Source organism: Sulfitobacter sp. S190, from assembly GCF_025141935.1.
Lineage (GTDB): Bacteria > Pseudomonadota > Alphaproteobacteria > Rhodobacterales > Rhodobacteraceae > Sulfitobacter.
In genome coordinates, this window is the sequence record NZ_CP081120.1 from 56,764 (window position 1) to 284,284 (window position 227,521).

Genomic DNA, 227,521 nt, shown 5'->3' on the forward strand with positions numbered 1-227,521 from the left:
CGCGCCCGAAGTGGGCGATCGGTTTGATCCCAAGCTGCATCAGGCGATGTTCGAGGCACCCGTGCCGGAAACCAAAGCGGGCGACATTATTCAGGTCGCGGCCGAGGGTTTCATGCTGCACGACCGTTTGCTGCGCCCAGCTCAGGTTGGTGTTTCGTCCAATCCGGGCTGATTATTGCGCTATTAGATTTGAAAGGGGCGGTCAGGTTTTGGCCGCCTCTTTCAGTTTGTAGATCAGGTCGAGCGCATCGCGCGGGCTCAGCTCATCTGGCAAAATCGCCTCGATCATCGTTTCGACCTGCGACGTCTTTGGCGCAGGTGTGGGCGGCGTAGGCGTGGCTGCGAACAGCGGCAAATCGTCGATCAGTGTCTTTTGGGTGGCCCCGCCTTCGCGCTCGCCTTGCTCCAGCGCGTCAAGAACAACGCGGGCACGTGCGATCACCGCATCCGGCAGCCCCGCAAGCTGTGCCACCTGAACGCCATAAGACCGGTCTGCCGCGCCTTTCTTCACCTCGTGAAGAAAGATGACTTCGCCTTCCCATTCCTTGACAGACACGGTGGCGTTGTCGACCCCGTCGAGCTTTCCGGCAAGGGCGGTCATTTCATGGTAATGGGTGGCAAAAAGGGCGCGGGCACGATTCACGTCATGCAGGTGTTCCAGTGTGGCCCAGGCAATGGAAAGCCCGTCATAGGTTGCCGTCCCGCGACCGATTTCATCGAGGATAACGAGCGCGCGGTCGTCGGCCTGATTGAGGATCGCGGCGGTTTCAACCATTTCCACCATGAAGGTCGAACGCCCCCGCGCCAGATCATCGGACGCACCGACGCGGCTGAACAGCTGGCTGACCACACCGATGTGCGCGCGCGTCGCCGGAACATAGCTGCCCATTTGGGCGATCAGCGCGATCAGGGCGTTTTGCCTTAGAAACGTCGATTTACCGGCCATGTTCGGACCGGTCAGCAGCCAGATCGCAGCGGATGTTTCGGCGCTCAGATCGCAGTCGTTCGCGACAAAAGGTGTGCCCGATTGTTTGGACAGCGCATGTTCGACGACAGGATGGCGCCCGCCTGTAATGTCAAAGGCCCTGCTTTCATCGACGACGGGGCGCACCCAGTTTTCTGACTGTGCCAGTGCGGCAAGCGACGTTGCCAAATCGATCTCGGCCAGTGCGGCGGACGCATTTGCCACCTCCGCCGCCTTTTCAAGGATAGAGCCTCTGAGCGTTTCATAGAGCCGCTTTTCCAGTTCTACCGCGCGATTACCGGCGTTGAGGATCTTTGTCTCCAGCTCGCTCAATTCGACGGTGGTGAACCGGACCTGATTTGCGGTTGTCTGGCGATGGATGAATTTTTCCGACAGCGGAGCGGAAAGCATTTTTTCGGCATGGGTAGCGGTGGTTTCGATGAAGTAACCCAGCACGTTGTTATGCTTGATTTTGAGAGACGAAATACCGGTTTCAGTGACGAATTCGGCCTGCATGCCTGCAACCACGCCGCGGCCCTCGTCACGCAGGGTGCGGGCTTCATCAAGTTCCGCGTGGTATCCGGCTGCGATAAATCCACCATCGCGGACCAGCAGCGGCGGCTCGGCAATCAACGCGTCATCAAGCAGGTCAATCAGCGTGTCGTGACCGACCAGATCGTCGGCAGATTGCGTGATCAGATCAGGCAGGGAGTCGTCCTGCAACATGCGTGCGATATGCTCTGCTTCGGTCAGGCCATTGCGAATTGCAGTCAGATCGCGCGGGCCACCCCGGTCCATGGACAGGCGCGACAGGGCGCGCTCAAGATCGGGAACATTGCGCAAGCGTGTCCGGATATCTTCGCTCAGGCGGGTGTTGTCCATGGCAAAGCTGACGGCATCCTGCCGCGCATGAATTGTCTCTAATACGCGCGAAGGGCTCGAAAGGCGCCGTTCGAGCAAGCGCGCACCACTGGCAGTCACCGTGCGGTCCATAACCGACAGAAGCGAGCCGGAGCGGCCGCCGGTCAACGCATGTGTCAGTTCAAGATTGCGGCGGGTCGCGGCGTCAATCTGCACAGTGCGCGCTTCTGCCTCTTTCACCGGTTTTCTCAAGAGCGGCAAGTTACCCTTTTGCGTGATTTCCAGATAGTCGATCAGCGCACCCATCGCAGACACTTCAGCCCGTTCAAAGTTGCCAAAAGACTCCAGCGACGACACGGCAAACAACGTGCAAATGCGGTTTTCGGCCCCCGTACTGTCAAAGCTCGCACGTGACAGGGTGGTAAGCGACAGGTCGAAGTCATCCTCGAGATGCCGGTAGTCGCTCTCCCGTCCATCCGCGATCAGCAGCTCCGATGGCGCGAGGCGGGCAAGTTCGGGGCCAAGCCGTACTTTGGGCAGGGTCATGGCATGGAATGCGCCCGTCGATATGTCGACCCACGCCAACGCAGCGTCGTCACGAACCTCGGCGAAGGCCGCCAGAAAGTTATGCCGCCGCGCTTCAAGCAGTGAATCCTCGGTGAGCGTACCCGGTGTCACGAGCCGCACAACATCGCGCTTAACAACCGACTTAGAGCCTCGTTTTTTCGCCTCTGCCGGGCTTTCGAGCTGTTCACCCACCGCCACGCGAAACCCTTTACGGATTAAGGTCAGCAGATAACCTTCGGCGGCATGGACAGGGACTCCGCACATGGGAATATCCTTGTCCTCATGTTTGCCGCGTTTGGTCAGCGCGATGTCCAATGCCTCAGACGCCGCGACGGCATCGTCAAAAAACATCTCGTAGAAATCACCCATGCGATAGAACAGGAGCGCGTCCGGATAGCCGGATTTGATCTCCAGATATTGGGCCATCATCGGTGTGGTTGTGCCGGTGCTCATCTGCGTCCCCCTTGGCGTGCCGCTTGTCTACAAAACACCGCCGCGCAGGGGAAGGGCAGGGGCCAAACAATAGACGTGCGGCCGCATTGTGCTAAACCTGAGTTTGCGCGAACCGGAGAGCCCCACCGCAGTGACCAACAAGACCGATCTGACCCTGCCTCCCGAAGATCTGTTTTTCGACCCGTGGTCGGATGCCGGCATGTCGCTGCTGCGCGCTCCGGAGTATCTATGGCGCCCCATTACCGGCGGTATCATTGAAGGGTTCGCGGTCAGCGAGCACGACACGGTCAACGCCAAAATCCGGTCGCATGTGGCCGCGGCGGGCCGCAATCGAACATTCACGACGCCCGTTGAATATGCATCGGTGCCTGTGGTTCTGGATCAGGCGGATTATCGCAAGTCCTACGTCATGGCCGGTGGGAAGTACCTGCTGCAGGGTGCAACGGCTACACGGGTAATCAACAGTTTCCGGTGGGATAGCCTGCGCGGGAGCGACGATGCCATTGCCCGACTGGAGGTGTTTTTTGCACAGCGCCGGAATACCCGATTGCCGACGGATCTTCCCAAATCGCTTGCATTAGAGCCTGAATTGAACGTTGCGTTCGAATGTCGCAACACCTTCAACTACTTTCACTTCATCACCGAAGCTTTGGCGCGGCTTTGTTTGCTGGATGACATTGCGTTCACCGGTGACATCTATTTCCATTACCCGCACCCCGATGACAAACACCGTGCTTTCTGTGCTGCTTTTGTCGATGCGTTGTTTCCCGAATACGCCGGCCGGGTGTTCTTTGAACGAGTGCCAAAGACCTATGCAAAGGTTCTCAGCGGGTTTGATCTTGTCGGCAGTCACCTTTTTGCACCGCCCGAAGAGACCGCTCCGCTCGCAGCACTTCTACCACGTGCCCGCGCCGAGATGACGGATGTATTCTCGCTCGCCTTTCACCAGATTTTGGAGCGAAATGCTGTTAATTCGTCTCTGATTGCCTTGCGCAAACGGGCGTTGGCCGCGATCGAGGGGCAAGATTTCAGTCACTTGCCAACGCGCTTTTTTGTCGGTCGTGACGATCGCCAGAGCCGTGCGCGCCATATGGCCGGTGAGGACCTGCTCATCGAGCACTTGCAGCTTTTCGGCTTTGACTACGTCGTCTTCGAGAACCTTTCGCCCCTGGAGCAGATCGCGCTGATGGCGCAGGCGGAAATGATGGTGTCGTACCACGGGGCCGCGTTCACAAATATGCTCTTCGCGAATCCGCAGGCCACTGTCATCGAATTGGGCACGCTTCAGACAGCGCAATGGCGGTGGGCGGATTTTTGGCCACTGGCAAACGCGGCGCGCTGCCGGTACGTGACATTCTTCGCAGATTTTCAGCAAGACGATCCTTTGAAAGAACCGGCGTTCGGTCAGGACGGGATCGTGCCCACCTCCCTTTCGGAAAGCGGGACTGCACAGGTGATGGCGTTTATCGTCAGCCTCTTCGGGTTTCCCCCTGACATGCCCAGCGCAGGGAGCGTTCTCAAGCTGGGGCAGCGGTTGTTCAAGGTGGGCGCACCCGACCGGGCGCTTGCGCTTCTGGAGGTCCATGACGCAATGCTGGAGGGCCACGCCGGATTGTGTTTGCTGAAAGCCGATTGCCACAAGGCGCTGGATGAACCGAAATCGGAGCTTGTCGCGCTCGATCTCGCGTTCAAAGCAAAGCCGGACCGTTGGCAGACACTGATCCGGCTGATCTGGTGTGCCAACAGATGCGAACGCACACAGGTTATCCGGTGGGCCCTGACCCGTCTGGAGCGCGATTTCCCCGAACGGCACGCAGCGTTTACGGCGAAACACGCATGGCTGCGGTACGTCGTATGATTGTCTGATGGGCTGCGGGCGGCTATGACTTGGGCAAACAACAGAGAGTGCCACCCAAGTGACAAAGAACAAAGTGACCTCGGAGGAGGCGCTCGCCTTCCATCTGGAACCGACACCCGGCAAGTTCGAGATCAGCGCCACAGTGCCGATGACAACGCAGCGCGACCTGTCGCTGGCCTATTCTCCGGGGGTTGCTGTCCCGTGTGAGGCAATCGCGGCGACTCCTGAAACCGCATATGACTACACCAACAAAGGAAACCTTGTTGCTGTCATTTCCAACGGAACGGCCGTTCTGGGCTTGGGCAATCTGGGTGCACTGGCATCGAAACCGGTGATGGAGGGCAAGGCCGTCCTGTTCAAACGTTTTGCCGACGTCAATTCCATCGATATCGAGCTGGATACCGAAGACCCCGACGAGTTCTGCCGGGCCGTGCGTCTGATGGGCCCGACCTTCGGCGGTATTAACCTTGAAGATATCAAAGCACCCGAATGTTTCATCATCGAGCAGCGGCTCAAGGAAGAGATGGACATCCCTGTCTTTCACGACGACCAGCACGGGACAGCGGTGATTTGTGCAGCGGGGCTTTTGAATGCGCTGCAGTTGTCGGGCAAGAAAATCGAAGATGTGCGCATCGTGTTGAACGGCGCAGGGGCAGCGGGCATTGCCTGTCTAGAACTGCTCAAGGCGATGGGTGCGCGCCATGACAACTGTATCATGTGCGACACCAAGGGCGTGATTTATCAGGGCCGGACCGAAGGCATGAACCAGTGGAAATCGGCCCACGCGGCAAATACCGATACCCGGACACTTGCCGATGCCATGCGCGGTGCGGATGTCTTTCTGGGTGTTTCCGTCAAGGGCGCGGTGACGCCCGATATGGTCGCCAGCATGGCCGAAGATCCGGTCATCTTTGCAATGGCGAACCCTGATCCCGAAATCACGCCGGAGGAAGCGCACGCTGTGCGGGCGGACGCGATCGTGGCAACAGGGCGCAGCGATTACCCCAATCAGGTCAATAACGTACTTGGCTTTCCCTACCTGTTCCGCGGCGCGTTGGATATCAACGCCCGCGCGATCAATGACGAGATGAAGATCGCCTGCGCACATGCTCTTGCCAATCTCGCACGCGAAGATGTGCCAGACGAGGTGGCGCTTGCTTACGGAAAGAACCTCAGCTTTGGACGGGATTATATCATACCCACGCCTTTTGACCCGCGGCTTATCCATCGCATTCCTCCCGCCGTGGCCAAGGCGGGGATGGACACAGGCGCTGCACGGCGCCCGATTATCGACATGGAGGCATACGAGCTGAGCCTGAAATCACGGATGGATCCGACAGCGAACATCCTGCGGGGCATCAATGCCCGTGCGCGTGCGGCGCAGGCGCGGATGATCTTTGCCGAAGGTGACGATCCGAAAGTGCTGCGCGCAGCGGTGATGTATCAACGCTCCGGTCTCGGCAAAGCGCTTGTCGTGGGGCGCCGTGAGGATGTGCGCGAAAAGCTGCAAGCCTCTGGCCTCGAGGATGCGGTGCGCGAAATCGAAGTGGTGAATGCCGCGAACACGCCGCATCTGGAGATGTACAAGGAATATCTCTACCGGCGTCTGCAGCGGCGCGGGTTTGATACCAAGGATGTGCACAGGCTTGCCGCGCGGGACCGCCATGTTTTCGGCTCGTTGATGTTGGCGCATGGGCATGGCGACGGTCTGGTGACGGGGGCGACCCGCAAATCGGCGCATGTGCTTGACCGGCTGAACCATGTGTTTGACGCCAACGCCGAAGGGGGCGCTACGGGCATCACGGCTGTTTTGCACAAGGGGCGTATCGTTTTGATCGGTGATACGCTTGTCCACGAGTGGCCCGACGACAATGATCTGGCCAACATCGCGGAAAGCGGGGCGCGTGTTGCGCGCGCGCTGGGCCTGGAGCCTCGGGTGGCTTTTGTCAGCTTTTCGACCTTCGGGTATCCTGTGTCGGAGCGGGCGGAGAAAATGCATCTCGCACCGGAGGTGTTGGACAGCCGCGGTGCAGATTTCGAATACGAGGGCGAGATGACCGTCGACGTGGCGCTGAATGCCGCCAGTCAGGCCAATTATCCGTTCTCGCGCCTTACAGGGCCCGCGAATATTCTGGTTGTACCGGCCCGCCATTCGGCCAGCATTTCTGTCAAATTGATGCAGGAAATGGCAGGGGCCACGATCATCGGGCCGATCCTGACGGGCGTGGACAAGTCTATCCAGATTGCGTCCTCGACTTCTACGGCAAATGATATTCTGAACATGGCCATCCTCGCGGCGTGCAAGGTGGGCGGATGATCTGGAATCTCGGCTCGATCAACATCGATAATTTCTACGAGGTGCCGCATCTACCGGCCCCCGGAGAGACATTGGCCGCACATAGTTTTCGGCAGGGGCTGGGCGGCAAGGGTGCAAATATGTCTGTGGCTGTGGCGCGTGCCGCCGCACCGATTTCACATATCGGTGCGGTTGGCCCCGACGGGCGCTGGACCGTCGAGCGGTTGATGGAATACGGCGTCGACACGCCCCATATCGCAAGCATCGATGTGCCAACCGGGCATGCGATCATCAACGTGGACGCGGAAGGCGAGAACAATATCGTCCTGTTTCAGGGTGCGAACGTTCGATTGACGGAGGCGATCATTGGTGCGGCCCTTTCCGAAGCATCGCCGGGCGACACGCTGTTGCTGCAAAACGAAACGAACGGTCACGAGTATGCCGCAGTTACCGCGCGGTCGCTTGGGTTGCGGGTCGCCTACGCCGCGGCGCCCTTTGATGCGGCCGCCGTAGAGCGGATGCTGGGCCGGATCGATCTGATGGTACTTAACGAAATCGAGGCGCAGCAGCTCGAGGATGCAACAGGCAAGGATCTTCCTGCGCTTGGCATTGCCGACATCGTGGTTACGCTGGGTGCCGAGGGATGCAAGTGGCTTTCCGGCGGCGACAAACGGCAGTTCGATGCCTATCCCGCCAAGCCCGTAGATACGACAGGCGCTGGTGATACCTTCACCGGCTACCTTGTTGCCGGCCTGGATCGGGGTCTGCGCATGGAAGCGGCCATCGATCTGGCGCTCAAGGCAGGATCGCTGATGGTTGCGCGTCGCGGAACGGCGGATGTCATTCCTGATTTGAAGGACATTCAGGACGAGTTTGATACCTAACCCGCGAAGGGTGCGTCATCTCCCCAGAGCTGTTTGACCCGTGCGTCCCGGCCACAGGCATCGCGGTAGGCCTTATAGGCAGCGGATTGGCGTTTCGGGCCAAAGCGGGTGATGACCAGCTTTTTGCCTTTGTAATAGTCCTGATGGTAGGCGTCGGCGGGCCAGAACTTGGCGTTGCCCAACACCGGTGTCACAATATTTTGGCCGAGTGCGGCGGCGGCGTTGGCTTTTGCAGTCTTGGCGGCCGCTTCCTGTGCGCTATCGGCGGCGAAAATCGCCGTTTTATAGCTGTCGCCACGATCGCAGAATTGGCCGCCTGCATCCGTGGGATCGATAGATCTGAAAAACAGATCGAGAAGGGTAGCGGCGCTTACCACGTCGGGGTCATAGCGGATCTGCACGGCTTCGTAGTGCCCTGTGCCGCCAGCGGTTACCTGTTTGTAGGTCGGATTGGAGACATTCCCGCCCGCAAAGCCCGACACCGCACCTTTGACGCCCTTCACCTTTTCGAAGTCGGCCTCAACACACCAGAAACATCCGCCCGCCACGGTCAGGGTCCGCGTTTCCGCGGCTTTGGCATCTGTTGTCTGGATTATCAATCCAATGGCGACAAGCCCGCCGAGCACGAGTGTTTTCAGATTGCTGATTGTGAACATGTCGCTCTCCTTTGGTGCGGACCGTGCGATCTTTGGGAAGAACGCGCAACTCACGAAACGGTTTCTCACGCGCTGGTGAATTCGGTTTACCGGATCCCGCAAAACGGTAACATCCGGCCAAAAGCTGCCAAGATGCGAGTACCTTTGTGATGCGAATTGCCATGTGGTCCGGACCACGCAATCTGAGTACGGCGATGATGTACAGCTTTGGAAACAGGGCCGATTTCGTCGTCATGGACGAACCGTTCTATGCGCCTTATCTGGCGCGATCAGGTGCCGCGCATCCGATGGCGGACCAGATTATCGCCCGGCACGAAACAGACCCCAGCCAAGTGGCGCAGTCCTGCAGCGAGGGCGGCAGGCCGCACCTTTATATGAAACACATGCCGCACCACATGCTCGACGGGTTTCCCATGGATTGGGCTGTCGATTGCACCCATGTCCATTTGATCCGACATCCCGCGCGTGTCATCGCAAGCTATGCCGCCAAACGCGAATCGCCGACGCTGGCGGATATCGGGTTTGTGCAGCAGGCTGATCTTTTCGACCGGATCGGCGGTGTCGTTGTCGACAGCACCGATATCCGCGCGAACCCGGAAGGAATGCTGCGGTCGTTGTGTAAAGCGATCGGGTTATCGTTCGATGATGCCATGCTGTCATGGCCCGCCGGTCCACATCCGAAGGACGGCATCTGGGCGCGGCATTGGTATGGTGCGGTGCACGCGAGTACGGGTTTCGCTGGCGCAGAGGGCGATTTGCCGGAGGTGCCCGAGGATTTGCAACCGATTCTGGAGCAGGCGATGCACCACTATCTGCGGTTACATCGCGGCCGCCTTTCCCCGTGAAGTCCACACGCCGTTTACCGATTATGAACCGGTGACGAGTAAACTTTTGCCGGAAGGGCAGTGCTCTTCGCTAAGTATGGTACTGAGTACTAGGCCCGGCGCGCTTTGCGTACCGGGCCTTTTTTGTCAGGATTTTGTGCGTTTGTCGCGGGCAGCGAGCAGTTTCAGCCGCAGCGCGTTCAGCTGGATAAAGCCCGCTGCATCTTTTTGATCGTAAGCGCCTGCATCATCTTCGAATGTCACATGTGCCTCGGAATAGAGACTGAAATCAGACCAACGGCCCACGGTGCGCACGTGGCCTTTGTAGAGCTTCAGCCGGACAGTCCCGGTAACATGTGTTTGGCTCGCGTCAATTGCCGCCTGGAGCATCGTCCGCTCTGGCGAGAACCAGAAGCCGTTGTAGATCAATTCGGCATACCGCGGCATCAATTCGTCCTTGAGGTGCATCGCACCACGGTCGAGCGTGATCGATTCAATGCCACGGTGCGCTTCGAGCAACAGGGTCCCGCCAGGGGTCTCATAGATGCCGCGTGATTTCATGCCGACAAAACGGCCTTCCACCAGATCGAGCCGTCCGCAGCCGTGTTTGCCGCCCAGTTCATTGAGCTTGGTCAGGATTTCCGCGGGCGACATCGCCTCGCCATTGATCGAAACCGCATCGCCGCGCTCGAACCCGACTTCCACGTACTCGGGCGTGTCCGGCGCGTCTTCGGGATTTACCGTGCGCTGATAGACATAATCGGGGGCATCCACTGCCGGATCTTCGAGCACCTTACCTTCGGAGGAGGTGTGCAGCAGGTTCGCATCCACGCTGAACGGCGCCTCGCCGCGCTTGTCCTTGGCGATCGGAATCTGGTTCTTTTCGGCAAAGTCGATAAGCTTTGTCCGGCTCGACAAATCCCATTCGCGCCACGGCGCAATTACCTTGATATCGGGGTCGAGCGCGTAGGCCGCGAGTTCAAAACGCACCTGATCGTTGCCCTTTCCTGTTGCCCCGTGGGCCACAGCATCAGCGCCCGTTTCATGGGCAATCTCGACCAGACGCTTGGAGATCAGCGGACGCGCGATCGACGTGCCCAGCAGATAAAGACCTTCGTAGACCGCATTTGCGCGGAACATCGGGAACACGAAATCGCGCACGAATTCTTCGCGCACGTCTTCGATATAGATGTCGGAGGCACCCATCATCTCCGCCTTGGCGCGGGCGGGTTCAAGCTCTTCTCCCTGGCCCAGATCGGCGGTGAAGGTCACGACCTCGCAGCCATATTCGGTTTGCAGCCACTTGAGGATGATCGAGGTATCAAGCCCGCCGGAGTAGGCGAGCACAACTTTCTTGGGCGCGGACATCTGCTTTTCCTTTGTCGAATGTTGCGGTCCGCGTATCCGTTTTTCGACCCTGCGGCAAGGTTGATCGCCGCACCCGCGTTGACCGCGCAGGTCGGCTTGCCTAACGATGAGGCACCGCATGCGTGAAAGGCCGGACATGTCAGACGAATTCCAGATGGGCGCCATCGCCGCCACGCGTGCCATGCGCGCGGTGTTCCCCGCCACACCGCTGCTGAAGAACGAGCATCTGTCGGAACGGTTCGGCGCGGACATCTACCTCAAGCGCGAAGATCTGAGCCCCGTGCGGTCCTACAAGTTGCGCGGCGCTTTCAATGCCATGCGAAAGGTCATTCCCGATCAGCGGGTTTTTGTCTGTGCGTCTGCGGGGAACCACGCGCAAGGCGTTGCCTTCATGTGCAGCCACTTCGGCGTGCGCGGCGTTATTTTTATGCCGGTCACCACGCCCCAGCAAAAAATACAAAAAACCCAAATGTTTGGCGGCGAACATATCGAAATCCGGCTGGTCGGCGATTATTTCGACAAGACGTTGGCCGCAGCTCAGGCATTTTGCGCCACCGAAGGTGCGCATTTCCTGTCGCCTTTCGATGATGACGACGTCATCGAGGGTCAATCATCCGTAGCTGTTGAAATCGAAGACCAGTTGGGCGGTATGCCGGACCGCATCATTCTGCCGGTTGGCGGTGGCGGTTTGTCGGCGGGAGTGCGCAGCTTTTTCGGGGATCGGGTGTCCTATACGTTTGTGGAACCCGTCGGTGCCCCGTCGCTTGGGGAGGCCCTCAAAGCTGGGCACCCTGTGGACGTTTCCCCGATCAACAGCTTTGTCGACGGGGCAGCGGTGGCAAAACTCGGCGCGCGTACTTTTGCGCGATTGAAGGGAGCGGACCCCGCCGATGTCGTCTATCTGTCCGAAGACCGGATATGCGTCAGCATCATAGAAATGCTCAACGTAGAGGGCATCGTGCTGGAGCCCGCCGGGGCGCTCAGCATAGAGGCGCTGGGTGATGTGGCGGACAGCATCAAGGGCCAGACTGTGGTATGTATCGCGTCGGGCGGGAACTTCGATTTTGAACGGTTGCCCGAAGTCAAGGAGCGTGCGCAGCGGTATTCCGGCGTAAAGAAATACTTTATCTTGCGCATGCCGCAACGTCCCGGGGCCCTGAAGGATTTTCTCAATATCCTGGGGCCCGACGACGACATCTGCCGCTTCGAGTACCTCAAGAAATCGGCGCGGAATTTCGGGTCTGTCCTCATCGGTATCGAAACCAAGAGCGCGGGTGCTTTCGGTCCGTTTCTCAAACAGCTCGATGACGCCGGGTTCACATATACGGACATCACAAATGATGAGACGCTGGCGCAGTTTGTCATCTGAAACCGGAGTAGCAGTATGGATCTGAAAGACAAAAGTGTGGTCATCACTGGCGGCGCCAGTGGTATCGGTGCCGCACTCGCGCATCGAATGGCGGGTGCCGGCGCACGGATTTGCATTGCGGACCGCGATGGGGATGCCGCCCGTGTCGTTGCCAAGGCGGTTGGAGGAGTTGCAGCAACCTGTGATGTGACGGACGAAGCGCAGATTATCACGGCCATCGAAGCGGCCGAAAAGGCACACGGTCCGGTGGACATATTTGTCTCTAATGCGGGGCTGGGGCGGGGTGATCCGTCGCATGCTGCATCCGCACCCGATGCGGATTGGATGCTGAACTGGCAGGTCCATGTGATGGCCCACGTGTATGCCGCCCGCGCGCTGTTGCCTGCCATGATCGGGCGCGGATCGGGGTATTTTGTCAACGTGGCGTCCGCCGCCGGTTTGTTGAGCCAGATCGGGGATGCCGCCTATACCGCTAGCAAACATGCAGCGGTCAGCTTTGCCGAATCGCTGAATATTTCGCACGCGCAGGACGGTATCGGCGTGTCGGTCGTTTGCCCGCAGTATGTCGCCACGCCATTATTGGGTATGGCCGACGCCGATGCGGGCGGAAGTCTGATTACCGCTGATGAAGTCGCGGCGAGTGTTGTTGCGGGTGTCCAGAATGATACCTTCTTGATCCTGCCCCATCCGGAGGTGGCGAAATACGCGGCCCTTCGCGGCTCTGACCCCGCTCGCTGGCTTACCGGTATGCAAATGCTTCGATCAAAGGCGATCGATGAATTCGGTGCGCTTCGGGTGCAGGATTTCTACAAGCTGGTCTAGCCTGCCATCGCTTTGGGCAGGCCGGACAGAAACATCTTTTTCGATGTCTCGTAGCAAGCGGTCAGCGGTGTCACGTCGATTTTATGTGCAACGCTGGCGGCAATCCGGTTTTCGCCTTCCTGGCACAGGTTTGCCAGACTGGTGAAGCCGAGATTGAGCGCGCAGCCCTTTATTGCGTGAAGTTCGTCGGTCAGGGCGCGGGGATCAGTCCGGTCCGGTAACGTCAGGAGTATGCCTTCGACTTCCTCGAGAAAAATTTCGATGACCTCCTCGAACTCGTCCGGCCCGATGTCGTTTCGCAACGTGTTGATATGATCCCAATCAATCATGGCGCACTCCTTTTCGCGGACCAAGAATGCGCAGCAGAGTTTAACGCGGAGTAACCGGCCATTGGTGAACTAGGGCGCATTTTAGCATTCAGGTTTCCTTTACAGTCGACGCGGTATGGCGGTGGCACAACAAGCAGGACCACAGGCAAAGATGTTCGCCCAGAAAAGCGCCGCCCATTCATATCTTGCGGCAGCCCAGCCCGCTGCCATCGGCAAGGTGTTGGTTGTCGATGACAGCCGCCTTCAGCGCCGCCTCCTCTGTGCGGTTCTGAAACGCTGGGGGTTTGGTGTCATCGAGGCGGGCAGCGGTGAAGAAGCGCTACAGCTGATGCGGGAGCAGCGTCCAGATCTGGTTATCAGTGACTGGATCATGCCGGGAATGACGGGGTTGGAGCTTTGCGGCGAAATCCGGCGCCTTTACACGGACGGGTACTGCTATTTTATCTTGCTGACCTCAAAAAGCGATAAGGAAGAGGTCGCGCAGGGGTTGGACAGCGGCGCGGATGATTTCCTTACTAAACCGGTAGACAACAGCGAATTACGCGCACGCATCGCCGCCGGTTCGCGGCTTCTGGCGGCGCAGCGAGACCTATCGCAAAAAAACGCGATGCTGCGCGATACACTGGATGAACTTCAACGCGTGTACGATCATATCGACAAGGATTTGCTGGAGGCCAAGAAGCTGCAGCAATCGCTGTTGCGCGAGCGTTTCAAGCATTTCGATGCGGGGGATCTGTCCTTAATGTTGCGCTCCTCCGGTCATGTGGGGGGCGACCTTGTCGGGTTTTTCAACGCGGGGGTGGACCATCTGGGGCTGTTTGCCATCGATGTGTCGGGCCACGGGATCAGCTCCGCTCTCATGACGGCGCGTTTGGCGGGGTACCTCTCTGCCGCGAACCCGGATCAAAACGTGGCCCTGTCACGCAAGCTGGATGGCACAGTGTGCCCGCGCCCGCCGGCGGATGCGGTCGCAATGCTTAACGATCTCGTGCTCGATGATATGGATACCGAGCATTATTTCACGCTGATGTTGGGTTTTGTCGAATTATCGACGGGCAAAGTGACGCTGTCACAGGCGGGCCACCCGCATCCGGTGATCCAGCGGGCGGATGGCTCGATCGAGCAGGATGGAACCGGCGGATTTCCGGTCGGATTGCTGCCGCACCTTGATTACGAATCGTTCACCCTGCAGCTCAATCCCGGCGACAGGCTGTGCATTCTGTCTGATGGCGTCACCGAATGCCCCACACCTGACGGTTTTCTTGAAGAAGACGGGCTTGCCGATTTGCTCGACGAATTGCGCGAAGTCCGCGGCCCCGCATTGCTGGAGGCGCTAGTCTGGCGGTTGACCGACCTGAACGGTTCGGTTGATTTTACCGACGATATTTCCGGCATCGTCTTTGACTACCGTGGACAACCCGCAGCGACATAGCGTTCCAGAAACAGGCGGTCGCCATCATTGCCAAGTGCTGCCACCGCATCATCCGCATCTAGGACAAGCGTCTCGTGAAATCGCTCCGAGGGTTCTTGGATCTGGCGGACGGGGTGGGCGACATAGACATGGCAAATCTTTTCCGCCCAAAGATCGTATTCCGGCATGAACACAAACCTGCGGAACGCGCCCAACCGGCGGGGCCGCGCAATCGACCAGCCGATTTCCTCGCGCACTTCGCGGTAAAGCGCCTGTAGCGGGCTTTCGCCCGGATCGATGCCGCCGCCCGGCAATTGTATGTCGATGCCATCGGCGATTTCTGCCGTCACCAAAAACCGTCTTTTGATCGGCAGGATCGCGTAGGCCCCCGGCCGGGGCATGTAAATCTGACGCCTGTCTGGCACTGCTCCCACACGTCTCATGATGCCTCCCCCCTTTTTATTGCGGCGCAATGGCCCTACATGGTCGCGGTATGCCAAGCGACCGCCGGTAAGGAAACCCCTATGACAGATGCAACGAACCACGGCTGGGACGATACGGTCCTGCCCTTCCAACTTGATGCCTCGGACATCCGTGGCCGCGTGGCGCGGCTCGATACTGCGCTGGGCGGCGTTCTTTCGCAACACGACTACCCGCCACAGGTTGAGGCGTTGGTGGCGGAAATGGCCATCCTGACGGCACTGATCGGCCAAACGATCAAACTGCGCTGGAAGCTGTCGCTGCAAGTGCAGTCGAAAGGCCCGGTACGGATGATTGCCACCGACTATTATGGCCCCGACGACGATGGCCAGCCCGCGCGCATTCGGGCCTACGCAAGCTTTGACCGCGACCGTTTGACCGACGGCGCTCCTATCGACCAGATCGGCGAAGGCTATTTCGCGGTGATGATTGACCAAGGCGAAGGCATGATACCGTATCAGGGCATCGCGCCGTTGGTAGGTGGATCACTGTCCGCTGCAGCCGAGGGTTACTTTGCCCAGTCCGAGCAGTTGCCAACCCGGTTCCAGCTCAGCTTTGGCAAGTCGACGACGGCCGACAGCGATGAACACTGGCGAGCGGGCGGCATCATGCTCCAATCCATGCCCAAGGCGTCGCCATTTGCCGCTTCGGGCGAAGGGTCTGGCGAAGTGCTGCGCGCGGATGATCTGCTTGCCGATGATGATGCCGAAAACTGGAACCGCGTGAACATCCTTCTCGACACTGTCGATGATCTTGAACTGATCGGTCCCTCGCTGGAGCCGTCGGAGGTGTTGCTGCGGCTGTTTCACGAAGAAAGACCGCGTGTCTTTGAGAAACAGCGCGTGCATTTCGGCTGCACCTGTTCCGAGGACCGTGTCCGCCAAAGTCTGTCGATCTATTCGGCCCGTGACATCGAAAAGATGACGACCGAAGACGGGCGTGTGACCGCAGATTGCCAGTTCTGCGGCGCGCATTATGATCTCGACCCCAAGTCCGTCGGATTTGGCGAGGAAACGCCAAAAGGTGCGTGAACGGCTTGACCATTACCGCGCGGCGCTGGCGCGGGCCGGTAGCGCGTCGTCGGATTTTGATCTGAACCCCGATGTGGTCTTGCCGCCAAACCGCAAGTTGCGCCCCGCGGGCGTCCTGATCGGGTTGATCGAACACGACGGGGATCTTTCGGTGCTGCTGACCAAACGGTCGGCGGCGTTGAAACATCACCCCGGGCAGATCGCCTTTCCGGGGGGCAAGCAGGATCCCGACGACGCCGACGTCACCGCCACGGCATTGCGTGAAGCGCACGAAGAAATCGGCTTGCCGCCCGCGATGGTCGAGGTGCTGGGCGTCTTGCCGGCGCATGAAACCGTGACGGGTTTCACCGTGACGCCAACGATTGGCTACATCGACGCGCCGTTCAAGGTTCTCCCGGAACCCGGTGAGGTCGCCGAAGTCTTTACGGTGCCATTGTCACACCTACTGGACCCTGCGAATTATAATGTGCAATCGCGGCGCTGGCGGGGTCAGCGGCGGCATTATTTTACGGTTCCTTACGGCCCCTATTACATCTGGGGTGCAACTGCGCGTATGTTGCGGGCATGGACCGAAACACTCCAACACTAACCGCGCAAAACGCGCCCTGGTTGACCGATCGCAACACCCGCGCTGTTTGCGATGCCCTGTTGGCAAAGGGGTATGAGGTCTACTTCGTCGGGGGATGCGTGCGCAACGCGCTTTTGGGCGAACCGGTCAGCGACATTGATATTTCCACAAACGCGCACCCCGATAAGGTCATGAAGGCCTGCGAAGACGCAGGTTTGAAAACCTCGCCCACCGGGATTGGCCATGGCACGGTCACAGTGATCGTGCGGGCCATCGGGTTTGAGGTGACCACCTTTCGTCGCGATGTCGCCACAGATGGACGGCGCGCGGTTGTCGCCTTTGCGACCGATATCGCGGATGACGCACGCCGTCGGGATTTCACGATGAACGCGATATACGCGACCCCAGAAGGACAGATCGTCGATCCGTTAAACGGGCTTGGTGACTTACGCGCCCGCAGGCTGCGGTTCATCGAGGATGCAGCGACCCGTATCCGCGAAGACTATCTGCGGACCCTGCGTTATTTCCGGTTTCACGCGTGGTACGGCAATCCCGATCAGGGATTGGATACAGAGGCGCTATCTGCCATTTCGGCCAATCTGGCCGGGTTAGAGACGTTATCTGCAGAACGGGTCGGAACCGAATTCCGCAAACTGTTGCTGGCAGATGATCCCGCGCCGGCGCTGGGCGCCATGATGCAAACCGGTGTCTTGACCGTTCTGCTGCCCGGGGCGGACGCCCGCCAGATCGGTCTGCTTGTGCACCTCGAAAGCCTTGCCGGACTGGACCGGAACTGGATCACGCTTCTTGTGGCGCTGGGTGGTGAAGGTGTTGCCGACAGGTTGCGGCTCAGCAAAGCGCAAAGGCGCGATTATGCGTTGATCCGGGATGCAGCCTTTGACGGTCCGGGTCTGCCGGAAGTTGCCTACAGGCACGGCTACGATATCGCAGCGCAAGCGTGTCTGTTGCAGGCGGTTTTGGCAGAAACGCCGGTCGATCCGAACCGTCTCGCCCATCTTTCAAGTGCGGCTGCTGCAGAGTTTCCTGTCGCGTCCCGGGACGTCGCAGACCACTACGAAGGGCGGGCGTTGGGGGCGCGGCTGGAACTGATGAAATCGGCATGGATCAAGTCGGATTTTAAGCTGACCAGGGACGAGTTGCTGGCGCTTCCGGACAAGGCCTGAGAGGCCGATAGCCATTTCAGCCCCCGAAGGGATATAAGGACGCCAGACTCAGCAAAGATGGCGCCAATGTTTCGTTTTTTCGAAAACCTGATCGATCCCTACGTGGCGTATCCCAAACAGGATAAGCCGCCGCAAAGACTGTGGCCGTTCTTCGTTGACCTGAGCCAGCCGTTCAAACGCGTATTCGCATTGACCGCGCTGATGTCGATTGTCGTGGCGGCGATCGAGGTTGGTCTGATTTACTACATGGGCCGCATTGTCGATCTGTTGGAAGGCGGCCCCGCGCGGATGTGGGAAAGCCATGGCACCGAACTGATCGTGGTGGCGCTGTTTATCATTTTTCTGCGTCCCGCGATTCAGGCATTGGACGTGGCGCTGTTGAACAATACGATCATGCCCAATTTCGGGACGATGATCCGCTGGCGTGCACACCGTCAGGTGCTTCGGCAATCGGTGGGCTGGTTCGAAAACGATTTCGCGGGCCGCATCGCAAACCGGATCATGCAGACACCGCCCGCCGCGGGTGAAGTGGTATTTCAGGCATTCGATGCGATTTCGTTCTCGCTGGCCTATCTCATCGGCGCGGCCATCCTTCTGACCACCTCGGACGTGCGATTGCTGCTGCCACTGCTGATCTGGTTCGGCTTGTACCTCATCCTGATGGCTTGGGCGCTGCGCCGCATTGGTCCCGCGTCGCAGGCCGCCTCAGACGCCCGCTCCGCCGTGACGGGACGTGTTGTTGATGCCTATACCAACATCCATTCGGTCAAGATGTTTGCCCATCATGACCGCGAAGAAAACTACGCCAAAGAAGCCATCGAAGAAGCACGCCGCACGTTCCAGATAGAACAGCGCATTTTCACGGTGATGGACTTCTGGCTGGTGGCGCTCAACGGGCTGTTGATTGTCGGTGTCGTGGGGTGGGCACTGTCGCTGTGGCTTCAGGGGCAGGCCTCCGTCGGGACTGTCGCGGCTGCGGCCACGCTGACACTTCGACTCAATTCGATGACGGGCTGGATCATGTGGGCGCTGTCTGCATTTTTCCGCCAGCTCGGTGTGGTGGCCGAAGGTATGGAAACCATCTCGCAGCCCATCACCCTGATCGATGCGCCCGACGCCAAGCCGCTGGCGCTTACCGAAGGCAAAATAGAACTGCGGGCGCTGACGCATCACTACGGTCGCAGCAGCGGCGGTATCGAAGCGATCGATCTGACGATCCAGCCCGGTCAGAAGATCGGACTGGTCGGGCGGTCTGGTGCCGGCAAATCGACCCTGATCAAGCTGCTTTTGCGTTTCTACGACGCCGAGGCGGGACAAGTTGTGATTGACGGGCAGGACATTACCAAGGTCACGCAGGACAGCCTGCGCCGTCAGATCGGCATGGTGCAGCAAGATAGCGCCCTGCTGCACCGATCGGTGTTCGAGAACATCCTCTACGGCAAGCCCGACGCAACGCTCGCCGAGGTCGAAGCCGCCGCGAGACAGGCCGAAGCGCATGATTTCATCCTTGATCTGCAAGACCCCGAAGGCAATCAGGGTTATGGCGCGCGCGTTGGTGAGCGGGGGGTGAAGCTGTCGGGCGGCCAACGTCAGCGTATTACGCTGGCCCGTGTGATTCTCAAAGACGCGCCGATCCTGCTGTTGGACGAAGCGACGAGCGCGCTGGACAGCGAAGTGGAAGCCGCGATTCAGGAAACCCTGATGGACATGATGGAGGGCAAGACGGTCATCGCAATCGCCCACCGTCTGTCCACAATCGCACAGATGGACCGCATTCTGGTTCTCGAGGGCGGCAAAATTGTGGAAGACGGCAACCATGACGCGCTTTTGAGTGGGGGCGGCCTATATGCTCAGTTCTGGGCGCGCCAATCCGGCGGCTTCCTGCAGACCGATGAGAATGATGCGCATACCGAAGATCAGCGACTGGATTGATGCTTTTCGGGCGGCCGATGGCCCGCCGCCCGAAACCTTGGGCACATTTATGCGGTGGTGCCTGTCTGGGGCCTGGCCTGCACTGTGGCTCGCCGCCGCATTTTCTGCACTTGCCGGCGCGCTCGAAGCGGGCACTGCGCTTATCCTCGGTTGGGTTATCGATGCCACCGTCGCCAGCGGCCCCGACGGATTTTTCGATGCCTCCAATGTATGGATCATAACGGCAGCCCTGGTCTTTTTCCTGATCGCGCGGCCGCTCTTTTTCGGTCTGTCGGCTGCGTCGAATGCGATCATGGTGCAGCCGAATGTGAATCCTCTGGTGCTGTCGCGATTGCACCGCTGGTCCCTTGGCCAGAACGTCAGCTTTTTCGACAATGATTTCGCGGGCCGTATCGCGCAAAAGCAGATGCAGGCGGCCCGTGCGGTAACGGATGTAGCGTCGGAGGTGATCAACGTCGTTGCCTTTGCGCTGGCGTCATTGGTTGGCTCGGTACTGCTGCTCGCGTCGATCAACATTTGGGTGGCCGCGGGTCTTGCGGTCTGGCTTGTGGCGTATATCGCGCTGATCCGCTGGTTCATGCCGCGGGTTCGCAAGCGCAGCGCCGGTCGGGCGGGCGCGCGCGCGCTGGTGTCCGGTCAGGTTGTCGACACGATCACGAATATCAAAACCGTCAAGTTGTTCGCACACGCCGATCACGAAGACCGCGCCGCGCTGGGTGCGATGCAGATGTTCCGCGAGCGGGCGCTTGAATTCGGGTATCTTGCTGCCGGGTTCCGCTTTGCCTTGATGAGCCTTGCCGGCGTTCTTCCGGTTCTGCTGATCGGTGCGACCGTTTTGTTGTGGCAGCGCGGGGTGGCGACCGAAGGCGATATCGTGGCCGCAGGCGCAATTTCCATCCGTATCGCGCAAATGACCGGCTGGGTCAGCTTTACGCTGATGGCGATCTATTCAAACGTGGGCGAAATCGAGGACGGCATGCGCACGCTGACCCCGCGGGTGCGTCTTGAAAACAAAGCGGGCGCGGTGGCCTTGGATGCACAAAGGGGGCGGATCGAAATTGATGATCTGTGTTTCGCGTACGGGCGGCAAACCGGTGGCATAGACTGCATTTCGCTGGACATCGCGGCGGGCGAAAAGCTCGGTGTTGTCGGGGCTTCCGGTGCGGGTAAATCGACCTTGGTCGCTTTGCTCTTGCGGCTCTACGAGGCCGAGGCGGGCAGCATCCGGATTGACGGTCAGGACATTCGCGATGTCACGCAGGAAAGCCTGCGACAGGCCATCGCGATGGTCACGCAGGAAACAGCAATGTTCAACCGCTCCGCCCGCGAGAATATTCTTTACGGACGCCCCGACGCGACCGAAGAAGAGATGATCGCCGCCGCCAGACAGGCGGAGGCCCATGAATTTATCCTTGGTCTGGAGGATCATATGGGCCGCCGTGGCTATGACGCGCATCTGGGTGAACGGGGCGTCAAGCTGTCCGGCGGGCAACGCCAGCGGCTCGCCCTTGCCCGCGCCATCGTGAAGGATGCGCCCATTCTCATTCTGGATGAAGCCACAAGCGCGCTCGACAGCGAGGTTGAGGCGTCGATCCAGAACGCGCTTGAACGGGTAATGCAGGGCAAGACGGTCATGGCCATCGCGCACCGTCTGTCGACACTGCGTGAAATGGACCGCATCGTGGTGCTTGACGCAGGGCGGATTGCCGAAATCGGCACGCATGATGCGCTTTTGGCGCAGGGCGGTTTGTATGCGCGCTACTGGGATCGCCAGTCCGGTGGCTTTCTTGACGTCCGCGCGGCAGAATAGGGGCTGGCCGCAGGGCTGTTCGCGCAGTATGGCTGCGGCATGACACAATATACCATCGAACGTTTGGGCCTTTTTGGCGACGGTATTGCGGAGGGTCCGGTTTTCGCACCGATGACCCTGCCGGGTGAAGTCGTGACCGGCCAGCTGGACGGCAGCACGCTGCGGGACGTGAAAATAGTCACGCCGTCGGACATGCGTGTGTCGCCGCCCTGCCGCCATTTCAATGCCTGCGGGGGATGCAGTCTGCAACACGCGGCCGATCCCCTGGTCGCCAAATGGAAGACCGATGTCGTGGCTCAGGCCCTAGCCGCGCAGGGCGTCGTGACCAATATACGGCCCATCCTGACCTCACCGCCGAATTCGCGCAGGCGGGCCACCTTTGCCGCCAAGCGGACCAAGAAGGGCGCGATGGTCGGTTTTCACGGGCGTGGTTCCGATGTCTTGATCGAAACCCCCGATTGTCAGCTCGTCGCGCCCGAATTGCTTGCGGGTATGGATATTGCACGCGATCTGGCCGGGCTCGGGGCCAGCCGCAAGGCGGCGCTTGCCGTGACGGTCACAACGTCGCTGACGGGGCTGGATGTTCAGGTCGAGAACGGCAAACCGCTCGATGGTCCGCTGCGCCACGAATTGGCGAGCCTATGCGAAACCCGCCAGTTTGCGCGGCTTGCGTGGGGGGATGAGGTGATCGGAATGCGCGTGCCCCCGGTGCAGCAATTCGGGGCCGCACAGGTGGCACCGCCCCCCGGCGCGTTCTTGCAGGCGACACATCATGGTGAGGCGTCATTATTGGCGGCGGTGAAGGAAGCTGTCGGGGACGCAAAGCGGATCATCGATCTATTTGCGGGTTCGGGAACCTTCACATTGCCTCTGGCCGCGCAAGCCGAAGTTCATGCGGTCGAGGGCGCAGCGGACATGCTGGAGGCGATGGACAAGGGATGGCGGATGGCCAAAGGGCTCAAAACCGTCACCCATCAGGCCCGCGATCTGTTCAGGCGGCCGCTTTTGCCCGATGAATTCCGCAAGCACGATGCCGTTGTGATCGACCCCCCGCGTGCAGGCGCCGAGGCGCAGACGGTTGAGTTGGCCAAATCGGGAATTGCCCGCATCGCTTTCGTGTCCTGCAACCCCGTAACCTTCGCCCGCGACGCGAAAACTCTGGATGATGCAGGCTATGATCTGGTCTGGGTGCAGCCCGTTGACCAGTTCCGCTGGTCCCCGCATATCGAGCTTGCGGCGCAGTTTGTTGCACGGTGAAATCCATGTTGCACTGACACCGCAACGGGCCGCCGGTGCGTAAATGACGTCTTTTTGAAGAGACGAATTTGCGGTAAAAGCCTATCCCATAACAATGGTCCTAAATGGATAGTGACAGGCACATGAAACGCAGAAATATTCTCCTTGGTGGCGCAGCAGCGATGTCGTTGGGTGCCTGCGCCTCTTCTCCAAGCAAATTCAAACGCTACAACGGTCCCGAAGTGACCGGGATCGTCGTGAATAAATCCAGCCGTGAAATGTTCCTTCTGCACGAAGGCAAAGTGCTGGAAAGCTACGATGTCAAATTGGGATTCGCACCCGAAGGCCACAAGGAAACCGAAGGCGACGGGCGCACACCCGAAGGCGTGTACCGCATCAATCGGCGCAATCCCAACAGCCGCTTCCATTTGTCGCTGGGGATTTCATATCCGAACGCCGAGGATATCGCCAAGGCGCAAGCGTTGGGCAAGCCGCCCGGTGGCGACATTTTCATCCATGGGCAGAAAAACCCGCTACGCCGCGATAGGGGCGATTGGACGTGGGGATGTATTGCGGTCAGCAACAAGCAGATGGAAGACATCTACGCGATGGTGCGGGACGGCACGCCGATTGCGATCAATCCCTGAACGGAAGGTGCGCCGCAGCCTATGCGGCGGGCGCGCCACCACCCATGACCAGCGTCCACCAGATTTTGCCGTTGTTTTCCTGAAACCACGAGAATCCCATTTGACGCGCATCGGGTGCCATCAGGATGCGGCGGGTATCGGGCTGTGCCATCCACGCGCCCAATGTTTCGAGTTCGGTCTCGTAAGTCTCTGAAATCACTTCACCAACCAGCGCACCGTTGTAGCCGACGCGGTTGACCCGGTCGAGCGGTGAGGAGCCGTCGGACCCGAAATGCCATGGCCGGTTCTGCACCTGCATGTCGCGCGAATGTGTGGCCGCCGCGGCGGTGAGACGCGATTCCAGCTCCACCGGAGCAAGGCCCGCCGACCCGCGCAATGCGTTGACGGAATCAAGCATCCGGAACTGGATTTCGCTCGTGTCACCTGCACCGATACGGTAGGCGCGCGGGATCGGTTTGCCATCGGCGCCGATTGTAGGTCCGGCGGGCGTGCACGCCGAAAGGGCAATGGCGCCTGCTACCAGAATACTCAAAACTCGGATCATCTAACCGCTCCAAAATATCACGCGTTGGCCTGCCTTACATGCTGTGATGCAACAGTTCAAATGCACATCGGTGTGAACTGGCGGCGTCACGCCGGTTTGATTTGAAAACGTGGCTTCACGGCCATATAAGCCCCCCAGCAGTTCGCATAACCGGAGACATCCAATGTCCAAGTTCAACATGAAGAATACAAGCCGCCGCAGCTTTCTTGCCGGCAGCGCCGCGATGATTGCGGCCCCCGCAATCGCCCAGAGCACATCCACCGTCAACAGCCAGGCCACGACCGAAAACGAGCGTGACCTGAGTGAGGTGGTGCGCCGCAATATTTCCAGCTTCCGCACGCTCGACTGGCGGCCCTACTTCGACAGCACACGCAATGGCGCGATCCTCGTCGATATCGACAGCCGCGCGGTGCACTACTGGTCCGAGGATCAAAGCATCTACAAGTTGTATCCCTCCAGCGTGCCCTTGACCCAGGAACTGACACGCCGCGGCCGCACGCAGGTGGTTCGCAAGGTCGAGGGGCCAAGCTGGCGGCCAACGCCATCGATGCTCAAGCGCAACCCCGAATGGCCCCCCTATATCGGCCCCGGTCCGGACAACCCATTGGGGACGCACGCACTCTATCTCAGCTGGACGTATTACCGAATCCACGGCACGCACGACACGCGCAAAATTGGTCGTCGGTCCTCCAACGGGTGCATCGGTCTGTACAACGAACACATCGCAGAGTTGTTTGCGCAGGCCAAAGTCGGCACCCAAGTGTTGCTAATTTGACGATATCTGCCGCTTAGTTACCTTAGGGATGTTCTAGCAGGTTCACATCCGTGGCCATTTCCTGTTTAGACAAACTACGAGGTAAGTCTGATTTCGTGTGGTTCTGAGAAATTCTGCACGTCTTTTCTGGAGGATATACTTATGAAAAAACTCGTTCTCGCTGCTGCTCTGACAGCTGCTGCTTCCGCTGCTTCCGCCGGTTCCTTGGCTGACCCAGTAATCGAAGCACCCGTCATCGTTGAAGAAGCAACAAGCTCTTCCGGTGGCATTATCGTTCCACTGCTGCTGCTGGTACTGGTTGCAGCTGCTATTGCTGACTAATCGTCAGTAGTTGAACACAGAAAAAGGCGGCGCACCCTGCGCCGCCTTTTTCGCTTTCCAGGTCAGGCGTCTGACGGCCGTCAGACCCACCCCATCAGATTTTCCTTGATGACATTCGACAGCGCCTCGATGTGGGCATCGTCGTCGTTGAGGCAGGGGATATAGGTGAAGTGTTCGCCACCGGCCTCTTCAAAGCTCTCGAAAATCTCTTCGTTGATTTCTTCAAGTGTCTCGATGCAATCGGCCGAAAATGCAGGCGCACAGACGGCGATGTTTTTCTTTCCGTCTTCCTCCGCAAGCCGCGCGACCTCTTCGACCGTATAGGGCTTGAGCCATTCTTCGGGGCCGAATTTGGACTGGAAGGTCGTGGTGATTTCGGTGTCGTCCCAGCCCAGCCGCTCTTTCAGCAGCCGCGTTGTTTTCTGACACTGGCAATGATAGGGATCACCCTCCATCAGATAGCGTTTCGGCACGCCATGATAGGAACACACGAGGATATCGGGCCGCGTTTCAAGCTCCGCGTATTTTGCCTCGATCGATTTGGCCAGCGCGTCGATATAATCGGGGCGGTCGAAATATGGCTGTACGGTGCGGGCCGCCGGTTGCCACTTTTCTTTCCCCAAAGCGTCGAAAAATTTGTCGCAGGCCGTGGCTGACGTTGCACCGGCGTAATGGGGATAGAGCGGGAAAAACAGGATCTTCTGGCACCCCGCCTCCACCAGCTTGCGCACTTTGCTGGGCGTCGACGGATTGCCGTAGCGCATGCAGAAATCGACCATGACCTCGCCGCCGTAGGTCTTTTCCATCTCGGCCGCGACCTTGGCGGTTTGTGCCTTGGTGATCGTCATCAAAGGGCTCTCGCCTTCTTCCTCGTTCCAGATCGACTTATATGCTGCACCCGAGGTGAAGGGACGTTTGGTCAGAATGATCAGCTGCAGCAACGGCTGCCAGAGCCACGGGCTGTAGTCGATCACGCGTCTGTCGGAGAGAAACTCGCCCAGATAGCGCCGCATCGACCAGTAGTCGTAGTTGTCGGGCGTACCAAGGTTGCCCAGCAAAACTCCGATCTTGGGTTTTTTCACCGGTGGGTGGTCGGGATCAGCGTGGATGGGGCGAGCTTCGGTCATTGTCATTCCTATAGGGCGTGCGCCTGACATAGATAGTTTAGCGCGGGCGTCAATCCGGCAGGGGGCGCTCTGGTGTCGCAAGGGCATCCGCGAGCCGCTGTTGCGCGGAGCCGGGGCGCAGCGGTTTGGGTTGCGAGGCGTCCGGCGCCCAGCCCGTGAGCACCTGCAGTTCAAAGCTGGCGGCGATTCTGCCCGAGGGCGCGGAGAAGTGTTTTGCGTAAAGCGCCTGCGCCCGGTCGAATACCGCGCGGCGGGTCGGCGTGCGCAGCCGCGTGCTCAGGGCATTGGTTTCGCCCATGGCCCGCAGGTCATGCATCAGATGCCAGATGTCGCGGTATTCGACAGTCATCACCGCCGTATCCGCCACCGGCAGCGCAAAACCCGCCCGCTGCAGCAATCCGCCCAGATCACGCAGTTCGGGCATGGGCGCAATACGCGGAGACAATCCGCCGGTTACGGCGACCTCGGCTTCTGCCAGACACCGGCGCAATTCCTGCAAGGTGTCGCCGCCAAGGCTCGCCGCGATGAACAGACCATCCGCCCTGAGCGCACGTCTGCATTGGATCAATTGGCCGACAGGGTCATTGGACCAGTGCAGACCCAACATATGCAGCACAAGGTCGTGTGCGCCGGGTTCCAGATCCAGCGTGTCGGTGTCCCGCAAAACCTGCGCCTCCGGGAATTGCCCGGACCAGAAGGCTTCGAAACCCGTCACCACCGCCTTGGACGTAAACGTCCTGTTAACCATCTGCAGACGATCCTGCACTTCGTCCGCGGCAAGCTCGTGCAGGAACAAACCGCTTTGCGTGGCGCGGGCGCGGTGCAGCGCCAGCGCGCGGGTGTCGGTAATCTCATTGGTCATGGGGGGCTACATAGAGTGGCACTGGGAGGACTTCAAACGGCGCTGTCGCTGATCTATCCGCCGCGCTGCCTGACGTGTGGCGACATGGTCGAAAGCGATTTCGGGCTCTGTGGCGGCTGCTGGCGCGATACCGCCTTTGTCGGCGGGCTGGTCTGTGACGCGTGCGGTGTGCCGCTTCAGGCCGGCGGGCAAACGGGCATCCAACACTGCGACACCTGCCTGGGGTCTGCTCCTCCTTGGACACGCGGACGCGCCGCCATGATCTACCGCGATACAGGTCGCAAAATGGTCTTGGCGCTCAAGCATGGCGATCGTCACGAAATCGCACGGCCCGCTGCGAAATGGATGGCGCACGCCGCGGCGGATATTCTGACCCTGGATACGCTTATCGCGCCGATCCCGTTGCACTGGACGCGTCTGGTGAAACGGCGGTTCAACCAATCGGCGCTGCTGTCAAAGGAGCTTTCGCGTATTTCGGGCCTGCCGTGGTGCCCGGATCTGCTGGAGCGGCATCGCAAGACGGTATCGCTCGAGGGGCTGAACTGGACCGAACGTCACGAAACGGTACAGAACGCCATGCGGGTCCACCGCAAACGCCGCCACAGATTGATCGGGCGACCGGTGCTTTTGGTCGATGACGTGATGACCACGGGGGCGACGCTGGGCGCCGCGACACGCGCCTGTCTTGCCGCCGGGTCGGGGCCGGTATGCGTACTGACCCTAGCAAGAGTGACCAAAGACACCTAAATCCTGTTGCAACCATTCGTGACAAGGAAACAGACCATGAAACCCGTCGAAATCTACACCTCGCCGCTGTGCGGCTTTTGCCACGCGGCCAAACGCCTGTTGAACCAGAAGGGCGTCAACTTTGCCGAAGTGGACGTGCTCGCCAATCCTGACCGCAAACCGGAGATGATCCAGCGGGCGAACGGCGGTCGAACCGTTCCGCAGATTTTCGTGGGCGAGACCCATGTGGGCGGTTGCGATGACCTTTTTGCGCTGGAAAAAGCGGGCAAGCTTGACGCGCTGTTGGCCGCATGATGCGCGCGGGTCTGCTGCAACTTAACGTCAGCGATGACCCGCGGCAGAACCTGCCGGTCACCTTGGATTACTTGGCCGAGGCCGCCGCGCAGGGTGCGCAGATGGTGTTTACGCCCGAGGTCACCAACTGCGTGTCGCTCAGCAGAGCCCGACAGCGCACCGTATTGCAGGATGAGGCCGATGATCCGACGCTCGCTGCCCTGCGCGAGGCCGCCGCGACACATGGGATATGGCTTTCGATCGGCTCACTTGGGCTGCAGACAGGCGACCCGGACGGGCGTTTTGCCAACCGGTCTTTCGTGATTGATCCTTCTGGCGAAATCACCGCCCGCTACGACAAGATACATATGTTTGACGTTCAGGTGACCGAAACGGAAACCTTCCGGGAATCGGAAGGGTACAGGCCGGGGTCCACCGCCGTCTGTGCCGACACGCCCTTCGGTCGGTTTGGTCTGAGCATTTGCTACGACGTGCGTTTTCCGCAGCTTTATCAGGCGTTGGCCGACAACGGTGCCGAAATCCTGACCGTGCCTGCCGCGTTTTCGCCGGTCACGGGGGCCGCACATTGGCACAGCCTGCTGCGGGCGCGGGCCATTGAAACGGGGTGTTTTGTTGTGGCGGCGGCGCAAACCGGCGAACATGACAGCGCGGACGGCAAGACCCGCCGCACCTTTGGCCACTCGCTTGTCGTTGGCCCATGGGGAGACGTGATTCTGGACGCGGGCGATGCGCCCGGCGTATATCTGTGCGACATGTACTTGCAGCAGGTCGCCGACGCGCGGCGCCGGGTGCCCAGCATGACGCACAAAAGGCGATTCGACGGACCGTAATGGCAGACGACAAGAACACGTTGGCGATACTCCTGTTCAGCGAGATTTTGGGCACCGACCAGATCTTGCGCAACAGGCTTGCCAAGGTTTTGCCGAAGGGAATGGAGCTGTCACATTTCTCCGTTCTCAATCACCTTGCCTGGCGCGAGGTCGAACGCACCCCCGCGCAACTGGCGGAAACCTTTCATGTGACGCGCGGCGCGATGAGCAATACCCTGAGCAAACTCGAATGGGCGGGCTATATCCACATGCGGCCCGATTGGGATGACGCGCGGCGCAAACTGATCACGATCAGCCCCTCCGGTCGCAAGGCGCGCGACGCGGCGCTGAGCCTGATCACGCCGATGATTTCCCAGGTCGCCGATGAGTTGGGCGAAGACAAGGTCCGCGCCGTTATTCCGACCTTGCGCGAACTGCGCCGCAAAATGACCTGAAGCCGGTCACGTCTGTTGTGGCTTAAGGCTCGCGGTGACGTAGTTCACACTCAGATCCTTGTCTGAGATGGACCAGCTCCACAGCAGCGGATTAAACACGAAACCCTTTCGGTCCACCGGGTCCAGACCTGCCTTGCGCAGCAGGTCGAACAATTCGTCGGGTGTGATGAATTTTGACCACTCATGCGTTCCTTTGGGCAGCCAGCGCATCACGTGTTCCGCGCCCACGATCGCCATCATATAGCTTTTGGGATTGCGGTTGAGCGTGGAGCAGATGTGCAGCCCGCCCGGTTTGAGCAGTTTGCGGCAGGCCGTGAGATAGCTGATCGGAGAGGCCACGTGCTCGACCACCTCCATGTTGATGACGACATCGAATTGCTCGCCCGCGTCGGCCAGATCTTCGGCTGTGGTATGGCGATAGTCGATGGTCAGCCCCGATTGCTCTGCGTGGATCCGTGCGACCGGAATGTTGCCTGCCGCAGCGTCTGCGCCCACCACGGTCGCGCCCAGACGCGCCATCGGTTCAGACAGCAATCCGCCGCCGCACCCGATATCGAGAATGCGCAACCCCTCGAAGGGGTCCTTGGTCTTCAGGTCGCGGTCAAATTCTCCGGCGATCTGGTTTGTGATGTAATCCAGACGGCACGGATTGAGCATGTGCAACGGTTTGAATTTGCCTGTCGGGTCCCACCATTCCGCGGCCATGGCTTCGAATTTCGCGATTTCGGAGGGATCAACTGTGGTATCCTGCGCTTGCATTCCGTGTGTCCTATGCTCAAGGTCATGTCTCAACTCATATAGGCCCGTAATGGATAAATTTCCCGATCAAAAGCGCGCAGTGCAGTATCTGTACCCGCCTCTCGATCCGTACGACCGGCGGATGCTGGCAGTCGGGGATGGCCATGAAGTGTATCTGGAGCAATGCGGCAATCCCAACGGCACGCCTGTTGTGGTGCTGCACGGGGGCCCCGGCGGAGGCTGCAGCCCGTCGATGCGGCGCTATTTCGATCCGGAGAAATTCCGCATTATCCTGTTTGACCAACGGGGGTGCGGACGCTCCAAGCCGCATGCGTCGGTGAGCAACAATACGACCTGGCATCTGGTTGCGGACATCGAGCTGATTCGCGAAACGCTTGGCATCGACCGTTGGGTGGTTTTCGGTGGCAGCTGGGGTGCGACACTTTCGCTAATCTATGCGCAGACGCATCCCGCCGCGGTGAGCCATCTGGTGCTGCGCGGCGTGTTCCTGATGACCCAGTCCGAGCTGGATTGGTTCTACGGTGGCGGTGCGGGCAAATTCTGGCCCGAGGTCTGGTCGCGGTTCACCGCGCTGGTGCCCGAAGACGAGCGGGGCGATTATATTCAGGCCTATCACCGCAGGCTGTTTTCGGACGACCTGTCGTTGCAAACGCGCTTTGCACGGGCGTGGTCGGGCTGGGAAAACGCACTGGCATCGATCCATTCTGCAGGGCAGATGATCGAGGGCCCGGGCGAATACGCGCGGGCATTCGCGCGGCTCGAGAACCACTATTTCATCAATGCGGGTTTTCTGGAGTACGACGGTCAGATCCTCGACCAGATGGACCGCATCGCCGATATCCCAGGTGTGATCGTGCAGGGGCGCTATGACATGATCTGTCCGCCGACCAGTGCCTATGCCATCGCGAAGGTCTGGCCTAAGGCGGAATTGAAGATGGTGCGCAACGCGGGCCACGCGCTGAGCGAGCCGGGCATCAGCGCAGAGCTGGTGCGCGCGATGGACAGGATTGCGCCATGACGCGGCGGGGCCCCATGGACCGGCGGGCGTTGTTCGCCAGCGGTGCGGCGGCCGCACTTTTGGCGGCGACGGGCATCAGCGCGGGGCCATTGCCACAGCGCGGCGGCCAGTTGCGGCTGGCGCTTTCGGGCGCGGCGCGCAGTGACGACTGGATCAGCGGTGACGGGCTTTTCATGCAGGTCGCGCGGCAGGGGCTGGTCTTCGAGACACTGACCGAAGTGGCTGCGGACGGCACCTTGCGGGCGGAGCTTGCAACGGGGTGGACAGCATCGCCGGACGCGCGCGAATGGCGGTTCGATTTGCGCGAGGATGCGGTTTTTCACGACGGTACGCCGATGACCGCGCAGGACGTCGCCGCGAGTTTGAGCGCCTGTCACACAGTGTACACCGGGTGTGCACACAGTGTGCACATCACGTGCGACACCCCCGATCCGAGCCTGCCGTTCAAATTGGCCGATGTTGCGCATGTGATCCGGCCCGCCCATGCGCCCGACGCAGGCATCGGCACAGGCCTTTATGCGGTGGAGCGGTTCCGGCCCGGCCAGCAGTTGATCACGCGGCGGGTTGCGCGGCACCACAAGGACGGACGGGCGGGATGGTTCGACCGGGTGGAGCTGGTGTCGATCCCGTCGGCGGAGGTCCGTGCGCAGGCCATCGCGGAATACATGGTCGATGCCGCCGATCTGGAAGACACGCGCGCCTTGCAGGCGTTCGACGACATCGCGGTGATGCCGGGGCAGGCCGTTTCGCGCGGTATTGCAACGCCTCTGGTTCTGTCGGAGGCGCGACCGCTCGACAATCTGCGCGCGCCACAGCGGTGGTGGGTCGTCTGAGGCCCCTTGATGTTTGGCGACAGGGGGCGTATATGCCCCTTAACAGCGGCGCGTTCGGGTCCAAACCAAACGCCCACCGGAATTCTTAACGGGCCGCGCGCCCGTTTTTTTGTGCCTAAACACAAGTGAGCCAATGACCAACGATCTGATTGCAAAAGCCGCCATCGACCAGCGCCTGGCCGAGATCATCACACCGGTGATCGAGGACATGGGGTTCGAGTTGGTGCGCGTGCGTCTGATGTCGGGTAAGTCCACGACCTTGCAGGTCATGGCCGACCGTCCCGACGGCGGCATCGAAGTGGACGACTGCGCACAGATCAGCACCGCGATCGGTGCCGTTCTGGATGTGGAAGACCCCATTCTGGATGAATACGCGCTGGAAGTGTCCAGCCCCGGTATCGACCGGCCCCTGACCCGCCTGAAGGATTTCGAGGCGTTCGAGGGGTATGAGGCCAAGATCGAGACGGCCGACATGATCGACGGCCGCCGCCGTTTCAAGGGCGAGCTGGCGGGGGTCGAGGGCGACGAGGTTCTGATCAATCTCGACGAGGGCACCGTGGGTTTGAAATTCGACTGGCTGTCGGATGCCAAGCTGGTGCTGACGGACGAGCTGATCACGGAAATGCTGCGCCAGCGCAAAGCGTCGGGCGCGATCGATGAAGACAACTTTGACGAACTACAGACCGAAGACGGATCTGATGAGGGAGAAGACTAATGGCCATTACATCTGCAAACCAGCTTGAGCTTTTGCAAACCGCCGAGGCCGTGGCCCGCGAAAAAATGATCGACCCCGGTCTGGTGGTCGAGGCGATGGAAGAATCGCTCGCCCGTGCGGCCAAGTCCCGCTATGGCGCGGAAATGGACATCCGCGTTCACATCGACCGCAAGACAGGCCGCGCCACTTTCACCCGCGTGCGCACCGTTGTCGAAGAGGACGAGCTGGAAAACTATCAGGCCGAGTTCACCGTCGAGCAGGCCAAGCAGTACATGGATGCGCCCGAAGTCGGTCAGGAGTTTGTCGAGGAAGTGCCGCCGGTCGAAATGGGCCGGATCGCGGCGCAATCGGCCAAGCAGGTGATCCTGCAAAAGGTCCGCGAAGCCGAGCGCGACAAGCAGTACGAAGAATTCAAGGACCGTATCGGCACCATCATCAACTGTGTGGTCAAGCGCGAGGAATACGGCAACGTCATCGTCGACATGAACCCCGGTGAGGGCATCCTGCGCCGCAACGAGAAGATCGGCCGCGAAAGCTATCGCCCGAATGACCGTATCCGCGTCTTCATCAAGGACGTGCGCCGCGAACAGCGTGGTCCGCAGATTTTCCTGTCGCGCACGGCGCCGGAGTTCATGGCCGAGTTGTTCAAGATGGAAGTGCCCGAAATCTATGACGGCATCATCGATATCAAGGCGGTGGCCCGTGACCCCGGTTCGCGTGCCAAGATTGCCGTGATATCGTATGACAATTCCATCGACCCCGTCGGTGCCTGCGTGGGTATGCGCGGCAGCCGGGTTCAGGCCGTCGTCAACGAATTGCAGGGTGAAAAGATCGACATCATCCCGTGGAACGAAGACCAGCCCACGTTCCTTGTGAACGCGTTGCAGCCCGCCGAGGTGAGCAAGGTGGTTCTGGACGAGGAAGCGGGCAAGATCGAGGTTGTCGTGCCCGAAGAGCAGCTGTCGCTGGCCATTGGCCGCCGGGGCCAGAACGTGCGTCTGGCGTCCCAGCTGACGGCGCTCGACATCGACATCATGACCGAGGAGCAGGAAAGCGCCCGCCGTCAGGCCGAGTTCGAGCAGCGCACCAAACTGTTCATGGAAACGCTGGATCTGGACGAGTTCTTTGCCCAGCTTCTGGTGTCCGAAGGGTTCACCAACCTCGAAGAGGTCGCCTATGTCGAGGTGGACGAGCTGCTGGTGATCGACGGTGTTGACGAAGACACTGCCGGTGAGTTGCAGGCCCGTGCCCGTGACGTGCTGGAGGCGCAGGCCAAGGCGGCGCTGGAAGCGGCGCGTGCGCTGGGCGTCGAGGACAGCCTCATTGAATTCGACGGTCTGACACCCCAGATGATCGAGGCGCTGGCCAAGGACGACGTCAAGACGCTGGAAGACTTTGCAACCTGTGCCGACTGGGAACTGGCCGGTGGCTGGACCACTGTCAACGGCGAGCGCGTCAAGGACGATGGCACTTTGGAGCCGTTTGAGGTAAGCTTGGAAGAGGCGCAGCATCTGATCATGACGGCCCGTGTGCTGTTGGGTTGGGTGGATCCCGCCGAGCTGGAAGCGCAAGCCGCGGACGACGAAGATGTCGACGCAGACGAGGAGGCCGAGGCCTGATCGCAGGCCTCGGAGGTCTGGCATGGGTCGCGGTGGTGTCTCAAAAGAGCGCGAAGATGGCGCAGAACGCAAATGTCTTGCCACGGGAGAGGTGCAGCCGAAAGACGGGCTGATCCGTTTCGTGGTGGGCCCCGAGGCGCAGGTTGTTCCCGATATCTTGGGCAAGCTGCCCGGTCGGGGGATGTATGTTGCCGCCGACCGCGATGCGATCGCGCTGGCGGTGAAGAAAGGACTGTTTTCACGGGGGGCCAAGCAACCCGTGAAGGCGCCCGACGATCTGGCAGAAGAGGTCGAGCGCCAGCTTGCCCGCCGGGTTGTCGATCTGATTTCGATGCAGCGCAAGGCGGGCAAGGCTGTTGCCGGCTATGAAAAGGTCAAAAGCTGGCTGCAAACCGAAGAGGCCGAAGTGCTGATCCAGGCTGTGGATGGATCGGGGCGCGGCAAATCGAAACTGAGCACGCCGCATTACGGTCATTATATTGGCTGTTTAACGGCGGATGAATTGGGTTTGGCATTCGGACGCCAAACTGTGATACATGGCGCGCTCGCCTCTGGTGGACTCACGCAACGTGTAGTAGACGAAGCCAAAAGATTGAACGGCGTACGCAAAAACGAGACTGGCAAGGGCCAGTCGAAAGGATAGACGAGCTTCATGAGCGATAATGACGGCAAGAAAACATTGGGTCTGCGCGGCGCACCGTCGCGTCCGGGGAACGTAAAGCAAAGCTTTAGCCACGGACGGACCAAGAATGTCGTGGTCGAAACCAAGCGCAAGCGTGTTGTGGTGCCCAAACCCGGCGGGCAGAAACCGACCGGCCCCGGCGCGGGCCCTGTTGGCGATCCCTCCAAGCGGCCTGCGGGCATTACCGACGCCGAAATGGAGCGTCGCCTGAAGGCTGTGCAGGCCGCGAAGGCGCGCGAAGTCGAAGAAACAGCGGCCCGAGCGGCACAGGAGAAAGCCCGCGCCGAAGAGCGTGAGCGTCGCCGTGCCGATCAGGAAGCCAAGGAACGTGCCGAGCGCGAGCGTGAAGAAGCGCTGAAGGCGAAAGCCGAGGAAGAGGCGCAAAAGGCCCGCGATGCGGAAGCAGCGGCCCAGGCCGCAGCAGCACCTGCACCGGCAGCGGCCCCCGCGGCGCGCACCCCGAGCAAGGCCGCCCCCGCGCAGACGCCCCGCAAGACGGAGCGTGACCGCGAGGACACCAACAAGAAGAACCGTGGCGACGACAGCCGCCGGTCCGGCAAGCTGACCGTGAATCAGGCGCTGCGTGGCGGCGAAGGGGGCCGTCAGCGGTCCATGGCGCAGATGAAGCGCAAGCAGGAACGTGCCCGTCAGAAAGCGATGGGTGGCAATGTCGACCGCGAAAAGGTTGTGCGTGATGTGCAGCTGCCGCCGGCGATTGTCGTGTCCGAGCTGGCCGCGCGTATGGCCGAAAAGACCGGTGCCGTCGTCAAGGCGCTGATGAACAGCGGCCTGATGGTGACACAGAACGAAACGATTGATGCCGATACTGCCGAGCTGATCATCGAAGAGTTCGGCCACAAGGTTGTCCGCGTATCGGACGCCGATGTGGAAGATGTGATCAAGGTGGAAGAGGACGACGAGGGCGATCTCAAGGGCCGCCCCCCTGTCATCACCATCATGGGTCACGTGGACCACGGCAAGACGTCGCTGCTGGATGCGATCCGCAACGCGAAGGTCGTTGCGGGCGAGGCCGGTGGCATCACGCAGCACATCGGTGCCTATCAGGTCAAAACTGACGGTGGCGCGGTTCTGTCGTTCCTCGACACGCCCGGCCACGCGGCGTTCACGTCGATGCGGTCACGCGGTGCGCAGGTCACGGATATCGTTGTGCTGGTTGTTGCTGCGGACGACGCGGTGATGCCCCAGACCATCGAGGCCATCAACCACGCCAAGGCGGCCGAAGTGCCGATGATTGTCGCCATCAACAAGATCGACCGCCCTGCGGCCGATCCTGACAAGGTGCGCACGGATCTGCTTCAGCACGAGGTCATCGTCGAGAAGATGTCCGGTGAAGTGCAGGATGTCGAAGTGTCCGCCGTGACAGGCCAGGGTCTGGACGAACTGCTCGAAGCTATCGCGCTTCAGGCGGAAATTCTGGAACTGAAAGCCAACCCCGACCGCGCCGCCGTGGGTGCCGTGATCGAGGCGCAGCTGGACGTGGGCCGTGGCCCCGTGGCGACGGTTCTGGTGCAGAACGGTACATTGCGTCAGGGCGATATCTTTGTTGTGGGCGAGCAGTACGGCAAGGTGCGTGCGCTGGTCGACGATCAGGGCAACCGCGTCAAGGAAGCCGGTCCTTCCGTTCCTGTCGAGGTTCTGGGCCTGAACGGCACACCCGAAGCGGGCGACGTTCTGAACGTGACATCGACCGAAGCGCAGGCCCGCGAGATCGCAGAATACCGCGAGAAAGCGGCCAAGGACAAACGGGCCGCCGCCGGTGCCGCCACCACGCTGGAACAGCTGATGGCGAATGCCAAGGCGGACGAAAACGTCAGCGAGCTGCCCATTCTGGTCAAAGCCGATGTGCAGGGGTCTGCCGAGGCCATCGTTCAGGCGATGGAGAAGATCGGCAACGACGAGGTGCGCGTGCGCGTCCTGCACTCCGGTGTGGGTGCGATCACCGAGACCGACGTGGGTCTGGCCGAAGCATCCGGTGCGCCGATCATGGGCTTCAACGTCCGTGCGAATGCCTCGGCCCGCAACACCGCCAACCAGAAGGGTGTCGAGATCCGCTATTACTCGGTCATCTATGATCTGGTGGACGACGTCAAAGCGGCGGCTTCGGGCTTGCTGAGCAACGAGATCAAGGAGAACTTCATTGGCTATGCCAATATCAAGGAGGTCTTCAAGGTTACGGGCGTTGGCAAGGTTGCCGGCTGTCTGGTCACCGAAGGCGTCGCCCGCCGGTCGGCAGGCGTACGTCTGCTGCGCGACAACGTGGTGATCCACGAAGGCACGCTCAAGACGCTCAAGCGCTTCAAGGACGAGGTGCCCGAGGTCCAGTCCGGTCAGGAATGTGGTATGGCGTTCGAGAACTACGACGACATCCGCCCCGACGACGTGATCGAGATTTTCGAGCGCGAGGAAGTGACCCGCACGCTCGACTGATCCGGGGTACGAGACAAAAATCAAGGGACGGTGCCACGGCGCCGTCCCTTTTTTGTCGGGCTATCGGGTGTTTTGGCTCAGAGCCAGTCGCGCAGGATCGGGATCAGCGGGATATCGGCGGCGGGCATCGGGTAGTCGCGCAGCGCGTTGGGCCGCACCCATTTGAGCGTTTGTCCTTCGCGGGCCTGCGGCGTGCCTTCCCATTTGCGGCAGGCAAACAGCGGCATCAGCAGGTGAAAATTATCGTAGGAATGGCTGGCAAAGGTCAGCGGCGCCAGGCACGATTCCCACGTGTCGATGCCCAGTTCTTCCTGAAGTTCCCGTATCAGGGCCGCTTCGGGAGTTTCATCGGCTTCGACCTTGCCACCGGGAAATTCCCACAGACCCGCCATTGATTTGCCTTCGGGGCGTTGCGCCAGCAGAACGCGCCCGTCTTTGTCGATCAGCGCCACGGCGGAGACGAGAACCATTTTCATGATCGGTAATCCGCGTTGATGGTGATGTACCCGTGGGTCAGATCGCAGGTCCAGACGGTGGCTTTGCCGGTGCCCATGCCGATGTCGACAGTGATGGTGATATCCTGCGCCTTCATCACGGCGGCGGCGTCCGCTTCGCTGTAGTCGGGGCTGCGCCAGCCGTTTTCGGCCACCGTCACATCGCCAAAGCGGATCGACAGCGTATCGCGGTCTGCCGCCGCGCCGGATTTGCCCACGGCCATGACGATCCGCCCCCAGTTGGGATCTTCCCCCGCGATGGCGGTTTTGACGAGCGGGGAGTTGGCGATGGACAGCGCGTGGATCTTCGCGTCCGTATCGGAGGCCGCGCCGGTCACGTTGATCTCGACGAATTTGGTCGCGCCCTCGCCGTCCTTGACCACCAGATGCGCAAGTTCGCGCATGACGCCGTGCAGCGCGTCCGCGAAGGCCGCGTTGCCCGTCACATCGACGCCGGATGCGCCGGTTGCTGCCACCAGAAGACTATCGGAGGTAGAGGTATCGCTGTCGACGGTGATGCAGTTGAACGTGTCGTCATTGGCGGCGCTTACGCAGGTTTGCAGGGCGCTTTGGTCGATCCGGGCATCGGTGAAGATGTAGACCAGCATCGTCGCCATATCGGGGGCGATCATGCCCGACCCCTTCGCGATCCCTGCGATAGAGACTGTTTTGCCGTCCAGCTTTATCTGTGTGCCGGCCCCCTTGGCGAAGGTATCGGTTGTCATGATGGCGTTTGCCGCGGCTTCGATCTGGTCGCCCCGCGCGTCTTTGGCCAGTTGCGCGAGGGTGGCGGTGATGCGGTCGTGCGGCAGGGGTTCGCCGATCACCCCGGTGGAGGAGGTGAATACCCGCGCTTCCGGGACTGCCGTGATATCGGCCGCGGCAGCGGTGATTGCGGCCACCGATGCGCGCCCGTTCTTGCCCGTAAAGGCGTTGGCATTGCCGGAATTGACGAGGATCGCGGCAGCAGCATCGGGTGCGCCGCCGAGCTTTTCCTGACAGTCCAGCACGGGGGCCGCGCGTGTGGCCGAGCGGGTGAATGCCCCGGCAATCACCGTGCCGGGGTCGAGCAGGGCCAGCATCACGTCCGTTCGCCCGCTGTATTTTACGCCCGCCGCGGCGGTTGCGAAGCGCACGCCGTCAATCTCGGGCAGCTGCGGGAATCCGGCGGGTGCCAGAGGTGAAACAGACGTGATGGTGGCCATTCAGCTGCGCCTTAGTCGAGCAGATCGAGCTGTTTGATGACGCTCGGGTCAATGCCCTCGGCACCGGAGCGGTCGATGTCGGCCTTGGCGGTCACGGCATCAATGGTTTCCTGAACGCGGGTCTGGCGGATCTGGAGCTCAAGCTCTTCGCGCACGGTGTCGAGCGCTGGCGCTTCCTTGACCCGCTTTTCGTTCAGCTTGACCACGTGCCAGCCGAATTGCGTCTGGACCGGATCGGACACGGCGCCGGGTTCAAGCGACACGGCGGCCTGTTCGAATTCGGGCACCATCGCGCCCTTGCCGAACCAGCCGAGCGAGCCGCCACCCGGTCCGGAGGGGCCGGTCGACTTTTCGCGCGCGAGTTCGGCGAAATCGGCGCCTTCGTCCAGTTGCGTCTTGATGGCGATGGCCTCTTCCTCGGTTTCGACGAGGATGTGGGACGCGTTGAATTCTTCTTCGGCGGGGGTGTTGCCGTACTGCGCTTCATAGGCCGCCTGTACTTCGGCGTCGTCCACCGCGTCGGCGAGCGATGCTTCGACGACTTCGCCCGCGGTCAGCGACCGGCGTTCGTTTTCAAGCTGCAACTCCACGCGCGTGGGCAGATCGCCATCGAACTGCTGGCTCAGCGCGGTTTGCTGGACAAGCTGGTCCAGAATGCCCTCGAACAGAACGTCATCCGGAAGCTGCTGGTACTGTTCGGGCAGGCTGGCGCGGGCGACAATCATGTGCCCGATGGTGATGTCCACACCGCCGACGGTGGCGATGACGGTGCTGGCGTCGGGCGTGGCGGTATCCTGCGCCAGCGCAGGCAAAGCAAGCGTCGCGACGAGGGCCGTTGTTGCCAGAAAAGTGAGGGGTTTTTGCATGGATTGTCCTATCATTCCGGCTGGTTTGGGCCGCTTACATTGACACGCTATTCTGCGGCCCTTACATCGCCTTAGAGCGCGTATGAACGTATACGCTGGCGCGGCTTGGGCCACCATTCTCACCTCTCTATCTATGGACTGGGTGTTTGCGGGGCAAGCATAACGCGCCAATCAAACGGATGATCGGCTGGAGAACGCATGCTGGGACTAGGAAATATCGCCAAGAAGGTTTTTGGCTCACCAAATGATCGCAAGATCAAGTCCGCCCGCCCGCTTGTCGAGCAGGTCAATGCGCTGGAGCCCGAGTTCGAAAAGCTGTCGGACGAGGGCATCAAGGACAAGACGGAAGAGTTTGCCAAACGCGCGCTGGAAGGCGAGGACCTGGACAAGCTGCTGCCGGAGGCTTTTGCCAACTGCCGCGAGGCCGCGCGCCGGACGCTGGGTCTGCGGGCGTTCGACACACAGCTGATGGGTGCGATTTTCCTGCATCAGGGCAATGTCGCCGAACAGAAAACCGGTGAGGGCAAGACCCTGACCGCCACCTTTGCCGCGTATCTGAACGCGCTGACGGGCAAGGGCGTGCACGTGGTTACGGTGAACGAGTATCTGGTGAAACGGGACGCCGAGTGGATGGGCAAGGTGTTTGCATCGCTGGGCCTGACGACCGGCTATATCTATCCCAACATGGCAGATGACGAAAAGCGCGCGGCCTATGCCTGCGACATCACCTATGCCACCAACAACGAGCTGGGCTTTGATTATCTGCGCGATAACATGAAGTCCGAGCTGAGCCAGATTTTCCAGAAGTACCACAACTTTGCCATCGTGGACGAAGTCGACAGCATCCTGATCGACGAAGCGCGTACGCCGCTGATCATCTCCGGCCCCTCCGAGGACCGCTCGGAGCTGTATGTGACGATTGATGCGGTGATCCCGTCGCTGCTGCCCGAGCATTACGAGCTGGACGAAAAGACGCGCAACGTGACGTTCACCGACGACGGTGTCGAATTCCTCGAAGACCAGCTGCGTGCCCGCGATCTGATCGGTGAAGGCATGACGCTTTATGATCCCGAGAGCACATCGATCGTGCACCACGTCAACCAGGGTCTGCGGGCCCACAAGCTGTTCGAACGTGACAAGGATTACATCGTGCGCGACGGCGATGTCGTGTTGATCGACGAATTCACCGGCCGCATGATGGCCGGTCGCCGTCTGTCGGACGGTCTGCATCAGGCGATCGAGGCCAAGGAAGGTGTCGACATCAAGCCCGAGAACATCACGCTGGCGTCGGTCACGTTCCAGAACTACTTCCGTCTGTACGACAAGCTGGCCGGTATGACCGGCACGGCGATGACCGAGGCCGAGGAATTCGCCCAGATCTACGGTCTGGGTGTGGTCGAGGTGCCGACGAATGTGCCGGTTGCCCGTCTGGACGAAGACGATGCCGTGTTCCGCACCGCCGCGGAGAAATACGCCGAGCTTGTCGAGAAAACCAAGGAAGCGCATGCCAAGGGCCAGCCCTGCCTGATCGGGACCACGTCGATCGAGAAGTCGGAAATGTTGAGCAAGATGCTGGATGCGGAGAACATTCCGCACAACGTTCTGAACGCGCGCCAACACGAACAGGAAGCGCAGATCGTCGGTGATGCGGGCAAGTTCGGGGCGGTCACGATCGCCACCAACATGGCCGGTCGCGGGACGGACATTCAGCTCGGCGGCAACGTCGAGATGAAGGTGCAGGACGCGCTTGCCGAAAATCCCGATGCGGATCCGGTGGCCATCCGCGAGCGGATCGAGGCGGAACACGCCGAAGAGAAGAAGAAGGTGCTGGAGGCCGGTGGTCTTTATGTCTTGGCGTCCGAACGGCACGAAAGCCGCCGGATCGACAACCAGCTGCGCGGCCGGTCGGGCCGTCAGGGTGACCCGGGCCGGTCCTCGTTCTTCCTGTCGCTCGAAGATGATCTGATGCGGATCTTCGGCTCCGAGCGGTTGGAAAAGGTGCTGACGACGCTGGGTCTCAAGGAGGGTGAGGCGATCATCCACCCGTGGGTCAACAAATCGCTCGAGCGCGCGCAGGCCAAGGTCGAGGGCCGCAACTTTGACATCCGCAAGCAGTTGCTGAAGTTCGACGACGTGATGAACGAGCAGCGCAAGGTGATCTTTGGCCAGCGCCGCGACATCATGGAGGCGACCGACCTGCAAGAGATCGCGCAGGACATGCGCCATCAGGTGATCGACGATCTGATCGACCAGTACATGCCCGCCAAGACCTACGCCGATCAGTGGGACACGCAGGGGTTCTATGCCGCCGTGCTGGAGCAGTTGGGCGTCGATGTGCCGGTGATCGACTGGTGCGAAGAGGACGGTGTCGACGACGAGGTCATCCGCGAGCGTCTGGTCGAGGCGACCGAAAAGTTGATGGCGGAAAAGACCGAGGCCTTTGGCCCCGAGAACATGCGCAACATCGAAAAGCAGCTGTTGTTGCAGACAATCGATGCCAAATGGCGCGAGCATCTGCTGACGCTGGAGCATCTGCGGTCGGTCGTGGGGTTCCGCGGCTATGCGCAGCGCGATCCGCTGAATGAATACAAGAACGAGTCGTTCCAGTTGTTCGAGGGGATGCTGGACAGTCTGCGCTCTGACGTGACGCAGAAGCTGTCGCGCATCAAGCCGATGACCGAAGAAGAGCAGCAGGCGATGGTGCAGCAGATGCTTGCCCAGCAGCGCGCCGCCCAGCAGGTGGCAGAGGGTGCCGCCGCCGCGCCCAAGACGCAGGCGCCCGCCGCGCCCACCGAAAACGCGATTGCCGGTTTTGACGAAAGCGATCCCGGCACGTGGGGCAATCCGGGCCGCAATGACACCTGCCCGTGCGGGTCGGGTGACAAGTTCAAGCATTGTCATGGCCGGTTGGCGTAAAGCCGCCGCGCCACGACATTGCCCCATTCCGGGCGTCGATGGGCCATGAAACGGCCCTCTTCATGAACGAAAACCGAACCAAGTCACTTTAAGTGAAGGGTTTGGGACATGCGCTATCGCAAGGAATTCGTTACGGCCGGCGGGACACTGGCCTGTGCAGCGGGCATTGGTTTTCTGATGCAAACGACCACGTCGCCCGACGCCACGACTGTGGCGCGGTCGCTGGACGTTTCGGAATCCGTGATGGAGGTACAGGACATCACGCTGACCTCTGCGGAGTTCGACACCGTCATCGACGCACCGATGGAAGAGGCCGAGGTTTTGCAGGTCGCCGCACCCGCAAGCCCTGTGCCGGTTGCCGTCGAAACAGAGGCGCCGGCTGCGCCCGTGATCGCGGATGAGACCGTGGCGGCAAGCGTCGCCACCCCCGAGCCGATGTGCGATATCACCGCAGCCGTACGCCCGATGGCCGCCGCGATGGTGAACCTGACGCTGGACGCGTCGTGTTTGCCGGATGAGCGGGTGATTGTGCACCACAGCGGTATGACATTCAGCGCGCTGACGTCGGAGACAGGGCGTTTCGATCTGACCGTGCCTGCGCTGGCCGAGGACGCCGTTTTCGTCATGGCGTTCAACAACGGTGAAGGGGCCGTGGCACAGACAAAGGTCGAGGAGTTGGCCGATTTTGACCGGATCGTTCTGCAGTGGAAAGGCGAGACGGGATTTCAGCTTCACGCGCGTGAATTCGGGGCCGATTACGGCGATGCGGGCCACGTGTGGTCGGGCGCCAGCCGCGACATGTCGTATGCGGTGACCGGCGAAGGCGGATATCTGAGCGTGCTGGGCGACAGTACCTCGCCCGATGCGTTGATCGCGGAAGTCTATACCTATCCGTCGGGTACGGCGAGCAGCGCGGGCAAGATCGACCTGAGCGTCGAAACCGAGGTGATCGAGGCGAATTGCGGACTGGAGATCGAGGGCCAGACGATGCAGATGCAGGCCGGCGGCACGATCCGGTCGCGCGATCTGACGCTCGCGGTGCCGGATTGCGATGCAGCGGGCAACTTTCTGGTGTTGAATAATCTGTTCGAAGACCTGAAAGTCGCAAGCAACTAACGCAGCGCCTTGGGGTCACATGACACGATGGTTCAGTGCGGCGGTCTTCGCCGCACTTTCTTTTTTCAGCGGCGCGTCCGTTGCCGTGGCACAGGACGTCACGCTGACCTCTCGCGACAGCAAGGTCGAGTTGAGCGGCACCCTGTTGGGGTTTGACGGCGAATTCTATCGCCTGCAGACCGAATACGGCGAGCTGACAGTCGACGGGTCTGGCGTGATCTGCGATGGGCCGGGCTGCCCCAACCTGCAGAATTTTGTCGCCGAGCTGGATATTTCCGGGGCCGAGACGATGGGCGCGGTGCTGATGCCCGCGCTGCTTGAGGCTTTCGCACAAAAGAACGGGTATGACCTGTCGCGCGAGGGGGCGGAGGGCGCGTCGGATTTCGCGTTCCTGCTGCGGCGTGCCGATGATCAAAAGCTGGCCGCGCGGTTCTATTTCAGCGCTACCAACACCGATGAAGGGTTCGCGGATCTGCTGGCCGACGAGGCGGATATCGTCATGTCGCTGCGCGAGATACGTCCCGACGAGCGCAGCCGTGCACGTGAAGCGGGGCTGGGTGATCTGACGGGGCGGAACCGCAGTCGCGTGCTGGCGCTCGATGCGATTGTGCCGATCGTGGCGGCGGCCAATCCGGTCCGCAGCATTTCGCCGCTCCAGCTGGCGCGAATATTCGCAGGTCAGATCACGAACTGGCGGGATATCGGGGGTCCGGATGCGCCGATCGCCCTGCACCTGCCGAGCGATTCGTCGGGGCTGGGACAGGCGATTACCGATCAGGTGCTGGAACCTGCGGGGCTGAGTGTCTTTGACGCGGACGCGGTGCGCCACGACAGTTTCGGGGTGTTGGCGCAGGCGGTTGCAGCGGACACGCTGGCGATGGGGCTGACCAGCTATGCCGATCGGGGCGATACGCAGAGCCTGGCGCTTACGGGGGCGTGCGGTTTTTCGTTGGCAGCGTCCCGGCGCACGATCAAGACCGAGGATTATTCGCTGACCGCGCCGATGTTCCTGTATTTTCCGGCGCGGCGTTTGCCGCGGATTGCGCGGGAATTTCTGGCGTTCACCCGCGGCCCCGCGGCGCAGATCATCATTCGACGGGCCGGTTTCGTGGACCAAAGCCCGGAAGAATTAGCGGTCGAGCAGCAGGGCAACCGGTTTGCCAATGCGATTTCCGCCGCTGGTCAGGAGATCACGCTGGAAGAATTGCAGCGGATGACGGCGACACTGACGCCGATGGCGCGGTTGACCACGTCGTTCCGCTTCGAGGCGGGATCGATCCGGTTGGACGCGCAGTCGCGCTCCAATGTGCAGCAACTGGCGCGCGCGTTGGAAGTCGGGCGTTATGATGCGCGGCGGCTGTTGTTCGTGGGGTTCAGCGACGGCGACGGGGCGGCGATTGCCAACCGTGAAATCGCCCTGCGCCGGGCCGAGGCGGTACGGCGGGCGGTGGCGCAGGCGGCGGTGGCCGCGAACCTTGACCGTGTCGTTCTGGACGTCGATGCGTTTGGCGAAGCGATGCCGATGGCCTGTGATGATACGGCGTGGGGGCGGCAGACCAACCGTCGCGTCGAAGTCTGGGTGCGCTAGAGGTATCCCTCGGCGCGAAAGCTGAGTTCGCGTGATTTTCCGATAATCAGGTGGTCGTGCAGTGTAAGGCCGAGCGCCCCGCACGCGGCATTCACCTGATGCGTCATGTCGATATCGGATTGAGACGGCGTCGGGTCGCCCGAAGGGTGATTGTGCACGAGAATGAGAGCAGAGGCGTTGAGCTCAAGCGCGCGCTTGGCGACCTCGCGCGGGTAGACCGGCACGTGATCGACAGTGCCCTGGCCTTGATCCTCGTCACCGATCAGCGTGTTTTTCCGGTCAAGATAGAGCACACGAAACTGTTCGGTTTGCCGGTGAGACATCGTGGTATGGCAGTAGTCGAGCAACGCATCCCAACCCGACAGCACGTGTTTTTGCATGACCTTGGCGCGGGCCATACGGTGGGCCGCCGCCTCCACGATGCGCAGTTCGACAATGACGGCGTCGCCGACGCCCGACACTTCGCGCAGGCGCGACTCAGGGGCGGTGATGGCGCCGTTGAAATCGCCGAAAGCCTCTAGCAACGCATACGCCAGCGGTTTGACATCGCGGCGCGGGATGGCCCGAAAGAGGATCAGTTCGAGCAGTTCGTAATCGGGGACCGCCGCCGCACCCCCCGTCATGAATCGCGCCCGAAGACGGGCCCGGTGATCGCGTATGTAGGAGGGTTGTTTGCCCGCCACGGGATGCGTGGCGGGCGCTTCGTCCATGCCGAGGGAAGCCGTGGACGGAGAACTGAAGAAATCTCGCTGCATTGCGTCCAGAGTGGCCCGAAGAGGGTTACCGGGAGGTTAATTTTGACGCAGAGGGGGGCTGTAAACGCGAAAGGGCGCCGGTTGCGCGGCGCCCTTTCGTATCTTTTTGAGGGCTGTGATCAGCCTTTCATCGAATCCCAGAAGCTTTTGACGCTCGAAAAGAAGCTGCTGCTTTCGGGGTTGTTTTCCTCGGACAGCTCTTCGAATTCGCGCAGCAGTTCCTTTTGGCGGCTTGTCAGGTTCACTGGCGTTTCGACGGCCAGCTCGATGATCATGTCGCCTGTACCGCCGCCGCGCAGGGGTGGCATGCCTTTGCCGCGCAGGCGCATCTGGCGGCCCGATTGGCTGCCTGCGGGGACCTGAACACGGCCGCGGCCGCCGTCGATGGTCGGCACCTCGATGCTGCCGCCCAGGGCTGCACTGCTCATCGAGACAGGCACGCGGCAGAAGAGGTTCGGCCCGTCGCGCTCAAAGAGTTCGTGCTCTGCCACCTCGATGAAGATGTACAGATCGCCCGACGGTCCGCCGCGCATGCCCGCTTCGCCTTCGCCGGCGAGCCGGATGCGGGTGCCGGTTTCGACACCGGCGGGGATGTTGACCGACAGCGCGCGTTCCTTTTCGACGCGGCCCGCGCCGCGACAGACATTGCAGGGGTTCTTGATGATCTGGCCCAGCCCCGAACAGGTGGGGCAGGTGCGCTCAACCGTAAAGAAACCCTGTTGCGCGCGGACCTTGCCCATGCCCGAACAGGTGGGACAGGTGGTGGGTTCTGCGCCGCCCTCGGCACCCGATCCGTTACAGGCCGTACAGCCCACCGACGTCGGGACGTTGATGGATTTCTGCATGCCGGAAAATGCGTCTTCGAGGGAGATTTGCAGGTTGTAGCGCAGATCGGAACCGCGTGCGGCACGGCGACCGCCGCCTTGGCCACCCTGGCCCCGTCCGCCCATGAAATCGCCGAACAGATCGTCGAACACGTCGGAGAAAGCCGAGGAGAAGTCGCCCTGACCACCGCCGCCAAAGCCGCCGCCGGGTCGTCCGCCGCCACCGCCCATGCCCCCTTCGAAAGCGGCGTGGCCGTAGCGGTCATAGGCCGCTTTCTTGTCGGCATCCTTGAGCACTTCGTAGGCTTCGTTCGCCTCTTTGAACTGGGCTTCGGCGTCGGGTTTGTCGGCGTTGCGGTCGGGGTGCAATTCCTTGGCTTTCTTGCGATAGCCCTTCTTGATCTCGTCCGCCGACGCGCCTTTGGAGACGCCTAAAGTCTCGTAATAGTCACGTTTTGCCATCGGTAGTATCCTTTACTGGAACGTGAAGGGCCGGCCCGTCAGTTCGGACCGGCCCTGTCATTGGTTCCGCCGTGCGGATTTACGCACGCTTGTCGTCGTCGAGATCTTCGAACTCGGCATCGACGATATCATCGTCAGCGGCCTTGCCGTCGGTCGGTTCATCGGCGGGTTGCGCCATTTCCTCGCCGTCGTCCTGCGCCGCCTTGTAGATGGCTTCGCCTAGCTTCATGGCCGCTTCGGTCACGTTCTGGATGCCGGACTTGATCTTGTCGGCGTCTTCGCTTTCCATCTCGTCCTTGAGTGCGGCAATGGCCAGTTCGATCGCTTCGACAGTGGTCGGATCGACCTTGTCCGAATGCTCTTCCAGCGACTTTTCGGTCGAGTGGATGAGGCTCTCGGCCTGGTTCTTGGCGTCGACCAGCTCGCGGCGGGCCTTGTCGGCATCCGCGTTCTCTTCGGCGTCCTTGACCATCTTTTCGATGTCCTCGTCCGACAGACCACCCGATGCCTGGATCGTGATCTTCTGCTCCTTGCCGGTGCCCTTGTCGAGCGCGCCCACCGACACGATGCCGTTGGCGTCGATGTCAAAGGTCACTTCGATCTGGGGCAGACCGCGTGGCGCGGGCGGGATGTTTTCAAGGTTGAACGCGCCGAGCATCTTGTTGTCGGATGCCATTTCGCGTTCGCCCTGGAAGACCCGGATGGTCACGGCGTTCTGGTTGTCTTCGGCCGTCGAGAAGATCTGCGACTTTTTGGTCGGGATCGTGGTGTTGCGGTCGATCAGGCGGGTGAACACGCCACCCAGCGTTTCGATGCCGAGGCTAAGCGGTGTGACGTCCAGCAGAACCACGTCCTTGACGTCACCTTGCAGAACACCGGCCTGAATGGCTGCGCCCAATGCGACGACTTCGTCGGGGTTCACACCCTTGTGGGGCTCTTTGCCGAAGAACTTGGTCACTTCCTCGATCACGCGGGGCATACGGGTCATACCACCGACCAACACGACTTCGTCGATGTCGGAGGCCGACAGACCGGCGTCTTTCAGTGCGGCCTGACACGGCTTCATCGAGGATTTGATCAGATCACCCACGAGGCTTTCCAGCTTGGCACGGGTCAGCTTCATCACCATGTGCAGCGGCTGGCCGTTGGCGCCCATCGAGATGAACGGCTGGTTGATTTCGGTCTGCGTGGAGGACGACAGTTCGATCTTGGCCTTTTCTGCCGCTTCCTTCAGACGCTGCAGCGCCATCTTGTCCTGCGTCAGGTCGACGGAATGTTCTTTTTTGAACTCGTCCGCGAGGTAGTTGACGATGCGCATGTCGAAGTCTTCACCGCCGAGGAACGTGTCGCCGTTGGTGGATTTCACTTCGAACAGGCCATCGTCGATTTCGAGGATGGTCACGTCGAATGTACCGCCGCCAAGGTCATAGACCGCGATGGTTTGCGTGTTTTCCTTGTCCAGACCATAGGCCAGCGCGGCCGCGGTTGGTTCGTTGATGATGCGCAGCACTTCGAGGCCCGCGATCTTGCCCGCGTCCTTGGTCGCCTGACGCTGTGCGTCGTTGAAATAGGCGGGAACGGTGATGACGGCTTGCGTCACTTCTTCGCCGAGATAGGATTCGGCGGTTTCCTTCATCTTGCCCAGAATGAAGGCAGAGATTTGCGAAGGCGAATATTTCTCACCCTTGGCTTCGACCCATGCGTCGCCGTTGCCGCCGTCAATCACGTTGAACGGCAGGTTCTTTTTGTCCTTGGCCAGATCCGCGTCGTCGTTGCGACGGCCGATCAGGCGCTTGACGCCAAAGATGGTGTTGTCGGGGTTTGTGACGGCCTGGCGTTTTGCCGGCTGGCCCACGAGGCGCTCGTCATCGGTGAAGGCCACAATGGATGGCGTGGTGCGTGCGCCTTCCGCGTTTTCGATCACGCGGGGCTGGCTGCCGTCCATGATGGCGATACAGGAGTTGGTCGTTCCAAGGTCAATGCCGATTACTTTGGACATAATTTTGATCCCTCATTTACTTCAAGGCGATTACCCGAGGTTCGGGCCCATTGCGGCACCCTTGCCCCGATCCGATTGTCGCTGGAAACGGGTCGCTTCCAGCGGCTCGAGGCGTATATAGGCAGGGGTGTCAGGGGCTGCAACCTTGGCAAGCACGCTGATGTGATGAATCTGTGTCAAATCCTGAAATATGCGGGTCTATCGGGGTAAATGTCGTGAAATTGACGGTAAAAGGCTTTGAAATACGCCCCGGTCACCTTGATCTGGCGGCCCAGCGTGATCTGTTGGGGGCGGTGCGCGAGGTGGTGGCCAAAGCCCCGTTTTTCCGGCCCGATACGCCCTATGGCAAGAAGATGTCGGTGCGCATGACGGCGGCGGGCACCTATGGTTGGTTGTCGGACAAGAGCGGCTATCGCTATGTGCCCAACCACCCGCGCGGCACGCCGTGGCCCGATATTCCGCCGCAGGTTTTGAAGGTTTGGTCCGATCTGACGGGGTTGGACCGGATGCCCGAGTGCTGCCTGATCAATTATTACGATGCGCAGGCCAAGATGGGCCTGCATCAGGACCGTGACGAGACCGACATGGGGTGGCCGGTGGTGTCGGTGTCTCTGGGGGATGAGGCGCTGTTCCGGATGGGCAATGCCACACGCGGCGGCAAGACAGAGAGCATCTGGCTCAAATCCGGCGATGTGGTGGTCATGGGCGGAGAGGCGCGGCTGGCCTATCACGGGATCGACCGGTTGCGCGCGGGATCGTCCACGTTGCTGCCCAAGGGCGGGCGGCTGAACCTGACTTTGCGGGTCGTGACGTGACGCGCGGTTGGTGCGCTTGCCTTTGTTCGGGTTTCTACCCTACACCCGCGTGACACAGAACCGGAGACGCATATGAGCGCGGGCACCATCGCGAAGATCCGTCAGAAACTGGCCGACCGCGTGCGTATGATACGGGCCAGATCCACGCCGAGTGCTGCCCCTGCGGGTGTGCCGCAGACCCGTGAGGGTGCGCTGGACGAACCCGAGGCGGTGGCGCTGTCGCACCAGTTCAACGGCTGGCTCAACGTGCCGGCGTCTATCGTGACACTGCATCTGCTGCGGGTGCTGCCGTTTGGTCCGGTGGCCGAAATCGGTGTCTATTACGGGAAATACCTGTCTGTTCTGCGCGCGGCGATGGGGCGCAATTGCCGGATCGTCGGCTATGACATCTTTAACGAAAACCAGGTGCCGCGGGTCGAGGATGCGTTGGGCGCGGGGTTTGGCGGGCTGGGCAATATCCGGCTGGTGCAGGTCGACAGCACGACGCTGACGCCCGAGCGGGTGCTGCGCGATTGTGGCGGGGCGCCGGTGTTCATCTCCGTGGATGGCAGTCACGAGGCGGAGCCGGTTCTGTCGGACATGCGTCTGGCCGAGGCAGTGCTGGACCCGCGCGGGATCGTGGCGATGGACGATGTGCTGAACCCTGTGGCGCTGGGCGTGAACGAAGCGGTGGGCCGGTATCTGAACGGCGATGCGCCGCAGCTGGTGCCCTTTGCCTATGTGGCCAACAAGATGTTTTTCTGCCGCCCGGCGCAGCATGAGGCGTATCTGGGTGATGTTGCCCGTTTTATGACGGGGCGCGGCCATGATCCGTCGTTCCAGTTCTACGTGGAGCAGACGGCCAAGGGCGAAGACCTGCGGCGGTCGTTTTTCGGGGTAGATGTGCTGATCGTGACCGGTTAACGCCGTGCGCCCCAGCTGACCGATGCGTGGCGGCGGGTATAGAATTCGCCCATCAGCCCGATCATCACGAGGATCACACCGACCCAGAGCGCGTACATCGGATCGCTGTAGCGCGGATTGTAGTTGATGAACGTATAGCCACGCGCCTGATCAATCGTGTGGAACAGCGGGTTCCAGTCAAACATCGCCAGCATGAAACCGGGCAGCGTGTTGGCCACGAACATCTTGCCCGAGGCGATCATGTTGGCGCGTTGGTAGATGGTGGTGAAGATGCTCACGAATGTCGGAAACCACGGTTTGATCGCCAGCAGCACCAGCCCCAGCGCAAGACCGGTGAACCACGCCAGGATCAGCATGCCCATCGCGCCCGCAGGATCGTCGATTTCGAGCGGTTTATAGGCCACGTGATAGCAAAACAGGATCAGCCCCAGCGTCAGCAGCTGGATATAGAGAGAGCCCAGCGCGGCGGAGCTGATCGAGATGATGGTGTTCATCGGCGCGTGCTGCATCATCGGGCTGGCCGGTCCTTCGGAGCCGACCACCGCGCCGAGCGCCTTGGTATGGGTCATGTAGAGGAAAATCCCCGACATGATGTAAATCAGGAAATCCCCGCGGATCGCGGCGCCGCGCAGGCCGAGGATCGAGAACATGACGTAGAAGGCGGCCACGAAGATGATCGCCTGCAACAGGTTCACGCCAAGCGCGATGAACGCGTTATTGTGCGATTTGCGCACCGAGCGGACGATGGAATGATAGACCAGTTCCATCATCACCAGAATGACCGTCAGCTTGGAGCGATTTCTGCGAATGGGTTGAAACATCTGACTGCTTTGCCTTGCGATATTGCGCGAACACGGACTTCTTGCTGATCCGTTGTCGCCGCATCATAAGGGGTTCAACCTTTTTAAACAATGAAAGCATGGCGGGAGTTTGGCATGGACTACGAAAAGCTGACACGGGTGATGCGTCGGCTGTCGCTCGAGGCGGGTGACAAGATCATGGAGATTTACGGCACCGATGATTTCGACGTCGAGGCCAAGTCGGACGACAGCCCCGTGACCGCCGCCGACAAGGCCGCCGACCAGATCATTTCGGACGGTTTGCGCGCGGCCTTTCCCGATGTGCTGCTGATCACCGAAGAGCAATCGGCGACGCACAGCACGACAGGCACCACTTTCCTGATTGTCGATCCGTTGGACGGCACCAAGGAGTTCATTCACCGGCGGGGCGATTTCACCGTCAATATCGCGCTTGTCGAGGATGGCGTGCCGACCCGCGGCGTGGTCTATGCCCCGGCCAAGGGGCGCATGTTCTTTACCGGAGCGGCGGGCCAGTCCGTCGAGGAAACCGGCGCGCTGGACAAGGACGACGTTGGCCCGCTGACACCGATATCAGTCTCTGATGCGGACAATTCCGCGCTTATGGTTGTCGCCAGCAAGTCCCACCGCGATCAGGCGACGGACGACTACATCGCCAAATACGCCGTGCGCGACATGACCAGCGCGGGATCGTCGCTGAAGTTCTGTCTGGTCGCGACAGGTGAGGCGGATCTGTATCCTCGGCTGGGCCGGACGATGGAATGGGATACCGCCGCCGGTCATGCGGTGCTCAAAGGCGCGGGCGGTGATGTCGTGCGGTTCGATGACCTGACGCCCCTGCGCTATGGCAAGGACGACTATGCCAACCCCTTCTTTATTGCCTACGCCCCCGGCGTTGAACTGAAAGACAGCTGATGTCCGTATTGATCGTTATCCCCGCCCGCTATGCCTCCACCCGCTATCCCGGAAAGCCGCTTGTCGATCTGACGGGTGCGACCGGGGCCAAGCGCAGCCTGATCGAACGCAGCTGGCGTGCCGCGCAGGAGGTCGAGGGCGCCGACCGCGTGGTTGTCGCCACCGATGATGACCGCATCCGCACCGCCGCCGAAGCCTTTGGCGCAGAGGTTGTGATGACGTCGGTGGACTGCGCCAACGGGACCGAGCGCTGTGCCGAGGCGCATGCGAACCTCGGTGGAGGCTATGATATCGTGGTCAACTTGCAGGGCGATGCGCCGCTGACGCCTGCATGGTTCGTCGAAGGATTGGTGGCCGGGCTGCGCGATGCGCCCGAAGCGATGATCGCCACGCCGGTCCTGCGCTGTGAGGGCGAGATGCTTGCCAGTTTGCTGGCCGATCGGCGGGAGGGCCGCGTGGGAGGCACCACCGCCGTGTTCGACCGGGATCACCGCGCGCTGTATTTTTCCAAGGAAGTGGTGCCGTTCACGTCCCAAACCTATGCCGACGATGCGCCGACGCCGGTTTTCCACCACGTGGGTGTCTATGCCTACCGCCCCGCGTCGCTGGCGGCCTATCCCGCGTGGGACACCGGACCGCTGGAGACGCTGGAAGGGTTGGAGCAGCTGCGGTTCATGGAAAACGGCCACGCGGTTCTATGTGTCGAGGTCGAGGCGCGGGGCCGCCAGTTCTGGGAGCTGAACAACCCCGAAGACGTGCCCCGGATCGAGGCGATGATGGCGCAGATGGGTCTGGAATGACTGACGCCCCCACCGTCAGCGTTGTGATTGTCAGCCGGGGCAGACCGGCGGCGTTGCAGCGGTGTCTGGTGGGGGTATCGCAGCTGCAATACGCCGCGTTCGAGGTTGTCGTGGTGGCCGACCCCGAGGGGATTGCCGCGGCGCAGGCGCTGCCATTTGCGGATGCCGTCAAATGCGTGACCTTCGAGGTGCCGAACATTTCGGCCGCCCGCAATCTGGGAATTGCGCAGGCCGCAGGCGAGATTGTTGCGTTTATCGACGATGACGCGGTGCCCGAGCCGCTCTGGCTGCATCATCTGACGGCCCCTGCCGTGCAGTCCGGTGTCGCCGCGATGGGTGGGTTCGTGCGGGGCCGCAACGGGATCAGCTTTCAATGGCAGGCACGGATGCTTGATGCGCGGGGGCATGCAACGCCGATGCAGGTCGACACCCTGCAGGCCAGTGTTCTCGCGCCCCCGCCGGGCCGCGCGGTCAAGACCGAAGGCACGAATATGGCGGTGCGCCGTGATGTGCTGGTGGACCTTGGCGGGTTCGACCCTGCGTTCCGGTTCTTTCTGGATGAGACCGATCTGAACATGCGGCTGGCGCGGGCCGGTAAGGCCACCGCGATTGTCCCGTTTGCGCAGGTGCACCACGGCTTTGCCGCAAGCGTGCGGCGGCGGGCGGACCGCGTGCCTGCGGATCTGACCGAGATCGGGGCAAGCTGGGCCGTGTTCGAGCGCAAGCATTTACCGGAGGCGGAACGCGCCGGCCGTTGGCACGACGTGCGTCAGGACGAACGCCGCCGCCTTCTGGCGCATATGGTTGCGGGCCGGTTGGAGCCACGTGACGTGCGGCGCTTGATGCACGGGCTGGACGACGGGCATGCGGACGGCATGACGCGCGACATCGGTGCCGCCCCGCTTGCCCGCCACGCGGCGGACCCGTTCCGCCCGTTTCCCACCCGCCGCCGGTCGCATGTTGTGCTGGTGGCGCGGGGCCTGCGCGGGCGGGCGGCCCAACAACGGGCCCGCGATCTGGTGGCGCAGGGCCATATCGTCACCGTGATGGTGCTGTCGCGCACGGCATTGTACCACCACGCATGGTTTGATCCGGACGGTTTCTGGGTGCAGCGCGGTGGCGTTTTCGGCCGGTCCGAGCGTACCGGGCCACTTTGGCGCGCCACGACCGTGTCCCGACGCGCGCAAGCCGAAGCCGAGCGGCTGCGCGATGTGCGTGGACCCGCGCAGGTACAGGCAAACAAGGCACAATGACGCGCAAAATATCGTGGGTGCGAGTCGTTTGGCTGGCCTTGGGCGGGACATTCGCGCATACCGAACTGAAAACCGGTCATGTTTTGCCAGTGTGAGGATCAAATGAGCCAAAAAGTTACCAAAGCAATCTTTCCTGTCGCGGGGCTGGGAACGCGTTTTCTGCCCGCCACCAAATCGGTGCCCAAGGAAATTATGACTTTGGTCGACCGGCCGTTGATCCAGTACGCCATTGACGAGGCCCGCGCAGCGGGGATCACGGAGTTCATCTTTGTGACATCGCGCGGCAAGGGCGCTCTGGAGGATTATTTCGACAGCGCGCCCGTGCTGGAAGAGGCGCTGCGCGACAAGGGCAAGGACAAGCTGCTCGACACGTTGCTGGACACCAATATGGAAAGCGGGGCCATCGCATATATCCGCCAGCACAAGGCGCTGGGCTTGGGTCACGCGATCTGGTGCGCGCGCCGTCTGATTGGGGACGAGCCCTTTGCCGTGATGTTGCCCGATGACGTAATCGCCGCGCAAAAGCCGTGCCTGCAGCAGATGGTCGAAGCCTATGCCGAATGCGGCGGCAACATGGTTGCGGCGATGGAAGTGGCCCCCGAGCAGACGTCGTCCTATGGCGTGCTGGACGTGGCGCGGCCTGCGCAGAACCGGATCGTCGACGTGAAGGGGATGGTCGAGAAGCCGCCCGCCGGAACCGCGCCATCCAATCTGGCCGTGATCGGGCGGTATATCCTGTCGCCCAACGTTCTCAAGAACCTCGACGAGGTGAAACAGGGCACGGGCGGCGAAATCCAACTGACCGATGCGATCGCCAGCGAGATCGAGCAGGACCGCAAGGTGTATGGCTATCAGTTTGACGGACGCCGGTTTGATTGTGGCTCTAAATCGGGGTTTTTGCAGGCAACCGTGTCGTTCGGGCTGGAGCGGGCGGAATTGCGCGATGACCTGAAGGCGTATCTCAAGGAACTCGCGCCGACGTTGGATTGACCCTGCAGGGCGCGGCACATACCCCCTCTGCGCGACTGCTGGACGTGACGCGGCTGATGCGGCGGGCGGGCCGGATCATGACCGGTGTGGACCGTGTCGAACGGGCGTATCTGGATCACCTTTTGAACGGTAAGCTGCCCTTGTACGGGCTGGCGCGCACGCGGCTTGGCTATGTGCTGGTGGACCGCGACACGCTGGCGCAATTCGCGGCGCATCTGGACGGGGCAGTGCCGTGGCCCATGCCGGACCGGCTGTCGCGGTGGACGCGCCGGGGCAACCCGGGTGCCGGTGCGGCAGAGACGGTGTTGCGACGGGGCGCGCGGGACCGCTGTGCGCCCGCGTTTCTGGGCCGCATGTTGCGCCGCCATTTGCCGCAGGGCACTGCCTATCTCAACGTCGGGCACAGCAATCTGACGCGGCGCGTCCTGCGCGCGGTGCGGTCGTGCCCGCAGGCGCGGGTGGCCGTTTTTGTGCACGATGTCATCCCGCTGGATTACCCGCAGTTCCAGCGCCCCCGCACGGTCGGCGCCTTTCGGAGCAAACTGCGGCGGGTGTCGGCAAGTGCCGATCTGGTAATCTATAATTCGGCGGACACACGGCGCAGGACGGAGCGGTATTTTGCGCAATGGGGCCGGACGCCCGCAGGGATTGTTGCCCATTTGGGAACAGTACCCGTGCCGCCCGACCCCGCAGCCGTGCCACGCGGGGTGCAACCCGATGAGCCCTATTTCGTGACGCTGGGCACGATCGAGCCGCGCAAGAACCACGCGCTGCTGTTGGATATCTGGGACGATCTGGGGCCGGATGCGCCTGTTTTGGTGATCTGCGGGGCGCGGGGATGGCGCAATGACGCGGTGTTTGCGCGGCTGGATGCGCTGGCACAGGATGAACGCGTGCGCGAGGTGTCGGGGCTGTCTGACGGGGCGGTGTCGGCGCTGGTGGCGGGGGCGCAGGGGCTGCTGTTCCCGAGCCATGCCGAGGGGTACGGCCTGCCGGTGGTCGAGGCGGCGGCGCTGGGCACACCGGTGCTGAGCAACAAAATTGCTACAATTCACGAAATCCTTGGCGACAACGGCGTTTACGCGGATGTTTCGGACCGCTACTTGTGGCAAAGTATGGTTACCGAATGGGCAAACCGGGCTCGGGATGCGCACAGGATCGAAGAATTTGACGCACCGTTGTGGGACACTCACTTCAAGGCTGTGTTAACCTTGACCTGATAGCGCACAGGAAGACCGAACACCCAAGAGTGCAAAGGGCAGCGAGTGGGAGTCATCAAATCCTATGGTCTGCGGCTGCAGCGGAAGCGCTGGCGGCTAAGGGCATTGCGCAAACGGCGAGAGCTGAAATGCGTTGTGGATCGGACCGAGGATATTCGGTCCGACGACATTTTGCTGTTCTGCACCCAGCGGAACGAGAAAATCCGGCTGCCCTATTTCCTCGATTACTACCGCAAGCAAGGCGTCGGTCATTTCTTTTTCGTGGACAATGACAGCGAAGACGGCGCCGCCGAATACCTCGCCGATCAGCCCGACGTGTCCCTGTGGTCGACCCGGGCGAGTTATCGGCGCAGCCGTTTCGGGGTGGACTGGCTGAACTGGTTGCAGCGCAAATACGCGCATGGCCATTGGGTGCTGACTGTCGATCCAGACGAGTTTTTGGTGTATCCATTCTGCGACACACGGCCCCTGCGGGCGTTGACCGATTGGCTGGATGCGTCGTCGATCAAATCGTTTTCGGCGATGTTGCTGGATATGTATCCCAAGGGGCGGCTGGACGAGCAGCCCTATGTCGCCGGTCAGAACCCGCTGGAGATTGCCAGCTGGTTCGACAGTGGCAATTACACCATCACCCGCAACCATGCCTTTACCAATCTGTGGATACAGGGCGGGCCGCGTGCGCGCGTGTTTTTCCCCGAAGATCCCGCGCGTGCGCCCGCGCTCAACAAGGTACCGCTGGTGAAGTGGGACCGCAAATACGTGTATGTCAGTTCGACCCACATGCTGCTGCCGCGGGGATTGAACCAGGTGTACGACGAATGGGGCGGTGAGAAGGCCAGTGGCGTTCTGCTGCATGCCAAGTTTCTCGATACGTTCGGCGCGAAAGCGGCCGAGGAGCTGGAGCGCGGACAGCACTATGCTGGTTCGGTTGAATACAAGGCCTACGCCGAAAGCGTGAAGAACAACCCGCAGCTGTGGTGCAAGTGGAGCGAAAAATACATCAACTGGCGGCAGCTCGAGATTCTCGGCCTCATGTCCAAGGGGAACTGGGCATGACGGCGACAATGGGTGTGGTGATGCTGGTGCATACGGCGCTGGGCCGGGCCGAACAGGTTGCCCGCCATTGGGCGCAGTCGGACGTGCCGGTGGTGATCCATATCGACCGCAAGGTACCGCGCAAAACGCACGATAAATTCGTATCCGCCCTGTCCGATGTGCCCAATGTCCTGTTCAGCAAGCGGTTCCGGTGCGAGTGGGGCACATGGGGGATTATTGCCGCCTCGCAGGCCGCGTCGGAGCTGATGCTGGCGAGCTTTGCGGACGTGCGACACGTGTATCTGGCATCGGGATCGTGTCTGCCCCTGCGGCCCGTGCAGGAGTTGATCGACTATCTCGCCATACGTCCGCGCACCGATTTTATCGAAAGCGCCACGACCGCCGATGTGCCCTGGACTGTTGGCGGTCTGGATGCGGAGCGGTTCACCCTGCGGTTTCCGTTTTCGTGGAAAAAGCACCGGTATCTGTTCGACAAGGCGGTGCATCTGCAACGCAAGCTGAAGCTCAAGCGGCGGATGCCCAACGGGATCGTCCCGCATATGGGCAGCCAGTGGTGGTGTCTGACACGCCAGACCCTTTCGGCGGTGCTGCAGGACCCGGACCGCGGGACCTATGACCGGTTCTTTCGGCAGGTCTGGATCCCGGACGAGAGTTATTTCCAGACGTTGTCTCGGATCTATTCCACAAATATCGAAAGCCGCTCTTTGACGCTGTCGAAGTTCGATTTTCAAGGCAAACCGCATATTTTCTACGACGATCACCTGCAGTTGCTGCGCCGGTCCGATTGTTTTGTGGCCCGCAAAATCTGGCCCCACGCAGACCGGTTGTACGAATCGTTCCTGACCGATGCGGCGGGTGCGATGAAGCGGACGGAGCCGAACCCCGGTAAGATCGACCGTATTTTCGCCAAGGCCGTAGAGCGCCGGACGCGCGGTCGGTCGGGTCTGTATATGCAAAGCCGGTTCCCGAACGAGGATTGGGAAAACGGCGTGACGGCGGCGGAATATTCGGTGTTCCAGGGATTTTCCGAGCTGTTCGAGAATTTTGCGCCGTGGTTGCACAAAGCGACGGGCGCGCGGGTCCACGGGCATGTGTTTGCCATGGACCGTGCCCATTTTGCCGAAGGACAACGCACGCTGAACGGCGCGCTTAACGACAGCGCGTTGCAACGGGATTACAATGCGAATGCGTTTCTGACGAACCTGATCTGGAACACCCGCGGCGAGCGGCAGTGTTTCCAGTACGGGCCGATGGACAATCAGGACGTCACGTGGCGCATCGCCAAAGACCCCAATGCGCAGATTTCGGTGATCACCGGTGCCTGGGCGGTGCCGTTGTTCCGGTCCAATATGGATTTCGGTGAAATCCGCCGCATCGCCGCACAGCTCCAGAAGATCGAGAGCGAGCACATGGATGTTCTACGCTCGCCCTGGACCAAGGCGCGGGTGCGGATCTGGACGATGGCGGAATTTATCGAGGCTCCGATGGAGCCGCTTCAGGGCATTCTCGACGAGATCGGGCAGGCGCGCATCCGGCGTCTGTCGGAGGCGCCGAAGATGGTCGACCTGCACGGGTTCGGCCAGTTTCTGCAGAACCTCAAGAATCAGGGCATGCATCCCTATTTGATGGGGGATTTCCCGGTCGAACGGGGGCCCACATCGGGCAATGACGTCCCGCGGAAACCCTATCTGGTAAAGTGATACATGGCCGATACGTTTGACAGTTTCGTGGTGTTTGCAGAAATGCGCACCGGGTCGAATTTTCTTGAAGCTAACCTCAATTCCTTCGAGGGGATCGCCTGCCACGGAGAGGCGTTCAATCCGCATTTTATCGGCTATCCCAACAGCGAACAGATCCTCGGGGTCGATCTCGAAACCCGCGACCGCGATCCGGCCCGCCTGCTGCATGCGATGCGGTTGCAACCGGGCAGCATGGACGGCTTTCGGTATTTCCATGACCATGACCCGCGTGTGCTGGACCTGGTGATGGATGATCCGCGTTGCGCCAAAATTGTCCTGACGCGCAATCCCGTCGAAAGCTATATCAGCTGGAAAATCGCACAGGCCACGGGCCAGTGGAAATTGACGGACATGAAGGCGCGCAAGGCGGCACAGGTCGCGTTCGACGCAGCCGAGTTCGAAGCGCATCTGGAGGCGTTGCAGGCGTTCCAGCTGACGCTGCTGAACCGTCTTCAAACGTCGGGTCAGACCGCGTTTTATGTCGCCTACGAGGATCTGCAAAGCGTCGAGGTGATGAACGGAATCGCGCATTTTCTGGGGGTGCGTGCGCAGTTGGAAGAGCTGGACCGCAGCCTCAAAAAGCAAAACCCCAGCCAGTTGTCGGAAAAGGTCAGTAATTACGATGACATGGTTGCCGCGCTTGGCCGGCTGGATCGCTTTGACCTGACGCGCACGCCGAACTTCGAGCCGCGCCGCGGCCCGAATGTGCCGTCCTTTGTGGCCGGAGCACGCGCGCCGCTGCTGTTCATGCCGATGCCGGGCGGGCCGCAACAGGAAATCCGCCGCTGGATGGCCGCGCTGGACGCCGAAAAGCCGCCTGCGTTGCACCAGAAGATGACGCAGAAAACGCTGCGCCAGTGGAAGCGGGCGCATCCTGGCCATCGTAGTTTTACGATCCTGCGCCATCCGGTTGCACGGGCGCATGAGGTGTTTTGCCACCGTATTCTGAATTCGGGACAGGGCAGTTTCCTGCAACTGCGCCAGACGTTGATCCGCCGGTACAAGTTGCCGCTGCCGCCAAAGGGCGAGGAGGGGCGGATCGATCTGGCCGGTCACAGGGCCGCATTTGTGGCGTTCCTCGAATTTCTGCGGGGCAATCTGGCGGGGCAGACCGCAATCCGCGTCGATGCGTCCTGGGCCACGCAGGCGCAGGTGGTGCAGGGGTTTGGGGAATTCGGACTGCCGGACATGATCCTGCGCGAAGATGATCTGGCCAGCGCGCTGCCGCAACTGGCGTTCGCGGTTGGCTATGAGGGCGCGCAGCCCGCGCAGGCGGCGCAATCCCGTGGCCCGTTTACGCTGGACGATTTCTACGATGACGAGATCGAGCGGCTGTGCGCCGATGTGTACCAGCGTGACTATATGATGTTCGGTTTCAAGGCGTGGCGCAGCTAGGCGTCAGGCCGCCTTCACCGTCTCCGCTTCGGTCAGGATGGTATAGAGCGTCTGCGCAGAAGGGTTCGCCCGCAGCTTTGAGCAGATCGCCGGATCGCGCAGCGTGCGCGACACGAGCGCCAGCGCCTTGAGGTGTTCGACCCCTGCGTTTTCGGGCGCCAGAAGGGCAAAGGCGATATCGACGGGCTGGCGGTCAATCGCGCCGAAATCGACGGGGCGTTCGAGCAGCACAAACAGGCCCACGACTTCGGTCAGGTCCGGCAGGCGGGCATGTGGCAGTGCAACGCCGTGTCCCACGCCGGTGGGCCCCAACGCTTCGCGCGAGATCAATGCTTCGACCACCCGGTCGGAGGGCAGGTCGTAGGCGACTTCGGCCAGATCAGCGAGATCGGACAGCAACCGTTTCTTGCTGCTGCACGCGGTCAATACTTTCACGCCTTCCGGCTTGAGAAGTTTTGCAAAGTTCATTGTGCCTGCTCTGTCTGTGGTGACGCACCCCAAAGGGGTTCAGGGGCGCGCCTATCTCAATCTCTACGTGGGATCAATCCATCCAATATTGCCATCGTCGCGGCGGTATACTGCGTTGATCCCTTCTTTGCCTTCGTTTTTGAACAGAACGACGGGGGCGCCTGACAGCTCCATCTGCATCACCGCTTCACCTACGGACAAAGTTGCAATCTTCGTCTCCATCTCGGCGATGATCATGGGTTGGAGTGTTTCGGGTTCCTGTTCTTCCTGTCCAGATTCGGATGCCAAAATATATGAGGAAGCGCCGAAGAGTTCAACCGGTTCGACACGGTCTTTGTGATGGTCCTTCAACCGACGCTTGTAGCGACGAAGCTGTTTTTCCATCTTTTCGCACGCCCCGTCGAAGGCGGAATAGATTTCATTGGCGTGCGCTTTGGCTGACGCGTTGAGCCCTGTCGAGAGATGGACAATCGTATCACAGACGTATTCGTGGCCCGATTTGGAGAATATGACTTGCGCGTCGGTCGGTCGTTCAGCGTATTTCTGGACTGCTTCATCGAGCTCGGTTTTGACATGTGTTTGCAGGGCTTCACCGATATCGATCTGTTTTCCGCTGATTTGGTAGCGCATAGCGTCTCCTTTAGTATTGTGATCAGAGCCGAAAACACCGCCCAATGGGCCGTGTGTTGCCGGTTCAGATGCGGGAAATGGCTCCTGTATGCGCGTTGTGTCGAAACAGCCCACCCGAAGGTGGCACCGTGATTTTGGACATCCGCAGATCAGTTGCCATAGTTTATTAGATGGTCATTCAGCGCCACGAGTCAATGATTTCGCGCAAAGAGGCGGTGCAAATGAGCGTCAAAGCGCCCCGCTCTTGAATTAAGAAATCTTAAAGTTGTCGCCGAGGTAGACCCGCCGCACATCGCCGTTGTTGACGACCTCTTCGGGGGTGCCGGACATCAAGACGCGGCCTTCGTGCAGGATATAGGCGCGGTCCACGATTTCGAGTGTTTCGCGCACATTGTGGTCGGTGATCAGCACGCCAATGCCGCGCGTCTTGAGATCGGCCACAAGGCTGCGGATGTCGCCCACGCTGATCGGATCGACGCCGGCAAAGGGTTCGTCGAGCAACAGATATTTCGGATCGGCCGCCAGACAGCGGGCAATTTCGACGCGGCGCCGTTCTCCGCCCGACAGGGCCAGCGCGGGTGCCCGGCGCAGGTGCTCAATCGAGAACTCGCTGAGTAAGCGGTCGAGAGTATTGGCCTTTTTCCGGCGGTCCGATTCGACGATGTCGAGAATCGCGCTGATGTTGTCCTGCACCGACAGACCGCGAAAGATGCTCATTTCCTGCGGCAGGTACCCGATGCCCAATTGGGCGCGGCGGTACATCGGCAGGGTTGTAACGTCTTTTCCGTCGATGGTGACAGTGCCGCCTTCGGGCGTGACGAGACCGGCCACGGAGTAGAAGGTCGTCGTTTTGCCCGACCCGTTCGGCCCGAGCAGTGCGACCACTTCGCCCCGGTTCAGTTCCATCGAAAAGTCGCGGATCACGATCTTCTTGCGGTACGATTTGCGCAAGTGCTCAATGCGCAATCCCGCGCTGCCCTGCGACAGTTTCAAGTCGGGAGACGCCATCAATCGCTGCCTGTCTGTAGCCGGGTCTTTACGTTACCTGACATACGCGCGGTGCCATCTTCGAGCTGCACGGTCATCTGGTCGGCGCTGACGGCGCTTGCACCTTGCACCAGCAAAACATCGCCCCGCATCACGATGGTACCGGTCTCGATGCTGTAGTCCGCCCGCGATGCTTCGGCGGCATCGGGGCCCGACACCAGCGTCACACCGCCGGTTGCTTCCATTTTGGCGATACCGTCCTGATCGGCGCGGTACACGACAAGCACACGGGCCGCCGACAGCCGCATTTCGCCCTGTCCGATCACGACGTTGCCGGTAAAGATGGCGGTGCCGGTTTCCTGATCCACGGCAAGTTCGTCAGAGGTAACCTCGACCGGCAGGGAGGTGTCCTGCGCGATTGTGCCAAAGGCAACGCTGGTGCCCTGCGCCAAGGTGGCTGTGGCCAGAAGGCCGGAAAACAAAGCAATCAACAGCGAACGAAGAACCATCCTAAAGAACTTTCCGTAATTATTTTGGGGTGTATACCAGTTTCACCCCATCCGTGAAAAGCATTTGCGCGTTTTCGCCTTCCGCTTGTCGGTCGAGCGTCATGCCTCCGGCCTGAAGGTCACCCAGAGGGCCGGTCGCGCGCAGAGGTTCCGGCGCTTCGATGTGCATGCGCGACAGTTCTGAATCGAGCACTTCGGTGCGGATGACATAGCCTTGCGAGGTCCGGATGATCACGTCCCCGTCGAGGCGGGCGGCATTGTCGGCCATTGCCACGCGGGCGCGGTCGGCCACGATCTGTAGCCGCGATCCGCCCGCGCCGTTGAGCCGCGCCACCACATTTTCGGCGATGTTCACGCCGGTTTCGCCTTCGGGGGTGGTCAGTTTGACCGCCGAGAAGGACACTTCATCGCCCGAGGAGGTCACGCCAGAAAAGAACGGGCCCGTCACCTGTTGGTCACGCAGGCGTTCGCGGACCTCGTTTTCGGCAAAGGGAATGACCGTTTCGCCGTCCATCGCGCGCGAGATCAGGAAAAGCGTCGACAAAAGGGCGAGCGCCGCGAGCGGCAGCAGCACCTTGAGCCGTGCGATCCAACGCGAGTGACGGTCGGGGCGGTACATGCGTCACCCCAATCCGACGCGCAAACAGTCGTGGATGTGGATCAGCCCCGCAGGCACGCCCGCGGCGTCCTCTGCCACGACAAAAAGGCATGTGATCTTGCGATCGTTCATCACGCCGACGGCCTGTTCGGCCAGGGCATCGGGCGTGATCGTGGTGGGGCCCGGCGTCATCACCTCGCGCGCGGTAAGCGACAGCAGCCCGTCCATGTGGCGGCGCAGGTCCCCGTCGGTGATGATGCCGTGCAGCGCACCGTCTTCGTCCGTCACCCCCACAACGCCGAGGCTTTTCTGGCTGATTTCCAGAAGCGCGTCGGACATCGCGGTGTCGAGTGTGACGAGCGGCAGCGATTTGCCGGAGTGCATGAGATCGGCCACGCGGCTGAGCTGTGCGCCCAGTTTGCCGCCCGGGTGGAAGGCGCGGAAGTCCGCCCGGCTGAACGAGCGGTTTTCCATCAGCGCGATTGCCAACGCATCGCCCATCGCCAGTGTCAGCGTTGTCGATGTGGACGGGACAACGCCGGTGCCGCAAGCCTCGCCCAGTTTCGGCAGTTCCAGCACCACATCACAATGCGCGCCGAGGCTTGAGTCTGGCCGGCTAGTGATACCGACAAGCGGAATGGCGTAGCGGCGCGAGTATGCCACAAGGTTTGCCAGTTCGGGCGCTTCGCCGGAATTCGAGATCGCCAGCACCACATCGGCCTTGGTGATCATGCCCAGATCGCCGTGGCTTGCCTCGGCGGGGTGCACGAATTGCGCAGGTGTACCGGTGCTGGCCAGCGTGGCCGCGATTTTGCACCCGATGTGCCCCGATTTGCCGATGCCCGTCACGATGACGCGCCCGCTGGCGGCTTTCAGCAGGTCGATGGCCGCCCGAAACCGGTCGTCCAGACCATTGGCGAGCGTGTTGAGCGCGTCTGCTTCGGTGGTGATGACCCGGCGGGCCGTATCAATGAAGGGAGTGTTCATGAGTGTGCAAAAATATCCGTATCTGGCCAGCCTTCGAGATCGAGGCGGGCGCGCATGGGAAGAAAGTCGAAGCAGGCCTGTGCGATGTCCATCCGGTCTTCGCGCAGGAGCCGTTCGTTCAGAACGTCGCGCAGTTTGTGCAGGTGCAGCACGTCCGACGCGGCATAATCAATTTGCGCCTGGGTCAGCGTTTCGGCGCCCCAATCGCTGGATTGCTGTTGTTTCGAGATGTCGGTGCCAAGCAGTTCCTGCACCAGCTTTGCCAGCCCGTGGCGGTCGGTATAGGTCCGGATCAGGCGGCTCGCGATCTTGGTGCAGTAGACCGGTGCGGTTGTGGCGCCGAAGGCGTTGAGCATCGCCGCAATGTCGAAACGCCCGTAGTGGAACAGCTTGAGCACATTCGGGTCCTGCAGGAGGCGCACGAGGTTGGGCGCGTCTGTCTGGCCTTTGTGGATCTGGACAAGATGCGCGGTGCCGTCGCCCGACGACAGCTGCACCACACACAGCCTGTCGCGGTGCGGATGCAGGCCCATCGTTTCGCAATCGATGGCGACCATGGCCCCGAGGTCCAGCCCGTCGGGCAGATCTTTCTGATGAACGTGATGTGTCATGGCGTGCTCTATATCGGGGCGGTCGCGCGGTGGAAAGGTCGCAGGCCGCGTTCAGTCGGGTCGTATGTCATCCAGATCGGGGCGGTCGAACCGCGCCAGCAGGGTGGCGACCTGTTCATGGCATGTGTGACCCGGCCAGTCCTTTGGCAAGAGCGCGGTCGGAAGATCGGGATGGCGCAGTACGATCCGCCGCCAGTTGTGCACCACCAGACAGCGCAGAACCGCCACCTGCAGCGCGGAGAGATCACCGGGCCCAAGCACCGCCGCCGCGTCGCGCAGGATCGGCAACAGCGCGCGGTAGTCGGAGGTGGGCAGCGTCTGGGCGATCTGGTTGCGCAGCCAGTCGGGTGCGTGCGCCCCGTCAAGCATCAGCGCGTCCGCCACCGGCGCGTCATCGCCCCCGGCACCGCCAAGATAGACCCTAGGCATCAGCGCCACAAAGCCACGCGCCTGCATATCGTCGCGGTGGGTCGGGCCGTTGTGGTCCAGCAGCGCCAATTGCCACGTGTCACCAAAGGGGCGTGGCGGTCCGTAGATGCGGGCGGAGGCCGCGATGCTTTGGGCGCGGCCCAGCGGGGTCAGGCGGTGGCGTCGGATCCGGCCGGTTTTCTCCGACTCGATCCAGCCATCATTGCGCAGCCGGTAAAGCGCCACGCGCACGGCTTCGGGTTTGATGTCCATCGCGTGCATCAACGCACCCAGCACCGGCCCGTCGATGGCGCTGTCGGGGTCTTGCGCCAGATCGCCGAAGAGGCTGACCACGAGCGACCAGACGCGTTGCCCTCCCAGCGTCAGCAGCGCCTGTGTGATGCGGTCGAGGGAGGTGTGCGCCATGTCGCTGTCGGTCCAATCGTCAATTCCGGCCAGAGTAGGCGGCGCGCCCGCCCCCCACAAGGGACAGCGGAGCCGCCGTTTTGCGTGTTGTGTTGACCCATGCGCGGCTTTAACCCTGTGGGCGAAGGGGCCTGCGCCCGACCTACGCACGAGAAAGGCACAGCCATGTCCAGAGATCTGTTTGGCACCGATGGAATCCGCGGCGAGGCCAACACATGGCCGATGACCGCTGAAATGGCGCTCAAGCTGGGGGCCGCGGCGGGCCGGTATTTCCGGTCAGACAGCAAGCAGGAGCACCGTGTGGTGATCGGCAAGGACACGCGCCTGTCCGGTTACATGCTCGAAACCGCGCTGACGGCGGGTTTCACATCGACCGGCATGAACGTGTTTGTCTTTGGTCCGGTGCCGACGCCCGCGATCGGGTATCTGACCCACAGTCTCCGGGCAGACATGGGTGTGATGATTTCGGCCAGCCACAATCAGGCCACGGACAACGGCATCAAGTTTTTCGGCCCCGACGGTTTCAAGCTGTCGGACGAGGACGAGGGCAACATCCAGGCGCTCGTCGAGAAGGGCGTGACGCCCGCGCGCCCCGAAAACATCGGCCGTGCGCGCCGGATGGAGGACGCGCTGGGCCGGTATGTCGAATACGCCAAGACGACCTTTCCGCACCGCAAGCGGCTGGACGGTCTGCGCGTGGTTGTCGATTGCGCGAATGGCGCGGCCTACAAGGCTGCACCGCGGGTTTTGTGGGAATTAGGTGCGGAGGTGATCCCGATCGGGGTGTCGCCTGACGGCTACAACATCAACCGCGAGTGCGGATCGACGCACCCCAGTGCCTGCGCCGCGAAAGTGCGAGAAAGCCGCGCCGATATCGGTATCTGTCTGGACGGCGATGCAGACCGCGTCATCCTGATTGACGAAAAGGGCGCCGAGATCGACGGCGACCAGATTATGGGTTTGATTGCGTCACGCTGGGCGGCTGATGGCACGCTGGCGGGCAATACGCTGGTGACGACGGTGATGTCGAACCTCGGGCTGGAACGCTTTTTGAACGCCAACAACATCAACATGGTGCGCACGGCGGTCGGCGACCGCTATGTCGTCGAGGAAATGCGGGCTCATGGCTACAATCTGGGTGGTGAGCAATCGGGCCATGTGGTGATGACGGATTATGCCACGACAGGGGATGGCCTGATCGGTGCGCTGCAATTTCTGTCGGCAATGGTGGTCAGCGGCAAGCGGGCCAGCGCGCTGGGCCGTGTGTTCGATACGATTCCGCAAAAGCTGGTCAATGTGCGCTATGCTCGTGGCAAGGCCCCGCTGGAAAGCGATGCGGTGCAGGACGCCATCGCAAAGGGAGAGAAGAAGCTGGGCGCGTCGGGCCGTTTGCTCATCCGCAAATCGGGCACCGAGCCGTTGATCCGCGTGATGGGAGAAGCGGAGGACACCCATCTGCTGAACGAGGTCATTGCCAGCATCGTGGAGCGGGTCAACGAGGAAGCCTGAGCGGCGGCGCGTCAGCCGTCTGCGGGCGGGCGCGCGCGGGCCACGCCATCGGCGCCCACGTCGAACGCCGACAGGTCGACTTCGCCGTTTTCCTCCGAATTGATGAGGTCCCGCAGCACCCCGATGGCCAGCGGTGACGTCAGCGGCACCAGATGATCGAGATGCGATCCATCCTCGAGCGCGGTGAAGTCGATGAGCCGGATCTTGAAGCCTTCGATATGCGATGCCTCGTTGAGATTGCCGACCTTCTGCCGCCCGATGTTGAGAAACGCCGCAAGGTTCAGCGCCTTGTCGTCACGGTTCGACATGATCACGAAAGGGTCCGGCAATGTGCCGATCGCGGTGGCCTGTGCCCGGAAGAGATCGGGGTCGATGTCGGGCGAGATGAGCGTCACGACGCGTAGGTCGTCGAGCACATCGCGCCGTCCGGTGATGGCAAGCTGGCGCAGCGCCTCCATCGTGAGCTGGGCCCCCATCGAATGGGCTATGAGCCGGATGCTTTTATTCGTGCGGCGGCCAAGATCGGTCAGCAGATCGGCCAGCGGATCGCGCGAAAACAGGACGCTGTCACGGTCATAGATGTAACCGCGCGCCGACCCCGAAGAAGGCCATGCAAAAAGGATGCGGGGCGCTTTGATCCCGAAATCATGGCCGATCTGGGCAAAGCGGTAGAGCGCCTCGGACGGGGTGTTGTTGAACCCGTGGACAAAAACCACGACGTCGTCGCCCGGCTTCTCGGCGATGGCGCGGATAAAGGCGCTGTCGGTGCCGAAATCCCGCGCGCCCACCACGGCGAAATCGGTGGCGGTGTCGGGGGTGTCCCGCGGCCATTCGATCTGGCCAAGGGCGTGGGTCGGCGGGATCGACACATCATAGCGTGCAAAACGGACATTCGGGTTGCGGTCGCGTTGCTGGTCAAGGCTTTGCGTGCTGGGCAGCCTGCCGCTTGTCACATAGATCGGCTGTACCGACGCGCGGGTATCGGGATCGGCGTAGGCGATCGTATCGGGCAGGGGCGTGCAGGCCGCAAGCAAGAGAAGTGCAGCCGCCAACAGGCCTTTGACGGCGGTCAGGATCGGAGGAGTGTCGGCCATGCGGTGCGGTTCCTGCGAGGGGCGTTCGCCGCAGTGTCGCCCGCCGGGCCGCATTTGTATACCACATGCCCGCCGGTTTCAGCAGCAATCGGGGCCGAGCGCACAATTCGCGACCACCGGCCCGACCCCGTTCAGGTGCATCACACCGTCACGACGTCGCCATCGCCGGGGATGATCACGCGGTCGCGCATGTCAGCGTCCAGCGATTGCAGCGCCTCTTGCAGATCGGCGCGGGTGGAAAAGCAATGATCCAGCGCGTCCATGTGGATGGCGATGATGCGTGCCTGAGGATTGGCGGCAAGAGCGTGTTCGGTGAATTGCACCGTCTGGGCGGCATCCATCAGCAACAGGTCCGGCGACAGCGCCTCGATCACCGGTCCGCCGGAATGGGCAATGACAACATCGGGTTTGGTTCCGGCCAGAATGGCGGCGACCTCGCCTTTGTCATCGAGAATCGTATCGCCCGCCCAATAAAGCGTCGGGTGGCCTTCGGCAGAGAGAATGAGCCCGTTCACGCCGCCCATCAATTCGCCCAGCTTGCCCTTGCCGTGGCGCGCAAAGACTTGCCGGATTGTGATGCCCCGGAACGTGATGTGATCGGCCGTATCAGAGCCTATCTCGGTGACATCCGTGAATCCGTGGCCTTGAAGGCTGTCGATGAAGGGCGTCAGCTGGTCGGGGTTGGATTTGTCCGACGGGGCGCCATTGCGCGGGGTCAGCACCGGCAGTGACTTGTCCAGCGCCTGCGCCGCGGCACCATCGAAGTGATCGCCGTGCATGTGGCTGACAATCACCGCGTCGATATCGGCGATGACGGTTGCCACGTCCGTAGGCAGATCGACGGTCGGGTTCTGCGCGACACCTGCAAAACTGGGCAGGGCGCCTTTGTCGGACAGCATCGGATCTAGCAGGAATGTGGTGCCTGCGTAGGTCAGTTTGGCGGTTGCGTTGCGGAAGAAGTGGTATCGGATCGGTTGGGTCATGGCGGGCCTGCCTATCTGGTTAAAGGGATGGGGGTGGTGTGAGGGTAAGCGCGCGTCCGGCGGGCGATATACAAGGATGTTGCGATTCGTGGTCCGCTAGCCGCCGTTTGCGCGCCGGGCGAAATCGTGCCGCCAACGCCGCGACAAAGGCGCGAGATCGGCCAGACGCTGCGCGCGTTCGGTCGGCAGATGCGGATCGAACCGTGCGGCGGTCACCGCGTGGACCGTCCAGTCGGGCGCGGGGCGTTCGATGACGTGCATGAAGGCGTCGGGCGTCACGGTTCCCGGTGCTAGCACCCTGTAATACCAGCCGGTCCGCTGTGTCTTGCGAAATCTGTAGGCCAGATCGGGGAGCCCCAGATGCGCGTCCAGTTTCCAGCAAGGCTCGCGCCCTTGGGAGATTTGCACCCGTGCAGAGCCGAGACTGAGCACGTCGCCGATGCACAGCGTGTGTTCGTCCATGCCGGTGGTGGCGATGTTTTCGCCAAAGCAGCCCGGCGCGAATCGGGTGGCGTAATCCGGATAACGCGATTGCCAGAACGCCATGTGATCGGCGTCATAGTGGTGGATCGCCTGATCGGGGCCGCCGTGTACGCTCGGATCGGCCTGTGCATCACCGTCCAGTCCCAATTCGGTGATCTGGCATCTGCCGGTGCGGGCAGATTTCGCGATCGCGGAAGCGGGTTTTCCGTCCCAAAGGGTCTGGATCTTGCCGGTAAAGAGCCCCACCACCTGCCCGAAAGGATCGCCGGAATAGGTCACTGCGGGCCCTCGGATCCTGCGTGATCCGCCCGTGCGATCACTGGCACAGCGCGGCGCGGTAGGCACCCGGCGTCAGGCCGGTGTGTTCGCGGAATTTTGTCGTGAAATAGGCCTGGCTCGAAAAACCGCAGGCATAGGCAATGTCGGCCAGCCCGTCGTCGGTCCGGGCCAGCAGTGCGCGGCTCGCTTCGATGCGGCGGGCCGTGACGAACATGTGCGGGGTCGTGTTGGTGGCCAGTTTGAAGCAGCGAGAGAAGTGGTACATCGACAGCCCCGCGATTGCGGCGAGTTCGTCAAGCGCCATGGTCCGGTCAAGGTTGGCATCGACATAATCGGTCACTTCGACCAGCCGCCGCGCGTCCAGCGGCAGAACGGAACCGGGGTCTTCCGCGCTCGATTTGCTATCGGCCAGCCCGGCCAGGGTGCCCAGAAGCGTCATGAACAACCCGTCGACAAGCAGCGATGCGCCGGGCCCGTCCTGTGTGCTGTGGTCCCAGATGCGGTTCATCAGGTTGGGGATCGCGCCGTTGAAGATATCGCGGTTATAAAGCGGTTCGAGTGAGGACAGCGCGCTTGTACCGCTGCCGTCTCCGGCCATCATCCGGTCCACATTCAGCTTGGGCAATGCGAGCATGAGCAACTGGTGATCGCCCTGTCCTTCCCAGTATGAGGCAGCATCGGCGGGGGCGAGATAGAAGCTGCCCTTGCGACCGGACAGGGTGACGCGGCCGTTGCCGCAATCGACGCTGGAGTGTGACATGTCGCTTTCCAGCACCAGCCGGAAGACAATCTGCTCGACCGCGGGGTCGGCGGTTTCGTGGCTTTGCTGGTCGACACGGATCAGGTTCAGCGGCATGGATCCCGCGGTGCGGGTCTGCTGGGGAAACCTGTTGTAAAGCGCGCCGTAAACCGATCCGTAATCGCCGCATCCGCGGGCCGTATCGCTTTGGCACATCTGAAGTCCCATCGGGGGCCGGTCCTTTGTTGCGTCGGGTTGAGAGTGAAGCCGTCACGCCCAGCATAGAAAAGGAATCGCCGGTTGTATTTTGATTTCTTGCGATTGGCCTGTGGCCGCCGGTTGTCGGCGGCGCGAAAAGGCGGGCGGATGGAGGATGAGCCATCCGCCCTGTGGACTTGCGCCTGTTGCCGGGAGAAGCCGTGACGCAAGCCGGGATCGCAAATCAGCGCGGCGTGTCGGGCAGCACGAGGGAGAACGCGGTGCCATCGGGCGAGCTGTGCTGGAGATGCAGGTCCGCGCCCATTTCCTTGGCCAGTCCGACAGCCGTCATCAGGCCGTAGCCGATGCGCCCCGCGGGCGGGCTGGGCCGGTCGATGCGCGGAAACAGATGGTCGATGATATGTGCAGGCAAGCCCGGCCCGTCATCGGCCACGGTGATGTGGATATCGCCCCGCTCGCGCCGTGCGTGAAGCGATACGGTGCTGCCCTTGTGGCTGCGCACCGCGTTGGCGGCGTTCACCGCAAGGTTGTAGAGCAGGCGGAACAGCGCGGTCTGGTCACAGCGCAGGGCCACATCCGGCGCGACGGACACTTTGAACAGGGGATGGTCGAACCTGTCTTCGAACTGGGGCGCGATGAGAACGCCGATCTGTTCGAGAACGGCGTGGATGGCCGGTGCATCGTGCGGGGTTGCAGTTGGGGTACGCTCGGCATCGGCAAGATCGGTCTGGCAGATGTTGACCACATGGTCGATGGCCCGCGCAATGCGGGCGGCGCGGCGGGCCACCTGCGCGTCGGCGTGTGTGCTGAGGTGTTCGGTCGCCAGTGCCGCGCTGGCGAGATAGCCGCGAATGTCATGGGCTGCGCTGCGCATTGTCAGGATGGGATGGTCCATGAAAGTCCTCCGGTCGGGGGATGCTCGGCGAATGAGGCAGTGGACCACAACTTTAGGCTGATAGAATACGGGGGTCTTTCACACGTTTGACAACAGTTTTCACGATCTTGCGATCCGCGATAACCGACGCAGCCCGCGCGACAGGGTGCGGTTTCAAAATAACAAGAGAGGGAGAGGTGTCTTTCGAGTTTCCGGTCATTGCCGAAAAATTGGTGCCCAGGAGAGGACTCGAACCTCCACACCGTTGCCAGTACTAGCACCTGAAGCTAGCGCGTCTACCATTCCGCCACCTGGGCACACCTTGTAGAGAGGGCGTTTAAGCCTCTCGGGTGGGGGTGTCAAACGGAAAAGTTCAATTTGACGCCCTGCGCAGACTGCCACGTGAGGGCGTTTTTTTGCGGCTTGTTTGGGGGGGCCGGGGGGGGTACACCTGCCGTGACTTTTTGCACAGGAGTTTCAGCGTGACGAAACTTGTTACCATCTACGGCGGATCCGGTTTTGTAGGGCGATACATCGCTCGGCGCATGGCGCTGGCGGGGTGGCGTGTGCGCGTCGCGGTCCGCCGCCCGAACGAAGCGATCTTTGTCAAAACCTACGGCGTGGTCGGGCAGGTGGAACCGGTGCTGTGCAACATCCGTGATGATGCGTCGGTCGCGTCGGTGATGACGGGGGCCGATGCGGTTGTGAACTGTGTCGGTGTGTTGTCCGAGGTGGGCAAGAACACGTTTGACGCGGTGCAATCCGAAGGCCCCGAGCGCATTGCGCGCATCGCCGCCGAACAGGGCGTGGCGCGGATGGTGCATGTGTCGGCGATTGGTGCCGATATGGACAGCGACAGTGATTATGCCCGCACCAAGGCCGAGGGCGAGGCGGGTGTGCTCAAGCATATGCCGAACGCGATGATCCTGCGCCCGTCGATTGTGTTTGGTCCAGAGGACGAATTCTTCAACCGTTTCGCGTCGATGACGCGGCTTGGTCCGGTGCTGCCCGTTGTGGGTGCCGCGACGCGGTTTCAGCCTGTGTACGTGGACGATGTCGCCCATGCGGCAGAGATCGGCGTGACCCATGACACCTCCGGCGTGTTCGAATTGGGCGGGCCGGTGACCCTGTCGTTCCGTGAGCTGATGCAGCTGATGTTGCAGGTGATCCGCCGTCGCCGGTTGATCGTGAACATCCCGTTTGTGGCCGCGCGGGTGATGGCATTCGGCTTTGACATGCTGGAGGCGGTGACGCTGGGGCTGTTCAAGAACGGTATGATCACGCGCGATCAGGTCCGCAACCTGCGCCGCGACAATGTCGTGGGGGATGATGCCAGGGGTTTTGACGAGCTGGGGATCGAGCCCACGGCGATGATTTCGGTCCTGCCCGAATACCTGTGGCGTTTTCGCCCCTCGGGTCAATATGACGCGATCAAGGAATCGGCACGCAACCTGCGCTCCAGCTAATGGAAAACTCAACGCTGATTGCCGCTTTTCTGGGTTTGCTGGAAGGGCTGACGGAGTTTATTCCGGTGTCTTCGACCGGGCATATTCTGCTGGCGGGACATTTTCTGGGGTTTGAATCCGCGGGCCGTGCGTTCGAGGTTGTGATCCAGTTGGGCGCGGTTCTGGCGATCCTGACGTTGTATTCGTCGCGGCTGATTTCAGTCTTTGCGGCGGCCCCCCATGATCCGGCGGCGCGGCGCTTCATCCTGTCGGTTCTGCTTGCGTTTCTGCCTGCGGTTTTCATTGGCGTCATGGCGCACGGGTTCATCAAGGAAGTGTTGTTCGAGACGCCGATGCTGATCGCGGTGATGCTGATCCTCGGCGGTGTAATCCTGTTGTTCGTGGACCGGTTTGCGCCGGAACCGGTGCACGATGATGCAATGAAGCTGCCGATCCCGATGGCCATCAAGATCGGGTTCATTCAATGCCTTGCGATGATCCCCGGCGTGTCGCGGTCGGGTGCGACCATTGTGGGTGCGCTGATGCTGGGCGCGAGCAAGCGGGCCGCGGCAGAGTTTTCGTTTTTCCTGTCGATGCCCACGATGGCGGGCGCGTTTGCTTATGACATCTACAAGAATCGCGATGTGCTGGACAGTGCGGCGCTGGGCGAGATCGCGATCGGCTTTGCGATGGCGTTTGTCAGTGCCGTTCTGGTTGTGAAATGGCTGCTGGGGTATGTCAGCCGCCACGGATACGCGCTTTTCGGTTGGTGGCGGATCGTGGTCGGGGGTGTTGCGCTGGTGTTGCTTTACAGCGGTTTTTAGCCTATAAGGTCCGTATCGGTCCTATAAATCCCAATTTAATCGCTCTGATTGCAGGGTGATGCCGCCGAAATCGACATATAGGTAAGCATTGCTGACTTTTATTCCCCTCGGGCTTGGTTTATCGGGGAGCTTCTGACGGGAATCCAAGGAAGTGAGCGCCATGGCCAAGCAACCGATGTTGAAATTTACCACTGTCGAGCGTGACATGCCCGAAAAGCGGCCTCCGAACCTACGTCGTGAGGATTTCAACGAGATTTATGCAGAGTACGCCGACGCGAAGGCCAAGGAGCAATCGAGCCGCTGCAGCCAGTGTGGCGTGCCCTATTGCCAGTCCCATTGCCCACTGCACAACAACATTCCCGACTGGCTGCGCCTGACCGCCGAAGGGCGCCTGAAGGAAGCCTATGAGGTGAGCCAGGCGACCAACACCTTCCCCGAAATCTGTGGCCGCATCTGCCCGCAGGACCGGCTGTGCGAAGGCAATTGCGTGATCGAGCAATCGGGTCACGGCACCGTCACCATCGGGTCGGTCGAAAAATACATCACGGATACGGCGTGGGAAGAAGGCTGGGTCAAGCCGATCACCGCGGCGTCCGAGCGCACGGAATCGGTGGGCATCATCGGCGCGGGCCCCGGTGGGCTGGCGGCGGCGGATTTCCTGCGCCGTGCAGGCGTGCAGGTCACCGTCTATGACCGCTATGACCGCGCGGGTGGGCTGCTGACCTATGGCATCCCCGGTTTCAAGCTGGAAAAAGACGTTGTCATGCGCCGCAATGCGCAGTTGGAAGAAGGCGGCGTGACCTTCAAGCTGAACTGCAACGTGGGCGAGGACATCGGATTTGATGACATCCGCGCGGCCCATGATGCGGTGATTATCGCCACGGGCGTGTACAAGAGCCGCGATTTGCAGGCCCCCGGCGTCGGCGCGTCCGGCGTTGTACGGGCGCTGGATTTCCTGACCGTGAGCAATCAGAAAAGTTTCGGCGACGATGTGCCCGCGTTCAGCGATGGCAGCCTGAATGCCGAAGGCAAGCGGGTTGTGGTGATCGGTGGCGGCGACACGGCGATGGACTGTGTGCGCACGTCGATCCGGCAGGGTGCGACATCGGTGAAATGCCTGTATCGTCGCGACCGCGCCAACATGCCCGGCAGCCAGCGCGAGGTTGCCAACGCCGAGGAAGAGGGCGTGATTTTCGAATGGCTGACCGCGCCCAAAGGGTTCAAGGGCGACCCCGTCGAAGGCGTGATCGTCCAGAAAATGCGGTTGGGGCAGCCCGACGCCACAGGCCGTCAGGCGCCCGAGCTGATCGAAGGTTCCGACTATGTCGAGGAGGCCGATCTGGTCATCATGGCACTCGGGTTCGAACCCGAGGACCTGCCCACGCTGTGGGGCTGCGCCGATCTGCCGGTGAACCGCTGGGGCACCGTCAAGGCCGACTATATCACCGGCAAGACCGAGGCCGAGGGCGTGTATGCCGTGGGCGATATCGTGCGCGGCGCATCGCTGGTGGTCTGGGCGATCAAGGACGGGCGCGACTGCGCCGAGGCCATCCTCGAAAGCTTTAACGCAAGCGCGTCTGTCGCCGCGGAGTGAGTGTATGACATCTGTGCACCGCCTGTGCACAGGAACGTCATACGCCGAGACAGACGCCAAAGGTTAATAGGGCAGCGATGCTGTCGTGAAACACGGGAAAGATGAACAATGTCTGACGCCCACAAGATCGAAGGTCAGTGCCTGTGCGGTGCTGTGACGGTGACGGCGATGGTCACCGACCCCAAGCTGCGGGCCTGTCATTGCGACATGTGCAACCGCCACACCGGCGGCCCGTTCTTTTCGGTCAACGCCGATCCGGCGACGGTGCAGGTGAGCGGCACGCCCGCCACCTACCGGTCGTCCGACTGGGCCGAGCGGGGGTTCTGTGCGACTTGCGGATCGACCCTGTGGTACGCGACCGTGCACGACGGTGCGCGCCATCTGTCGGCCGGACTGTTCGACAACGCCGCCGGCGGCACGCTGGCCATTGAATTTTTCGCCGATGCCTGTCCGCAAGGGTACGCATTGGCCGGCAGCCACAAGAAGCTGACCACCCCAGAGACAATCGCGCTGTTTGCGCCCGACGAAGGATAAGCCAGATGACCAAATACGATGATGCATGGGTTGCCCGCGAAGAAGCCAAGCGTGCGATGATGGCCGAAAAGGGTCTGTATTCCCCCGAGGAGGAGCATTCGTCCTGCGGTGTGGGTCTGGTCGTCAACATCGACGGCAAGCGCACGCGCGAAGTGGTCGAGAACGGGATCAAGGCGCTCAAGGCGATCTGGCACCGCGGCGCGGTGGATGCGGACGGCAAGACCGGCGATGGCGCGGGTATTCACGTGCAGATCCCCGTGCCGTTTTTCTATGATCAGGTGGAGCGCACGGGCCACAAGCCGCGCCGCGACGAGCTGATCGCGGTGGGTCAGGTGTTTTTGCCGCGGACCGATTTTGGCGCGCAGGAGACCTGCCGGACCATCGTGGAAACCGAAGTGCTGCGCATGGGCTACTATATCTATGGCTGGCGCCACGTGCCGGTCAGCGTTGACTGTCTGGGCGAAAAGGCCAATGCGACCCGCCCCGAGATCGAGCAGATCCTGATTTCCAACGCCAAGGGTGTTGACGAGGAAACATTCGAGCGCGAGCTCTATGTCATTCGCCGCCGGATCGAGAAGGCCGCGGTCGCGGCACAGGTGCCGACGCTTTATATCGCGTCGATGTCCTGCCGCTCGATCATCTACAAGGGGATGATGCTGGCCGAGCAGGTGGCCGAATTCTATCCCGATCTGATGGACGAGCGGTTCGAGAGCGCATTCGCCATCTATCACCAGCGCTATTCGACCAACACGTTCCCGCAGTGGTGGTTGGCGCAGCCGTTCCGCATGCTAGCCCACAACGGCGAGATCAACACGCTCAAGGGCAATCTGGGCTGGATGAAGTCGCACGAGATCCGCATGGCGAGCGCCGCCTTTGGCGACATGGCCGAGGATATCAAGCCGATCGTTGCCTCGGGGTCGTCGGATTCGGCGGCGCTGGATTCGGTGTTCGAGGTGCTGGTGCGCGCGGGCCGGTCCGCGCCGATGGCGAAAACCATGCTGGTGCCCGAAAGCTGGTCCAAGCAGGCGGTGGAGCTGCCGCAGGCGTGGCGCGACATGTATTCCTATTGCAACAGCGTGATGGAGCCGTGGGACGGCCCTGCCGCGCTGGCCATGACCGACGGGCGCTGGGTGTGTGCCGGGCTGGACCGCAACGGCCTGCGGCCCATGCGCTATGTTGTGACCAGCGACGGGATGCTGATCGCCGGGTCCGAGGCGGGCATGGTGCCGCTGGACGAGGCGCGGGTCGTGCGCAAGGGCGCGTTGGGTCCAGGCCAGTTGCTGGCGGTCGATATGGCCGAGGGCAAGCTGTATGGCGACACCGAGATCAAGGACAAGCTGGCCGCGGCGCGCCCCTTCGGCGAGTGGGTCGGCAAGATCAACGAGTTGGACGATGCGCTGGCCGGGGTGACCGAGAAGCCGCTGTTCACCGGGGCCGAGCTGCGCCGCCGTCAGGTGGCCGCGGGCTATACCATCGAGGAGCTGGAGCAGATCCTTGCCCCGATGGCCGAGGACGGCAAGGAAACGCTGGCGTCGATGGGTGATGATACGCCGAGCGCCGTCTTGTCGGGCAAGTACCGCCCGCTGAGCCATTTTTTCCGCCAGAACTTCAGCCAGGTGACCAACCCGCCGATCGACAGCCTGCGCGAATTCCGGGTGATGAGCCTCAAGACGCGGTTCGGCAACCTCAAGAACGTGCTGGAAGAGGACAGCAGCCAGACCGAGATTCTGGTGCTGGACAGCCCGTTTGTGGGCAATGCCCAGTTTGACGAGCTGACCCGCCAGTTCAACGCCGATCTGGCCACCATCGATTGCACATTTACCCCCGGCAACGGCACGCTGAATGCCGCGCTGCACCGCATCCGCGACGAGGCGGAGGACGCAGTACGCTCGGGCGCGGGCCATATCGTGCTGACCGACCAGAACAGCGATGCCGAGCGCGTCGCGATGCCGATGATCCTTGCGACGAGCGCGGTGCACAGCCATCTGACGCGCAAGGGGCTGCGGACGTTTACCTCGCTGAACGTGCGGTCGGCGGAATGTATCGATCCGCATTACTTTGCCGTGCTGATCGGGTGCGGGGCGACGGTGGTCAACGCCTATCTCGCCGAGGATTCGCTGGCCGACCGGATCGAGCGCGGATTGCTGGACGTGGACCTGACCGCCGCGATTGCCCGTTACCGCGAGGCGATCGACGCGGGTCTGCTCAAGATCATGGCGAAGATGGGGATTTCCGTCATCTCGAGCTATCGCGGGGGTCTGAACTTCGAGGCCGTCGGCCTGAGCCGCGCGATGTGCGCCGAGTTCTTCCCCGGCATGACCAGCCGCATCAGCGGCATCGGGGTCAGCGGCATCCAGCGCAAGGCCGAGGAAGTCCACGGCAAGGGCTGGATCGGGGATGACACGGTGCTGCCCATCGGCGGGTTCTACAAGGCCCGTCAATCGGGCGAGACCCACGCGTGGGAAGCGACCAGCATGCACATGATGCAGGCCGCGTGTAACCGCGCGTCTTACGAGATGTGGAAGCAGTATTCGGCCAAGATGCAGAGCAATCCGCCGATCCATCTGCGCGATCTGCTGGACATCAAGGCGCTGGGCAAGCCGATCCCGATCGAGGAGGTCGAAAGCATCACCGCGATCCGCAAACGGTTCGTCACGCCGGGCATGTCGCTGGGCGCGCTGAGCCCCGAGGCGCACAAGACGCTGAACGTGGCGATGAACCGCATCGGCGCGAAATCGGACAGCGGCGAGGGCGGCGAAGACCCGGCGCATTTCGTGCCCGAGCCCAATGGCGACAACCCGTCCGCGAAGATCAAGCAGGTCGCGTCGGGGCGTTTCGGCGTCACGGCAGAGTATCTTAACCAGTGCGAAGAGCTGGAGATCAAGGTCGCGCAGGGTGCGAAACCCGGCGAGGGTGGGCAGCTGCCCGGCATGAAGGTCACCGACCTGATTGCCCGTTTGCGCCATTCCACGCCCGGTGTGACGCTGATTTCACCGCCACCGCACCACGATATCTATTCCATCGAGGATCTGGCGCAGCTGATCTATGACCTCAAGCAGATCAACCCGCGCTGCAAGGTGACGGTCAAGCTGGTCGCGTCGAGCGGTGTCGGTACGATTGCGGCCGGTGTGGCGAAGGCAAAGGCCGACATCATCCTGATTTCGGGCCACAACGGCGGCACCGGCGCGTCGCCCGCGACCTCGATCAAATACGCTGGCCTGCCGTGGGAAATGGGTCTGACCGAAGCGCATCAAGTGCTCTCGATGAACAAGCTGCGCGGCCGCGTCACGCTGCGCACCGATGGCGGGTTGCGCACGGGCCGCGACATCGTGATGGCCGCGATGCTGGGGGCCGAGGAGTACGGCATCGGCACCGCCGCGCTGATCGCGATGGGCTGTATCATGGTGCGCCAGTGCCAGTCCAACACCTGCCCCGTGGGCGTGTGTACGCAGGACGAAGCGCTGCGCGACAAGTTCACCGGCAATGCCGACAAGGTCGTCAACCTGATCACCTTCTACGCCACCGAGGTCCGCGAGATTCTGGCGAGCATCGGCGCGCGCTCGCTGGATGACGTGATCGGCCGTGCCGATCTGCTGGCGCAGGTCAGCCGCGGGTCGGCGCATCTGGATGATCTGGATCTCAACCCGCTGTTGATTTCGGTCGATGATGCCCATGACACGATTTACGACCGTGACAAGGACCGCAACGTGGTGCCCGACACGCTGGACGCGCAGATCGTGCGCGATGCGGCGCGGTTCCTTGAGGATGGCGAGAAGATGCAGCTGTCTTACGCGGTGCAGAACACGCACCGTACCGTAGGCACCCGTGTCAGCAGCCATATCGTCAAACGCTTTGGCATGCGCAACGATTTGCAGGCCGATCACCTGACGGTGAAGTTGTCGGGGTCCGCGGGCCAGTCACTGGGCGCATTCGCGGCACCGGGGCTGAAGCTGGTCGTGGCGGGTGATGCCAATGACTATGTCGCCAAGGGTCTGTCGGGTGGTACGGTCGTCGTGCGCCCGCCGATGGCCAGTGCGATTGTTGCCGCCGAGAATACGATCATCGGCAACACGGTTCTGTACGGCGCGACCGACGGCTATCTGTTTGCGGCAGGCCGTGCCGGTGAGCGGTTCGCGGTGCGCAACTCGGGCGCCAAGGTCGTCATCGAGGGCTGTGGCAGCAACGGGTGTGAGTATATGACCGGCGGCGTCGCGGTCATTCTGGGCAGTATCGGTGCGAACTTCGGGGCTGGCATGACGGGCGGAATGGCCTATCTGTATGATCCGGAGCGCAAGGCCCGTGACATGATGAACCATGAAACGCTGGTGACTTGTGCCGTTACCGTCGATCACTGGGTCGATCAGCTGAAGGGTTTGATCGAGGCCCACCATGCCGAAACAGGCAGCCGTGCCGCCGCAGATATCCTGCAGCACTGGGACACCGAAAAGGACAACTTTGTTCAGGTATGCCCCAAGGAGATGCTGAGCCGGATCCCCGCGCCACTGGGCACCGAAAGCACGGCTGTTCCCGCGGAATAGGGGCTGCCGATTGTGTCAGGCGGCGAAACAATCGCTGCCGCCTGACATGACAACACCCCGTTGCGGCACTAATTCCGGCGCATTTGCGCCCGATTTTGGAGGCATGTTTGGCGTGACCCAAGCAGGAGGCCGCTATGCCGACCGTCTACAAGGACCAGTTCTACACCATTGACCCCGGCAATCCGCCCGGGGGCGGGACCCCTGTGACCCAGTTCAGGGCCGAGGTGACGGATACCAACGACAACGGGTTGTTGCAGCCCGGCGATGGCGATCTGTTCGAGGGCGTCAACATCAACCGCGTCTGGGAAGGCGACACGCTGACCATCAATGTGCCCGGGGTCGGCAACGTGACCTATACCGGCACGACGTTCTACCTCGATAGCGGTCCGGCGGTGTTCACGCCGACCGACGGGCAGGTCCTGCAGGACGGGACCTTTGTCAGCTCGACCTTTGTGACCACCAGCACCAACATGCCGGTGGGCGATTTCGGCCCTACCTGTTTCACCCCCGGCACGCTAATCGACATTCCCGGCGGCACCTGCCCGGTCGAGGAGATCGCGGTGGGCGATCTGGTGCACACGATGGACAACGGCACCCAGCCGGTGCGCCTGATCCTGCGCCAGACGGTGCAGGCGGAGGGGGCCTATGCGCCGGTGCGCATCGCCGCCGGTGCGCTGGGCAATACCGCGCCGCTGTCGGTGTCACAGGAGCACCGGATGCTGATCGATGACTGGCGGGCGGAGTTGATACTGGGCTGCGAAGAGATACTGGTGGCGGCCAAGCATCTGGTCAACGGCACCACCGTGCAGGTGATGGAGGGCGGCACGGTCAGCTATGTGCATCTGCTGTTTGACGACCACCAGATCGTGTTCGGTAATGGCATCCCGTCCGAGAGCTGTTTGCCGGATGTGTGGGCACCGCATATCACCGCCGCGCAGCGCCGAGAACTATGCGCGCTGTATCCGCAGCTGGCACAGCGGCGCGGTGTGCGTGCGACCCAGACCGCCCGGCAAGTGGCCCGTGCCCGCGAGGCGCAGTGCCTGATTGCGGCGTGATCCTTTCCTTTGGGGCGTCGCGCATTAAACTTCTGTCATGACTAATTTTTTCCTGCGGTTGCTGGCCCTTTGCGGGCTGTTGTTCGGGGTGGCCTGCAGCGGGGTCGCGCCGCGTGACGGCGGCGACATTCTGGTGATCGGCGACAGTGTGCTGGCGTGGAACAACCCCACGCGTCAGGATATCGGCCGCGTTGTGGGCGCGCAGTTGCAACGCGATGTGGTGATCCGCGCGGTGCCGGGGGCCAAGTTGCAGGCAGAGCGCGCGTGGGCCGCGGCGGCGGGTTTCGACATCCGCCAGCAGTACCCCGGCGGGCGCTGGAACTGGGTTGTGATCAACGGCGGGGCCAACGATATGGGGTTCAACGACTGCGGCTGCGGTGACTGCCGGTCCGTCGTCGAGGGATTGATTTCGGCGGACGGGTCCAACGGTGTCGTTCCCGCGTTTCTGGACGAGGTCCGGCGCAGCGGGGCGCGTGTGCTGTGGATGGGATATTACAGTTCGCCGGGCACCTCGTTCGAGGGCTGTGCCGACGATCTGGACCTGCTGGAGGACCGTATCAAGCGCAATCTTGCGCGCGATCCGCGCGGGCACTTCCTTGAGGGGGAAGAGGTGCTGACGAAGGGCAACCCGGCGCATTTCGACCGCGATGACACCCATCCGTCGGTTGCCGGGTCCGCTCTTTTGGGCACAGCGCTGGCAGAAATGATCCGCGCGGTCGAGAACCGTTCACAAAACCGCTGAGCCATCCTATAGCTGGCGCATGGCACGCGCATCCAAGACGAAATCCCGACCCCGCAAATCCAAGGCCAAACCCGCGTGGACAGCCCGGTTGCGCCGGTTTTTCTGGCGTGCGCTGGCGGTCGGGTTTCTGGTTGTTGTGGGGGCGGTGCTGTTGGGGCGCGTCATCAATCCGCCCACGACGGCCTATATGTTCGGCGAAAGCCGCCGGTTGAACGGGGTCGACCAGCAGTGGACCGCGATGGAGGACATCGCGCCGGTCATGGCCCGCGCCGTGGTTGCCGCCGAGGACGCGAATTTCTGCAATCACTGGGGTTTTGATCTGGCCGCGATCAAGCTGGCGATTGCGCAGGGGTCCAACCGGGGCGCCTCTACCCTGAGCCAGCAGACGGTGAAGAACGTGTATCTGTGGCACGGGCGCAGCTGGGTCCGCAAAGCGATGGAGGCGGGGATCACCCCGATCATGGAGGCGCTTTGGCCGAAACGGCGGATACTCGAGGTGTATCTGAACGTGGCAGAATTTGACGAGGGTGTCTTTGGCGTGGAGGCGGCGGCGCGGCATTATTTCGGGGTCGGTCCGGAGAACCTCAGCGCGCAGCAGGCGGCACAGCTTGCGGCGGTGCTGCCCGCGCCCAAGAAACGGTCAGCGTCGCGGCCGACGGCATTTTTGAAGAAACGGGCCGCGCAGATCCGGTCCGGTGCGGCCACAATCCGCGAAGATGGGCGTGCGGCCTGTTTCGAGAGTTGAAGTTTGCGCCCCCGCGGGGCATTGAAGTTGAAACCCAATTGTCCGGAGTGACCATGGCCCGTCTGTTCCACGTTCCCCTGTCGCCTTTTTGTCGCAAGATCCGGTTGAGCCTTGCGGAGAAGAAGGTCGAGGTGGAACTGGTCGAGGAGCGCTATTGGGAAGAGGACCCCGATTTCCTGCGCCGCAATCCGGCGGGCAAGGTGCCGGTGCTGCGGCTGGACGGGATCATGATGGCCGAAAGTGCGGCGATCTGTGAATATATCGAGGAGACGCGCCCCGAGCCGTCGCTTTTGCCGAGCGATCCGACGCAGCGTCTGGAAGTGCGCCGTCTGGTCAGCTGGTTCGATGACAAGTTCCATCACGAGGTGACGTCGAAGCTGCTCTATGAGCGGGTCAACAAGAAGGTCATGCAGGCGGGATACCCCGACAGCAAGAACGTCAAGGCCGGGGCCAAGGCGATCAAATACCATCTGGGGTACATGACGTGGCTGCTTGACCATCGGCGCTGGCTGGCCGGTGATGTGATGACACTCGCCGATTTCGCGGCGGCGGCGCATCTGTCATCGCTGGACTATATTTCGGACGTGGATTGGAAAAGCTGCCCGGAGGTGAAGGACTGGTATGCCAAGATCAAGTCGCGCCCCGCGTTCCGGTCGATCCTGGCCGATCAGGTGTCCGGATTTCCGCCGCCGCGGCATTACAATGATCTTGATTTCTGATCACCTGCGCCCCGTGTCGGACGGCCCGTGCGCGGTGCCGTCGGATTTGAGTTTAAGGGCAAGATGAAGGACGCGCTGAAGCCGCGACTGGTTGCCCGCGCGCTGGAAGAGGGGTTTGTGGCCTGCCGGATCTGCAAGCCCGGCGATGTGCCCCATGTCAGGGAGCGGCTGGACGCCTTTGTGGCGGCGGGATACCACGGGCAGATGGGGTGGATGGCCGAGCGGATGGCGTGGCGCGGTGATCCACAAGCGCTGTGGCCGGAGGCGCGTTCGGTCATCATGCTGGCGGAGAGCTATGCCCCGCTACACGATCCGCTGGAGATACTGGAGCATCCCCGGCAGGGCGCTGTATCGGTATATGCTCAGGGGCGGGACTACCACGATATCGTGAAGAAACGGCTCAAGCGGTTGGCGCGGTGGCTAGTGGCGGAGGCGGCCTGCGAGGTGAAGGTGTTTGTCGATACCGCACCGGTGCCCGAGAAGGCGCTTGCGCAGGCGTCGGGATTGGGATGGCAGGGCAAGCACACCAATGTCCTGAGCCGTGATTGGGGCAATTGGGCCTTTTTAGGGTCTGTTTTCACCACGCTTGATCTGGAGCCGGATGCGCCTGAGGTCGATCATTGCGGCAGTTGCACCGCCTGTCAGGATATTTGTCCGACGCAGGCGTTTCCCGCCCCTTACCAGTTGGACGCGCGGCGGTGCATTTCCTATCTGACGATCGAGCACAAGGGGCCTGTGGCGGAGGATCTGCGCCCGGCGCTGGGCAACCGCATTTATGGCTGTGACGATTGTCTGGCGGTGTGCCCGTGGAACAAGTTCGCGGTTCGCGCGAGCGACATGCGGTATCACGGCGGGGCCGGCGGCGATCTGGCGACGCTGGTGGCGCTGGATGATGCGGCGTTCCGGGCGCGGTTTTCGGGCTCACCGATCAAGCGGATCGGGCGTGCGCGGTTTGTGCGCAATGTGCTTTATGCCATTGGCAATTCCGGTGATGCGGCGTTGCGGGGGGCCGCTGCGGCACTGTGTGACGACCCGGATGGTGCGGTGGCCGATGCGGCGCGCTGGGCGGTGGCGCGGTTGGACGTTGCGTGACGCGAATGGGCGGTTTTCGGGGTGCGCGCTGGCGTAGATCAGCGGCGTTCGGCGGGAGAGAGTGATGGCGATTTTGTTGGGTGTGGATACCGGCGGGACCTATACCGACGCGGTGCTGCTGCGCGACGAGCGTGAGGTGATCGCGAGTGCCAAGGCGTTGACGACGCGCCATGATCTGGCGGTGGGGGTGGGCAATGCTGTGGCCGCGGTGCTGGCGGCATCGGGGGTGCGCGCGGCAGACGTGTCGCTGGCGTCGCTGTCGACGACGCTGGCCACGAATGCGCTGGTCGAGGGGCAGGGGGGCCGTGTAGCGCTGATCCTGATCGGGTTCCGGCCGCGTGATCTGGAGGCCCATGGTTTGCTGGAGGCCCTGAAGGGCGATCCGTATCTTCTGGTTTCGGGGGGCCATGATCATGCGGGGGGAGAGGCGGCGCCGTTGGATGAAGCGGCGATTACCGCCTTTTTAGAGACGCATAAGGGTGAACTCGGCGGTTTTGCTGTTGCGGCGCAATTCGCCACGCGTAATCCGGCGCATGAACGGCGTGCGATGGCGTTGGTGGCCCGCGTGACAGGGTGCCCGGTGTCGGCGTCGCATCAGCTGTCTGCGAAACTGAACGGGCCGAAGCGGGCGATGACCGCGATATTGAACGCCCGTCTGATCGGCATGATCGAGCGGTTGATCGGACGGGCAGAGGCGTGTTTGCGCGATCTGGGTGTCGTGGCGCCGATGATGGTGGTACGCGGAGACGGGGCGCTGATTTCGAGCGGGCAGGCGCGCGCGCGACCGATCGAGACGATCCTGAGCGGACCGGCGGCATCGATTGTCGGGGCACGCTGGATGACGGGCGCGCGCGACGCGATCGTGTCGGACATCGGGGGGACGACGACCGATGTGGCGTTGTTGCGCGAGGGGCGTCCGGCGATTGATCCGGCGGGCGCGCGGGTCGGGCCGTTTCGCACGATGGTCGAGGCGGTTGCGATGCGGACAACCGGATTGGGCGGCGATAGCGAGGTCCATTTCGTGGCGGAGGGGCTGTCGGGGGGCGTGACGCTGGGGCCACGGCGGGTTTTGCCGGTGTCACTGGTGGCCGCGGACGCACCCGAGGCCGTGCATGCGGCGCTGGATGCGCAGCTGCGCCGGGCGGTGCCGGCGGAGCACGACGGGCGGTTTGTACGGGCTGTTGAAGGCGCGCAATACGCCGGATTGGGTGCGCGGGAGCGGACGCTGCTGGACCGGATCGGCACGACGGTGCGCCCGCTGGAAGACGTGCTGCGCGCACGGGTCGAGACAGGGGCGCTGGATCGGTTGTGGGGCTGGGGCATGGTGCAGATCGCCGCTGTTGCGCCATCGGATGCGGCGCATTTGCTTGGCCTGTCGGATGCCTGGGACGCGGATGCCGCGCGAAAGGCGCTGCAGCTGTTTGCGCGCAGGCGGACGGGCGCGGGGGAGCCGTTGGCCAAGGACGCAGAGGACATGGCGCAGATGATCGTGGCGCAGTTGCAGCGGCAGACGGAATTGGCCTTGTTAAAGACTGCTTTTGCCGAAGAAGGCCAGGATTTTGGTGCGGCGCCGGACGTGTTGGCGCGGCATGCGCTGTTGCAGCGCGGGTTGGACCAGCACCGCGGGTTGGTGCGGCTGGACGCCGGGTTGGCGGTGCCGGTCATCGGGTTGGGCGCATCGGCGCCGACCTATTATCCGGCCGTGGGCCAGCGGCTGGGTTGCGAGATGATACTGCCCGCGCATGCCGACGTGGCCAATGCCATCGGTGCGGTTGTCGGGCGGGTGACCATGCGCGAGACAGGCACCGTGACCGCGCCGAGCGAAGGCACATTTCGCGTGCATCTGGCCGAGGGGCCGGAGGATTTTGCCGATCAGGAAACCGCATTGGGCCGTCTGGAAGACGTGCTGCGCACGCGGGCGTGCGGCGCGGCAGAGGCGGCGGGTGCGGCGGACATCACCGTTGATGTGATGCGCGATATCCGTACCGCAGGGGTCGAGGCGCGCGAGGTATTTGTGGAGGCGCAGATGACGGTCGAGGCCTCGGGGCGGCCACGGGTCGCCGGATAATACGGAAAGACCCAAAGAAAAACCCCGGCGCGGGGCCCGGGTTTTGCAGGGTGTCTATTCAGCCGCGGCGCGTTTGGGCAAGACCCAGTCGGGGCGCGGGAAGTGGCAGGTGTAGCCGTTGGGAATACGCTCCAGATAATCCTGATGCTCGGGCTCTGCTTCCCAGAAATCGGACACGGGTTCGACTTCGGTGACGACCTTTCCGGGCCAGATGCCGGAGGCTTCGACATCGGCGATGGTGTCGAGCGCCACCGCTTTCTGATCCTCGCTGGTGTAGTAGATCGCGGAGCGATAGCTCATGCCGCGGTCATTGCCCTGCCGGTTGAGCGTGGTGGGATCGTGGATCTGGAAGAAGAATTCCAGCAGATCGCGGTAGCTCATCCGGTCGGGATCAAAGATCACTTCGATCGCTTCGGCATGGGTGCCGTGGTTGCGGTAGGTGGCGTTGGGCACATCACCGCCGGAATAGCCGACACGGGTGGATGTCACGCCGTCCATCTTGCGGATCAGATCCTGCATGCCCCAGAAGCATCCACCGGCCAGTACTGCACGTTCATCGCTCATGCGACATCCTCCACTTGATCAATGTATTGTCCGTATCCTTCGGCTTCCATGTCGTCACGGTGCACAAACCGCAGCGACGCGGAGTTGATGCAATACCGCAGCCCGCCGCGATCGGCCGGACCGTCGGGAAACACGTGGCCCAGATGGCTGTCGCCATGTTTGGAGCGCACTTCGGTCCGCACCATGCCCAGCGAGGCATCGCGGTGTTCGGTCACGTTGTCGATGGGTTTGGTAAAGCTGGGCCAGCCGCAGCCGCTTTCGTATTTGTCGGACGATGCAAAAAGCGGTTCGCCCGAGACGATATCGACGTAAATGCCCGGTTCCTTGTTGCCCAGCAACTTGCCTGTGCCGGGGCGTTCGGTGCCCGATTCCTGTGTCACGTGATATTCTTCGGGCGACAGGGTCGCGATCACGTCGGGGTTTTTGGTGTACTCTGGCATGGTGTCTCCTTGCGCGGGTGTCGGGCAATAGATGGGGTGTTTTGCGCCGATTTCAAAGGGTCCGCCACGATCTGTGAACCAAGGGGCGCCGTGCTGCGTATTGTTAGGGAAAGCGGAGGATCGAGAGATGCGCATTATCATGGCGGTACTTTTGTGGATGGGGGCGGGTGGCGCGTGGGCCGCGCCGCTGGATACCGTGTTTGCCAACATCGACGGCGGCACCATCGAGATGTCGGATTTCCGCGGAAAGCCGGTTCTGGTGGTCAACACCGCGTCGCAATGCGGTTTTACCTATCAGTATGACGGGTTGCAGGCGCTTTATGATGCGTACCGCGACCGGGGGCTGGTGGTGCTGGCCGTGCCGTCCGACGATTTCAACCAGGAGCTTGCCAGCGCCGAGGCGGTGAAGGAGTTCTGCGCATTGAACTTTGCGCTGGATCTGCCGATGGCGGATGTGAGCCGTGTGAAGGGCGCCGATGCCCATCCGTTTTACCGCGCGGTGCGGGCCGAGACCGGATTTGTGCCCCGCTGGAATTTCAACAAGGTCCTGATTGCCCCTGACGGGGCGGTGGCGGGCAGTTGGGGATCGAATGTGAAGCCACGCTCGCCCAAGATCACGCGCCAGATCGAGGCGATGCTGCCCTAGGTGCGTTGCCGCGACAGCTGTACCGCGAGGATGCCGAGGGTGATGATGATGACACCCGCCACATCGCGCGGACCCAGCGTTTCGCCCAGAAGGAGGGCCGCGATCAGCACGCCAAAAAACGGATTGAGAAAATGGAACGTCGCGGCCCGTGTGGCCCCGATGCGCCCGACCAGCCAGAACCAGATGGCCGTGGCCGCGAGGCCCGGCACAAAGCAGGTATAGAGAAACGCCCAGAGCAGGGGCCACGTGGGGTTGACCATTGGTGTCTCGAACAGGGCGGTGGCGACCGACAGGACCGCGCAGCCGACCAGCATTTGCAGCCCCACCACCATCAGCGCGTTGCCCCCCGATGTGGCCCCGCGCACCATGAGGGTCGCCGTGGCCAGCGCCAGCACCCCCAGAATACACAGCATCAGCCCCATCGGTTCGACACCGGCCGTCAGCCGTGCCCCCATGATCAGGCCCACGCCCGCCAGCCCCGCCAGCAGCCCCAGCACGCCCACGGGCCGCAGCCGTTCGCCCAGAAACAGGAACGAGAAGAACGCCACCAGCAGCGGCATGGCCGATGCGATGATCGCGGCGAGCGAGGCTTCGATCGTTTGCATCGCCACGAAGAAGAGGCCGAGGTAGATCGCGTTTTGCGCCACGCCGAAGACGATTGTTGCCCGCCACTGGGCCGCCGTGAGCCGCCAGTGCTGGCCCAGCATCAGCGCGATGCCGACCCCCACCAGACCCGACAGCAGGTAGCGCGCGGAAAGCGCCAGCAGCGGCGAGGCGTCGGCCACGATGATACGCGCCGACGAAAAGGCCGACGACCACATCAGGGCAAACAACAGCCCCATGCCGATTGCGCGTAGATCCATGATGTCTGCCCCCGGTGCCCGTTGGCCGCACCATGTTGCAGAACGCGGGGCGGGGCAACCGCGGTCAGTGTCTGGGGAACAAAAGCACCAGATGCGCGCCGTCGCCTGTCAGTTCGTGGGTGAGTGTGCCGCCGAGATTGGACGCGGCGGCGGCGACGAGGCTTTGCCCGATGCCGCTGACGGCGGAGCCCTTGGGGGCTGGCGCGCTGTCGCCTTTGCCGTTGTCGGTCGCTTCGAGCATCAGGTGATTGTCGGCGGTGCATTTCAGCCGCACGGCGATGTCACCTGCCCCGCCTTCGTCGAACCCGTGCTTGATGCTGTTTGCGACAAATTCGCTGAGCACGATCCCGAGATCGGAGGCGTGGTTCGAGGGTAGGTCGACGGCATCGAAATCGCCGTGGATCGACAGGCCATCGGGGGCGTTCTGTTGCAGGGTTTCAATGATGCCGGTCAGGTATCTGTCGACGCTGATTTTGGCGTCGCTGCCGGAATGTTGCAGCTGCTGGTGCAGGCTCGACATGGAATCGATGCGCCGCTGGACCGCGTCAAGGGCGGCGCGGGCGGTCGGATCCTCGATGGTGCGGGCATAGATGCGGACCATTGAGGAGGTGGCCTGCAGCGAATTCTTGACCCTGTGATCCATTTCGGCCCGCAGGATTTCCTGATTGCGCAGGGCGCGTTTCAGCTCAAGCTGTTTGACCACCTGCGCGGCCAGCGTGCGCAGGGTGGCGCGCTGGAACGGGGTCAGCCTGCGCGGGCGGTTGTCGAGGATGCACAGGGTGCCCAGCGGCATATGCCCCGCCGCCAGAAGCGGCGCGCCAGCGTAGAAAAGCATCGGCGGGTCGCTGTCGTGCAGCAGCGTGTTGTCCGCGGTGCGCGGATCGCGGCGGGTGTCCTCGATTTCGAGGATATCGTCCTGCAAGATCGCGTGGGCGCAGACGGCGGTGGTAAAGGGCGTTTCGGGCAGCGCCATGCCGGTGCGGGCCTTGAACCACTGGCGGTCCTCGTCAACGAGCGAGATCAGCGCGGTCGGCACGTCGCAGATCGCGGCGATCAGGTTCACGATGTCGTCGAACTGGTCCTCGGGCGCGGTGTCCAGCACGCCAAAGTCGTGCAGGGTTTCGATCCGCCGGGGGTTTTGTGGATGGGGTGGTGCGCGCACGGATGTTCCCCCGCTGGGTATTCAGGCAGTCCGTAACGGACCTGCCGCAGTTGTGGACCAATCAACACACCCTGTCCACAGACCGCACAAAAAAAGGGCCGCCCGACGGGCGACCCAATTCATACTGTCCCCGAAAGGCGGGATCAGCCGTTAACGCTGTCTTTGAGCGCTTTGGCGATGGTCATTTTCACGACCTTGTCCGCTTCTTTCTTGAACTGTTCGCCGGTCGCAGGGTTGCGCACCATACGCTCGGGGCGTTCGCGGCAGTAGATTTTGCCGACGCCGGGCAGGGTCACTGCGCCACCGGCGGAAACTTCGCGGGTGATCAGATCGCAGACTGCTTCCAGTGCTGCGCCTGCAGATTTCTTATCCGTGTCCATCTCTTCGGCCAGAGCGGCGACGAGCTGGGTCTTCGTCATTGGTTTGTTTGCCATTTGTTATGTCTCCTTCGTCCGCCCGAATATTGGGCCTCATTGGCAGAATGTAACGGTATGTTGTGATCAAACACAACGAATAGTGGCGTGCCAGACGAAGAAAACTGAGGTTTTTTGCGTTTTTTTGCCAGTTTCGACCCCTAGAGGAAGGCCGTTTCGTCGAAAGAGCGCAATTTCCGGCTGTGAATCCGCTCCAACGGCATATCGCGCAGCTGTTCCATGGCGCGAATTCCGATCATCAAATGCCGCGAAACCTGCGTTTTATAGAAGTCCGAGGCCATGCCCGGCAGCTTGAGTTCACCGTGCAGGGGTTTGTCGGACACGCACAGGAGCGTCCCGTAGGGCACGCGGAAGCGGTAGCCGTTGGCCGCGATTGTCGCGCTTTCCATGTCCAGCGCGATGGCGCGGCTTTGGCTCAGGCGCTGCACGGGGCCGGATTGGTCGCGCAGTTCCCAGTTGCGGTTGTCGATGGTGGCGACCGTGCCGGTGCGCATCAGGCGCTTGAGTTCGAAGCCTTCAAGTTGCGTCACCTGTTCCACCGCGCTTTCCAGTGCGATCTGTATTTCGGCGAGTGCCGGGATCGGCACCCAGACGGGCAGATCGTCGTCCAGCACGTGATCTTCGCGCAGATAGGCGTGGGCCAGCACGAAATCGCCCAGCGCCTGCGTGTTGCGAAGCCCCGCGCAGTGACCGACCATCAGCCATGCGTGCGGGCGCAGCACGGCGATGTGATCGGTCGCGGTTTTCGCGTTCGAAGGCCCGACGCCGATGTTGACCAGCGTGATGCCGGACCCGTCGGCGCGTTTGAGATGATAGGTCGGCATCTGCGGTGTTTTCGGCGAGTCCGGCAGTGGCGCATCGCCATCCGTAATCTCGACATCGCCGGTCGACACGAAAGAGGTATAGCCGCTGTCGGGATCGCGCAGCATCGTGCGGGCGTATTCCTCGAACTCGGTGACGTAGAACTGGTAGTTCGTGAACAGCACGTGGCACTGGAAATGGTCGGGGTCTGTCGCGGTGTAATGCGACAGGCGGGCCAGTGAATAGTCCACCCGCTGTGCGGTGAAGGGCGCGAGGGGGCGGACATCATCGACCGGCTGGTAGGTGCCGTTGACGATATCGTCGTTGGTGGTGCTGAGATCGGGCACGTCGAACACGTCCCGCAGGGTGAAGTCGGCGGCGCCTTCCTGTGGCACGGTGATCGTGGCGTCGGATGTCATCGCGAAATGGACCGGAATGGGGGTGTCGGATGCCCCGACGACCACCGGCTGGCCGTGGTTTTCGATCAGCAGGCCGATTTGCTGGATAAGGTAGTGCCGGAACAGATCGGGCCGCGTTATCGTGGCGGCAAAGGTGCCGGGCGAGGACACGTGCCCGAAGCTGAGCCGCGAATCCACCCGCGCATAGGACGAGGTGGTAAAGCGCACTTCGGGATAAAAGGCGCGGATGCGGGTCTGGTCGGGGGTTGTTTCCATCGCGTCGTTGAAGTGGCTGCGCAGGAATTCGGTGGCCTGGGTATAAAGCTCGGTCAGCCGGTCGACCGCCAGTGTCGCGTCATGGAAGGCCTGCGGCTTGGGGGTGTCGGGGATGAGGATCTTGAACTGTTTCATGTCATTTCTTCTTTGCGTCGGACCGGGGGCCGCCCGTATGGCGGGGCCGGAGAGGTTTTTCGGGAGCGGAGGTGGTGTCAGGAGACGATCACATCCACGAATTCGAAGCTGCGCACATCCACCAGCCCCAGATCGGAAATCCGCAGTTCGGGGATCACCACCAGCGCCAGCAGGGAGTGTTGCATGTAGGCGTTGTTGAGCGTGCATCCGCAGTCGCGCATGGCCTGCATCATCGCGTCGGTTTTGGCGGCCAAATCGGCGGCCGGGCTATCGGACATCAGCCCCGCAATGGGCAGATCCACGGTGGCCAGCTCTGCCCCGTCGCGGAACAGGGTTATCCCGCCGCCCAGATTGCGCAGGTGGTTCGCGGCCAGCGCCATCTGGTCGGCGTCGGTGCCCACCACGATCATGTGGTGGCTGTCGTGCGCCACGGTCGAGGCCATTGCCATGCGCCCCGTGTACCCGAACCCCGACACCAGCGCGTTTGTCACGCCGCCCGTGGCCCGGTGCCGTTCCACCAGCGCGATCTGGCAGACGTCGCCGTGCGATTGCACGCGGCCATCGGTGACCGGCAGTTCGAATTGCAGCGCGCGGGTGGGCGCCTGATTTTCCACCACGCCGATCACGTTGGCGGTGACCGCGTTGGCCCCGGCGGGGGCCGGGATGTCAAAGTCGGACGCGCCCAGATCGCGCGCCATGTTCACCGTTTGCCGCGCGCGTTGCGGCCAGTCGTAATGCGGGCAGTCGGCAAGGCAGATGCCATCGCGTGCCACGATCCGTCCGCGGGCGATGACGGTCTCGATGGGCAAGGTGCGCAAATCCGACGTCAGGATAATGTCGGCGCGGCGCCCCGGGGTGACCGACCCGATGTCACGCTCCAGCCCGAAGTGGGTGGCGGTGTTGATCGTGGCCATTTGCAGCGCCACGAGCGGACCACACCCGCAGTCGATCGCGTGACGCACCACGCGGTTCATGTGCCCGTCGTTGACCAGCGTGCCGGAATGGCAGTCGTCGGTGCACAGGATCATGTTGCGGCTGTCGAGCCCCTTTTCCGTGATCGCGGTGATCTGTGTTTCCACGTCGTACCACGCCGAGCCGAGCCGGATCATCGACCGCATCCCCTGCCGCATGCGGGTGATGGCGTCCGCCTCGCAGGTGCCTTCGTGATCGTCGGCGGGGCCGCCCGCGACATAGGCGGCGAAGGCAGGCCCCAGATCGGGCGAGGCGTAGTGCCCGCCGACGGTTTTACCCGCCCTTTGCGTCGCGGCGATTTCCGCCAGCATTTGCGGGTCGGCATTGCTCACCCCGGGGAAATTCATCATCTCGCCCAGACCGATGATGCCCGGCCAGCCCATCGCCTGCGCCACGTCATCGGCCGAAATCTCGAAACCGGTGGTTTCCATACCGGGGGCCGAGGGCGCACAGGAGGGCATCTGGGTGAAGATGTTGACCGGCTGCATCAGCGCCTCGTCGTGCATCATGCGTACCCCGTCGAGGCCCAGCACATTGGCGATCTCGTGCGGATCGGTGAACATCGACGTGGTGCCGTGGGGGATGACCGCGCGGGCAAATTCGGCAGGGGTCAGCATGCCGCTTTCGATGTGCATATGCCCGTCGCACAGGCCCGGGATCATGTAGCGACCGGCGGCCTCGATGATTTCGGTGTCGGGGCCGGTGCAGTGATCGGCGTTCTGCCCCACGAAGGCGATCCGCCCTTTTACGATCGCCACGCTGTGATCGGGCAGCGTTTCGCGGGTGTGGACATTGACCCAGATACCGCCACGGATCACTGTATCTGCGGGGCTGCGCCCGGCGGCGACATTGACCAGATCGGCGGCCACATCGGGCCATGCGGGAAAGGATGTGGGGGAAGTTTCTTGCGTCATGGCGTAAGGTGACACAGGGTTTTGGAAGGTTCAAGCGCGGGGAGAGTGGAATGGACTATGAAACCGTATCGGCCGAAGATTTCGGCGCAAACCTGCGGGGTCTGGGCATCAACATACTGGTCCGCGATGTGGTGTGGCACACGCAATTCCTGCGCGATGTGTTCGGCATGACGGCCCACCGCGTCAGTGCCGATTTCGCCATCGTCACCTACGGGCGCGAGGTGTTCCAGCTGCACAGTGACGGGACATATCATTCGAACCCCCTGCTGGGCCTGCTGCCGGAACTGCCGCCGCGCGGTGCGGGTCTCGAGATCAGGCTCTATGACACGGACCCGCAAGCGGCCTGCGACAGGGCAGAGGCGGCGGGCGGCAGCGTGCTGCAGGCCCCGACCGACAAGCCGCATGGCCTGCGCGAGGCGTATATCCTGTGCCGCGACGGGTATGCATGGGTGCCGAGCCAGCCCATACAGTAAGGCGCGGCTGGCGAGGAGGGCAGTTTGGATTTTACCTATCTGTGGGCCGAGGCCGTTCCGATCCCCGCCCATGCGCTCGCCGCGCTGGGGGCGTTGGTGCTGGGGGCGGTGCAGCTTGCGATGCCGAAAGGGGGCCGGGCCCACCGCTGGATGGGCAGGCTCTGGGTTGCGATGCTGGGCTTTGTCGCCGCGAGCAGTTTTTCATTCACGAGCTGCGGCTGGTCGGCCCGTGGAGCCCCATCCACCTGCTGTCGGTGCTGACGCTTGTGTCGCTGGTGCAGGCGGTCAGGGCCGCGCGGCGCGGCGATATCGTGCAGCATCGCGCGATTTATCTTTACGCGCTGGTCATCACGGGCGCGTTCACCCTGCTGCCCGGCCGGACCATGCATGCGGTGTTTTTCGGCGGCTGACACGGCACGCTGTCGCAGATGGGCTGGACGGTCGGTTTCAGACGTGGTTGCGTGACCCAAAAGGGTAGGAGAATTCACGCATGACGGCGAATATGGCGCATTGGGAGGCGCGAGTGGACATGGCGGCGGCGTTCCGCTGGACGGCCCGTTTGAACATGCACGAAGGGGTCGCGAACCACTTTTCCGTCGCGGTGAACGCGTCGGGGACCGAATTCCTGATGAACCCCAACCAGGTGCATTTCAGCAGGATCAAGGCGAGCGACCTGTTGTTGATCGACGCCAATGATCCCGCGACACTCGACCGGCCCGATGCCCCCGATCCGACGGCCTGGGGCCTGCACGGCGGAGTGCACCGGGCCTGCCCCCATGCGCGGTGCGTCATGCATGTGCATTCGATTTTCGCCACGGTACTGGCCTGTCTGGAGGACAGCCGGTTGCCGCCCATCGACCAGAACTGCTGTACGTTTTTCAACCGGGTGGTGATCGACGAGGATTATGGCGGGCTGGCCTTCGAGGATGAGGGCGACCGATGTGCCCGGTTGCTGCATGATCCGCGCCACAAGGTCATGGTGATGGGCAGCCACGGGGTGATGGTGATCGGGGATACGGTCGCGGAGACGTTCAACCGGCTCTATTACTTCGAGCGGGCGGCAGAGACCTACATCCGCGCCCTGCAAACCGGCATGCCGTTGCGCCGTATCTCGGACGAGGTGGCCGAAAAAACGGCCAGTGCGCTCGAACAATACCCCGATCAGGACGCCCGGCATCTGGCGGAACTGAAGGCGATTTTGAACAATGAAGGAAGTGATTATGACCAGTAGCCCGCGTGCGGAAGGCCGCACCGCATGATCTATGGCCTGAGCGAAGAGCAGTTGATGATCGCCGACACGGTGCGCACTTTCGTGGAAAAGGAGATCTATCCCCACGAGGCGTTGGTCGAACGCACGGGCGAAGTGCCACGGGAGATTGCGGAGGAGATCAAGCGCAAGACCATCGATCTGGGCTTTTATGCGTGCAATTTTCCCCAAAGCGTGGGCTGCGCGGGATTGAACCACGTGGAATTCGCGTTGGTCGAGCGCGAGCTTGGGCGGGGGTCCATGGCGCTCAACCATTTCTTCGGGCGGCCGCAGAATATCCTGATGGCCTGTGAGGGCGACCAGATCGAGCGTTACCTGATGCCGGCGGTGCGGGGGGAGCGGATGGATGCGCTGGCCATGACGGAACCGGGAGCCGGATCGGACGTGCGCGGCATGAAATGTGCGGCGGTGCGCGCGGGCGGTGATTGGGTGGTGAACGGAACCAAGCACTTCATCTCGGGCGCAGACCATGCGGATTTCCTGATTGTCTTTATCGCAACGGGGGAAGACGCCACGCCCAAAGGACCCAAGAAGCGCATCACGGCCTTTCTCGTGGACCGCGGAACGCCGGGCTTCACGATCCGGGACGGGTATAAATCGGTCAGCCACCGTGGCTACAAGAACATGATCCTCGACTTTGACGACTGCCGCCTGTCGGATGCGCAGGTCCTGGGCGAGGTCGATGGCGGTTTCGAGGTCATGAACACGTGGCTTTATGCAACGCGGATCACGGTCGCAACCATGAGCGTCGGCCGCGCCCGCAGGGTGTTCGACTATGCGCTGGACTATGCGGCCGAGCGCGAACAGTTCGGACAGAAGATCGGAAAGTTTCAGGGGGTGTCGTTCCAGCTTGCGGATATGATCACCGAAATTGACGCGGCGGACCTTCTGACCCTTGCCGCCGCGGATCGTTTGGACCGGGCGCTGCCCGCCAACCGCGAGATCGCGAGCGCAAAGCTCTACGCGTCGGAGATGCTGGCCCGCGTCACGGATGCGGCGATCCAGATCCACGGTGGCATGGGGCTGATGGATGACTATCCGCTGGAAAGGTTCTGGAGGGATGCGCGGGTCGAACGGATCTGGGACGGGACGTCGGAGATACAGAGACATATCATCAGCCGCGACCTGCTACGGGCACTGGGCGCATGACCGAGGTGTATCCGGGGGACCAGTCCCCCATCGGCCGATGGCCGATCCCCCCAGGAGTATATTTGGCCAAGAAAGATAGGGGGACCCGTCGCCGGACCCCCCTGATGAAAATAGCAGCGCTATCTCACTTGGCGCGGCCATCGGCCCTCCGGCCTGTTCCGCGCTATCGATATCGGGCGATTCCAGTTAATAAATGGTTATCTTATTTGGCCAAAAATACTCTCGCCGAAGGCATAAACCTCTTGGGAGCCTCGGGTCGCTATGCCCGGTAGGCTCTCGCGAATGCTCCAACCCCGGACCATTGCGGTGGTCGGGGGTGGTGCCTGGTGTTCGGACATTATTGAACAGTGCAGGGCGTTTGGATTTACCGGGCGGATAGATGTCGTTCATCCGAAATGCCACGTGGTGCAGGGCATACGGGCCGTGAGATGTATTGCGGATCTGCCCGGTCCACCGGATGCAGCGTTTGTCGGGATCAACCGGAATGCCAGCATTGATGCGGTGGCTGAATTGGCCAGCGCCGGATGTGGCGGTGCGGTCTGTTTTGCGTCGGGGTTTTCGGAGGCGTCGGGTGAGGACGCAGGCGGCGACGATCTGCAGGCGAAGCTTGTCGACGCGGCAGGTGAGATGCCAATTCTCGGGCCGAATTGCTACGGCTTTGTCAACGCGCTCGACGGGGCGTTGTTGTGGCCCGACCAACACGGGTGCCGCCGTGTCAAAACGGGTGTCGCGATTTTGACCCAGTCTTCGAACATCGCGATCAATCTGTCGATGCAGCAGCGCGGATTGCCGATCAGTTACGTGGTGACCTGCGGGAATATGGCCCAGACATCGCAGGCTGCGATCGCGTTGGATTTGCTCGACGATCCGCGTGTGACCGCGATTGGTCTGCACGTCGAGGGGTTCACGGATCTGGAGGCGTGGTACGCGCTGGCGCAGCGCGCGGCGGCGCGGGATGTGCCGTTGGTCGCGATCAAGGTAGGCAAATCGGATCAGGCCGTTGCCGCGGCGGTGTCCCATACGGCGTCTTTGGCGGGATCGGATGTCGGGGCCGATGCGCTGTTGTGCAGATTGGGGATCGCCCGTGTGGATGATTTGCCGACTTTTGTCGAAGCGCTCAAGCTGTTGCATTTTTCGGGACGGTTGTCGTCGAGCGCGCTATCCTCGATCAGCTGTTCCGGCGGGGAGGCCAGCCTGATTGCGGACACGGCTGTGGGTCACGCTGTCAGTTTTCCTGCGCTGACGGAGCTGCAGCGGACAGCACTGGCGCAGGCTTTGGGGCCGATGGTCGCGCTGGGTAATCCGCTGGATTATCACACCTATATCTGGCGGGATGTTGACCGGATGACGGCGGCCTGGCTGCCGATGGCGGCAGAGCATATCGGTCTGATGCTGATTATCGTCGACTATCCGGTGACAGACGCTGCCGATTGGGATTGCGCCACGCAGGCGGCGCTGAACGTGCGCGCGCGGTCGGGGCGTCCCGTGACCGTTGTGGCCACATTGCCAGAACTGATGCCGGCGGATGTGCGCGACCGATTGCTTGCCGGGGGGGTGGTGGCGATGGGTGGATTGCGCGAAGCGGTGGCCGCGGCGGAGGCAGCGGCGCTGCCGCCCGTCGCGTCGTCCTTGCCGCAGCCCTTGTTGCCGGGGGCGCCGCGGGATGCCGCGTTGGTCGGCGAGGCCGATGCAAAAGCGGCGTTGGCGGCATCCGGTGTGTGCGTGCCTGCGTCGGTCAGCGATCCGGCGCGCGCCAATACGCTGTCGCTGCCTTTGGTCGTCAAGGCCACGGGAGTGGCGCACAAGTCCGAGGTGGGCGGTGTCAGGCTGAACGTGGCATTGCAGGATGTGGCAAGCGTTTGCGCGCAGATGCCCGATGGTCCGCTCCTGATCGAGGAGATGATCGGCGGGAGTGTGTGCGAGCTTTTGGTGGCTGTGCTGCGCGATCCGGCACACGGGTTTGTGTTGACCGTGGGCGCGGGCGGTGTGTTGGCCGAATTGTGGGCGGATACCCGATCGGCGCTTGTGCCCGCGCCCCGAATGCAGGTTGCAACCATGCTGCGGGCGTTACGGGTGGCGCCGCTGCTGGACGGGTATCGCGGCCGCCCTGCCGCGCGTTTTGATGCGGTTGTCGACGCGATCATGGCGGTCCAGTCCTATGTCATTGCCAATGCCGCGCGGGTCGAGGAAATTGAAATCAATCCGCTGGTGTGCACGCCCGATCGTGCCGTCGCGGTGGACGCGCTGTTGCGTCGCAGTTGAGAGGTAGCACCATGGATCCCGTCAAGACACACCGCGAGGGCGCGATTTTGCAGGTCACGCTGGACCGGCCAAAGGCCAATGCGATCGATTTGCAGACCTCGCGCGTGATGGGTGAGGTGTTTGCGGGGTTCCGCGATGATCCCGAGCTGCGCGTCGCCATCATCACGGGGGCGGGGGACAAGTTTTTCTGCCCCGGTTGGGATTTGAAGGCGGCCGCCGACGGGGATGCGGTCGATGGCGATTATGGTGTGGGCGGATTTGGCGGATTGCAGGAATTGCGGGGGCTGAACAAGCCGGTGATCGCGGCGGTCAACGGCATCTGCTGCGGCGGGGGGCTTGAGTGGGCGCTGAGTGCGGACATGATCCTTGCCGCGGATCACGCCCAGTTCGCGCTGCCGGAAATCCGCTCCGGCACGGTGGCGGATGCCGCCAGCGTGAAGCTGCCCAAACGGGTGCCCTATCATATCGCGATGGAGCTTTTGCTGACGGGGCGGTGGTTCGATGCCCATGAGGGCAAGGGTTGGGGACTGATCAACGAGGTGCTGCCTGCGGCAGAGTTGATGGACCGTGCGTGGGAACTGGCGCGGCTGCTGGCGTCGGGACCGCCGCTTGTCTATGCCGCGATCAAGGAGATCGTGCGCGATGCCGAAGATGCCAAGTTTCAGGACAGCATGAACCGCATCACCAGGCGGCAGTTGCCGACGGTCGACCGGTTGTATGCGTCCGAGGATCAGCTGGAGGGCGCCCGCGCCTTTGCCGAAAAGCGTGATCCCGTCTGGAAGGGCAAATAGGGCGTTTGCCAAAATCGCGGAATGCTGGTCAAACTGGCACGGCACGCAATTTGATCGGTTGAATTCATGAACATCCTTTTCGTCCACCAGAACATGCCCGGGCAGTACCGCGAGTTTGTCCAATGGCTGGCCGCCACCAAGCAGCACCGCATCGTTTTCCTGACCCAGCGCAAGAACGCCCCGAAATTCGACGGCGTCGAGACGGTTCTGTATGCCCCGCACCACAAGCCCAAGCAGGGCACCTATGGATTGAGCCGGATATGGGAGGATGCAGCCGGCACCGGATTTGGCGCGGCGCTGGCCTGTGAAAAGCTGCGCGACGAGGGGCAGTTCACCCCCGATATCATCGTTGGCCACGTGGGGTGGGGCGAGATGACGTTCCTCAAGCATGTCTGGCCACAGACGCCAATTATCGGGTTCTTCGAGTATTATTACAGTGAAAAGGGCGGCCCGGTCGGCTTTGACCCCGAAGAAAAGATGACGCCGCACACGCCCTATTTGCTGGCGGCGCGCAATGCGGTGCCGATGGCGAATTACCACGTGGTCGACAAGGGTCATGCCCCGACCTATTGGCAGCGCGACCGGTTTCCCGAAAGTTTCCACGACAAGATGTACGTCTGCCATGACGGTATCCGCACCGACACACTGCGCCCCGATCCCGATGCCCGTCTGAACCTGCAGCGCCTGAACCGTGATGTGACGGCCGACGACGAAATCGTGACCTATATGGCCCGCAATCTAGAGCGGACGCGGGGGTTTCATGTCTTTATGCGGGCGCTGCCTGCCATCCAGAAAGCCCGCCCCAATGCCCGCGTTCTGATCATCGGGGGCAATGACGCGTCCTATGGCACCAAGAGCACCGCGCCGGGCGGGTTGCGCGGGGAAATGGAGGCCGAGCTGGGATCGCGGGTGGATTGGGATCGCACCCATTTTCTGGGTCAGGTGCCCTACGACCATTACCAGAAGATCATCCAGATTTCGCGCTGCCATCTGTACCTGAGCATGCCGTTCGTGATGTCATGGTCGCTGCTGGAGAGCATGGCGATGGAAGCGACGATTGTCGCGTCGGATGTGGCGCCGGTGCGCGAGGCGATCACACATGGCGAGACGGGGCTCTTGGTGGATTTCTTTGATCCCGCAGCAGTGGCAAATCAGGTGATCGAGGTGCTTAATGCCCCCGAAGACTTTGCCCATATCGGACCGAACGCCCGCAAGCGCGTGGTGGAGAATTACGATTTCCTGACCAAATGCCTGCCCGAGCATATCGCGCAGATCAACGCGCTGGTTCCTGCCGATCGCCGGATCGAAATGCCCGGCTGATCCCTCAGTTGCCGACGGCGCGTGCCAGACCGAAGGCGGAGCCGACAAGGCCGAGCACCGTGCGGGTGTTGGTGACCGGGCTTTCGGTTGCCAGCACCAGATCGCCGGAATTGATGTAGAAGTTGCCCGCAGAAAACAGACCGTCGGAGGTGGTCAGGTCGATGGTAAAGACCACCCGTTCGCGGCGCGGTCCGCGTTGGCCCGCACGCAGCGCGGAGGCGGGGTATTCACGCAGGATCAGCACGCCTTCGGGATTGGCGCGGCTGTCATCGACGCCGCCGATGATCGACATCGCATCGAGCGCGGACACGCGATCACGGTTGAACAGGTGCTGGCTTTCGGAACCGGCGGCCCCCAGCGACAGGAAATAGCGGCGGTCCGCTTCCACGATCAGCTTGTCCCCGCCGTGCAGGCGGGTGTCGAGCGTGGGGCTTTCGTAGAGCCGCGAGATCGATGTCTGGTAAATCTTGTGACCGCGGACGAGTTTGACCTGCGGGTTGTTGAGCGATTGGGTGACGCCGCCGCTGGCCGAGATGGCGGCGAGGACCGAGAAGTTCTGATCGGGCAGTTTGACGTTGCCGGGCGCCGACACACCGCCCACGACGTCAACGGAATTCGCGCGCCCTTCGGCCATGTCGAGCTGTACCTGCGCGCCCGGCAGGATCGCTTCGAGCTGGCGCTGAACGAGCGTGCGGGCGCTGTCGGGGGTGCGGCCGGACACGCGGATCTTGCCGATATAGGGGACAAAGATGCTGCCCGCGCTGGACACCCGTAGGTTTTGCAGGTTCGCGGCGCGTTGGCCCGGCGATGTCAGCAGCGAGTTTTCGCCGCTGTCCCAGACGATGACGTTGAGCATGTCGCCCGGTTGGATGATCTGTGCGCTGGACCCGTGGCTATGCGCCAGCCAGCCGTGGTGCGGTTGCCCGGTCGCGGGCCATTCGGCAACGCTCGGCAAAAAAGCGCGGGTGATCGGATAGAGCGCGAAATCGGCGTCGGGCGCATCTGCGGTGCGGGTGATCTCACGCTCGACAGCGGCACCGCGCGGCAGTGTGGAGCAGGCCGCAAGCAAAAGCCCAGCCGCGATAAAAGTGGCGTACCGTATGGATTTACGCATTCTGTCTACCCAATTTGCCCAGCGCGAATGTGGTTCTTGAAGAGGAAGAACTCTTGGCCAAACGCCCGGCGGACGATAAACGCTGGGACCATGGCGTCAATCACTACATCCCCGTCGGACCGTATTTCCGACCCAGTGTTGCTGGGCGGTAGCGGTCGGCTGGCGCGGATGCTGCGCGCCCATTGGCCCGGTGCCCTGTCGGTCCAGAGCCGCGGGGGCGCGCCGGGCACCCGCCGGATCGATCCGCTGGCCGATCCCGAGGGTCTCGCCGCCTTTGTGCGCGGCAAGGGGGATATCATCTGCATGGCGGGCGTCACACCGGCGCATGCGGCGGCAACGGATGACGCGCTGTCGCTCAATTCCGATCTGGCGCTGGCGGCGATTGCGGCGGCGGGGCCGGGGCAGCGGGTGTTCGTGATGTCATCGGCCGCGGTTTATGGCCGGTCGGACGCGGCGCATAAAGAAACGGACACGCCGCAGCCGTTGTCCGAATACGGTGCCGCAAAGATGCAGATGGAGCGCGTGGCGCTGGCGCGGGGCGGTCCGCGTGTCTGTGTGCTGCGCATCGGGAATGTGGTGGGGGCGGATGCGATCGTGGGCGGATGGGCACCCGGCATGACATTGCATGTGACCCCGGACGGGCAGACCCTGACGCGCAGCTATATCGGACCTGTGGGGCTGGCGCGCTGTCTGCATGCGCTGACGCAGGTGCCGGAGCTGCCCGATATCCTGAATGTCACCGCCCCCGTGCCGGTGCGTATGGGCGATCTTCTGGATGCTGCGGGGATGGCGTGGAGCCCCTTGCCCGCACCGGCAGGGGCCATCGCGAATGTGACGCTGGATCACCGCCGCCTGTCGCAGTATGTGCAGTTTGATCCGGCCGCCAGCACGGCGCGGGACATGATTGCGCAGTGGCGCGAGGGGACTGACACCGCATGACATGGCGCAAGCGCATTTTCGATCTTTTCTTTGCCAGCCTGCTGGTGGTGATCCTCGGGCCCGTTATCGTATTTCTGGTGGCATATATCTGGATCAAGCAGGGTCGCCCGCTGTTTTACGTGGCGGAGCGGATGAAAACGCCGGACGAGCCGTTCAACCTGTTGAAATTCCGCACCATGACGGTGGTGGAGGAAGACCGCGGCGTGTCGGGCGCGGACAAGGCGGGGCGGGTGACGCCGCTGGGCGCGCGGCTGCGGGCCAAACGGCTGGATGAATTTCCGCAGCTCTGGAACATCCTGCGGGGCGATCTGAGCTTTGTCGGGCCGCGCCCGCCGTTGCGCGAATACGTGGAGCGGTTTCCGGACGTCTATGCCGAGGTGCTGAAGTCGCGCCCGGGGGTGACGGGGTTGGCCACGATCCGTTTTCACAAGCATGAGGACCGGTTGCTGTCGCGGTGTGCCGATGCGCAGGAGACCGACGATGTGTATTGCCGTGTCTGTGTGCCGCGCAAGGCGCGTCTGGACCTGATTTATCAGCGCAACCAGTCAACGTGCTATGATTTCGATCTGGTTTTTCAGACCATCGGCAACCTGTTCCGGCGCCGATAGGCACAAAAACGCTACAGCGCGGGCCATACGTGTCACAGGACGTATTCAAACGGCGCGCGGTCCTCTATGGTCGTGACGCGTCTGCCGCATGTCCGCCCGTTTTTTCCGTTCTGTCAGAAAGCCGCCCTGAATGACCCTGCTCGGTTGGATCAAATCGCTTACCAAGAGCCGCAAGAGCCGCATCATGCTGGGCATTGATGTGGTGTTGCTGATGCTTGCGCTGCTGATTGCGCTGGTCGGGGTGAACCCGTCGGCCGATCTGCTGGACGGTATCGTGCAGTATTTGCCGGCCTTGCCCTATGTGCTCGCCGCGATGATCGTGACGCTCAAGCTGACGGGGGCGACCGATATACAGGTCAGCACCTATGATGCGGCGGCGATCGGGCTGACGGCGATGGTGGGGATGGTCATTGCCGGCACGTCGCTGGTGATGTCCGATCTGCTGGGCCTGCTGTTGCCGCTGAGTTTCCACGCCTTTTTCGGGGTGATCTTCTTTTCGTTGGTTGTGTGCAGCCGCGCCGTGATCCTGCAGATCGTGCTGGCGATCTACCGCAGGTCGGTGTCGCGGTGCCGGGTGCTGATCTATGGGGCGGGGACCACGGGGGCGCAGCTGGTGTCGGCGCTGCGCAGCCACGAGAGCATCGAGCCGGTGGCCTTTGTCGACGACAACAAGGCGCTGCAGGGCATGTCAGTGAGCCGGTTGCCGGTCTATGCCCCCGCCAAGATTGCCGAGGTGGTCGAAAGCGCCAAGATCGACCGTGTGCTTCTGGCGGTGCCGTCGCTGAGCCGCCCCAAGCAGGCCAAGATCGCCAAACGGCTGGAGATGATGGGTCTCGAGGTGCAGATGCTGCCGTCGTTTTCGCAGCTGATCGGGGATGAGGCGCTGATCGACAAGCTGACGCCCGTCGCGCCGCGCAGCTTTCTGGGCCGTGCAGAGGTGGCCCATCCGTTGGGCGACATGCGCGCCTGCTACAGCGGCAAGAGCGTTCTGATTTCGGGTGCAGGTGGCAGCATCGGGTCCGAACTGTGCCGGCAGGTGCTCGATTGCCAGCCATCGCGGTTGATCCTGTTGGAGCTGAGCGAGCTGGGTCTCTACAACATCGATATGGAGCTGCGTCCGCTGGCCGAAGCGGCGGGTCTGGAGCTGGTGCCGGTGCTGGGCTCCGCGACCGACGCGCGGCAGGTGCGCCGCCTGCTGGAGAAGCACGAGGTTCAGGTGGTCCTGCATGCTGCGGCCTATAAGCACGTGCCGCTGGTCGAGGCCAACCCCCTGACCGGATTGGTGAATAACGTGTTCGGCACGCAGACGCTGGGCGAGCAGTCGGCCCATGCCGGGGTCGAGCGGTTCATGCTGATTTCGTCCGACAAGGCGGTGCGCCCGACAAATGTGATGGGCGCGTCGAAGCGGCTGGCGGAACTGGTGGTGCACGATCTGGCGCGCCGCGCCAAGCCCGGCGGTACGGTTTTCACGATGGTCCGCTTCGGCAATGTGCTGGGGTCTTCGGGGTCTGTGATCCCGTTATTTCAGGACCAGTTGAGCCGGGGAGGGCCGCTGACCGTGACCGACCCCAATGTATCGCGGTATTTCATGACGGTTCAGGAAGCGGTGCAATTGGTGTTGCAGGCCGGAGGGCTGGCCAAGGGTGGCGAGGTTTTCGTTCTGGATATGGGCGAGCCGGTGTCGATCATGGCGCTGGCGCGGCAGGTGATCGAGGCGGCAGGCTATGACGTGCGGGACGCCGACAACCCCGACGGCGATATCGAGATCGAGATCACCGGGCTGCGTCCGGGCGAGAAGATGACCGAGGAGCTGACCCTGTCGGGCGATCTGCTGGGGACGAAGTATCCCAAGATTTTTGCCACCGACGAGGCGGGGCTGTCACAGATCGAGATTGCGGGCGCGATGCGGATGCTGCGGGAGGCCTGTGTCGCGCATGACGAGGAAATGGCGCGGCAGGTGGTGCGCAGATGGGTCGAGGGTTACGGCCCGCAGGACACGGGCGGCGCGGATGTATCCGCCGCGGAGAGCGCGTCCTGAGCAGGACCGAAATGTCACTTTCGCCCGCTGACCGGCGGGCCGGGGCGGCCACCGCTTGCGCCAACGGGCGGGGATGTGCAAAACCTCAACAGGTGAGGCGGCAGGGAAAAATGAAAATGATCAGAAGCAGTGTGATCCGGCCCGTTGGTTGTTCGGTGCTTATGGTCCTGATGACGACCACGTCTTTCGCGCAGCAATCGAACGAGACCCTTTTCAATCGGGCGAACCAGCCGACGCTGAACTTTTACGGTGTCCCCGGTTTGATCGACATGCCCACCGGCGAGGCGTTGCCGGACGGCGCATTGGCCATCGGCGTGTCAAGCTTTGGCGGCATCACGCGCACATCACTGACGTTTCAGGCGACACCCCGCATTTCTGCCAGCTTCCGGTATTCGGGGGTGAAGGATTGGGACTCGGACGGGTTCGATACCTACCGCGACCGCAATTTCGACGTGCGCTTCCTGCTGAACCGCGAAAGCCTGTATCTGCCTGCCGTGACGCTTGGGTTGCAGGATTTGGCCGGGACAGGCGTGAACGCGGGCGAATTCATCGCCGCCACCAAGACGTTCGAAGGCAGCCGTCTGCCGGGCACCGTGAAGGCGACCCTCGGTCTGGGCTGGGGCCGGTTGGGCAGTTCCGGCGGGATCGGCGCGCCGTTCGGGTCGGACAGGCCGGCGTTCGACCCCAACGATTCAGGGGGCGATTTTTCGACCGACCAATGGTTCCGGGGCGAAGCGGCACCCTTTGGCGGGATCGAATGGCAGGTCAGCGACCGGCTGGGCCTCAAGGCGGAATACAGTTCGGATGCGTATGAGCCCGAAACATCACGCGGTGTGTTCGAGCGCGAGTCGCGGTTCAATTTCGGGGCCGAGTACCAGGTGAACGAAAACATCCGGCTGGGTGGCTATTACCTCTATGGGTCGGAGTTCGGGGTGAACCTGCAGCTGTTGCTGAACCCGAACAAGCCGGTGGGGGCATTGCGCCTGCCCGCGCCACGCCCGCTGGATCGGCGGCCCTCGCGGCAAGCTGATCCGCAGGCCTATGACGGGCAGTGGGCGGCGGCGGAATCGGTTGCGTCCAACGCCGTGCGCGACGCGCTGACACCGCTGCTGGCTGCCGAAGGGCTGGACCTGATTTCGGCCAAGACGACCGCCTCGACCACGGAAATCCGCTACCGCAACAACCGCTACGGACAGGAAGCGGTTGCGGTCGGTCGTGTGGCGCGGGCGATGGCGCGGGTGCTGCCTGCGTCGGTTGAAACCTTCCGTATCACGCCCGTTGTCAACAATCTGGCGCAGGCGACGGTGACCTTGCGCCGGTCCGATCTGGAGGCGCTGGAGACAGTGCCGAACGCGACAGACGCGCTTTATGCGGTGACGGGTGTGGACAGTGCGACACCGACGCTGGACGGGGCCGCGGTGAACGAGGATCTCTTTCCCGAATTCAACTGGTCGATCGGTCCTTACGTCGACACGAGCCTGTTTGACCCCAACGAGCCGCTGCGCGCGGACGCCGGGATCGAGTTGAATTTTTCGTACCGGTTTTCGCCCGGGTGGACGGTTGCAGGGTCGCTCCAGCAGCGCCTGACCGGCAACATCGAGGACGACGACGACGAGAGCAATTCGGTGCTGCCACGGGTGCGCACGGATGCGTTCCGGTATTCCGCCGCAACGGAAACGTCGATCCGCACGCTGTATGTCGAGAAGCAGTGGAAACCCACGGCAGACACTTACGCGCGCGCAAGTGTCGGGTATCTGGAGCGGATGTTCGGTGGCGTGTCGGGCGAGGTGCTGTGGAAGCCCGCGACAAGCCGTTTGGCGCTGGGCGCGGAGTTGAACTATGCCCGCCAGCGTGATTTCGACCAGAAGTTCGGCTTTCAGGATTACGATGTGTGGACCGGCCATGCGTCGGCCTACTACGAGCTGGGATCGGGGTATTACGGGCAGCTGGACGTGGGCCAGTATCTGGCCGGTGATTTCGGGGCGACCCTGACGTTGGAGCGCGAGTTTGCCAACGGTGTGCGCATCGGCGGATTTGTCACGAAAACGGACGTGTCGTCCGAAGAGTTCGGCGAGGGATCGTTCGACAAGGGCATCAAGGTTTCGGTGCCGCTGAGCTGGTTCGTGGGCCAGCCGACCAAGCAACAGCGCAGCATCACCCTGCGGCCGCTGCAACGTGACGGCGGCGCGCGTTTGCGGGTGCCCAACAGGCTGTATGGACAGGTGCGCACCGGTGACGAGACACGTCTGAAACGCAATTTCTCGGGGATTTGGCAATGAGTTTGGCCCGGCGCCTTTGGGCGGTTTCGCTGGCATCCGTGCTGCTTCTCGCGGCGTGCAGTTCGGAGAGTGGCGATGATGTGAACCTGACCGCCCTGACGGTCGACGCGCTGCGCGGCGCGGTCGGGTCGCGCGGTGACGCGCCCGCCCCACCGGTTGTCGTGACGCCGCAAATGCTGGCCGAGACGAAGGTTGCCGCGTTGCAGGTAAACCCCGAAATGCGCGGCGGAAGTGACTTCCTCAAGCGGGTCGCGGTGCGCAACGATTCGGCGTTGGGACAGATCGAAATCTGGAATTCTTCCGACAATGCCCAGATTTTCCTCAGAAATGGTGTCGTAGCTGCAACACGTGGCGTGGGCCGGGACATAGTTTCGGCGGATGTTAGCCTATCGGTCAGGGCGGTGCAAAACCGCAGCAATTTGCAGGGCATCAAGCGCCTGAATGTGTCCGACGGTGACCTTACGACAACGGAATATGTGTTCGAATGTGTTGTGAGAAATCAAGGTGTTGAGAGTATTCGCGTTGTAAATCAGGTATTTAGCGCGACCCATTTGCGCGAGACCTGCGTCAGCGACCGTGCGGATGCCCGTCAGGTCGTCAACGACTACTGGGTGCAGGGCACAACCGGATTGGTGCGCAAATCGCGCCAATGGATGGGCCCGCTGTCCGGATACTTCGAGATCGTACTGCTTAAAAATTAGGAAGTTTGCCCAGATGACCGGAATGACACACTGATTTCTCGTCATGCGGGCGCAGAGACGTTGTGATGTAAGATTATATGAGTTAGTGATAACGCAGGATTCAGGGGCTGGGATGCCCCGTACGCAAATACAGGATGATTAAAATGATCAAGACACTGACAGCTTCGGCTTTCGCCACTCTGCTCGCCACTGCTTCCTTCGCAGGTAGCCTGGTATCCCCGGCTGACGAAGTCGAACCACAAGATGACGGCGGCGTATTCGTTCCCGCCACAGGTTCCGGCATCGGCGCCCCTGCGATCATCGGTGGCGTTCTGGCCGCTGCGGCGCTGGCTGCTCTGATCGACAACTCTTCCGACGGCACCACCGATGGTGACGACGACGAAGAAGACTAAGTCCTGTAGACAGATTTTCAGACGGCCCTCCGATTTCGGGGGGCCGTTTTTGTTTGCGCACCCTGCATATAAAAGGGGCGCGGGCGCAGTGGTAAGATGACGGCGGGTCGCGGATATGGAAAAGACGCTTCTTTCATTCGGTCACGGTTTCAGCGCGCGGGCGTTGGCGCGTTTGCTGGTGCCACGCGGCTGGCGCATTGTCGGCACCACGCGCAGCGCAGAGAAATGCGACGCGATCGCGCGGTCGGGGGTCGAGCCGCTGGTCTGGCCGGGAACGGACGTTGCTCCGCTCATCGCCAAGTTTCCCAACATCCTGATTTCCGCGGGTCCGTCTGCCGAGGGTGACCCCGTGCTGGCCGCGTACCGCGACCAGTTTGCCGCCGCCGCGCCGCAGATGCGCTGGCTGGGGTATCTGTCGACGACGGGGGTCTATGGCGATCACAAGGGGGGATGGGTGGACGAGGACGCCGCCCTGACGCCCGCCACCAAACGCGGACGATTGCGCGTGGAGGCCGAAGCGGCATGGGCGGGTATCCCTGATCTGCCGCTGCACATATTTCGGCTTGCGGGGATTTACGGCCCCGGGCGCGGCCCCTTTGCGAAGGTGCGGGCCGGAACCGCGCGGCGGATCATCAAGGACGGTCAGGTCTTCAGCCGGATCCACGTTGACGACATCGCACAGGCGCTGGACCTGTCGCTTGCCCGCCCTGATCCCGGTGCGGTTTACAATCTGTGCGACGATGATCCGGCACCGCCGCAGGATGTGATCGGCCATGCGGCGGAATTGCTGGGGGTGCCCGTGCCGCCAGCGATCCCGTTTGAGGAGGCCGACCTGACCCCAATGGCGCGCAGTTTTTACGCCGAAAGCAAGCGGGTCCGGAACGATCGCATCAAGCAGGCGTTGGGCTGGAAACCAACCTTCCCTGATTACCGGAGCGGGCTGGCCGCGATGCTCGAACAGGATGCGGCCCCCGAGGATGAATGACCCACGCCACGGAAACGCCGCTTAACGGATTGCTGGATGGCATCGAAGAGGCGGCCGACACCGGCGGCGATGTGACTGTACGCGATATTCTGGACCATATTGGCGACCGGTCGGTGTTGCCCTTCATCTTGCTGATTGCGGTGCTGCTGGTGTCGCCCCTGTCGGGTATTCCGGGGGTGCCGACGGTTTGTGCCTGCATGATCATCCTGTTGTCGGCCCAGAGCCTGATCGGGCGCCGCCGCCTGTGGTTGCCGGGTGCCTTGCTGCGCCGGGGCCTGTCGGGCAAGCGGCTGGCGCAGGCGGTAGAGTGGTTGCGTGGACCGGCCCGATTTATCGACCGCCATTCCCATCCGCGTCTGCGCTGGCTGACCCGCAACCCGCTGCGCATCATCGCGCTGTCGTGCTGTGTGATCGTGCCGGTGGGCTGGCCGTTTCTGGAAATTCTGCCGTTCGTGTCGTCCATCGGGGCGGGTACGGTGGCGCTTTTGACGTTCGGGCTTTTCGCCCGCGACGGGCTATATGTGCTGCTTGGATATGCGGTGATCGGTGTCACGCTGGGCGCGGGGCTGTATTTTCTGGTCTGAGGGGGCCAGCCGTCTTGTCGCACCCGACCCGAGCGGCCATATAGGCCCCACGATCAACAGGGGCGTTCCATGACAGTGCGAGACCGCGTTCAACGCATCATCGAATCCGACAAGGTGCGCAACGGCATCTTGCTGGTCATCTTGTTCAACGCGGTCATCCTCGGGCTCGAGACATCACAGTCGGTGATGATGCAGGCCGGACCGTTGATCCTGCTGCTGGACCAGATCTGTCTTGCCATTTTCGTGGCGGAATTGCTGGCCAAGCTGTTCGCCTACCGGATGCGGTTTTTCCGCGACGGATGGAACATCTTTGATTTTCTGATTGTCGGTATTTCGCTCGTGCCCGCGGCACAGGGGTTCACCGCCCTGCGCGCCCTGCGCATCCTGCGGGTGTTGCGGGTGTTGTCGGTCACACCGCGCCTGCGCCGGGTGGTCGAGGGGTTGGTCACGGCCCTGCCGGGCATGGCGTCGGTGTTCATGCTGATGGCGCTGATCTTCTATATCGCGGCGGTGATGGCGACGAAGCTCTTTGGCTATTCGTTCCCCGAATGGTTCGGAACACTGGGCCGGTCGGGGTATTCGCTGTTCCAGATCATGACGCTGGAAAGCTGGTCCATGGGGATCGTGCGTCCGGTGATGGAGGTCTATCCCTTTGCGTGGATGTTCTTCGTCCCGTTCATCATGGTGACGACCTTTGCGGTGGTGAACCTTCTGGTGGGTCTGATCGTCAATTCGATGCAGGACGCCCATGCCGAGGAATCGGTGGCCTCGACCGATGCCTACCGTGCCGAGGTACACGAAAAGCTCGCCCTGATCGAACAGAGGCTCGACGCGTTGTTGCAGCAAAAGCGCGGCGACTAGGCCCGCGCGGCTTCGATGCTGGCGATGCCCAGCGTGTCCAGAACCCTGGCCACGATCTGTTCCGCGTTCATCCCGGCGACCGCATACATATCGGCCGGGTTTGCCTGATCGATAAACGTGTCGGGCAGAACCATCGAGCGGTATTTCAGACCAGTGTCGAACACCCCTTCGTCGGCCAGAAGCTGTGCGACATGGCTGCCGAAGCCGCCGATCGCGCCTTCCTCGATGGTGATCAGCGCCTCGTGGTCCGCGGCCAGTTGCAAAATCAGTTCACGGTCGAGCGGTTTGGCAAAACGCGCATCGGCGATGGTGGGCGTGATACCTTTTGCACCAAGCGCTTCGGCGGCTTTTTGCACTTCGGCCAGACGGGTTCCGAACGATAGGATCGCGACGCGCTGCCCCTCACGGATCATGCGGCCCTTGCCGATTTCCAGCACCTCGCCGCGGGCGGGCATGTCGACCCCGTTGCCTTCGCCGCGCGGATAGCGGAACGCGATCGGCCCGTCGTCATGCGCCGCGGCGGTTGCCACCATGTGTTTCAGTTCCGCCTCATCCGCGGCGGCCATCACGACCATGCCGGGCAGATTGGCAAGGTAGGCCACATCGAAGCTGCCTGCGTGGGTCGCCCCGTCCGCGCCGACCAGCCCCGCGCGGTCAATGGCAAAGCGCACCGGCAGCCGCTGGATCGCCACGTCGTGCACCACCTGATCGTAGCCACGCTGCAGGAAGGTCGAATACATCGCGCAGAACGGTTTCATCCCGCCGGCCGCCAACGCGGCAGAGAATGTCACCCCGTGCTGTTCGGCGATGCCGACGTCAAAGCAGCGCGAGGGGTAGCGTTCGTTGAACAGGCCCAGCCCGGTGCCGTCCGGCATCGCGGCGGTCACGGCGCAGATCTTGTCGTCCTCTGCCGCCTCTTGCAGGAGCGCCTCGGCAAAGACGTTGGTGTAGCTCGGTGCGTTGCTTGCCGCCTTTTTCTGCTCGCCGGTGATGACGTTGAACTTACCCGTGGCATGGCCGCGGTCGCGGGCCGCTTCGGCGGGGCCGTAGCCTTTGCCCTTTTTGGTGATGACATGGATCAGGATGGGTCCGGTTGCCCGTGCTTTCACCGTGCGCAGCACAGGCAACAGCTGGTCCATGTCGTGCCCGTCAATCGGCCCGAGATAGCTGAAGCCCAATTGTTCGAACAAGGTGCCACCGACGGCCAGACCCTTGAGCATGTCCTTGGCCCGCTTCGCACCTTCCCGGAAGGGTTCCGGCAGCAGGCTCACCGCGCCTTTGGCCGCCGACTTCAGCTCCTGAAAGGGCTCCTCGGCATACAGACGGCTGAGATAGGACGACATCGCGCCAACAGGCGGGGCAATCGACATTTCGTTGTCATTGAGGATCACGATCATCCGCTTTTTCAGGTGACCGGCGTTGTTCATCGCCTCATAGGCCATACCCGCCGACATCGAGCCGTCACCGATCACGGCAATCGCGTCGCCCAGACCGCTGTCGATGTTACCGCCCAGATCGCGGGCCACCGCAAAGCCGAGTGCGGCACTGATCGAGGTGGAGCTGTGCGCCGCGCCAAAGGGATCGTAGGGAGACTCGCTGCGCTTGGTGAAGCCCGACAGGCCGTCCTTCATCCGCAGGGTGCGGATCCGGTCGCGCCGTTCGGTCAATATCTTGTGGGGATAGCATTGATGCCCCACGTCCCAGATGATTTTGTCGCGCGGCGTGTCAAAGACCGCGTGCAGCGCGACTGTCAGTTCAACAACGCCCAGACCCGCGCCAAGGTGACCGCCGGTGACGGAAACGGCGGAAATCGTCTCGGCGCGCAGCTCGTGTGCGAGCTGGGTCAGTTCGCGATCCGACAACCCATCGAGATCGGCGGGTCGGGTGATCCGGTCCAGCAGCGGTGTATGTGGCTGGTCGCTCATGACGGTCGTTCCTAGCTTTTTCGGGCGATGACAAACGCGGCCGCATCGCGCAACGGTGCTGCATCATCGCCATAGACAGATAGCGCGTCACAGGCTGATTCCACCAGTGCCGCGGCCCGCTGTTTTGCGCCCCCCATGCCCAGCAGCGACACAAACGTGGCCTTGCCGGCATCGGCGTCCTTGCCGGTGGCCTTGCCGACGGTGGCGGCATCCCCCTCGACGTCCAGAATGTCGTCTGCGATCTGGAAAGCGAGCCCCAGGTCGCGGGCATATCGACCCAGCGGACCGGTATCTGCCTGTGCCATGCGCGGACCCGCGGTCGCAGACCATTCGATCAACGCCCCCGTCTTGCCCGCCTGAAGGTCCGTGATCTGCGACAGGCTCAACGGTGACACGGCGGTTTCGGCGGCAATATCGAGCGCCTGACCCCCCACCATCCCCGACACACCCGCCGCCCGAGCGAGACTGCGCACCAGATCAACCTGTGCCGCGGGCGCACAACCGGTGCGGCTCACCAGATCGAAAGCAAGCGTCTGCAACGCGTCACCGGCCAGAACGGCGGTGGCCTCGTCCCACTTGCGGTGAACGGTGGGCTGGCCGCGGCGCAAATCGTCATCGTCCATGCAAGGCAGATCGTCATGGACCAGCGAATAGGCGTGCAAGGCCTCGATCGCGGCAGCGGCCGGCATGGCCGCATCCCGGGTCATGCCATGCAGACGGGCACCTTCGAGCACCAGAAACGCCCGCAATCCCTTGCCGCCACGCGCCGCATAGAGCATCGCTTCCGGCACGGGGCCGGTCAGATCCTGCAGCGCGGCTGACACGTGCGCCGCTGCATCAGTTGCCGCTTGGTCAAGAGCGGTGCGAAAACCGGCTGTGTCCACAGGTCACAAACCGGAAACGGGCTTCAATCCCTCCGGGGTGCCATCCCCGTCCAGGGTGATCGCCGCCACTTTCTCCTCGGCTTCTTTCAGCTTGGCCTCGCAGCGGGCCTTCAACGCGGCACCCCGCTCATACAGTGCAATGCTCTCGTCGAGCGCCACATCGCCGCGCTCCAGCTGGCCCAGCACCTTCTCCAGTTCGGCCATGGCCGCTTCAAAGCTCATCTCTTCGACGGGGGTTTCGCTCACCGCACGGGTCCTTCATCAAATCTGCAATCGGCGCTGACCATAGACACGCAGCCATTCCATGACCAGCACAGGTTCTATCTTTCTTGGGCAAAAATACTCCGGGGGAACCGCGCCCGCAGGGGGCGGTGGGGGCTGGCCCCCGGACCACGCCAGAGGCCTCAGTCAGGGGCCAGCATATAGCCCGCACCGCGCACGGTCTGTAGATAGCGCGGCTGTTTGGGGTTGTCCTCGATCTTGCGCCGCAGGCGGGTGATCTGGACGTCGACGGCCCGCTCCTGCGCCTGTCCGCGGTCCCGCCCGAGCTCCTCGACAAGGGTCGACCGGCTCAGCGCCTCGCCCGGCTGGGCGGAGAATATCTTCATCAGCTGGATCTCGGTGGCGGTCAGCCGGACCAGATCCTCGCCCTGCCACATCTCGCCGCGTTCCATGTCATAGCGGATCTGGCCAAGGTTCAGGACCTTTGGGGCCGTGACATCCTCGGTGCTTTCGGGGACACGGCGCAGGATCGCGTTGATGCGCAACAAAAGCTCCTTGGGCTCGAACGGTTTGGGCAGGTAGTCATCCGCCCCCGCCTCAAGCCCCTCGATGCGGTTGTCGGTATCGCCCTTCGCGGTCAGCAGCAAAATCGGTGTCGTCATCGTGTCGCGCAAGGAGCGGGTCAGGCTCAGACCGTCTTCGCCCGGCATCATGACGTCCAGCACGATCAGATCGAAATCCAGACCCGACAGGATGCGCCGCGCGTGCGCGGCATCGCGCGCCGAAGTCACCAGAAAGCCGCTGCGCATCAGGAATTTCTGAAGCAGGGTGCGGATGCGTTCATCGTCATCGACGATGAGCAGATGGGCGTCGTGTGTCGTCATGTGCTGCTCTCTTTCAGCCGAGCATAGCTTGTGCGCATTTCCGGGTCCATCATTGCTTCGAGCACCGTGCGAAAGCCCGCCACGGCGTCGGGTCCGGCATCGCGGTAAGCCGCGCGCATGCGCGCGCGTTGCGCGTCGGAGAGCTGTTGTTCCAACGCGCGGCCTGCTTCTGTCAGGTTCAGGTGGCGTTCGCGTTTGTCGCGCCGGCCCACCGTGCTTTTCACCAGCCCGTCGGCGATCAGGGTCCGCAGCACCCGGTTGAGCGATTGTTTGGTGACGCCCAGAATGTTCAGCAGATTGTTGACCGTGGTGCCCGGTGCGCGGTTGATGAAGTGGATCGCACGGTGGTGCGCCCGCCCATAGGCCAGATCGGCCAGAATGCGGTCGGGATCGGCGGTGAAACCGCGATAGGCAAAGAACATCGCCTCGATTCCCTTGCGCAGCTGTTCGTCCGTCAGAAACAGCAGGGCCTCGCCGCCGTGACCGCCTGTGTTTGACCTGTCCATTGTGCCATCCCGCTGTTGGTTGCGCGTCAGTTTATGTCAGTGTTGTTGACACTCCAAGCCCGAAAGGCTACGCCAAGCCAGCTTTTGCGTAATGTTTTGCCTGTTTCGGGGCGCGGTTGCGCAATAATTGCAAATTCTCACGGGTGATCTGGAAAGGACACACAATGGCTGGCGCATATGACGATCGCGATGGGCACATCTGGATGGATGGGCAAATGGTGCCTTGGCGGGATGCGAATATCCACATTTTGACCCACGCCATGCATTATGCGTCTTCCGTGTTCGAGGGCGAGCGGGCCTACAACGGCAAGATCTTCAAGAGCCGCGCACATTCGGAGCGGTTGCTGCGGTCGGCCCAAATGATCGATTTCGAGATCCCCTATACCGTGGACGAGCTGGAAGCGGCCAAGGTCGAGGTTCTGGCCAAGTCGGGTCTGCAGGATGCCTATGTGCGGGCGATCGCCTGGCGCGGTGCGGGCGAGGACATGGGCGTGGCATCGGCGCGCAACCCGGTCCGCGTGGCCATTGCGGTCTGGGAGTGGGGGGCCTACTACGGCGACGCCAAGATGAAGGGCGCCAAGCTCGATATCTCGCAGTGGAAGCGGCCGTCGCCCGAAACGATTCCCTGCCATGCCAAGGCCGCAGGTCTGTATATGATCTGCACCATGTCGAAACACGCAGCCGAGGCCAAAGGCTGTTCGGATGCGATGATGTTCGATTATCGCGGGTATGTTGCCGAAGCGACGGGGGCCAATATCTTTTTCGTCAAGGACGGCGAAATCCATACGCCCGATCCTGACTGTTTCCTCAACGGGATCACGCGCCAGACCGTCGTCGGCATGCTGCGCGAGCGCGGCCTGACGGTGCACGAGCGTCATATCATGCCCGAAGAACTGGAAGGTTTCGAGCAGTGCTGGCTCACCGGTACGGCGGCGGAGGTCACGCCGGTTGGCCAGATCGGCGACTATAATTTCGAGGTTGGTGCGCTGACCCGCGACATCGCGCAAAGCTACGAAAAGCTGGTGCGCGCCTGATCCGACGTGCCGGGTGGACCAGTCGGCCCACCCGGACCGCGGCCTAGTAGTCGACGCCGCGCTGGGCCTTGATGCCGGATTTGAACGGGTGTTTCACCTCGGTCATTTCGGTCACCAGATCGGCGTAGTCGCATAGCTCCGGCTTGGCGTTGCGGCCCGTCAGGATGACGCCAGTACGCTTGTCGCGCGCGTCGAGACCGGCAATCACCTCTTCGACCGACAGATAGTCATACCGCATGGCGATGTTGATTTCGTCGAGCACGATCAGGTCGTACGCCCCGCTGGCCATCATATCGCAGGCCTTGGCATAGGCGGCCTTGGCGGCGGCGATATCGCGGTCCTTGTCCTGGGTATCCCATGTGAACCCTTCGCCCATCGTGTGCCATGCGACATCGCCCAGACGGTCGAAGAACTGCCGCTCACCAGTTTTCCATTTGCCCTTGATGAACTGCACCACGCCGACGGTCTGTTTCCAGCCCAGTGCCCGTACGATGACCCCGAAGGCGGAGGACGATTTGCCCTTGCCCGATCCGGTATGCACCAGCACCAGCCCTTTTTCGGGGTCCTGAAGCTCGGCGACTTTCTTGCGCTGTTCGGCCTGACGGGCCTGCATCTTTTGCTTGTGGTCTGTATCGTCGGTCATTGTGAGTTGTTCCTGTGCTCGGGCGCGTCAGCTGGGCGCCTCATGGGATGGCAGATTGGCTTTGGATTTGTTCCTGTCCAGCCCCAACTGACGTTCGCGCCAGATAATCAGCACGCCGCCCGCCGTGACAAGCGCCGCGCCGATCACGATTGTGGACGTCGGCAATTCGCCAAAGACGACCCATCCGATCAGGCTGGCAAAGATCATCGAGGCGTAGTCGAACGGTGCAAGCATCGATGCCGCCCCGAACCGGAAGGAAGAGGTCACCAGAATTTGCGCCACGCCCCCGATCAGCCCCGCCGTGATCATCAGCCCCGCGATCGTCCATCCGGGGTTGACCCATTGCAGACCGGACCAGCCGGTCGCCATGCCCAGCGGCAGGGTGAGCAGCGACAGGCAGGTGGCGGTGAGCGAGAAGTAGAAAACGATTGCGGCGGTATGTTCGGTTTTGACCAGTTGGCGCAGGTGGATCTGCACCAGTGCCCGCAGCACAGCGGCGGCAAGCACCATCAGGGCGCCGATGGTGGCGGCCGCGCTTAGCGGATCGTCGGTGGTTTGCAGCCGCGGCAGCAGGACGATCATCACGCCGATCAGCCCCAGACCCACGGCAGACAGCCGGAACAGGCGCACCCGTTCGCCCAGAAAGAACGCGGCAAACAGTACCGTAAACAGCGGTGTCGCATAGCCGATTGCGGTCACTTCGGGCAGGGGCAGAAGGCCCAGCCCACCGAAGGTCAACGCCATCGCAGATGTGCCGAACACACCGCGCCAGACGTGGCCCATCAGGTTTCGGGGAATAAGCCCGGTACTGAGATCGTGCTGCTGCCAGAGCCAGATCAGGATGACGGGAAAGGCAAACAGCGACCGGAAAAATACCGCCTGACCCGGCGGTACGGTATCGGAGGCGGTTTTGATCAGTGCGGCCATCACCATAAACAGGAAAATCGCCATGAGCCGCAGCCCGATGGCGCGTCCGGGACGGTTTTGGGTGGAGATGGTTGCCATGTCATCTCTCTTGCGCCTTTGGGTGGCAAAGATCAAGCGGGCGGCGTGGGAGGAGCGCCGCCCGCTTGAAGGGCAGGATTATTGCAGTTCTGCGACACCCAGAGGCACGCCGAATTTCAGACACCAGATGTAGACTTCGTTGAAGTCATCCACGTTGACCGAGGCAGGAACGATGTAGGTCTGCTCGCCCGTCAGCGCGTTCAGCTCACCGATTACGGTGCCGTCGACAAAGGCGCCGTCCTTGCCGAAACCGACGCGCGGATCGGGTGCACCGTCCAGCGAAAAGTCGGGGCCGAGTGTCACGGTGGCCGTGCCGTCGGCATTTTTGACGACGGTCACGCCGCCGGTTGTGATGTGGTCACTGGCGCCGGTGAATGTGCCGGATGTGTCGGCAAGGGCGAAGGAGGGAGCAGCCACAGCGAGGGACAGGGCGATAACGGCGGATTGGATCAAGCGCATTTGGTATTCCTTTTCAGTGTTGATTTGGTGTTGCGTTTTTCGTTGTGAAGCTTAGATAGCATTGGGAACCGACCAGTTCAAAACACTGTTCCGTGAGTTTTGTAACAACTGGTCCCTAATTGCTGCGAGGATCAGACATGGCCCGTCCGAGAGAGTTTGAAGAAGCCGATGCAATCGCGAAAGCCACGCAGGTTTTCTGGACCCATGGCTATCAGGATGCATCGTTGCCCGACCTGCTGGAAGGCATGGGGCTGACCCGCGGCAGCCTCTACAAGGCGTTCAAGGATAAGAAGAACCTGTTTCTGGTCGTGCTAGATCATTATGAACGCGCCGCCGTGGACAATGCGGTGCGCATTCTGAGCAATCCGGATGAGCCCGATGGTGCCGCGCGTATCCTGACGCTGTTTGGCGGTATCTACCGCGCGGTGAGCGAGGGCGAGCAGCGCGGCTGTTTGTTGTGTACGGCGGCCAGCGGGTCGGAAATGGCTGATCCGGAGATTGCCGCCGCCGTGCATCAGGGGCTGGCCAAGATGCAGGCCGGTTTCGAGGTGGCGCTGGCCGCGTCGCCACAGCATGCCGACCTGTCCGACAGCGCGCGGTTGCAGCTCGCCAATGTGTTGGTCACGCAATACGTGGGTCTGCGGATGCTGGCGCGGTCGCGGTTGCCGTTGGGCATTCTTGAAAACGCCGTGCGCGGAATTGCGGGGATATTGGGCCGCCCCGAAGCCTAGCCGATATGGCCGCGGTTCGATCCGATCTGTCCGCGGTGCAGCAGCAGGTGGTCAAGGATCACGCACGCCATCATTGCCTCGCCGACGGGTACGGCACGGATGCCGACGCAGGGGTCGTGGCGCCCTTTCGTGATGATTTCGGTGTTTTCGCCCGATTTGGTGATCGTCTTGCGGGTCGTCAGGATCGACGAGGTCGGTTTGACGGCGAAGCGCAGCACGATGTCCTGTCCGGTGCTGATCCCGCCGAGGATGCCGCCCGCGTGGTTGGAGGAATATTCCGGCCCGTCGGGACCCATGCGGATTTCATCGGCGTTCAGCTCGCCCGTCAGCATCGCGGCGGACATGCCCTCGCCGATTTCGACGCCCTTGACGGCGTTGATGCTCATCATGGCGGCGGCCAGATCGGTGTCGAGCTTGCCGTAGACCGGGGCGCCGATGCCCGCGGGTACGCCGCGTGCGGTCACTTCGATGATGGCACCGACCGAGGAGCCCGATTTGCGCAGACCATCGAGATAGTCGGCCCAATCGCCCGCCGCTTGCGCGTCGGGCACCCAGAACGGGTTTTGATCGATCTGGTCCCAGTCGAACGCATCGCGGTCGATCTTATGCGGGCCCATCTGCACCATGTAGCCGGTGATATCGACGCCGGGTGCGATCTGCTTGATCGCTTCGCGGGCCAGACCGCCCGCTGCCACACGCGACGCGGTTTCGCGCGCCGAGGACCGCCCGCCGCCGCGGTAATCGCGCACGCCGTATTTCTGGTAGTAGGTGATGTCGGCGTGACCGGGGCGGAATTTGTCGATGATATCGCCGTAGTCCTTGGAGCGCTGGTCGGTGTTTTCGATCATCAGCTGGACGGGTGTGCCGGTGGTCACCCCTTCGAAAGTGCCTGACAGGATGCGGACCTGATCGGGTTCGCGCCGCTGCGTGGTGTATTTGTTCTGGCCGGGTTTGCGCTTGTCCAGCCAGTGCTGGATCATCGCTTCGTCGATTGTCACGCCGGGGGGGCAACCGTCGACGGTGGCACCCAGAGCCGGTCCGTGGCTTTCGCCCCAGGTGGTCACACGAAAGAGATGGCCAAAGCTGTTGATCGACATTGCGGTGCTCCTTTGATCCTTGCCTTAGCGGGGGTGCGGCGTGCGCTCAAGGGCTTTTGGCTTGCCAACCGTGCCGATGGCTCCTAGATGTTTGCGTACCTCGGGGGGCCGCAAGGCTGAGATGTGGAGTTCCACGGACCCGTTGAACCTGAACCGGTTAACACCGGCGGAGGGAAGGTCTGGACATCCATCCAACACTTTCTGACGCCGCATAATGGAGGATGCCATGAGACATCTTGCACTTGCTGCTACGACGACCCTGATTGCCACGGCTGCTGTTGCGGACACGCCTGTCCTGACGGTTTACGCCGGCGATTACTTCACGTCCGAGTGGGGCCCCGGCCCTGTGATCGAGGCGGAATTCGAGAAGACCTGCGACTGCGATTTGCAGTTTTCCACCGGCGATCTGCTGCCGCGCCTGCTGTTGGAAGGCCAGCGTACGAAGGCCGATGTGGTCATCGGGTTGACGTCCGATCTGACGGCCAAGGCGCGGGCGACGGACCTGTTTGCCCCCCACGGGCAGAACAACGCGGACCTGACGCTGCCCATAACGTGGACGGACGATACGTTCCTGCCGTTCAACTATGGCCACACGGCGTTCATCTACAACGAGACGCTGATGGACACGCCGCCCGCCAGTTTTGATGCGTTGCTGGCGATGCCCGACGATGTGAAGCTGGTCATTCAGGACCCGCGCACGTCGATTTCGGGACTGGCGCTGGTGCTGTGGGTGCAGGCGGTTTACGGCGAGCGCGCCGAAGAGGTTTGGGGCCAGCTCGCGCCGAAAATCCTGACCGTGACCAAGGACTGGTCATCGTCCTACGGCATGTTCACCGACGGTGAAGCCGACATGGTGCTGAGCTATACGACCTCGCCTGCCTATCACATGTTTGCCGAAGAGGATTTCACCAAGAAGGCCGCGATTTTCCCGGAAGGGCATTATTTCATGGTCGAGACGGTGGCCAAGATTGCCGATACCGATCAGCCCGAACTGGCCGATGCGTTCATGGCATTCGTGATGTCGGAAGCGTTCCAGACGCAGATTCCCACCGCAAACTGGTCGCTGCCTTCGGCGTTGCCGCGCGATCAGTGGCCCGACGGCTGGAGCCAGCTGCCACTGCCCGAAAAGGTGCTGTTCTTTGACGAAGCCCAGGCGGCGGCCGTTCAGGAACAGGCGATAGAAGCATGGCGCAGCGCGCTGACGCAGTAACGCGCCGCGCCGGTATCATCGCGGCGGGATTGACCGTCGCGGTGGTGCTGGCCGCCTGTGTTGGCATCGCCACGCGGGCAGAACCGACAGCGGGCCTGCGGGCGGGCGATTGGTCGGCGATAAGGTTCACCGTTGTCCAAGCGCTGTTGTCGGCGGCGTTTTCGGTGGTGCTGGCCGTTCCGCTGGCCCGTGCGCTGGCCCGGCGGCGGTTTTTTGGGCGCGATCTGCTGGTGATCTTTCTGGGTGTGCCGTTCATCCTGCCCGTGATCGTGGCGGTGATCGGATTGCTGGCGGTGTTCGGGCGCAACGGGTGGCTCAACCATGTGCTGGGCCTGTTGGGTTTGCCGGAGCTGTCGGTTTACGGGCTGCACGGGGTGGTGCTGGCGCATGTGTTTTTCAATCTGCCACTGGCGACCCGCCTTTTGTTGCAGGCCTGGCAAGCCATTCCGGCGGAGCGGTTCCGGCTGGTCGCGCAATTGGGTCTGAGCCCGCGTGCCGTCAACCGCGCGCTGGAATGGCCACTGCTGCGGCAGGTATTGCCGGGCGCGTTTGCGCTGATCTTCGTCATCTGCCTGACAAGTTTCGCCGTGGCGCTGACCTTGGGCGGGGGGCCACGCTCGACGACCATCGAATTGGCGATCTACCAGACCTTCCGCTACGATTTTGACCTGAGCCGCGCCGCACTGTTGTCGGTGGTGCAGCTGGCATTGGCCGGGGGCGCTGCCCTGCTGGCGCTGTGGATCATTCCGCAGATTGCGGTGGGCGGCGGTCTGGACCGTGTGGCGCGGCGCTGGGACGCGCGCGGCGGGATGCAGCGGATCGGGGATTTTGGCATGATCTTGCTGGGGGCCGGGTTCTTGTTGATGCCGCTGGGGGCCGTTGTCTGGCGCGGGCTGTGGGGCATGGGCGATCTGCCCGCGAGCGTTTGGCAGGCGTCGGCCAATTCTCTTTTCGTGGCGGGATTGAGCGTGCTGCTGTTGCTGGCCTTGGCGTTGCCGATGGCGGGGTGGATCGCGATGCAGAAACGCGGCGGGATCGAAGCGATCGGGCTTTTGGGGTTGTCGGCGTCGCCGCTGATGATCGGAACGGGTTGGTTTATCCTGCTCAATCCCGTGGTTGATCCGGTGGCGCTGGCGCTGCCGGTGACGGCGTTGGTCAACGCGTTGATGGCGTTGCCGTTCGCGTTGCGTATTCTGGTGCCGCGCATGCGCGATACGGCGCAGCAATTCGGTCGGCTGAACGCGGCTTTGGGGGTGCGGGGTTGGCCGCTTTGGCGCTGGGTTCTGGTGCCGCGGGCGGCGGCGCAGATCGGCTTTGCCGCGGGGCTGACCGGCGCGCTGTCGATGGGGGATTTGGGCGTGATTGCGCTTTTCGCCGATCCCGAACGCGCGACCCTCCCGCTTGAGATGTACCGCCTGATGGGGGCCTACCGGATGGAGGCGGCCGCGGCGGCGGCCCTGCTGCTGCTTGGGTTGAGCCTCGCAATATTCTGGATTTGTGACAGGGGAGGACGGGCCTATGCTGACGTTTGAAAACGCGGTGATCGGGCAGGGGTCGTTTGAAATGCGCGCTGATCTGTCGATTGAACCGGGCCGCAGATACGCTGTCATCGGACCCTCGGGGGCCGGAAAATCGACACTGCTGGGGGCGATGGCCGGGTTTGTCGATCTGCGGGCAGGGCGGCTGATGTGGGACGGGCGCGACATCACCGCCGCCGACCCCGGCGCACGGCCCATGACGATGCTGTTTCAGGACAACAACCTGTTTCCGCATCTGACGGTTATGCAGAATGTGGGCTTGGGTGTGCGACCCGATTTGCGGCTGGATGCAGCACAGACCGAGCGGGTACGGGATGCGCTGCGGCGTGTGGCGCTGCACGACCACATGGAGGCGCGGCCCGGCAACCTGTCGGGGGGGCAGCAAAGCCGCGTGGCCCTGGCCCGTGTTCTGGTGCAGGCGCGGCCCTATGTGCTGCTGGACGAGCCGTTCGCCGCACTTGGACCGGCGCTGCGCAACGAGATGCTGGATCTGGTGCAGGCGCTGGTTGCCCAAACGGGTGCGGCGCTGGTGATGGTGACCCACGCGCCCGAGGACGTGCGCCGCATCGCCGACGAAGTGATTTTTGTTGAGGGTGGCGTGGCGCAGGCCCCGCGACCGGCGGCGGCCCTGATGGACAATCCGCCGCCGGAATTGCGGGCCTATCTAGGCTAGCGCATGGGCGTCCGTGGTCACGGCAAGTGCTGCACGGGCCGCTTCGCGCCCTTTTTCGACGAAATGCGCGCGGTAGATGGCCGTGTGATGCCCGGTTTCCTGAAAGTGGTGCGGGGTGAGCGACACCGACAGGACCGGTACACCGGTATCGAGGCCCACGCGCATCAGGCCATCGACCACGGCTTGCGCCACGAAATCATGGCGGTAGATGCCGCCGTCTACCACGAAGGCAGCGCAGACGATGGCGCCGTAGCGACCGGTTCTGGCAAGCTGCTGGGCCTTGAGCGGCATTTCGAAAGCGCCGGGCACGTCGATCACGTCGATCTGGTCCATCGGCACCAGTTCGGCAAAACCGTCGAGCGCGCGGTCGACGATATCGGCATGCCAGCGTGCTTTGACAAAGGCGTAACGGGTGAGTGTCATCGGTAATCTCCTTTAGGTTCGACACATGCACCCAAGGCGATCACAGGCACGGTGACGCCGCCCGCGAAAGGGGCGCGCCGCGTACCTGCATTCTCTTCCATCCGGACTGTGACCGTCGGCTCCGGCGTCTCACCGGATCTGCTGACCAAAGCGCTGCCCCTAGGCAGGCGCGTTGCGCTCGCGGGCTTGGGGGGTGACCCCCATACCGCCGGTGGGGAATTCCGCCCCGCCCTGAGAATGGCGCCACCTTGCCAAGCTGCGCGCGCAGGAGCAAGAGTGACGCTGCGCGAAAGGAGACCGCCCATGCACCCCAACCCCGTTTTTCACGACGCTGACCGCGCCGCGAATCTGGCGTTTGCACGCGATCGCGGTTTTGGCGTTCTGGCGGTCTGCGGCCCCGATGGTCCGTTGATGAGCCATATTCCGTTCCTGCTGAACCCGCAGGGGGACGCGGCAGAGCTGCATCTGGTGCGGTCCAATCCGATTGCGCGGATGGGCGCCGGGCCCCATGCGGTGCGTCTCGCCGTCAGCGGGCCCGACAGCTATGTGTCGCCCGACTGGTACGGCGTCGATGATCAGGTGCCCACGTGGAACTACGTCGCGGTGCATCTGACCGGCACGCTGGAGCGGTTGCCGCAAGAAGAGATGCACGCGATGCTGGACCGTCAATCGGCAGCCTACGAACGGCAGCTGGCCCCGAAGCCGGAGTGGACGACGGGCAAGATGACGCCCGATGTGCTGGAGAAGATGATGCGGATGATTGTGCCTTTCCGCATGACCATTACCGGCATCGACGGGACATGGAAGCTGGGCCAGAACAAACCGGATGATGTGCGTGCCCGCGCAGCGGACGAAACGGCGCGCAACGGGATCGGGTCCGAGCCTGCGCAGATCGCCGCGCTGATGGCCGGCGTTGCCAAGCGTCGGCTTGCCAATGATGCGTGATCCGCGTCTAGTCGGGGTCAGACCCTCGTAAGCAAGGATGCCGATGATGATGAAACTCTACTATGCCCCAACGTCGCCCTATGTGCGCAAGGTGATGATCGTGCTGCACGAGACGGGCCAGATGGATGATGTCGAGCTGGTCAACGCTCATACCACGCCGATCGCGGCGGACACGGCGCTTCTGGCGAAAAACCCGCTCGCCAAGGTGCCCGCACTCGAGCGGCCCGACGGTCCCACGCTGTATGACAGCCGAGTGATCACGGCCTATCTGGACGACCGCCGCGGGGGGCGCCTGTATCCGTCGGGGGCGCGGCGCTGGGATACGCTGACGCTGGAGGCAACGGCAGACGGTATTCTGGATGCGGCGCTGTTGATGACCTACGAGACGCGGCTGCGCCCGGAAGAAAAGCGGATGGAGGCATGGGTCGATGGCCAGTGGGACAAGATCGCGCGCGCCTGTGCCACGCTCAACACCCGTTGGATGAGTAACCTGCAGGGCCCGCTCGATATGGGGCAGATCGCGGTGGCCTGTGCGCTGGCCTATGTCGATTTCCGGCACGGCGCGCGCGATTGGCGCAGTGGCAACGACGCGCTCGCCACATGGTTTGCCGCGTTCGAATCGCGCGAGGCCATGCAATCGACGGTCCCACCGGCGGGGTGAATCCCCTCAAACGCCCTGCAATCGCGCGGGAAATGCACAAACTGCGACGGTTTGCGCGGTGAAACCATCTGGACGTGTCGCTGTGGGCAAGCTAGATACCGCCACAATATTGGTGCCTTCGCAGAAGTGTGCCGCCATCACTGTTGGTCGCGCCAGTGACCCAAAACGGAGAAAGCATCGTGTCTCAAGCAGATGATACCGCAGGTAACCGGAGGGATTTCCTCTATTATGCGACCGCAGGGACCGGCGCCGTGGCCGTTGGCGCCGCTGTCTGGCCTTTGGTCAACCAGATGAACCCGTCGGCCGACGTTCTCGCGCTGTCGTCCATTCGCGTGGACGTGGGCGATCTGGAGCCGGGCTCGCAGTTGACGGTCAAGTGGTTGGGCAAACCGGTGTTCATCCGCCGCCGTACCGAAGAAGAAATCGAAGCGGCCCGCGAAGTTGCGCTTGCCGATCTGCCCGATCCTGTCGCGCAGAACGAAAACATCGGTGAGGCAGACGCATCGGATGCCAACCGGACGCTGGACGAAGCGGGCGAATGGCTTGTGATGATGGGTGTGTGTACGCACCTTGGCTGCGTACCATTGGGTGATGCGGGTGATTTCGGCGGTTGGTTCTGCCCCTGCCACGGGTCGCACTACGACACCGCAGGCCGGATTCGCAAAGGCCCCGCGCCGACGAACCTGCCCGTGCCTCCTGCCGTCTTCCTCGACGACACAACAATTCAACTCGGTTAAAGGATAGTACTTATGTCTGGAATTCCTCACGACCATTACGAACCCAAGTCCGGCGGCGAAAAGTGGATCCACTCGCGCCTGCCGATCGTGGGTTTGATGTATGACACGCTGATGATCCCCACACCCAAGAACCTGAACTGGATGTGGATCTGGGGCATCGTGCTGACCTTCTGTCTGGTGTTGCAAATCGTGACCGGCATCGTGCTGGCCATGCACTACACCCCCCATGTCGACGAAGCCTTTGCCTCGGTCGAACACATCATGCGCAACGTGAACGGCGGCTATATGCTGCGGTACATGCATGCCAATGGTGCGTCGCTGTTCTTTATCGCGGTGTATGCGCACATCTTCCGGGGGCTGTACTACGGCTCCTACAAGGCGCCGCGCGAAATCACGTGGATCATCGGCATGTTGATCTATCTGCTGATGATGGGCACCGCGTTCATGGGCTACGTTCTGCCTTGGGGCCAGATGTCTTTCTGGGGTGCGACCGTGATCACCGGTCTGTTCGGTGCGATCCCGTTCATCGGTGAGCCGATCCAGACGCTTCTGCTGGGTGGTCCGGCGGTGGACAACGCGACGCTCAACCGCTTCTTCTCGCTGCACTATCTGCTGCCGTTCGTGATTGCGGGTCTTGTGATCCTGCACATCTGGGCGTTCCACACCACGGGCAACAACAACCCGACGGGTGTGCCTGTGCGCACGACCTCCAAGGAAGAAGCTGAGAAAGACACGCTGCCGTTCTGGCCCTACTTCGTGATCAAGGACCTGTTTGCGCTGGCCGTGATCCTCGTGGTGTTCTTTGCCGTGATCGGGTTCATGCCGAACTACCTTGGCCACCCTGACAACTACATCGAGGCGAACGCGCTGGCGACACCTGCGCACATCGTGCCCGAATGGTACTTCCTGCCGTTCTACGCGATCCTGCGGGCCTTCACGTCCGAAGTCTGGGTGGTGCAGATTGCTTCCTTCCTGACAGGCGGTATCGTTGACGCCAAGTTCTTCGGCGTTCTGGCGATGTTCGGTGCGATCGCGGTCATGGCCGCGGTGCCGTGGCTCGACACCAGCCGTGTGCGTTCGGGTCGGTACCGTCCGATGTTCAAATGGTGGTTTGCCCTGCTGGTTGTCGACTTCTTTGCCCTGATGTGGCTAGGTGCGATGCCTGCGGAAGAACCCTATGCGACGTTCTCGCTGATCGGGTCGACCTACTGGTTTGCCTACTTCCTGGTGATCCTGCCGCTGTTGGGTGTAATCGAAAAGCCTCTGGAGCAACCCGAAACCATCGAAGCCGACTTCAAGGAGCATTACGCCCCTAAAGCCGGTGGCACGAAAACAATCGTGAATCCTGCGGAGTAACGTCAGATGAACATGATCAAAGCAACCCTGGTATCCGCCGTTCTGGCCGTTGCCGCTGTACCTGCCGCATTTGCGGCGGGTGCGGAAAGCGCCCACAAGATCGAAAACATCGACTTTCCGTTCGATGGGCCGTTCGGGGCGTATGACGTCAACCAACTGCAGCGCGGTTTGCAGATCTACACCGAAGTCTGTTCGGCGTGCCACGGTCTGCAATACGTGCCGCTGCGGACGCTGAGCGACGACGGTGGTCCACAGCTGCCCGAAGAGCAGGTGATCGAATACGCCAAGCAGTTCGAGATCTATGACGCCGAGCTGGACGATTTCCGCGAAGCCGTGCCGACGGATCACTTTCCGATGTCCGGTCTGGAAAATGCGCCGGATCTGTCGCTGATGGCGAAGGCCCGCGCGGGTTTCCATGGCCCTTACGGGCTGGGCATCAACCAGTTCCTGAAAGGCACTGGCGGGGCGGAATACATCGCGGCCCTGCTGCATGGCTATACCGGTGAAGAGAAAGAACAAGCCGGTGTGACGCTTTACGAGAACAAGTACTTCCCCGGAGGCTGGATCGCGATGGCGCCGCCGCTTTATGACGAAGCGGTCGAGTTCGAGGACGGTCACGCCAACAGCGTCGAAGCGATGTCCGAGGACGTTGCGGCGTTCCTGATGTGGACCGCAGAGCCCAAGTTGGGCGCGCGCAAGCAGGCCGGGTTTGCGGGTGTGATTTTCCTCACGCTGCTGTCTGTGCTGCTGTACCTGACCAACAAGCGCCTGTGGGCGTCCGTGAAGGGCAAGAAGAAAGAGTGATGTCTCGGGCGTTACTGCCCTGACACACGCAAAAGGCCCGCTGCGGTGATCGCAGCGGGCCTTTTCTTTGGGGTCAGTGAAAGCTCAGGCCGTCAGATATGTACCTTGGTGTCCGGCGATGCGGACGGGCACGATCAGGCCCTCGGTCTGCGGCGTGTCGAAGTGCACTTCGGCAAACTGGGCTGTCCGGCCCATATTGGGATTTTCCATCAACACGCGGTGGTCCTGCCCGACCTGCGCGGCGAGATGTTTTTGCACCTGGGCGTCCCCGGCGGCACGCAGACCCGCGGCGCGCTCCTTCGCGACCGGGCCACTGACCTGATTGGGGATTTTCGCGGCTGGCGTGCCTTCGCGTTTGGAGTAGGGAAAAACGTGCAGCCACGTGAGGTCACATTCCGAAATCAGGCGTAGGGAATTTTCGAAATGCGCATCGGTTTCGGTGGGAAAGCCCGCGATGATATCGGCGCCGAAAGTCATGTCGGGCCGGAGGGCGCGCGCGTCTTGGGCAAAGCGGATGGCGTCATCGCGCAGGTGGCGGCGTTTCATCCGTTTGAGGATCAGGTCGTCCCCGTGCTGGAGCGACAGGTGCAGATGGGGCATCAGACGGGGTTCGGTCGCGATGGCCTGCATCAGGTTTTCGTCCACCTCGATCGAATCGATCGAGCTGATGCGCAGGCGCGGCAGGTCCGGCACCAGACGCAGGATCCGCATCACCAGATCGCCCAGTTTCGGCGTAGCGGGCAGATCGGCGCCCCAGCTGGTCAGATCGACACCGGTCAGCACGACTTCGTTAAAGCCCTTATCGACCAATCGCTTGATCTGGTCCACGACGACACCGGCGGGCACGGAGCGTGAATTGCCGCGACCGTAGGGGATGATGCAGAAGGTGCAGCGGTGATCGCAGCCGTTTTGAACCTGTACATAGGCGCGGCTGCGGGTGCCGAAGCCGTCGATGAGATGGCCGGCCGTTTCGCGCACGGACATGATGTCATCGACCTGCACGGTTTCGGTTTCACCGATGAAATCAGCGGCCAGCCCTTTCCACGTATCGGGCTGCATTTTTTCGGTGTTCCCGATCACAGCGTCGACTTCGTCCATACGGGAAAACGTATCGGGTTCGGTCTGTGCGGCGCAGCCGGTCACGATGAGCCGTGCGTTCGGGTTCGCTTTGCGCAGCTTGCGGATGTCCTGACGGGCCTTGCGGACCGCTTCGGCGGTGACGGCGCAGGTGTTTACCACGACCGCATCGCGCAGACCTGCCTCACCGGCGAGCTCTTTCATGGCTTCCAGCTCGTACTGGTTCAGGCGGCAGCCGTGATTTGAAAAGACGGGGGCGGTCATAGACAGCTCTTGATAAAGTCGGGGGTGAAGGTGCCATCGGCAACGTGCATCGTCGGGCCGGTCATCCAGACACCGTCATCACGCCAGTCGATGTGCAACGTGCCGCCGTCGAGATCAATGCGAACGCTGCGTCCGGTGAGCCCGCGCCGCGCGGCTGCGACGGCGGTGGCACAGGAGGACGACCCGGATGCCAGCGTGATCCCGACGCCGCGTTCCCAGACCCGCATGCGGATGTGGTCCGGTCCGATGATCTGTGCCACCTGCACGTTGGTCCGCTGCGGGTAAAGCGGGTGATGTTCATGCGCCGCGCCGAAGGTTTCGAGATCAACGGCGTCTGCATCGTCGACGAAGAACGTGCAATGCGGATTGCCCATGCCGGTGGCCGTTGGCGCGCCGTCGATGGGGAGTGCGAGCGTGTCGGTCTCATGGGCGAGCGGGATGTCCTGCCAGTCAAGCTGGGGCTGGCCCATGTTGACGGACGTGATGCCATCGCCCGTGTCGCGGGCGTAGAGGTCGCCACGGTCGGTCGTCAGGTGCAGCTGCGTCGCGCCGGTTTCGTCCATCAGGTGGCGCGCAATGCAGCGTGTCGCATTGCCGCAGGCCGCCGATGTCGATCCGTCCGCGTTGTAGAAAACCAGATGAGCATCGGCGGTGCCGTTCTCGATCACCGCGAGCTGGTCGAAACCGATTCCTTTCTGCCGATGCGCGATGCCGGTGATAACCCCTTGGGGCAGCGGGATTTCATGCGCGCGCGCATCCACAACGACAAAGTCGTTGCCAAGCCCGTGCATCTTCATGAAGGGCAGCGATTTAATCTGTGTTTCGCTCATGCGCCGCATATAAAGAGCCAAAGCGATTTATTCCAGCGTGGGGTGGAAGATTCACCGCTATAGGGGTTGACCCTGCCCGCGCTCTTTTCTAGATACGCCGCCAGTGGGCCCTTAGCTCAGTTGGTAGAGCAACTGACTTTTAATCAGTGGGTCGCAGGTTCGAATCCTGCAGGGCTCACCACTTACACACAACGTATGACGATTGCGCCGCGACATGGCGGTCAGCCTTGCGCGCGCGCGATCAGTTCGCCTTCGACGGGGCAGTCGTGGCAAGCGACACTGTCGCACAAACGGCAGATCGTCATCGCATGTTCACCGTCGGTGACCAGCGTGGTTAGAATTTTCTGTGTCAGCGTGGCGTAGAGTTGCCGTTCCTCGGGCGTCAGCGCCCCAAGGGCCGCATGCAGCGTACCCTGCCGCGAGGCGAGGATGCGCCGTTCAATCATGGTGCCGCGGTCCGTCAGGTACAGGGTTACTGCGCGGCGGTCCTGATCGGATTTTTGCCGTGTTACCAAACCTTCGGCGGCCATGCGGTCCACCAGCCGGACGGCGCCGGGGTGGGACAGGGACAGTCCTTTGCTCAGTTCATGAATGGTGATGCCAGGCGCGTGGCCTATGAGCGTCAATGCCGCCGCTGATACGGTCGCGGGCGCGTCACCGCTCGCCGCGCGCAGCAGACCGTCGGACAGGGCAAGCGCCAGCGCCCCGACGATATTCTCAAGTTTTTTATCATCCATCGCCCAAATATATGTGCGTGACGCATAGACAGCAAGGCGAGATAAATGTATGCGTGAAGCATATAAGTGATTTGCACATCAGGGAGACACCGTAATGACAATCCGAACGCCACAGACCGCGGACAAACCTGCTCTAATGGCTCTTGCCGAAGCCACCGGCCTGTTTTCGCCGGAGGAGTTGGGCGGCATGGACCATATGATGACCACTTATTTCGCAGGCGAGGCGGAGCCGGGGCATTTCTGGATCGTGGATGACGCGGGGCCGCAGGAGGGCGGTATTCGGGGGGCGGCCTATTGTGGCCCTGAAAGCTTTGCCGGACCGGGGGTGTGGAACCTGTATTTTATCGGTGTGTATCCCGATGACCAAAATGCGGGCAGAGGATCGAAGATGCTGCACCATATCGAAGACAAGCTGCGCGTAGATGGGCAACGACTGCTTTTGATCGACACGTCGAGCGGTGAGGGATTCGGCCTGACGCGGGCGTTCTACCGCAAGCATGGCTACGACGAAGAGGCGCGGATCAGGGGCTTTTACGGGGCCGAAGACAAGGTCACCTTTCGCAAGGAATTGACCGAATAGCTGTTTGCAGGGGGTAATTCCTGCATTCGGTATGCAATTGTATGCAAAAAAGTGCCCCCTGCGTGTGGACGCCGATGGCCCTGTCGGATAGTGCTGTGCGGGAATTTTCACCAACCCAATGGAAGCGTGACGACATGGATAAACCAGACATCGTATACACCAAGGTTGACGAAGCGCCTGAGCTGGCATCGGCATCCTTTTTGCCCATCATTCAGAAATTCGCCGCTGCGGCGGGCGTTTCGGTGGGCACCCGCGACATTTCCCTTGCCGGTCGGATCATTGCGGCGTTCCCCGACAACCTGACGGACGCACAGCGTCAGGAAGACGATCTTGCGGCGCTGGGCCAGCTGGTCAAAACGGCAGACGCAAATGTCATCAAGCTGCCCAACATCTCTGCTTCGGTGCCACAGCTGACCGCTGCGGTGGCGGAATTGCAGGCGCAGGGCTATGCGATCCCCGACTACCCCCACAGCCCATCCACAGACGAGGAGCGTGACATTCGCGCCCGTTTCGATGCGATCAAGGGGTCGGCGGTCAATCCGGTTCTGCGGGAAGGCAACTCCGATCGCCGTGCCGCCAAGGCCGTCAAGAATTACGCACAATCCAACCCCCACCGGATGGGAAAATGGTCTGCAGACAGCAAGACCCACGTCGCAACAATGGGCGGCAACGATTTCCGGTCGAACGAAACGTCGGTCACGCTGAGCGCGGCGCAGGCGGGGCCAGCGCGGATTGAACATACCGCGGGCGACGGCACCGTCACGGTGCTCAAGGACGGTGTCGATTTTCCGGCCGGTACGGTCGTGGATGCCACGTTCATGTCGGCCAAGGCGCTGTCCGCGTTTTTGCAGGACCAGATTGCCAAGACGAAGGACGCGGGCATTCTGTTTTCGATCCACCTGAAGGCCACGATGATGAAGGTGTCCGATCCGATCATCTTTGGTCATGCGGTCAAGGCGTTCCTCAAGCCGGTGTACGAGGCGCACGGCGATGCACTTGCCGCGGCGGGCGCGAACCCCAATTCCGGTCTGGGCGCGGTGTTGGAGGCTGCAAAGTCGGCCCCCAACGCGGACGAAATCCTGTCTGCCATCGATGCGGCGATGGATGCAAATCCACCGCTTTACATGGTGAATTCGGACAAGGGCATCACCAACCTGCACGTGCCTTCCGACGTGATCATCGACGCCTCTTTACCCGCGCTGATCCGTGCGGGCGGCAAGGGCTGGGGACCGGACGGCAACGAAGCGGACGCCGTCTGTGTCATTCCCGACAGTTCCTATGCTGCCGTCTATGACGAGGCGATCGAGGACTGCAAGGCGCACGGCGCTCTTGACCCTGCGACGGCCGGTACGGTGCAGAATGTCGGATTGATGGCGCAAAAGGCGGAAGAGTACGGCTCCCACCCGACGACATTCGAGATCCCTGCAGACGGCACCGTCCGGATGATCGCCGCCAACGGCGATGTCCTGCATGAACACACCGTTGAAGCAGGCGACATCTGGCGGTCGGCCTCGACGCGCAAAGCGCCGATCGAGGATTGGGTCAAGCTGGCCATCGAGCGTCAGGCGCTCGAGCAGTGCGAGGCGATTTTCTGGCTGGATGCGGACCGTGCGCATGATGCGGAGTTGCTGAAATACGTACGCCCAATGCTGGACGAGGCCGGTGTGGCGGACAGGTTCCAGATCCTGTCGCCGCGGGAGGCGACCAAGATCAGCTTTGCCACCATCCGCGCGGGCGACACGTCTATCGCGGTCACGGGCAACGTGTTGCGTGACTATCTGACAGATCTATTTCCGATCCTTGAGCTGGGCACGTCGGCCAAGATGTTGTCGATCGTCAAGTTGATGAATGGCGGAGGTCTGTTCGAGACGGGTGCGGGCGGCTCCGCGCCCAAGCACGTTCAGCAGCTGATCGAAGAAAACCACCTGCGGTGGGACAGTCTGGGCGAATTCTGTGCGCTGGGCGAAAGCCTGAAGTTCCTTGCGCAGGTGAAGGACAACGCCAAGGCCAAGGTGCTGGGTGAAGCGGTCGATGCCGCGACACAGGGTATTCTGGATCACGACAAATCGCCCGGCCGCAAGGTTGGTCAACCCGACAACCGCGACAGCCACTACTTCTTTGCGCTGTATTGGGCGCAAGCACTGGCGGAGCAGACCGACGATGCCGATCTCGCGGCGCATTTCGCGCCGATTGCCAAGGCGCTTGCCGAAGGTGAGGATGCGGTGACGGCAGAGTTGGCGGCGGTGCAGGGCAAGCCCGCTGACATCGGCGGCTATTTCCAAAGCGATCCGGCCAAGACCGCGGCCGTGATGCGCCCCTCCACCACGCTGAACGAAATCATCGGCTGATCCACTCGGTCCGCTGACAGGATCGACGCCGTCCGTTTTTGCGGGCGGCGTTTTTTTGTGGATCCGGGGAGGGCGATATCCCGAGATCGACTGGAGGCAATCACGCGCCGGTGATCCGAGGGCATTCCGCTTCTAAGGGATTGATCGCACTCGCCTTATCATCCGGTTCGCAGAGTGAAACCGGAAAGCAAGCCAATTAAAGCATAGCCAAACTGATTCAAATGTTACACATTCTCGTAGCAATGCCTCGGTAAGCAGGCAGCGTGAAACAACAGCGGGGAGGAGCGAAATCGGCTTGCGCCGGATTTCGGCATCTGCGGCCCTACTGAGATCGTTTCAAACGAACCGGCGCCCCTCAGGGGTGTCCAATGAAGGCCCCAACAGGGCAATACGCGAACGGAGTATATCTATGACACGCCTCACAATCGCATCTGTCGCAGCGACATCGCTGCTGGCCGGTGCCGCATTTGCGGAAACCGAAATTACATGGTGGCATGCCATGGGCGGCGCCTTGGGCGAAACCGTCAATGAAGTCGCCAACAAATTCAACGCCAGCCAGGACGAATACAAGATCACGCCCGTCTTCAAAGGCACCTATGAAGAAACCCTGACGGCGGGTATCGCCGCGTTCCGTGCCGGTGAGCAGCCCAACGTCCTGCAGGTGTTCGACGCCGGTGCGGCGACAGTGATCGGTGCCAAGGGTGCCACGATCGCGGTGCAGGATCTGCTGGAGCAGAACGGCGCGGATTTCTCGATCGATGATTACATCTCGGGTGTGCGCTACTTCTATGCCGACAGCGATGGCAAGATGATCGGCATGCCGTTCAACTCCTCCTCGCCGGTGATGTATTACAACGTCGACGCGCTGGAAAAAGCGGGCGTTACGCCGCCCCAGACGTGGGAAGAATTCCAGTCGACCACCGCGCCTGCGCTCAAGGATGCCGGTTATGTTGCGCTGTCGCAGTCGCACCTGCCGTGGATCTTTACCGAGAACTTCCATTCGCGCCACGACTTGCCGTTCGCGACAGGCGACAACGGCTATGAAGGCGGCGACACCAAGATCCTCGTGAACAACGACGCGATCAAGGCGCACTTCACGGCCGTCACCGATTGGCAGGACAACGGCTATTTCGAATGGTTCGGCACCGGTTGGGGTGACAACCAGACGCCATTCGAGGAAGGCAAGGTCGCGATCTGGCTCGGCTCCTCGGGGTCGTTCGGCGGTCTGTCCAAGCTGGACCTGCCCTTTGAGTTCTCCGCCACCTATCTGCCTTACTGGGAAGCGGTGACAACCGAGCCCAAGCAGACCTTCATCGGTGGTGCGGCCCTGTTCGCAATGGCGGGCAAGGATGACGCAGAGAACAAGGCAACCGCCGCGTTCTTCGACTTTATGGCGTCGCCCGAAACCCAGGTGTTCTGGCACAAGGACACCGGCTATGTGCCGATCACCGAAGCCGCGTACGAAATGGCAAAGGCCGACGGGTACTACGAAGAGCAGCCTGCAGCCGAGATCGGCATCAAGCAGCTTTCGCTGCCTGCCGGTGAGCACACCAAAGGGTACCGCATGGGGTTCTACGTCCAGATCCGTGACGTGATGAACCGCGAATACGGTCGTATCCTCACGGGTGAGACATCCGTTGATGACGCGTTCAACAACATCGAAGCGGAAGCCAACAAGCTGCTGGAACGCTTTGCGAAAACACAAGGCTAACGCCTGACGTTCAATCGTCGGAGGCGGCTGCGGGCAACCGTGGCCGCCGCCGCTCTTTCATCGACACAACGGAAGGACGGGCATGAAACGCGCCGGTTTCGCGACCAAATGGTTGCCCATCACCCTGCTGCTGCCGCAGCTGATCATCATCGCGGTCTTCTTCTACTGGCCCGCCGCGCACGCCATCCATTCATCGCTCTATCTGCAGGACCCGTTCGGGTTCGGATCGACCTTTGTGGGCGCCGAGAATTATAGCGATCTTGCGGGCAACAGCGAATATCGCCGGATCGCGTGGTTCACGGTCGTCTTTACCATTCTGGTCACATTCTTCTCGCTGGCGATTGCCCTGTTGCTGGCCGTGAAGGCCGACAAGGTGATCCGCGGCGCGCGCAGTTACCGCACCCTTTTGATGTGGGTCTATGCCGTGGCCCCGCCGGTGGCCGGGTTCATCGGGTTGATTATGTTCAACCAGAGCTGGGGGCCGCTGACACGGTTCTTCCAGAGCCTTGGCTGGGATTTCAAGCTGGGCGTCAATTACATGGATACGGCGACCGCGATGGTCATCGTGTCGGTCTGGAAGCAAATTCCGGTCAATTTCATTTTCTTCCTGTCGGGGCTGCAATCCATCCCGCGTTCGGTGCGCGAGGCCGCACTGATCGACAACCGCTCCGCGTCGGGCCGGTTCTGGGATGTGACCTTTCCGCTGCTGGCGCCCACGGCGTTTTTCCTGCTGATCATCAACATCACCTATTCGTTGTTCGAAACCTTTGGCGTGATCGACACGCTGGTCAAAGGCGAGCCGGGCAACAACCCCATGACGCTCGTCTACAAGGTCTATGTTGACGGCTTCCGGGGCAACGACATGGGCGGGTCATCGGCGCAGTCGGTGGTTCTGATGGTGCTTGTTCTCGCGCTGACGGTGTTCCAGTTCCGGCTGGTCGAACGCCGCATCCACTATACCTGAGGGGACGGATATGTCTGAGGCAAACCAAGCCGCGCTGGCCGCGGCGATCATCACCCCCAAGAAGCGACGCCGCCCGATCCGCGGAGCCGACGTGCTGGACCATGCTGTGCTGATCATCGGATCCTTGCTCATGCTGGTGCCGTTGATCATGGTGTTCCAGATGACGACCCTGCCGGATGTCGAGGTCATGAAAACCGGCCCCACCTTCGAGATCGGCAATGAACTTGGTCCGAACTTCGACAAGGCGATGTTTCAGGCGTCGGGCTTTTCCGGCGAAAACACCGGCACCAACATGCTCAAGAACTCGTTCATTCTGGGCATCGGGTTCGCGGTGGGCAAGATCATCATCGGTATGATGGCGGCCTATGCCATCGTCTATTTCCGCCTGCGGTTCGCCAGCTTTGCGTTCTGGATCATCTTCACAACGCTTCTTCTGCCGCTTGAGGTGCGAATCCTGCCCTCGTACGAGGTGGTTCAGAAGTTGGGGATGCTCAATACCTACCACGGTTTGATCGTGCCGCTGATTGCCTCCGCGACGGCGACGTTTTTCTTCAGGCAATATTTCAGGTCAGTGCCCGAGGAACTGGTCGAGGCCGCGCGCATTGACGGGGCGGGGCCGGTGAAGTTCTTCATCGATATCCTTGTGCCGCTGTCCAAGACCATGATTGCGGCGATGTTCATCATCATGTTCGTGTTCGGCTGGAACCAGTACCTGTGGCCCACCATGATCACGACCGAAGAAGACATGTTCACCCTCGTGCGCGGGATCAAGCAGATCACGCAGGATCTCGAGGGCAACAACATCCCCGAATACGGCCGGGCGAACCTGCTGGCGCTGATCGCCATCCTGCCGCCCGTTCTGGTCGTCATTTTCTTCCAAAGCTGGTTCGTCAAGGGCCTCACGGAATCCGACAAGTAAGGAAATACCCCAATGGCTCAGGTCACCCTGAATACGATCCGCAAAGTTTATCCCAATGGTTTCGAGGCCGTCACACCGACCAGTTTCAACATCAACGACGGTGAATTTGCCGTGTTGGTCGGGCCGTCGGGGTGCGGTAAATCCACGTTGCTGCGCATGATTGCGGGGCTGGAGGACATCACCGAAGGTGCGCTCAACATCGGCGACCGCGAGGTCAACGACATTGATCCGGCAGACCGTGACATCGCGATGGTTTTCCAGAACTACGCGCTGTACCCGCATATGACGGTCAAGAAGAACATCGCCTATGGTCTGAAGAACCGTAAGACGCCGCAGGGTGTGATCGATCAGAAGGTGGCCGATGCGTCCGCACTGCTGAACCTTGACGACTACCTTGACCGCAAACCGTCGCAACTGTCAGGCGGTCAGCGCCAGCGGGTTGCGATGGGCCGCGCCATCGTGCGTGACCCGGCGCTTTTCCTGTTTGACGAACCGCTGTCGAACCTTGACGCCAAACTGCGCAACCAGATGCGGATCGAGATCAAGGCGCTGCAGCGTCGGCTCGGTGTGACGTCGATCTATGTGACCCACGATCAGGTCGAAGCGATGACGATGGCCGACCGGATCATCGTGATGAACGCAGGCAAGGTCGAACAGATCGGCACGCCCGCCGAAGTCTATCACTCACCCGCGTCCACCTTTGTTGCGTCGTTCATGGGCGCGCCGCCGATGAACCTGATGGAAGCGAACGTCAAAGGCGGCGTGGTTTTCCTCAACGGTGAAGAGTTTGCCAAGGGCAACTGGCCCGATGGGCCAGCGACCTTGGGCATTCGCCCCGAAGATCTGTGGATTGATCCCGAGGGTCCGTTGAGCATCGACGTGGGCATCATCGAGGAGTTGGGCGCGCACCGGCTGCTGCACGGCAAGCTGGGTCAGGATGAGCTGACGGTGCACGTCAGCAAGGATACCGAGGCCGTTGCGGGCAACATCCGGTTGGCGGTGAAGCCCGGCGCCGTCTGTCTGTTCGACCGCGAGACAGGGCTGCGCATCTGATGCGCGACGTCGCCGTTCTGCCGCCGGTGACCCCCGATCAACACGCCGCCATCCAAGCGGCCCCGCGCACGGCGGCCGCACATCGGGCGTTGATGGACGACATCACCGCGTTTGGATGTGTTCAGCTGGGCGGGGAGGCCACGCAGGGCGTATTGCCGGCTGATCTGTCCGTGGTGGCGTGGAACGTCGAGCGTCTGCTCTTTGCGGAGGAAAGCGCGGCACACTTGGCGGGGGCAGCACCCGATATCGTGCTGCTGTCCGAGGTGGATCACGGTATGGCGCGCACACAGCAGATGCACACCACCGAAAGGATGGCGGCCGCGATGGGCATGGCCTATGCCTACGGCGTCGAATTTCACGAGCTTGATCTGGGCGGTCCCACAGAGAGGCCGCTTTGCGTGGATGATTTCAATGCGCTGGGCTGGCACGGCAACGCGATCCTGTCCAAGGTACCCTTTGCCCGCACCGCACTGGTGCGACTGGACGATCACGGCCACTGGTTTTCGTCGGACGAAGGGTTCGGCGACCCCGAGCAGCCGCGGGTCGGTGGGCGCATGGCCTTGCTAGCTGAAGTCCCCACGCAGGCCGGGCCATTGTGCCTCGTGTCAACCCATCTCGAAAGCAATTCCGCCGCGGCCCACCGCGCGGCGCAATTCGATCTGTTGATGGATGCGATCGATCAATTTGCGGGCGACATGCCGGTGCTTTTGGGCGGCGATCTGAACACCGGGAACCACCTGCCGCCGGATTTCGACTGGCAGCGGGAAACCCTGTTTGATGCGGCGCGGCTGCGCGGGTATGACTGGTCGGCCACGCCGGACGGGATGACCACACGGCCAAGTCTGATTACGCCGCATCCGACGCGGGTGATGAAGCTCGACTGGTTCGCTTTGCGCGGCCTGCGGTCCACGGACTGCGCCCTGATCCCCGCGATCACGGCGCAGGGCAAACCGCTGTCGGATCACGAGGCGATCTGGGCCCGTGTGAGCCGCTAGCGCCCGTCGAATGTCTGGACGGTGATACCTGCCGCTTCGAGCGCGCGGCGCACGTGGGTCGCAATCTGGACCGCCGTCGGCGTATCTCCATGCAGGCAGATTGTGTCGATGGCGGCAGGGATTTGTTTGCCGCTTTCGGTGATAATGGCACCCGCCTTTACCATCTCGACCATCCGTTTACCGGCCAAGTCCGGGTCGTGGATGACGGCGCCGGGCTTCGACCGGTCCACAAGCGTCGCATCGTCGTTATAGGCCCGATCGGCAAAAATCTCGCTGGCCCAGCGGCAGCCCAGCTCCCTGACCGCTTCTTGCTGTGCGGTTTCAGCGAGGATCATCACAATCAGGTCGGGGTCGACGGACAGTGCGGCCTCATAGCAGTCGCGGGCAAGCGCTGCATCTTCGGACGCCATGTTCGACAGGGCACCGTGCAGTTTGAGATGGCGCACCTTGGCGCCGACGGCACGGGCCATGCCGACGCTGGCGGCGACCTGATAGCGGATTTGGTTTTGCAGTGTGCCGCGCGGCACGGACATGCGGTTGCGTCCGAATCCCGCCAGATCCATGAAGCCCGGATGTGCACCGATGCCCACGTTGTTGCCCTGCGCCATGGCCATCGTCCGGGCCATGGTATCGGCGTCACCCGCGTGGCCGCCGCAGGCGATGTTGGCGGATGTCACTGTTTTCAGCAGGCTCGCGTCGTCGCCCATGGGCCAAGGGCCAAAGCTCTCGCCCATATCGGCGTTCAGGTCCACTCGGGTCATTGATCAGTCCTTTTCAAACGGGTCGGCGGTGGCCGAAACCACACCGCCGATAAATTCATGGGACAGCAGGTCGCGCATGTCATCGGGTTTGCGCACCAGCGGATAAAGTTGTGTCGGCAAGGCCGCGCGTGCAGCGGCGGCGCGGTTTTCAATATCTGCCGCAGTGTCGAGATCCACAAAGCGCAAGCGCAATGCCGCCCCGGCGGGTGTTTGCGCCACCCGGTCGAGATCACAGGGCAGGACGGTTGCGATCCGGGGGTATCCCCCCGTTGTCTGGCAATCCGCCATCAGGATGTATGGCGCGCCGTCGCCCGCGATCTGTATGTCGCCCGGCACGATGATCTCCGACAGGATATTGAGTTGATCGGCCGCAAAGAATCCGCGACCGCCGTCCAGACGCACGCCCATGCGGTTGGCACGTGCGTCCCTGACAAAGGTCGTTTCTGCAAAAGCGCTGCGCGTCTTTTCGTCGAACATCGCGGTTTGCAGCGAAGCGATAATGCGAATGTCTCCGCCCTCAAAGCGGGTATCGGGGCGAAGTGCCATGCCGGTGCCGGTGCCCTGATCGTCGCCGATAGGCAGCGTGTCACCCGCGTGCAGCGGCCTGCCCAGGCCCGCGCCGACATGAACCGCGCGCGCGCCCATCATGCGCGGCGTGTCGATGCCGCCCCCGACGTGCAAATAACCGTAGGTTCCGCTGCGCGCGCCGCCGATGACCAGAATGCCCCCGGCGGGCAGGTGGTGGGACGCATTCCAGGCGATTGCAGTGCCGTCTATGGAGGCGGCCATGGGCGCGCCCGTGAGTGCAATCCGCAGGGGTCCGGAGGCCTCGAACGTGCCACCTGATCCGGCCATTTCTAACGCGGCGTGATCCGTCGTCTGACCCAGCAGCGCGGCCCCTTCGGCGAGGGCGAGCCTGTCGGCTGCGCCGCCGCGTGCCACGCCCTGCGCGAGGAAGCCCGGTCGCCCTGTATCCTGAACCGTGCAGGCCGGCCCGCAGGAGAGAACCGCGAGCTGTCGCATCATGCCAGCTCCGACTTTTGCGCACCGCCAAGACCTGCGTCCTCATGCGCTTCGATGCGGGTAAATTCGCGCGGCGATACGGCGGGAAAGCACATTTCATCCCCGGGCGATAGCGCGACAGCGGGCGTTCTGTCGGGGATGAATGTACGGAACGCGATTTGACCGATGTGTCGCCATCCGGTGGGGGCGGCATTGGTGAACACGATCAGCTGTCTGATCGCCACGACCAGCGCACCGGGCGGCACCTGTTTGGTCAGGGTCTGTTGGCGCGGAATATTCCAGTGTTGCGGGAGTTGCCCCGTGTAGGGCTGTCCCGGCGCAAATCCGAGCGTCAGCACGCGCACCCGCGCTGTCGAAAGCTCTTCGATGGCCTGTCGGGGCGATACGCCCGCCGCTTCGGCTGCCTGTTCGAGTTGCGGTGCGCGGTCGGTGCCGTAAAGCGTCGGAATTTCCCACAGATGTCGCCCGCGGGGAAGCGGGGCGGTGTACCAATTGCGGGTTGCAATCAGATCGGTCAGCCGTTCGTGCATCGCCGCGGGTCTGGTGGCGGCGAGATCGACAGCGACGAAGGTCGACACCAGCGAGGTCGACGTCTCCGTCACTTCGGGCCAGCCGCTTGTCTCCACCGCGTCACGAAAGGCGAGAGCCGCGCGATTTGCCGGTTCGCTCATGTCGCTGGCGAATTGCACGAGCAGGCCGGAAAGACCCACGCGCGTTATGCGGGGAAAGTCAGTCACCGGTAAGCGCCCAGGAATAGAGACGGGGAAGCAGCATAGGCGTTAGGTACATCGGCAGTTGCCAGCAGGCAACGAAGATCAGAACCGGCGCAATCGTGTCGGCGGGCAGGGCGACCAGAAAAAGTGCGATGTTGCGGCTGCCGGCGCCGATGGCGAGCGGACCGGCGACGGGTTTCATAGGGCCACGGCGCAGTACCAACAGCGTCAGCCCCTGCAAGCCGTAGCTGACGACAAAAGCAAGCGCCGTCCAGCCCGCCACACCCAGTGGCGTTTCGCGCAGCGCGCCGTTCAGGGGGGCCATCAGACCGACCACCATCACCGAAAAGGCCAGCATTGACGCGCCATCGAGCATCTGGACCTGACGGGGAGTTGGATCGGGCAGAAGCGCCGCACGGGCCCCGAAGCCCGTGGCAGTTGCGGCAAGGATCACCACAAGCACGACAGCGGCACTTTGTACGACGCCGAGCGGATCGGCCAGCTGTGGCGCAAACCATAGCACCGGCAGAACCGTGACCGGAAAAGCGGCCGTTCCCAGAACGAGGATCTGCATCATGCGCCCGGCGTCCAGCCCCATCAGCAACGCGAGATTTGTGCTGCCTGAGATGGCGGGACCGGCGGTGGCCAGCAGCACGGCCAGTGCGGCGGGCGTCGTTGCGACCCCGAAAGCGGTCATCAGCGCCAAGAGCATCAGCGGTACGCCAAGTTGCAGGACGCCAACCGCCGCCAGCCCCCACCCCAGATCGCGGGTCGCCCCCAGCGCGGCGCGATGACCGATGCGCAATGCTGTGATGGCGAGAAGCGCGGCCACCATATGCGGCAGCCAAGGCACCATGAGCGCGGCCAGACGCGGCACCAGCAATCCGGTCAGCAATCCGGTCATCAGGCAGGCGCGCCCGTGCGCCGAGATATAGCACAGCATCTGCCCCGTCAGGGTCTGGAGACTAGTCATCGGGGCACGCCATCGCCTTTCGTTCGCGCATCACCAAAGACCAGCGCGCCGTGCTTGGCAAGTGGGCTAGGAGGGGTTGTCCTCGAGCATGAGATCGCTGGCCTTTTCGCCGATCATGATTGCGGGGGCGTTGGTGTTGCCCGACACGATTTCCGGCATGATCGAGCAATCGGCCACGCGCAGACCCGTGATCCCGTGCACGCGCAATCGCGCATCGACAACCGCGTCTTTTCCGGTGCCCATCTTGCAGGTTCCGGTCGGGTGATAGATGGAAGCGGTGTTGTTGCGCGCCCAGTCCAGCGTTGCGTCATAGTCCTCGATGTCGAGGCTCGGATGCGGGCGGAATTCTTCGGAAATCTTGGTCGTCAAAGGCGCGTGTCGCGCAATGCGGCGGGCGATATTGACGCCATTGACGATGGTATCGCAGTCGGTTTTCGTCGACAGGTAGTTCGGAATGATCCGCGGATAGGCCCGCCCGTCCGAGGAGGCGAGCCTGATTTCACCTTTGCTTTCGGGACGCAATTGGCAAACCGACATCGTGAAGGCCGAGAACTTGTCTGCACCCTTGCCCGGATTTTCGGCGGAGAGCGGTTGCACGTGGAATTGCACGTCGGGCGTTTCCAGATCGTCGCGCGTCTTCATGAAGCCGGTGGCAAGGCTCGCGGCCATGGTCATCGGACCGGCACGGAACATCAGGTATTTCAATCCGATCTTGGCCTGCCCGAACAGGCTGCTGACTTCGTCGTTCAATGTCGGTTCATTGCATTTGTAGACCAGCCGTGCCTGCAGGTGATCTTGCATGTTCTTGCCTACGCCCGGCAGGTCCTGGTGGACTTCGATGCCGTGTTCGGACAGGTGTTCCGCCGCGCCGATACCTGACAGCATCAACAGCTGCGGAGAATTGATCGCACCGCCCGACAGGACGATTTCGCGCCGTGCGCTGACCATGTGAACCTTTCCCGCGCGGTCGGTATACTGCACGCCCGTGGCCCGCTTTCCGTCCAGCAGAACCTTTTCGACCTGCGCGTGCGTGATGATTTGCAGGTTATCGCGCGTCTTGACCGGGTTCAGGTAGGCCACCGCCGCCGAGCAGCGCCGACCGTTGCGGGTGGTGAGTTGGAAGAACCCCACGCCTTCCTGTTCCGCGCCGTTGTAATCGGGGTTGAATTTATAGCCCGCCGCCTGCGCTGCGGCGACCCAGGCATCGGTGATGGGGCGCTGTATGCGCATGTTGGACACCGACAGCGGCCCTTGGTCGCCGTGGTATTCATCGCCGCCGCGTTCGTTGTTTTCGGCCCGTTTGAACAGGGGCAGCACATCGTCCCAGCCCCAGCCGGGATTGCCCATCTGGCGCCAGCGGTCGTAGTCCTGCGGCTGGCCGCGCACGTATAAAAGCCCGTTGAGCGAGGATGATCCGCCCAGGACCTTGCCGCGCGGCCATTCGATTGAGCGGCCGTTCAATCCGGGATCGGGTTCGGTTTTGTAACACCAGTCGACGCTCGGGTTATGGATGGTCTTGAAGTAGCCCACGGGGATGTGGATCCACGGGTTCAGATCGCGGCCCCCCGCTTCGAGCAGGATCACTTTGTTGCGGGGATCGGCGCTGAGCCGGTTGGCCAGAACACAACCGGCCGAACCGGCACCGACAATGATGTAATCTGCGTCCATTCCAGATCGCCTCCCCTGCGATGAAGAAATTTCTATACAGAAGCGCAATTCCAAGCTAGTCTTTTTTGAAACAAAAAGTCTCATTAATCGAGATACACTTAATCGGGAGGATTAAAATGAGTGTACAGAACAATCTGAGAGGGATCTCGCGTCGCGACCTGTTCCGTGTGGCGGGCCGCTATGGCATGAGCTCCACTTTGCTGGCTGCGGGCAGTTTCGGGGGCGCGATGAGCCTTGCAAACCTGGCCTCTGCAGCTGAATCGACCTACGAGAAGCGCTTTGCCAAGGAAGCCAAGCACACTCTGAAATTCGGTGCTGCGGGCTTTAACGCACGCAACCTGTTGATCGAGCGTGCAGGCGCGCTGGAATTCGCCCGCGACCTTGAAAGCCGCACCGATGGCGAGATTCGCGTCGAGTTCATTGGCGACAACCAGATCTGTGGTCAGGTGTCCTGCGTCGAGAAAGCCCAGCAAGGGATCGTCGATATCTACGCGGCCTCCACGCAGAACTCTGCCGGCGGTGCGCCGTATCTGAACGTGCTGGACTACGCCTATATGTTCCGCAACCGCGCGGACCAGTACCACTTTCTCTACAGCCCCAAATCGCAGGAGCTGCTGCGTGAACCCTACGAGCGGCGCCATGGTCTGAAGTTCCTGTTCAGCCACGCGGAACTGCGCGGCATCCAGTTGGGTCTGGCGTGGGAAGACAAGGAAACGGTCACAAGCGTCGAGCAATTGTTCGGCACGAAGAACCGCGTCACCGGCACGCAGCTGGGCCGGATCGCCATGACCGCGCTGAACCTCAACCCCGTGCCTGTCGCATGGGAAGAAACGCTCGACGGTCTCAAGCAGGGTCTGATCGACGGCGCCGAAACATGGGCCTCGGCCGTGGCTTACGCCAACATGTCGCCGGTTGTATCGCAGTCGGTTCACCTGAACTTCTTCTGCGGGACAGAGCACACTGCAATGAACGCGTCCGTCTTTGATGGTCTGGGCGGCGAATTGCAGGATGCGGTGATGGAATCGTCGTACTGGGCGCAAACCCACGTGCAGGCCGCCAACGAAGCGGCGCTGGTCAAGACGGTCGGCATGTCCGATCCGCAACTGCCCGGTACGATCTTTGCCCAGAACAACGTGCGCAACGCATTCCTGTCGGATGCCGAGCTTCGCAAGGCCGAAGAAATGTGTTCGCCCGAATTCCAACCACAGCTGTGGGAAGAATGGCGCGAACGGATCAACGGCTGGCAGGGTGGCGCGGACACCTATCAGGAAATCTACGACGAGGTGCGCACAATTCCGGCAGACACACTGCCAGAAAACATCGAGCCCCGCCGCTGGTGGAAGGCGTAATCATACGCTGATTGGTGCGAGCCGGTCCCGAGGGGGGCCGGCTCATTTGTCCGTGGATGCAAAAATTGTATCACAGGGCCAGAGGAATTTCATGGGGAGGGGCGCCAGATGTCGATCTGGTCAGATATGTCCACCATCGTCGGCGCAACGCTGAGTGGTGACATCAATTTCAAGGTTGTGCAGGCTTACCGGTCCGAGGCCGCCTGGTATGTTTTTGGTCTGGCCACGCTGATCGGTGTGATCGTGTTCTTTTTCCGCGAACGGTGGGCCGAACGTTTCGAGGCGCGGCTGGGTCAACCGGTGTCAAAATACACCCACCCGATTATTGCGCTGATGCTGTTGATCGGATTGATGGCTGCCTTTCTGCCGCCCGTCGCCGCGCTGCTGACGACACTTACGGGCGACAATCTGGGTCTGCTGATTGTCGGCATACCGGTCGTGTTGATGCTGCTGGAGCGTACGCCCGAAAAGACCGTGGTCGTTTATTGCTATATCGTCATGGCCGCGATCATCTTTATCGGGGTGATCCAGCGGTTCGTATTTTCCGTACAGGTGCCATGGTCCACGACTATTCCACCGCTGCTTTTCATGATTATGGCATGGTACGGGGCAACGTTTAATGTCCGCTTGCGCACCCACCTGAGCTTTTCTGAATTTCGCACCAAGCTGGGCCGGCGCGGGCAGTTGTTTTGGCTCACGTTCGATAACTTCCTTTGGCTTGTGTTCTGCGTCATTGCGGTGACGACGACCGCGCGCGTCACGGTCAATACCTACGACAACTTTGCCATCGTGCTGGGCACGGATTACGTCATGCGGTGGTGGTTCATCATCACGATGCCGGTCTGTTTCATGCTGCTCGCGACGCGGGCCGTGGAAAATGTGTTCGAGGATTTCGCGAAATACCGCAGCGGAGACGTCCTGATCCAACAGGCCGTTATCGGGGGGGATACTTGAATGGCTGATGCAACGTGGATCACGATCATCTCTCTGGGGGTGACATTCTTTTTCATGATGGGCGTGCCGGTCCTGCTGATCATCTTCTACTGGGTGGTCGGATGCAGTTTTGTGATGGGGCTCACGCTCGATAACACGGGCGCAGAACTGCTCAATGTCTTCAAAGACGGCTTTGCTTTGATGGCGATGCCCCTGTTCATCCTGACAGGGGACCTGATCAACAAGTCGGGGATCGCCAAGCGGCTGTCCGATTTCGCCTATGCTTGTTTGGGCTGGTTGCGCGGGGGGCTGGCCATGGCGTCCATCGGGGCGTGCGGTCTGTTTGCCGCGATTTCGGGGTCGAACTCGGCCACGACGGCGACCATCGGGTCGATGCTGCACCCGGAGATGGTCAAAGGCGGGTACGACGAACGCTTTTCCGCGGCCACGGCGGCGGCAGGCGGCACGGTGGGGATTATTATTCCCCCGTCGATCATCTTTATCGTCTACGGCTTTTTGATGAACCTGCCGATCTCCGATCTGTTTGTTGCGGGCATCATTCCCGGTGCTTTGATGGTCTTTGCGATGCAATTCGCGTGCTGGATCATCTGCCGGCTGAACGGTTGGGGCTTTTTGATCCCCTTGGAACTGAACCGGGTTCTGAAAACGGCGCTGGGCGCGTGGTTGGGTTTCTTTGCCATCGGTCTAGTGCTTTGGGGCATCTATACGGGCAAGTTCTCTCCGACCGAAGCGGCCGGTGTGACGGTCGGTTTCTGTATCATCGTGGGATTGATCAGCTATCCGCTGAACAAGATCATGGGCGCGTCGTCCGATCGCCCCGTGTCGGACAAAAGCTATTCCGAAATGGTCGTGGTCGAGGGTTTCACCCTTCCGGAAATCCCGTCGATCGTGGTGCGGTCGGCGCAGATTACCGGCATTCTGGCGCCGCTGATCGCGGTGTCCGTGGTGATGCAGCAAATTCTGTCGCTGCTGGGTGCGCAGGAAACCATTGGTGGATTTGTGACCGGTATGGGCGGCTACTATGCCGTGCTGTTCACGTCGATGGCGATTGTGTTCGTCTCGGGGATGATCCTTGAATCGCTGCCGGTGACGATCATTCTCGCGCCGATCCTTGCACCCATCGCGGCAAGTGTCGGGGTCGATCCGGTCCACTTTTCGGTGATCTTCCTTGTCGGGGCGTCCATCGGCTTTATCACACCGCCCTACGGTCTGAACCTTTATGTGGCAAGTGGCGTGACGGGCGTGCCTTATTTCCGCCTGTTGCGGTATACGGTGCCTTATCTGGTGGCATTGATCAGCATTTGGATTATCGTATCGCTGACGCCCGAACTTGCACTGATGCTGCTGCCCAACCGATAAGGAATGCCCCGACCGATGCATGACGACTCCAGTCCGACGGAAAAAACAATCCCGACCAATCTGAGATTGCTTTTGCTGCTGGAGGAGTTGGCGAAGGTCGGGGTGCCCACCACCCCGACGGCGGCAAACGAAATCCTGCGTTTGCCCAAGCCGACGATTCACCGCCTGTTCCATACGCTTGAGCAGGAAGGCTTCTTGCAGCGCGACATTGACGGGCGCTCTTATGCGCCGGGGGTTCGGCTGCGCAAGCTGGCGGGCAATGTGCTGTCGACCAGCCGGGTGCGTATGATCCGCAGGACCATTCTGCAAAGCCTCGCCGAGGACATCGGTGAAACCTGCAACATCGCGATGCCCGAACGCCACGCAATGGTGTATCTTGATCGGGTCGAAACCCATTGGCCGCTGCGCATCCAGTTGCCTGTCGGCACCGAAGTCCCGTTCCACTGCACCGCCAGCGGCAAGATGTACCTGTCATCGCTTCAGCCCCGGCTGTTTGCGAAGTACCTGAGCGTTGTGACACTTGATGCGCAGACGGCCCATACGCTGACCGATCCGGACGCCCTGCGCGCCGAAGTGGAAACAATCCGCAGTCAGGGGTACTCCACCGATACCGAGGAATTCATGGAGGGCATGGTCGCCGTCGCCGTTCCGATTTTCGACAGCGAGAAGCGTTTAATGTCGACCCTATCGGTGCACGCGCCAACCCAGCGGGTCAGCCTGTCGGATCTGAAGTTCCATTTGCCCCGCCTCAAGACGTCTGCGGCAGAGCTATCCGAACTTGTGCTCAGCTGAGCCACGCAACCAGCCATCCTCGAATGCAATCTTGCTCACGCCGGCCAGTTTGGTGATCCGCTCCAGCTCCGCTTCGAAAGCGGCCTGACGGCCTTTGCCCCATCTCGTGCGCGGCTCCGGCCAAAGGGCGCGGATGCGCAGCGTATCGTGGTCCCGGAAGGCCTTCATGTCGACACGCCCGACGATCCTGTCCCCCTGCAATAACGGGAATACGTAATAGCCGTAGACGCGTTTTGCAGCCGGGACGAATACCTCGATCCGGTAATCGAAACCGAACAGTCGCAGGGCGCGTTTTCGATCCCGCAGCGCGGGGTCAAAGGGGCTGAGTACACGCAGACGTCCGGTGCAGTCCGGCACCGCGGCCTCCGGCAATTCCGGACGCGCGTAGGCAGGGCGCAGCGTACCGTCAGCGGCCTCTACCTGTATTTCCTCGATTGTGCCGTCGCGCAGGTTTTCGCGACACCAGTGCCGTGCCTGCGCGGGGCTGACATGTGCCCAGAACGCGGCGATTTCGCTGTGCGTGGCAAAGCCGAGCCGATCGAGTGCGCCGTTGCAGCACCAGTCGATGGTTTCCTGAACATCGGGCGTTGCGTTATCGCCCCAGACATCCGGCGGCAGCGCCCGTTCGGTCAGATCATAGCGTTTCTGAAACCCTTCGCGGCCCACGACATGCAAGGCACCACTGCGCCAAAGGTACTCGAGCGCGGTCTTGGAAGGGTGCCAATCCCACCAGCCGCCCGAGCCGCGTTTTTCGTCTTTCCCCACATCCGACGACCCGCAGGGGCCGACCTTGCGGATATGATCCAGCACCGTTTCGAATTGATCCTCGAACCCGTCACGGCGCCAGTTCTGCCATTGCTTGCGCAACCGCTCTCCGTCGGCATCGCGGCGCATTTGCCAGTGGGGGTAGTACTCGATCGGGATGACCGCGGCATCGTGGGTCCAATGCTCGAACAGCGCCTCGTCCTGCTCGTACAAGCGCTTGAGATTCACGGGGCGATACCGTGGGCGCCGCGCAAAGAGGATCAGATCATGCGCGCGCGCGACGGTGTTGATGCTGTCGAGTTGCACGAACCCCAGCCGTTTGATCAGCGCAAGAAGCGGCTCTCCGGCCGCAGCGCCTTGCGGGGGTTCTGCCAATGCGTGACGGTCCAGAAAAATGCGCCGCGCGGCACTGTTCTTCAGGACCGGAACGCTCACCCGCGCGTGCGGCGGCGCAATGTATCGCCAAGCGACAGGGTCGGTGCCATGGTGATGACCGAGGCCGCATCCGTGTCCGGCTCATCGCTCAGGCGGTTCAGAATGATTTGCGCAGCGGCGGTTCCGATTTCGTTGCGGCAGGCATCGGTGGTCGCCAATTGACGGGGCAGACCATCGAGCAGTTCAACCCCGTTGAACCCCGCGATGCCGATCTCGCCGGGAATATCGACACCCGCATCGAGCAGATGCAACAGACCACCGGCCCCTATCATGTCGTTGGAGTAATAGAGAAAATCCAGATCCGGAGACCGCGCAAGCATGTCCGCTGTCATTTCGCGCCCTTTGGCCAGAGCGGACCCGCCAGAATAGAAAGCGCGATCTTCAATCTCGATGCCAGCCTTGGCCAGCCCTTCGGTAAAGCCTTCGAACCGTTTGCGCGCACGGTGGTCCAGCGGCATTTTGGTACCCAGAAAACCGATGCGTTCATAGCCTTCCTTCAGGATCGCCTTGGCCATGTCCCGCCCGGCCTGCCGGTGCGAAATGCCGACCATCGCATCAACGGGCGTGCCGTCAACATCCATGATCTCGACCACGGGAATGCCCGCGTTGTGCAGCATGGCGCGGGTCGCGTCGGAATGCTCCAGCCCCGCAATAATCACCCCGGACGGCCGCCACGACAGCATTTCGTAGAGAACGCGTTCCTCTTTTTCGGGCATGTAGTCGGTCACCCCGACCACGGGCTGCAACGGGGTTTCCTCGAACGCCTGATTGATGCCGTGCAATACTTCTGGAAAGACCATGTTGCCCAGCGAAGGGATGATGACCGCCACCAGATTGACCCGCTGCGAGGCCAGCGATCCCGCGATCTGGTTGGGAACGTAGCCAAGCTCCTTTGCGGCCGCCAGCACCCGTTCGCGGGTCGCCTGCGAGACATCGCCGCTCTTGCGCAGAACGCGGCTCACGGTCATTTCGGAAACGCCACAGGCGTCGGACACATCGCGCAGGGTCAAAGGGCGGCGGATGGCGTTTGGCAAAGGGGCAAATCCTCTTGATCTTTTGAGCGAAACTACCGCAACCCCGCCCGCCTGCGCAAGCGGCCATGGCGCGGTGCAGACGCAATGGTCCCCCCTTGATGCCCCCGTGGTTTTCGCGCTACCCCCAGTGGCATGGCCCCGTGGCTCAACTGGATAGAGCAGCCCCCTCCTAAGGGGCAGGTTGCAGGTTCGAATCCTGCCGGGGTCGCCAAAACTGCCTGAAAAATATGGCTTATTTACAGGGCTTTGTGCAGGAGCATGCAGAAAGTCCCGAGAGCTTTCGTGCCGAACTCAGCTGAAACGGCGGAAATCTCGTACAAAACCTGTACAAAATTCGCACGTCTTTGCGTCTTTGGGTGCCTTCCAATGAGCTGGCGGGTCGCGAACACATGCGCGGAACGAAAGTTCGGCAGCGCAACGCGCAAGCAGATCATTATGTTTCTAGCCGACAAGGCGAGCGATGACGGCTCTGGCATCTGGTGTTCCAAAGGAACGATCCAGCGGCACACCGAGCTTGGGGAGACTACAGTCAAGCGAACAGTCCGCGAGTTCCTGAAAGAAGGCATCCTGATTGAGACCAGCGCACGAGGCTGCAAGAATGGATTTACGGTCGTTTATCGGATCGATCTCACTCGGATCGAAGCGCTGGAACTGACTGCCGAGCCCGATATCGAGACGGGGGCCACAGTGGACCCCGTCCAGACTGGACCCGGAACGGGGGCCACAGTGGCCGGGGTACCGGGGCCACCACGGCCCCCAAACCATCCTAAAACCATCCATAAACCACCTACGCGCGAGCGCGTGGCGGCAGAGGATGAAGAAGCTGAGAAGACTTTAAATGCGGAGCCGCTCGACCAATTACGCGGCAAAGCCGCCTGCCTTGATTGGAAAGCTCTACGAGCAACAAAATATTGGGAGAGACTTAGGAAAGACGAGTATTTTCCCTTAACTCGTCGAGCTCATGCCGGATTAGATGAACGTACTCATTAAAAAACATGTGCTCGCTCTTTGACTGCGAACGGCTTTCGAATGCGCCACTTCGGAATGTAAACATAAGTATTTCGGTGAATTCATCGAAAGCCTTATGAGTTCCCCTGGCTGGACGGCTCTTTAGCGTACGAATTAGTTCCATTCCGGCATCGTAAACCCAAGGGAATCTATCCTTAGCAACGCTAAAGAGCATCTGAAGATAAACATAGTTACCAACCAAACCACGGCTTTCGCGAAAATTCTGTAACTCGCTGAAGAGTTCCCTTGTCGCAAATTCGTCCGATCGAGTTTGCCTACTGCCGAACAGTTTGTGACGTTCATGAACCATTCGTTCGGTAAGCGCTTGAAGTTCCTGCAGCTGTTCCCTGAGGCTCACGTCGGGATCGCGTAATAGCTTCTGGTTTATTCGCGACAGCTCAAGGATTTCCTCCAAAACTCGATCAGTGTCGATCTTATCTGATTTGGCGGCTTTTGATTGAGGGTCCGCTTCCTTAATCTTGCCAAGTTCATCTTCCAAAGAAGGCCACCAAACATCAAAGGTCTTTTTTAGGCGTTCCTCATTGAGGTTGTTATTGCTGCTAGTCGCATAGACGGTCGATATGAGTTTGAATACATCGTCTTTTTCGAAGATAGTTGACTGAAATTGTAGAATCGGACCTGAAATTTCAGATCGTTTGATATTAAATAGAAACGGACTCACGTAGGCCTTGTCGATGGTCTTCGATAAGGCTCCAGCTTCAAAGCAAAGCCACGGTGCCCCTAGGTTCTCTCTGGTTACACAAAGAATACCAAAGCTCGATTTCTCCAATTCACCTGCGATGTCGGTGCTCCATCTAGTGCCTTTGTCGATGTCTTCGGAGGACACGTACGGAACAACATCTTGAATAACGGACGGCAACCAGTCGCGTAGTGCAAGGGCAACTTTGTGACTCACTTCACCAGACCAGCTGAGAAAAACCTTCATTTAATGTACCTCGGACTAAACAGCCTATCCGCTTCCTTTAAAGCACTTCCTTTGAAATTGACATACACCGATATCAAGTAGCTCTATTTGATGTCGAGGCATCAATAAGCCCCGACCGAGGACCAGCAGGCCGAGGTCATGGACGGGTTCGAGCGGCTGTCCTTTGTGGGGCTGGACCCCGAGCAATATGAGGTGCTCTGGATCCGCCATCGCCACGAAGGCCGGGTCGAGTTGCACTTCTGCACGCCGCGCCTGGAGCTGACGACAGGCAAGAGCCTCAACATTGCGCCACCTGGCTACAGGGAGGCCTATGACAGCCTGCGGGACGTGATGAACCAGCGCCACGGCTGGGCCGATCCGATGGATGTGGAGCGCGCGCAGGACGTCCGCGACACCATCGAGGCCCCGACCCGCGCTCAGGGCCGAGAAGAGCTGCACGCGTGGATACAGGACCAGATCGATATGGGCCTGATCACCGACCGCGCGACCATTATCGATGCGCTCACCAACGCAGGCTTCGACCTGCCGCGCACCGGCAAGGCCTACATCACCGCCCGCGATCCTGAGACCGGCGAGCGCTGGCGGCTGAAAGGAGAGATTTTCCATGAAGACTGGCAAGCCGACCCGGCTGAGCGAGAAGCTGAACGCGGAGCTCGACACGATCCGGGCCGAACACGTCGCCTCGATCTCGTCCCAGCTCAAGAGCTTCAGGATCGATTTGAAGAACATTGTGGGCGCCGCGCAGCATACCATCGCGAGCGATACGCGCCGGTTTCAAACCGAGACAGCGAGCCTGTTCGAGACGCGGTTGAGTTCGATCCGCCTCTGGCTGACGATCTCGCCCTGGCTGATCGCGGCGATGGTGCTCACGGGGACCGCCTCGATGATGGCCGCGAGCTTTTTCTGGACGGTGCACCTGACGCGCTCGGAGCTGACCGAGATGGGCCTGACGCGAATCGAGCGGCCCGAGGGGACATGGCTGATCCTGGACCCATCGAAGACGAGCCTGCGCACCTGCACGATGGGCGAGAGGCACGTGACCTGCATTCGGATCGAGGAGGATTAGATGACCCAACTGACAGCCTTGGAACGCGACTTGCTCGCCTGCGTAGAGCGGTTGGTGACGGCCTCAGAGGCCTCCGCGAAGGGCTTGACCGCCTTGGAGATACGCTCGACCGGCAGGATCGAGAAGGAACTGGCTGGCTTGAAAGACTGCGTGACCTTGCTCATTCGTTCGCAGGCCGCATCCATGCAGGCCTTGAACGGATTGCTGAACGACGAGGCGAGCTACAAGACGCTGAACGAGACCTTGCAGCAGAGCTTGACCTTAGCGAAAGCCGCCGCCGAGAGATTGAGGGACAGCTAGACAGTCAGGAGGCGCATGCGGAACGGGGGTTGACGCATTAGGCCTTACTGCAAATCCCTTGAACACTGCACGGAATGCGTACACGGTAAAGCTTGACGAATTGGAGAGCTCAATGCGGGACATTTTCCCTTGGTATTTTCACAGTGAAGCTGACTATGAGGCAATTTGGGGCAACGGCATTTTAACAGTAGATACCAACGTCATTCTTGATCTCTACCGATATAATAACTCTACCCGAGAAGCATTGCTTGTTGCACTTGAGAGCTTTGCCGGGCGTTTTTGGATATCACACCAGACAGCCAAAGAATTCATCAGGAATCGCCGTGCTGTTATTGCAGACGTTTCAAGCGACTTCATTAGGGCAAGCAAGCCAGTCGACGATGTTGAAAAGGCCGCGAAGTCTGCTGCGGACGCGATCCGTGGGTGTCGCGTGATTCCGAAGGAGTTTAGTAAAGATTTGGAAGTCGAAATCCAAAAGGCATGTCAAACCATCAGAGGTAAAATCGAAAAAGAAAAGTCAGAGTTCCCGGAATATGAAGCGAGTGACGATGTTGTATCCCGGCTTGAAAAAGCTCTTTCTGATAAAGTTGGGACGGAACCCGACGATGTCGAAAATTTGTTGAAAGAAGCGCAACGAAGGAGGGATGAGAAGATACCACCAGGTTACATGGACGAGCAAAAGGACGGTTTGGGTTTTGCTGGTGACTACCTAATGTGGTCGCAAATCCTTGCGTACAGTATGGAGAAAGGAAAGCCCGTTATACTTGTGACCTCTGAGACGAAGGAAGACTGGTGGGAAAAAAAGAGTGGCAGGACACTCAACCCTCGTCTTGAGTTGCTTCAAGAAGCCTTCGAAAAAACTGGTCAGAAGTTTCTTATCTATCATACGGATCAATTCTTAAGGCTTCACCAGGAGAAGAGCGGCACAGAGTCTGACGAGAGTATTCTTGAAGAAATACGCGAGTACTCTTTGGCCCGAGAGCCTGCCGTTAGCGTGACCCAAGAGGCAAGTCTGCAGAATAACTCAGCAAATGAAGGGGCACTGCTAGTTTCCCTCTCAAGACCAGTTAAAAATTTCACCAGCTCCGGGCGCTTTGCTCCAAATCTAGCGAATGTACCCGAGATACATGCGAAGTTGACCGAAACCCCTGCAGGAACGCCGTCCTTCACCATCAACGCGAATACCGGGACGACCTACGACTTCAATGTTCACGTTCACTCAGCAGAAAGAGGGGCGATGCTACCAGTCGGAGAATACCTCATCGAATACCATGCCTCCTGCGGCGATCCAGCAGACCTTGAGGAAACAGATGGGGTGGCTGGTTAGTCAGGTTCGAGCGTTAGCTGGGTTCACGTCCTAAGCGCATAGGGCGCAGAGGGCTGTAGCGCCGCAAGCATGTAAAGTCGGTAATGTGACATTCATTGGTTTGCCTTTTTGAAGCGCCTAAATTGGTAAGCGAGGGACTCCGAAGCCAACTTGTGGTCCACGCTCTTCCCATCGAGTTTTCTGTACGCCGTTGCCTTCAGTTCCGATGAAACCACAATCAACCCGGATTTAGGGTTTATTGAGATCATGCCAGCGTCAAACAGCGAGTGAACATCTCTCCTTAGGATTAGGCTATTCTCTGGCACTTCAAAAGCTGGGTTGCCTGTGTGAGGAATGACGTGCGCCGCTTCCAGCACCGTTGGCAGCGTGAAGCCTGTCATGACGCAACGCCCATCATGGCGTAGCATCGCGGCTTCCCTGAATTTCTGTTGTTCAGGCCTCGCCTTGACTGTTGCTGTCTTCCGTTCTTGTTCTGCCGCCAATACGGCTTCGCGGTCATCGGAAAGCGCACGTTCCAAAGGAGTTAGGTGCTGAAGCTCTACGCTTGAAATCGCCTCTGACTTTCTTGAACCATAGCTCCGAATGAGTTCATCAACCTCGGCCTGTTCATCCGGTTTCATTGCCCAGGCTCTCGGACTGCGATCCTCATCTATGCGGTCAAGAACCGTTGAATTCCAGCCAATAGCTCCAAGACTTCGGAACCCAAATGGGTTCTTTAGCAGAGCCAGTTCAGCAAGTAGGATTTCCAGGACACCGTCCTGTAGATGAGCGTCTTTGGTTTTTGCAACGCCGGTCAAGCCGAGCCCTGATCCAAATGCTTCGTCCTCGTGAGCCCAGAGGTAAAGGATATCGCCAGAAACGACTTGGGGACCGGGGGACTTATCGGTCCAAGAGCTTGCTCGGGGGCTGTCCCAAGGCATGCTCAAGACCTGATCATCCCAGTCTCGCGGATCAACCGGTCGGGATACCCCACCAGGGCCATGGAGTTCTCCGTTAAACTTCAACAAAAAGGCATTCGAACTGGTGTCGCGAGCCTCAACTGGCTTTCGAAACGATGATCGCCAAATCTTCTGACCACCTGGCAAATCGTCTGCAACCGCGCGAAGTTCTTGAATTGAGCTCCAGTCAAATTGAAAGACGCTCTCTTGAGCGTCGGCAATGTCGACCGCTCCTATCGCCTCCCGAATGTAGTCAAGAGCGTCATCATCTGGATATCGGTGTCCTTTGCGAACAAGTATTGTTGTCAAAGGCGGCATTCGCTTGTCGTGAAAGTAATGCAGAACTGCGTACAGGTTTTTACCAAGCCCTCGCCCCGTTGGATGCGGCCACCCTATCGCGTCGGCTAGCTCTTGGTATGTTGTCCGTTGTTTTGCTTTGGCTTTCGAAGCAAGAAAACGAGTGATTTCAAACTGAAGGGCGTTCATAGTAATTGGTTAAATACGCAAATTCGGCAAACCATCGGCAGACAACACTCTGTCGTATTGTGCTTGCAGGTTCACCCAATAGGCCGGGGTCGTGTTGAGCACGCAGGCAAGGCGCAGCGCCGTTTCTGGCGTGATCCCGGTTGTGCCCTTGATCAACCGTTCGATCCGCGTCCGAGGCACGCCCAAACGCCGCGCAAACGCGATGGCCCCCATCTCCAAGGGATCGAGGTAAAGCTCTTTCAGGACTTCACCGGGGTGCATTGGGTCTTCAAGCAAACGCATCGCTAGACACTTCCTCAGCCACACCACTTCGCGGATCGACGCTCATTCCATCCTCGTAGATGAATTGCTTGGCCTCCTCGCGCACTTCCAGCGTCGCCCCGTCAATCGCGCCAACAGCAAGGCCTGCGTTCACCCGCCGGGCCGGTTTTCCAGCACTCAACCACTTTCCAGCATTGTCTACAGCGAAGCGCCCTTTGCGCGCTCCAGGGCCCTTGCCTCTAGCGGCATCCAAGATGACAACGGCGACCTCCTCCATCCGGAACAACCCGCCCTGGCTGGCCGGGGGCATCTTGCGCTTTTGCAGCGACTGGCGCGAGACATCCAATCGCTTTGCCACATCGGCCAAGCTGACGAGGTCAGGCCGCACTTCCCGCAAAACCGAGCCATCCGGCAATTGTTTTTGGATCGTCCGCGCCGCATCGAGGATCGCATCTTCAGCGCGATCACTCGCCGCTTCCAGCGCAACGCCAAGCATGCCAGGCACACCAGTGCCGACGATGGCATTTTCGAAGCCAGCCTCGAAGACCGCGTCCAACAGATCGAACGCTTCATGCTCACCCTCAGGGAGTGCAAAGACCAGTTCAAACTCGATTTCTGCCATATTATTCATCCCCTTGCAGGCCTTCGTTGGTGTCGTCGAGCTTCGTGCAACCAAGCGCCCGACTTCTCAGTTGCCGCGCAAAGCGGCCCGGATTCTGAGGCGTCGACCAGACACCCATCTGACAAAACTCACCGCACCGACAGTCTGGATCGTTGTTCGGGCATCGGATCAGGCCCCACGCATGGCCGCGCCCCGGACGTAGAGTGACTGTCCAACCCAAGGCTTCAAGCTCACGCAGAACAGCCTCAATCTCCTTGGACTTGTGCGACTTTCTGGACATTAAATAGGCCTCTTTCTTTAAGTTGTCAATTGACAACTTAAAGTCACTTCGAGTCTTCCCTGCTCTATGCCGCTCGCGGCATCTCTCGAGCCAGGACTTCAGCTTGCTTCACGACCTTCTTCACCGCCTCTGACTGCAAGTCAGGCGGGAAGCCGTGCTTGCGCAGGATGCGCTTGATAACAACACGCATCTTGGTGCGCACATTTTGCTTTCGCCACCAATCGACAGACGAGGTGCTCTGCACAGCGTTCACAAGCTCCTGCGCGATCACGCGCAGCTCTTCGTTACCCATGAGCTGCACTGCGCTGTCATTCTGCGCGAGAGCATCATAGAAGGCGACCTCTTCAGCGGATAGCCCATCTTCTGGCTGCGACTGAAGTTCCTTGGCCATCTCGATCATTTCTTGGATCACTTGGATCGCATCGATACTTCGGTTGTGATACCGCGCCATCGCATCTTGAAGACGTTTGGAAAACGCTTCGTTCTGGGCTTTGTTGGTTCGGGTCCGCGAGCTGATCTCACCGTTCAGCAGCTTCTTCAGAGCCTCAACAGCAAGGTTCTTATGGGGGTTATTTTGTAGTCCCATCAGGAAGTCCTCACTCAGCACGCTCAAGTCCGGAGCGTCCACGCCCGCAGCCTCGAGTATGTCAATCACTTCGGTCGAAGCGACAGCCCGATTGAGCAACTGAGCGATTGCAAGTTCTGCCTCCTCGGCCGTTCTGGCCTTACTCGACGAAGCATCCATTTTTCGTATTGCAGCTTGAACCGCGATGAAAAAACCAACTTCGTCTTTGACTTCCCGTGCTTCCGACGTTCCAGAAGCAATCCTGAATGCTTTAACCAAGCCCGCAACGGCGGTCATGAAACGTTTCTTTGAGCCTTGGCGATCCTTAGGCTCTTGCCCATCGATTTTGAGTGTCAACGCGTGTTCGATAGCCATGGGAAGTACGCGAATTCTGTCCACGGCGCTTCCCTTGACTGCGTCCATGTACGGAATGCCATGGAACATCGATCTCATGACGTCCAATTGCGTCAGCAACGCGTGGGCGGCCCCGCCTTGGTCTACGCCTGTCTGCTTCTGGTCCGCATTCGAATAGTGCTTGAGAGCCTTTTTAAGGTCTGCCGCAAGACCAATGTAGTCCACTACAAGCCCAGAAGGTTTGGCCCCAAACACGCGATTGATGCGCGTGATAGCCTGCATAAGGCCGTGCCCCTTCATCGGCTTGTCCACGTACAAGGTGTGCATACAAGGCGCATCGAATCCCGTTAGCCACATGTCTCGGACAATCACCAGCTTCAGGCCGTCGGAAGCATCGCGGTATCGGTTTCTCAAGTTTTCCAGCCGAGCCTTTGACCTAATGTGCGGCTGGAAGTCAGCGGGGTCTTGCGCGGCTCCGGTCATGACAATCTTTACTGCGCCTGCGCCATCCTCGTCTGAATGCCAATCAGGTCTCGCCGCAGCGATCCGCTTGTACACCTCAACGCAGATACGGCGTGACATACCGACAATCATTGCTTTGCCGCCGTCCATAGCCTCTAAACGTGCATCAAAATGATCCAAGATATCCGAAACAACTGCGTCGAGACGCTTCTCGGAGCCCACCAGCTTTTCGATTTGCGTCCACTTGGTCGTCATGGAGCCTTTGGTGTCTTCATCGAAAACGGCTCCATCCGCCTCGGCGTCTTCGATGATCTCGTCGAATTCTGCGTCGAGCAGATCGCCGGCTTCCTCGCTCATCTCGATTTTCGCAACCCTGCCTTCGTAGTAGATGGGTACGGTTGCCCCATCGGCGACAGCCTGGGCGATATCATAGATATCGATGTAGTCACCAAAGACCGCCTGAGTGTCCGCACCAACAAGAGAAATAGGTGTGCCAGTGAAGCCGACGTGAACAGCATTGGGCAAGGCAGTCCTCATATGATGCGCAAAGCCGTACTTGGTCTCACCAGTCTCCCGGTTCAGTTTTGCGTCAAAACCATACTGCGAACGGTGCGCCTCATCTGCAAAGACGATGACATTCGAGCGGTCGGTCAGCAGTCCGAAATCTGTGTGCCCTTTCTCCGGTCGAAACTTCTGTATCGTGGCAAAGATCACGCCCCCAACCTTGCGATCACCAAGCTTTTTCCGAAGATCTGGAACGTCCTCTGCCTGAACGGGCATTTCACCGAACAAGGCCGAGCATCGCGAAAACGTTGCAAACAGCTGATTGTCCAGATCGTTGCGGTCCGTGATGATAACCAAAGTCGGGTTTTCCAGCCTGGGGTCTCGCATCAAGCGGCCACCGAGAAAGGCCATTAGCAAGGACTTGCCGGAACCCTGCGTGTGCCACATCACGCCGCCACGCCCATCGTTCCCACGTGCGCGGGCGACTGCGGCAACGCCTTTGCGCACAGCATGAAACTGATGATAACCCGCGATCTTCTTGATGGGGCCTTTGCCCTCATCCTCAAAGACGGTGCAGAACCGCAGCATGTCCAGAATGACGACCGGTTCGAGAAGACCTTGTATAAGTGTCTGCAAAGCCAGGGCTGAGCCATTCTCGACCAGCGTGTCACCATCGACCGTGCGCCAACGCATAAAGCGATCATAATTTGCAGAGAGCGAGCCGAACCGCGCAGTGACACCTTCCGAGATCACGTTGAATGCGTTTGTCCTAAAGAGGTCCGGAACTTGCGTCTTGTAGGTTTCGATTTGGTTATAGGCCCCCTTGAGACTTCCGCTCTCGGTTCCTTTCAACTCGACCACGACGAGAGGAAGGCCATTGAGGAACAGGATGACGTCGGGACGCCGCGCTGTCTGACCGACCACCTCAAATTGATTGACCGCCAACCAATCGTTCTCGCGGTTTTCCCAATCGACGAGGCGCGCGATATCTGACCGCTCAGTACCGCTCTCGAACCAAGAGACAGGGACCCCGGCCACAAGCACCTCATGGATGCGCCAGTTTTCCGACATCAGGTCACCGGCAAATTCGGTGTCGCGCACCTTGTTCAGCGCGGCCCGGATCGCGTCATCCGGCAGGTCTGGATTCAGCCGCCGCAGGCTTTCATCAAGCCGTCCAAGGAGCAGCACCTCGCGGAAGCTATCCCGCGCGGGCGCTTCGTTCTCGGGCGACAGCTCAGAGCCATGCAGATAGGCAAAGCCCAAGCCCCGCAACTCTTCCAGCGCCCATTGTTCGAGATCGTCTTCGGAAGCGAAGGCCATCAGTCCACCTCCTCACCGAGCGACAGGTCAGGAATATTCAGACCATTCAGGCGTTCACCCAATACGCGTTCCAGCTTTTGGATATGCGAAGACAACCAGCTCGCCATATCTGGCCAGGCCTCGCGATTATATCCGTCAAAATCCTCCGAAAAAACGATGAGGCTCTGCTTCTTGTCGTCCATCCGACGCCAGATCAATTCCGCCCCGAACTCAGTCTCGATCTGCTGTTTTTGCTCATACAACTGATCGAACAGCCACTTGTTCTCCGCAGCATTCGCTCGCTCAAAGCTCAACTGAACCCGCGCTTCTTTGCGCAGGAAAACTAGCTGAAATGGGCAGGACCGAACGCCAGAACCTGCACTCAACCAATGGCTTCTCGTGGGACTGATGCTTCCGAACAGCTCCGCGCCATCCGCCCGCAACTGATCCAGCGCAACCTCCCAGAAATCCAGCCGCAGCTTGTGGCGCTTCTTCTGGGTGTCCTGAACCGCCTTTTCCTCGTTTTCCTTGCTCGACATCCCGATCATGAAATCTGCCGCTTCCGGCGTCGGGATGATCTGCTGGATGTCCACCATCAACTCGTCGCCAAAGGAAAACGGCGTCACCTTGAAGCATTGCGCGCGGATGCCCCGGCTCAACAGCCACAGCACCGTCGCCGTCACCTCGCGCCGGAAGTTGGCAGCGATGAATATCATCCGCTGATCGTTGCCGGGATTGAGGACGGTCTCCTCCAGCTCCTCAACTTCCATAAACTCGCAAATGCGCACCGCCGCGTTGCCACCGCCTTCGTAGCGGTCGAGGTATTGCTGGTAGATGTCCACGATCTGCGTCTTGGTTAGGCCCGAGACATAGGCCGTGTATTTCAGCGCTTGCCAAGTCACGTCCCGCCCGCTGTCATCGAGCTTGTTCTCGATCACAACCAGATTGCCGTCCTTGTCGAGCGCCAACAGGTCCAGCCGTTCGCGCGTCGCGTCAAAGCCGTCGAATTCTTTCTGGATGATCAACAGATCTTCGCCGAGCGCGTCGGGCTGGTTGGCCAGCCATTCCTGCAAATGGTCCCGCTCGCGCAGGTTCAGATCGGCAAAGCGCTTCTGGACAAGCCTGGACAATCGGTTTTGGTTCAAATCAACGCGGAACATCTATCACCTCTGAAATCGGAAAAGTCTAAAATTGCGACACCGGCAAGGTCACGCTCAATGATGTACAGAGACATGAAATCACGCTCCCTGATACGCTCGAAAACATCGCGCCTGTCCTGCGGCATAGAACGCTCCGCTTCGCCAAGATCGATGCCCAAGGCCGATTTTGCAGCACATTTGCCAGAACTGGTGACCAGGCGATGCCACGGCTTCATATGCTTCTTGAGTTTGCTCAGAACATTGGACTTTTCTGCCTCAACCTTCTTGGCGCAGGCGACAGAGCACCCCCAATAGCTTCGCCCGCGAAAAGGATATTCGCCGCCGCCGTGCAGCAACTTGGAGTTAGAGCCGTGATCGTGGTTGAAGAAGACATAAAGCGGGATGCAAGTCCGTGCATTGGCAATCAATTTGCCGGATTGGCCCGATGCCGGATCAAGGCCGCCATAGTCCGATCCTTTGCTGGAATGGTAGAGCCGCTTGGCCTGAACACGCAAACCCAGATCGCACCAAGGGGTGCGAACGATCCATTCCCAATCCGCCCCGTTGATGCCTTCCTCCGTCTTGTTGAACATGGTCACGGTCAGCCCGTGCTTGGCTTGGTCGCGGGCCATGCGCAGCAACAGCATTTCGGTGAGAGTCTCTTCCTGAAGGGCCAAACCACGTTTGAAAGCATGGCCTTGCTCGTTCCAAACCCAAGCCGCTCGCCTGCGAAGATAGTCACGGAGAGTGATCGACGCAGTCATCACCAAACCTCGAACCGATCCATGGATCGTTTGCTCGCCGCCTCTGTCACAACCTCCCGCACGACCGCGCAGATGTCGTCGTCGCTGCGGGCGGGCATGTGGGCTTGATCTTCGCTGACGCCGCAGCTGATCAGGACGGCTTCAGAATGGGGAAGTTCGGAGACGGTTCCAGCAATCATTCCGTCGAGGGTTTCTTCCGCAGCCCAGGATAGCATGCCGGTGTCGCTGTCGTGCTTCTCCTGATACCAGCACCATTCGTCCCAGACGGTTTTGAGGCCTTGGGCCTCTCCATCGAAAATTCCCGAGGCGTCGAGACGTTGCAGGCGGATGATGACGCGTTTGGCGAGCGCTTCGATGCGTTCTGCGGCGAAGCGTTGGATGGGATCGAAATAGTCCACCTCGGGGTCCGCCTCGGCCATCAGGAACGGGACGGAGACATCGTAGGGTTTCGGTGCGCTCATAGAACCGCCTCCACTTCCGCCTCTGCGGCTTTGACGCGCAGGGTGCCGGTCATGAGGCGGGGCAGCAGGGTGTCGCGGAGGGTGGCGAGGGTTTGGTTTTCTCTCCCGTGTATTAGTATCTTTTCCAAGAACGCCCCAACTTCCAATTCGAAAGCATCCAAGACTTGGCGCTTGGGCTGGACTAAGTCCAATCCATCGAAGGTTTTCCGAGTTATCGTTGAAAAAACAGAGCCGTGTGCCATCGACTGCAATTGCTCGACGGCTCGCATTGAAGAAAAGTACACAAAGGCCGGAAAGTCACCGTGCTTTCCGCGCAAACCGTAGCAAGACTGGTTAAAGACCATTTCCTCGCTTGCCACTGCTAATTTCCCAACGGTTCCGCGAGCGCTAATGATCGTAGTTCCCTTCGGTACTTTTTTGGCAGAGCACTTCTCGAAACCACGCTTGGTTATCGCTTTCTCCGTTTTATGGACGAAGACTTGACCATCCGAAGGGGCGTCAACAACTGAGTACCATGGTATGCTGCCGCCCCAGAACTCCTGCACTGAGGTTTTCGGTGTTCCACCACTGATCAAGTCAAATAGATTGCTGAAACTGTCGATAGCCCACCCCTCCGGCAGGCCGTTCTCGCTGAAACGGTCGGGGAAGAGGGCGGCGATGGTTGGGTCCATGTGGGCGGGGGGGCGGTTTTGGGATTTGGCGTGGACGGGGTCGAACGTGACGAACCACGAGCGATAGAGCGCCCGCGCCATCTCTTCCAGACAGGCCGCCGCCTTCCGGTTCGCCTCGATCTTGTCATCCAGCGCCCCCAACACCCCCGCAATCTCGCGTTGTTCGGGGAGCGGCGGCAGTGGGAGCGAAATACGCTTAATTATGCCAGCATTCAGGTTGGGCATCGTAGCGCCAATTGCCTGCTCTCTGATCCATTCAACAGTTTCCGATGAGAGCAAGAACCACGCAAAATAGTCAGGGTCCAAGACCTCCTTATCATGAATTCGCGCAAGAATCGCACCTGTACCGCAAATGAAATCCTCTTCGCCAAGCCGTACACGCGCGGTTCTGCCGGTAGCCTGAGCGCCCCGACGAGCAAACAAGACATCACCGAATTTGAGGCGATGTCGTGCAAGTTCATCTGCCTTTTCGGGTGAAATCTTTGGAAGAACGCTATGATCCAACCGGCCACCTTGAATGCCTTCGGTCGGCACGACAGGAACCCCCTGTTCGACATAATCATAAGAGTGCAATTGCGAGCCAAAAGGTCCAGTTTGCAGAGATACAACTTTTCGATCAACTAGTTCGCCTAGGTCGACTGTGACGCTCACACCAAGCCCCCCAACCGCGCCTCGATCTCGGCCTCCAGCCGTCGGCCTTCCTCGAAATGCCCCAGCAACTCGGTGCGCAGCCGCGCGAATTTCTCGTCGAAAGGCTCGTCGTCCTCCTCCACCGCGCCAGCGCCCACATAGCGGCCCGGGGTCAGCACGTAATTGTGCTTGGCGATCTCCGCGACCTTGACGCTTGCACAGAACCCCGCCTCGTCGGCATAGGGCGCGTCCGTCTCCTCCCCCCGCCAGGCGTGGTAGGTGGTGGCGATCTTGGCGATCTCCTCCTCTGACAGTTCCTTTTGCTTGCGCGACCCTGCGATCAGCGCGCCCATCTTGCGGGCGTCGATGAACAACACCTCGCCCCGCCGGTCGCGCAGCGTGCCGCCCGCCGCCGTGCCGTTGGATTTGTCCTTGGCCAGAAACCACAGGCAGGCAGGGATTTGTGTGCCAAAGAACAACTGCCCCGGCAGCGCCACCATGCAATCCACCGCGTCCTGTTCGACCATCGCTTTGCGAATGTCGCCCTCACCCGATTGCATGGACGACATCGACCCATTGGCCATGACCACCCCGCCAATGCCGTTGGCGGACAGGTGGTGGTGGATATGGGACATCCAGGCAAAGTTCGCATTGCCGTTCGGCGGCGCGCCAAAGCGCCAGCGCTGATCCTCGCGCAGCGCCTCGCCGTTCCAATCCGATATGTTGAAGGGCGGGTTGGCGAGGATGAAGTCGAACCGCTCATCCGGGAAGGCGTTGCGGGTCAGCGTGCCCTCCTGGTTCCAGCGCAGATCGCCAAAGATGCCCCGGATCGCAAGGTTCATGCGGGCGAGGCGAAAGGTGGTGTGGTTGCGTTCCTGCCCATAGACCGCGATGTCATCGACCCGGCCCTGATGCGCGGCGATGAATTTCTCGGACTGGACGAAGAAGCCCCCGGTACCGCAACAGGGATCATAGACGCGGCCATGGGTCGGTTCCATCATCTCAACCATGATCGAAACGATAGATTTGGGTGTGTAGAACTCCCCGCCGCGCTTGCCCTCGGACGAGGCGAATTCCCCGATGAAGTATTCGTAGATGCGCCCGATCAGGTCGAAGTCGGATTTGGTGCCGTGCAGTTCAAGGTTGGTGAACATCTCGATCAGGCCCGTGACGATGGCGCGGTCCAGGTTGGCGCGGCCAAAGACCTTGGGCAGCGCGTCCTGCAGCGAGGGGTTCGATTTCTCGATCTCGCGCATGGCGTCGTCCACCTGCACGCCGATGTCGTTTGCCTTGGCATTGGCGGCGAGCCGGTCCCAGCGGGCCTTTTCAGGCACCCAGAAGATGTTTTCGGCCTCGTATTCTTCGGGGTCTTCGAGGTCGATGTATTCATCCTTGGCGAATTCGGCCCGCTTCGCTTCGAACGCGGCAGAGACATAGCGGAGGAAGAGAAGGCCCAGGGCGACATGTTTGTATTCGCCCGCGTCCATCGCCCCGCGCATTTTGTCAGCGGCGGCGAAGAGGGTCTTTTCAATGCGTTCTGCCATTCGAAACTCTTTCTACTCGGTATGAAATTGGGTCGTCAGTTGGACATCAGGCGGTCAAATCTGCGGCTGGCGAAATGCAGTGTGAGGACTGAGCCAGTGAGTATGGGCACAAGAAGGCCGAAAAATGCCATGGCGAGGATGCCTGCACCGGATATCCACGTAAAGTCATAGGGTTGACCCGCGAAGGTCAGCCTAAGAAAGCCGATCAGATAGAGCGCGTTAGTCGCCAGCAGGACCATATGGAGCGGCTCCAGTGGTTCGACGATGTTGCGGCGCGCGCGTTCCAGCGCAGCGCGGCGAAGTTTCTTCCATTTGTTGCTTGGTTTTTTCATTTACTTACTCCCTCACGAGTTCGATCCAAGTGTGAACGTCATCATCTGTTACTTCCCTCCCCTCGACATGCGACTGGTACCAACGCGCGACGATTGCCCCACGCTTTTCACTTTTAATCCTGATGTTCTCCGCGTTGAGGTGCTGATCAAGTGAAGTCTCGATCTCCTTCAGAGCATTGAAATCGTGCCCTGCGCGTATCGCCTTGGTGCCCAATAATAGCCAAGGCACATCGACATCGAATTTCTCACCGAACGCCACCAAAGCTTCCACCGGAATGCCGCGCTGGCCCTTCTCGTAGCTGTGATAAGCCCTTGGCGAGACACCGAGCGCTTCAGCCATCGCAGCTTGAGACAACCCTGCTTCGTTGCGCGCGATGGTTAAACGCGCACCCATCGAAGCAAACAGTTCAGCGTCTTTCCGCGCCATTCGCAGTTTCCATTTGACGAGATCGTATTTTTTCGCGAACATTGCAAAAAATGACGAACTATTCCGGTTATTCCCATCTGACCACGTCAAATGGTGCTTAACAAGCGATTCCATGCGGCGTGCAGCTTCAACTCAAGTGGACAAGGACGACTGAAATGGCAGAGACCGACAAATCAGATAGCTCGCAAATCCTGGGGCATGGGAAGACACCCGCTCAATGGGTTGATGTCATGTCGGGCATGGGCATCGACATTTCAGAACGGACTTTGCGCGAGAGGGCAAACGAGACAGGTGCCTTCTATCGCCTTGGGCGGACCATGCTGATCACGCCCGCGCAGATCGACAAGATATTTGAAGGAGGCCAGGCATGCCGCTCCAAATCTACAAGAGGGGTCGCTTCTTCTGGGCTAAGGGCTGGGTCGAGTACAACGGCAGGCCAATCGCAGGCCCATACCGGCGAAGCACTAAGGCATCTACAGAAGCAGGCGCACGGGACTGGATAAATCGCGAGACCGAGCTGCAGATACGTCGCCATGTCGTCGGCGATGAACCGAGCAAAACGTTCTCTGATGCGATCATGCTCTACAGCGCCTCCCCCAAGACTGCGAAGCAGTTGATCCCGATTGTCGAAGAGATTGGCGACATGCCATTGGGTGCCATATCTGGTGCGCTCTTGAAGGGTCTTGGGCCGAAACTGAAGCCGAAGGCGTCCACCGACACTTGGTGGCGCGAGATCGTGACGCCCGCGAGTGCGGTCATCAACAACGCGCACGAGCTGGAAGGTACGCCGCTCATTCGAGTGAAGCCATACGACAAATTCGAGCGTATTGCCCAGGACAAGCGCCGGGGAAAGATCAGCCGCGTGGAACGCAAGCCCGCTGACAAGGAATGGATCGAGGCGTTCTGCGGGGCCGCTGACCCATACAACGCCGCTTTGGTCCGGTTCATGTTCGAGACGGCGGCGCGGATCGATCAGGCTGTTTCGATTGAGCCTGACGATCTGCAGGCCTCTGAGAACAAGGTCAGGGTGAAGGCGCAGAAGGGTCATCCGGAAAGCTGGATCACGGTATCGCCGCAGATGATGGACGAGTTGTTGGCCTTGCCGCCCAAGCGGCCAAAGAACCGCAAGACTGGCAAGTTCATGAAGCCCCGCGTGTTCGGCTACGGCAGCTCCACTGGCTACAACACGCGCTGGAAGACGATCTGCAAGAGTGCGGGCATCCCATATCTCTCAGCACACCCTGCAGGACGGCATGGCTTCTTCACTGAATTGGTCGTGCGCCAAGGCGTCGATCCTGTCACTGCAGCCAAGGCTGGCCGCTGGTCAGACCCGAATTTGCCCATGCGCATTTACGCCCATGCAGAGACAGATGAGGCCGATGTCAGGGCCCGTTTTCGCACAAACCATGTACAGGAAGACGCTGTACAATCACCCAAACATCGAAAACCAAAGAAGGAATAACGCTATGAACGGTTCCCTCCTAAGGGGCAGGTTGCAGGTTCGAATCCTGCCGGGGTCGCCATTCTAATATTTCCAAGATATTTTTCCTTTCATTACTTTGGGTTGTGGGGGTGTGTCCCGCTTTCGGGTAGGCGTGTCCCATTTTAGGCAACCCCCACCAATAGTTTCACCATGCGTTCACGATCCGCCGCACGGGTGTAGCGTTCCACTTCTGACAGGCTCATGTGGCCTGCCATCGCCGCAATCTGGTGCGTGGTTGCGTCATTCTCTGCCCAGTAAATGCAGAAGGCTTTGCGCAAACCGTGAAGGCGGGATTCTATTCCGGCATCACGCGCTGCATCGCCAAATGCGTTGCCAAGGCTTGCCGCTTTGAAGGGCTTGCCTTGTTCTGTCAGAATGAAAGACGGCGCAATATCGGGAGTGCGGTCGATCACTGCCCGCAACTCAGCAGTCAGCGGCACACGCGCTTTGACCTTGCTTTTCTGGCGCTCGTAAATCAGCAGATCGCTTTTGATATTCTTGCGGCCGAGCCTGGCAAGGTCAGATCGCGCCGCCCCAGTATAGAGGCCCAGATCGAAGATAAGACGTTCACGGGTGCCAATGGGCCACCGTTTTTGAAACGCTGCAATGTCCTCTGCATCAGCCACCGGAAAGCCTTCGGTTTTTGGCTTGTCCAGTTCGATCCCAACTAACGGGTTTTTGGGAATGAGGCCCAAGCGGCGCAGGTGTTCAAAGACAGGCTTAAGCGCCTTGTATTCGTTCACCGCGCCATGCCCACCTTTTGCGTAAAGGGCGCGTTCTATGGCTTCACCAGTGATCGTTTTGACCGGACGCGCACCTTGGGCCTTGCGATAGCGCTTGAAGATCGCAGAGCGGGCCTTACGGGTGCCATCTGAATACTTTGCCCACTTGTCGTTTCCTGAGGTGTAAAGGTCCAGTGCCCACGCGAACGTACCAGCATCGGGCGTATCTGTGTTAGGCGGCATGTCCTGCCAGCGGGCGTGTTCAGCCGCCCATGCCGCCAACACCTTGGGGTCAGTAGGGTGGCGCCCGTGCACGCCCAGAGAGCGCTCCACATTACCACGGCGATAGGTATGAAACCAACGGCCACGGCGTTGCTTAGAGCGTAGGTAGGGCAGTTTTTTCATTCCGCAGCACCTGAGAACGGCTTCCCTTCCCATTCGCCGGCTGCAGAATTTTCTTCGGGATATTCGAAAGATACCCCATCGGGTCCAATCGCCTTAATACGAACGCCAGGGCAGAGTTCCTTAGCAGCGGAAAATGCTTGTTCGATTTGCTTGGGCGTCGGCATAGAGGGTGCAAGTGGTTTACCCATCTTCACCCCCTTCGAAGGCTGGGCGATTACCCAGCTCGGTCATGTTGAGCGGAGAAAGGTACTCTTCGCCGCCATCGATGTTGGGAAGGTTCTCCATTTGGCGGATCTCGTTAGGTGACAGCCACCCCCACTCTCGGCCTACGCGGTAAGCCTCGTAGCGGGCCTTCATGTCGCCCCTCATTAGCCCAGCTAGATCATGCTCGATAAACAGTGTTCTGCGGCTCTGCGGCGTCAACAGGGCCGCATTCAGAGATTGTTCAACCCTCTTTGCCATAGGGGCAAGGCATCGCACCACCAGCGCGCGGCTCTCGCCATCAACATTGGAATATGTTGCATTGTCTGTAATGCCGACCACAGTCGGCGGAACGCTGAATATCCGCGCAATATCCATATTGGTCAGCTTGCGGCTTTCTAGAAATTCGGCGTCCTTGGAAGATAGCGACAACGGTTTGTAATCAATGCCACCGTCTAAAACCAAGAGGCCGGATGTTTCGACCTGGCCCTCGATCCGGTCGCGCAGTTTGTCCAGCGCGGACTCCTTCTTGTCCCCGGAAAGAGGGTTTGGGAAGACAAGTGCGCCTTCTGTGCGGAATGAACGGCCCGCCTGCTTGCAGGCTTGATCTTGTTGTGTCAGCGCCAATGAGAAAGTCTCACGTGCAAGCTGGATCGGCGAAACTCCCATGACGCCATCGGGGCCAATACGATAGCGCAGATGCAGGATTTCGTCTTGAAGCAATACGCTGCGCTGTCCGCGCGTGTTTGTGGCAGTATACCGCAACCGCCCGCTATCGAGGCGTTCGACGGTCATTTCTAACGGGTGGATCGGGTAAAGAGCTGTCACCTGCCCCCGACCGTTCGTGTCGATCCGCGCATAGGCATTTCCTGCGGTCAGAAGCGATACGATCAGAAATTCGCGACCTTCAAAGGCCGTGAGTTGCGGGTTCATCATGTCGTGAAGTGCGCCGTAGAGGGGTTGCGAAGTTGCCCTGGTGCGCCCGCTGTCTTCGCCACGCTGATACAGGTTTAGAGGCATTGCAGCCAAATTCTGACTGATAACCGAAATGCAGGCTTGGGCCACGGCAAGGCCGGATGCGCGGTTGGGGTCAACAAATGCAGCGCCTGTCGCGCGGTGGCCCAGAAACTCGGCCAATGCCGGGTCAGACGTAGTGATTGTGCTGCGCTGTTCACGGCCAAAAATGCGGTTGAGAAAGCTCATGCGTCCAACTCCAACAGCTTCAGGGTCAGTGAGGCATGATCGATGCCGACAATTCTGGTCGTTCTAGCTCGCGCCTGCACCACCGTATCGGGGTAGGCGGGGAACGCTGCGACAACGCTGATTTCGTAGAGTTCAACCGTGCGAAGTTCACGACGATTGCCGGATATTTGGTCATCAACGGCGCTGAATCCAAAAGACATGCCGCCCAGATCCCCGCGCTCGGCCAAGGCCAACACATCGCGACCCGCCTGAGTGTCAGGCAGATCAAGGTCGAAGGCCAAACCGCGGCTATCTTCACTCAGGCGCAACGTACGGGATTTTGTGCGGGCCAGTACGCGAGACGGATCGTGGTCCACCAGTGCCAGAATATCGGTGCGTGTCGCCAGGGTGGCCTTAAAGGCACCAGGAGCTATCGTTTCGACCAGATCATCCCCTATTTCGGCCTCTGCGCCGAAGAGAGCGGCGTAGCCTTCCAGCCGCCGCCCCTTTGTGCGCAGCTCAGCCGCACGAAACCGTTTTTCGATGGTCATAGGTTTACCTCCCGGTAGGGTGCAATGAGGCGGTCGACACCAATCGGGGTGAACCTGATTCCTTCTTCTGCCGTGGCCTCTTTATGCGCAAAAAAATGCGCGGCGAGCATCAGCGTGGCCTGTTTGACCGCTGGCGGAAGGGGTTCAGCCTCCATATCGACGTCGATCGACGCCAGATGGTCGATCGCTGCTTCAAGGCATTGCAACAAATCATCGTTGAAATAGGTTTCCCCATCTTCGACACGTACCTGTTTCCGCAATTCCGCCAGCGTCACCATCAGTCGATTTCCGCGAAGCGGAACCCTTCAGCGTGGCGCACGAGTACATCAGTGTCGAGGAATGCATGAAGGATTGCACCCCCCTTGCTGGCAACGTCCGAATGATAAGGGTTCATCATTAGATCTACACCGGACCAGTAGCCGATGTAGAGGCTGGCCCACTCGCCATAGATAAGGGCGTTTTTGTCGTTTGAAACGCCCAGATCGCCGGGCACCTGCGTCGAGCTTTCGGCCCGCTCGCTGTGAAATAGTTCTGACAGCGGGATCACGTGTCCGTCGCTGTCCTTTGTCTTACGGGCGGCGTTCATCACTGCTGGGTTGGTGAGAAAACCAGTTGTGCCTGTCACGTTGTCGGTTTCCAGCGCCGCAATGAGGTCTGCAGTAATATCGCTGTCAAAGACACCGCCCGGCAAGCTCAGCACGTCTTCATCGGCAAGAATGCCTATCGGCTCATTCGCACCGCCCCCCCGAATGCCCGCGCTGTCAAGCTTCTGCGCGAGCAGATATGCCAGATCGGCTCGGAGGATAGGCTCGAGCGCCTGGTTGCTTTGCAAGAGCATCCGGCGGGAGAGCTCATATTCCGCGCTGACCGTTTTGGGCCCCATTGCCTTTTTTGCAAGGGTCGTATCAGAGCGGGTTGCGTCGGTATGCTCCGCACCCCAGCCCGCGCTACCGGAAGCGGAAAGGCGGGGCAGCTCCAAGTTCCCAGTCAAGTTGCGCAGGATCGTTGCGCCCATCTCTTCAACACGAAGCGCTGCGCGGCGGCGGTCTGTCATGGCCGCAAGGTCAGTAGCGACCATGTTACCGCCGGTCCCGCCGACGGTGAGGGCCCGGGTTTCGCCGCCGAGGATGATCTCGGTAGGAACCATCACGCCGCGCACCTCGGCGCGGTCCTTTGCGAGCTCTTGATGCCATTCGGCTTCGCAGCCGGTCAGCACGCCGCTGCGGCTCTCCGCGACAGCTTTGGACAATGAATAACGCGCAAGGCTGCGGCGCTCTTCGCCACTAGCAACAGTTTCGCCGCCTGCTTCGAGCCGTTCAAACTCCGCAAGCTTCTCAGCGTCTGTCAGGCGATTGTTGAGGCCTCGAACCTCGCCTTCGAGTGTGTCGAAGCGCTTGCGCTCCTCGCCGGACAGGTCGCGATTTTCGCCTTGGGCCTTGTCGCGGATAGCGGTCATTTCTGCGATTTTTGCGCTCCGCTGCTCTTTAATTTCCTTGATAGTCATCTGGTAGGTTCCTTCTAAGGGAAAATGCCGCCTCACGGCGGGGTTGGGTCCATCAGGCCGGATCATCCGGCACGGGGCTACTGCGCTTCACAGCGGGTTGTTCGGTTGTGGCCCCGGCTTTGGACATGGCGTCCCTGACCTTGGTCATGACGTCTTGAATTATGACACCAGCTCCGACAGAGACGTGCGTCAATTGAAGAAGCGCTTTCGTGGCCTTCGGTTTTCGTCTTGGACCAAAGCCGAATTTCAACTGCATTTTTTCGGTCCAGTAGTAGCCGCCCCAGCTGACTTCGCTGCCGCTAATGGTGGCCAAAACGACGAAGTTTTCCATGGGAACCGGAAGGACCGAAAATCCATCCCAATCTGGTGCAGAACGGTGTTCTTCGGCTCGTTCGATATAGGTTTCGAGGAACCAAAGAACCGCATCGGCGAGTGTGTTTGCAGCAGCAGGCGAAACCCCTATGTCATTCACCAAGTCTACAACCGTTGAGACGCGGATTATGTCCGCTGGACTGAAAAGCCACCGTCCAACGCGGTGCTTCTGTCCAACATTGATGACGCCGCGCTTCAACCAGTTGCGAAAGGTGAATGGATCCACACCAGAGAACGAAACAAGCTCGTCCGTGCTAAAAGAGCGTTCGTGGATAAGCTTCGTAAGCTCTCGGGGCGACAAATTCATCATGGGTCAAATGACTAACGCTGTATCTGATGACCGTCAAGAGATTTGCACCTAAGCCTGCTCACCTTCTCGCTTCAACTACTCCGGGCTTCCCAAAAGCCCTACCGACAAAGCTCAATCATCCGGCCAATTTCATGGACCATCGCGTCAGCGACGCCAACCAGGGCGTCTCGATGCTGTTGCGGGGCGTGATCTTCAAAACTGTGCATCACAGCCATGTCAAGGGCATGACTCAGATTGCGAAGGTGGAATACGTGGTCCTCCATCTGGCAGAGGGTTTCGTCTGGCGTGCTAAATTTTTTCGATTCATGTTGGGTCATATCGACACTCTCACAGTTTAGGCTTTCTACGGCCAATACCAGCGGCGGGCTGGCGCCGGGGTGGTAGAAACCTCCTGTGAGAGAGGCGCGACGTTTTTCCCAAAGGGTCTTGCATGGCGTCGCCACCCCGACATATGATGTCGAAGTGCGATACGCCGCCAAGCGCCATCGCCTTTTGACCGCTCCACGCGCCAACGTGGGAAAACCTTGTCCAGGTGTTGCGGTCGATCACAGTCCGGGTTTCTACGCCCAGCTCCACCCTTACCCAAAAAGAGGCTACTTTCAAGTGCTCCGAAGACAGCGGAGCGGGCGGGGCCGATGAGAAACTATATTTTGTAGGACAGAAAATGCAGAAAAGTGATCGCCACGCAAAAAATAGCCCAGCATTGCAGCACGAGGCGGGGGATAGAGCTTTCGTATTTGCCCAGCAGCTCTCCGAATTTTTGGTAGAGCATCCCTTTGTGCAGGCCGCTCCCCATCTGAAGCATGAAGCTGAAGAAATAGAGCGCCGGCTCGCTGATTTGTACCAAAGAATCTGGACAACTGAGATTTAAGATTAAACCGATCCGCTCCACCTTTCTCGTTTGTGGAAAATAATCTGATGGGCGAGCCACTTTGCAAATGGCCCGCCCTGCCGTTTCAACCCCTGCTATGGAAGACAAGGGCGCGACTGCCGGGGTTTACCCACTCGCCGGCGAACGGAGATGCTGCGCGCTGATGGACAACGCAGGGTGCATCTAACCCTACTCCATGAGCTCCGCGAGACAGGCAGGCATCGCTTCTTCTTCCTCGCGGTCGATTGCGGCTAGCGCCATCGCCAGCGCCACCATCCCATCGATCCGACCGCTGGACTTGTTCTTGGCCAGCTTCCTGTTGCCTGCGTTATCCATCTCGACAACCGAATTCGACGCGCAGTAAGTGAGCAGCGGATTTTCGGCATGCCGCAACTTCGCCTCAGCAACCATCCGTTCCAGCTTGTCGACCGCCGGAGCCATTTCCCGAAAACTCTGGGCGAAGGGTTCCAATGGAATATTGCTGCCCATGCGTGCAAGCTCGCGCTTAAGGTCCTGGATACGCCATTTGTCATAGGCAATGCGCTGCACGTTGTAGGTGTCGCAAGCCTCCGCGATTGCTTCTGCGACATATCCGGGATCTACGACGGAACCGGGAATGAGGCGCAGAAAGCCTTGCTTTGCCCAAATATCGTAGGGAACGCGGTCGAGTTCAGATTTTTCCCGAATGCCATTCTCAGGCAGGAAGAATTGGGGCAAGACGTCCACGGACCCTAGCCCATCAGGAAAAACCATTACAAAGGCAGTGAGATCGCGCGACTGCGACAGATCTAGGCCACCGTAGCAGGTCCGGCCGACCAGTGATTCGAAATCAACCGCACCACCGTTCGCGTCCCATTCGGCTTTTGCGAGAAAACGCACGTGCGCATCGACGCGCTGATTTAGGATCAGGTTTCGGAAACCTTGTTCCGCTGCGGGCATTCGCTTCGCCTGGGCCGCTTGCCGCTGCACATCATCAAGTGATCGGAAGTCGCCCAGGGCCGGGTTCGCCTTCAGCCACGTCGCCTCGGACCATGGATCATCGTCCATATCGGCCCCATAGAACGTCAGGTGAAAGCTGGGATCTTCAACCTCACCTGCATTGATTTTTTTGCCGTAGTCGATTAGCTCGGACATGACTGCGTGATCGCTCGCAGCTTGGGTGCTTATCACGCACAATAGCGGATTATCGCGCGCGCCCATCGCAGTATCGAGCGCTTCGTAAAGGTCGCGCTTTGGAGCGGTGCCCAATTCGTCGTAGATCGTGAAGCTGGGCGAAAGACCCTGCTTGGTGCTGGCATCGGCAGACAGCGCAGCGAAGATCGAGCCTTTGCCTTGGCCGCTCAAAACCTCAATCCGCTTGCTGAATTTGACCACGTTGCAGCGGGCGTCGAGTTCGGGATGTTCGTCTAGAATTGCGACCATCTCCGCGAAGGTTTTGCCCGATTGCGTTTTGTCGTTCGCGGCTGCGTAGACCTCGCCTCGGCTCTCCGCTTCTGGGCCCAGCAGGTGGCAAAGCCCAAGGCCGGCGACAAGCTGCGTCTTGCCGTTTTTTCGGGCCATCGACAGCACTGCGGTGCGTACGGGGCGGCGTCCGGTTTCGTCTTCTCCATAGACCGCCTCAAGGAAGTTCCATTGCCAATCGCGCAACACTAGCTTTGAGCCGGCCAGCGAACCTTGCGTAATCGGTAGATCTTCGAGGAAAGCGCCGACCCTTTCGACCCGGGACAGGTCGGGTTCCTCCCAGGGCAAAACGCTGCGCAGCGCCGAAACTTCGTGCTGGGCGAAGCCGAAAGCACCTTGCTCACTGACAACAGATAACTTCGGCTTGGCACCCTTTCCACGCTGACCCATTAGGTAAGTATCCTTGCCATATTATGACTTGAAGACAGACCCGAATCGGTTCCAGAATGTCCAAAATCAATTTTAGGTCCGGTTTGAATCCTAATTAAGTATCTCCCACTATACAGACAGGGTCTGGAGCTGCTCTCCGCTGGTGGTCGGGCATACCCCCACTTCGAAATAGGTATCATGTGCTGACCTTCCACCACGTATCAGAGGGATCGACAGGGTTGCCATCGACGTTACAGCCCTTGAACCGACGCCCGGTTGAGTTGACGTGATCGCGGTCTACGTTCGCCGTCTTCTCACTGTGGCATGGCCCGCAGAGAGACATCAGGCCGTCAAGGGACGGGAAGGGATCTCCACCTTTGCGAATGGGGGTTATGTGATCGACAGTGTTGGCTTCGGTCGCAAAGCCTCGCATTTCACAGATGATGCAAACAGGTGAGGAGGCGAGCTTAGCAAGCCGGAGCTTCTGCCATTGCGTGGTGCAGTAAGGCCAACGCGCCATCAGTTCGCTTCCCCAGCCAAGCGCTGTAGCTCGAAAGCAATCTCGCTCTTTTCCTCATGGAAGCGGTGAGGATCGCGGTGATCTGGTCGTAGCCATTGAACCCGCTGTGCCAGTTCGGCCAATACATCACCGGGCTGCCTCTTCTGTTGCCCTGTTGGCTTACTGTGCTGCATGGCGGCTGGCCTCCCCATCGATCAGATCGGCAAAGAAAAAGATTGCCTGTGCAGTTGCTTCGGGCGTGGTTGGGGGTTTGATAGATGGCAGCCAAAAATAGATCGCACCCGTCTTCTCAGCAATCTGAACCAACGGAAGCTCAATGAGCTTGGGTAGACCTTGGTTGCTTAGCCATTCACCCCAATCGTTTAGGGCATCCCATTTGTCCTTTGGGATCGCTCTAGGCCCTTCGGTCGCGTTGCCTTCGAATCGAGTTTCCATGTGCGGATCGAGGGCAGAGGGCCGCTTGGTCGGTATCTGCCGCCTCCTTTGTTCTAAAGATTGTTCTTCCTTATAATGCGAGGGGGCGATTTCTCCCCCCTTTTGCTGTAAATCCTCCCCCCTTTTTTCCGCTTGCGCGGGATGATTTACCCCCCCTTGTTTTGCACGAAACGCTATGATTTTTCTTGGTGTGAGCAGCCGAAGTCTGGGCGCTTTCCCCCGCCCGCCGTCACCTATAGCCATGAGCCATCCGGCATTCCGAAGCTCACGCATCGCGCGCTTGATTGTGTCGCGGTGCAGCTTGAGGTAGTCGGCAAGCGTTTCTTGAGACGGGTTTATCTGGCCCGTTTCAGCGTTCGCAAATTGGATGGCAAGAGCAGCAGCGATGGTCTTTGCAGCGCCGGAGAGGCCTTCAACCTGAAGGACCGCCTTGGCCCACTCAAAGCGATTAAGTGTTTTCTCACCCATGGCGCACCGCCAGGCTTGCACCAAGTGCAATTTTGGGAGTATGGTGGCGCGAAAGCTCAGTCGCTTTTTCATGCAGTTTGACCTCGGATGCGCCCGCCAGCGCTCCGGGGTTTTTCTTTGGATGTTCGGTCAGACTGTGTCCCAGTCGTTCACCTAACAGATTGAACCGCTGCGTAGCGCAAAGATGCTCTGTGTCCCAATAGGTTGATTGATTTAGCTGTATAATTCCACTTTTTTGGCAGTTCTGCCGGGGTCGCCATTATTATTCGCCCTCTTGGGGTTCAGATAGCTGCGGAATGTGCTTCTGTTTGTGGGCTTGCGCAGAGGTCTATTCGGCTGGCGATGATGCGGGCGAGGGGGTGGAAGGGCGGACGCAGGTGCAGGCGCTCGGGGGATGTTGCGAATCCGTCCGGCAGGAAGGTCAGCAGACCGCGGGCGGTTTCTGCGATTGTGTCGGCCATGTCGGGGTGCGTGCGCAGAAGTTTTTCCTTGTCGAAGACGAACCGGCACATGAGATCGGAGATAATGTCGGACACCAACGTGTCATGCGCGGACATGGTGTAGCCCTTGCGCCCCGCCAATCCGCCCGCATGGATAAGGGATTGATAGGCTGAGGTCGCGGGTGCGTTCTGGCTGTATCCTTCGCGGAAATATGAGATCGCGGAGGCGCCGAGGCCGATCAGTGTGGGGCTGTCATCATCGGTGTAGCCTTGAAAGTTCCGCCTCAGGGTGCCCGCCTGCGCGGCTCGGGCCAAGCTGTCGGTGGAGCGGGCGAAGTGATCGATCCCGACGGGGAGATAGCCCGCGGTTTCGAAATGGTCGCGCGCGATTTCGGACAGGATGAAACGCGCGTCGGGGGAGGGCAGATCCTCGTCCTTGATCATCACCTGCCGCTTCGACATCCATGGTACATGCGCGTAGCCGTAAATCGCCAGCCGGTCCGGCTGCAGATCGCGCACCCGGTCTAGTGTCGCGCGAAAGGTTGCCTCCGTCTGGCGTGGCAATCCGTAAAGCAGATCGATGTTGAGACTGCGAACCCCATCGCCGCGCAGCCTGTCGATGACGTCGCGCGTCTGGGCGGGGCTTTGGCGTCTGCCGATGGCCTCTTGCACGGCAGCTTCGAAATCCTGCACGCCGACGCTTGCACGCTGCAGCCCGTAACTCGCCAGGATATCGAGAGTGTCGGGGTCCGCTTCGGTCGGGTCGACCTCTACCGAGAATTCGAAGCGGTCGGATTGTGCAAAGGCATCAAAGAGGGCGGCCAGCAAGCGGTCCATCGTATGCGCGGTCAGGATCGTGGGCGTGCCGCCCCCCAGATGCAGCCGCCGCATGCGAATACCCGGTGCGAGGCGGGACCGAACGCGCCTGATCTCGGCCAGCAGCGTTTCGATATAGGCGTCTATCGGCGCGCTGGTCTGGGTGCCTTGGGTCCGACAGGCGCAGAACCAGCAAAGCCGTTTGCAGAAAGGGATGTGGACATAAACAGATATTTCGTCGCTGTTTGGGACCGCGTGCAGCCACTTTTCCTGCCGCGCGGCGCCAACGCCGGGAAGGAAGTGGTTGGCGGGGGGATAGCTGGTGTAGCGGGGGACTTTCGCGTCAAAAAGTCCGTAGCGTCGAAGGTGGTCGATTTGTTCCATGAGGTCGTTTATGCTGAGCCCAACGCAAACCCTCCTTGATCCAGATCAAAAAAATGAACATTGAAATATCCGCACCGGTGAAGTGCAGTGCCTGTCCAATTCGCCACCGTGCTGTTTGCGCGCGGTGTGATAACGCCGAACTGGTGGCCCTAGACTGCATCAAGAGTTATCGCAGCTTCAAAGCGGGGGATGCGATCTTGTGGCGGGGCGAGCCGCTGAACTTTGTGGCGTCGGTGGTCGAAGGTGTGGCGGCACTTTCCAAAACGCTCGAGGACGGGCGCACACAGATGGTGGGTCTCTTGCTGCCGTCCGATTTTATCGGGCGCCCGGGGCGCAGCGAAATCGAATTCGACGTCACGGCGACGACAGACGTCACATTGTGCTGCTTCGAGCATCGTCCTTTCGAGAAAATGGTGATCGAGACGCCCCACCTGTCGCAGCGGCTGATGGAGCTTGCTCTGGATGAACTGGATGCGGCGCGCGACTGGATGTTGTTGCTGGGCCGCAAGACGGCGCGTGAAAAGATCGCAACCTTTATAGAGATGCTGGTGCGTCGGTCGCGCGTGGCAGAACTGGGGGCCGATGCGCAGATTCCGATGCATCTGACCCGTGAGCAGATCGCGAATTACCTTGGCCTCACGCTGGAAACCGTCAGCCGGCAGTTCAATGCGCTCAAGAAAGACGGGATCATCGGATTTTCTGACCGCCGGCATTTCCAGGTGACAAACCTTGCCGCTTTGCACGACGCGACAGGCGACGATGCCGATGGGGGCATGATTACGTAAAGCGCCCCGGATCAGCGCAAAGTTGATCCAGATCAAAGCCGCTGTGCGCAGCTCTTTCTAGAAGGAGGATGCGAACAGGGGCGTCATGCGATGCTCTGACAAGTCGAGGGCATTGTAATGGAATACTTCAAACTCATTCTTCTGGGTCTTGTGGCGATCATCGCTGCGATAGCCAGCAACTGGGGGCATGATCTGGCCTTCCGGGTGCATGGTTTTCTGATCATGGCGATTGCGGCAGGCATGTTCATCTGGGTGCTGCGCAACACCGACGAGCCGCGCGTGATGAGCTATGACAACGGAAACTATTTTGACGGTGTTATCCGGGCGGGCGTCATTGCGACCGCATTCTGGGGCGTTGCCGGGTTTCTGGTGGGCACGTTCATCGCCTTCCAACTGGCGTTTCCGGTGCTGAATTTCGATTGGGGCCAGCCTTTTACCAACTTCGGCAGACTGCGCCCGCTGCACACCTCTGCGGTGATCTTTGCGTTTGGCGGCAACGCCCTGATCGCAACCTCGTTTTACGTGGTGCAACGCACCAGCGGCACGCGGCTTTGGGGCGGCAATACAGCATGGTTCGTGTTCTGGGGCTACCAGCTTTTCATCGTGCTGGCGGCGACGGGATATCTGCTCGGGGCAACACAGTCCAAAGAATACGCCGAACCCGAATGGTACATCGACATCTGGCTGACGATCGTCTGGCTGGCCTATCTCGCGGTCTATCTCGGCACAATTTTCAAGCGCCGTGAAAAGCATATCTACGTGGCCAACTGGTTCTTCCTGAGCTTCATCATCACGGTCGCCATGCTGCATGTGGTGAACAACCTGTCGATCCCCGTCAGCATCTGGGGCAGCAAATCCGTGCAGGTGTTCTCCGGTGTGCAGGATGCCATGACGCAGTGGTGGTATGGCCACAACGCCGTGGGCTTTTTCCTGACGGCGGGTTTCCTGGGGATGATGTACTACTTTGTTCCCAAACAGGCCGGTCGCCCGATCTACAGCTACAAACTGTCGATCATCCACTTCTGGGCGCTGATCTTTCTGTATATCTGGGCGGGTCCACACCACTTGCATTACACCGCCTTGCCCGATTGGGCGGCGACCCTTGGCATGGTGTTTTCCATCGTGCTGTGGATGCCCAGCTGGGGTGGCATGATCAACGGCCTGATGACGCTGCAAGGCGCGTGGGACAAGCTGCGGACCGATCCGATCTTGCGGATGTTCGTCCTGAGCCTCGGGTTCTACGGCATGTCCACCTTCGAGGGGCCGATGATGTCCATCCGGGCGGTCAATTCCCTGAGCCACTATACAGACTGGACCATCGGTCACGTGCATTCCGGCGCGCTGGGCTGGAACGGCATGATCACTTTTGCCTGCCTTTACTTCCTCACACCGAAACTGTGGGGCCGGGCGCAGATGTATTCGATGTCCGCCATCAACTGGCACTTCTGGTTGGCCACACTGGGTATCGTTCTTTACGCCGCTTCGATGTGGGTCGCTGGGATTACCGAAGGGTTGATGTGGCGCGAGGTCGACGATCAGGGCTTCTTGGTGAACTCGTTCGCCGACACGGTCAGCGCCAAATACCTCATGTACATCGTACGCGGGATTGGCGGGGTGCTGTTCCTGTCGGGGGCGCTGGTGATGGTCTGGAACATGTTCATGACCATCCGCGGGGCACAGCCCGCGACCGCCGCCCTGCCCAACGCAACCCCAGCCGAATAAGGAGCAACACCAATGGCATTTCTGGATAAACACGCCATCCTTGAACGCAGCCCGACCTTGCTGCTGACCTTTTCGCTGCTGGTCGTGACAGTGGGCGGGATTGTCGAAATCGCGCCGCTGTTCTGGCTCGAGAACACCATCGAGGAAGTGGAGGGCGTACGCCCCTACTCACCGCTCGAACTGACAGGGCGCGACATTTATATCCGTGAAGGGTGCTACACCTGTCACAGCCAGATGATCCGGCCCATGCGCGACGAAGTCGAACGCTACGGTCACTACTCGCTGGCGGCGGAATCGATGTACGACCATCCCTTCCAGTGGGGATCGAAACGCACCGGGCCGGATCTGGCGCGTGTCGGCAACCGGTATTCGGACGCCTGGCATGTGGATCACCTGATGGATCCGCAGTCTGTCGTACCCGAAAGCATCATGCCCAAATACGCGTTTCTCGCGCAGACCAACGTGTCGGCGGACCAGATCGAGCCGCTTTTGCGCACACACCGTTTCGTGGGCGTGCCCTACACGGACGAAATGATCGACGCGGCGGCGGCCGATCTGCGGGTGCAGGCCGATCCTGATGGTGACTATGACGACATGCTTGAACGGTATCCCGGAGCGGCCGTCAGCAACTTTGACGGCCAGCGGGCGCTGACCGAAATGGACGCGCTTATCGCCTACCTGCAGGTGATGGGCACCATGGTCGATTTCTCGACATTCACCCCCGATGCCAGCCGATAGGAGGCGATGATGGATACCTACTCACTACTACGCCAGTTCGCCGACAGCTGGGTTCTGCTCGCCATGTTCGGTTTCTTTCTGGGCACTGCGGTGTGGGCGTTTCTGCCCAGCCAACGCAGCGCCCGCGAAGATGCGTCGATGATCCCGTTCCGCGAGGACGGAGCGACAAGGAACTGCACAGGCGCGTGCGCCGACTGCAAGGCAAAGGCCCTGCGCCAGAATGCTGAAAGGACAGATCAATGAGCGACAAGAAGGTTGATCAGGAAACCGGTGTCGAAACCACCGGACACAGCTGGGACGGCATCGAAGAGCTGAACAATCCGTTGCCGCGGTGGTGGCTGTGGACGCTCTATGCCACGATCATCTGGGGCGTGGGCTATACCATCGCCTATCCCGCGTGGCCGATGATTTCGGGGGCAACGGCAGGTGTCTTGGGCTATTCCACCCGCGGTGAGGTCGTTCAGGATATCATCGACCACGACGCCAAGAACAGCGCGCTGGTCGCTGATCTGCTGGAGACCGATATTGCAACGCTCGCCCCCGGGGACGATTTGCACCGGTACGCCGTGGCGCGGGGTGGGTCGGTGTTCCGGGCGCAGTGCAGCCAATGCCACGGGTCCGGTGCTGCGGGGGCCAAGGGCTATCCCAACCTTCTGGATGACGCCTGGCTCTGGGGCGGTGACGTGGAAAACATCGCCTACAGCGTGCGCCACGGCATCCGCAACCTGACGGATCTTGATGCGCGGTATTCTGAGATGCCCGCATTCGACGAACTGCTCGAGGATGCCGAAATCGACGCAGTCGTCGAATATGTGGTCAGCCTGTCGGCACCGGAATTCGACGCGGACATAGCTGCCGAGGGGGCCGTGATCTATGCGGACAACTGCTCGGCCTGCCACGGCGAGAATGCCATGGGCGATCGCGAATTGGGCGCGCCGAACCTGTCGGACGCAATCTGGCTCTATGGCGGCGATCGCGCGACGCTCGAAACAACCGTCCGGCAGGCGCGCTTTGGTGTGATGCCCGCCTGGGGACAGCGTCTGAGCGAAGAAGACGTCCGTGCGGTTTCCGTCTACGTTCATAGCCTTGGAGGGGGCGAGTAGACGGAAAAGCGGGCGCCCCGGCGGGGGTTGCCCCAGACCCCGAAGCGGTCCTGTTCGCAAAACTGCACCGCTTCGGGGTTTCTTGACCCAGATCAAGGCAACGGTCCTGCCGCTGCCTTATCCAGACACTGCGAACAGGAAGTCTGACCATGACCAACCCCTCTCTTTACGCACCGCGTGAACCGATATTTCCCCGCCGCGTCAGCGGCTTTTTCCGCCGTTTGAAATGGTGGATCATGGGCGTGACGCTGGCGATCTATTATCTCACGCCATTCATCAGGTGGGACCGCGGACCGAACCTGCCGGATCAGGCGGTCCTGATCGATCTTGCCAGCCGGCGGTTCTACTTTTTCTGGATCGAAATCTGGCCGCATGAATTCTACTTCGTGGCAGGTCTGTTGATCATGGCGGGGCTGGGCCTGTTTCTGTTCACCTCGGCGCTGGGGCGGGTGTGGTGCGGCTATACGTGCCCCCAAACGGTCTGGACCGATCTGTTTATCCTCGTTGAGCGTTGGATCGAGGGCGACCGCAACGCGCGTGTCCGCCTGCACCATGCGCCCTGGTCGTTTCGTAAATGGCGGCTGCGACTGACCAAATGGGTGGTTTGGCTGCTGATTGCGGTGGCGACCGGCGGGGCGTGGGTGTTCTATTTCACCGATGCGCCGCAGCTGGCCCGCGATCTGGTGTCACTCAATGCCGCGCCGGTTGCCTATATCACCATTGCGATCCTGACCCTGACCACCTTTGTGTTTGGCGGTTTCATGCGTGAACAGGTCTGTATCTACATGTGCCCGTGGCCGCGGATTCAGGCCGCGATGATGGATCCCGATACAATCACGGTGGCCTATCGCGAATGGCGGGGCGAACCGCGCGGCAAAGGCAATGTGCGCAAGCGTGACCGGGTGGCCGCCGAACAGGCCGCCAAAGAGGCGCAGGCCGCAGGGCCGGGGCAGGCCCGCTATGCGCCCACGCCCTATCCGAACCCCAAGCTGCAGATCGGGGGTGCGCCGCAGGCGGAGGCCGCGACCAATGAGCATGGCGATTGCATCGACTGCATGGCCTGCGTGAATGTGTGCCCCATGGGGATCGACATCCGCGATGGCCAACAGATGGAGTGTATCACCTGCGCGCTGTGTATCGACGCTTGCGATGATGTGATGGACAAGATCGGCAAGCCGCGCGGGCTGATTGACTATATGGCGCTGTCGGATGAACCCGCCGAACGGGCGGGCGGTGCACCCAAACCGATCTGGCGGCACGTTCTGCGCCCGCGGACGATTGTCTACACCGCGCTTTGGTCCTGCATCGGGTTGGCGCTGCTTTACGGGCTGTTTATCCGGTCGGACATCGAACTGACCGTGAGCCCCCAGCGCAATCCGACATACGTGGTTCAATCCGACGGATCGATCCGCAACATCTATGACATCCGCTTGCGCAACAAACAGGGTGAAGCGCGGCAATTCCATCTCAGCCTGACAAGCGATGCGCTCTTGCGGATCGAACTGGAGGGCCGGCAGGGGCAGCTGAACGTGCCTGTGCCCGCCGACACCACGGTACTGCAACGGGTGTATGTGACCGCCCGCCCGCAGGACGCCGCCGCCACAGCCGACCGGACCGATCTGCGGTTTTGGGTCGAGGATCTGACCACGGGTGACCGCGCCGGGCGCGCCACCACTTTCAACGGGAGAGAATGATGCAACGCGAAATCAAGGGATGGCATGTTTTCAGTGTGTTTGCGCTGGCCTTCGGGATCATCATATCGGTCAATCTGACACTGGCGTTCAATGCGGTGCGCACCTTTCCGGGGCTCGAGGTGAAAAACTCCTATGTGGCCAGCCAATCGTTCGATCGCGACCGCACGGCGCAACTGGCGCTGGCCTGGGACGTGCAGGCAACGCTCGAGGGCGATGAGCTGGTCTTGCGGATCGTCGATAACGGGCAGCCCATCGCACCCGAAATCGAAACCGCAACGTTTGGCCGCGCCACGAGTGTTGCGCAGGATCAGACGCCCGATTTCCGCTTCGAGCGCGGTGCATTGCGCGCAGACGTAGTGGCAGGCGCGGGCAACTGGAACCTGCGGATCAAGGCCCGCGCAGCGGACGGCACCCTGTTCCAGCAGCGCATCATCGTGGAGCCGGGCGCATGATATCGGCCTGTCCTGCATGTGCAGCGGCGCCCGCGGCCGAAGATGTGGCCCTGCCAGATGCGTTGCAGTTTTCGCTGCCCGACATCCACTGCGCCGCCTGTATCGGCAAGATCGAGCGCGGGCTCGCCGATTTGAAAGGCGTGGCGTCGGTCCGCGTGAACCTGTCGTTGAAGCGTTTGTCGGTCACCGGCGCGCTGCCTGCGCCGCGCATTGTGGCCGCGCTCGCCGATCTGGGTTTCGAAGCTTTCCCGCTCGACGCCGAAGCATTGGCCCGAGCCCGTGACACCAAGGGGCGCAGCCTGCTGACCCGCATGGCGGTGGCAGGATTTGCCATGATGAACGTGATGCTCTTGTCGGTGGCGGTGTGGTCGGGGGCGCAGGACGCCACCCGCGATCTGTTCCACCTGATTTCCGCGATGATCGCCTTTCCCGTCGTGGCCTATTCCGGGCAGCCGTTCTTTGCGAGCGCGTGGTCCGCGCTGCGGGTGCGCCGCCTGAACATGGATGTGCCGATTTCACTGGCGATTTTGCTCGCCGCCGCGATGTCGCTCTACGAGACATTGAACGGGGGGCATCACGCCTATTTCGACGCCGCGCTGTCGCTCACGTTTTTCCTGCTGATCGGCCGCTACATGGATCACCAGACCCGCAGCGCAGCGCACTCGGCCGCCAAGGAATTGACAGCACTGGAGGTTCATACTGCAACCCGCCTGCACGGCGCGCGCTCCGAGACGGTGAATGTGTCCGATCTTGGCATTGGCGATGTCGTGTCGGTGCCTTCGGGCGCGCGGGTTCCTGTCGATGGCATCATCCTTGACGGCGCGGGGCTGATGGACCGGGCATTTCTCACCGGCGAAAGTGCTGCGGTTCACGTCAAGGTCGGCGATGCCGTGCAGGCGGGTGAGGTCAATCTGGCCGCACCCCTGCGCCTGCGGGCCACTGCGGTCGGGCAGGATACGACATTGCGAAGAATGGCGGCTTTGGTCGAAACCGCAGAAAACGGGCGCAACAGCTATACCGCGTTGGCCGACCGTGCGGCCCAGATCTATGCCCCCGCAGTGCACCTGCTGGCGTTTGCCGCATTTGCGGGCTGGGCGTTTGGAACGGGTGACATCCGACACGCGCTCAATATCGCGATCGCGGTTCTGATCATCACCTGTCCCTGTGCGTTGGGGCTGGCGGTGCCCGCGGTGTCCACGGCGGCCATCAGCCGGCTTTTCTCGGCGGGCTTTCTCGTCAAACATGCGACGGCGCTGGAACGGATGGCCGAGGTCACGCGGATTGTGTTCGATAAGACAGGCACCCTCAGCCAGCCCTCAGCGATCATCCCCGACAGCATGGGCGCACGGGACCGCCAGATTGCGCTCGCCCTCGCGCAGGCATCCGACCACCCGATGTCGCGCGCGGTTGTGACCGCGTTGCCGGGCACGTCTGCGGCCCAACTGGGCGATGTGCAGGAGAAGCCCGGTCAAGGTGTCGAAGCGATGGCGGAAGAGGGCCGCGTGCGGCTGGGACGTGGCGCATGGCTGGGGGCCGGGTTCGACGGGTTCGGGCTGCGGATCGGCGATACAGACCCGCAACCGATCGACATGCACGAAGCCGTGCGGCCCGGTGTAACCGACGCGCTGGCGCGCATTGATCTGCCCGCGCAAATTGTAACCGGCGACGCCGAAGCACCCGCCCGCAAGCTGGGCGAAACGCTGGGGCTTCCCGTGGTCTGGCAGGCCCGCCCCGACGACAAACTGAACCTGATCGCCGCGCACCAGAACGATGGCGCGCGTGTGCTGATGGTGGGGGACGGGCTGAATGATACCGCTGCGCTGGCGGCTGCGCATGCGTCTCTTGCCCCGTCCACGGCGCTTGAAGCGTCGCGCAGTGCGGCGGATGTGGTGATCCTGAAAGAAGGGTTTGCCGATCTGCCGCTGGTGCTGAAAGTTGCCGCCGCCACCCGCCGCCTGTCGACACAGAATTTCGCCATTGCCGCGGTCTACAACTGCATTGCTATCCCCGTGGCGCTGGCAGGTTTCGCCACACCGCTGGCTGCCGCGCTCGCGATGTCGCTGTCGTCCATTACGGTGCTCCTGAATTCCCAACGCATGAGAGGTGTGAAATGAACGTTCTTGTCGTTCTAATTCCTGTGTCGCTGATCCTTGGGGGTGTTGGGCTGGTCGCCTTTTTGTGGACAGTACGGTCCGACCAGTATGACGATGATCAGGGAAACGCCGCGCGGATATTGCTGGACGATTGAACCGCGCTCAGAGCAGCGTAGTGGCAAAATCGCCGCGCAGGGCAACCTCTAGCAGTTCCAGATCCTCGGACGCATCGCGGTACTGCGTGACCATGCCGGGCGGGATGACGAATGCGTCACCGGCCTGCAGGTCTCGATCATCCTGCCCCTCGGCGTGCAGCGTCATTGACCCCTCCATCACAAAGGTGAAGTGGATGTCGGCGTCGTGCCGGGAGCGCTGGCTTTGCGGCGCTGCGCCAACCGCGCGCACCACCTGAATTCCTGCGACGCCTTTGGTGCCGTCGCTGATGCCGGTGTCACGCGCCCGAAAGCCGGGGAGGCGGAACGGAGCCCATGTCGCGCCGTCCTTGACGTGGTGCACGAAGGTCTGGCCATCCCATTCGCGGGCGGGATCGCCGATGCCGTTGGGCAGCGTGAAGTCATGGTCAATCGTGGTAACATGCTCGGCGGGTACGCCGATTTCGATCACTTCGATATTGGGCGACGCCTCGACTACGCGGTGCCGGATGCCGGGGGGCTGTGTGACGCAATCGCCTGCGTGCAGGCGGATCATGTCGCCCTGATCCTCGTAGAGGACATCGACCCAACCGCGATAGCAAAAGATCAGCTGAAACCCGACCGTGTGATAATGCACCATATCGGGCACCGGCCCGCCATCGGGGATGCGGATATGGCTTGCGATGATCGACCCGCCCAACCGCGAGGGGATCAGATCACGGTAATGCATGCCCGCCCGTCCGATGACCCAAGGGGCTTCGTCCGCCAATCGGCGCACTGCGAATTCGTGCGTGGGCGTGATATGCTCCACCTGCGGGGTGCGCGGCACAATGGTGATGCGCGTGCCGTTTGGCGCCGTCAGATCGCGCGTGCCATCGGCAAAGCTGTCGGGATCGTCGGTCAGGATACGGATGTGACCGGGCGCGGTTTGCGCGCCTTTTTCGATGCGCACCCGAATGCCGTGACCCGAAAAGCTGGCGACCGACGGATCATCGGCGGGAAAGATGTTTTCCAGCCGCATGCCGAGCGTCTTTGTATAGAACGGCAGATCGTCGCGCAGCTCATCCGTGGGCAACAGAAATTCGGCCTGTATGGGATCGGTCATGTCGGTTTGGGGTCCTTGGTTTTTCCCGCCGACAGTGCCATCATTTCCGCCTCGGCTCAACGCTGCGGCGCAACCGGCGGCTGGCGATGCTGATGCGGGGCAGGCCGCCCATTTCGGGGCGTCGGTTGAGGGTCGAAAGGACCGGTTTGTTTGCCGACCGCGTGCCGCTGCCGGCTTCGCGCAGGACGATATAGGCCCCCGACGCGATGATGATCCCCGCGCCAACGAACGTCATCAGGTCGGATGTTTCGTTGAAAAACAGATAGCCGAAGACCGCGGCCCAGATGATCTGGCTGTATTGCATGGGCGCAACAATCGCCGCATCCGCCAACGTGTAGGCACGGATGATCAGCGACATGGCAATCACCGCCAGCACCGCGATCAGCAGCACCGTGCCGAGATCGGCCAGCGGCATGGGCTGGTAAACGAAGGGCAGGATGCACAGCATGATCCCGAAATTCGCCAGCAACGGATACAGGATCAACACCTCGCGGCGCTCTGTGCTCCCGATCTTGCGCATGATGACGCCTGACAATGCCGAGCCAAAGGCCGCGACCAGCGCTGCCAGATGCCCCAGACCCAATTCGGCCGAACCCGGCCGCAACACCACGATCACGCCCAGCAGACCGATCACCACGGCGACCCAGCGGTGCAGGCGCACGACCTCACCGAGGATCGGAACCGACAGCACGGTAATCAAAAGCGGAGAGGCAAAAAGGATCGCGTATGTCTCGGCCAGCGGCAGCACGGAAAAGGCATAGAATGCGCAGAACCCCCCGATCACCACGGTCGCCGTGCGAATGGCCGTCCACATCAGCGAATGGGGCCGCAGATTTTCGGCAGCCGAATTGCTGACCAGCATCAACGTGACGACAGGAAAGCTGAACAACACCACGAAAAACACGATCTGAAAGGGGGAGTATGTGCTGCCGAGGGATTTGATTGCGGCATCGTGAGTGGCGTACACCGCAAAAGCGCCAAGGCCCAGAAGGATGCCCTGAAGCGTGCTGCTGCGGGGTGTGGATGTCTGTGTGGTATTGGTCATGTGTCGGGGCTATCCGCAAAACGGGTGCCACGGAAAGCAAAAATCGCCCCGCGAGGGGCGATTTCCGGTGTCCTGCCAAATGTATTGGCGCAGATCAGAGGCTCGCGTCCAACGCCGCGAGGATCGCATCGCCCATCTGGTCGGTGGAAATCGGCGTGCCGCCTTCCTCGCCCATCAGATCGGCAGTGCGGTGCCCGTCCGCCAGCACCTTCTCTACGGCGCGCTCAAGACGTGTGGCCTCATCGCCCTGATCGAACGAATAGCGCAGCGCCATCGCGAAGCTGAGGATGCAGGCGATCGGGTTTGCCTTGCCCTGACCCGTGATGTCGGGCGCAGAGCCGTGCACCGGTTCATAGAGCGCCTTGGGGCGGCCGTCGGCATTGGGGGCACCCAGCGATGCGGATGGCAACATGCCAAGACTGCCGGTCAGCATCGCGGCACAGTCGGACAGGATGTCGCCAAACAGGTTGTCGGTCAGGATGACGTCGAATTGCTTGGGCGCGCGCACCAGCTGCATTGCGCCGTTGTCGGCGTACATATGGCTCAGTTCGACATCGGGGTAATCGTCGTCGTGCACTTTCTGGACGACCTCGCGCCACAGGATACCCGATTCCATCACATTGGCTTTTTCCATCGAGCAGACCTTGTTGCCCCGGCGGCGTGCCAGTTCAAAGGCGGAGCGGGCAACGCGGTCGATCTCGCTCTCGGTATAGCGCTGGGTGTTGATGCCAACCCGTTCGTTGCCTTCTTCGATGATGCCGCGGGGTTCTCCGAAGTAAACGCCGGACGTCAGCTCGCGCACGATCATGATGTCGAGCCCGGCGACGATGTCTTTTTTCAGCGACGAAAAATCAGCCAGTGCATCAAAGCATTGTGCGGGGCGCAGGTTGGAGAAAAGATCCATTTCCTTGCGCAGGCGCAGCAGGCCGCGTTCGGGTTTTACGCTGAAATCGAGAGCATCGTATTTCGGTCCGCCGACCGCACCAAGCAGCACGGCATCCGCCTCGAGCGCTTTGGCCATCGTATCGTCATGCAGCGGTGTGCCATGCGCGTCGTAAGCGGCGCCGCCGACCAGATCATGTTCGACGTCAAAGCCCAGATCGCGCTTGTCCCCGAACCAGTCGATGATGCGGGTGACCTGCCCCATGACTTCGGGGCCGATGCCATCACCGGCGAGGATCAGAAGGGTGGGGTTGGCCATGCGGAAATCTCCTTGAAAAAACTGCCTCTGCGGTAGCGTGACCCGACCCCAGCGTCAAGGATCGCGGCGGTCCAGATCGGCCCAAAGCAGGGAATGACGGCTGGCTGCTGCATCGCGCAGCGTCCCAAAGGCGCGCACGTCCCACTCCGCCGACGGCAGAAGATAGTCCACCCGCAGATCGCCGGGCACGGGATCGCGGAAATCGGCCGTAGGGTCATTGCCGAACGGAGACTGCACACGCGGATCGGCGAGCAGTTTCTCGATTGCTTCGGGCCGCCCTTCGCCGCGCTGCGTGTCGATGTTTGGCACGCCCAGAATAACGAACGGGGCAGTGGATGTGCGTGTGTCCAGGTGCCACGACCACAGCGCCGTTTCATCGTGGTTGCGCCGCCCGTTGCGGTCTTCGGGGCCGTCAAAGACCGGCGGCGTGGCGTGGTAGGTCATGATCTCAACGGCCGACCCGTCGGGCAGTGTGGCCGACACGACCCAATGCCCCTTGGACGAAAGCCGGTGCGCGGCAAGAACCTGTGGTCCGCCAAAGGGGCCGTCCTGACCGGTCGGGTAGATATTTTGCGGCAGGTCGCGCCAGAGCATCGCGGTGTAGTCGGTCACGATTTCCAGCGGGAACCGCGAAAGCAGTGCCATCCCGCCAGCGCCTGCAAAGCGGCCGTAGCCATGCGCATCGTCAGCGTCGCCTGTCCGCCCGTTTCCGTTGAGATCCAGACCGCTGCGCTGGCCGCTGTTGGGGCGCAATCCGATGGCATGGTCAAGCGTTAGCCCCGCATCGCGCAATGCGGTCTGAAAGGCTGCCAGAGCCGTGCCGCGCAGGTCATGGTCAATGCCTTGAAGCGCGACGATGTCCGGGCGTGCCTGTACCAGCAGCGCCACGGCCGCATCGATCTGCTCATCACCGCCGCGCAGGATGTCGCGCAGCAAAAGGCCGGGGCCCTTGCGTGACAGTTCCGTGTTGAAGGTGGCGATGCGAAACGGTTCTGCGGCCAGCGGCCCTATTGTCAGGGCCGCCAAGCAAAACGCGATCAGGCGGGCTGCATACCGTCGGCGTTTTCGGCATAGGTGCGGCGGCGTTTTTCTTCGATCATGTCCGCAATCTTGCCCATCGCGATGCCGCGCATGATGATGCTTGCGGGTAGGAACGCCCATGCGGTTACCGTCCAGATCAGGGTTTGCGGGTTCTGCAGTGTGATCGGGTCTAGCAGATCGGCGGCCAGTTTGACCACTGCGGGGATCAGGAACGGCAGCAGGAAACCCAGCGCGATATTCACCCGCGCGTCGCGCTGCAGACGCTCCAGCACATCGCCACCGGCGGTGGGATCAAAGAGCGGCAGGTTGACCCACACGTTGAAAGCGCCCGAGCGGGCAGGCCAGTTCAGCACGCGCACCAGAACGAGGAAGGCAGCCATCGCGATGAGCGACGTCACATAGGCAAGTCCGGCGGAGCTGCGCACCGATTCGACCACCACGTAGGACGAGGTTTCGGGCAGCATCAGCACAATAAGGCGGACGGGCGAATAGGGGAAATCCATCGCGTTGCCGATGATCGTCCCGATGGCCGAGAGTGTATCGGTCAGCTGCGTCGGCTCTGTTTTGCCCTTGAGTATGGCGCTGAGCAGAAAGACCGTGATGAAAAGCGCGATGAACCGAAGCCGGTTGAACGGCGCTGCATCGCGGAATTCGACAATGCTGGGAAAGACGGAGTTGTATTCCACAAAGGTCAGGATCGCGGCCAAAAGGGCCACAAGAATAACGACTTGCGTTGAATCACTGCCGAGGCCGGGCAACATCAGTGCCGGAACCATGATAGTAATAGCGACCAGGAGACCGCGTATGGCGGCTCCGCTCATGCGTGCAAACAAAACTCTTTCCCTTCAAACTGGCCAGACGCGATACAATGCCGCGTGCTTGTTCCAACTTGATGCCTCCGGGTGGTGAAGGCCTGCCTCATTGTTGTCACAATGTTGCCTTCATTCGACCATCGGCTCAAGACCGTAGGGTCAGTTGACCTAGGATAAGGGGCGTTTTGAGGGTGCGGGTGGTGCGTTCTTGCATCAATTCCGCGGCGGGAATGTGGCAAATAGCAGATGTTGTGGCAGACGCATAAGCCGCCACAATCAAACGCATCTTTTTGGCGTCGCTGATTAACCTTATGACACGGCGCGGTTAATAAACCGTGAAGCAGGGCGACAGGGCGGTCACCGCGACCCGACAGGGGCCGCGGTATGCCGGTTCAGACCCAGGGACGGCTTTGCGCGGCGGTCTTTTCGAAGGCATCGATCGAGGGCGCCTTTTCCATCGTCAGGCCGATGTCATCCAGCCCGTTGATGAGGCAATGCTTTTTGAAAGGGTCCACGTCAAAGGTGAAGACGTCGCCGTCCGAGGAGGTGATCGTCTGCTGTTCAAGGTCCACTTCGATGCGGGCATTGGCCCCTTTTTCGGCGTCCTTCATCAGCAGGTCGACTTGCTCTTGCGGCAGGGCGATGGGCAAGATCCCGTTTTTAAAGCAGTTATTGTAGAAAATATCCGCAAAGCTGGGGGCGATGACGCAGGTGATGCCGAAATCCGCGATGGCCCAGGGCGCGTGTTCGCGCGAGGAGCCGCAACCGAAGTTGTCGCCCGCCACGAGGATCTGGGCATCGCGGTATTGCGGTTTGTTCAGCACGAAATCGGCGATTTCGTTGCGGTCGTCGTCGTATCGCATTTCGTCAAACAGGTTCACGCCAAGGCCGGAACGCTTGATCGTTTTGAGAAACTGCTTGGGGATGATCATATCGGTGTCGATGTTGATGAGCGGCATCGGGGCGGCAATGCCGCTGAGGGTGGTGAATTTGTTCATGGCTGAACTCTCCTGAAATCGGGGTACACCGGGCGTACACACCCTGTGCACACAACCGGCATACGATTGCCGCGGCTGCCGTGCGCGCCCTTAACCATCCGGAAAGGTGCGCACGGTGCTGCGGGTTACATCATGTCGCGCACATCCGTGAGCTTGCCCGTGACAGCGGCGGCGGCGGCCATTGCGGGGCTCATCAGATGGGTCCGGCCGCCGCGGCCCTGACGGCCCTCGAAGTTGCGGTTGGACGTGGCCGCACAGCGTTCGCCCGGCGACAGCTGATCGGGGTTCATGGCCAGACACATGGAGCATCCCGCCAGACGCCATTCGAAACCGGCCTCCTTGAAGATGTCGGCAAGGCCCTCTTCCTCGGCCTGCGCCCGCACGAGACCGGAGCCGGGCACGACCATCGCGCGCATGCCTTCCTTGACCTTGCGGCCCTTGAGGATGGCGGCGGCGGCACGCAGGTCTTCGATGCGCCCGTTTGTGCACGACCCGATAAACACGGTGTCGATGTCGACGTCGCGCAGCGGGGTGCCCGCGGTCAGGCCCATGTAGTCGAGCGAGCGTTTGGCCGCGTCGACCTTGCCGCCTTCGAAATCATCGGCGGCGGGGACGTTGGCGGTGATCGGCAGCACGTCTTCGGGCGAGGTGCCCCAGGTAACGGAGGGCGCGATGTCTTCGCCCTTGATCACCAGCACCTTGTCCCATGCGGCGTCATCGTCGGAATAGAGCGTCTTCCACCAGTTCAGCGCGGCTTCCCACTGGGCGCCTTTGGGCGCGTGGGGGCGGCCCTGACAGTAGTCGAACGTCTTTTGGTCGGGCGCGATGAGACCGGCGCGCGCGCCGCCTTCGATGGCCATGTTGCAGATGGTCATGCGGCCTTCCATCGACAGATCGCGGATCGCTTCGCCGCAATATTCGATGACATAGCCGGTGCCGCCCGCGGTGCCGGTTTCGCCGATGATGGTCAGCACGATATCCTTGGCCGTGACGCCGGGCGCCAGTTTGCCGGTGATTTCGACCTTCATGTTCTTGGATTTTTTCTGGATCAGCGTTTGCGTGGCCAGAACGTGTTCCACCTCGGAGGTGCCGATGCCGTGGGCCAGCGCCCCGAATGCGCCGTGGGTCGCGGTGTGGCTGTCGCCGCAGACGACGGTCATGCCCGGCAGGGTCCAGCCCTGTTCGGGACCGACGATGTGCACGATGCCCTGACGCACGTCGGACACGGGGTAGTAGTGGATGCCGAATTCCTTGGCGTTTGTGTCGAGCGCGGCCACCTGAATGGCGGAATCCTCGGTCATGTTCTTGGGATCATCGCGGCCCGGCGTGGTGGGCACGTTGTGATCGGGCACGGCGATCGTCTTGTCCGGTGCCCGCACGGTGCGGCCCGTCATGCGCAGACCTTCGAAGGCCTGCGGCGATGTCACCTCGTGGACCAGATGGCGGTCGATATAGAGAAGGCAGGTGCCGTCGTCGGCTTCGTGCGCGACGTGGGCATCCCAGATTTTGTCATAGAGTGTTTTGGGGGACATGTTGGTCCTCTCCCGTTGTTGGCGTTGTTCATGGAATCACTTGGGGGGCCGTGAGCGGATCACGGCGGCACGCTTATAGTCGCGCCAGCACGGTGTGCGTGGCGCCGAAGAAACGTTCGCGCAAACGGGCGCGGTCGGTTTGATCAAGCACGAGTGTCATGGCCTCCAGATACGCGGGACGGGGCCAATCCGCAAGGCTTTTGGCGTGCGGTGCGGCAAGCCGGGGGTTGCGTGCCGCTTTGCAATCATGCGACGATTCTGGCGCCACTCAGGAGCTTTCATGGAAGACGCGACAGACCCGTTTGCCGATTTTATCACGACGCTGCAGGGTCTTTGGATCAACGGGCTGGGATTTGCCGAAGGGGTGATCCAGCCGGGGTGGCGGCAGAACCAGGTGCTGATTGTGCTGGTGCTGGCGGTGGTGGCGTTTTTCCTGCACCGCTGGTCGGGCAATGCTTTGCAAAACTGGGTGCGCGGGCGCGAGGGCTGGCAGAAGTGGCAGCTGCGCCTGATCGTGCAGCTGCGCCGGCGGCTCGGATTGATCTGGTTCTCGCTGATGGCTTTTGCCGTCTACTGGACAATGCAGAATTTAACGTGGCCCTCGCGGTCCTATCTGATCGGGTTGGCGGCCACGCTGGCCGGTGTCTGGGTCGGCATCGCCTTTGCCGCCCAACTGGTGCGCAACCGGCCGCTGCGCCGGGTGGTGACATGGGCGCTGTGGATCTATGCCACGCTCTATTACCTCAATGTTTCGGACGATGTGGCGGCGTTTCTGGACAATCTGGCGCTGGAGCTGGGTGATTTCCGGCTGTCGATGCTGACGCTGATCACCGCGATCGTGGTCATCGGCGTGTTGATCACGATGGCCCGTGTGGCCAGTCAGGCGACCGCCAGCACGATCCGGCGCAACGAGGATATCAGCCCGTCGATGCAGGTGCTGGCCGTCAAGGGTGTGCAGCTGGCGATGTACGGCTTTGCCTTCTACATGGGCGTGAAGGCGGTGGGGATTGATCTGACCGGGCTGGCCGTGTTGTCGGGCGCGATTGGTGTGGGCCTGGGCTTTGGTCTGCAAAAGGTGGTGTCGAACCTTGTGTCGGGGGTGATTATCCTGCTCGACAAGTCGATCAAGCCCGGCGATGTAATCAGCCTTGGCGAGACGTTCGGCTGGATCCAGACATTGGGTGCGCGCTATGCGTCGGTGGTCACGCGCGACGGCAAGGAATACCTGATCCCGAATGAGGATCTGATCACTGGGCAGGTGGTCAACTGGTCCCACTCCAACGATTTTGTGCGCCTCGACATCTATTTCGGTACGGCCTACGCCGACGATCCGCATATGGTGCGCAAGCTGGCCATCGCGGCGGCGGCAGGGGTCGACAGGGTGCTGGAGCATCCCAAGTTGCCGGTCTGCCATATCGTGGGATTTGGCGACAGCAGCGTCGATTACATTTTGCGGTTCTGGATCCGCGACCCCACGGGCGGGCTGACCAACATCCGCGGCAACGTCTATCTGGCGCTGTGGGATGCGTTTCAGGAGAACGGCATTTCGATCCCCTTCCCGCAGCGCGAGGTGCGTATGCTGGGCGACGGGGCGCTGTCAGACTGACGCAGGCGGGAACCCGGCGTGGCACCGGGGTGTTGGGTCGGAAAGGAGATTTCCATGACCCATACGATCAAGCTGAAAGAGAAAGAAGCCCTGACGCCCGATACCAACCGGTATGTGTTCGAGCGGCCTGCCAACCTCGATTTCAAACCCGGACAGGCGACCGAGCTGAGCCTGACCAAGGACGGGTGGCGCGACGAGGGCCGGCCCTTTACCTTCACCTCGCAGCCCGACGACGACCATCTGGAGTTCGTCATCAAGAGCTATCCGTCCCATGACGGGGTGACCGAGCAGCTGGCCGATCTGCAACCCGGTGACGAGGTGCAGATGGAAGAGCCCTTTGGCGCGATCCGCGATCATGGTCCGGGTGTCTTTCTGGCCGCGGGTGCGGGCATCACGCCGTTCATCCCGATTCTCGAAAAACACGACGCCATGGGCGAGATGGACTGCACGCTGATTTTCACCAACAAGACCGAGGCCGACATCATCCTGCGCGACAAGTGGGAAGCGATGGCGGGGCTGAGCACCCATTTCACGGTGACCGATCAGGACGATGCGTCGGTCGAGACAGCGAAGATCGACAAAGCCTATCTTTCGCAGCACATCGGCGATTTCGACCAGACGTTTTATCTGTGCGGACCGCAGGAATTTGTCGACGATGTACGTGATGGATTAAAAACGCTGGGCGCCAAGGATGATAAGATTATCACCGAAGAAGGCTGGTAACGTCATGTCGCAGGCCCCCGGTTATTGAAAATCGCGGTGCGGGTTGTTACTCTGGTGACAGCCCCAGCGTCGGGGGCCTGGCGACGCGACTAAAGGAGGACAATGTCCTGTCTATGCAAACAGACGCAGTTATCACTGCGCACACCGGGGCAGCCGTGATGGCCAGCGCCAAGACCCAAGCCACAAGTGACAAACTTCTGGCGACGATTCTTTCCTCACTCAATGACGACAAAGCCGAAGATATCGTGCAGATCGATCTGCGTGGTAAAACGGAAATTGGCGATCATATGGTGATCTGTTCGGGCCGTTCGACCCGTCAGGTTGCGGCCATTTCCGAGAAGCTGGCGCAGCGTATCAAGGACGAGTACGGCCTGTCGGCGCGGACCGAGGGCAAGGATTCGGGCGATTGGGTGTTGATCGACACGGGCGATGTGATCGTTCACGTGTTCCGCCCCGAAGTGCGCGAGTTCTATCAGCTGGAGAAGATGTGGCTGCCGCAAGGCGATGCCGCGCCGGTTTCCTGATCCGTCATGAAGGTGCAGATTTGTGCCGTTGGCCGGCTGCGTGCCGGTCCCGAAAAGACGCTGATCGACGACTATCTGAAACGGTTTGACCGAACCGGCCGGGCTTTGTCGCTTGGGCCGGTTTCTGTTTTGGAAGTGGACGATCGCAAGGGCGGCGGCATGGCGGGCGAAGCGGTGCTGTTGCGCAATGCGGTGCCGAGCGGCGGGTTGATCTGTTGTCTGGACGAGCGCGGCACGGTCGAAAGTTCCGTGGCGTTTGCCAAGCGGCTGGACGGCTGGAAGCACCGCGGCGTGGGATCGGTGAGTTTCGTGATCGGCGGGGCGGACGGCATCGCGCCCGATCTGCGCGAGAACGCGGATCACAAGCTGTCATTTGGCAAGATGGTCTGGCCGCACATGCTGGTGCGTGTGATGCTGGCCGAACAGCTGTACCGCGCGGCGAGCATTCTGTCAGGCGGCCCGTACCACCGGGCCTGAGCGGCGCGTCAGGGCAGTTTCACCTGTTTGACGTTGGAGCTCCAGCCGCTGACCGTATCATGCGCATCGATCTGGACCGTTTTCACACTGTCGGGGATGCGCACGCCGGAGAGCGACCGTGTGAAGGGTTGCTCATTGACGTGCGGATGCGCGAGCTTGCGCGTGCCCAGCAGATTGTCGTCCATGTCACGGATGCGCCAGGCATCGACGTAGTGTTCCCACCCGGTATCGCCATGCGAGATCGTGACGTTGAAGGTATAATTGCCATCGTATTGCGAGACCGACACGGTATCGACGCGGGCCGGATCGGCCAGCGCGGGCCCAGCAATAAGGGCCAGTGCGAGAATGCTGTTTCTAATCATTTTGTTCACCACAGTATAATTCAGTCAATATAGGCCGTCAGCCGGTTTGATCCAAGAGCGCCATCCGCGAAAGGCTTGCGAATTCGCGGCGCCAGATCACCACGCAGGTCAGCAGGGCGGCCCCCATCAGCGGCACCGGCCCCAGCAGCCATGCCACCGTTGCCAGCGCAAAATACACCGCCCGCAGGCCGCGGTTGAAGCTGCGGGCGGCGGACACGTTGAGCTGTGCGGCCTTCATCGCCATCGGCATGGCGTTGGCATCGTCGGGGTCGTTGGGCACGGCGGCCATCAGCACCGAGCAATAGCCGAAGAGCCGGTTCGACCAGACGAATTTCAGGAACGCATTGGTCAGCAGGAACACCACCATGATCAGTTTGACCTCCCACACGAAGGTGGGCGACAGCGTGTCGGTCAGATCGGCGGCCACGACCGCGACCTGTTCGGCGTTGCCGATCAGCGCCAGCGTCCCGCCGATGGCGATGACCGAGGTCGAGGCCAGAAACGAAGTGCCCTGCCGCAGGGTGGTGATGGTTTGCGCATCGAAGATCCGCGGCTGCCGCGTTACCATCTGCACCATCCATTCGCGCCGGTACCCCGCCATGATGGTCGATACCGAAGGCCGCGATTTTGCGGGATTTTCGATCCGCCAGCCGATGCCGAGCCACAGCGCGACAAGCAGCGCCAACGCTGCGTAATCGAGGGGCGACAGAAGGTGTAAACGCTCAATCCAGTTCATGGCACGTCTTTAGGGGCTGCGTGCGGGCAGGGCCACCCCCCGCACGCGCCTTTGCCTAGCTCAGATCGCGGAACACACCGATCAGGCGCACGACCTTACCGTCGTCATCGGTGACAGCACGCCCGTGGCTTTCGACTTCGATTTCGGTGCCGTCCGTTTGCACTATCCGTTTGGTGAATTTAAATTCGCCGCCCTTTTCGATCACTTTGCGCACGGCATTTTCCACGTAGTCGCGGTCGTCCGGGTGGTAGAATTCGATCGCCTTGTCGAGAGGCGGTTCGTCCTGGGACGGGTCGAAACCGTGTATGCGGTAGACCTCCTGCGACCAGTGGATCGTGTTGCCCTGCAGATCCACAGACCAGTATCCCACCTGCGCCATGTCCTGCAGCAGATGCAGCTGTGTGAGCATGTTTTGCGCGGCTTCCTTGGCCTCGACCACCTCGGTGATGTCGGTGCCGACGGCATAGATGGTCGGGCGGTTTTCGCCGGTATGGGTATAGGAAATGCGGTCTTCGTTGATCCAGATCGGGCGTTCCGCGCCCGGGGGAAACACTTTGTAGCTGGCCGAGATGCTGTCATCGCGACCCGATACGAGATCCTTGTCGCTTTGCTTGAGCTGTTCGGCGACCACATCGCTGTGCAGTTTGAAGAGGTTCTTGCCGATGATGTCTTCGCGGTTCTCGCCCAGCACACGGGCGAGGCTTTCGGAGGCGCGCAGCAGGGTGCCGTCCTGTGCGTGGTGGGTCACGTACAGCCGCGAATTGTTCAGCAGCAGTTCCATTTCGCGGGCCAGACCGGGGAATTCGGTCACGACCATCGTGGCGCCGAGGATCTGGCCATGCACGTTGAAATAGGGCGAACAGGTCAGCAGCACGCGGGTGTCGTTGGAGTTGAATTCGGCCGACACCGTTTCGCCGACCTTCAACGCTTCCGAGCAGATGGGCGCAAGGCTGGGGTAGCCCGCCGGCAGCACGCACTGGCTGATGTGCGGGTTGGAAATGGGGCGCTTGATCTCGAAGCGCTTGGCGGCGGCATTCGTGGCCTGCGAGATCTGCAGCGCGTTGTCCATCACGATGATCGCCAGCGGGGTGCTTTCGATGACCGAGGTCAGCTCACCGGTGCGGCCCGACAGTTCGGCGGCGGTGACCTGCAGTTCTTCGTTGACGGTGATCAGCTCTTCGTTGGTGGATTGCAGTTCCTCGTTGGAGGTTTCAAGCTCTTCGTTGGTGGCCTGAAGCTCTTCGTTGGTGGATTGCAGTTCCTCGTTGAGCGATTGCAGTTCCTCGTTGGAGGTCTCGAGTTCCTCGATGGTCTGCTGCAGCGCCTCGCGGGTGCTGGCGATTTCGCGCTCAAGGCTTTCGATCCGCTCTGCCGCGTCGCTGTCCTGACTGTAGTCGATGGGCGTGCGTTCGGTTTTGGACAGGTCCACCGGCGTTTCGGTGAACACGACCAGAGACGCGCTTTCGTTGATGTCCTTGGCGATGATCGGATAGACATCGATGCGGGTTTCGCTGCCGTCGCCTTCCTTGAGCATGTGCCGCACACCGGCGCGGTGGGCGTTGTTGCGCATCGCGATGGTGACAAGGCTGCGGGCTTCTTCGCGCAGGGGGCTGCGCAACAGATCGAGGTGCATGCGCAGCGAGCTGCCCGCCTTGACCTCGATATAGCCGGAAATATCGCCGTAGACCCGTGCGATGGAAAAATCCTCGGTCACGAGCATGGAGTTTTCGCCCAGGCTTTTGGCGAGCGCTTCGAACAGGTGCCGGTCCGTGGTCTGGCCGCCGCGCTTTTCCTCGACCGACGTACGCCGCGAGGCAAGCGAGATCACCTGTGATTTTGACCCGGTATAGGTGGAGCGTTGCTGGCCCTGCAAAACCCGTTTGCGGAAGATGTGCGAGGCCTGCCGTTCGGGCGTGAACATGTCTTCGGAGCCCGCGACGCTTTCGGCGGTGCCCAGAAACAGCAGCCCGTCGGAGGCCAGCGCGTAGTGGAACCGCGACATTACCTTATGCTGCAACGTGTTGCCGAAGTAGATCAGAAGGTTGCGGCAGCACAGCAGATCGACCTTCTGGAAGGGTGGATCCTGACAGACATTGTGGTCCGAGAACAGGATGGCGCTGCGCAGGTTGTCGATGACGCGGACGCCGTCGTGCTGGCGGATCAGGTAGCGGTCGGCGAGGTCCTTGGGGATCTCGTTGAGCGCGGACAGGCCGTAGACACCGCGCCGGGCCTTCATCAGCGCGTCCTTGTCGATGTCCGTGGCAAAGATCTGGACATAGTTCTTGAGCGGCACTTCGGGCCCGCCAAGCGCTTCGGAGAGCAGCATCGCTATTGAGTATGCCTCTTCGCCCGTCGCGCAGCCCGCGATCCAGACGCGCAAGGGGCCGCCTTCGCGGGCCTTGACCAGCGAGGGAAGCAGGCTGTTGAGTTCTTCGAATTCGTCCTTGTCGCGGAAGAACCGTGTCACCGAGATGAGCAGGTCCTTGAACAGCGCGTCGAGGGCTTGCGGATTGGTGCGGCAGAACTGCGTGTATTCTTCTTGCGTGCGGATGCCGAGGGCGACCATGCGCCGTTCGATCCGGCGGCTGATGGTGGCCTGTTTGTATTCGCGAAAGTCCACGCGGGTCCGCGCCAGCAGGATCTGCAGCAGGTCGGAGACCGGGCTTTCGGACATTTCGCCGCGCCGGAATTCGCCGAAATCGCGGGGCGAGGAGAGGATTTTCTGCAGGTGCGTGCCAATGTCGCTGGGCCGCAGGATCAGGTCGATGCAGCCGGTCTGGACCGCGTTGTGCGGCATGCCGTCGTATTTGGCGGATTCGTTGTCCTGCGCGATGGTGATGCCGCCCGCCTCGCGGATGGCCTGCACGCCGTAGGTGCCGTCACTGCCGGTCCCCGACAGGATGATCGCGACCGTCTTTTCGCCGTGGCTGTCGGCGAGGCTGGTCAGGAAGCGGTCAACGGAGGGTTTGGGCGAGGCGGGTTCGGGGCTGGGATCGGTGAGCCGCAGCTTGCCGTCCTCGAACAGCACGTCTGTGCGCGGTGGCGTGATATAGATCACGTTGCGTTCGGGTGTCATGTCGTCCTGCACGTCCATCACCCGCAGGCTGGTCTGGCGTGCGACGAGTTCGGTCATCAGGCTTTTGTGGTGCGGGGACATGTGCTGCACAACCACATAGCTGACAGGCAGGTCTTCCGGCAGTGTGCTGACGAGATCGCGGATGGCTTCGAGACCGCCCGCGGATGACCCGATGCCGATTATTGTCAGATCTTCTTCAGGTTTATCTTTCACCGCTGTCCCTTTGCGTGTGCCGTTCTGGCGCATGTTCGAGATACAACCATAGGGCGATTTTGCCCTCGGACGCAACATAGCGATCTAAGGGAGATTGGCATCCGGGGTCAACTTAAACCTCGGTTGACTGCATGTAGCCCTGTTTACCGAGTGTAAATGATTTTTGATTATTTCCGAATGAAACGTAGACAATTTTTCAGGTATCCGGATGGAAATCAGAGCAGTGGCAAACGACATGCCCATCGAAGCGGGACAGCGCCGGTTCGTGGTCAACCTCTTCGTCAAGGAAGGGGAGACTGCGCAGGTGCGATCCTGCGAGGTGCAGGGGGACAAGTTCCGCAACAGGACATCCTTTACCGGCGTCTGCGGCCTGAACGATGTGTTCGAGGAAAAGGTCGCCGAAGGGTTGCGCCAGTGCATGCAGAAGCTGTCGGTCGAGACCAAGGTTCTGTCGCTGCCCGACTACGTGATCGAGACGCGGGGTCTGATCCTTGCGGGGGCGCATATGATGTCGACCTATTCGATGGACGGGACGATCGCGGTGATCTTGCGCTTCAAGCTGATGATCGGGTCGGTTGCCAATGCGTTTGTGCCGGCGCTCGAGATTGATCCGTCAACGCAGGACGAACAGGCCCGGCTGGGCACGCTCGTTCTGTCGGATATCAGCATGCCGCTGCTCAATCTGTGCAGTTCGATGGAATCGGGTTTGACGCCCGACAGCTTTGACACCAATGCGCTGCACCGGCGATTGGCGGAACGCGCCCACGAGATCCGGTTCCAGATCGAGCTGGTCAAACGGTATGTCGACGGGCTGGAGCGGTTTTCACAGGACCAGCCGCGCGGCACCCCGGAGTGGGGCCGGCCATCCGATGCCCCTGCGGCACTTTATCCTCCGCGGCGCGAAGCCTCGGGATGAACCTTGCGCTTTTGCCGAATTGGTAATATTATTTTACCAAAGCGGAGGAAGCAGCCATGGAAATGCCACAGCCCGATCCGGCGATTATCGCGCGAAAACCGCGTGTTGTCGCCCGTTTGCAGAGTGTCCTGCCTTCGGATGCGGTGATTCACGACCCCCGCGAAACCCATGCTTACGAGTGCGATGCGCTGACCGCCTACCGCTGCGCCCCGATGGTCGCGGTGTTGCCTGCGTCGACGCAGGAGGTGTCAGATGTGCTGCGCATCTGTCACGAAGAGGGGGTGCCCGTGGTGCCGCGCGGGTCCGGCACGTCGCTGGCCGGTGGAGCGCTGCCGACCGCGGACAGTGTCATTCTGGGCGTGGCGCGGATGAACGATGTGCTGGAGACCGATTATGCCAACCGCTACATCCGCGTGCAGACCGGCCGCACCAATCTGAGCGTGACCGGAGCCGTCGAGCAGGACGGGTTTTTCTATGCGCCGGACCCGTCGAGCCAGCTTGCCTGTGCGATTGCGGGGAATATCGCGATGAATTCGGGCGGCGCGCATTGCCTGAAATACGGCGTCACGACCAATAACCTCATGGGTGTCAGAATGGTCATGATGGACGGCGAGATCGTCGACATCGGCGGGGCCCATCTTGATGCGGGGGGGCTCGACCTGTTGGGGCTGGTGTGTGGCTCCGAAGGGCAGCTGGGCGTGGTGACCGAAGCGACGCTGCGTATCCTGCACAAACCCGAAGGCGCCCGCCCGGTGCTGATGGGGTTCGATGACAATGCCGTGGCCGGGGCCTGTGTGTCCGACATCATCAAGGCCGGGGTCTTGCCCGTTGCAATCGAATTCATGGACCGCCCGTGTATCGAGGCGACCGAAGCCTTTGCCAAGGCGGGGTATCCGATGTGCGAGGCGTTGCTGATTGTCGAGGTCGAGGGGTCGGATGCGGAGATCGACCACCAGCTGGCGCTGATCATGGAGATCGCGCGCCGCCACGACCCGGTGGAGTTGCGCGAGAGCCGGTCTGCGCAGGAGAGCGCCGCGATCTGGCTGGGCCGCAAGAGTGCGTTCGGCGCGATGGGCCAGATCAACGATTACATGTGCCTGGATGGGACGATCCCCGTGAGCAGTTTGCCCCACGTGTTGCGCCGGATTGGCGAGATGAGGGAGCAATACGGTTTGAAAGTCGGCAATGTCTTTCATGCCGGGGACGGAAACATGCATCCGCTGATCCTGTTCGATGCCAACAAGCCCGGGGATCTGGAGCTGTGCGAGGCCTTTGGCGCCGATATCCTCAAGCTCTGCGTCGAGGTGGGTGGCTGTCTGACCGGCGAGCACGGTGTCGGGATCGAGAAACGCGATCTGATGCATGTGCAATACGCGCCCGCCGATCTGGAGGCGCAGATGGCGGTGAAGGATGTGTTCGATCCGCAGTGGCTTTTGAACCCCGCGAAGGTTTTCCCGCTGGATGCGTCTGGTGCGCGCCGCGCCACAGCGGTGGCGGCAGAGTAACGATCCGACCGGGGGCCAGCCCCCGGACCCCCGGAGTATTTGAGGCCAAGAAAGATATGCAGTCTCCCCAGACCGAAGCGGCGTTGGCCGACATCATCAAGACGACCAAAGGTCCGCTGGCCCTGCGCGGAGGCGGGACGCGTGGCATGACGGCCCCCGGCACGCCGGTCAGCACGGATGCGATGGCCGATATTACGCTTTACGAGCCCGGTGCGATGACCGTGGTTGCGCAGGCGGGCACCCCGGTGGCGCAGATCGAGAAGGCGCTGGCGGCGGAAAACCAGCGCCTGGCGTTCGAGCCAATGGATCACCGGCATGTGTTGGGGACCGAGGGTGTGCCGACGATTGGCGGTGTGATGGCCGCCAATGTGAGCGGTCCGCGCCGGATATCGGTCGGGGCCGCGCGTGATTTTCTGCTCGGGGTCCGGTTTGTCGACGGGCAGGGGCAGATCGTCAAGAATGGCGGGCGGGTGATGAAGAATGTCACCGGATACGATCTGGTGAAACTGATGGCGGGGGCGCATGGCACCTTGGGCGTGTTGACGGAGGTGTCGTTGAAGACCCTGCCGCGCCCCGAGACGGAAGTGACGCTGGTGCTGCACGGGTTGGACGATGCGGCAGCGGTGGCGGCGTTGGCTCGTGCGCTGGGCAGTCCTTACGAGATCAGCGGTGCGGCACATGATCCGCAGGCCCGCGAGACGCTGCTGCGTGTCGAGGGGTTCGAGGCGTCCGTGCGGTACCGTGCGGAGGCGTTGCAGGCCTTGCTGGCGGGTGATGGTGTGGTGGAAGACGCAGGTCAGAGCGCCGCGCGGTGGGAGGCGGTGCGCGATCTGCATGCGTTCGACGGGACGCAGGGCGATATGTGGCGCGTGTCGTGCAAGCCGTCGGATGGTCCCGCGCTGGCCGAAAAGGCCGCCGCGGACCGGGTGTTTTACGACTGGGCGGGTGGGTTGATCTGGATCGCCGTGCCGTCGGGCTGTGACTTGCGAGCGCGATTGGGACGCTATGACGGGCATGCAACGCGCGTGCGCGGCGGCGGTGATGCCATTGCCCGGTTCGAGCCCGAGGTGCCGGGTGTTGCACGGCTGACGGCCGGTTTGCGCCAGCGGTTCGATCCACGGGGGATACTGAACGCGGGATTGATGGGGTGAGCCTCGGTGTCCTGTTCGTGCTGGTATTTATCGGGGGGCCGTTGGTCTTTCGGGCGCTGACACAGGGGCGTGCATCGCGGTCGCGGCGCGGATTGGTCGCGGTTGTGGCCCTTGTCGGGGCGCTGGGTGGATTGGGTGTGCGCTATGGCTTCGAGCATCTGTGGGGGCGCGACATGTGGGTGACGGGGATCGGTGTGGCCCTGATCTGGATGGCGTGGATTGCGGTTCTGGCGTTCGGCACGCTGCGGCTGCGGGCTTATGACAATGGTGCGCGCATGCGCCGCTGGACCGCGGTCTTGGGCGCGATGGGAACAACGATACCGTGGTTCGGGCTGGCCTCTGCCCGCGCGATCGGGGGCTGAGGGAAAAGATATGCAGACGAATTTCAGCGAAAGCCAGCTTGCGGACCCCGGTACCGCGCGCAGCAACGAGATCCTGCGCGCCTGTGTGCATTGCGGATTTTGCACGGCAACCTGTCCGACCTATCAGGTGCTTGGTGACGAGCTCGACAGCCCGCGTGGTCGGATTTACCTGATCAAGGACATGCTCGAGAACGACCGCGACCCAGATGCCAAGACGGTCAAGCACATCGACCGGTGCCTGAGCTGTCTGGCCTGTATGACGACCTGCCCGTCGGGGGTGCATTACATGCATCTGGTCGATCACGCACGCGACTATATCGAACGGCGCTACAAACGGCCCGTGACGGAGCGGATGCTGCGCTGGGTGCTGGCGCGTGTCCTGCCGTATCCGATGCGGTTCAGGGTGGCATTGCTGGGTGCCAAGATCGGCAGGCCGCTGGCGCGGTTCATGCCCGATGCGCGGTTGCGTGCGATGCTGGAGATGGCGCCGCGTCACATTCCCCCTGTCAGCCGCAATGATGATCCGCAGACCTTTCAGGCGGCGGCGCCGCGGCGGATGCGTGTTGCGTTGATGACAGGCTGCGCGCAAAAGGCGCTCAATACCGATATCAACGATGCGACGATCCGGTTGCTGACGCGGTTGGGGGCCGAAGTTGTCGTGGCAGAGGGGGCGGGATGTTGCGGCGCGCTGACCCATCACATGGGCAAGACGGACGAGAGCCATGCCACCGCGGCCCGCAATATCCGCGCTTGGGCCCGCGAGATGGATGCAGGCGGGTTGGATGCGATCGTGATCAACACGTCGGGTTGTGGCACCACCGTCAAGGACTACGGCCACATGTTCCGCAATGACCCGCTTGCGACGGATGCGGCCCGTGTGGCGGGCATCGCACGCGATGTGTCGGAGGTGTTGATGGAGCTGACAGGCCAGACGCCGGACGGGGCCGAGTGGCAGCCCGCGCGCGAGTGGATTGCGGGCACCGATGCGCGGCCTGCGCCGGTACGGCCCGCCGAGGGGACGGTTGTGGCCTATCACGCGGCGTGTTCGTTGCAGCATGGCCAACAGATCAAGACCTACCCGAAGGATTTGCTGAAAAAGGCGGGTTATCAGGTGGTTGAGCCGTCCGATCCGCATTTGTGCTGTGGCTCGGCGGGCACCTACAACCTGATGCAGCCGGAGATTTCTGCGCAGTTGAAGGAGCGTAAGGTGCGCACGCTGGAGGCCCGCAACCCCGACATCATCGCGGCGGGCAATATTGGGTGCATGATGCAGATCGGGTCGGCGGCGGGTACGCCGGTGGTGCATACGGTCGAGTTGCTGGATTGGGCGTGGGGCGGGCCGAAGCCGCCCACACTCGATGCGCAGGCCGATCCAAGAGGCGAAATTCCCAAATTGCGTTGATCCGCGCCCTAATTTCGCCGCAACTGTTGCCTATGCAAAGCGGACAACACCGTTTGGGGGGCACTGTGCGTCGGTATCTGGCTATTTTTCTGCTTGGTCTGGGCTTGGCTTCGGATGCCGTGGCCGAGGATGCGCGTCTCAAGAGCCTCAACAACGGGGTCGAGGCGAAGGCATGGGAAGCAGTTGGCCGTCTGGATATCAACGGGGCGAGCTTTTGCACCGGCGCGCTGATTGCGCCGAAACTGGTGCTGACGGCGGCGCATTGCCTGTTTGATCGCCGCACCAAGGAACGGATCGACGGGTCGGAGGTGCAGTTTCTCGCGGGCTGGCGCAATGGCCGTGCGGGCGCGTACCGTGATGTCAAACGGGCGGTGATCCATCCCAAATACGTGTACGACGGCGATGTATCGTCCGAACGCGTGAAACACGATCTGGCGATCCTTGAACTGACCCATCCGGTGCGCAACACCACCATCAAGCCGTTCCGCACCGCACCCCGCCCGCGCCGTGGCGATCAGGTTGGCGTTGTGTCCTATGCGCTGGAGCGTGCGGAGGCGCCTTCGCTGCAGGAGGTTTGCGAGGTTCTGGCCCGTCAGGACGGTGTGTTGGTCACGTCGTGTTCGGTGGATTTCGGGTCGAGCGGGGCGCCGATTTTCGTGTTCCGAGACGGTGAGCCCTATATCGTGTCGGTCGTTTCGGCAAAGGCCGAGGCGGGCGGCAAGCCGGTGTCTCTGGGCACGGCGCTGGGCCAGTCTTTTGCGGAGTTGCAGGCCGAACTGGTTGCAGGACGCGGGGCGTTCTTGCAAGGCGCGCCGGGTGGCGTGAGCGTGCGTGTGGGCGAGGAAAAGCGCGACACGGGTGCGAAGTTTGTGCGCCCCTGAAAGGCGCAAAATCCCGTAAAAAGGGGTCTTGAACCGGCAAAAATGCTTCCCATATTGGCGATGTCAGGGTGCCTAGAGAGGGCCTTGGCGCAAGACTTCGGGCCTGTCCAATGACGGAAGGTCCTGCACAATAAATCGCTCAAGATATGAGGATGAACCATGCGCAATTTTGATTTTGCACCGCTGTACCGCACCACCGTCGGTTTCGACCAGATCGCCAACCTGATGGACCGTGTGCTGACGGCTGAGACCAATCAGCCAAGCTATCCCCCTTACAACATCGAGAAACTCGAAGATGACGCCTACCGCATTTCCATCGCGGTTGCCGGTTTCTCCGAAGCCGACCTGAGTGTCGAAGTGCGTGACCGTGCGTTGATCGTATCGGCGCGTAAATCCGAAGAAGACAGCAAATCCAAAAGCTATCTGCACCGCGGTATCGCGACCCGCGCGTTCGAGCGCCGCTTTGCGCTTGCCGATCACGTGGTGGTCACCGGTGCGTCGCATGCGGACGGTATGCTGCACATCGAACTGGAGCGTCAGGTGCCCGATGCCCTGAAGCCACGCCAGATCGAGATCGCCAAAGGCGGTCGTGCGATTGAAAAGGATGTCGTTGACGCCAAAGCCGTCAACTAAGACATCGCTTCGATCCGAACAAAAGAGGCCCGGTGCAGCGCTGCACCGGGCCTTTTTCGTGTCGGTCGGAGCGCCGTATCAGACGCTCATGCAGACGTATTTCATCTCGAGGTAATCCTCGATGCCGTGGTGGCTGCCTTCGCGGCCAAGACCGGATTGTTTGACGCCGCCGAACGGGGCCACTTCGGTCGAGATGATGCCGGTGTTTACACCCACGATGCCATATTCGAGCGCTTCGGCCACTTTATAGACGCGGCTGAGATCGTTTGCGTAGAAATAGCTCGCCAGACCGAAGATCGTGTCATTTGCCATTTCGATCACATCATCGACGGTATCGAATTTGAAGAGCGGTGCCAGCGGTCCGAAGGTTTCCTCGTGTGCGACCTTCATGTCCTGCGTCACGCCGGTCACGATGGTGGGGGCGAGGAAATTGCCATCCATTTCGTCCTTGGCGTTGCCCAGCACGATGGTCGCGCCTTTTTCGGTGGCGTCCTTAATGTGTTCGATGACCTTTTCGCTGGCTTCGGGGTTGATGAGCGGACCGAGGTCCACACCGTCCTCGAAGCCGTCGCCGACTTTCATTTTCTCGACCCGCGCCTTGAGCTTGTCGGCGAAGGTGTCAAAGACGCCCGACTGCACGTAGATGCGGTTGGCGCAGACGCAGGTCTGGCCGTTGTTGCGGAATTTGCACATGATCGCACCTTCGACGGCAGCGTCGAGATCGGCGTCGTCAAAGACGATGAAAGGCGCGTTGCCGCCCAGTTCCATCGAGCATTTCATTACCTGATCGGCGGCCTGTTTCAGCAGGATGCGCCCCACTTCGGTAGAGCCGGTAAAGGTCAGTTTGCGCACGGCGGGGTTTTCGCAGAATTCCTTGCCCACTTCGGAAGAAGAGGAGGACGGCAGCACGTTGAACACGCCTGCCGGGATGCCCGCGCGTTCGGCCAAGACGCCCATCACGATGGCCGACAGCGGTGTTTCCGCCGCCGGGCGCGCGACAAACGAACAGCCCGCCGCCAGCGCGGGGGCCGCCTTGCGGGTGATCATCGCGTTGGGGAAGTTCCACGGCGTGATGGAGGCCGCGACACCGATGGGTTGCTTCATCACCATGATACGCTTGTCACGCTGGTGACCGGGGATGGTTTCGCCGTAGACGCGTTTGGCCTCTTCGCCGAAAAATTCGATGAACGACGCGCCATACCCGATTTCGCCCTTGGCCTCGGCCAGCGGTTTACCCTGCTCGGCGGTCAGGATGGTGCCCAGATCGTCCTGATTTTCCATCATCAGATCGAACCATTTGCGCATGACGCCCGCGCGTTCCTTGCCGGTCCATGCGGCCCAGTCCTTTTGCGCCGCTTCGGCCTGCGCGATGGCACCGGCCACCTGCGACCGGCTGAGGTTGGCGACCTTGGCGATCACGTCCCCGCGCGCGGGGTTCAGCACGTCGAAGGTGCCGTCGTCGCCATCGGTCCATTCCCCGCCGATATAGGCGCGGGTTTCCAGAAGGGACGGATCCTTGAGCATGGATTTCAGATCGGTTGTCGATGCAGTCATGTCGCTTGTCTCCACAAATGATTGGGGCCTGCATTTCAAGTTAGCGATATTTTGTCCAGTTCCAGTTTTTATGGGCGGATCACGCCAGCGGCCTGCCTGCGGGGGTGGGCGCGGGCGCTGACCTTCCTGCTTGGAATATCCGTGGTCATTTGCGATGATCGAAAAAAATATTGGCTGCGACATGATGTAAATATCATTTACATTACTTATGTATTTGGAAACAAGACACAACAGGGGACACAGATGGCTACTTTGGACGAACAGGTCATGAAATCCCGCGCGCAGGTTTCTGACGCGCAGGAAAAGATTGCACAGCTGACCAGCCGTATCGAAACCGCGCGGGCCAAGCTCAAGGCAGGCGAAGATGCAGAAGTGGATATCGAGAACGCCTCGCTTGAGGATGTGCACGCCCATACGGAGGTGATGAATGCCAACATCGCCGAGTTGATCATGGGACTGGATGATGTGACGGCCGGGTTCTCCAAGGATTTCGACGAAATGCGCACCAAGACCGGCTGGGAAAGTGTGATCGGCATTTTTTCGAGCGCCAAGTCGGACAGCATGCGTCAGGAGCGTATCCGCACCGCGTCGATTGACGACAAGCTGCAGGATCTCATTGCGAAATCCGATACCATCGTGACCCTGCTGGAGGGTCAGCTGGCGATGCTGGAAGAGCAAAAGGTCAAGGTGGAGACGAACCTGTCCGAGACGCTGGACGAGCGGGAAGCGACCGTCGGCACGCTCGAGACCCTGCGCAACGACATCGCGGCGATGGACCCCGAGATCATCAAGTTGGAAAACGCTATCGCGTCGGAGACGGATGCGGCCAAGCGCACGGCGCTGGAGACACAGCTGGCCGATGCCAACAGCCGATATAATGCGATGGTGCAGGACGAGCAGGTGCAGCTGGCCAAGAGCCAGACGCTGGAGCGGTATATCGACAAGGGCAAAACCTGGGTCGACAGCCTGCAGAATCAGGCGGCGACGCAGATGGTGCTGATCAACAAGCTGCAGACGGACACCAAGCAGCGCGTGGTGCTTTATGACGCGCTGACCAAATCGCTCAAGACTGCGCAGCAGCAGGATGTGGCGCACCGGATCAACGAAATCGGTGTGAAAACGGATCAGGAGGCGCAATCGGCGATGGCGGGGATCGGGGCGGCCACCAACAACCGGATGGCCGAGATGATGGAAGCCCACGAGGATCACATGGTTTTCGCCCGTGACGTGCTGGAGCAGAAGGCAAAGGCCGACGAACGCTTTGCCCGCCGCTTTGCCAAGATCATCGAAAAGCACGACAGCAATGCCTACGGCGGGTAAGCGGCGGTTCCGGGTGCGCCCATGACGGATCCGGCTGCAGATCATGTCGGGCTGACCGATACGTTTGCGTCGCGCCGGTACTTCGCCAAGTTCGACGCCATCATGCAGCATATGTTGCGTGTGGCGGGGGTGATGGAGGCGGAGGGCCAGCTTGACCGGGCGGAGGTGGAGATTCTCGCGCGCTATGCGCAGGCGCTGATCTTTACCTTTCGGGCGCTGAGCTGGAAGTACCTGTTGGTTGGCCGCGAGACGGGCCGGTTTTTCGGATCGCTGTCTATCGACAATCGCGACAGCGGATTTCCCATCGCGGCCGAGTTGATGACCATGGCCAATGACGCGCAGCAGGCCGATACGCATCTGGCGGGGATGCCGTATGTCGACACTTTGAAGGACCAGATGGTCCAGACGATCCTGTCAAAGCGCGAAATCCCGACCAAGCTGCAATTCAGCCTGTCGCAGCGTCTGTACTACGAGGAATTGCAGCGCGGTGAATTGTTCTGGGTGCGCAATGATGCGCTGGTCGACTGGTTGGGCGAGGCACCGGGCGGCAGGCGGCGGTACCGCGTGCATTGGGCCAGCTATGACAGTCAGGTGAACCTGCCGGTAATATATATGATGGAGCTGGAGGATTCGGGCTATGTGCCCTTGCCCCGCGACAGCCGCAGGTGGCCCGAAGTGCAGGCCCATCTGGGTGCGCAGGCGTTGGGTGGGTTGAAGCTGTTGACGATTGCCCGCGGGTTCGACGAGGATTTTGACGATCTGCACCCCAAGCGGCTGCGGCGTTTTCATCTGGGTCCGATGTACAGCCACGCCTTTACCCGGCAGAACGGGCCGATGCGCGAGGTGCTGGCCAATGCGCGGGCGCCGGCGGGTGAGGATTGGGCGATGGTGTGGACCGAGGAGGAGCTTGTCTCGGACCGCGTGGAGCAGCAGAAGGCGGGGTGGTTTTCGACCGTGGAGCGCGAGATTTTTGCGGTTGATCCGATGACGGAAGCCATGCCCGACATGGGGGCCACCCGCACGCAACGCAGCATCATCCTGCCGCAGCGGCCCTATCAGGTGCTCGAGGAAAAGAACCCGCCGGGGTTGGCGGGCGTGAAGAAGTTTGTGGTGAGCCGCAAGGGGCGGGTGTTGCAATACTGATCCACGGCGCGCCCGGTGCTGCGTCGGGAGATGAGTTTAGGGGCAAGATGAAGGCCCCCGGGGGCGGGCGTGAGCGCCCCGGTAAAGGTGTAAGGGAGTGTGTCGATGAGCCAGATAAGTGACCAGATGGAACTGCGCGAAGAAGATATCGCGCAGCATATCGCGATGGCGCAGTCCCTGATCGAGGGGTTCGACCATGCGCCGCGTATCGGCAAGGCGGATACGGCACCAGTGGCGGAGCGGTCGAGCGGGATCGGGACGCGCCGCCGTTTCCGCTCCACCACGCCGGGTTTGGTGACGCAGCGCCGTACCCCTGCGGGTGTGGTGCAGATCATGGCCCGCGTCGAGGGGGCCGATGACGCCGATGCGTTGATGTCGCCGTTGCAGGCCACGGTGTTGCACGCGGTGCGCCGTGCGATTGCCGTTGCGCTGGCGGTGGCGGAAAATTTCGCCGAGGCCTCCGGTCTGGGGGATCTGAAGCGCGCCAATCTGGAGGGAAGTCTGCCTGCCCCGCGCAAATCGGAATTTTCGGAATTGTTGGCGGCGGAAGCTCTGGTGACTTTGCATGTTTTCGGCAATGCGACCGCTTTTCTGGTGTCGCCGCATCTGACCGAAGCGACCGTGGAGGTGGGCGAGTTCGAGGAGTTGCTAACCGATAACGGGCAGGTCGCGTTGCACGGGGCGTTGTGGGAGCTGGACCGTGATATTGCGGCCCATGCGCCCGATGACACGCGGTTGATGGCGACGGTGAGTGCCTTTGCCGAAAGTCTGATGGAGAAGGTCGCGCTGCGTGCCGCGTCCGCCCCCCGGTTGCAGGCGTTCGAGGCGGCGGTGTGGCATGTGGCGGCGGATGATTTCACGGTGCGGGGGTTCACGCCCGCATCGAAGGCGAAGTCAACCACGCTGACCATGAGTTTCAAGAAACCCAATGAAGTCGTGGGCAACCACATCGCCAAATATCAGGCGATGAAGCTGGCCAAGATGCTGATGGCCTATGATTTTGACCGGCGGCTGAACCCGTTTGCGGAACTGGGCGGTTTCATCTTTACCTTTATGGGCGACGGGGCACCGGGCACAGGCAAGACCACGTTGATCCAGATGATGGCGGGGTTGATCAATGAATATTGTCAGGTAGCGGGCTATGCGTTTCGCTACCAGAACCTTTCGACCGACAACATTGACAGTTATCAGGGCAAGTCGGGGCAGAATGCCAAGGCGTTCATCAACAACATCATCGATCCCGGGGTCATCGGCTTTGGCACGATTGACGACATCGACCAGTTGGCGGGCAAGCGGGGCGACCGGCAATCCAGCGCAGGCCAGCTGGAGATTACCGCGGTGTTGATGGAGAGTTTTGCCGGGGCCAACACGGTGGTGCGCGGGAACTGTACGTTCGGGATGTTTTCGAATTACCCGGAGAATGTCGATGATGCGCTGCGCCAGCGTGCGGGCGCGCGGTTTCTTGTGGACGGGCCGCAGACGCGCGATGACTATATCGATATCCTGAGCCTGTTGATGGGCAAGAACCACGAGATCCCGCTTGGCGATCACACGCTGTTCGCCGCGCAGGAAATCAAGGCTGCCGTTGCCGCGTCGTTCGACAGCCACGCCCGGCCCCATGAAGCGGGACTGCAGGAGGTGTTTGATAGGGTGTCGGGCGAGGTGGGCGCGCTTGATACAATTGCCAAGCTGGGCACCTATCTCAATGCGATCCAGCAGGCCGATCCGCGCTTTACCGGGCGGGCGATCAAGAACATCACCGATGCGGTCAAGGTGCGCGCGATGGACTTCGAATTGCCCGATGCGTGGATGGAAAACCCTGAGCTTTTCCTGTTCAAGCCATATGACACCAAGAAGGCGATGATCGAGGAGATGCGCCAGCCGATCACCGTCGAGATGGTGATCCAGGAGATCAACCGCTATGCGGACAGCGAATTCCGCTATGCCGATAAATCCGACGAGGTTGCGATCGAGAATGCGGTGCGCGACATGGAGCGGATGGAAGCGGCGAAGAAACGGTTTCTCGGGGGTGACGCATGAAGGTGTCGGCGGGCAGGGCAAGTCTGATCGGCGCGGTTCTGGCGGTTGCGGGCTGCGCGCAGGGGGCGATGGAGACGCGTTTTGCGGAAGTCGACGGGTTCCGTGTGCGGGTGGAGCAGATTGCCGAGATGCCCACGACGTACCGCGCGTCGGGCGCCACAGCGCGCGATCGCGCGACCCTTGGCGGGGCGTATTACGCGCGCAATATCATCGCGATCCGGCGGGTTGCGGGCTGTCCTGTGCGCCCCGACCGGATCACCCACGACGCGGATGGTCCCACTTCGGTGGCGGTGGTGACATGCTGAGAGACGGGACGCCGGACGCAAGGGGAGGCGCGGTATGGAGAGGCTGATCCGCAGGGGCTTGATGTTCGGCAACCTGTTCCATGTCGACAGCCCGGTGCTGGTCGAGCGGTACAACCGCGCGCTTGCGCATCTGATCGGCAAACGGACACAGCTGGCGGATTTCCATATCGACATTTCGGGATATTCGCCCGAGATCGGGGATGAGCTCGACGATCATCTGTATCTGAACCATCGGGGCGTGAACCGGCAGTTCATCCTGCTGAGCATGGATCAGCGCACGGCGCCGCTGCTCAATACCAAGTTTTCGACCTCGCGCGATATTCTGCAGCAATTCATGGCCCGCAACGAAGCGGCGCTGTTTGCGTTGATGGGGCGGGATGCGGTGGCGGGAGAGCTGGTCAATTCGGTCTATGATGTCTCCACGCCCGAGCGGTTGTTCGACATTCGCCGCATCACGGTCGAGGCGGATACCACGGCGGGCACGGTCAAGGACGCGCAGCAGCTCAGCGGGATGGTCGATACGTTCCGCAATACGCCGGACGGGTGGTTCGATGACGTGCTGATCGCGCGGATGATCGATCTGGCGGGCAAGACCGGCGACGTGGTGCGCAACCCCGTGCGGCTCGAGCAGATGAGCTTTGACCAGCGCAATTTCTGGACCGCGCATTTCGACGGTCTGTATATTTTTCAGGATGTGCTGCATCCGGCGGTGATTGCACCGTCGGGGAAGGATGGGCTGGGGGATATTCCCATGCAGTTTGTCTTTGACGCAAACCAGCGCAACCGGATCGCGGAGTTCTTGCAGCTGAACGGTCTGGTGGAGAATATCGTGGGTGCCTACGGTGTTCAGGCGGCGGACATCCTGCGACAGAAAATGAATTTCGTGCTGGTTGATGCGATTGCTGCACTGGGCGTGGATTTTTCGCGGATGCAGCCCTCCGATTTGCGGCGCATGGCCCGCCAGCATCACGATGCGCTGCCGCAGGAGTTTCACCAGCTGTCGGCTCTGGTCAACTGGGCGGAGAACGGCAGCAGCTTTCCACGCATCGACAGCAGTGATCCGGTGTATTTCTATGCTCTGCGCGCGGCCGATACGCCTGACGCCGATCTCGTGAACATGTTGCTGGCCGAACTGGCCCCGCTGGACGTGCGACAGCTGTTCATTTTTCACAAGGATCTGTTTTATCGCCGCTATGCGCAGTGGCCTGACGCCAAGAAGGCCTTTGTTGCCGATTTTCTGCACGCTGAGTATCAAGGGAACAAGGCGGGTGTGCGTGCGGCGCTGTTCGGGCATGCCGCGCGGCCAGAAGTCCGGTCATTGCCGCGGGTGGCCAAACGCCCGCCGCCGTTGCCGGACGGGGCGGGGCGCAGAGGGCCTTGGGGCTAGGGGAGGACCGGTATGTTTGCACTTTTTCGGTTGATGGTGATGGGGTTCATCGTCTTGACGGTGATATACGTCTGCCTGTCGCTGTATTCGCGCAGCGTGCGCAAGGGCAAGTTGCGCGCCGAGTGGCACGAGGGGCCGCGGACGCAGAGCCTGGATGAATTTCTCGACGAGGGGTTGGCGGAATATGACAGCTCATTGCGTCGCAAGTTGATCCTGTCGGTCTATGTTATTCCTGTGATCCTTGTGTCGGTCATCATTTATCTTACGAACTTCAGTTAGGAGCCGCGCCCATGTTGGCCATTCTTCGTTGGACCTTTTGGATCACCATCTGGACGCTGGTCGCGGCGTTTTTCCATTATACGCTGCCGCAGGTCGACATCGTGCGGATCACCGATACCTACGAAAAGCGGCAGGATTTCGGGGAAAATTCGATTTTCTGGGCGCAGGCGGATACAGGGTCTGACGCGACAGCCATCAACCGCGACGTGTTTTTCATCCAGTCGCGCCGCGTCAAGGGCGACGTGATGGTGTACCGCAACGAAGATACCGGCTGGGGCTGGCCGCCCTATTTCAAGTTCGACACGTCGAACCTGCAGGCCGAAGCGGCGGACCTGAAATCAACCACCGGCAACCCGCAGTATGTCGCGCTCAAGCACTATGGCTGGCGCAACGAATTCCTGACGATTTTCCCCAACGCGATTTCGGTGCGTCCCGTGGACGGGCCGGACGCGCCCAAGGGGATACCGTGGTTGAACATCATCATTCTGGTGGTGTTTTTCGCGATCGTCTATGGCATCTGGGTGCGGTGGCGGCGCTTCCGCACGGCGCGGATCGACCCCACGCTGGAGGCGATCGAGGATGACATGGCCGAGCGTTCGGGTGCGGTGAAAAACTGGTTCGGCACCTGGCGCAAGAAAACCTGAGCCTGCGTGCCGTCAGCCTGCGGGCTGTACCATCCGGCCCATCCGGCGTCCGCCCAGAATATGCACATGCAGGTGCGGCACGTCCTGAACGCCGTGCGCGCCGGCGTTGCTGATCAGCCGAAATCCGTCGTTGCCGTCGATGCTGACACCTTCCATGCGGCAGACCTCGGCGATGGCGCGGGTGTAGTCGATGATTTCGGCATCGCTGGCCTCGGCGGCAAAGTGGTCATAGCTGACGTAGGCGCCTTTGGGGATTACCAGAACGTGGGTTGGCGCCTGCGGTTCGATATCGCGGAAAGCCAGCGTGTGTTCGGTTTCGAGCACGGTTGAATTGGGGATGTCGCCGCGCAGGATCTTGGCGAAAATATTCTGGTCATCGTAGGCGTAGCCCATGGGCGCTCCTTAGTCGGAAAAGAGATAGTCGGTCTTGGCGATTTCTTGGGCCTTGTCGGTGCTGATGCTGAGAAACTTTGACAGGACGTCCGCGTTTTCGTCGGGATCCGCCAACTCGCGCATGCGCCCGTGGTTTTCGAATTGGGCGTCGCGGATGGCGTCGCTTTCAAAGACCATGTCGTTGCGGATGGTCGGCAAAAGCCGTTGCAGCGTTTCCTGTGTCGTGTGTTCGCCCGCAAGGCCCACGCGCATGGCGTGCCCGATCAGATAGTCATCGGTAAAGTTGCACTCGATTTCGAGAATGCGGGTCACCGACCGGTCGGAGGCGAAATCGTTCAGCAGGTCCAGATTGCTGGGATCCATACAGACGATCAGGCGGTCGGTTTCGAAATAGTCGAACAGCATCCGCATCAGCGCGCGCCGGTGGCGGGTGCGTTTGCCAAGCGTTTTCTGGATGCCGCCCAAGGCGGGCAGGGGCGTGTCCTCTTCGTTGAAGAGATATTCGATGGCGGGCACGTTGGTGGTTTGCCGGATGCGTTCGAGCACCCGTTTGGCCACGTGCCATTTCTTGCACACCACGATCAGCAGTTCGCGTTCGCGCCCCAGCGTGGATTCTGTCTCCCAGAACCGTGTCGAGAACCGCCGCCCGATCCGCCCGCGTCCGGTGAGAAATTTGAACAGGCTGCGCCCTTCGTTGCTGATCTGGAAATTCACGCCTTGCGCGGCGTAGAGCAAGCCGAGCCTGCGCTTGAGGTCATTTGCCTCCGGGCTGATCTTGCGGGCGAAGAGATAGTCCTGACTGAGCAGCAGATCGTAGTGGTCGTTGTAGAAGGTCACCGGCATGCCGTAGTCGGTGAACATCAGGAACGTCAGCGTGCGCGAGCGGATCTGTTCGGCGGGGACCACGTGGCGCACGAGCGTCTGGAAAAAGGTTTCGTCCGGTATCCAGGTGGTGCGGAAAAAGCGCATCACGTCGCGCCGCTGGGCGCAGAAGTCGAGCACCCATTCGATGGTCTGGCGGCGCAGGCACCACCATTGGCTGCCGATCTGGACCTGAATGTCGGCGGGTATTTCGCGCGTCAGCCCCATTTTCTTTTGCAGATTGAACATGCCGTAGAACCGGTTCTTCTGCGTGCGTTCGTTGAACCAGTGCCGGTAGATGAGCCGCTCTTCCTTCCAGCCGGTCTTGATCCAGTCGCTTTCGAAATAGTCGAAGCTTTCGATAAAATCGGCGTCATTGTCATCGAGGAAGCGGTGGGTGTATTCGGCGGATTTGATCGCCATGCAATCACCCGACAGCATGTAGAAATGGGTGGCCCGCGGAAAGGCATCGACGGCCGATTGCACGGCGTAGAGCGTCGCTTCGACCAGGGACCATTCGCCCCAGCCGCATTTGATGCGTTTATGCGCGAAGGTCACATTGCGGTTCTTGTCGAGCGCGGCGCGGATCTGTTTGTAATGGTCGGGGTTTGCAGACGCATCGAAGTGGATCGACATATAGTCGCCCACAGCCGTCAACCGCTCCGCCTGCTTGATGATGGCGTCAGGGTCTTTGTGGCACAGAAGTATGTAGGCGATTTTTGCCATATCGCGAACTGTTCACCCTCAAACGCATTATTGTTGTCATAGATAATGATGAAGACCGATTGAATAAACAGCATTTATTTGCTTTTCTGTAACAAAAGAGGTCAAGACCTGTTCCAAGGGTCGACCGATCAGGAGTTGAGCAGCATGGGTTTTCCAGGAACTTGGATGACTGAAAGCGAAAGCGTGGTGTACCGCGTGGTGCCCAAGTGCGCCTGCTCGACCATTGGTCAGATCATGTACTACTCTGATCACGCTGAGTTTTTCGACGGGGATATCCACGACGCCAAGGGCGGGATGCATAAGTGGGCGCTGGACCAGAGCCAGGACCCGATCACCCGCAATGTGCAGGCCCACAGCTCCTATGCGTTTACCTGCGTGCGCAATCCCTATACGCGCATCCTGTCGAGTTTCTTTGACAAGATCTGCGGCATCCAGCGAAACGGCAAGCGTTACCGTGGCAATTTGGTGCCACTGTTGATCCAGAAGTACGGGATCGAGGTCGGCGGCGAGGATGGCAAGCAGGAGTTTGACCAGATCCAGAGCTTTCGCCGGTTCTTGCTGTTTGCCCGCGACACCATCCGCTGGCGTCGCCCGATGGACCCGGACATCCACTGGTCCGCGATGTCGGGCCATGTCAGCACCTTCATCGTCAACGGCGGCAACTACGACAAGATCATCTGGACGGAGAGTTTCAACGACGGGATGCGCGATGTGCTGGACGCCATTGAGACACCCCATCCTGTGGATCTGGCCGAAATTCCGCGGTTCAACGAATCCGAAGGCCACGGCCCCAAACGGGCCCATCCGGTCGAGGATTACTTTGACGATCTGTCGATGCATCTGGTCTATGAAATCTACAAACGCGATTTCAATCTGTTCAAATACGATTTTGAAAATCCGGCCAACAAGATGCCGATTGGCGAAATTGATCTGGATGAGGTTCACGCCAAGCTGGGCGATTGAGGCCCTCTGGATATAGACAAGCGGATTGCGCTGCGCTCTAACGGCCGGACATAGCCGGAGACAGACAATGGATTACGTATTCCCCGCCCCGCCACAGGCAAGCATCGGTGTCGTCGGGGAGGCCGCCCGCTTTCCGGTGCGGCGCATCTTCTGCGTGGGCCGCAACTACGCCGAACACGCGCGCGAGATGGGCAATGACCCCGACCGCGATCCGCCGTTTTTCTTTACCAAACCCTGTGATGCCGCGCTGGAGACGCCCTGCACGGTGCCGTATCCGCCGCTGACCGACAATCTGCATTTCGAGATCGAGCTGGTCGTGGCCATCGGGCGTGGCGGGACGGATATCGATCCCGACCGGGTCATGGATTATGTGTGGGGGGCATCCGTGGGGGTGGACCTGACGCGGCGCGATCTGCAGGCGGAAGCCAAGAAGATGGGCCGCCCGTGGGATTGGGCCAAGGCCTTCGATGCCTCGGCGCCGATTGCGCCCATCGTGCCGATCGACGCTGTGCCGAGCCTGAGCGAGGGCCGTATCTGGCTCGCGGTGAACGGTGAGGTGCGGCAGGACGCCGACATTGGCGATATGATCTGGTCGGTGCGCGAGCATATTGCCACGCTGAGCCAGTCGGTCCGGTTGAGCCAGGGCGATCTGGTGATGACAGGCACGCCCGCCGGTGTCGGCGCTGTCATGCCCGGTGACGTGATTACCGGCGGGGTCGATGGCATCGCG

At 61.1% G+C, this 227,521-nt stretch carries 221 protein-coding genes, 3 tRNA genes and 2 riboswitches (2 of these 226 running past the window's edge); of the genes, 129 read left to right on the top strand and 95 right to left on the bottom strand.

What is annotated here, in order from left to right; all coding sequences use genetic code 11:
* Window positions 1-172, top strand: the final stretch of a protein-coding gene (locus K3756_RS00280) for a nucleotide exchange factor GrpE (RefSeq protein WP_259989782.1). Its footprint begins 389 nt before the window's first position; only the last 172 of its 561 coding nucleotides appear in the window; its start codon lies off the left edge, out of view; it ends in the stop codon at window positions 170-172.
* Between the two features lie 30 nt (window positions 173-202).
* Here K3756_RS00280 and mutS read toward each other — a convergent pair whose 3' ends face one another.
* A complete protein-coding gene (gene mutS, locus K3756_RS00285; protein WP_409202410.1) occupies window positions 203-2,845 on the bottom strand; it encodes a DNA mismatch repair protein MutS in 2,643 nt (880 codons plus the stop codon).
* A 130-nt stretch (window positions 2,846-2,975) separates the two neighbouring features.
* Between mutS and K3756_RS00290 the strand changes: the two genes are divergently transcribed.
* Genes K3756_RS00290 through K3756_RS00300 form a run of 3 tightly spaced genes read left to right on the top strand, consistent with a single transcriptional unit; the run spans window position 2,976 to window position 7,883 of the window.
* Window positions 2,976-4,703, top strand: a complete 1,728-nt coding sequence (locus K3756_RS00290; RefSeq protein WP_259989784.1) for a DUF563 domain-containing protein — start codon at window positions 2,976-2,978, stop codon at window positions 4,701-4,703.
* Between the two features lie 58 nt (window positions 4,704-4,761).
* Window positions 4,762-7,020, top strand: a complete 2,259-nt coding sequence (locus tag K3756_RS00295) for an NADP-dependent malic enzyme (RefSeq protein WP_259989786.1) — start codon at window positions 4,762-4,764, stop codon at window positions 7,018-7,020.
* Window positions 7,017-7,883 (top strand): ribokinase, encoded by an 867-nt coding sequence (locus tag K3756_RS00300; protein ID WP_259989788.1) that lies wholly within the window; start codon window positions 7,017-7,019, stop codon window positions 7,881-7,883. Before K3756_RS00295 ends, K3756_RS00300 begins: the two co-directional genes overlap by 4 nt.
* On the opposite strand, the gene msrA (K3756_RS00305) is transcribed toward K3756_RS00300, so the two are convergent.
* The gene (gene msrA / locus K3756_RS00305; protein ID WP_259989790.1) at window positions 7,880-8,539 is read right to left on the bottom strand and encodes a peptide-methionine (S)-S-oxide reductase MsrA; all 660 of its coding nucleotides are present in this window, start codon (window positions 8,537-8,539) and stop codon (window positions 7,880-7,882) included. The genes K3756_RS00300 and msrA (K3756_RS00305) overlap by 4 nt on opposite strands.
* A 149-nt stretch (window positions 8,540-8,688) precedes the next feature.
* Between msrA (K3756_RS00305) and K3756_RS00310 the strand changes: the two genes are divergently transcribed.
* Window positions 8,689-9,384: an HAD family hydrolase gene (locus tag K3756_RS00310; RefSeq protein ID WP_259989792.1), complete on the top strand. Its 696-nt coding sequence runs from the start codon at window positions 8,689-8,691 to the stop codon at window positions 9,382-9,384.
* A gap of 126 nt (window positions 9,385-9,510) precedes the next feature.
* Here the strand turns inward: K3756_RS00310 and K3756_RS00315 are convergent, their stop codons facing one another.
* Window positions 9,511-10,731 (bottom strand): argininosuccinate synthase, encoded by a 1,221-nt coding sequence (locus tag K3756_RS00315; RefSeq protein ID WP_259989794.1) that lies wholly within the window; start codon window positions 10,729-10,731, stop codon window positions 9,511-9,513.
* A 118-nt stretch (window positions 10,732-10,849) separates the two neighbouring features.
* Here K3756_RS00315 and ilvA point away from each other — a divergent pair, with 118 nt between their 5' ends.
* Window positions 10,850-12,100, top strand: a complete 1,251-nt coding sequence (gene ilvA / locus K3756_RS00320) for a threonine ammonia-lyase IlvA (RefSeq protein ID WP_409202411.1) — start codon at window positions 10,850-10,852, stop codon at window positions 12,098-12,100.
* A gap of 15 nt (window positions 12,101-12,115) precedes the next feature.
* Window positions 12,116-12,922, top strand: coding sequence for an SDR family oxidoreductase (locus K3756_RS00325; protein WP_259989796.1), 807 nt, complete (start codon window positions 12,116-12,118; stop codon window positions 12,920-12,922).
* Here K3756_RS00325 and K3756_RS00330 read toward each other — a convergent pair.
* Complete coding sequence (locus K3756_RS00330) at window positions 12,919-13,251, bottom strand: Hpt domain-containing protein (protein WP_259989798.1); 333 nt, start codon at window positions 13,249-13,251, stop codon at window positions 12,919-12,921. The genes K3756_RS00325 and K3756_RS00330 overlap by 4 nt on opposite strands.
* A gap of 151 nt (window positions 13,252-13,402) precedes the next feature.
* Here K3756_RS00330 and K3756_RS00335 point away from each other — a divergent pair, with 151 nt between their 5' ends.
* Window positions 13,403-14,683, top strand: a complete 1,281-nt coding sequence (locus K3756_RS00335) for a PP2C family protein-serine/threonine phosphatase (protein ID WP_259989800.1) — start codon at window positions 13,403-13,405, stop codon at window positions 14,681-14,683.
* Here K3756_RS00335 and K3756_RS00340 read toward each other — a convergent pair.
* Complete coding sequence (locus K3756_RS00340; RefSeq protein ID WP_259993610.1) at window positions 14,656-15,108, bottom strand: NUDIX hydrolase; 453 nt, start codon at window positions 15,106-15,108, stop codon at window positions 14,656-14,658. The two genes, K3756_RS00335 and K3756_RS00340, sit on opposite strands and share 28 nt — an antisense overlap.
* 78 nt (window positions 15,109-15,186) lie before the next feature.
* On the opposite strand from K3756_RS00340, the gene K3756_RS00345 reads away from it, so the two are divergent.
* From K3756_RS00345 to K3756_RS00375, 7 genes are all read left to right on the top strand, one after another.
* Window positions 15,187-16,173 (top strand): Hsp33 family molecular chaperone HslO, encoded by a 987-nt coding sequence (locus K3756_RS00345; protein ID WP_259989802.1) that lies wholly within the window; start codon window positions 15,187-15,189, stop codon window positions 16,171-16,173.
* Window positions 16,166-16,762, top strand: coding sequence for a CoA pyrophosphatase (locus K3756_RS00350; RefSeq protein ID WP_259989804.1), 597 nt, complete (start codon window positions 16,166-16,168; stop codon window positions 16,760-16,762). Before K3756_RS00345 ends, K3756_RS00350 begins: the two co-directional genes overlap by 8 nt.
* Before the next feature lie 20 nt (window positions 16,763-16,782).
* Window positions 16,783-17,925 (top strand): CCA tRNA nucleotidyltransferase, encoded by a 1,143-nt coding sequence (locus tag K3756_RS00355; RefSeq protein WP_259989806.1) that lies wholly within the window; start codon window positions 16,783-16,785, stop codon window positions 17,923-17,925.
* Between the two features lie 66 nt (window positions 17,926-17,991).
* A complete protein-coding gene (locus K3756_RS00360) occupies window positions 17,992-19,857 on the top strand; it encodes an ABC transporter ATP-binding protein (RefSeq protein WP_259989808.1) in 1,866 nt (621 codons plus the stop codon).
* A complete protein-coding gene (locus tag K3756_RS00365) occupies window positions 19,823-21,667 on the top strand; it encodes an ABC transporter ATP-binding protein (RefSeq protein ID WP_259989810.1) in 1,845 nt (614 codons plus the stop codon). The genes K3756_RS00360 and K3756_RS00365 overlap by 35 nt, the downstream gene beginning before the upstream one ends.
* Window positions 21,668-21,706: 39 nt before the next feature.
* Window positions 21,707-22,924, top strand: a complete 1,218-nt coding sequence (locus tag K3756_RS00370) for a class I SAM-dependent RNA methyltransferase (protein ID WP_259989812.1) — start codon at window positions 21,707-21,709, stop codon at window positions 22,922-22,924.
* Window positions 22,925-23,046: 122 nt separating this feature from the next.
* Window positions 23,047-23,550, top strand: coding sequence for a murein L,D-transpeptidase family protein (locus tag K3756_RS00375; protein WP_259989814.1), 504 nt, complete (start codon window positions 23,047-23,049; stop codon window positions 23,548-23,550).
* Between the two features lie 19 nt (window positions 23,551-23,569).
* Here the strand turns inward: K3756_RS00375 and K3756_RS00380 are convergent, their stop codons facing one another.
* On the bottom strand, window positions 23,570-24,094 hold the full coding sequence (locus tag K3756_RS00380) for a CAP domain-containing protein (protein WP_259989816.1): 525 nt from the start codon (window positions 24,092-24,094) through the stop codon (window positions 23,570-23,572).
* Window positions 24,095-24,257: 163 nt separating this feature from the next.
* On the opposite strand from K3756_RS00380, the gene K3756_RS00385 reads away from it, so the two are divergent.
* Both K3756_RS00385 and K3756_RS00390 read left to right on the top strand, forming a co-directional pair.
* The gene (locus K3756_RS00385) at window positions 24,258-24,869 is read left to right on the top strand and encodes a L,D-transpeptidase (RefSeq protein WP_259989818.1); all 612 of its coding nucleotides are present in this window, start codon (window positions 24,258-24,260) and stop codon (window positions 24,867-24,869) included.
* Window positions 24,870-25,010: 141 nt separating this feature from the next.
* Complete coding sequence (locus K3756_RS00390) at window positions 25,011-25,190, top strand: hypothetical protein (RefSeq protein ID WP_259989820.1); 180 nt, start codon at window positions 25,011-25,013, stop codon at window positions 25,188-25,190.
* Between the two features lie 80 nt (window positions 25,191-25,270).
* On the opposite strand, the gene hemH is transcribed toward K3756_RS00390, so the two are convergent.
* Entirely contained in the window at window positions 25,271-26,317 is a 1,047-nt protein-coding gene (gene hemH / locus K3756_RS00395; RefSeq protein ID WP_259989823.1) for a ferrochelatase, read from the bottom strand.
* Window positions 26,318-26,366: 49 nt separating this feature from the next.
* On the bottom strand, window positions 26,367-27,179 hold the full coding sequence (locus tag K3756_RS00400) for an SAM-dependent methyltransferase (protein WP_259989825.1): 813 nt from the start codon (window positions 27,177-27,179) through the stop codon (window positions 26,367-26,369).
* 15 nt (window positions 27,180-27,194) lie between these two features.
* Between K3756_RS00400 and K3756_RS00405 the strand changes: the two genes are divergently transcribed.
* Genes K3756_RS00405 through K3756_RS00420 form a run of 4 tightly spaced genes read left to right on the top strand, consistent with a single transcriptional unit; the run spans window position 27,195 to window position 29,484 of the window.
* Window positions 27,195-27,926, top strand: a complete 732-nt coding sequence (locus K3756_RS00405) for a ComF family protein (protein WP_259989827.1) — start codon at window positions 27,195-27,197, stop codon at window positions 27,924-27,926.
* 36 nt (window positions 27,927-27,962) lie between these two features.
* Window positions 27,963-28,220 (top strand): glutaredoxin 3, encoded by a 258-nt coding sequence (grxC, locus tag K3756_RS00410; protein ID WP_259989829.1) that lies wholly within the window; start codon window positions 27,963-27,965, stop codon window positions 28,218-28,220.
* On the top strand, window positions 28,220-29,050 hold the full coding sequence (locus tag K3756_RS00415) for a carbon-nitrogen hydrolase family protein (RefSeq protein ID WP_259993611.1): 831 nt from the start codon (window positions 28,220-28,222) through the stop codon (window positions 29,048-29,050). The genes grxC and K3756_RS00415 overlap by 1 nt, the downstream gene beginning before the upstream one ends.
* Window positions 29,050-29,484: a MarR family winged helix-turn-helix transcriptional regulator gene (locus tag K3756_RS00420; protein ID WP_259989831.1), complete on the top strand. Its 435-nt coding sequence runs from the start codon at window positions 29,050-29,052 to the stop codon at window positions 29,482-29,484. Before K3756_RS00415 ends, K3756_RS00420 begins: the two co-directional genes overlap by 1 nt.
* 6 nt (window positions 29,485-29,490) lie before the next feature.
* Here the strand turns inward: K3756_RS00420 and ubiG are convergent, their stop codons facing one another.
* Window positions 29,491-30,243 (bottom strand): bifunctional 2-polyprenyl-6-hydroxyphenol methylase/3-demethylubiquinol 3-O-methyltransferase UbiG, encoded by a 753-nt coding sequence (ubiG, locus tag K3756_RS00425; RefSeq protein ID WP_259989833.1) that lies wholly within the window; start codon window positions 30,241-30,243, stop codon window positions 29,491-29,493.
* Window positions 30,244-30,292: 49 nt separating this feature from the next.
* Between ubiG and pip the strand changes: the two genes are divergently transcribed.
* The 6 genes from pip to infB all read left to right on the top strand — a co-directional run bounded on the left by pip (window position 30,293) and on the right by infB (window position 37,558).
* Complete coding sequence (gene pip, locus K3756_RS00430; protein WP_259989835.1) at window positions 30,293-31,261, top strand: prolyl aminopeptidase; 969 nt, start codon at window positions 30,293-30,295, stop codon at window positions 31,259-31,261.
* Window positions 31,258-32,094 carry an ABC transporter substrate-binding protein gene (locus K3756_RS00435; protein WP_259989836.1) on the top strand — a complete coding sequence of 279 codons (837 nt, stop codon included), beginning with the start codon at window positions 31,258-31,260 and terminating at the stop codon, window positions 32,092-32,094. The genes pip and K3756_RS00435 overlap by 4 nt, the downstream gene beginning before the upstream one ends.
* Before the next feature lie 133 nt (window positions 32,095-32,227).
* A complete protein-coding gene (rimP, locus tag K3756_RS00440; RefSeq protein ID WP_259989838.1) occupies window positions 32,228-32,809 on the top strand; it encodes a ribosome maturation factor RimP in 582 nt (193 codons plus the stop codon).
* Window positions 32,809-34,428, top strand: coding sequence for a transcription termination factor NusA (nusA, locus tag K3756_RS00445; RefSeq protein ID WP_259989840.1), 1,620 nt, complete (start codon window positions 32,809-32,811; stop codon window positions 34,426-34,428). Before rimP ends, nusA begins: the two co-directional genes overlap by 1 nt.
* Before the next feature lie 22 nt (window positions 34,429-34,450).
* Complete coding sequence (locus K3756_RS00450; protein ID WP_259989842.1) at window positions 34,451-35,071, top strand: RNA-binding protein; 621 nt, start codon at window positions 34,451-34,453, stop codon at window positions 35,069-35,071.
* 9 nt (window positions 35,072-35,080) lie between these two features.
* Window positions 35,081-37,558: a translation initiation factor IF-2 gene (gene infB, locus K3756_RS00455; protein WP_259989845.1), complete on the top strand. Its 2,478-nt coding sequence runs from the start codon at window positions 35,081-35,083 to the stop codon at window positions 37,556-37,558.
* A gap of 77 nt (window positions 37,559-37,635) precedes the next feature.
* Here the strand turns inward: infB and mutT are convergent, their stop codons facing one another.
* From mutT to K3756_RS00470, 3 genes are read right to left on the bottom strand one after another with little or no spacing between them, the layout of a single operon-like run.
* The gene (mutT, locus tag K3756_RS00460) at window positions 37,636-38,034 is read right to left on the bottom strand and encodes an 8-oxo-dGTP diphosphatase MutT (protein WP_259989847.1); all 399 of its coding nucleotides are present in this window, start codon (window positions 38,032-38,034) and stop codon (window positions 37,636-37,638) included.
* The gene (gene argJ / locus K3756_RS00465) at window positions 38,031-39,257 is read right to left on the bottom strand and encodes a bifunctional glutamate N-acetyltransferase/amino-acid acetyltransferase ArgJ (RefSeq protein ID WP_259989848.1); all 1,227 of its coding nucleotides are present in this window, start codon (window positions 39,255-39,257) and stop codon (window positions 38,031-38,033) included. The genes mutT and argJ overlap by 4 nt, the downstream gene beginning before the upstream one ends.
* 11 nt (window positions 39,258-39,268) lie before the next feature.
* Window positions 39,269-40,123, bottom strand: a complete 855-nt coding sequence (locus tag K3756_RS00470) for a peptidylprolyl isomerase (RefSeq protein WP_259989851.1) — start codon at window positions 40,121-40,123, stop codon at window positions 39,269-39,271.
* Between the two features lie 198 nt (window positions 40,124-40,321).
* Between K3756_RS00470 and secA the strand changes: the two genes are divergently transcribed.
* The 3 genes from secA to K3756_RS00485 all read left to right on the top strand — a co-directional run bounded on the left by secA (window position 40,322) and on the right by K3756_RS00485 (window position 45,743).
* Window positions 40,322-43,039: a preprotein translocase subunit SecA gene (gene secA / locus K3756_RS00475; protein ID WP_259989852.1), complete on the top strand. Its 2,718-nt coding sequence runs from the start codon at window positions 40,322-40,324 to the stop codon at window positions 43,037-43,039.
* A 108-nt stretch (window positions 43,040-43,147) separates the two neighbouring features.
* On the top strand, window positions 43,148-44,155 hold the full coding sequence (locus K3756_RS00480; protein WP_259989855.1) for a hypothetical protein: 1,008 nt from the start codon (window positions 43,148-43,150) through the stop codon (window positions 44,153-44,155).
* 19 nt (window positions 44,156-44,174) lie between these two features.
* Window positions 44,175-45,743: a substrate-binding domain-containing protein gene (locus K3756_RS00485; protein ID WP_259989857.1), complete on the top strand. Its 1,569-nt coding sequence runs from the start codon at window positions 44,175-44,177 to the stop codon at window positions 45,741-45,743.
* Here the strand turns inward: K3756_RS00485 and radC are convergent.
* The 3 genes from radC to dnaK all read right to left on the bottom strand — a co-directional run bounded on the left by radC (window position 45,740) and on the right by dnaK (window position 49,783).
* On the bottom strand, window positions 45,740-46,453 hold the full coding sequence (gene radC / locus K3756_RS00490; protein WP_259989859.1) for a RadC family protein: 714 nt from the start codon (window positions 46,451-46,453) through the stop codon (window positions 45,740-45,742). The two genes, K3756_RS00485 and radC, sit on opposite strands and share 4 nt — an antisense overlap.
* 164 nt (window positions 46,454-46,617) lie before the next feature.
* Entirely contained in the window at window positions 46,618-47,784 is a 1,167-nt protein-coding gene (gene dnaJ, locus K3756_RS00495) for a molecular chaperone DnaJ (protein ID WP_259989861.1), read from the bottom strand.
* 79 nt (window positions 47,785-47,863) lie between these two features.
* A complete protein-coding gene (gene dnaK / locus K3756_RS00500; protein WP_259989863.1) occupies window positions 47,864-49,783 on the bottom strand; it encodes a molecular chaperone DnaK in 1,920 nt (639 codons plus the stop codon).
* A gap of 215 nt (window positions 49,784-49,998) precedes the next feature.
* Here dnaK and K3756_RS00505 point away from each other — a divergent pair, with 215 nt between their 5' ends.
* Together K3756_RS00505 and K3756_RS00510 are read left to right on the top strand one after the other, a co-directional pair.
* Window positions 49,999-50,598, top strand: coding sequence for an alpha-ketoglutarate-dependent dioxygenase AlkB (locus K3756_RS00505; RefSeq protein ID WP_259989864.1), 600 nt, complete (start codon window positions 49,999-50,001; stop codon window positions 50,596-50,598).
* A 72-nt stretch (window positions 50,599-50,670) separates the two neighbouring features.
* Complete coding sequence (locus K3756_RS00510) at window positions 50,671-51,501, top strand: class I SAM-dependent methyltransferase (protein ID WP_259989865.1); 831 nt, start codon at window positions 50,671-50,673, stop codon at window positions 51,499-51,501.
* Here the strand turns inward: K3756_RS00510 and K3756_RS00515 are convergent.
* Window positions 51,498-52,322, bottom strand: a complete 825-nt coding sequence (locus K3756_RS00515) for an ABC transporter permease (RefSeq protein ID WP_259989867.1) — start codon at window positions 52,320-52,322, stop codon at window positions 51,498-51,500. The two genes, K3756_RS00510 and K3756_RS00515, sit on opposite strands and share 4 nt — an antisense overlap.
* A gap of 114 nt (window positions 52,323-52,436) precedes the next feature.
* Between K3756_RS00515 and cysQ the strand changes: the two genes are divergently transcribed.
* The 8 genes from cysQ (at window position 52,437) to K3756_RS00555 (ending at window position 61,687) form a co-directional block, all read left to right on the top strand.
* A complete protein-coding gene (cysQ, locus tag K3756_RS00520; RefSeq protein ID WP_259989869.1) occupies window positions 52,437-53,234 on the top strand; it encodes a 3'(2'),5'-bisphosphate nucleotidase CysQ in 798 nt (265 codons plus the stop codon).
* Window positions 53,234-54,034 (top strand): 3-deoxy-manno-octulosonate cytidylyltransferase, encoded by an 801-nt coding sequence (locus K3756_RS00525; RefSeq protein WP_259989871.1) that lies wholly within the window; start codon window positions 53,234-53,236, stop codon window positions 54,032-54,034. Before cysQ ends, K3756_RS00525 begins: the two co-directional genes overlap by 1 nt.
* Window positions 54,031-55,287, top strand: a complete 1,257-nt coding sequence (locus K3756_RS00530) for a glycosyltransferase family 2 protein (RefSeq protein WP_259989873.1) — start codon at window positions 54,031-54,033, stop codon at window positions 55,285-55,287. The genes K3756_RS00525 and K3756_RS00530 overlap by 4 nt, the downstream gene beginning before the upstream one ends.
* Window positions 55,288-55,389: 102 nt before the next feature.
* Window positions 55,390-56,277: a UTP--glucose-1-phosphate uridylyltransferase GalU gene (galU, locus tag K3756_RS00535; protein ID WP_259989874.1), complete on the top strand. Its 888-nt coding sequence runs from the start codon at window positions 55,390-55,392 to the stop codon at window positions 56,275-56,277.
* Window positions 56,274-57,497: a glycosyltransferase family 1 protein gene (locus K3756_RS00540; protein WP_259989876.1), complete on the top strand. Its 1,224-nt coding sequence runs from the start codon at window positions 56,274-56,276 to the stop codon at window positions 57,495-57,497. The genes galU and K3756_RS00540 overlap by 4 nt, the downstream gene beginning before the upstream one ends.
* Window positions 57,498-57,542: 45 nt before the next feature.
* Window positions 57,543-58,553 (top strand): glycosyltransferase family 2 protein, encoded by a 1,011-nt coding sequence (locus K3756_RS00545; protein WP_259989877.1) that lies wholly within the window; start codon window positions 57,543-57,545, stop codon window positions 58,551-58,553.
* Window positions 58,550-60,253, top strand: coding sequence for a beta-1,6-N-acetylglucosaminyltransferase (locus K3756_RS00550; RefSeq protein ID WP_259989879.1), 1,704 nt, complete (start codon window positions 58,550-58,552; stop codon window positions 60,251-60,253). The genes K3756_RS00545 and K3756_RS00550 overlap by 4 nt, the downstream gene beginning before the upstream one ends.
* Window positions 60,254-60,256: 3 nt before the next feature.
* Window positions 60,257-61,687 carry a sulfotransferase family 2 domain-containing protein gene (locus tag K3756_RS00555; RefSeq protein WP_259989881.1) on the top strand — a complete coding sequence of 477 codons (1,431 nt, stop codon included), beginning with the start codon at window positions 60,257-60,259 and terminating at the stop codon, window positions 61,685-61,687.
* Window positions 61,688-61,690: 3 nt separating this feature from the next.
* Here the strand turns inward: K3756_RS00555 and K3756_RS00560 are convergent, their stop codons facing one another.
* From K3756_RS00560 to K3756_RS00595, 8 genes are all read right to left on the bottom strand, one after another.
* Window positions 61,691-62,155 carry a PTS sugar transporter subunit IIA gene (locus K3756_RS00560; RefSeq protein ID WP_259989883.1) on the bottom strand — a complete coding sequence of 155 codons (465 nt, stop codon included), beginning with the start codon at window positions 62,153-62,155 and terminating at the stop codon, window positions 61,691-61,693.
* 63 nt (window positions 62,156-62,218) lie between these two features.
* Window positions 62,219-62,785: a ribosome hibernation-promoting factor, HPF/YfiA family gene (gene hpf / locus K3756_RS00565; RefSeq protein WP_259989885.1), complete on the bottom strand. Its 567-nt coding sequence runs from the start codon at window positions 62,783-62,785 to the stop codon at window positions 62,219-62,221.
* 249 nt (window positions 62,786-63,034) lie between these two features.
* Window positions 63,035-63,793, bottom strand: a complete 759-nt coding sequence (lptB, locus tag K3756_RS00570; protein ID WP_259989887.1) for an LPS export ABC transporter ATP-binding protein — start codon at window positions 63,791-63,793, stop codon at window positions 63,035-63,037.
* Complete coding sequence (gene lptA, locus K3756_RS00575; protein WP_259989889.1) at window positions 63,793-64,281, bottom strand: lipopolysaccharide transport periplasmic protein LptA; 489 nt, start codon at window positions 64,279-64,281, stop codon at window positions 63,793-63,795. Before lptA ends, lptB begins: the two co-directional genes overlap by 1 nt.
* A gap of 19 nt (window positions 64,282-64,300) precedes the next feature.
* On the bottom strand, window positions 64,301-64,900 hold the full coding sequence (gene lptC, locus K3756_RS00580; RefSeq protein WP_259989891.1) for an LPS export ABC transporter periplasmic protein LptC: 600 nt from the start codon (window positions 64,898-64,900) through the stop codon (window positions 64,301-64,303).
* 3 nt (window positions 64,901-64,903) lie between these two features.
* On the bottom strand, window positions 64,904-65,866 hold the full coding sequence (locus K3756_RS00585; protein ID WP_259989892.1) for an SIS domain-containing protein: 963 nt from the start codon (window positions 65,864-65,866) through the stop codon (window positions 64,904-64,906).
* Window positions 65,863-66,477 carry a ribonuclease D gene (locus tag K3756_RS00590; protein WP_259989894.1) on the bottom strand — a complete coding sequence of 205 codons (615 nt, stop codon included), beginning with the start codon at window positions 66,475-66,477 and terminating at the stop codon, window positions 65,863-65,865. Before K3756_RS00590 ends, K3756_RS00585 begins: the two co-directional genes overlap by 4 nt.
* A 51-nt stretch (window positions 66,478-66,528) precedes the next feature.
* Window positions 66,529-67,311 carry a PaaX family transcriptional regulator C-terminal domain-containing protein gene (locus K3756_RS00595; RefSeq protein ID WP_259989896.1) on the bottom strand — a complete coding sequence of 261 codons (783 nt, stop codon included), beginning with the start codon at window positions 67,309-67,311 and terminating at the stop codon, window positions 66,529-66,531.
* 165 nt (window positions 67,312-67,476) lie between these two features.
* On the opposite strand from K3756_RS00595, the gene glmM reads away from it, so the two are divergent.
* The gene (gene glmM / locus K3756_RS00600; protein ID WP_259989898.1) at window positions 67,477-68,820 is read left to right on the top strand and encodes a phosphoglucosamine mutase; all 1,344 of its coding nucleotides are present in this window, start codon (window positions 67,477-67,479) and stop codon (window positions 68,818-68,820) included.
* An 11-nt stretch (window positions 68,821-68,831) separates the two neighbouring features.
* On the opposite strand, the gene K3756_RS00605 is transcribed toward glmM, so the two are convergent.
* From K3756_RS00605 to K3756_RS00630, 6 genes are all read right to left on the bottom strand, one after another.
* On the bottom strand, window positions 68,832-69,914 hold the full coding sequence (locus tag K3756_RS00605; protein ID WP_259989900.1) for an alpha/beta hydrolase: 1,083 nt from the start codon (window positions 69,912-69,914) through the stop codon (window positions 68,832-68,834).
* A gap of 140 nt (window positions 69,915-70,054) precedes the next feature.
* Window positions 70,055-70,897 (bottom strand): MBL fold metallo-hydrolase, encoded by an 843-nt coding sequence (locus K3756_RS00610; protein WP_259989902.1) that lies wholly within the window; start codon window positions 70,895-70,897, stop codon window positions 70,055-70,057.
* 96 nt (window positions 70,898-70,993) lie between these two features.
* The gene (locus K3756_RS00615) at window positions 70,994-71,659 is read right to left on the bottom strand and encodes an MOSC domain-containing protein (RefSeq protein WP_259989904.1); all 666 of its coding nucleotides are present in this window, start codon (window positions 71,657-71,659) and stop codon (window positions 70,994-70,996) included.
* Window positions 71,660-71,696: 37 nt separating this feature from the next.
* A complete protein-coding gene (locus tag K3756_RS00620; RefSeq protein ID WP_259989906.1) occupies window positions 71,697-72,626 on the bottom strand; it encodes an AraC family transcriptional regulator in 930 nt (309 codons plus the stop codon).
* A gap of 214 nt (window positions 72,627-72,840) precedes the next feature.
* A complete protein-coding gene (locus tag K3756_RS00625; RefSeq protein ID WP_259989908.1) occupies window positions 72,841-73,512 on the bottom strand; it encodes a HAMP domain-containing sensor histidine kinase in 672 nt (223 codons plus the stop codon).
* Between the two features lie 210 nt (window positions 73,513-73,722).
* Window positions 73,723-73,808 (bottom strand) — tRNA-Leu (locus K3756_RS00630).
* A 165-nt stretch (window positions 73,809-73,973) separates the two neighbouring features.
* Between K3756_RS00630 and K3756_RS00635 the strand changes: the two genes are divergently transcribed.
* The 11 genes from K3756_RS00635 to K3756_RS00685 all read left to right on the top strand — a co-directional run bounded on the left by K3756_RS00635 (window position 73,974) and on the right by K3756_RS00685 (window position 88,847).
* Window positions 73,974-74,957, top strand: coding sequence for a complex I NDUFA9 subunit family protein (locus tag K3756_RS00635; protein WP_259989910.1), 984 nt, complete (start codon window positions 73,974-73,976; stop codon window positions 74,955-74,957).
* Window positions 74,957-75,760, top strand: coding sequence for an undecaprenyl-diphosphate phosphatase (locus K3756_RS00640; protein WP_259989912.1), 804 nt, complete (start codon window positions 74,957-74,959; stop codon window positions 75,758-75,760). The genes K3756_RS00635 and K3756_RS00640 overlap by 1 nt, the downstream gene beginning before the upstream one ends.
* A 160-nt stretch (window positions 75,761-75,920) precedes the next feature.
* Window positions 75,921-77,354, top strand: a complete 1,434-nt coding sequence (locus K3756_RS00645; RefSeq protein WP_259989914.1) for an NAD(P)-dependent oxidoreductase — start codon at window positions 75,921-75,923, stop codon at window positions 77,352-77,354.
* Between the two features lie 108 nt (window positions 77,355-77,462).
* On the top strand, window positions 77,463-77,888 hold the full coding sequence (locus K3756_RS00650; RefSeq protein WP_259989915.1) for a GFA family protein: 426 nt from the start codon (window positions 77,463-77,465) through the stop codon (window positions 77,886-77,888).
* A 5-nt stretch (window positions 77,889-77,893) separates the two neighbouring features.
* Complete coding sequence (gltB, locus tag K3756_RS00655; protein ID WP_259989916.1) at window positions 77,894-82,426, top strand: glutamate synthase large subunit; 4,533 nt, start codon at window positions 77,894-77,896, stop codon at window positions 82,424-82,426.
* A gap of 134 nt (window positions 82,427-82,560) precedes the next feature.
* Window positions 82,561-83,481: a Hint domain-containing protein gene (locus K3756_RS00660; protein WP_259989917.1), complete on the top strand. Its 921-nt coding sequence runs from the start codon at window positions 82,561-82,563 to the stop codon at window positions 83,479-83,481.
* A 37-nt stretch (window positions 83,482-83,518) separates the two neighbouring features.
* A complete protein-coding gene (locus K3756_RS00665) occupies window positions 83,519-84,223 on the top strand; it encodes an SGNH/GDSL hydrolase family protein (RefSeq protein ID WP_259989919.1) in 705 nt (234 codons plus the stop codon).
* A 19-nt stretch (window positions 84,224-84,242) separates the two neighbouring features.
* Entirely contained in the window at window positions 84,243-84,968 is a 726-nt protein-coding gene (gene mtgA / locus K3756_RS00670; protein WP_259989921.1) for a monofunctional biosynthetic peptidoglycan transglycosylase, read from the top strand.
* A 53-nt stretch (window positions 84,969-85,021) separates the two neighbouring features.
* Window positions 85,022-85,687 carry a glutathione S-transferase family protein gene (locus tag K3756_RS00675; protein WP_259989923.1) on the top strand — a complete coding sequence of 222 codons (666 nt, stop codon included), beginning with the start codon at window positions 85,022-85,024 and terminating at the stop codon, window positions 85,685-85,687.
* Between the two features lie 63 nt (window positions 85,688-85,750).
* A complete protein-coding gene (gene queG, locus K3756_RS00680; protein ID WP_259989925.1) occupies window positions 85,751-86,779 on the top strand; it encodes a tRNA epoxyqueuosine(34) reductase QueG in 1,029 nt (342 codons plus the stop codon).
* Window positions 86,780-86,843: 64 nt separating this feature from the next.
* A complete protein-coding gene (locus tag K3756_RS00685; protein ID WP_259989926.1) occupies window positions 86,844-88,847 on the top strand; it encodes a hydantoinase/oxoprolinase family protein in 2,004 nt (667 codons plus the stop codon).
* A gap of 54 nt (window positions 88,848-88,901) precedes the next feature.
* On the opposite strand, the gene msrA (K3756_RS00690) is transcribed toward K3756_RS00685, so the two are convergent.
* Together msrA (K3756_RS00690) and msrB are read right to left on the bottom strand one after the other, a co-directional pair.
* The gene (gene msrA / locus K3756_RS00690; protein WP_259989928.1) at window positions 88,902-89,411 is read right to left on the bottom strand and encodes a peptide-methionine (S)-S-oxide reductase MsrA; all 510 of its coding nucleotides are present in this window, start codon (window positions 89,409-89,411) and stop codon (window positions 88,902-88,904) included.
* Complete coding sequence (gene msrB / locus K3756_RS00695; protein ID WP_259989930.1) at window positions 89,408-89,851, bottom strand: peptide-methionine (R)-S-oxide reductase MsrB; 444 nt, start codon at window positions 89,849-89,851, stop codon at window positions 89,408-89,410. The genes msrA (K3756_RS00690) and msrB overlap by 4 nt, the downstream gene beginning before the upstream one ends.
* A 127-nt stretch (window positions 89,852-89,978) precedes the next feature.
* Between msrB and K3756_RS00700 the strand changes: the two genes are divergently transcribed.
* Window positions 89,979-90,497 (top strand): glutathione peroxidase, encoded by a 519-nt coding sequence (locus tag K3756_RS00700; protein WP_409202412.1) that lies wholly within the window; start codon window positions 89,979-89,981, stop codon window positions 90,495-90,497.
* Here the strand turns inward: K3756_RS00700 and K3756_RS00705 are convergent.
* From K3756_RS00705 to ade, 5 genes are all read right to left on the bottom strand, one after another.
* Window positions 90,494-91,360: a DMT family transporter gene (locus tag K3756_RS00705; protein ID WP_259989931.1), complete on the bottom strand. Its 867-nt coding sequence runs from the start codon at window positions 91,358-91,360 to the stop codon at window positions 90,494-90,496. The genes K3756_RS00700 and K3756_RS00705 overlap by 4 nt on opposite strands.
* Before the next feature lie 64 nt (window positions 91,361-91,424).
* Window positions 91,425-92,522: a histidine kinase dimerization/phosphoacceptor domain -containing protein gene (locus K3756_RS00710; RefSeq protein WP_259989934.1), complete on the bottom strand. Its 1,098-nt coding sequence runs from the start codon at window positions 92,520-92,522 to the stop codon at window positions 91,425-91,427.
* Between the two features lie 143 nt (window positions 92,523-92,665).
* The gene (locus K3756_RS00715; RefSeq protein ID WP_259989936.1) at window positions 92,666-92,956 is read right to left on the bottom strand and encodes an HU family DNA-binding protein; all 291 of its coding nucleotides are present in this window, start codon (window positions 92,954-92,956) and stop codon (window positions 92,666-92,668) included.
* Window positions 92,957-93,096: 140 nt separating this feature from the next.
* Window positions 93,097-94,566, bottom strand: a complete 1,470-nt coding sequence (locus K3756_RS00720) for an AMP nucleosidase (protein WP_259989938.1) — start codon at window positions 94,564-94,566, stop codon at window positions 93,097-93,099.
* Window positions 94,567-94,643: 77 nt separating this feature from the next.
* Window positions 94,644-96,452, bottom strand: coding sequence for an adenine deaminase (gene ade / locus K3756_RS00725; RefSeq protein WP_259989939.1), 1,809 nt, complete (start codon window positions 96,450-96,452; stop codon window positions 94,644-94,646).
* 50 nt (window positions 96,453-96,502) lie between these two features.
* Here ade and K3756_RS00730 point away from each other — a divergent pair, with 50 nt between their 5' ends.
* From K3756_RS00730 to K3756_RS00765, 8 genes are all read left to right on the top strand, one after another.
* The gene (locus K3756_RS00730; protein ID WP_259989941.1) at window positions 96,503-96,925 is read left to right on the top strand and encodes a glyoxalase/bleomycin resistance/extradiol dioxygenase family protein; all 423 of its coding nucleotides are present in this window, start codon (window positions 96,503-96,505) and stop codon (window positions 96,923-96,925) included.
* Window positions 96,926-96,949: 24 nt separating this feature from the next.
* Window positions 96,950-97,186, top strand: a complete 237-nt coding sequence (locus tag K3756_RS00735) for a hypothetical protein (protein WP_259989943.1) — start codon at window positions 96,950-96,952, stop codon at window positions 97,184-97,186.
* A 5-nt stretch (window positions 97,187-97,191) separates the two neighbouring features.
* A complete protein-coding gene (locus K3756_RS00740) occupies window positions 97,192-97,335 on the top strand; it encodes a hypothetical protein (RefSeq protein WP_259989945.1) in 144 nt (47 codons plus the stop codon).
* An 80-nt stretch (window positions 97,336-97,415) separates the two neighbouring features.
* Complete coding sequence (locus tag K3756_RS00745; protein ID WP_259989947.1) at window positions 97,416-98,156, top strand: class II aldolase and adducin N-terminal domain-containing protein; 741 nt, start codon at window positions 97,416-97,418, stop codon at window positions 98,154-98,156.
* Between the two features lie 24 nt (window positions 98,157-98,180).
* Complete coding sequence (locus K3756_RS00750; protein ID WP_259989950.1) at window positions 98,181-99,341, top strand: acyl-CoA dehydrogenase family protein; 1,161 nt, start codon at window positions 98,181-98,183, stop codon at window positions 99,339-99,341.
* Window positions 99,342-99,623: 282 nt separating this feature from the next.
* Window positions 99,624-101,603 (top strand): acetate--CoA ligase family protein, encoded by a 1,980-nt coding sequence (locus K3756_RS00755; RefSeq protein WP_259989952.1) that lies wholly within the window; start codon window positions 99,624-99,626, stop codon window positions 101,601-101,603.
* Window positions 101,604-101,614: 11 nt separating this feature from the next.
* On the top strand, window positions 101,615-102,394 hold the full coding sequence (locus tag K3756_RS00760) for a carnitinyl-CoA dehydratase (RefSeq protein WP_259989954.1): 780 nt from the start codon (window positions 101,615-101,617) through the stop codon (window positions 102,392-102,394).
* A 66-nt stretch (window positions 102,395-102,460) separates the two neighbouring features.
* A complete protein-coding gene (locus K3756_RS00765) occupies window positions 102,461-103,714 on the top strand; it encodes a glycosyltransferase family 4 protein (protein ID WP_259989956.1) in 1,254 nt (417 codons plus the stop codon).
* Window positions 103,715-103,718: 4 nt separating this feature from the next.
* Here the strand turns inward: K3756_RS00765 and K3756_RS00770 are convergent, their stop codons facing one another.
* Window positions 103,719-104,828 (bottom strand): polysaccharide export protein, encoded by a 1,110-nt coding sequence (locus tag K3756_RS00770; protein ID WP_259989958.1) that lies wholly within the window; start codon window positions 104,826-104,828, stop codon window positions 103,719-103,721.
* 90 nt (window positions 104,829-104,918) lie between these two features.
* Here K3756_RS00770 and K3756_RS00775 point away from each other — a divergent pair, with 90 nt between their 5' ends.
* The 9 genes from K3756_RS00775 to K3756_RS00815 all read left to right on the top strand — a co-directional run bounded on the left by K3756_RS00775 (window position 104,919) and on the right by K3756_RS00815 (window position 114,215).
* Window positions 104,919-105,767: an NAD(P)-dependent oxidoreductase gene (locus tag K3756_RS00775; RefSeq protein WP_259989960.1), complete on the top strand. Its 849-nt coding sequence runs from the start codon at window positions 104,919-104,921 to the stop codon at window positions 105,765-105,767.
* Window positions 105,764-106,375, top strand: coding sequence for a sugar transferase (locus K3756_RS00780; protein ID WP_259989962.1), 612 nt, complete (start codon window positions 105,764-105,766; stop codon window positions 106,373-106,375). The genes K3756_RS00775 and K3756_RS00780 overlap by 4 nt, the downstream gene beginning before the upstream one ends.
* A 130-nt stretch (window positions 106,376-106,505) precedes the next feature.
* Complete coding sequence (locus K3756_RS00785; RefSeq protein WP_259989964.1) at window positions 106,506-108,413, top strand: nucleoside-diphosphate sugar epimerase/dehydratase; 1,908 nt, start codon at window positions 106,506-106,508, stop codon at window positions 108,411-108,413.
* Window positions 108,414-108,529: 116 nt separating this feature from the next.
* On the top strand, window positions 108,530-110,692 hold the full coding sequence (locus K3756_RS00790) for a YjbH domain-containing protein (RefSeq protein WP_259989965.1): 2,163 nt from the start codon (window positions 108,530-108,532) through the stop codon (window positions 110,690-110,692).
* Window positions 110,689-111,393 carry a YjbF family lipoprotein gene (locus tag K3756_RS00795; protein WP_259989966.1) on the top strand — a complete coding sequence of 235 codons (705 nt, stop codon included), beginning with the start codon at window positions 110,689-110,691 and terminating at the stop codon, window positions 111,391-111,393. Before K3756_RS00790 ends, K3756_RS00795 begins: the two co-directional genes overlap by 4 nt.
* Window positions 111,394-111,536: 143 nt before the next feature.
* Complete coding sequence (locus K3756_RS00800) at window positions 111,537-111,785, top strand: hypothetical protein (RefSeq protein ID WP_259989968.1); 249 nt, start codon at window positions 111,537-111,539, stop codon at window positions 111,783-111,785.
* 115 nt (window positions 111,786-111,900) lie between these two features.
* Complete coding sequence (locus K3756_RS00805) at window positions 111,901-112,770, top strand: SDR family oxidoreductase (RefSeq protein ID WP_259989970.1); 870 nt, start codon at window positions 111,901-111,903, stop codon at window positions 112,768-112,770.
* Entirely contained in the window at window positions 112,767-113,354 is a 588-nt protein-coding gene (locus K3756_RS00810; protein ID WP_259989972.1) for an exopolysaccharide biosynthesis protein, read from the top strand. The genes K3756_RS00805 and K3756_RS00810 overlap by 4 nt, the downstream gene beginning before the upstream one ends.
* 69 nt (window positions 113,355-113,423) lie before the next feature.
* Window positions 113,424-114,215, top strand: coding sequence for an ion transporter (locus K3756_RS00815; protein WP_259989974.1), 792 nt, complete (start codon window positions 113,424-113,426; stop codon window positions 114,213-114,215).
* On the opposite strand, the gene dxs is transcribed toward K3756_RS00815, so the two are convergent.
* The 5 genes from dxs to K3756_RS00840 all read right to left on the bottom strand — a co-directional run bounded on the left by dxs (window position 114,212) and on the right by K3756_RS00840 (window position 118,636).
* On the bottom strand, window positions 114,212-116,140 hold the full coding sequence (dxs, locus tag K3756_RS00820) for a 1-deoxy-D-xylulose-5-phosphate synthase (protein ID WP_259989976.1): 1,929 nt from the start codon (window positions 116,138-116,140) through the stop codon (window positions 114,212-114,214). The two genes, K3756_RS00815 and dxs, sit on opposite strands and share 4 nt — an antisense overlap.
* Before the next feature lie 11 nt (window positions 116,141-116,151).
* Window positions 116,152-116,964, bottom strand: a complete 813-nt coding sequence (locus K3756_RS00825; protein ID WP_409202413.1) for a polyprenyl synthetase family protein — start codon at window positions 116,962-116,964, stop codon at window positions 116,152-116,154.
* Between the two features lie 63 nt (window positions 116,965-117,027).
* Window positions 117,028-117,270, bottom strand: coding sequence for an exodeoxyribonuclease VII small subunit (locus K3756_RS00830; protein WP_259989978.1), 243 nt, complete (start codon window positions 117,268-117,270; stop codon window positions 117,028-117,030).
* Window positions 117,271-117,428: 158 nt separating this feature from the next.
* A complete protein-coding gene (locus K3756_RS00835) occupies window positions 117,429-118,130 on the bottom strand; it encodes a response regulator (RefSeq protein ID WP_259989980.1) in 702 nt (233 codons plus the stop codon).
* Window positions 118,127-118,636, bottom strand: a complete 510-nt coding sequence (locus K3756_RS00840) for a MarR family winged helix-turn-helix transcriptional regulator (protein WP_259989981.1) — start codon at window positions 118,634-118,636, stop codon at window positions 118,127-118,129. The genes K3756_RS00835 and K3756_RS00840 overlap by 4 nt, the downstream gene beginning before the upstream one ends.
* A gap of 164 nt (window positions 118,637-118,800) precedes the next feature.
* On the opposite strand from K3756_RS00840, the gene K3756_RS00845 reads away from it, so the two are divergent.
* Window positions 118,801-119,670, top strand: coding sequence for a branched-chain amino acid aminotransferase (locus K3756_RS00845; RefSeq protein WP_259989984.1), 870 nt, complete (start codon window positions 118,801-118,803; stop codon window positions 119,668-119,670).
* A gap of 43 nt (window positions 119,671-119,713) precedes the next feature.
* Here the strand turns inward: K3756_RS00845 and cobO are convergent, their stop codons facing one another.
* The 3 genes from cobO to K3756_RS00860 form a co-directional block, all read right to left on the bottom strand.
* Window positions 119,714-120,313 (bottom strand): cob(I)yrinic acid a,c-diamide adenosyltransferase, encoded by a 600-nt coding sequence (gene cobO, locus K3756_RS00850; RefSeq protein WP_259989986.1) that lies wholly within the window; start codon window positions 120,311-120,313, stop codon window positions 119,714-119,716.
* 27 nt (window positions 120,314-120,340) lie between these two features.
* Window positions 120,341-121,318 (bottom strand): DMT family transporter, encoded by a 978-nt coding sequence (locus K3756_RS00855; RefSeq protein WP_259989988.1) that lies wholly within the window; start codon window positions 121,316-121,318, stop codon window positions 120,341-120,343.
* Between the two features lie 78 nt (window positions 121,319-121,396).
* The gene (locus K3756_RS00860; RefSeq protein WP_259989990.1) at window positions 121,397-121,777 is read right to left on the bottom strand and encodes a DM13 domain-containing protein; all 381 of its coding nucleotides are present in this window, start codon (window positions 121,775-121,777) and stop codon (window positions 121,397-121,399) included.
* Between the two features lie 137 nt (window positions 121,778-121,914).
* On the opposite strand from K3756_RS00860, the gene K3756_RS00865 reads away from it, so the two are divergent.
* Window positions 121,915-122,508 (top strand): TetR/AcrR family transcriptional regulator, encoded by a 594-nt coding sequence (locus tag K3756_RS00865; protein ID WP_259989992.1) that lies wholly within the window; start codon window positions 121,915-121,917, stop codon window positions 122,506-122,508.
* Here K3756_RS00865 and aroC read toward each other — a convergent pair.
* Window positions 122,505-123,605 carry a chorismate synthase gene (gene aroC, locus K3756_RS00870; RefSeq protein WP_259989994.1) on the bottom strand — a complete coding sequence of 367 codons (1,101 nt, stop codon included), beginning with the start codon at window positions 123,603-123,605 and terminating at the stop codon, window positions 122,505-122,507. The genes K3756_RS00865 and aroC overlap by 4 nt on opposite strands.
* 91 nt (window positions 123,606-123,696) lie before the next feature.
* A riboswitch (TPP riboswitch) is annotated at window positions 123,697-123,797 on the top strand.
* Between the two features lie 34 nt (window positions 123,798-123,831).
* Between aroC and K3756_RS00875 the strand changes: the two genes are divergently transcribed.
* From K3756_RS00875 to K3756_RS00885, 3 genes are read left to right on the top strand one after another with little or no spacing between them, the layout of a single operon-like run.
* Entirely contained in the window at window positions 123,832-124,815 is a 984-nt protein-coding gene (locus K3756_RS00875) for a thiamine ABC transporter substrate binding subunit (RefSeq protein ID WP_259989996.1), read from the top strand.
* Window positions 124,791-126,347: a thiamine/thiamine pyrophosphate ABC transporter permease ThiP gene (locus tag K3756_RS00880; RefSeq protein ID WP_259989998.1), complete on the top strand. Its 1,557-nt coding sequence runs from the start codon at window positions 124,791-124,793 to the stop codon at window positions 126,345-126,347. Before K3756_RS00875 ends, K3756_RS00880 begins: the two co-directional genes overlap by 25 nt.
* Window positions 126,334-127,026: an ATP-binding cassette domain-containing protein gene (locus K3756_RS00885; protein ID WP_259990000.1), complete on the top strand. Its 693-nt coding sequence runs from the start codon at window positions 126,334-126,336 to the stop codon at window positions 127,024-127,026. The genes K3756_RS00880 and K3756_RS00885 overlap by 14 nt, the downstream gene beginning before the upstream one ends.
* Here the strand turns inward: K3756_RS00885 and K3756_RS00890 are convergent.
* A complete protein-coding gene (locus tag K3756_RS00890) occupies window positions 127,018-127,449 on the bottom strand; it encodes a 6,7-dimethyl-8-ribityllumazine synthase (protein WP_259990003.1) in 432 nt (143 codons plus the stop codon). The two genes, K3756_RS00885 and K3756_RS00890, sit on opposite strands and share 9 nt — an antisense overlap.
* Window positions 127,450-127,534: 85 nt before the next feature.
* Window positions 127,535-127,692: riboswitch (FMN riboswitch) on the bottom strand.
* A 60-nt stretch (window positions 127,693-127,752) separates the two neighbouring features.
* Here K3756_RS00890 and K3756_RS00895 point away from each other — a divergent pair.
* The 5 genes from K3756_RS00895 (at window position 127,753) to K3756_RS00915 (ending at window position 131,952) form a co-directional block, all read left to right on the top strand.
* Window positions 127,753-128,394: an FMN-binding negative transcriptional regulator gene (locus K3756_RS00895; RefSeq protein WP_259990005.1), complete on the top strand. Its 642-nt coding sequence runs from the start codon at window positions 127,753-127,755 to the stop codon at window positions 128,392-128,394.
* 49 nt (window positions 128,395-128,443) lie between these two features.
* Window positions 128,444-129,055 carry a glutathione S-transferase gene (locus K3756_RS00900; protein ID WP_259993459.1) on the top strand — a complete coding sequence of 204 codons (612 nt, stop codon included), beginning with the start codon at window positions 128,444-128,446 and terminating at the stop codon, window positions 129,053-129,055.
* 179 nt (window positions 129,056-129,234) lie between these two features.
* A complete protein-coding gene (gene petA, locus K3756_RS00905) occupies window positions 129,235-129,792 on the top strand; it encodes a ubiquinol-cytochrome c reductase iron-sulfur subunit (protein WP_259990006.1) in 558 nt (185 codons plus the stop codon).
* A gap of 12 nt (window positions 129,793-129,804) precedes the next feature.
* Window positions 129,805-131,148 (top strand): cytochrome b, encoded by a 1,344-nt coding sequence (petB, locus tag K3756_RS00910; protein WP_259990008.1) that lies wholly within the window; start codon window positions 129,805-129,807, stop codon window positions 131,146-131,148.
* Between the two features lie 12 nt (window positions 131,149-131,160).
* Window positions 131,161-131,952, top strand: coding sequence for a cytochrome c1 (locus tag K3756_RS00915; protein ID WP_259993460.1), 792 nt, complete (start codon window positions 131,161-131,163; stop codon window positions 131,950-131,952).
* 84 nt (window positions 131,953-132,036) lie between these two features.
* Here K3756_RS00915 and mtaB read toward each other — a convergent pair whose 3' ends face one another.
* Both mtaB and dapF read right to left on the bottom strand, forming a co-directional pair.
* A complete protein-coding gene (mtaB, locus tag K3756_RS00920) occupies window positions 132,037-133,293 on the bottom strand; it encodes a tRNA (N(6)-L-threonylcarbamoyladenosine(37)-C(2))-methylthiotransferase MtaB (RefSeq protein ID WP_259990010.1) in 1,257 nt (418 codons plus the stop codon).
* Window positions 133,290-134,132, bottom strand: a complete 843-nt coding sequence (gene dapF / locus K3756_RS00925) for a diaminopimelate epimerase (RefSeq protein WP_259990012.1) — start codon at window positions 134,130-134,132, stop codon at window positions 133,290-133,292. The genes mtaB and dapF overlap by 4 nt, the downstream gene beginning before the upstream one ends.
* Window positions 134,133-134,228: 96 nt before the next feature.
* On the opposite strand from dapF, the gene K3756_RS00930 reads away from it, so the two are divergent.
* A tRNA-Lys gene (locus K3756_RS00930) sits at window positions 134,229-134,304 on the top strand.
* Window positions 134,305-134,344: 40 nt separating this feature from the next.
* Here K3756_RS00930 and K3756_RS00935 read toward each other — a convergent pair.
* On the bottom strand, window positions 134,345-134,860 hold the full coding sequence (locus K3756_RS00935) for a MarR family winged helix-turn-helix transcriptional regulator (protein WP_259990014.1): 516 nt from the start codon (window positions 134,858-134,860) through the stop codon (window positions 134,345-134,347).
* A gap of 94 nt (window positions 134,861-134,954) precedes the next feature.
* Here K3756_RS00935 and K3756_RS00940 point away from each other — a divergent pair, with 94 nt between their 5' ends.
* From K3756_RS00940 to K3756_RS00970, 7 genes are all read left to right on the top strand, one after another.
* Window positions 134,955-135,440 (top strand): GNAT family N-acetyltransferase, encoded by a 486-nt coding sequence (locus K3756_RS00940; RefSeq protein WP_259990017.1) that lies wholly within the window; start codon window positions 134,955-134,957, stop codon window positions 135,438-135,440.
* Window positions 135,441-135,574: 134 nt separating this feature from the next.
* Entirely contained in the window at window positions 135,575-137,788 is a 2,214-nt protein-coding gene (locus K3756_RS00945) for an NADP-dependent isocitrate dehydrogenase (RefSeq protein ID WP_259990018.1), read from the top strand.
* A 409-nt stretch (window positions 137,789-138,197) separates the two neighbouring features.
* The gene (locus K3756_RS00950) at window positions 138,198-139,499 is read left to right on the top strand and encodes an extracellular solute-binding protein (protein ID WP_259990019.1); all 1,302 of its coding nucleotides are present in this window, start codon (window positions 138,198-138,200) and stop codon (window positions 139,497-139,499) included.
* Between the two features lie 82 nt (window positions 139,500-139,581).
* Window positions 139,582-140,463 (top strand): ABC transporter permease subunit, encoded by an 882-nt coding sequence (locus K3756_RS00955; protein WP_259990022.1) that lies wholly within the window; start codon window positions 139,582-139,584, stop codon window positions 140,461-140,463.
* Between the two features lie 10 nt (window positions 140,464-140,473).
* The gene (locus K3756_RS00960; protein WP_409202414.1) at window positions 140,474-141,382 is read left to right on the top strand and encodes an ABC transporter permease subunit; all 909 of its coding nucleotides are present in this window, start codon (window positions 140,474-140,476) and stop codon (window positions 141,380-141,382) included.
* 12 nt (window positions 141,383-141,394) lie between these two features.
* Complete coding sequence (locus K3756_RS00965; protein WP_259990024.1) at window positions 141,395-142,435, top strand: ABC transporter ATP-binding protein; 1,041 nt, start codon at window positions 141,395-141,397, stop codon at window positions 142,433-142,435.
* Window positions 142,435-143,430, top strand: coding sequence for an endonuclease/exonuclease/phosphatase family protein (locus K3756_RS00970; protein ID WP_259990026.1), 996 nt, complete (start codon window positions 142,435-142,437; stop codon window positions 143,428-143,430). Before K3756_RS00965 ends, K3756_RS00970 begins: the two co-directional genes overlap by 1 nt.
* Here the strand turns inward: K3756_RS00970 and K3756_RS00975 are convergent.
* The 5 genes from K3756_RS00975 to K3756_RS00995 form a co-directional block, all read right to left on the bottom strand.
* Complete coding sequence (locus K3756_RS00975) at window positions 143,427-144,191, bottom strand: LamB/YcsF family protein (protein ID WP_259990027.1); 765 nt, start codon at window positions 144,189-144,191, stop codon at window positions 143,427-143,429. The genes K3756_RS00970 and K3756_RS00975 overlap by 4 nt on opposite strands.
* Before the next feature lie 3 nt (window positions 144,192-144,194).
* On the bottom strand, window positions 144,195-145,217 hold the full coding sequence (locus K3756_RS00980) for a biotin-dependent carboxyltransferase family protein (protein WP_259990029.1): 1,023 nt from the start codon (window positions 145,215-145,217) through the stop codon (window positions 144,195-144,197).
* On the bottom strand, window positions 145,214-145,951 hold the full coding sequence (locus K3756_RS00985) for an allophanate hydrolase subunit 1 (RefSeq protein WP_259990031.1): 738 nt from the start codon (window positions 145,949-145,951) through the stop codon (window positions 145,214-145,216). The genes K3756_RS00980 and K3756_RS00985 overlap by 4 nt, the downstream gene beginning before the upstream one ends.
* Window positions 145,944-146,900 carry a hypothetical protein gene (locus K3756_RS00990; RefSeq protein ID WP_259990033.1) on the bottom strand — a complete coding sequence of 319 codons (957 nt, stop codon included), beginning with the start codon at window positions 146,898-146,900 and terminating at the stop codon, window positions 145,944-145,946. Before K3756_RS00990 ends, K3756_RS00985 begins: the two co-directional genes overlap by 8 nt.
* A 66-nt stretch (window positions 146,901-146,966) precedes the next feature.
* Window positions 146,967-148,568, bottom strand: a complete 1,602-nt coding sequence (locus tag K3756_RS00995) for a GMC family oxidoreductase (protein WP_259990035.1) — start codon at window positions 148,566-148,568, stop codon at window positions 146,967-146,969.
* 116 nt (window positions 148,569-148,684) lie between these two features.
* On the opposite strand from K3756_RS00995, the gene K3756_RS01000 reads away from it, so the two are divergent.
* The 4 genes from K3756_RS01000 to K3756_RS01015 all read left to right on the top strand — a co-directional run bounded on the left by K3756_RS01000 (window position 148,685) and on the right by K3756_RS01015 (window position 153,022).
* Window positions 148,685-149,917: a TRAP transporter substrate-binding protein gene (locus tag K3756_RS01000; protein WP_259990036.1), complete on the top strand. Its 1,233-nt coding sequence runs from the start codon at window positions 148,685-148,687 to the stop codon at window positions 149,915-149,917.
* A gap of 108 nt (window positions 149,918-150,025) precedes the next feature.
* Window positions 150,026-150,871, top strand: coding sequence for a TRAP transporter small permease (locus K3756_RS01005; RefSeq protein WP_259990038.1), 846 nt, complete (start codon window positions 150,026-150,028; stop codon window positions 150,869-150,871).
* Complete coding sequence (locus K3756_RS01010; protein ID WP_259990039.1) at window positions 150,872-152,230, top strand: TRAP transporter large permease; 1,359 nt, start codon at window positions 150,872-150,874, stop codon at window positions 152,228-152,230.
* A gap of 15 nt (window positions 152,231-152,245) precedes the next feature.
* Window positions 152,246-153,022 (top strand): IclR family transcriptional regulator, encoded by a 777-nt coding sequence (locus tag K3756_RS01015; protein WP_259990041.1) that lies wholly within the window; start codon window positions 152,246-152,248, stop codon window positions 153,020-153,022.
* Here the strand turns inward: K3756_RS01015 and K3756_RS01020 are convergent.
* Both K3756_RS01020 and K3756_RS01025 read right to left on the bottom strand, forming a co-directional pair.
* A complete protein-coding gene (locus tag K3756_RS01020) occupies window positions 152,999-154,222 on the bottom strand; it encodes a winged helix-turn-helix domain-containing protein (protein ID WP_259990043.1) in 1,224 nt (407 codons plus the stop codon). The two genes, K3756_RS01015 and K3756_RS01020, sit on opposite strands and share 24 nt — an antisense overlap.
* Window positions 154,219-155,256 carry a LacI family DNA-binding transcriptional regulator gene (locus tag K3756_RS01025; RefSeq protein WP_259990045.1) on the bottom strand — a complete coding sequence of 346 codons (1,038 nt, stop codon included), beginning with the start codon at window positions 155,254-155,256 and terminating at the stop codon, window positions 154,219-154,221. Before K3756_RS01025 ends, K3756_RS01020 begins: the two co-directional genes overlap by 4 nt.
* 134 nt (window positions 155,257-155,390) lie before the next feature.
* Here K3756_RS01025 and K3756_RS01030 point away from each other — a divergent pair.
* Together K3756_RS01030 and K3756_RS01035 are read left to right on the top strand one after the other, a co-directional pair.
* Window positions 155,391-155,467 (top strand) — tRNA-Arg (locus K3756_RS01030).
* Between the two features lie 155 nt (window positions 155,468-155,622).
* Window positions 155,623-156,246 (top strand): hypothetical protein, encoded by a 624-nt coding sequence (locus K3756_RS01035; protein WP_259990047.1) that lies wholly within the window; start codon window positions 155,623-155,625, stop codon window positions 156,244-156,246.
* Here the strand turns inward: K3756_RS01035 and K3756_RS01040 are convergent.
* On the bottom strand, window positions 156,179-157,210 hold the full coding sequence (locus K3756_RS01040) for a hypothetical protein (protein ID WP_259990049.1): 1,032 nt from the start codon (window positions 157,208-157,210) through the stop codon (window positions 156,179-156,181). The genes K3756_RS01035 and K3756_RS01040 overlap by 68 nt on opposite strands.
* Before the next feature lie 24 nt (window positions 157,211-157,234).
* Window positions 157,235-157,816: a hypothetical protein gene (locus tag K3756_RS19615; protein ID WP_409202415.1), complete on the bottom strand. Its 582-nt coding sequence runs from the start codon at window positions 157,814-157,816 to the stop codon at window positions 157,235-157,237.
* Between K3756_RS19615 and K3756_RS01050 the strand changes: the two genes are divergently transcribed.
* The 3 genes from K3756_RS01050 to K3756_RS01060 all read left to right on the top strand — a co-directional run bounded on the left by K3756_RS01050 (window position 157,815) and on the right by K3756_RS01060 (window position 159,903).
* Window positions 157,815-158,276: a hypothetical protein gene (locus K3756_RS01050; RefSeq protein WP_259993614.1), complete on the top strand. Its 462-nt coding sequence runs from the start codon at window positions 157,815-157,817 to the stop codon at window positions 158,274-158,276. The two genes, K3756_RS19615 and K3756_RS01050, sit on opposite strands and share 2 nt — an antisense overlap.
* Window positions 158,277-158,576: a hypothetical protein gene (locus K3756_RS01055; protein ID WP_259993615.1), complete on the top strand. Its 300-nt coding sequence runs from the start codon at window positions 158,277-158,279 to the stop codon at window positions 158,574-158,576. It begins immediately after the preceding gene.
* Between the two features lie 112 nt (window positions 158,577-158,688).
* Window positions 158,689-159,903, top strand: coding sequence for a PIN-like domain-containing protein (locus K3756_RS01060; protein WP_259990052.1), 1,215 nt, complete (start codon window positions 158,689-158,691; stop codon window positions 159,901-159,903).
* 92 nt (window positions 159,904-159,995) lie between these two features.
* Here the strand turns inward: K3756_RS01060 and K3756_RS01065 are convergent, their stop codons facing one another.
* The 11 genes from K3756_RS01065 to K3756_RS01115 all read right to left on the bottom strand — a co-directional run bounded on the left by K3756_RS01065 (window position 159,996) and on the right by K3756_RS01115 (window position 171,756).
* Window positions 159,996-161,327, bottom strand: a complete 1,332-nt coding sequence (locus K3756_RS01065; RefSeq protein WP_259990054.1) for an HNH endonuclease — start codon at window positions 161,325-161,327, stop codon at window positions 159,996-159,998.
* Window positions 161,328-161,336: 9 nt separating this feature from the next.
* Window positions 161,337-161,609: a HigA family addiction module antitoxin gene (locus K3756_RS01070; RefSeq protein WP_259990056.1), complete on the bottom strand. Its 273-nt coding sequence runs from the start codon at window positions 161,607-161,609 to the stop codon at window positions 161,337-161,339.
* Window positions 161,596-162,210, bottom strand: coding sequence for a hypothetical protein (locus K3756_RS01075; protein ID WP_259990057.1), 615 nt, complete (start codon window positions 162,208-162,210; stop codon window positions 161,596-161,598). The genes K3756_RS01070 and K3756_RS01075 overlap by 14 nt, the downstream gene beginning before the upstream one ends.
* Window positions 162,211-162,554: 344 nt before the next feature.
* Window positions 162,555-165,695 (bottom strand): type I restriction endonuclease subunit R, encoded by a 3,141-nt coding sequence (locus tag K3756_RS01080; RefSeq protein WP_259990059.1) that lies wholly within the window; start codon window positions 165,693-165,695, stop codon window positions 162,555-162,557.
* The gene (locus tag K3756_RS01085) at window positions 165,695-166,834 is read right to left on the bottom strand and encodes a DUF4268 domain-containing protein (RefSeq protein WP_259990061.1); all 1,140 of its coding nucleotides are present in this window, start codon (window positions 166,832-166,834) and stop codon (window positions 165,695-165,697) included. Before K3756_RS01085 ends, K3756_RS01080 begins: the two co-directional genes overlap by 1 nt.
* On the bottom strand, window positions 166,816-167,577 hold the full coding sequence (locus K3756_RS01090; protein WP_259990063.1) for a DUF6615 family protein: 762 nt from the start codon (window positions 167,575-167,577) through the stop codon (window positions 166,816-166,818). Before K3756_RS01090 ends, K3756_RS01085 begins: the two co-directional genes overlap by 19 nt.
* Window positions 167,577-168,038, bottom strand: a complete 462-nt coding sequence (locus K3756_RS01095; RefSeq protein ID WP_259990065.1) for a hypothetical protein — start codon at window positions 168,036-168,038, stop codon at window positions 167,577-167,579. The genes K3756_RS01090 and K3756_RS01095 overlap by 1 nt, the downstream gene beginning before the upstream one ends.
* Window positions 168,035-169,360, bottom strand: coding sequence for a restriction endonuclease subunit S (locus K3756_RS01100; protein WP_259990067.1), 1,326 nt, complete (start codon window positions 169,358-169,360; stop codon window positions 168,035-168,037). Before K3756_RS01100 ends, K3756_RS01095 begins: the two co-directional genes overlap by 4 nt.
* Window positions 169,357-170,883 (bottom strand): class I SAM-dependent DNA methyltransferase, encoded by a 1,527-nt coding sequence (locus K3756_RS01105; RefSeq protein WP_259990070.1) that lies wholly within the window; start codon window positions 170,881-170,883, stop codon window positions 169,357-169,359. The genes K3756_RS01100 and K3756_RS01105 overlap by 4 nt, the downstream gene beginning before the upstream one ends.
* Window positions 170,884-170,918: 35 nt before the next feature.
* Entirely contained in the window at window positions 170,919-171,215 is a 297-nt protein-coding gene (locus K3756_RS01110) for a hypothetical protein (RefSeq protein ID WP_259990072.1), read from the bottom strand.
* A gap of 4 nt (window positions 171,216-171,219) precedes the next feature.
* On the bottom strand, window positions 171,220-171,756 hold the full coding sequence (locus tag K3756_RS01115) for a helix-turn-helix domain-containing protein (protein ID WP_259990074.1): 537 nt from the start codon (window positions 171,754-171,756) through the stop codon (window positions 171,220-171,222).
* A gap of 253 nt (window positions 171,757-172,009) precedes the next feature.
* Here K3756_RS01115 and K3756_RS01120 point away from each other — a divergent pair, with 253 nt between their 5' ends.
* Window positions 172,010-173,104: a tyrosine-type recombinase/integrase gene (locus K3756_RS01120; RefSeq protein WP_259990076.1), complete on the top strand. Its 1,095-nt coding sequence runs from the start codon at window positions 172,010-172,012 to the stop codon at window positions 173,102-173,104.
* A gap of 143 nt (window positions 173,105-173,247) precedes the next feature.
* Here K3756_RS01120 and K3756_RS01125 read toward each other — a convergent pair whose 3' ends face one another.
* The 7 genes from K3756_RS01125 to K3756_RS01155 are packed head-to-tail and all read right to left on the bottom strand — an operon-like array spanning window position 173,248 to window position 178,372.
* A complete protein-coding gene (locus K3756_RS01125) occupies window positions 173,248-174,252 on the bottom strand; it encodes a tyrosine-type recombinase/integrase (protein WP_259990078.1) in 1,005 nt (334 codons plus the stop codon).
* Window positions 174,249-174,440, bottom strand: a complete 192-nt coding sequence (locus tag K3756_RS01130; RefSeq protein ID WP_259990080.1) for a hypothetical protein — start codon at window positions 174,438-174,440, stop codon at window positions 174,249-174,251. Before K3756_RS01130 ends, K3756_RS01125 begins: the two co-directional genes overlap by 4 nt.
* Complete coding sequence (locus tag K3756_RS01135; RefSeq protein ID WP_259990082.1) at window positions 174,433-175,656, bottom strand: phage portal protein; 1,224 nt, start codon at window positions 175,654-175,656, stop codon at window positions 174,433-174,435. The genes K3756_RS01130 and K3756_RS01135 overlap by 8 nt, the downstream gene beginning before the upstream one ends.
* Entirely contained in the window at window positions 175,653-176,186 is a 534-nt protein-coding gene (locus K3756_RS01140; RefSeq protein WP_259990084.1) for an HK97 family phage prohead protease, read from the bottom strand. The genes K3756_RS01135 and K3756_RS01140 overlap by 4 nt, the downstream gene beginning before the upstream one ends.
* Complete coding sequence (locus K3756_RS01145; RefSeq protein WP_259990086.1) at window positions 176,183-176,464, bottom strand: head-tail connector protein; 282 nt, start codon at window positions 176,462-176,464, stop codon at window positions 176,183-176,185. The genes K3756_RS01140 and K3756_RS01145 overlap by 4 nt, the downstream gene beginning before the upstream one ends.
* Entirely contained in the window at window positions 176,464-177,690 is a 1,227-nt protein-coding gene (locus K3756_RS01150; RefSeq protein ID WP_259990087.1) for a phage major capsid protein, read from the bottom strand. The genes K3756_RS01145 and K3756_RS01150 overlap by 1 nt, the downstream gene beginning before the upstream one ends.
* 52 nt (window positions 177,691-177,742) lie before the next feature.
* Window positions 177,743-178,372 (bottom strand): MerR family transcriptional regulator, encoded by a 630-nt coding sequence (locus K3756_RS01155; RefSeq protein WP_259990089.1) that lies wholly within the window; start codon window positions 178,370-178,372, stop codon window positions 177,743-177,745.
* A gap of 26 nt (window positions 178,373-178,398) precedes the next feature.
* Between K3756_RS01155 and K3756_RS01160 the strand changes: the two genes are divergently transcribed.
* Both K3756_RS01160 and K3756_RS01165 read left to right on the top strand, forming a co-directional pair.
* The gene (locus K3756_RS01160) at window positions 178,399-178,710 is read left to right on the top strand and encodes a hypothetical protein (RefSeq protein ID WP_259990091.1); all 312 of its coding nucleotides are present in this window, start codon (window positions 178,399-178,401) and stop codon (window positions 178,708-178,710) included.
* A 326-nt stretch (window positions 178,711-179,036) separates the two neighbouring features.
* Window positions 179,037-179,243 (top strand): hypothetical protein, encoded by a 207-nt coding sequence (locus tag K3756_RS01165; RefSeq protein ID WP_259990093.1) that lies wholly within the window; start codon window positions 179,037-179,039, stop codon window positions 179,241-179,243.
* 189 nt (window positions 179,244-179,432) lie between these two features.
* On the opposite strand, the gene K3756_RS01170 is transcribed toward K3756_RS01165, so the two are convergent.
* The 4 genes from K3756_RS01170 to hemN form a co-directional block, all read right to left on the bottom strand.
* Window positions 179,433-181,094: a terminase large subunit gene (locus K3756_RS01170; protein WP_259990094.1), complete on the bottom strand. Its 1,662-nt coding sequence runs from the start codon at window positions 181,092-181,094 to the stop codon at window positions 179,433-179,435.
* 175 nt (window positions 181,095-181,269) lie between these two features.
* Window positions 181,270-181,593 (bottom strand): HNH endonuclease signature motif containing protein, encoded by a 324-nt coding sequence (locus K3756_RS01175; RefSeq protein WP_259990096.1) that lies wholly within the window; start codon window positions 181,591-181,593, stop codon window positions 181,270-181,272.
* Between the two features lie 159 nt (window positions 181,594-181,752).
* Window positions 181,753-182,568: a helix-turn-helix domain-containing protein gene (locus tag K3756_RS01180; protein WP_259990097.1), complete on the bottom strand. Its 816-nt coding sequence runs from the start codon at window positions 182,566-182,568 to the stop codon at window positions 181,753-181,755.
* Between the two features lie 209 nt (window positions 182,569-182,777).
* Window positions 182,778-184,136 (bottom strand): oxygen-independent coproporphyrinogen III oxidase, encoded by a 1,359-nt coding sequence (gene hemN / locus K3756_RS01185; RefSeq protein WP_259990098.1) that lies wholly within the window; start codon window positions 184,134-184,136, stop codon window positions 182,778-182,780.
* Between the two features lie 53 nt (window positions 184,137-184,189).
* Between hemN and fnrL the strand changes: the two genes are divergently transcribed.
* The 9 genes from fnrL (at window position 184,190) to ccoS (ending at window position 192,878) form a co-directional block, all read left to right on the top strand.
* Complete coding sequence (gene fnrL / locus K3756_RS01190; RefSeq protein WP_259990100.1) at window positions 184,190-184,921, top strand: transcriptional regulator FnrL; 732 nt, start codon at window positions 184,190-184,192, stop codon at window positions 184,919-184,921.
* Window positions 184,922-185,038: 117 nt separating this feature from the next.
* The gene (gene ccoN / locus K3756_RS01195) at window positions 185,039-186,643 is read left to right on the top strand and encodes a cytochrome-c oxidase, cbb3-type subunit I (protein ID WP_259990102.1); all 1,605 of its coding nucleotides are present in this window, start codon (window positions 185,039-185,041) and stop codon (window positions 186,641-186,643) included.
* 12 nt (window positions 186,644-186,655) lie between these two features.
* Window positions 186,656-187,381, top strand: a complete 726-nt coding sequence (ccoO, locus tag K3756_RS01200) for a cytochrome-c oxidase, cbb3-type subunit II (RefSeq protein ID WP_259990104.1) — start codon at window positions 186,656-186,658, stop codon at window positions 187,379-187,381.
* A 9-nt stretch (window positions 187,382-187,390) separates the two neighbouring features.
* On the top strand, window positions 187,391-187,624 hold the full coding sequence (locus tag K3756_RS01205; protein WP_259990107.1) for a cbb3-type cytochrome c oxidase subunit 3: 234 nt from the start codon (window positions 187,391-187,393) through the stop codon (window positions 187,622-187,624).
* On the top strand, window positions 187,621-188,484 hold the full coding sequence (ccoP, locus tag K3756_RS01210) for a cytochrome-c oxidase, cbb3-type subunit III (protein WP_259990109.1): 864 nt from the start codon (window positions 187,621-187,623) through the stop codon (window positions 188,482-188,484). The genes K3756_RS01205 and ccoP overlap by 4 nt, the downstream gene beginning before the upstream one ends.
* Window positions 188,485-188,633: 149 nt before the next feature.
* Window positions 188,634-190,178 carry a cytochrome c oxidase accessory protein CcoG gene (gene ccoG, locus K3756_RS01215; protein ID WP_259990111.1) on the top strand — a complete coding sequence of 515 codons (1,545 nt, stop codon included), beginning with the start codon at window positions 188,634-188,636 and terminating at the stop codon, window positions 190,176-190,178.
* Window positions 190,178-190,630, top strand: coding sequence for a FixH family protein (locus tag K3756_RS01220; protein WP_259990113.1), 453 nt, complete (start codon window positions 190,178-190,180; stop codon window positions 190,628-190,630). The genes ccoG and K3756_RS01220 overlap by 1 nt, the downstream gene beginning before the upstream one ends.
* Window positions 190,627-192,744 carry a heavy metal translocating P-type ATPase gene (locus K3756_RS01225; RefSeq protein WP_259990115.1) on the top strand — a complete coding sequence of 706 codons (2,118 nt, stop codon included), beginning with the start codon at window positions 190,627-190,629 and terminating at the stop codon, window positions 192,742-192,744. The genes K3756_RS01220 and K3756_RS01225 overlap by 4 nt, the downstream gene beginning before the upstream one ends.
* Complete coding sequence (ccoS, locus tag K3756_RS01230; RefSeq protein WP_259990116.1) at window positions 192,741-192,878, top strand: cbb3-type cytochrome oxidase assembly protein CcoS; 138 nt, start codon at window positions 192,741-192,743, stop codon at window positions 192,876-192,878. Before K3756_RS01225 ends, ccoS begins: the two co-directional genes overlap by 4 nt.
* A 7-nt stretch (window positions 192,879-192,885) precedes the next feature.
* On the opposite strand, the gene K3756_RS01235 is transcribed toward ccoS, so the two are convergent.
* The 7 genes from K3756_RS01235 to leuC all read right to left on the bottom strand — a co-directional run bounded on the left by K3756_RS01235 (window position 192,886) and on the right by leuC (window position 200,609).
* The gene (locus K3756_RS01235; RefSeq protein ID WP_259990119.1) at window positions 192,886-193,980 is read right to left on the bottom strand and encodes a cupin domain-containing protein; all 1,095 of its coding nucleotides are present in this window, start codon (window positions 193,978-193,980) and stop codon (window positions 192,886-192,888) included.
* 40 nt (window positions 193,981-194,020) lie between these two features.
* On the bottom strand, window positions 194,021-195,025 hold the full coding sequence (locus K3756_RS01240) for a DMT family transporter (RefSeq protein WP_259990121.1): 1,005 nt from the start codon (window positions 195,023-195,025) through the stop codon (window positions 194,021-194,023).
* A gap of 94 nt (window positions 195,026-195,119) precedes the next feature.
* Window positions 195,120-196,226 (bottom strand): 3-isopropylmalate dehydrogenase, encoded by a 1,107-nt coding sequence (gene leuB, locus K3756_RS01245; RefSeq protein WP_259990123.1) that lies wholly within the window; start codon window positions 196,224-196,226, stop codon window positions 195,120-195,122.
* Window positions 196,227-196,280: 54 nt separating this feature from the next.
* On the bottom strand, window positions 196,281-197,252 hold the full coding sequence (locus K3756_RS01250) for an endonuclease/exonuclease/phosphatase family protein (protein ID WP_259990125.1): 972 nt from the start codon (window positions 197,250-197,252) through the stop codon (window positions 196,281-196,283).
* Window positions 197,253-197,263: 11 nt separating this feature from the next.
* On the bottom strand, window positions 197,264-198,100 hold the full coding sequence (locus tag K3756_RS01255) for a hypothetical protein (RefSeq protein WP_259990127.1): 837 nt from the start codon (window positions 198,098-198,100) through the stop codon (window positions 197,264-197,266).
* Between the two features lie 371 nt (window positions 198,101-198,471).
* Window positions 198,472-199,077, bottom strand: coding sequence for a 3-isopropylmalate dehydratase small subunit (leuD, locus tag K3756_RS01260; RefSeq protein WP_259990129.1), 606 nt, complete (start codon window positions 199,075-199,077; stop codon window positions 198,472-198,474).
* A gap of 125 nt (window positions 199,078-199,202) precedes the next feature.
* Window positions 199,203-200,609: a 3-isopropylmalate dehydratase large subunit gene (leuC, locus tag K3756_RS01265; protein WP_259990131.1), complete on the bottom strand. Its 1,407-nt coding sequence runs from the start codon at window positions 200,607-200,609 to the stop codon at window positions 199,203-199,205.
* Window positions 200,610-200,889: 280 nt separating this feature from the next.
* Here leuC and K3756_RS01270 point away from each other — a divergent pair, with 280 nt between their 5' ends.
* The 4 genes from K3756_RS01270 (at window position 200,890) to rlmH (ending at window position 203,939) form a co-directional block, all read left to right on the top strand.
* Window positions 200,890-202,215, top strand: coding sequence for a mechanosensitive ion channel family protein (locus tag K3756_RS01270; RefSeq protein WP_259990133.1), 1,326 nt, complete (start codon window positions 200,890-200,892; stop codon window positions 202,213-202,215).
* A gap of 54 nt (window positions 202,216-202,269) precedes the next feature.
* Window positions 202,270-202,938, top strand: a complete 669-nt coding sequence (locus tag K3756_RS01275; RefSeq protein WP_259990135.1) for an FAD-binding oxidoreductase — start codon at window positions 202,270-202,272, stop codon at window positions 202,936-202,938.
* Between the two features lie 113 nt (window positions 202,939-203,051).
* Complete coding sequence (rsfS, locus tag K3756_RS01280) at window positions 203,052-203,462, top strand: ribosome silencing factor (RefSeq protein ID WP_259990137.1); 411 nt, start codon at window positions 203,052-203,054, stop codon at window positions 203,460-203,462.
* Window positions 203,463-203,468: 6 nt separating this feature from the next.
* A complete protein-coding gene (gene rlmH, locus K3756_RS01285; RefSeq protein ID WP_259990139.1) occupies window positions 203,469-203,939 on the top strand; it encodes a 23S rRNA (pseudouridine(1915)-N(3))-methyltransferase RlmH in 471 nt (156 codons plus the stop codon).
* A gap of 8 nt (window positions 203,940-203,947) precedes the next feature.
* On the opposite strand, the gene K3756_RS01290 is transcribed toward rlmH, so the two are convergent.
* Genes K3756_RS01290 through K3756_RS01300 form a run of 3 tightly spaced genes read right to left on the bottom strand, consistent with a single transcriptional unit; the run spans window position 203,948 to window position 208,326 of the window.
* Entirely contained in the window at window positions 203,948-204,301 is a 354-nt protein-coding gene (locus K3756_RS01290) for a hypothetical protein (RefSeq protein WP_259990140.1), read from the bottom strand.
* A gap of 37 nt (window positions 204,302-204,338) precedes the next feature.
* A complete protein-coding gene (locus K3756_RS01295; RefSeq protein ID WP_259990142.1) occupies window positions 204,339-205,037 on the bottom strand; it encodes a DUF599 domain-containing protein in 699 nt (232 codons plus the stop codon).
* A gap of 55 nt (window positions 205,038-205,092) precedes the next feature.
* Window positions 205,093-208,326, bottom strand: a complete 3,234-nt coding sequence (locus K3756_RS01300) for a chemotaxis protein CheB (RefSeq protein ID WP_259990144.1) — start codon at window positions 208,324-208,326, stop codon at window positions 205,093-205,095.
* 208 nt (window positions 208,327-208,534) lie between these two features.
* On the opposite strand from K3756_RS01300, the gene K3756_RS01305 reads away from it, so the two are divergent.
* The 7 genes from K3756_RS01305 to K3756_RS01335 all read left to right on the top strand — a co-directional run bounded on the left by K3756_RS01305 (window position 208,535) and on the right by K3756_RS01335 (window position 215,176).
* On the top strand, window positions 208,535-209,242 hold the full coding sequence (locus tag K3756_RS01305; RefSeq protein WP_259990146.1) for a hypothetical protein: 708 nt from the start codon (window positions 208,535-208,537) through the stop codon (window positions 209,240-209,242).
* Between the two features lie 56 nt (window positions 209,243-209,298).
* A complete protein-coding gene (locus K3756_RS01310; protein WP_259990148.1) occupies window positions 209,299-210,747 on the top strand; it encodes an FAD-linked oxidase C-terminal domain-containing protein in 1,449 nt (482 codons plus the stop codon).
* 56 nt (window positions 210,748-210,803) lie between these two features.
* Window positions 210,804-211,898: an FAD-binding protein gene (locus tag K3756_RS01315; protein WP_259990151.1), complete on the top strand. Its 1,095-nt coding sequence runs from the start codon at window positions 210,804-210,806 to the stop codon at window positions 211,896-211,898.
* Window positions 211,895-212,260: a hypothetical protein gene (locus K3756_RS01320; protein WP_259990153.1), complete on the top strand. Its 366-nt coding sequence runs from the start codon at window positions 211,895-211,897 to the stop codon at window positions 212,258-212,260. The genes K3756_RS01315 and K3756_RS01320 overlap by 4 nt, the downstream gene beginning before the upstream one ends.
* Before the next feature lie 10 nt (window positions 212,261-212,270).
* Window positions 212,271-213,662: a glycolate oxidase subunit GlcF gene (glcF, locus tag K3756_RS01325; protein WP_259990155.1), complete on the top strand. Its 1,392-nt coding sequence runs from the start codon at window positions 212,271-212,273 to the stop codon at window positions 213,660-213,662.
* Between the two features lie 32 nt (window positions 213,663-213,694).
* Window positions 213,695-214,543, top strand: a complete 849-nt coding sequence (locus K3756_RS01330) for a trypsin-like serine peptidase (protein WP_409202416.1) — start codon at window positions 213,695-213,697, stop codon at window positions 214,541-214,543.
* A gap of 159 nt (window positions 214,544-214,702) precedes the next feature.
* A complete protein-coding gene (locus tag K3756_RS01335) occupies window positions 214,703-215,176 on the top strand; it encodes an Hsp20 family protein (RefSeq protein ID WP_259990161.1) in 474 nt (157 codons plus the stop codon).
* A 78-nt stretch (window positions 215,177-215,254) separates the two neighbouring features.
* Here K3756_RS01335 and K3756_RS01340 read toward each other — a convergent pair whose 3' ends face one another.
* Window positions 215,255-216,730, bottom strand: coding sequence for an NAD-dependent succinate-semialdehyde dehydrogenase (locus K3756_RS01340; RefSeq protein ID WP_259990162.1), 1,476 nt, complete (start codon window positions 216,728-216,730; stop codon window positions 215,255-215,257).
* Window positions 216,731-216,973: 243 nt separating this feature from the next.
* On the opposite strand from K3756_RS01340, the gene K3756_RS01345 reads away from it, so the two are divergent.
* The 7 genes from K3756_RS01345 (at window position 216,974) to K3756_RS01375 (ending at window position 223,848) form a co-directional block, all read left to right on the top strand.
* Window positions 216,974-218,050, top strand: coding sequence for a hypothetical protein (locus K3756_RS01345; RefSeq protein WP_259990164.1), 1,077 nt, complete (start codon window positions 216,974-216,976; stop codon window positions 218,048-218,050).
* 21 nt (window positions 218,051-218,071) lie between these two features.
* Window positions 218,072-219,193 (top strand): hypothetical protein, encoded by a 1,122-nt coding sequence (locus tag K3756_RS01350; protein WP_259990167.1) that lies wholly within the window; start codon window positions 218,072-218,074, stop codon window positions 219,191-219,193.
* 105 nt (window positions 219,194-219,298) lie between these two features.
* Window positions 219,299-221,233 (top strand): ATP-binding protein, encoded by a 1,935-nt coding sequence (locus K3756_RS01355; RefSeq protein WP_259990169.1) that lies wholly within the window; start codon window positions 219,299-219,301, stop codon window positions 221,231-221,233.
* Window positions 221,230-221,538 (top strand): hypothetical protein, encoded by a 309-nt coding sequence (locus K3756_RS01360; protein ID WP_259990171.1) that lies wholly within the window; start codon window positions 221,230-221,232, stop codon window positions 221,536-221,538. Before K3756_RS01355 ends, K3756_RS01360 begins: the two co-directional genes overlap by 4 nt.
* Before the next feature lie 34 nt (window positions 221,539-221,572).
* Window positions 221,573-222,925 (top strand): DUF6638 family protein, encoded by a 1,353-nt coding sequence (locus K3756_RS01365; protein ID WP_259990173.1) that lies wholly within the window; start codon window positions 221,573-221,575, stop codon window positions 222,923-222,925.
* A 12-nt stretch (window positions 222,926-222,937) separates the two neighbouring features.
* Window positions 222,938-223,204: a hypothetical protein gene (locus tag K3756_RS01370; protein ID WP_259990175.1), complete on the top strand. Its 267-nt coding sequence runs from the start codon at window positions 222,938-222,940 to the stop codon at window positions 223,202-223,204.
* A 14-nt stretch (window positions 223,205-223,218) separates the two neighbouring features.
* Complete coding sequence (locus K3756_RS01375) at window positions 223,219-223,848, top strand: DUF1523 family protein (protein ID WP_259993464.1); 630 nt, start codon at window positions 223,219-223,221, stop codon at window positions 223,846-223,848.
* Between the two features lie 12 nt (window positions 223,849-223,860).
* Here the strand turns inward: K3756_RS01375 and K3756_RS01380 are convergent, their stop codons facing one another.
* Together K3756_RS01380 and K3756_RS01385 are read right to left on the bottom strand one after the other, a co-directional pair.
* Window positions 223,861-224,241, bottom strand: coding sequence for an HIT domain-containing protein (locus K3756_RS01380; RefSeq protein WP_259990177.1), 381 nt, complete (start codon window positions 224,239-224,241; stop codon window positions 223,861-223,863).
* 9 nt (window positions 224,242-224,250) lie between these two features.
* Entirely contained in the window at window positions 224,251-225,828 is a 1,578-nt protein-coding gene (locus K3756_RS01385) for a beta-1,6-N-acetylglucosaminyltransferase (protein WP_259990179.1), read from the bottom strand.
* 144 nt (window positions 225,829-225,972) lie between these two features.
* On the opposite strand from K3756_RS01385, the gene K3756_RS01390 reads away from it, so the two are divergent.
* The gene (locus tag K3756_RS01390) at window positions 225,973-226,791 is read left to right on the top strand and encodes a sulfotransferase family protein (RefSeq protein WP_259990181.1); all 819 of its coding nucleotides are present in this window, start codon (window positions 225,973-225,975) and stop codon (window positions 226,789-226,791) included.
* 67 nt (window positions 226,792-226,858) lie between these two features.
* On the top strand, window positions 226,859-227,521 hold the 5' portion of the coding sequence (locus K3756_RS01395) for a fumarylacetoacetate hydrolase family protein (protein ID WP_259990183.1). 30 nt of this gene lie beyond the right edge of the window; only the first 663 of its 693 coding nucleotides appear in the window; its start codon is at window positions 226,859-226,861; its stop codon lies beyond the right edge, outside the window.

Bases quoted from the DNA above. Each gene is read 5' to 3' on its own strand.
- K3756_RS01145 (WP_259990086.1), bottom strand. From the start codon at position 176,464: ATGGTGACGCTGGCGGAATTGCGGAAACAGGTACGTGTCGAAGATGGG.
- fnrL (WP_259990100.1), top strand. From the start codon at position 184,190: ATGAACATTGAAATATCCGCACCGGTGAAGTGCAGTGCCTGTCCAATT.
- K3756_RS00605 (WP_259989900.1), bottom strand. From the start codon at position 69,914: ATGGCCGACACTCCTCCGATCCTGACCGCCGTCAAAGGCCTGTTGGCG.
- K3756_RS00660 (WP_259989917.1), top strand. From the start codon at position 82,561: ATGCCGACCGTCTACAAGGACCAGTTCTACACCATTGACCCCGGCAAT.
- K3756_RS01180 (WP_259990097.1), bottom strand. From the start codon at position 182,568: ATGAAAAAGCGACTGAGCTTTCGCGCCACCATACTCCCAAAATTGCAC.
- radC (WP_259989859.1), bottom strand. From the start codon at position 46,453: ATGGACGAAGCGCCCGCCACGCATCCCGTGGCGGGCAAACAACCCTCC.
- K3756_RS01125 (WP_259990078.1), bottom strand. From the start codon at position 174,252: ATGAAAAAACTGCCCTACCTACGCTCTAAGCAACGCCGTGGCCGTTGG.
- K3756_RS00960 (WP_409202414.1), top strand. From the start codon at position 140,474: ATGTCTGAGGCAAACCAAGCCGCGCTGGCCGCGGCGATCATCACCCCC.
- K3756_RS00860 (WP_259989990.1), bottom strand. From the start codon at position 121,777: ATGCGCTTGATCCAATCCGCCGTTATCGCCCTGTCCCTCGCTGTGGCT.
- K3756_RS00360 (WP_259989808.1), top strand. From the start codon at position 17,992: ATGTTTCGTTTTTTCGAAAACCTGATCGATCCCTACGTGGCGTATCCC.
- K3756_RS01160 (WP_259990091.1), top strand. From the start codon at position 178,399: ATGACCGTCAAGAGATTTGCACCTAAGCCTGCTCACCTTCTCGCTTCA.
- K3756_RS00640 (WP_259989912.1), top strand. From the start codon at position 74,957: ATGGAAAACTCAACGCTGATTGCCGCTTTTCTGGGTTTGCTGGAAGGG.
- K3756_RS00665 (WP_259989919.1), top strand. From the start codon at position 83,519: ATGACTAATTTTTTCCTGCGGTTGCTGGCCCTTTGCGGGCTGTTGTTC.
- lptB (WP_259989887.1), bottom strand. From the start codon at position 63,793: ATGGCGTCTCCCGACTTGAAACTGTCGCAGGGCAGCGCGGGATTGCGC.
- K3756_RS00865 (WP_259989992.1), top strand. From the start codon at position 121,915: ATGGCCCGTCCGAGAGAGTTTGAAGAAGCCGATGCAATCGCGAAAGCC.
- K3756_RS01050 (WP_259993614.1), top strand. From the start codon at position 157,815: ATGAAGACTGGCAAGCCGACCCGGCTGAGCGAGAAGCTGAACGCGGAG.
- ccoN (WP_259990102.1), top strand. From the start codon at position 185,039: ATGGAATACTTCAAACTCATTCTTCTGGGTCTTGTGGCGATCATCGCT.
- K3756_RS00780 (WP_259989962.1), top strand. From the start codon at position 105,764: ATGACATGGCGCAAGCGCATTTTCGATCTTTTCTTTGCCAGCCTGCTG.
- K3756_RS00810 (WP_259989972.1), top strand. From the start codon at position 112,767: ATGACCCACGCCACGGAAACGCCGCTTAACGGATTGCTGGATGGCATC.
- K3756_RS01085 (WP_259990061.1), bottom strand. From the start codon at position 166,834: ATGTTCCGCGTTGATTTGAACCAAAACCGATTGTCCAGGCTTGTCCAG.
- K3756_RS00330 (WP_259989798.1), bottom strand. From the start codon at position 13,251: ATGATTGATTGGGATCATATCAACACGTTGCGAAACGACATCGGGCCG.
- rsfS (WP_259990137.1), top strand. From the start codon at position 203,052: ATGCAAACAGACGCAGTTATCACTGCGCACACCGGGGCAGCCGTGATG.
- K3756_RS00625 (WP_259989908.1), bottom strand. From the start codon at position 73,512: ATGGACCATCCCATCCTGACAATGCGCAGCGCAGCCCATGACATTCGC.
- K3756_RS00915 (WP_259993460.1), top strand. From the start codon at position 131,161: ATGATCAAAGCAACCCTGGTATCCGCCGTTCTGGCCGTTGCCGCTGTA.
- K3756_RS00945 (WP_259990018.1), top strand. From the start codon at position 135,575: ATGGATAAACCAGACATCGTATACACCAAGGTTGACGAAGCGCCTGAG.
- dnaK (WP_259989863.1), bottom strand. From the start codon at position 49,783: ATGTCCAAAGTAATCGGCATTGACCTTGGAACGACCAACTCCTGTATC.
- K3756_RS01270 (WP_259990133.1), top strand. From the start codon at position 200,890: ATGGAAGACGCGACAGACCCGTTTGCCGATTTTATCACGACGCTGCAG.
- K3756_RS01380 (WP_259990177.1), bottom strand. From the start codon at position 224,241: ATGGGCTACGCCTACGATGACCAGAATATTTTCGCCAAGATCCTGCGC.
- queG (WP_259989925.1), top strand. From the start codon at position 85,751: ATGAAGGACGCGCTGAAGCCGCGACTGGTTGCCCGCGCGCTGGAAGAG.
- K3756_RS01090 (WP_259990063.1), bottom strand. From the start codon at position 167,577: ATGACTGCGTCGATCACTCTCCGTGACTATCTTCGCAGGCGAGCGGCT.
- K3756_RS00955 (WP_259990022.1), top strand. From the start codon at position 139,582: ATGAAACGCGCCGGTTTCGCGACCAAATGGTTGCCCATCACCCTGCTG.
- K3756_RS00610 (WP_259989902.1), bottom strand. From the start codon at position 70,897: ATGACCCAACCGATCCGATACCACTTCTTCCGCAACGCAACCGCCAAA.
- K3756_RS00775 (WP_259989960.1), top strand. From the start codon at position 104,919: ATGGCGTCAATCACTACATCCCCGTCGGACCGTATTTCCGACCCAGTG.
- K3756_RS01155 (WP_259990089.1), bottom strand. From the start codon at position 178,372: ATGATGAATTTGTCGCCCCGAGAGCTTACGAAGCTTATCCACGAACGC.
- ccoP (WP_259990109.1), top strand. From the start codon at position 187,621: ATGAGCGACAAGAAGGTTGATCAGGAAACCGGTGTCGAAACCACCGGA.
- K3756_RS01120 (WP_259990076.1), top strand. From the start codon at position 172,010: ATGCCGCTCCAAATCTACAAGAGGGGTCGCTTCTTCTGGGCTAAGGGC.
- K3756_RS00650 (WP_259989915.1), top strand. From the start codon at position 77,463: ATGTCTGACGCCCACAAGATCGAAGGTCAGTGCCTGTGCGGTGCTGTG.
- K3756_RS00400 (WP_259989825.1), bottom strand. From the start codon at position 27,179: ATGACCAATGAGATTACCGACACCCGCGCGCTGGCGCTGCACCGCGCC.
- K3756_RS00900 (WP_259993459.1), top strand. From the start codon at position 128,444: ATGAAACTCTACTATGCCCCAACGTCGCCCTATGTGCGCAAGGTGATG.
- K3756_RS00750 (WP_259989950.1), top strand. From the start codon at position 98,181: ATGATCTATGGCCTGAGCGAAGAGCAGTTGATGATCGCCGACACGGTG.
- K3756_RS01080 (WP_259990059.1), bottom strand. From the start codon at position 165,695: ATGGCCTTCGCTTCCGAAGACGATCTCGAACAATGGGCGCTGGAAGAG.
- K3756_RS00880 (WP_259989998.1), top strand. From the start codon at position 124,791: ATGGCGCAGCGCGCTGACGCAGTAACGCGCCGCGCCGGTATCATCGCG.
- K3756_RS00375 (WP_259989814.1), top strand. From the start codon at position 23,047: ATGAAACGCAGAAATATTCTCCTTGGTGGCGCAGCAGCGATGTCGTTG.
- mutS (WP_409202410.1), bottom strand. From the start codon at position 2,845: ATGAGCACCGGCACAACCACACCGATGATGGCCCAATATCTGGAGATC.
- mtaB (WP_259990010.1), bottom strand. From the start codon at position 133,293: ATGACCGCCCCCGTCTTTTCAAATCACGGCTGCCGCCTGAACCAGTAC.
- K3756_RS01055 (WP_259993615.1), top strand. From the start codon at position 158,277: ATGACCCAACTGACAGCCTTGGAACGCGACTTGCTCGCCTGCGTAGAG.
- K3756_RS00510 (WP_259989865.1), top strand. From the start codon at position 50,671: ATGAGCGCGGGCACCATCGCGAAGATCCGTCAGAAACTGGCCGACCGC.
- K3756_RS00755 (WP_259989952.1), top strand. From the start codon at position 99,624: ATGCTCCAACCCCGGACCATTGCGGTGGTCGGGGGTGGTGCCTGGTGT.
- K3756_RS01390 (WP_259990181.1), top strand. From the start codon at position 225,973: ATGGGTTTTCCAGGAACTTGGATGACTGAAAGCGAAAGCGTGGTGTAC.
- K3756_RS01205 (WP_259990107.1), top strand. From the start codon at position 187,391: ATGGATACCTACTCACTACTACGCCAGTTCGCCGACAGCTGGGTTCTG.
- K3756_RS00480 (WP_259989855.1), top strand. From the start codon at position 43,148: ATGCGCTATCGCAAGGAATTCGTTACGGCCGGCGGGACACTGGCCTGT.
- K3756_RS01310 (WP_259990148.1), top strand. From the start codon at position 209,299: ATGGAAATGCCACAGCCCGATCCGGCGATTATCGCGCGAAAACCGCGT.
- ccoG (WP_259990111.1), top strand. From the start codon at position 188,634: ATGACCAACCCCTCTCTTTACGCACCGCGTGAACCGATATTTCCCCGC.
- K3756_RS01385 (WP_259990179.1), bottom strand. From the start codon at position 225,828: ATGGCAAAAATCGCCTACATACTTCTGTGCCACAAAGACCCTGACGCC.
- K3756_RS01340 (WP_259990162.1), bottom strand. From the start codon at position 216,730: ATGACTGCATCGACAACCGATCTGAAATCCATGCTCAAGGATCCGTCC.
- K3756_RS01110 (WP_259990072.1), bottom strand. From the start codon at position 171,215: ATGAAAAAACCAAGCAACAAATGGAAGAAACTTCGCCGCGCTGCGCTG.
- ade (WP_259989939.1), bottom strand. From the start codon at position 96,452: ATGACGCAAGAAACTTCCCCCACATCCTTTCCCGCATGGCCCGATGTG.
- K3756_RS00970 (WP_259990026.1), top strand. From the start codon at position 142,435: ATGCGCGACGTCGCCGTTCTGCCGCCGGTGACCCCCGATCAACACGCC.
- K3756_RS00675 (WP_259989923.1), top strand. From the start codon at position 85,022: ATGGCCCGTCTGTTCCACGTTCCCCTGTCGCCTTTTTGTCGCAAGATC.
- K3756_RS00415 (WP_259993611.1), top strand. From the start codon at position 28,220: ATGCGCGCGGGTCTGCTGCAACTTAACGTCAGCGATGACCCGCGGCAG.
- K3756_RS00705 (WP_259989931.1), bottom strand. From the start codon at position 91,360: ATGGATCTACGCGCAATCGGCATGGGGCTGTTGTTTGCCCTGATGTGG.
- ccoO (WP_259990104.1), top strand. From the start codon at position 186,656: ATGGCATTTCTGGATAAACACGCCATCCTTGAACGCAGCCCGACCTTG.
- K3756_RS00525 (WP_259989871.1), top strand. From the start codon at position 53,234: ATGTCCGTATTGATCGTTATCCCCGCCCGCTATGCCTCCACCCGCTAT.
- K3756_RS00785 (WP_259989964.1), top strand. From the start codon at position 106,506: ATGACCCTGCTCGGTTGGATCAAATCGCTTACCAAGAGCCGCAAGAGC.
- nusA (WP_259989840.1), top strand. From the start codon at position 32,809: ATGGCCATTACATCTGCAAACCAGCTTGAGCTTTTGCAAACCGCCGAG.
- K3756_RS00770 (WP_259989958.1), bottom strand. From the start codon at position 104,828: ATGCGTAAATCCATACGGTACGCCACTTTTATCGCGGCTGGGCTTTTG.
- K3756_RS00965 (WP_259990024.1), top strand. From the start codon at position 141,395: ATGGCTCAGGTCACCCTGAATACGATCCGCAAAGTTTATCCCAATGGT.
- K3756_RS00300 (WP_259989788.1), top strand. From the start codon at position 7,017: ATGATCTGGAATCTCGGCTCGATCAACATCGATAATTTCTACGAGGTG.
- lptA (WP_259989889.1), bottom strand. From the start codon at position 64,281: ATGGTTCTTCGTTCGCTGTTGATTGCTTTGTTTTCCGGCCTTCTGGCC.
- K3756_RS00720 (WP_259989938.1), bottom strand. From the start codon at position 94,566: ATGAAACAGTTCAAGATCCTCATCCCCGACACCCCCAAGCCGCAGGCC.
- hpf (WP_259989885.1), bottom strand. From the start codon at position 62,785: ATGCGCTACCAAATCAGCGGAAAACAGATCGATATCGGTGAAGCCCTG.
- K3756_RS01225 (WP_259990115.1), top strand. From the start codon at position 190,627: ATGATATCGGCCTGTCCTGCATGTGCAGCGGCGCCCGCGGCCGAAGAT.
- msrA (WP_259989790.1), bottom strand. From the start codon at position 8,539: ATGTTCACAATCAGCAATCTGAAAACACTCGTGCTCGGCGGGCTTGTC.
- mtgA (WP_259989921.1), top strand. From the start codon at position 84,243: ATGGCACGCGCATCCAAGACGAAATCCCGACCCCGCAAATCCAAGGCC.
- dxs (WP_259989976.1), bottom strand. From the start codon at position 116,140: ATGAGCGACCAGCCACATACACCGCTGCTGGACCGGATCACCCGACCC.
- K3756_RS01335 (WP_259990161.1), top strand. From the start codon at position 214,703: ATGCGCAATTTTGATTTTGCACCGCTGTACCGCACCACCGTCGGTTTC.
- K3756_RS00450 (WP_259989842.1), top strand. From the start codon at position 34,451: ATGGGTCGCGGTGGTGTCTCAAAAGAGCGCGAAGATGGCGCAGAACGC.
- K3756_RS01350 (WP_259990167.1), top strand. From the start codon at position 218,072: ATGACGGATCCGGCTGCAGATCATGTCGGGCTGACCGATACGTTTGCG.
- K3756_RS01140 (WP_259990084.1), bottom strand. From the start codon at position 176,186: ATGACCATCGAAAAACGGTTTCGTGCGGCTGAGCTGCGCACAAAGGGG.
- hemH (WP_259989823.1), bottom strand. From the start codon at position 26,317: ATGACCGAAGCTCGCCCCATCCACGCTGATCCCGACCACCCACCGGTG.
- K3756_RS00895 (WP_259990005.1), top strand. From the start codon at position 127,753: ATGCACCCCAACCCCGTTTTTCACGACGCTGACCGCGCCGCGAATCTG.
- K3756_RS01360 (WP_259990171.1), top strand. From the start codon at position 221,230: ATGAAGGTGTCGGCGGGCAGGGCAAGTCTGATCGGCGCGGTTCTGGCG.
- K3756_RS01330 (WP_409202416.1), top strand. From the start codon at position 213,695: ATGCAAAGCGGACAACACCGTTTGGGGGGCACTGTGCGTCGGTATCTG.
- pip (WP_259989835.1), top strand. From the start codon at position 30,293: ATGGATAAATTTCCCGATCAAAAGCGCGCAGTGCAGTATCTGTACCCG.
- K3756_RS00800 (WP_259989968.1), top strand. From the start codon at position 111,537: ATGATCAAGACACTGACAGCTTCGGCTTTCGCCACTCTGCTCGCCACT.
- K3756_RS00935 (WP_259990014.1), bottom strand. From the start codon at position 134,860: ATGGATGATAAAAAACTTGAGAATATCGTCGGGGCGCTGGCGCTTGCC.
- K3756_RS00420 (WP_259989831.1), top strand. From the start codon at position 29,050: ATGGCAGACGACAAGAACACGTTGGCGATACTCCTGTTCAGCGAGATT.
- K3756_RS00715 (WP_259989936.1), bottom strand. From the start codon at position 92,956: ATGGCAAACAAACCAATGACGAAGACCCAGCTCGTCGCCGCTCTGGCC.
- K3756_RS00595 (WP_259989896.1), bottom strand. From the start codon at position 67,311: ATGGCGCACACCTCCCTCGACCGCATCACACAGGCGCTGCTGACGCTG.
- K3756_RS01295 (WP_259990142.1), bottom strand. From the start codon at position 205,037: ATGAACTGGATTGAGCGTTTACACCTTCTGTCGCCCCTCGATTACGCA.
- K3756_RS00345 (WP_259989802.1), top strand. From the start codon at position 15,187: ATGACAGATGCAACGAACCACGGCTGGGACGATACGGTCCTGCCCTTC.
- K3756_RS01150 (WP_259990087.1), bottom strand. From the start codon at position 177,690: ATGACTATCAAGGAAATTAAAGAGCAGCGGAGCGCAAAAATCGCAGAA.
- K3756_RS00555 (WP_259989881.1), top strand. From the start codon at position 60,257: ATGGCCGATACGTTTGACAGTTTCGTGGTGTTTGCAGAAATGCGCACC.
- aroC (WP_259989994.1), bottom strand. From the start codon at position 123,605: ATGTCGATCAACAGCTTTGGCCATCTCTTTCGTGTGACCACCTGGGGC.
- K3756_RS00845 (WP_259989984.1), top strand. From the start codon at position 118,801: ATGGCTGGCGCATATGACGATCGCGATGGGCACATCTGGATGGATGGG.
- K3756_RS01235 (WP_259990119.1), bottom strand. From the start codon at position 193,980: ATGACCGATCCCATACAGGCCGAATTTCTGTTGCCCACGGATGAGCTG.
- K3756_RS00765 (WP_259989956.1), top strand. From the start codon at position 102,461: ATGAACATCCTTTTCGTCCACCAGAACATGCCCGGGCAGTACCGCGAG.
- K3756_RS01010 (WP_259990039.1), top strand. From the start codon at position 150,872: ATGGCTGATGCAACGTGGATCACGATCATCTCTCTGGGGGTGACATTC.
- K3756_RS01165 (WP_259990093.1), top strand. From the start codon at position 179,037: ATGCAGAAAAGTGATCGCCACGCAAAAAATAGCCCAGCATTGCAGCAC.
- ubiG (WP_259989833.1), bottom strand. From the start codon at position 30,243: ATGCAAGCGCAGGATACCACAGTTGATCCCTCCGAAATCGCGAAATTC.
- K3756_RS00485 (WP_259989857.1), top strand. From the start codon at position 44,175: ATGACACGATGGTTCAGTGCGGCGGTCTTCGCCGCACTTTCTTTTTTC.
- K3756_RS01305 (WP_259990146.1), top strand. From the start codon at position 208,535: ATGGAAATCAGAGCAGTGGCAAACGACATGCCCATCGAAGCGGGACAG.
- msrA (WP_259989928.1), bottom strand. From the start codon at position 89,411: ATGAGCGATGAACGTGCAGTACTGGCCGGTGGATGCTTCTGGGGCATG.
- K3756_RS00325 (WP_259989796.1), top strand. From the start codon at position 12,116: ATGGATCTGAAAGACAAAAGTGTGGTCATCACTGGCGGCGCCAGTGGT.
- K3756_RS19615 (WP_409202415.1), bottom strand. From the start codon at position 157,816: ATGGAAAATCTCTCCTTTCAGCCGCCAGCGCTCGCCGGTCTCAGGATC.
- K3756_RS00315 (WP_259989794.1), bottom strand. From the start codon at position 10,731: ATGTCCGCGCCCAAGAAAGTTGTGCTCGCCTACTCCGGCGGGCTTGAT.
- leuB (WP_259990123.1), bottom strand. From the start codon at position 196,226: ATGGCCAACCCCACCCTTCTGATCCTCGCCGGTGATGGCATCGGCCCC.
- K3756_RS01060 (WP_259990052.1), top strand. From the start codon at position 158,689: ATGCGGGACATTTTCCCTTGGTATTTTCACAGTGAAGCTGACTATGAG.
- K3756_RS01355 (WP_259990169.1), top strand. From the start codon at position 219,299: ATGAGCCAGATAAGTGACCAGATGGAACTGCGCGAAGAAGATATCGCG.
- K3756_RS00620 (WP_259989906.1), bottom strand. From the start codon at position 72,626: ATGGGACTTCAGATGTGCCAAAGCGATACGGCCCGCGGATGCGGCGAT.
- K3756_RS00805 (WP_259989970.1), top strand. From the start codon at position 111,901: ATGGAAAAGACGCTTCTTTCATTCGGTCACGGTTTCAGCGCGCGGGCG.
- petB (WP_259990008.1), top strand. From the start codon at position 129,805: ATGTCTGGAATTCCTCACGACCATTACGAACCCAAGTCCGGCGGCGAA.
- hemN (WP_259990098.1), bottom strand. From the start codon at position 184,136: ATGGAACAAATCGACCACCTTCGACGCTACGGACTTTTTGACGCGAAA.
- K3756_RS00980 (WP_259990029.1), bottom strand. From the start codon at position 145,217: ATGATGCGACAGCTCGCGGTTCTCTCCTGCGGGCCGGCCTGCACGGTT.
- K3756_RS01075 (WP_259990057.1), bottom strand. From the start codon at position 162,210: ATGGCAGAAATCGAGTTTGAACTGGTCTTTGCACTCCCTGAGGGTGAG.
- K3756_RS00855 (WP_259989988.1), bottom strand. From the start codon at position 121,318: ATGGCAACCATCTCCACCCAAAACCGTCCCGGACGCGCCATCGGGCTG.
- gltB (WP_259989916.1), top strand. From the start codon at position 77,894: ATGACCAAATACGATGATGCATGGGTTGCCCGCGAAGAAGCCAAGCGT.
- K3756_RS01105 (WP_259990070.1), bottom strand. From the start codon at position 170,883: ATGGCAGAACGCATTGAAAAGACCCTCTTCGCCGCCGCTGACAAAATG.
- K3756_RS00310 (WP_259989792.1), top strand. From the start codon at position 8,689: ATGCGAATTGCCATGTGGTCCGGACCACGCAATCTGAGTACGGCGATG.
- leuD (WP_259990129.1), bottom strand. From the start codon at position 199,077: ATGAACAAATTCACCACCCTCAGCGGCATTGCCGCCCCGATGCCGCTC.
- K3756_RS00990 (WP_259990033.1), bottom strand. From the start codon at position 146,900: ATGACTAGTCTCCAGACCCTGACGGGGCAGATGCTGTGCTATATCTCG.
- K3756_RS00390 (WP_259989820.1), top strand. From the start codon at position 25,011: ATGAAAAAACTCGTTCTCGCTGCTGCTCTGACAGCTGCTGCTTCCGCT.
- K3756_RS00790 (WP_259989965.1), top strand. From the start codon at position 108,530: ATGATCAGAAGCAGTGTGATCCGGCCCGTTGGTTGTTCGGTGCTTATG.
- K3756_RS01135 (WP_259990082.1), bottom strand. From the start codon at position 175,656: ATGAGCTTTCTCAACCGCATTTTTGGCCGTGAACAGCGCAGCACAATC.
- argJ (WP_259989848.1), bottom strand. From the start codon at position 39,257: ATGGCCACCATCACGTCTGTTTCACCTCTGGCACCCGCCGGATTCCCG.
- K3756_RS01070 (WP_259990056.1), bottom strand. From the start codon at position 161,609: ATGCGTTTGCTTGAAGACCCAATGCACCCCGGTGAAGTCCTGAAAGAG.
- ilvA (WP_409202411.1), top strand. From the start codon at position 10,850: ATGCGTGAAAGGCCGGACATGTCAGACGAATTCCAGATGGGCGCCATC.
- galU (WP_259989874.1), top strand. From the start codon at position 55,390: ATGAGCCAAAAAGTTACCAAAGCAATCTTTCCTGTCGCGGGGCTGGGA.
- K3756_RS00730 (WP_259989941.1), top strand. From the start codon at position 96,503: ATGGACTATGAAACCGTATCGGCCGAAGATTTCGGCGCAAACCTGCGG.
- rimP (WP_259989838.1), top strand. From the start codon at position 32,228: ATGACCAACGATCTGATTGCAAAAGCCGCCATCGACCAGCGCCTGGCC.
- glcF (WP_259990155.1), top strand. From the start codon at position 212,271: ATGCAGACGAATTTCAGCGAAAGCCAGCTTGCGGACCCCGGTACCGCG.
- K3756_RS01315 (WP_259990151.1), top strand. From the start codon at position 210,804: ATGCAGTCTCCCCAGACCGAAGCGGCGTTGGCCGACATCATCAAGACG.
- K3756_RS01240 (WP_259990121.1), bottom strand. From the start codon at position 195,025: ATGACCAATACCACACAGACATCCACACCCCGCAGCAGCACGCTTCAG.
- K3756_RS01365 (WP_259990173.1), top strand. From the start codon at position 221,573: ATGGAGAGGCTGATCCGCAGGGGCTTGATGTTCGGCAACCTGTTCCAT.
- cobO (WP_259989986.1), bottom strand. From the start codon at position 120,313: ATGACCGACGATACAGACCACAAGCAAAAGATGCAGGCCCGTCAGGCC.
- rlmH (WP_259990139.1), top strand. From the start codon at position 203,469: ATGAAGGTGCAGATTTGTGCCGTTGGCCGGCTGCGTGCCGGTCCCGAA.
- K3756_RS01005 (WP_259990038.1), top strand. From the start codon at position 150,026: ATGTCGATCTGGTCAGATATGTCCACCATCGTCGGCGCAACGCTGAGT.
- K3756_RS00380 (WP_259989816.1), bottom strand. From the start codon at position 24,094: ATGATCCGAGTTTTGAGTATTCTGGTAGCAGGCGCCATTGCCCTTTCG.
- K3756_RS01370 (WP_259990175.1), top strand. From the start codon at position 222,938: ATGTTTGCACTTTTTCGGTTGATGGTGATGGGGTTCATCGTCTTGACG.
- dnaJ (WP_259989861.1), bottom strand. From the start codon at position 47,784: ATGGCAAAACGTGACTATTACGAGACTTTAGGCGTCTCCAAAGGCGCG.
- K3756_RS00815 (WP_259989974.1), top strand. From the start codon at position 113,424: ATGACAGTGCGAGACCGCGTTCAACGCATCATCGAATCCGACAAGGTG.
- K3756_RS00995 (WP_259990035.1), bottom strand. From the start codon at position 148,568: ATGGACGCAGATTACATCATTGTCGGTGCCGGTTCGGCCGGTTGTGTT.
- K3756_RS00370 (WP_259989812.1), top strand. From the start codon at position 21,707: ATGACACAATATACCATCGAACGTTTGGGCCTTTTTGGCGACGGTATT.
- K3756_RS00685 (WP_259989926.1), top strand. From the start codon at position 86,844: ATGGCGATTTTGTTGGGTGTGGATACCGGCGGGACCTATACCGACGCG.
- grxC (WP_259989829.1), top strand. From the start codon at position 27,963: ATGAAACCCGTCGAAATCTACACCTCGCCGCTGTGCGGCTTTTGCCAC.
- K3756_RS00560 (WP_259989883.1), bottom strand. From the start codon at position 62,155: ATGAACTTTGCAAAACTTCTCAAGCCGGAAGGCGTGAAAGTATTGACC.
- K3756_RS00645 (WP_259989914.1), top strand. From the start codon at position 75,921: ATGGCCAAGCAACCGATGTTGAAATTTACCACTGTCGAGCGTGACATG.
- K3756_RS00975 (WP_259990027.1), bottom strand. From the start codon at position 144,191: ATGACCCGAGTGGACCTGAACGCCGATATGGGCGAGAGCTTTGGCCCT.
- infB (WP_259989845.1), top strand. From the start codon at position 35,081: ATGAGCGATAATGACGGCAAGAAAACATTGGGTCTGCGCGGCGCACCG.
- leuC (WP_259990131.1), bottom strand. From the start codon at position 200,609: ATGTCCCCCAAAACACTCTATGACAAAATCTGGGATGCCCACGTCGCG.
- K3756_RS00515 (WP_259989867.1), bottom strand. From the start codon at position 52,322: ATGTTTCAACCCATTCGCAGAAATCGCTCCAAGCTGACGGTCATTCTG.
- K3756_RS01095 (WP_259990065.1), bottom strand. From the start codon at position 168,038: ATGAGCGCACCGAAACCCTACGATGTCTCCGTCCCGTTCCTGATGGCC.
- secA (WP_259989852.1), top strand. From the start codon at position 40,322: ATGCTGGGACTAGGAAATATCGCCAAGAAGGTTTTTGGCTCACCAAAT.
- K3756_RS00760 (WP_259989954.1), top strand. From the start codon at position 101,615: ATGGATCCCGTCAAGACACACCGCGAGGGCGCGATTTTGCAGGTCACG.
- K3756_RS01015 (WP_259990041.1), top strand. From the start codon at position 152,246: ATGCATGACGACTCCAGTCCGACGGAAAAAACAATCCCGACCAATCTG.
- K3756_RS00890 (WP_259990003.1), bottom strand. From the start codon at position 127,449: ATGACACTCACCCGTTACGCCTTTGTCAAAGCACGCTGGCATGCCGAT.
- K3756_RS00745 (WP_259989947.1), top strand. From the start codon at position 97,416: ATGACGGCGAATATGGCGCATTGGGAGGCGCGAGTGGACATGGCGGCG.
- K3756_RS00335 (WP_259989800.1), top strand. From the start codon at position 13,403: ATGTTCGCCCAGAAAAGCGCCGCCCATTCATATCTTGCGGCAGCCCAG.
- dapF (WP_259990012.1), bottom strand. From the start codon at position 134,132: ATGCGGCGCATGAGCGAAACACAGATTAAATCGCTGCCCTTCATGAAG.
- K3756_RS01040 (WP_259990049.1), bottom strand. From the start codon at position 157,210: ATGAAGGTTTTTCTCAGCTGGTCTGGTGAAGTGAGTCACAAAGTTGCC.
- mutT (WP_259989847.1), bottom strand. From the start codon at position 38,034: ATGAAAATGGTTCTCGTCTCCGCCGTGGCGCTGATCGACAAAGACGGG.
- K3756_RS00530 (WP_259989873.1), top strand. From the start codon at position 54,031: ATGACTGACGCCCCCACCGTCAGCGTTGTGATTGTCAGCCGGGGCAGA.
- K3756_RS01345 (WP_259990164.1), top strand. From the start codon at position 216,974: ATGGCTACTTTGGACGAACAGGTCATGAAATCCCGCGCGCAGGTTTCT.
- K3756_RS01035 (WP_259990047.1), top strand. From the start codon at position 155,623: ATGAGCTGGCGGGTCGCGAACACATGCGCGGAACGAAAGTTCGGCAGC.
- lptC (WP_259989891.1), bottom strand. From the start codon at position 64,900: ATGTACCGCCCCGACCGTCACTCGCGTTGGATCGCACGGCTCAAGGTG.
- ccoS (WP_259990116.1), top strand. From the start codon at position 192,741: ATGAACGTTCTTGTCGTTCTAATTCCTGTGTCGCTGATCCTTGGGGGT.
- K3756_RS00365 (WP_259989810.1), top strand. From the start codon at position 19,823: ATGATGCGCATACCGAAGATCAGCGACTGGATTGATGCTTTTCGGGCG.
- K3756_RS01115 (WP_259990074.1), bottom strand. From the start codon at position 171,756: ATGGAATCGCTTGTTAAGCACCATTTGACGTGGTCAGATGGGAATAAC.
- K3756_RS00385 (WP_259989818.1), top strand. From the start codon at position 24,258: ATGTCCAAGTTCAACATGAAGAATACAAGCCGCCGCAGCTTTCTTGCC.
- K3756_RS00835 (WP_259989980.1), bottom strand. From the start codon at position 118,130: ATGACGACACACGACGCCCATCTGCTCATCGTCGATGACGATGAACGC.
- K3756_RS00840 (WP_259989981.1), bottom strand. From the start codon at position 118,636: ATGGACAGGTCAAACACAGGCGGTCACGGCGGCGAGGCCCTGCTGTTT.
- K3756_RS01000 (WP_259990036.1), top strand. From the start codon at position 148,685: ATGAGTGTACAGAACAATCTGAGAGGGATCTCGCGTCGCGACCTGTTC.
- K3756_RS00940 (WP_259990017.1), top strand. From the start codon at position 134,955: ATGACAATCCGAACGCCACAGACCGCGGACAAACCTGCTCTAATGGCT.
- K3756_RS00585 (WP_259989892.1), bottom strand. From the start codon at position 65,866: ATGAACACTCCCTTCATTGATACGGCCCGCCGGGTCATCACCACCGAA.
- K3756_RS01065 (WP_259990054.1), bottom strand. From the start codon at position 161,327: ATGAACGCCCTTCAGTTTGAAATCACTCGTTTTCTTGCTTCGAAAGCC.
- K3756_RS00700 (WP_409202412.1), top strand. From the start codon at position 89,979: ATGCGCATTATCATGGCGGTACTTTTGTGGATGGGGGCGGGTGGCGCG.
- K3756_RS00435 (WP_259989836.1), top strand. From the start codon at position 31,258: ATGACGCGGCGGGGCCCCATGGACCGGCGGGCGTTGTTCGCCAGCGGT.
- K3756_RS00795 (WP_259989966.1), top strand. From the start codon at position 110,689: ATGAGTTTGGCCCGGCGCCTTTGGGCGGTTTCGCTGGCATCCGTGCTG.
- K3756_RS01130 (WP_259990080.1), bottom strand. From the start codon at position 174,440: ATGGGTAAACCACTTGCACCCTCTATGCCGACGCCCAAGCAAATCGAA.
- K3756_RS00875 (WP_259989996.1), top strand. From the start codon at position 123,832: ATGAGACATCTTGCACTTGCTGCTACGACGACCCTGATTGCCACGGCT.
- cysQ (WP_259989869.1), top strand. From the start codon at position 52,437: ATGGACTACGAAAAGCTGACACGGGTGATGCGTCGGCTGTCGCTCGAG.
- K3756_RS00885 (WP_259990000.1), top strand. From the start codon at position 126,334: ATGCTGACGTTTGAAAACGCGGTGATCGGGCAGGGGTCGTTTGAAATG.
- K3756_RS00590 (WP_259989894.1), bottom strand. From the start codon at position 66,477: ATGACACATCACGTTCATCAGAAAGATCTGCCCGACGGGCTGGACCTC.
- K3756_RS01220 (WP_259990113.1), top strand. From the start codon at position 190,178: ATGCAACGCGAAATCAAGGGATGGCATGTTTTCAGTGTGTTTGCGCTG.
- K3756_RS00550 (WP_259989879.1), top strand. From the start codon at position 58,550: ATGACGGCGACAATGGGTGTGGTGATGCTGGTGCATACGGCGCTGGGC.
- K3756_RS01175 (WP_259990096.1), bottom strand. From the start codon at position 181,593: ATGGCGCGTTGGCCTTACTGCACCACGCAATGGCAGAAGCTCCGGCTT.
- glmM (WP_259989898.1), top strand. From the start codon at position 67,477: ATGTCCAGAGATCTGTTTGGCACCGATGGAATCCGCGGCGAGGCCAAC.
- K3756_RS01275 (WP_259990135.1), top strand. From the start codon at position 202,270: ATGACCCATACGATCAAGCTGAAAGAGAAAGAAGCCCTGACGCCCGAT.
- K3756_RS01290 (WP_259990140.1), bottom strand. From the start codon at position 204,301: ATGATTAGAAACAGCATTCTCGCACTGGCCCTTATTGCTGGGCCCGCG.
- K3756_RS00470 (WP_259989851.1), bottom strand. From the start codon at position 40,123: ATGCAAAAACCCCTCACTTTTCTGGCAACAACGGCCCTCGTCGCGACG.
- K3756_RS00950 (WP_259990019.1), top strand. From the start codon at position 138,198: ATGACACGCCTCACAATCGCATCTGTCGCAGCGACATCGCTGCTGGCC.
- msrB (WP_259989930.1), bottom strand. From the start codon at position 89,851: ATGCCAGAGTACACCAAAAACCCCGACGTGATCGCGACCCTGTCGCCC.
- K3756_RS01170 (WP_259990094.1), bottom strand. From the start codon at position 181,094: ATGGGTCAGCGTGGAAAGGGTGCCAAGCCGAAGTTATCTGTTGTCAGT.